Below are 230,686 nucleotides of genomic sequence, written 5' to 3' on the forward strand. Positions count from 1 at the left end.
GGGTATTTCCAAGTTCCTGCCGCATATTCGAACTGAGTAAACAGTTTTGCTTTTTCATGTGTTTCGTTGTAAAGTGCTTCCGCTTTCACTTGAAGATCTTTTGATAATTCCAGCAAACGTGGATTTTTCGCCAATCCGACAATATATTTGACCTCATTTTTATCACACCAGTTCAGCATTTTCTGCCGACAAAAGCCACTGTCTCCCCGGAAAATAATCTTAACCTTCGGCCATTTCTGCCGAAAGCGCTTTACCAGTAGCGAGAGAATCGCCCAAGCATGCTTGGCCGCATCAATTTTTGATGGACGCAAATAAGCCACAAGCAATTGATCCCCGCAGAAAACATACAACGGCAAAAAGCAATAGTGGTCATAATAGCCATGAAAAAAGCGATTTTCCTGCATCCCGTAAGTGAGGTCATCGGTAGCATCGAAATCAAGAATCAATTCTCGAGGCGGCGTGGAAAAACTTTCGATAAAGAATTCGACAAACAATCGGCTCAAATCTACGCAAGCACGACGATCGATTCCATTTTCGAATCGACATAAAGTGCTTGGAGTGGCGAGTTGACGATCACGACCGACAACAGTTTGAATCAGCGGATCAGTTCGCAATTCATGATGGTCATTGAGATCTTCATGGCCGGCAACCAAACCAAAAACTCGTTGACGAAGCATGCTCAGATAGGAATGCTCAACTTTTCCGGGCTGTCGAAGATCAAAAGAATCCAGCAGGTTACCGGCGCGCCGGGTCAAACCGAGTTTGCGGTCGAATTCTTTCACAAAAAGCAACCCGCCGTCACTGCTGATATCTCCACCGGCGAAATTGAATTCAATTTTTCTGCTTTTCGGACCTTGAAAGACCGGAATCGAAACATTACATTTTGTCATTGGCAGACCTCGGCGTTATATTGTCACGTAAAATATTACAATATAATATATTAGTCGAGAATCTGCCTCTTTGTTTTTGAAAATTTACGCAATATTCAGGCTAGATAATTAACTATGATTAAAAAATTTACTTTTTTTATTGTTACTGTTATTGAAATGAGTTTAATTGTCTGATATACTAGTATGTAGAGTGTTTTTATAAGAAAATAAATTTGAGGTGGTGTATGTAATATTAAGGTTCCTATATTCTAGTGCTCTTAGTGATGTTTTCGTTATGGAAATGTGTTCAAATTAGAAATCTTTAGAGGACGAAGTGTATTTGAAATGTCTTCAGGTATTCAAGAAGAATGTATAATTCATTATCATGGTTAGCATAGATGTTTTCCACGAACTTAAGAGATTATAGTAAATTAGAGAAATTATTAACCATCAATTGTGCTTTATAGTATTTTCAGCATTTTGGTGGTGAGTCAAAGGAATAGTTATGAGAAAAAAATTACTCTTATTATTGCAATGTGTTTAGTGATGGTAATAAATATTTTTGCTGAGCAAGTAACTTTCCGAGACGAAGGCTCAGCTAAATGTGGGGGAACTGCCATTGCCAACATTAATGTTAAATGTACTTTTTCGGATGATTTCGAAGTGAATTTAGGGGCAATGACAGCAGAAAATGGTTCCCTGAGTGAAAACCCGCCTCATGATGGTTCTGGTGATGGATCGGTAACTGTAGTATTCGTATATGTCGTTACCAGAGATACTTCTGATCCATATGGTTATACCACTCAAACGTATATTGGAAGTAAGAATAAAAAGGATTGTTCTGCGGCTTCCCATAATCAAGAATAGCCATGATGACGTTTGTTGATTAATACAAAGAATTGTCCATTGCCTTGAGTTATTGAAGACATTTATTAAAATATTATCAATGCTACCCCCTCTCCATTCAGGTGTTTTCTATGTTTATTTATGTATAATATGAAGGAACAAAAATGATACAAAGGTTTAAATGGATGTGGTTGTTTGTATCTATTATGGTATTGTTCTGTGTTTTTTTTCTTGGTTGTCAGAAACAAACTCCATATGGTGGGAGCGCAAAGCTGATTATCGGGAATGACGGGCTTTATTCAGAAAGCAGGTTGCGTTCCATTTCATCTTTAGGATCCAATACATATTATAATTTAGAAGAGGGAATTCGTATCAAAGTTACGTTTAAAGAAATTGATAAAACCACTGACGTTCTTCCAATAGCTGGTCCGGTTGTCAATGGAGAACAAATCATGATCCAGCAATGTGGCAAATATCGATTTGAATTTACCATCAATGGTGAAACATTGGTGGTTGATGATTTCCATTATGCCGGGGAATCGATGGTCAACGTAGCTCGTGGAATTGGCTGGTATGCGGTTATACTCCGCGATGAAATAGAGGAGTAAATATGATGAAATTCCTTTGCAAAGTCTGGTTGTCTAGTGTTTTGGTGATATCATCTGGGATTGCCTTGTTTGCAGCCGGGGAGGAACTTGAAGCGTCGGCGTTGCTACGCGAGGCGCTAGAGGCCAGTTCGAAAGCGAGCTTTACTGCGGAAACAATGGTTCGATACTATTCTGCGACAACCAGAAAATGTACTTTTTATCGTAACTATACCAATGATGGAATTCTATTGCGACTTGATATTGAAAAGGGATTGTTTAGGGACGAATATTATTTGAATAAACCATCTGGTCAATTCGGAGTTGCGAAAGGCTATGTCGGGCGCATGGCGGAAATTCCACTGTTATGGACTTTGGAACTGACACATTACGCAATTTCACCAGAAGAATTTGAGACCGCTACTTATATATTGGAAACAGACCATTATTACAATGGACGCAATTGTTACAAATTAACTATGCAATTTTCTAAACAGAGAAGTTTAATATCTCCGGAGGAGTTTCCAGCTCCGGAGCTTTATACACAATTTAGAAAAGCGATGAGGGATAAGGCGGTTAGTCGTCGGATTTTTATCATTGATCGGGACAAGTTGGTGATCTATTCACGAAAACACTACAATTCTGCCGGCAAGGAAATATTTGCGGTCGAATTAGGGAATGTGAAGTTTTCTCTCCCGAACTCAGAGTTTTTCGAATTACCGGCCTCGGAATCGTTCTTTGTTCCTTGGCCAGAAAATTTCTATAATAAATTGAACGAATTGCAAGAAAAGCAAGCGGGACACTGGTGGGAGAGCATCAAGCAGTTTTTAAGACGATTAAGTGTCGCTGATATTTTATTTCATTCAGTTTTCAGTTATATTTTAGCTATTCTCGGTATCGCATTGCTGATTGGTATTTTTATTTTTAAATTCTTTCGGAAACGCTGTCAGGGGAAAGAATAAAATAGTAAAAACGAAGCCATATCCACCGATCATCCGAGATGACCTACTGGGGGCTAGCCTCAATACTGCTTACTTAGTTAGAAGCATGCATTGTTGACACATTTGAATCGACAAAAAACACTTTTTTATATTCCATCCTTTGACTTTTCGCTTCACCGCTCGTTCGCGAGTAACACCGCGTGAGGATACGCATCGCGTAGCGGCGATTTCTTCAATAATTTCGCGTCGGATATTTTTAATCAGATTCCTACTGAGGGGGAAAACGCGCGGAGGTGATCTTTCTCCGCAAAATCCTGACAGTTCCGATAAACGATAACGAATCCGGATCAATGTGTTTTTTCAGTACCGCCTTGTACATCAATGTCCGTACTGTATAGTGTGCAAGGAAAAATCCATAAAGTTCCTGAATAACCAATTCCGGGGTTTTGCTTCGTAGATTTGTCCCCGGCAATTTCAAGTGATTTTTTAACTCGTCATACCCAATTTCAATTTCCCATCGTTCATGGTACAATTGTGCGAGTTCAATTGCCGGAGCTTCTTCCGGCACAAGTATATTTGTGATCAGGCGGTATTTCTCTTTCGCACCTTTGAGTGTATATTCAATAACCCGCACCTGACTTCCATTGATCTTTTTCCGATGCTCTAAACCGCTGTAAAATGTACTCAAAAATGAGCCGTCAGACAACATCTTTTCACATTCAAATTTCATATTATTTCGGATCCGAAACAGCAAAGCAGCTTCGGATGTCATAGCTTCCGCAAAAAATGGATAACAGCCGAAGCCACGGTCGGCAATCAACAGCATGCTTGAGTCCAAGTGAGGAATCAAACGCTTTGCTTGAGTATTCTCGCCTTCCCGGAAAGGTCCATGTGTTGCAGCTGTGATGGCGTATGTGCCGACTTCAATCATTACCGTCAAACGTAATTGAGGAAACGCCGTGGTTCCGCGCGAACAAGGCGGGAGACCAAAATAATCACTGTTCGCTTTTTCATCCGGGAGAGCGAAAGTTGTTCCGTCTATCGCCATCAAGCGCCATTTTTTGTAAAAAGCAAATCTTGACTCCGGCGAGGCCAGAGGGCGACAAACATCTTGAAATAAGACTTCCATTAACTTACTGCCCAAGCGTTTTCTTGCGCGTGAAATTCCTCCGCGGCCTTCAATGGCTCCGCAGGGAAGTTTTAACTTCAGCCACTGCATACCTTCCAGGAGGCATCGAAGAACTTCCTGCAAAGACACGCTCGAGTAGAGCGAAAGACAAATAACGTAATATGCCATCAATTCCAATGGCAATTTGCGATAGCGTTTTGTTGCAAGACCGCATTTTTGCAGCGCATTGGTGAGCGCATCGAAAGAAACAACTCCAAGCAGAGAGGCTAAGGTCAAAAAATCACTTTCACGAAAATTAGCCGACAAACAAGATTTTGTACGCGCCATACAGTCCTCCGGGGGATTTGATGGATAATATAACATTGTTCTTGCAAATGTCAAGTTTTAAGTAAGCAGTATTGAACCTAGGAGGAAAACTACAGCAACGCCGAAAGCGTCAACCAGAATACGAAATCGCGGCTTGGGAAACGGCAACAGAGATTTTGGCCGCAGTTACAGAATGCTTGTTCATTGTATGGAACCGTTCATTACATTTTCTATATGGCCGCCAACCTTGCGCCAGTAATCGCCAAGTCGCTCCGGAACAGCCGAATCAATCGGTTTGACTGCATATTCAATGAGTTCACGACGTCTCTGGGCGGAAGCATGAAGCTGTTCTGTTCCGGCCGCCACTCCAAAATATCCGAACGGGTCGAATGTCATCTTTATGCCGCGAATGAAAACTTCAAGTTTTTTCCCATTTTCATGTCGATCCTCATTGGTTATATACAGGACGATCCGAAATTTATCAACCGGTCAGCAATTCAGCCGAACAGCTTGGGAGTGGCGGGATCGAGCGGTTTAGATTTCTTGATTGGCGGAAAATCCTCGTAGCGGAAACGTCCATCAGGATCACAATGCGCAAGGTATTCGGCTTTCCCTTCCTCTGTGATTCTTTCATCTTCGGGCGGAATTTCTTCACCCGGCAGCAAACAATCATATCCGAAAACTACTCCCTGGTAACTCAGGACTGTCTGAATCATATCTTCTTCCGGAAATCCGCCCGTCATGAAACGCGCAACGACATCTTTTCCATGCCCATCCAGAAAAATTGCATCGCAAAACTGCTGGAATTCCTTGCTGTAACCAGATTTATTAGCCAAATTAGACAATTTCATTTTGTTTTCTCCAACTTTTGTACAATGACATAGATATTCGGAAAAGCAAGTTTCAATTTTTCATTATCAACAAACGCCCGTGCGCTTGAGATGTTTACGATCGCTTCCCCGTAGGCCAGCCCGGCCATATTCTGGATCCTATAGTAATTCTTCGTGCCGTATCTTGTTTTTAAGAACTTATCCCTAAATAACAGTAAGTTTTCTATAAATAATCACGCATGCCGCCAGTTGAAGCAATGCTTCATATGCGGCATATGTTTTTTCAAAACGCACCAGAAGTTTTCTGAAGCGGTTGAACCATGAATGGGCCACTTCCACAATCCAACGTCGAGCTTTATAACCTTCCCTGACTGCAATTTTCTCCTCTCCTCGCGGTCTGATGTGCGGAATATATCGGTACGCCTTCATAACTTCTCCAGAGCCGGTATAACCGGCATTCGCACAAAGATTCTGCTTTGTTCTTCCTCGCGGCTTTCTCATTTTTGCGCTCAATACGGCATTCACTTGCGTAACATCATTCCGATTTGCTCCGGTTACGACTATTGGCAACGGGATTCCACGCTCGTCTACGAGAACGTGACGTTTGGTCCCATTTTTTTCCCTTGTCTGTGGGATTGGGACCTACTGCTTCCCGGGCCAATGGGGCTTTGTTCATTGCTCCATCGATACTTTGCCAACGCCAGGAAATCCCTTCCAACTCATCGTATTCCGCCAAACCTTTCTTCCACAATTTTTGAAACAATCCGGCTTTCAACCAGCGCTGAAAATAACGATGTATGCTGCTTGAACTCCCGTATTCTCGGGGAAGCGCCTTCCATTGTATTCCCGTTCGCAAAACATACACGATACCCTCAAACACTCGACGCGTTTCCAACGGTTTTCGTCCAGCTCCGCGACGACGCTGATACTCTCGATTGCTATCACGCCTTGCACGAGGAATCAAAGGTTCGACCTTCGACCAAAAAGCATCAGAGACTTCCCACGAATTCATTGCCATATTCTCCTTCTAGTGGTTGATGATAATATAGCAATATTTTTCATGTTTTCAACTGTTATTTAGGGATATATTATAAGGCATCAGATGATTTTTTGTCAATTCAGTTTTTATGCGAAATTGGATTGGTGGACCTGTCGTCCTCGAAGTCCATGCGGGAGTTGTTTCTGTATTTACTGGAAGAAAAGGTGTGGAAAATTGAAGGTAACTTGCTTGCCTGCAAGATTACTCCTCTGGAGTAGATTGCAGTGATTCAAGATAGGCTTTGTGATAATACCGGAGTGATGCGGCGGATAAGCCGGGAAAATCATCAGTACGGATCAGTTCATCGGCGTTTTTCGGACGTGGATGGGCGGCGGCAAACTCATTACGGGCGGCGGTCTTGGTTGTTTTCAGACGAAGTCCGGCGGCAAGGTGTTTTGCAGATAGATATGATATTCCTGTCCCCAGCGGATTGCCCGTTCATAAGCTTTTTCGTGTCGGCGTTGATGAAATTTCCGGTATTTTTCTGATTCCTAAAAAATTTTTGACAAACGGACGTAAAACTCCTCTTTCGAAAGATTTTGCAATTCAAGAATTTGCCGGAGCAATTCAGAAGATAATTTCAATTTTTCTACATCAATTTGCATAAGAGTTTGGGAACGGGTTCACCCCGTTCTCGGAATATGAATGTTGTTACTTCTTAGGTGAAGTACGTTCGAAAATCTGCAATAACCCATGGCCGTCCAGGGAGTCATGAGGTTTGACGAGCCCGAGTTTTACCAGTTCCGGCAGAGCTTTTCCCGCCTGTCGCCTGGTGATACCGCATTACATGGCAATCTCATCGGTGGTCATATTGTACCGGCAACTAACTAACTTGCATATAAAACAGTCTTGGAATGGAATAATTTCTTGATTCGTTCCGGCTGTTCAGCTATCATTTCCATATGTTGCTTGGCATGTTCGGTTATTTTTCCTTTGGCGCGCCCCAAGGGCTTGTTGCTCAGATTTGATTTCAACTCGCGGTTGGGATATTCATCCGGGTTCAGGTCGGGACTGTAGCTCGGCAAGAAAAATAACTTGATGAAAGCCGCGTTTTCCTGCAGAAAGCCAGTCAACGTTTTGCTGTGGTGAACCCGCAGGTTATCCAGAATCAAATACACTTTCCGCTCATTTTGACGAATCAGACGTTCCATGAATTGGATCAGGAGTTGAGCCGTCATCGTTTCGCTGTAAAACATGAAATGAGTTTTCCCCTGGTTGGTAATCGCGCTGATCATATTAACTTTTTCGCGTACCGGATTGACTGCTTGCACCGGAGTGTTGCCTTTCGGCGCATAACTGCGGCCCTTGGCCTCGTCATTGCGAATTCCTGTTTCATCCCCCCAAAAGATATCCGCGTCTTCTGATTTTGCCAGCTTTTTGATTCGGGGATACTCCTCAATCAGCCATTTTTGAACGTGCGCCTCATTGCGCTGATAAGCTTTCTTAACTGGTTTTTGCGGCGTAAATCCCCAGCGTTTCAAGTACTCCCCCATGGTTCGGACTGGTATTTCGATTCCAAACGAAATCTTGATGTGCAACCGTACCGCCTGACGAGTCCAGAGCGCAAATGGCAATTTTAACTGATCCGGACAATGGTCGACCAAATCTTTCCGTATCTTACTCTCTTCATGCGGAAGCAGACGGCGTCCAAAGCCGACTGGACGACCGCATTTCTTTACTTTCAAAGCAGACAAGCCGCTTTTTTTCCACCTGCTTATCCACTTGCCCACCGTGTTGCGGTGCGCTCCGACGATTTTTCCGATTTCTGTACAATTATTACATTTGCCGCTTTGATACAATCTCACGGCCTGCTTGCGCCGCTCTTCAAGAGCGACCTTATCGAGTTTTCGGGCATCTTGAGTTTCCATGATGATAATATACACCATCAAGCAAATATTGCACGTATGTTAATTGCCGAATCTATAGATGTCGCCGATCGTTTGTGCGTCCAGCTCAAAATTGTTGGTTAGCAAGGTCAATGTCCGATGGTTTTCCACATCGCAGACGACCACTTTGCGGAGACGTTCCGGATATTTGTCTTGCGAACCACGCAGAAAAATGACTTCATCGCTCAAAACGGTTCCGGGATATTGCTTGACATCGTATTCCGGGATGTCGTAGGTCGTATTGGTCTTGAGGCGCGTGACAAAATCCACACCGGAGAGATTCCATTTATACAGCATGGAAAAATCAACGTATCCGCGATCACAAACCACCATGCTGTCACGCGGGAGTTCCATTCGTCTGGCGCTGTTTACCTCATGAACATCTCCATTGGTGAAATCAACGAACACGGGAAGATGACCATCGTGATCCAACAGCATATTGAGCTTGATTGCCCCTTTGGTTTGCCGATAGGTTGCCCATGGAAAAACTTTAACGCAAAGCTCAATCAGCGTTGCGTCGAGACTGTAAAGTTTCTTGGGAAACGAAAACTCATGCCGTGGCGCAATTGCATGGCAGTGTCCCAGAAGCATATGGAAAATATCGCCGAACATTTTCGGAGAGCGATGGGCATTGGCGTACGACAAGTTGGATTTGGTTGGAGCGGATTCCACTCCAAGATGATTCAATTTGCCTCCACAGGTTTTCAAACCTCCGCAAATCTCTCGCAGACTATTGGCCTGCGCCAACTGGCAGAAGATCATCGACACAAAATGTGCCCAACTGTCAAAGGACTGTTTTCGCTTGTCTCCATTGTGTTTCATGACTATTTCTTCAAATTCTCGCTTCGGTATCAAATCCAACACTTGACGAAAAAGACTGACTGATGTATTCTTCATTACGGAGCCTCCTTGTGGTTTAGGCAACCGTAATATACTATTACGGACAAGTTGGCTCCACTTTTTTCACCCTTTCAAAAGTTTGTTAGGACAGGCGTGATTTTAGGGTTAAAAAATTGTTATCGTTGGATGTTAATTACATTTTATTCTGGTCAAAAACCTAAAGAAGGAAGGAATTCTTGGAACAAAAACGATTTGACTGAAATGGATGCAGCAGTCGGCCTTACCAATTATGAACATGATCCTAAAACAGGAAAATCTACGAGAAAAAATCCTAGTAAGGGACGAGATTCATATGCATATCCGCCATTAACAAAATTCACAATATATAGAGGAAAAAAAGGTAAAGATTCCCGAACAGTACGCGATGGGGGATCTGGTTGGGCTTATTCTCGTAAAGGTGCGCCTAATGGTGTTGCCGTTGATGAATGGCTTGACTTATGGACTCCAAACAATGCAGAAGCTCTTAAAAAAGGAACTGAAGTTGATCTTGTATCGACTGAAGTCCAAGATGACTGTCCTTGTCCCGATGGCTGGTTTGACAACAAAAATATAACTATTCCTGAACATTTACAAAAAATCAAGGATGCTATTTGAATATGAAAATGCAATTATTTCAATTAGTAAAATTATCTTTTGCTTTATATACACTAATCATCATTTGTTTTATAATGGGATGTAAGTGCCAGAATAATGATGATAATGAAAATTTACTATTTAATGCATGGTATGAAGAAAAATTTTCACCTGATGACTCAATAACAATAACGTCTCCCAATGGACTTTTTATTGCAGAATACGTTTGGGAGAACCCAGATTTTTCTGATAAGCAAATGTTGTTACTTGCTAGCGCAAGCAATAAACAAAAAATTATTATTGGCCGTAGTACACGCGGCGTGAAATTTCATTGGGTCACGTCTCAAATTGGTGATATTTTACTTATTGAACACCTTGTCGATACGCATTTTACAGAGTCATTTGTCATATATCCACAAATATCTCAAAAAGATAAACTTTCTATACTCATACTCTATGCGACTCCCAAATTAAACTTATATTTTGGGAAAATCCCTCCAGAATATATATATTCGTCAATAGAACAAGTTAGCTTTGACGGCATTATGACAATCTCGCTAAGTTGGGCGTTTGCAAACAAAAATAATGAAAATGAGAATGTAACCTATAAAATTCCACTGTTTTATGGAATGTAACGCGAGTTGAAATTTGAGAAAACCGGAAGCGCTTGGTATTCGGTCATCATCGGCAGCATTTACGGAACCGCCGGCAAACATACCTTTACCTAGTAATTCGACATTCGACGTCCAGAAAGAAGCGCTTACCGGCTTATTCTACACGCCGACCTTGAGTTACACTTATATGGCTTCCAATTGTGTAGAAGTCAAGATATCATCTGAGAAATCTCAAAACAGATGCTATATTGAACTGCATCCGAAACAAGAAAGGTTAATCTAGTGTCCAGTCAAATTTGAAAAGATGGATATAGTCGATGCAACTTTACTCGTGCATCCGTTGTTGAAAACTGCCAATTGATGGTTTTTGTTTTCTGGTTTCGCTCTTTCTCCCATGTATTCACCATGCTTCTCATTTCTTCTATGGAGGCGATTCTCTTTTTCAGACATTGTGCCGATACTACATTGAGTTCAATTTCCGCCATATTGAGCCACGAACCATGTTTTGGCGTGTAAACAAGCTCGAATTTATCCATTAAAGCCTTGGCTTTTTCTGGTGGAAACGTTTCGTACCATGATGCCGGTTTATGTGTGTTGAGGTTATCTTCAATTAAAATAATCTTCTCTGCATTCGGATAGGCCAAAGCTATTTTCTCAGTAAATATCGCCCAATCCTTTGCTGTTTTTGTCTGTGTCACATCTGCCATTCTCCACCCGCGCAACGGTTCGCTTGCCAACAAGACATTACATGTTCCCATGCGGCGATACTCATAGTCCACTCGTTTAGACTGCCCTGGACGCATAGGCTGTATTTCTCGCACTTCCTCAAGCAACTGGCGAGGCATCTCATCATAACAAACGACTGGGAATTTTTCGTCATAAGGCCGCTTGTAAATATCAAGCACTCGTTCCATATCTGCAACAAATGCCGCATTTTTCTGCGGCGGAATTACCCATTGCTCTTTTTGCCAAGGCTTGAGTTCGTTTTTTTAAGAACCTGCCGCACTGTTTCATGCGATACAGATTCAACATATTCCAGCTCCACCATTTTATCAGCAAGCAAGCGCAAGCTCCACTGCGAGTGTCCCGCTGGCGGTTCTCCGCAACTCAAGGCTATCAAATGTGCTTCAAAATCACCGTCTGTATGCTTGGTACGTCCTCCGCCATGCGGCAGATTGAACACTCCTCCCATTCCGTTTTCAAAGAAACGCTTACGAACTCGATGAACACGCAATTTACCGACCTTCAAGAAACCTCCGACAATTTCATCGGATTGTTTCTTGCCCTCGGATTCATCACAATTCAGCAGTATCAAGGCATCCAATACCTGCCGGGCATTGCGCTTTCCGCTCGACACCATCTGATTCAGTTCCTGCTTTTCATCGTTCGTTAAACAAAACCGATATTTTGCATCTGCCATATCCAACCTCCATTGTTAAATCCATTGGAGATTAAGATAACACATAATTTTATCTTTTCAAATTTGACTGGACACTAGTCGATTATGCAAAACCATTCAAAAGCTTGAATATCAATAGAAAATCTTGTTTTTTATGGTATATTATTGCTAGAAACTCGTATAAAGGCGAAAGAAAATTTGCAAAATGGTGACAAAGAGTCTCCCCATGGGAAGCAACAGGGAGATTTGTTCAAGCCATTGTTGCGAGATATCGTTTCCCTGCGTCATGCGATGGTAAAACTTGCCAATGCAATTGATTTGCAAAGTTTTAAAGACGGGTTGGCGGCAAGCTTTTGTGTTAAAAACGGTCGTCCCTCCTGTCCGGTTCGCCTGATGGTCGCGTTACATTATCTCAAATACGCCAGCGGCATGAGCGACGAAGCGGTTCTTGATGAATGGCTTGAAAATCTTTACTGGCAGTATTTTACCAGAGGAATTTATTTCGAATATGAAGATCCGAAACTGCTTGAACTTGGCGAACGCCTTTTCAATCAGAAGAAAAGCGACAAAAGGAAGCTTTATTCCATTCATGAACCGCAAGTTGAATGTATCGGAAAAGGCAAAGCGCATAAGAAAATTGAATTCGGAACAAAAGTGGGTTTGGTAACTTCGGCAAAAACAAATTGGATCGTGGGAGCGAAAGCATATCCGGGAAATCCCTACGATGGACATACGCTGAAATCCGTATTGCAACAAGCGACAAAAATCCTTGGATTTGAACCTGTAATGGCAATATGTGATCTTGGCTGTCGCGGCCACAATTATGTTGGAGACTGTGATATTCAAGTTGTGAATCGATTTCGGAAACGAGTATCACGTACTCTCTGTCGCTGGTGGAATCGGTGGTCTGCCATTGAACCGGTAATCAGGCACTGTAAAAGTGAACACCGAATGGATCGCAATCAACTTCGAGGACGCATTGGAGACGAATTGAATGTAATTTTTGCGGCAGCTGAATTCAATCTTCGCAAGTTGCTCCGGGCGTACGCCCTGTTTTGGCATCCATTTTTTCTGTTTACATTTTTGCAATTGGTTCTCCAATTGCAAAAACGTTACTCAAATAGGTTTGGAAAAGAAAGAGCGCGAGAAGGAAAGAACCTTTCCTTAAAAGGTTTTTCCTTCTCGCATCTGGCTTTTGCATAATCGACTAAATTAAGGCATTATCAGCAATGGTAGTGGCCCCGTTAAGGAGAATATCATGAATAGACGACATTTATTAATTGTTACTGTTATAATAACATTTAAATTATTAACTATGCTATTGCCATTTGTAAATGGATCTTATTGGTTCGATGATGAATATTTATCGGGAATCGATTTAATATCAACAGCATTTGGTTTTTTAATAAGAGGTTTTATCGCTTGGAACATGCTTTTCTTTACGTTATTAATGATATTTTCTGTTTTGCTATCATTTTACAATTATTGCTATACAAAGAGGAGTGTCATAAAATTGATCTCTATTTTTGTTATTACAATTGTGAATCTTTGTCTTCTTATCTTTATAGGTAACGATGGTAGAATTGGTTTATATATTTGGAATGTTATTTTAGTCATCGAACTTGTAGAGAATGTTATTTTTATTGTTTTCAATAAAAAATGTCAACAAAAACCTGATATAATTTCATAGAAATTGCGTAAATTTTAAACGTAGTTGCTTGAAAAAATGGCGGAAATCTGATTGATTATTTGATCACAGAAAAACAATCAAAGAAAGGAAATCTGCCGTGGAAAAAAATAATACCAATTAATGAAAAAGTCTTGTCGAATGCCTTTAAGATCAATGAAAAAGAGATAAGAACTCATCTGGCAAATATGGTGAAAGAGTCGGAAGAAACGTTGAACGAGCTCTTGAATGCTGAAACTGACGCGATTTGCGGAGCCGGATGCTATCAACATAGCCCCAGGCAGCAGGACACCCGCGCCGGCAGCTATCCGCATAAGTTGACGACTGGCATCGGCCAGGTATAAAAGAATATTGAGGATTTTATGTTTAAATATGTTGTACATTTTTTCAAACATTACTTTGATTTTTCTGGTCGAGCGAGTAAAAAAGAAATGATTATTGGGGTTTCGATAGTTATTTTTATTCTTTTAATATCTCGTGAATTACTTATTAATGCATTAATTAGAAATTCTTCTGAAGTTAAATGGTATATTCTTCTAGTTTTCTTCATAATGTTAATCTTGTTTCCAGCTCATTTTGCTATTATGATACGGAGAATGCATGATATAGGAAGACCAGGAAGTGAAGCCTTTATCCCTTTTGTTGGATGTTTTAGAATTTTTGAACCATCTCAAAAAGGACCTAATCAATATGGTGACGAACCAATTTTATGGGATATGAAAAGGAACATGTCATTCAATTTGTCAGGAAATAAATTCATTTTAAAAAGCAAAAAAAATAACAACCACATTGTCTTAAATGGTTCTTTTTTTGTTTTAATTTTTTTGTCGTTACTTTTTGTTTTATCATTACTTTTATTGTTGTCAATATTTTGGTTTGATTTACCTCAAACATTTATAATGTTGGTATTAGAAATAATAACACTAGGGTTTGTTTTACATAACATAATTAAATGTTTTATCAAAAAGAAATCGTTATATCAACATCCAATTATATATTATGAAAGCAAATACAAGTATATTAAACTTTTAAAAAATAAATATTTTAAATTATATTGCTTTCAAGGAAATTGCATTGAAATTGCAGTAAGCTCAAAAAAAATATTTCATATTGCTCACAATAATTTTGATGACGTAAAAGGAGAATTTTTTACATTATCAACTATAATAAATAATAATAATGTCATTATTGCGACAGGAAATTATTGGGATATCATTAAATTAGCATCTATTATAAACTATATATGCACCTTATCGAGTAATGATGCCAGTATTAAATTGTTATATAATGATGATTTTTATCCCCCAAAGGACTTACGCTCTATGAAAGACTTGCCAAATGATACAAAATGTAATAGTTCCAGCGAAGTGCAGGGCCCATCTGTTCAAGCCGATGACGTGAATTATTTCCAATGCAATATGCGATGCTAAAGCAGGCTAATCGGGCGATTGGCGATGTTTCAACTGACAAAGTGGTGTTGCAGGGGTATGACTTATGAGTTTTCCGGTATATATGAAGTTATCATTATAGGCTATTGCGTAGAAGGAAAATGGTTTTATTTTAATTATAAAAAACGGTGAATAAAATGTCATTTATTTCTTTTTTTAAATTAACTTATTTTGATATGATCCAATTTTTAATAAGCATACTTATGTGGATATTTTTAATTATGTTATCCTTTATAAATAAATCAGTTTTGGGTTTACCATGCATGATATATGCAGTCGCTATTACTCTTACTGGTAATGTTAATATTTTAGATCGCTGCCAATTATATAGAAATAGGAAATTGAAAAAAATAGAATTTAAATACCCAATAAATATGAAGGAAGTGATATCGGTCTATAATCTTTTTATGATATGTAATGTTTTCGAAATAGGTTCTTGGACTATTATATATATTTTCCTGGTTATATTTAACGACAAAAATCCCAGCAATATCTTTGATAATATACATATAGTAAGTATTCCTGCGTTAGATTATACTAATGCATTTTTTTATCTTGCTCTGTTTGTATTAAATATCATTTCGTTATTTATATATAGAAAATGTTTATTCAAAAGGTAGTGTCCGGAATTTTATGCACATCGATTGATTATACGGAAGTTAGATTATATTCGCACTATTAAATCAATAGCCGCGTTTGTAGATAATTTTATCATATACCCAAGGCTTTTCGCTGTTTTATTTTGGCGGAACGATCGGAATATATCCAATCTCCATTACCAATGCACGTGTTTTATCACCTTCATAGGCGCGATCCGTAATCAGATAGAGGATAACGTCCTGAAAATTGCGTACATTTGCAAAGAGCTGACTTGAAAAAGTGGCGGAAATCCGATTGATTATTGGGTCACAGAAAAACAATCAAAGAAAGGAAATCCGCCATGAAAAATGTAGTATCAATTGATGAAAAAATCTTGACAAATACCTTTAAGATTGATGAAAAAAGATAAGAACTCATCTGGTAAGGTTCATACTGTTACGGATATTTACTTGCATATCTGATGTTTTGGTTTACCTTTTCTCTCATCCTAATCTTAACGCTAGAAGTGGTTTGGTTGCTTTCATTCTAGCTTTTTAGAGCCTATCCCTAAATAGAACCTAGTTTTCGAAATATTATAATGCTTGCTGCCAATTGAAGTAATGCCTCATAGGATGCATTCGTCTTTTCATATCGAACCAATAATTTACGAAATCGATTGAGCCAGGAGTGAGCGACTTCAACAATCCATCGTCTGGCTTTATAGCCTTTTTGAATTGCAACTTTCTCTTCCCCGCGAGGTCTGATGTGAGGCGTGTAGCGATATTTTTTCATGACTTCCTCTGATTTTACGCCGGAATAACCGGCGTCAGCGCAAAGGTTCTGCTTGGTACGCCCACGAGGTTTTCGGACTCGATTCTTCAAGACTTCCTCAACTTGCGTGACATCATGTCGATTCGCTCCGGTTACGACGATTGACAACAGGACTCCACGCTCGTCGACCAGAATGTGACGTTTGGTTCCATTTTTTTCCCCGATCAGTAGGATTCGGTCCTACTGTTTCTTGGGCTGTCGGAGCTTTTGTCATGGCTCCGTCGATACTTTGCCATTTCCATGCAATACCTTCCATATCATCATATTCGGCAAGACCTTTCTTCCAAAGTTTGCGAAAGAATCCTGCTTCTTCCCATTTGCGAAAATGGCGATGAACACTACTGGAGCTACCGTACTCCTTGGGCAATGCCTTCCATTGGATGCCGGTGCGGAGGACATACACAATAGCTTCAAAAATCTTGCGAGATTCCATCGGTTTGCGTCCGGCTCCACGTCGACGCTGATACTCTTTTTCCGGATCACGCCTGGATTTGGGAATCAGGGGGGCTACTTTGCTCCAAAACGCATCGGATACTTCCCAAGCTTTTAATGCCATATCCACCTCTCTGTTGCGGTTGAGTAAATATAGCATATTTTTATTGAATTTCAACTGCTATTTAGGGATAAGATCTTAGTATATTGTCCGATTTTCCAAATCAGCTTGGAACGGGAAGTATGGAACTTGCTTAATCCGATCACGGCAATTTTGTTCATTGTCTTCTGGTGGCTGACCTTGCTGGCAAGAAAAAATGATAAAAATACAGTGTAGTGAAAATTGTAGCATTGTAATATTGGAAATCGGTGGTAGTTTTTAGTTGTTCGCAGTGTGATTAAGCTCAAAAGTAAGATGTGGTGTGTGGTGCGGTGCTGACTCTTAATCAGGTGGTCGTGGGTTCGAGTCCCCGTGGGCGCACCATTTCGATCATTCAGTCGAACTCCACAGCGGAGGAGCGATTTCATAGGATTGCCCGGCGGAAAAGGCCGGGTTTTTTGTTTTTGCGGCATTGCCGCGGAGTTTTTTGCTTTCCACAGATTATGTCGCAGTATCGGGCGCCGGGCTGTAAGAAACTCTGATTGAGTGCCGGAATCAGTCGTCGGTTGATGTTGGCCGCAGCGCAGTTGAGTTATCCACTGACCGTAAAATGAGGTTTTTCAGATGAACATTCGAGAGTTTGCCAAATTATGCGGGGTCGCTCCGACGACGGTTTCGCGCGCCCTCAACCGTCCTTTGGAAAAAGCGGAAGTCAGCCGGCAGGTTTATGAACGGATTCATGCGAAAGCGCAGGAGATCGGATTTCATGTGAATTATCACGCGAAAGCGTTGTTCTCGGCAAAATCCAATACCATCGGCTGTATCGCCGGCGGACCGATGAATGTACTTTGCGGATTTTTTGTCGAAAGCATCATGCCGACGTTGACCTCGCATGGCAAATCGTTTTTCATGTACCCTTGCAGCGGCGACCTGAAGCTCGAAGCGAAGGCTTTCGAGCTGATGCTGTACAACAAGGTCGAAGCGATCATCCACATTCCGGCTTTGCAGGAAGATCCGTCCCGCGGTTCGGGGCACATTGACGCGGTATTGAAAAAGTACCCGCATCGTCCGCCGATCGTTTCGGTTTACGGAGGCGCTTTATTCGACAACTGCTATCAGATTCGCGTTCCCGAATACCAGACCGGCCGGCAGGCCGCTCTGCGGCAACTGGCGTGCGGCTGCCGGAAGTTCGGAATCGTCAAGGCGCAGTTGACCAATCTTTACAGCCAGGAGCTGATCCGGGGCTATCGGGAAACTTTGCTGGAATGCGGCGTTCCGCCGGAGGAAATCCGCGAGGTCATCCTGCAGAACCCGATCCAGCCGGGGGCGTATGAGCCGTTTCGCGGCGTGGATGGCATCTGGTGCTGTTACCACATCATGCTGGTGCTGACCTGCAGGCATCTGCAGGAGGTGTGTGATCTGAGCAAGCTCCAGGTCGATACCATTTTCGCCTATGAGCTGGAATGGTTCTACAAAGATTTGCTGCCCTGTACGGCGACGACCGAATCGCCCCGCAATTTCCTTTGCTGGTTCGGCGGCCTGGTCATTCACAAATTCCATCTTCACGATTTGGGACGCCGGGCGGCGGAAATAGCGTTGAAACTTTGCGACGCCCCCGATATGTCGCCGCAAACGGAATATATCGACTTGATTCCCGAAACGTTCGAATACGGCAATAAGCCGAAAAAAGAATAGGCCGGCCGTTCCTTTCCAGCACCGTTCTGTTTTCAAAATTCGGATTCCTCCGAACCGCTTGATGGCACCGGACTTGAAGAGCGGCGTCGAAGCCGCCCGAAAAGTTGTGTCTTGCTTTTTCGTGGAAAGAGATTATATTGAATGACAGAAGCTGCTGTATATCGCAGATGGCGATATTTTTTCAAATTGCAGGATGTGTTTATGGAGAATCGTTGCGTAAGCAACAGGATCGGAAAAAACAAAGATTTCTCCATAAAGAGCGGCCGACGGTACATGTACCGTAAATATTTTCAATTCACTTTCCGAAGCGGGTTTTGTTCCGCAATCATTCATTCTGGACCGCGGAACGTTGCTCTTTTCATTCGGTGCCGGCGGGCGGCGTTCATTTTTTTGATTGGCGTATGCGGCATCGCCGTGATGCCGTCGTTCGGGGCCGACGAGGCGAAGCATATTCTGGTCATCAACTCCTATTCCGCCGCCGACCTGTGGACCCGGGATTTGATGAGCGGGCTGGAGGAAGCCGTCGGCTCCGGTCCCCTGCCGGTGAATTTCGACATTTTCGAGCTTGGTTTGCTTGCCCGCCCGGACAATGTTCCGGAGCCGGAGGATATCGCGGCACTGGCGAAGCGGCTGGAAGAGCGGAAGTTCGATCTGGTGATCGCCGAAAATAACGGCGCGGCCGATCTTTTCTTGGCCGGCCGATTGAAACTGCCGTCCGGAATGCCGCTTCTGCTGGCGAATTACCACGGCAAACTCGGGACTGCACGTCAAAAAGCGTTGAACGCAACCGGGATTCTGGCGCCGTTTCTGCCTTATGAAAACATCCGTTTCGGCCTGACTCTGCGTCCCGATACCGCCAGCATTATTCTGGTGGCCGGGACCGCATTTGACAACCCCGGCTGGAAGCCGTTTTATGAATTGATTCCGCCGGAGCTGCACGACAGAATAACGGTTGTCAGCGGCGGGACGCACACGACGGCCGAATTGCTGCACATCTTGGCGCAGCAGCCGCCGGAGAGCCTGCTGTTGTTTCATTCCTGGAGCGTACCTCGCGGGCAGGGGGCGGTTGACGGCAGTAAGATTCTGCCGGAAATTCGCCAGGTGTTTCCCGGCCTGATCTTTGGACGTTTCAAGTCTTATATCGACCTCGGCAGCAGCGGCGGCTGCGTGGCCTCCGGTATTGATCACGGCCGGCAGACGGGGGCGCTGGCGCTTCGGATTCTGCTGGGCGAAAAGGCTTGCGAAATTCCCTTTGAAAAAAGCGGCGCCACGCTGATATTCAATGCGCCGGACCTGGAGAGGTTCCGGATTCCGCCCGCCCGCCTTCCGGCGGGAACGGAACTGGTCAATGTGCTGCCGAGTTTCTTCGAGCGGCATTATGCGGAACTGATCCTGGCGGCGGCGGTTCTGCTGGCGGTTCTGCTGCTTTTTATCGCCGGTTTGCTCTTCCGGCGGCTGGCGCAGAAAAAAGTGAGAATGATCATTGAACATTTGCCGTTCCGGATCGGCATCGTCGACCGTGCCGGTCATATTCTTTACGCCCATCTGCCCGGTGTTCCGCAGGAAATGGCCGGGGAGTCCAATGGACTGGCCGACCGGTTTCCGGAGCCGGCGGCGACGCTGTTTTCAGAAGCGATCCGGGAGGCCTTCGGCAGCGGCAGAAAGGTGGAGCGCGACTATGAGGTTCTCGGGGCTTGCCGCCATGCGGAGTTTATCCGCCTGCCGCACAACAATCCGTTCCATACCGGCGTGGTGATGTGGATTTCCTGTGACCAAACGGCAATCCGGGCGATGCACCAGAAAGCGGCGCAGATTGCCGAACGTTTCCGGCTGACCCTGGAAGCCATCGGCGACGGCGTAATTGTCACCGACCGGGAAGAATATGTAACTTTATGGAATCCGGTGGCGGCGGATTTGACCGGAATTGCCCGGGAAGAAGCTGTCGGTCGAAAACTCGGCGACGTGTTCCACCTTGTGAGCTATCTCGACGGAGGAAAAGTGGAATCCCCGCTGACGAAGGCGCTGCAGTGCAACACGATCGTGGAGATGGCCAATCATACCGATCTGATCGACAAGAACGGCAACCGTCGTCATATTGCGGACAGCGCCTCTCCGATTCACGACGAGCAGGGAAAGGTCGCCGGCGCGGTTCTTGTCTTTCGCGACGTGACCGACGAATATCGGAAACGCGACCGGATGCGCTTGCACAGCATCATCCTGAAAACGATCGGCGAAGCGGCCCGATTCGATTATTTCCATTGCGATGCCGCCGGGCAGGTGCTGGATAATTTCGTCGGAGAGGCTTATTGGCCGAGGTCCGGCGGACAGCCGTTGCTGCCGGCGGATTGGCTGCTGCCGGCCTTCTGCCAGGCTTTTGTCGACAAGTGGCGCCGGCTGCTTTCCGAAGACGCTTCGGAGATGGTCGTCCATTATGCGGCGGGCGACCCGAAACAGCCCCGCTATTTTGAGCTCCGGGCCGTAAAATCTTACAATCCGGACAGCCGCACCTGGGAGATTTTCGGTCTGATTCAGGATGTAACCGCGGCCCGGGAAGCGGAGTTCCGTTACCGCGACAATTTGAATCTGCTGCAGGGGATCATGGAAAATCTGCCGGGTTATATTTTTGTGAAAAATGCCGATGACGATTTCCGTTATCTGCTGGCGAACCGGAAGTTCGGTGAAATCGTCGGGTTGGACAGCAAGCTGCTGCCGGGCCGCACCGACCGGGAAATCTTTACCCGGGATCAAGCGGCGGTCCGGAAATTCCACGACGACGATACCGCACTGGCCGCTTCGGGGCAGCCGTTGAATATCCGGGAAATTTTTACGAACCGTTCCGGTGAACGTTCGGTGGTCCAGACCATCAAAAATGTGATTACCAGGTCGGACGGCAAAAAGCTGCTGATCGGCATGGGCATGGACATCTCGAAACAGTATGAGCTGGAACTCGCGCAGAAACGCACCATTGAAGAATTGAATAACTTCAGCAGCACGGAACGCATCATCAACCAGACGCTGACCCGGATTACGCTGGAGCCGAGCATGGAGCAGGCGATCAACGCCATGCTCCGCATTATGGGCGAAAACGCCGGAGCCGACCGGTGTTATATTTTCCGCTATCTGGACAGGGAGTGTACAAGATCCAGCAACGATTACGAATGGGTGCGCGACGGCATCGAGCCGCAGATCGACTGCTTGAAAGAGCAGGATATGACCTCTTATCAGGCCTGGACGACCGTACTGCAGCGGCGGCAGGAAATCATCATCGAAGACATGGACCGGCCGCCGATCAGCCTGGAGAATACCGCCCGCGATATTCTGAAGCCGCAGGGTATCCAGTCGCTGCTGGCCAGCGGCATCTGGATCGACAATCGGCTTTACGGCTTTGTCGGCCTCGATTTTGTGGCGAGGAAGCAGAAGTTTTCGGAGAACAACGTTCATATGGTCCGCAGCATCGCCAATCTGTTTCTGCTGGCGCGGGAGCGGTTCCAGCAGCTTGAACAGCTTGCCGACAGCGTATCGCTGCAGCGGCAGATCGTCGATAACATCACCATTCCGATCGTTATCATGGATCTCGATTACAATGTGGTGACCGCTAATCCGCGCGTCGCCGCCGATTGCGGCATTCCGGTGGGCCAACTGTCCGGTTTGAAGTGTTACAATGTGATGTGTCGCCGTTCGTCGCCGCCGCCGTGGTGTCCGGTCAGGCGGACTTTGGAGGACGGCTGCATGCACGTTCACGAAGCGGAGGTGAAAGACCGCCGGAAAATCATTACCGCGCAGCCGCTTTTTGACCGGCGGAATCAATTGATGTACGTCTTGAAGGTCGATATCGACGTTACCGAGCTCCAGCAGCAGAAACAGGAATTGCAGAAGGCCGTGGAGCAGGCGCGGGCGGCGGATCGCGCCAAAAGCTACTTCCTGGCGACGATGAGCCATGAGCTGCGGACGCCTCTGAATGCCGTCATCGGTTTTTCCGAGCTTCTGCGGCAGGGCGGCGTTCAGCCGCAGGAGCACGACGCCTATCTCGAATCCATCCATTTTGCCGGAACTGCGCTGTTGCACCTGATCAACGATGTGCTCGACCTCTCCAAACTCGAAGCCGAGCAGATGGAAATTCATGTGTCGAAGGTGAACGTGGCGGCGCTGATCGATGAGATCGCTTCGATCTTCCGCCTGAAAGCGAAGGAAAAGAACCTTCTCTTCTCGGTGGACCATGCCGGCCTGCGGTCACTGTATCATGTCGACAATCAGCGGCTGCGGCAGGTGCTGCTGAATCTGATCGGCAACGCATTCAAGTTCACTCATGCAGGCGGCATATCGATCGAAGCGGCCTTTACCGCGCAGACGGAGGAGGCCGGCACCCTGCGCATCGCCGTGACTGATACCGGCATCGGCATCGCGCCGGAAAACCTCCGGCGGATTTTCGATCCTTTCGTCCAGGGGGATTCGATGCGCGGCGGGCGCGCCTACGAAGGTTCCGGCCTCGGTCTCGCGATCTCGCGGTGGCTGGTCGAGAAGATGGGGGGCCGGCTTTCCGTCACCAGCCGGCCGGAATGCGGCAGCACGTTTGTCGTTCAATTGGCCGACGTCCGTTTCGAAGCGGGCCGGGAAACGGCACCGGAGGAGCCGGTGGAGATGCCGTCGGCGGCGGTGGGCAATTGCCGGGTGCTGCTGGTGGATGATGTCTCGATGAATTTGAAGGTGCTGGCCGCCATGCTGAAAAAAATCCAGGTCGACAGCGAGTCGGCGACTTCCGGCGAGGAGGCTCTGAGGCGATTGCGGCAGGACGGAAATTACGACATGGTTCTGACCGACCTCTGGATGCCGAAGATGAACGGCACGGAACTGGCGGAGCGCATCCGGGAAATCCCGGGATTCGCCGCCATTCCGATCCTGGCCGTCACCGCCGACGCTCAGGTTCTGACCGAATTTCCGGATATCTTCCAGGGCGTGCTGCTCAAACCGATTACGCTGGATCTGCTTCGCGATGCGTTGCGGCGGTATTGCCGTTTCGAATACACCGGAGAAAAGCAATCATGACAACCGATTTATCTTGGAATGGGTGGGTATTCCTCCTGAGCTTTTTCGTGCTGGCCGAAGCCGCGGCGCTGGTCCTGCTGGTCCTGCGCTGCCGGAAATGGAAACGCTTGGCGGCGGCAAATGCCGAAAACAGCACTTTCTACCGGGCCGTGCTGGACGACCTGCCGGGTTACGTGTTCATCAAAGATGCGGATGACAATTTTCGTTATCTGTATATGAACCGGAACTGCGAACAACTGCCGGTGCAGGAAGCGACCGGCAACCTGGACGATGATATCCTTTTCGCCGGCGAAGCGGCGGATATCCGCGCACTGGATGCCGAAGTGATCCGTTCCGGCAGGGAAAGCATCGATTTCCGGGTCATGCGGACGCGCGACGGCCGGAAAATTGAAATGAAAATCTGGAAGCGGCTGTTGATTCGAAACGGTTCCCGGCTGCTGATCGGCATCAGTTCCGATATCACCTGCGAGCGGGAGCTGAAACGGCAACTGGCGGAACAGTTTCGCGAATTGGATGCTTCGCTGCAGGACGAACAGAGTATCAACCGTTGTCTGTCTTTGCTGGCGACGACGGATGACTTCGATTCCTGCGCTCAGTTCATCCTGGAGGAACTCGGCAACCGTTCCGGGGCCGACCGCAGCGTTGCCTACCTGTTCGACCGGGAACGCCGGGAAGTCAAGCGGGCGCACGAATGGCGACGGGAAAATCTGCCGGTGTGGCCGTCGCGGGTTGAAGTGTTCGGCGGGGAAAAGTTCGACTATTTTCGGCGGGAACTCCAGGAGCGGCGGGAAATTGTGGTCGGCGGCGCAATGCCGCCGCCGGCGGGCCTGGAATTTCTGGCGGAACGGCTGCTCCGGCTTGGCGTGCATTCGATCATGATTGCCGGCATCTGGCTGAAAAATGAATTGACGGGCGTTATCTGTCTTTACCATATGGATGAGGCGCACCCATTTGTCGGGGCCGACCGCCACCGCCTCCGTAACGCCTGCAACTTGTATGCGCTGCTGATGGAGCGGGAACTGCGATTGCAGGAAATCCAGGAAAGCAGTTCGTTGAAAGAGCAGATTTTCGCCAATATCGCGATGCCGGTGGTGATGTTCGATCTGGACTACAATATCGTGATGGTCAATCCGACCGCCTGCGATGCGCTGAAACGCCCCGAAGCGGAAGTCGTCGGCCGGAAATGTTACGAAATGTTGTGCGATTGCGCCGCGCCGCCGCAGTGGTGTCCGCTGAAACGGGTTGCCGAGGAAAAACAGGCGGTCAGCATTGACTTTGCCGGACACGGCCGTCAATATCTCGTGACCGTGCAGCCGGTATTCGGCCGTGACGGCCGGATGATTTATGGCCTGGAAACCGCCGTCGATATTTTCGAGCAGTGGCGGCAGAAACAGGAGTTGACCATCAAGAACCTGCAACTGAACCGGGTTGCGGAGCTGGCGCGCATCACTTATTTCATCGGCGACGGCGAACTCGAGGTCAGGATCATCGGCGGCAACCGCGATATCGGTTTTTCCGGTTTCGAAGAGGCGCCGGTCAATTTGCTGCTGTGGACGATTCCCGAGGACCGGCCCGAATTGCAGCGGCAGCGCGATCTGATCGTTTCGGGACGACAGGACTACGCGGAACTGGTTTGCCGCTCCGATTCCAGCGGCATGCGCCGGACTTTCCGGCTGTTGGTGGCCAGGGATTGCGACAGCGGGTGCCATTTCGGTTTCATTCAGGATATCACTGCCGATATTGCGCTGGAGAATGAACACAAAGAATTGATCCGTTCCCTCGAGGGCTACGTGGAAAATGAGCGGGTTATGAATTCCTGTCTGTCGCAGATCATGCTGGAAGAGGATTTCGACCGGAATGTCGGCAGTATTCTGCGGATTATTGCCGCCCAACTGGGGGGCGACCGCGCCTGGCTGGGGACTTTCGACGAATTCGGGCGGAAGTTTGCGATAACCCACGAATGGTTCGACCAGGCGTTTTCGGCGCTGCTGGGACAGGTCGATTCCGGATTGACCGCCCAGTTTCTGCAGTGGTACGGCCGGTTCCAATGCGATGGGCTGCTGATGGTCTCCGACACGGAGGACCGGGAGTTCGGCGACAGGCTGCGGAGCATCGGCTGCCGGACGTTGATCGGCGCTCCGATCTGGTTGGGCAACGAGCTCTACGGCATTCTCTGCATCGGGTTCCGGCGGGAAGGGCGGGCGTTTTCGGCCCAGGAGAAAAACATTCTGCGGTCGACGGCCCAGATTCTGGCTCTGGCCCAGACCCGCCAGCGCCAGTGTGAGACGGTGAGGACCTTGCATCTGCAGAGCCAGCTCATCATCAATGCGATTCCGATTCCGGTCCTGTTGTTCTCTGCCGATGGACAGCTGCTCTGCTGCAACCCGGCGGCCGGCGACCTTTGCGGCCGAAGCGTCGAAACGATGCAGCGCATGCCCTGCTTCAAAAATTTGTGCTGTTGCGAGAAAGTGCCGGATTATTGCCCGGTGTGGAACGCGATTCGCTCCGGCAAGCCTTGTTCCAGCCGTCTTTCGCTGCATCAGCGGGAATGTCTGATAGCGGCGACGCCGGTTCGCGGCCGGAACGGTGAAATCACCCATGTGCTGGAGACGGTGATCGATCTGACCGAGATTCACGAGGGCAGGCGCAAGCTGGAGGAGGCGGTGCGGGCCGCCGACACGGCCAATACCGCCAAAAGTTCTTTTCTTGCCGCCATCAGCCATGAAATGCGCACGCCGCTGAGTTCGGTGATCGGATTTTCCGAACTGCTGCGGAACGATCAGTTGCCGCGGGCGGAACAACTCGAGTACATCGAGTCGATCCATCTGGCCGGCAATGTGCTGCTGGCGCAGATCAACGATGTGATCGACCTGTCGAAACTCGAAGCCGGACAGTTGGAGATCGTTCCGCAGTGGCTGGACCTGGCCGCGTTGCTGCGGGAAGTCGAAGCGGCGGTCCGCCGGGTGTTCCAGGCGAAAGAACTGGAATTCGTTCTGGATTTTCCACCCGATTTGCCGCAGATGCAATTGGACGGAAGGCGGTTGCGGCAGATTCTGCTGAAACTGCTCGGAAATGCGGTGAAGTCGATGAAACCGGGCAAAGTGACGCTGGAGGTCCGTTTTCGTCCCGGAAGCGACCGGCACGGCGACCTTTTCATCCGGTTGCAGGATACTTTCGCCGGAATTCCGGCGGAAGAGCTTGAAAAAATCTTCCAGCCCTACAACAGCCGGCTCGACGCGGCGCGCAACAGCAGTACGCTCTTTGCTTTTGAACTCGGACTGCCGATTTGCCGGAAACTGCTGAATCTCATGGGCGGTTCCATCCGTGCCGAAAGTGAGGCCGGCCGGGGCGGCCGGTTCATCGTTGAGCTGCCGGGCCTGCCGTACCGTTCCGCGGCTGCGGCAAGCCTCCCCGCCGTTCCGGCTGCCCAACCGGTGGACGACCGGCTGCCGGCGGCGGATTCGGAGCCGCAGCTGCGCATTCTGGTGGTCGACGATGTGCCGATGAATCTCAAAGTATTGTCGGCGATTTTGCGGAAACTCAAGGCCCGGCCGATCGTGGCCCAGTCCGGCAGCGAAGCGCTGGAACTGCTGAAAAAAATTCAGGCCGATCTGGTGCTGACCGATTTGTGGATGCCGGGGATGAACGGCGATGAGCTTGCTGCCGCGATCCACCGTCTCGACGGCATGGCGAATATGACGATTTACGCAGTGACTGCCGATATGGAAGCCCGGAGCCACTTCGACGGGAAGGATTTTCACGATATTCTGCTCAAGCCCATTACGCTCGACGGGCTGCAGAAATTGCTTGAGCGGGTTCGCCGGAGTGATGATCCTCCGCACGGCTCCTCGTCAGACCGGGTTGCGGTGGTTGCTGGATAAGGAAAGGTGTTTTTGATGTACGGTAAAAAACGGTTGTGGCTCCGGCTGTTGGCGAGCCTGGGGACGGGCTGCCTCGGCTTGACGGTGTACGCGGGGGCGGGAGATGATCAGGTTTTTCGAACGGCGTCTGCCGGCGTTCCGCTTTGGGTAACGAATGAAACAGGATGGGTTGTCGCGGCCGTCATGGCTGTGCTGGCCGTGTCGGCCGGAACGGGATGCCTGTTACTCTGTCTGAAGGGCAACCGGCGTCTGAAGATGATTTTGGAGGCAATGCCCATCCACGTCGGCATTACCGACCGTTCCGGCAAGATTTACTTTTTCAGGGCCCGGCTTCCCGACGGCGCCGGTCCGCTCCGTTCGCTGCAGGATCTGCCTGAAACGATCTTGAAGATTTTTGAAGAGCCGATCAGGCAGGTGTTGGAAGACGGTCGATCCCGACGGGTCGAATATGTTTATCAGGGCCGGTGGCGCCGGGCGGAATTCGTCCGGCTGCCGAAGAAAGGATATGGCGTTGCGACGGTTCTGGGCATCTCTTTCGATGTCGATGAGCTCCACACCCTGACCGAACAGTTCCGGCTGATGCTGAAATCCATCGGCGACGGCATCGTCGCCGTGGATGCGCAGGGGCATATCATGCTGGTAAATCAGGTTGCGGCGCGGCTGATCGGCCTTCCGCGCGAAGAATTGGTCGGCAAATCGTTCGACGAGTCGGTCCGCCTGATGGGGGCGGCGGACGGGAATGGCGCCGAAGCCCCGTCCCGCCGGCCGATCGGGCTTGCGCAGACGATCGAGTTTCGCGAGCCGGTTACCCTGGCCGCTCCGAACGGGGAATGTCATGTCGCCGTCACTGCCGCTCCGGTTCGGGATGAGGCGGGCAAGGGGGCCGGCGCGATACTGGTTTTCCGGGATATCACCGCCAATGTGGAAAAGGAGCGCAAGCTGAACGAGGCCAACCAGCTTTTGCAGGCGATCCAGGACAATCTGCCCTGCGCATTTTTCGTCAAGAATGTGGATGACGACTTCCGCTACCTGATGTGTAACCGGAGTTATGCGGCGTTCCTGGGCACCGACAGCGCCGGAATCATCGGCAGGACGGACGCCGAATTGTATGACGACCCTGCGAATGTCGAAGCCTGCCGCCGCAGCGATCTGATTGCGCTGGAGCGCGGCGAAGGGGACAACAACGAAACCGTGACCGGAAAGGATGGCGGCAAGTACATTTTCCGCTGTATCAAAAGTTCTCTGACCAGGTCCGACGGCACCCGGCTCCTGCTCGGCTTGTGCATCGACATCACGCAGCAGGAGCGGCTGGAAAAAGAACGCGAAAAATTGCTGGAAAACCTGAAAAGCTATGTGGAACAGGAAAAACTGCTGAACCGGATCTGGGCGCGGCTGATGACCAAACTGGACGACCAGGAGGTGTTCACCGAAATTTTGAGGACGATCGTCGGCTTCATGGGAGCATATACCGGTTATATTTACCGTTCCGATTTTTCGATCGGCAAGGATATCGCCTATGCGGCTTTCGAAGAGGACGCTTCGCTGGAAATTCCTTTGGAGGATTATCCGGAAATGCCGATTGTGCCGGAGGCCGTCTGGTTCCAGAAGACCATGAATCACGAAATCTGGGAAGTGACGGATACTGAAACCGAGGAAGCCAGGCGCATCCAGGGCGAATGGAACCGGCATATGCCGGCGCTCGGCGTCCGGGCGCTGTGTGGAATCGGCCTCTGGCTGAACGGCAAATACTGGGGATACATCGGTTTCGCTTTCCGCGCGCCGCATGAACCGCTGTCCGCCCAGCAGAAGTTTCTGCTGATTTCGATGGCCCATATCGCGGAGATTTTCCTCGAGCGCAAGCGGAGCCGGCAGGATCTTGACCGCAGCGAATATGAAAAACACCTGATTCTGGACACCATGAACATTCCGATCATGCTGTTCAATCCGGACATGCAACTGATCCGCTGCAACAATGCCGCCCTGGCAATCGCCGGAAAGTCGGAAGAGGAGGTTTACCGCCTCGGCTGCCAGGAGGTTTTCTGCGGCGAAAAGTGCCGTTCCCGGGATTGCCCGGTGCGGCGAACCCATGACGACCTCATGGTGCACACCCGCGAGTTGCACCTGAAGGATCGCGATTATCTTCTGCGCGCCAATCCGATCGTCATCGACGGCAAACTGGTTTACATTATGAAAACCATGCTCGATGTGACCGAATTCAACGCGATTCAGAAGAAACTGACGACCGCGCTGCAGGAGGCGCAGGCGGCCAGCAAGGCCAAGAGCTATTTCCTCGCCACCATGAGTCATGAAATCCGCACGCCGCTGAATGCCGTCATCGGCTTTTCGGAGTTGTTGAAAGGCGGCGACCTGTCGCCGGAAGAGCAGATGGAATACCTCGATTCGATCAATCTGGCCGGCAATTCGCTGCTCCGGCTGATCAATGACGTACTTGATCTTTCGAAACTGGAATCCGAACAGATGGTGCTGATGCTCCAGCCGACCGATCTTTCGGCGCTGTTCCGGGAAATTCAGGCGGTGTTCCAATATAAAGTCCAGGAGAAGAAACTGTTTTTCCGAATGGATTGTCCGAATGGCCTGCCGTTGCTCAAGGTGGACAATCTCCGGTTGCGCCAGATTTTACTCAACCTGATCGGCAACGCCGTGAAATTCTCCGAACAGGGAGGAATCACCCTTGCCGCCGACTTCCGCCCGGGCAGGGATGCGGCGCGGGGAACTCTTTTCATCCAGGTTCGCGATACCGGGATCGGCATCGCGGAGGAGGCCCGGCACCGGATCTTCAAACCCTTCGTGCAAAGCGATACGATCCGCGACACCCATGTTTATGGCGGCACCGGCCTGGGGCTGGCCATCTGCCACCGGCTGGCGGAGCGGATGAACGGTAAAATCATGCTTGAAAGCGAAGTCGGCAAAGGAAGCTGTTTTATCGTCCGGCTCGATGAGGTCGAACCGGTGACGGACAGCGGCGAACGGCCGGCGGCGGCGTGCGCGGAAGCGCCGACGGATTTGCAGAAGCTGCGCCTGCTTCTGGTCGATGATGTGCCCATGAACCTCAAAGTGCTTGCCGCTATGCTGCGTAAGCTTGATGTGGAAAGCGTCTGCGCCGGGTCCGGCGGGGAAGCATTGAATATCCTGCAGGACGACCGGAATTTCGAAGTCGTTCTGACCGATCTGTGGATGCCGGGGATGAACGGCGTGGAGCTGGCGAAAAAAATTCGTCAAAACCCGTTGACCGCCCGCCTTCCGGTGATTGCGGTCACCGCCGATGCCGAATCGCGGGACAATTTCGCCATCGAACATTTTGCCGGCCTCCTGCTGAAGCCGGTCACGCTGGAAAAACTCAATGAAATTCTCGATAAATTTCATAAAAAAGCAACGGAAGCCGTTCCGGGCGCCTGACGGAACTGCTGTTTTCGCTTTCGAATGGGAAACGGGCGGCAAACTTGCCGGTTGCGGGAGATGCCGGGATGAAACAGAGTCGGATGGCTCTGGTGGCCGCCCGGATTATTTCAAGCAGGTTCCCGCCAGCAGGATTCCGCCTGCGGCGGCGAGAATGCCGGTGACGTTCTGCAGGGAAACGTTCAAAGCGAATTTGATATACTGTTCGTTGAGCAGATAACGGGCGCTTTCGAGGGCGAAGGTGCTGAAGGTGGTAAATGCGCCGAAAAAGCCGATGAACAGGATGGGGAAATAAGCTTCGTAATGCTGAAATTTCGTCCGGCAGAGCACCAGGCAAAAGCCGGCCAGAAAGGCGCCGGCAACATTGACGGCAAGCGTTCCCCAGGGAAATCCGGGCAGTAAATGATTGATGGCGCGCGTACATCCGTACCGGATGACGGTTCCGGCAAAACCGGCCAGTCCGGCCAGCAGCAATATCTTCATACGGCCTCCCGAGAGGGGGCGGCAATGAAAAAGCCGACACCCTGTTTGTTTTATGGAAATCACCAGCCGCAACCGGCCGTTCGGCGTAACGCCGGAAGGAGAACTTCATTTCCCTGTGCGGGAATAATATACATGCCGGCCGGGGGGCGTTCAAGGATACGGTCGAATTTTCTACCGGCTCGGAAGGCGCATGGCTTGCCGTGATATTTCTTCCGGGCTTGTCAGGCGTTGTCGGCTGTGGCAAATAAATATTCATTATTTCGGCAAACCAGACCGGACGGATCGGCACGCCGGCAACTGGTCTGCAACTGCTGTAAATTCGGCATTCTCGACCTGAAATATACGAGCTGGGGAAATTTGGAAAGCCTGGGGATGGTAAACGGATCACTGAAAGCAAAGCGTTGCGGCGTGCCTGAGGCCGCCGGAGCGGACCAAGGAGGTTCCGGCGCGTTTCGCCGGCGTCAATGTCATCCCGGGGCTGCTTTATTGTGGTATTAGCAGGGGCGGAAGAGAAAAATCCGGCTTTTTTGCAGTTGCCTATTGACTTTTGCGTGGTTTTGTGGTATCATATCAATATGACAACATGGGGGTCGGACGATGGATCTGGTAGAATTGAACTATGAACGTGTCGCCAAAGAGCTGTTGCAGGAGGCCGCCAGCAGCCGGGCGGCGGCGTTCAGCCGTTTGCCTTCGGAACGGGATCTGGCCAGGAAATACAACTGCAGCCGGGTGACCATCCGCAAGGCGTTGGAGAGACTGAAGGCCGACGGCTGCGTTTCGACGGTCAAAGGGCAGGGGAATTTCTGGCTGGAACTGAAAAACGAGCCGAAAAAGGCCGATCGGGCCGAAAATCTCCATGTTGCCATCGTCGTGTTCAATTTCGGCATAGCCGACAGTTTTATGTGCTTTTTGAACGGCGTGCAGCACGCCGCCGAGGAAAATTGCCGCTGTCAATACAGCATTTATCACCTGGATGCCACGCTCGGCGATACGCCGGGGAAATATACGGCGCTGGAAAAAGCCGACGGTTATCTGGTCACCGGCGATTTCCGGCTGAGCGATTTGAGCTGGTTCATCAACACCCGCAAACCGATGGTGGTGCTCGGCCAGGCCAGCGACCAATCGATGCTGACCCTGCCCAATCGGCCTTTTTCGCTGGTCCGGCAGGATTCGTTGACCGGCTGGAGTCTGGCGGCGGCGCAACTGCTGGCGCGCGGCTGCCGCCGGCCGGCGGTGTTCGTCGCCAGCAACCACCAGGGGTATCGGGAACGGTTCCAGGGGGTGCAGCTGGCCTTGCGCAATGCCGGTTTGCCGGAGGAGAACGGCCGGCTGGTCGTCGCCGATACGATGGTCAGCACCAACGGCATTCCCGCCTTGCAACTGTTCGACGCGTTCGACCGGCTGTGGCAGGAAGCACCCGACTTCGACTGTCTGCTGACCACGGTGGAACCGTGGATGGTGGTGATGGCGGCACAGCGGCGCGGTATTGCCCGCGAACAACTTTTTCCGGTTATTTCGGAGTGCCTCTACCCGGATTTCGGCGCTCAGATCTTTGAAATCGATACCCTCTCCTACGATCAGTATGTGCTGGGCATGCAGTGCAGCAAATGTCTCGGCGACCTGTTCGACGGCCGCACCGGCTACACGGTGGTCAACGTCTGTCCGCTGTTCATCGACGGCCGGGCGCGTTCGGCGGCGGTCACCGATCCGCGCCACAATCACTAAAGAGAACGCTTGCCTGGGCGACGGCGGGTTGATAGGTTTGAATTTATAAAGTTCTAAGCAGTTATAAATAATAATTTGATAAAAGTTGGTGTGTCATGTGGAAAAAATGGTGTTCGATTTTCTGGATGCTGGGGTTCTGTCTCGGTGGAAACGGTATCGTGCTGGTCGAGAACGGAAAGTCCGGATATGTGATTTACAGCGCAGCCGATGCGACGGCGGTTGAAAAAAATGCCGCGGCGGAGCTGCAGGAATACGTTGAAAAGATCACCGGCTGCCGGCTGCCGGTCGTCGCGGCGGTGCCGGACGGGACGGCAAAGGTGGTTTTCGTCGGTGATTCGGCGGCGGCGCGGCGGGCCGTGCCGGAATATTGGCCGGAGGCGTGGCGCCAGGACGAGATTTTGATCGCGGTCGACCCGGCCGGACCGCTGGTGTTGGCCGGCGACGCGCAGCGCGGCGCGCTGTACGCGGTCGATACCTGGCTGGAGGATTGGTGCGGCGTGCGCTGGTGGACCTGGTACGAGACGGAGATTCCGTCGCTGCCGACGCTGGAGCTGGAGCCGCAGTGCCGCCGTTACGCTCCCGTCTTCAGCCTGATCCGTCAGGTATTCTATCCGGATGTCAACGAACATCCGCAATTTCTCGCTCACCTGAAGCTCGACGGCGCCCGTCACCACCCGCTGCCGCCGGAGTGGGGCGGCAGCAACAGCATTTTCTGCCATACCCAGTTGAGCGGCTGGCAGTTGGCGCCGGAGACCTACTTTGCCGATCACCCGGAGTGGTACGCCGAACGCGACGGCAAACGCGTTTCGGACGGCCAGCTCTGCCTGACCAATCCGGCAATGCGGCGGGAGATGATCCGGAAGGTGAAGGAGAATCTGCGGGCGCTCGACGGCGCGAAAGTCGTCGATTGCAGTCAGGCCGACAATCAGACTTTCTGCTGCTGCGCGACGTGCCGCGCTGCGGAGGAAGCGCTCGGCGGTCACAGCGGCCTGATGATCGACTTCATCAACGCAGTGGCGGCCGGCGTGGAGCAGGAGTTTCCCGCCGCGATCGTCTGCACGTTCGCTTACGAGTACACCCGCCGGCCGCCGGATAACCCGGCGGTCCGGCCGCGGCACAATGTGATGATCCGGCTCTGTCCGATCGAATGCAATCTGGCCCGGCCGTATGATTCCACCCCGGAACAGTGTGAAGTCAACAGCGAATTCGCTGCCGATTTGAAGCGCTGGAGCGAAATCGCGCCGCATCTGATGATCTGGGATTACTGGGCGAATTTCATCGATCCGTTGATTCCCAGTCCGCTGTGGGGAAACGTCGCCGGCAACTTGCGTTTCATGGCGGCAAATAAAGTGACGGCGGTACTCGCCGAACATTGGGCGCCGGCGTTCGGGGAGTTCACTGCCCTGCACCAGTGGGTCGGCGCCCATCTGTTGTGGAATCCCGACCTCGATGCGGCGGAATTGACCCGGGAGTTCGTCACCGGCTATTACGGCGGAGCCGCCGCGCCGTATATCCTCGACTATCTGGCGCTCCAGCAGCGGGAAATTGATTCGCATCCGAAATTTCATCTGTCGATCTTCACCGGCGGAACATCCGGCTGGCTGAGCCTGCCGGCGATCGAGCGGATGCGGAAATTGATGGCGGAAGCAGCGGAGGCGGTTGCCGCCGATCCGGTCCTTTCCCGGCGGGTGGCCAGGTTGAAAATTCCGGCCGACGTCGCCTATCTGACCCGGCCGGAATTCACCGTCTGGTCGGCGCTTCAGCGAATCGACCGGCGGACGCCGGAACAGCCGCCGGCGGAGCTGATCCGGGAGGTGGTGGACAATATCAAAGCCTGCATTGCCGAAACGAAGGCGCTGGGCCCTTGTGCCTGCAGCGGAACCGAGGATTGCGTCCTGGGCTATTCGCGCTCGGTCTGCCGGATGGGCATGGACGTCGAAGCATTTGCCGCCGCGTTGAAAGATTTATACCGGACCGAACCGCTGCCGCTGCCGTTGCCGCTGCCCGACGGATTGAAGGAGACGGAATGCGTGGTGGTGCCGGCGACGGATTTCTCCCGGAATGCCGATGCCGTCGCGGTCGAAGACCCGCCCGGCAGTCCGTTTCCGGTGTTGCGGATTGCCACCCGGAAGCTCAATTGGCTGACTTTCCGTTACGGCATCTTGCCGGAGACACCGGTCCGGCCCGGGTTGAGCTTTGACCTCTGGGCGTTGCTGCGCGTTGAAAAGGCGACGACCCGGCCGGTGCTCTGGTGCGGGATCTGGTATCCGCTGATCCGGCAGGAACTGGGGTTCCGGGTCGGTGTGGAGGGAACGCACTGGCAATGGGTGAAGCTGGGCAATATCCCGTTTCTGAACCGGGCCCAGCCGTTTCTGGCCGGCCTTGAAGTGCCGGAAGCGGAATATTTATACTGTGCGGCAATTGTTCTGGCGCCGCCGGCGGGACAGGAGAATTGACGATGACGGTTCTGGAAAATCAACAGGAGAGAATTGTTTTCGACTCCGGCACCGGCGCGGTGGCGGCGCTGGAACTGGCCGGATTTGCGTTGCTCAAGCCGCAAGAGGTGCTTTTCGAACTCGGCTTCCGCGACAACCGGAACGAGTTGAAGATTCTGTCCTCTTTGGATTTCGCTCTGACCGCCGAAGACTTGCCGTCCGGTGTCGAATTGACGTTTGCCGGACAGCGGAGTTATCCGGCGCTGCGGGTGACGATGACGGTTCGCCGGCTGGCGGGGGGCGGCTTCGGCTTCCATCCGGTTGTCGCCGGCATTCCGGACGGGTTGCGCCTGGAATGGATCGATCCGGTGTTTCTGCTGCTGAAAGATGCCGGGGGCCAGTTGTTCCAGCCGCGTCAGGAAGGCTGGCTGCCTCGCGACCCGATGAACGCCTGCTACGGCAAGCCGGACTATCCCTATTACAACCATTATCCCGGTTACATGCCGATGCAGTTCACCGCTTATTATTATCCGGAAGCGGGCGTTTATTTTGCCGCGCATGACTTTTCTCACGCGACCAAGGCGATCGAATGTGTGCCGACCGCCGGCGGCCCGCGGCTGGCGTTCCGGTTGTTCTGCGGCAGCGCCGGCGCCGCAGACTGGTATGACGGCGGGTTCGATTTCGTCGTTCGCCTGTTCCGGGGCGACTGGATGGACGCTTGTGAAATTTACCGCGACTGGGTCGAAGATGATCCGGCGCTGCCGCCGAAAGGACAGTTTCCGGCCTTTGTGGATGACTCGCCGGTCTGTGTCCTTTATCCAGTGCAGGGACACGGCGCCGATAAAGGCGAGATGGCGCCGAACGAATATTTTCCGTATTGCAACGCCTTGCCGGTCGTCCGGCGTTACGCGGAGGCGTTCGACAGCCGGATCATGGCATTGCTGATGCATTGGGAAGGAACCGCGCCGTGGGCGCCGCCTTACGTCTGGCCGCCGCTCGGTGGGGAGGCGCTGCTCGGCGAATATCGCGATGCGCTGCATCGCGAAGGGCATCTGCTGGGCGTTTACTGCTCCGGCACCGCCTGGACGCAGACCAGCAGCATCAACGCCTACAGCCGGGTCGAACAGTGCGAGCAGCAGGGGCTGGAACGTTACATGATTCGCGGACCGCACGGCGAATTGCGCGCCCATATCTGCAACGGCGAACACGAACAGCGCCTCGGCTATGACATGTGTGTCAGCGAACCGTGGGTGAAACGGACCTTGCGGGAAGAGGCCGTCAAACTGGCCCGGTTCGGCATCGACTATGCGCAGTTCTTCGACCAGAATCTCGGCGGCGCCTCCCATCTGTGCTGGGCGAAGCACCATGCGCATCCGGAAGTCCCCGGCGTCTGGCAGACGCGCAATATGGCGAAGCTGATGGGAGAGCTCAATGCGGCGATCCGGGCGGAACAGTGTTCGATGACGCTCGGCTGCGAATGCGCGGCGGCGGAGCCGTATTTGAAATATCTGCCGTTCAGCGACCTGCGTTTCTTCTGCTGGATGGGCAGGGACGGGCTTTCGGTGCCGGCCTACAGTTATGTTTTCCATGAGTACGTCAACAATTTCATGGGCAACCAGGGCGGCACGTTGCAGCAGTTGAACGCCGCGGAAAATCCGGACAATCTGCTCTACCGGCTCGCCTATGCTTTTACCGCCGGCGATCTGTTGAGCGTGGTACTGGGTTCCGGCGGCAATATCATCTGGTGTTGGGGTATCAGTTGGGATACCGCTTTGCCGGAGCAGCAGCCGGCGATCGATTTCATCCGCCATCTGACGGCTTTCCGCAGACGGCATGCCAAATTTCTGCAATACGGCCGCCGGCTGAAAACCCCGGCGGCGCTGGACGGGGAGCGCTGGAGCCTGAAGACGTTCAACGCGGTTTACGAGCTCGATGCGTTTCTGCATTCCGCCTGGCGCGCTCCCGACGGCGAAGAAGCGCTCGTCGTCGCTAATTTCCAGCGGCATTGCCAGACGATCCGGCTGACGCCGGCGGCGGCGGCGCTGGACGGCCGCTCCCGGCCGTGGGAGCTGGTTTTGGAGCCGTTGCAGGCCCGGCTGGTCCGCATCGTTCGGAAATAGCAAATTCAACTCTCGGAGAAACAGATTGTCAACCCAAACAGGAAAGGACAAAAAAATGTTGAAAAGAGTACGGTTTACATTGATTGAACTCTTGGTCGTGATTGCGATCATCGCCATTCTCGCCAGCATGTTGCTGCCGGCGCTGAGCAAGGCCAAGGCGATGGCGCAGCAGACCAGATGTCTGAACAATCTCAAACAGATCGGCTTGGCGGCGATGCTGTACGGCAATGATTTCGACGACCGGATCATCCCGGAATATCTCGGCTGGGGCGTTTCCGAGGTGTGGCCGGTGGAATTGACGATTGACGGTTATCTGTCGCAGGAGGTGCTGCTCTGCCCGATGTGGGGACTGGCGCGAACGGCGGTCGGGCTGCACGATCCCGACGCCGGGGCGTTGAGCGCCGGCGGCCGGGCGGCGACCGATTACGGCATCGCGATCATCAACGGCAGCGTCGGCAACGGTTTCGGGAACTGTTACAAATTCAGCGGTATCGACCGTCCGACCGAAGCCGGGTTGATGGTGGATAGCTGGAACACCACTTTTTTCTGGGAAGGCGCGCCGTGGCAGGCCGATCCGTTCGTCAATCAGGCCGGCAGCGGCACTACTCCGACATTGCATGGCGGTTGGACCGACTGGCGGCACCGCGGCGAATCGCTGAATTGCCTGCTGGTCGACGGGCATGTTGAAAACCGGCGGAGCAAGGAGCAGTTTTCACCCGATTCCGACAATTCGACCCAGTACTTCGGCAACTGGGGCAAATATTGAGCAACGCACTGCCGCGGACCGTCGCCGATCCGGTCCGCGGCGATTTTTTTGAGAATATGATCATGGAAACGCATTGTCCCGAGGAAAGTCTGATGCCGTTCTGGTTCTGGAATGGCGAAGTTACCGAAACGGAGCTCATCCGGCAGCTCGAACTCGCCGCCGCCTCCGGTGTCGACGGCCTGGTTATCCATGCCCGGCGCGGCAACCGGATTGCCTATTTGAGCGAACGATGGTTTGCGCTGTGGCGCTGTGCCTGCCTGGCGGCGCGCCGGCTGGGATTGACGCTGTGGATTTATGACGAAGAGGGCTTTCCCAGCGGCACCGTCAGCGGGCGGCTGCCGAAACTCGGCGAAGCGTTCCAGCAGAAATTCCTCTCGTTTCTGGAGATGACCGCCGGTGAGGCGCTGGCGGCCGGCAATGTCGTCCGTTTTTTCGACCGTGCCCGGCCGGACCGGCCGTTGAGCCGTGCGGAAATCCGGCCGGACATGACGTTGCTGGTCTTCCAGCGCGGTCTCAATCCGGCTTCGGTTGATTTTTTCCAGCCGTCACTGACCGAAAAGTTTCTCGAATTGACCCATGAACAGTACCGGCGCCATCTCGGCGAATTTTTCGGTACGACGATCACCGGCGTCTTCACCGACGACAGCCACCTGCTGGAGCCGGGCGGGCCGCGTTTGGCTTATAGCGATGATTTCGAGGCGGATTTTGCGGCCCGGCACGGTTACAGCCTGCTTGACAGCCTGGGCCGGCTGGTCGACAATCTGCCCGATTCCGGCCGGGTGCGCCGTGACTATTACCATTATTGCGCCGAACGTTTCGCCGCCGCGTTTCTGCGGCCGGTCCGGCGTTGGTGCGAGGCCAACTCACTGGCTTTTTACGGCCATTTATGCGGCGACGAAGGGCCGTTTCATGTCATTCTGCGCAAGAGCGCCGATCCGTCGCTTTACTATCGGGAATTTGCCGCGCCGGGCGTCGACGATTATCTGAGTTTTCATTTCGAAGGCCGTTATCTGCGCGACCCGGTCAATTCGCTGCAGGGCGGCGGCTGGTTTTGCCGGACGCCGGGTTTTTCCGCCGCCAATTTGATTCGGGCGGCAGTCAGCGTCTCCGCCCAGACCGGCAACGGCAACTGCATGGCTGAAGTCCTGGCCAGCCTCGGCTGGGGCGTGCCGCCGGAATTGCTGCGGGCGCATTTGAATTTTTTCCTGCTGCACGGCGCCAACCAGCTGGTGCCGCATTATTTCGGCTACTCGACATCCGGCGACACCAAACGCGACCATCCGGCCAGTTATTTTTTTCAGGAACCGTATTTTGCCGTCTCGAATGATCTGTTCCGGGATGTCCGGCGTTCGCGCCGGCTGCTCGGCTACGGCCGGCCGGCGGCCGGAGTGCTGGTCTGGCATCCGATCGATTCGGTTCAAACCGCGACCGACGGCGGTGTCATCGAAGAACCCGGTGCTTTCCAGCCGGTCCGGCCCGGCTGCCGGCGCGACTGCGCCTTTTACAGCGGCATGCTGGCGGAACTTGATTTGGCATTGAGCCGGCGGCAGGTGCCGTTTCACTTCGGTTTCGAGTCGATCGTCGCCGAGTGCGGTTCGGTGTGCGGCGATCTCCTCCAAATCGGTTCGGCCGCCTACCGGACGGTCATCTTGCCGTGGCTGGAGGCCTTGCGCCCGTCGACCGTCGAATTGCTGCGGCGCTTCCACGCCGGCGGCGGCCGGCTGTTGATTCTCGGTTCGCTGCCGGATGGCGTGGAATTGCCGGGCGAACGGTATGATTCGCTGGAGACGATGCTGCCGCAAATTCCGCCGGCATTTGACTTGCGGACGCCGGTTGACGCCGACGCGCGGGAAATCGCCGTCGGAATGCGCATTCACCGGGGGCGGATGTTCTGCAGCCTGGCCAATTTCAACGATCACGACTGCCAGGTTTCGATCGGCGGCGTGCCGCCGGATTGGCTGCTTTACGAACCGGTCGACGATGTTGTAGCGCCGCTTCCGGAATCGCTGAGGATCGGGCGTTTCCGGATGGTGCACCTGCTGCCGGCGGCGTTGGCGGAAACCCTGCTCGGTCCGGCCGGGCGGAACCGTTGCCGCCCGGAATTGGCGACCGGCCGTTTTCCGCTGCCGCGCGTCGGCTGGCGGATTGCGCGTACCCGGCCGAATGTCTGCCTGATCGACCGTTTCGGCGCGCCCGGCAGCGAGGTGGATTGCGTCGACAGTCAGGCGTTCAGCCGGTTGAGCGGGCCGACCGGCTTCCACCGGACGGTGGTTCTGCCTTGCCGGCTGCCGAAACTGACGTTCGGTTTCGAGCCGGAAGGGCTGGAACGGCTGCAGTTCAATTATCGCGATCTGCTGCATTTGCCGCGAACCGTCCACGACGCAACGCCTGATCTGGCGGAAGTCGATTTAACCGGCCTCCAGCAAACCGGCGTCAATCTGCTGCATCTGGTCAATCGCCGGCGGCGGCTGGAATATTGTTATTTGTTTGGCGATTTCCGGGTGGGTATCCGCGGCCGGGACGTGGAAGTGATGGCGGATGCGCCGCTTGATTTCGGCGATCTGGCCGCGCAGGGACTGCCGTTTTATTGGGGAAGCGTCCGCTATTGCCTGCAATTTGAATGGCCGGAAAAACCGCGGGGAAGCGAACAATTGGTATTGACCGGCGAATTGGCCGGGGTGGCGGTGACGCTGAACATGGTGGCGTTGCCGGCCGACAGCGGCGCTTCGGTCCGCATTCCGCTGCGGGCGGCATTGCGGCCGGGAACGAATCGGCTGACGATCGAGGTGTACAACACCGCGCAGAATTTTTTCGGTCCGCACCGGAAATTTGCCCAGTTGGAACAACGCACCGCCTGGTATCCGCAACCGTGCAGTGCGGATTTTGCCGGCAGCGACGCCTTTTCGTTGGCCGGGTTCGGTTTGTTCGACCTCCCGTACATCGAATATTGATGAAAAATTGGCCCGGCAAAATGGCGGTTTGCCATTTTGCCGGGTTGAACGGGGATGGTTTCAGGCCGGGGCGGCCTGCTTTTTTTGCCGGAGGGCCCGGTAGCGTCCCACCAGCTTTTTCACGCCGAAATAAGTCAGCGGCGTCATGATTGCCGTCAGCAGCAATCCGCCGAGGAAAAAGGCGATGACCAGTTCGCCGCCGATGCCCATCAGCGCCTGATAGCTCTGCTTTTCGAGCACTTCGGTGAAGGCCTGTTCGATCGAAGCCAAAGTGAGGCTGCCGCCCATCAGCCGGTTGCCCACCCAGCACTGCACCGGGTAGATGAGGAAGATCGTGAAGTGGTTCGTCAGCAGCGTGCCGAAGACGGCGCCGATCTTGCTGCCCTTGAGCAGAAAGGCGGTCGGGACCGACAGCAGCAATTGGAAGCCGAACGGAATCAGACAGCCGTAGAACATGCCGATGGCCCAGCCGCGGGCAATGTATTCGGCCGGCGCTTTTTCCTTGACCATCCGGACATAGAGGCGGACCAGGCTGCGCCGGAATCGTTGCATGAGAGTCATAAAATCACCTCCTGTCGGGTGGACGTTTTAGGTTCGGCGGCTGCCGGGACGGATTGTACGCGGATGGCCGGCACCCGTTCGATGATGTTGGTCAGGTGGCGGGAGACGGCGGTGAACTCGGTGAGGAGTTCGACGAAAATAATGCCGGTCACCGGTTGGCAGGTGCCTTTGTTCAGCCGGGCGATGTGATTGTCGGCGAATTTTTCCGCCAGGTGGAGAATCTCCGGCTCCCGGTCCTGAATCGGGCGCTCCCGGCGGTCGTCGATGGCCTGCAGGGCGGCGAACGCCTCCGCCGCCTGCCGGTTCAGCGCTTTGAAAATCTGCTTCAATTCCGCCGCGGCTTCCTTGCTTAAAGTGTTGCCGGATTCCTTGAGCCGCAAGGCCAGCCGGAACATGTTTCCCGCCCGGTCGGCGATCCGTTCGGCGTCGTTGGTGCAATGCATCAGCGGCGGAATGGCGGCGGACTGCGCCTCGGACAGTTCCCGCCGCATGATTTGCGAAAGGTACTCCATGATTTCCAACTGATAACGGTCGATGCGCCGCTCCTGCCGCTTGAGTGACGCGAATTGGCTTTTGTCGACCGCAAGCGGCAGGAAGTGTTCGAGGATGGTCCGCTGGACCATTTTCCAGGATTTCTTCAACATTTTCTGCAATGCGAGATCCGCCTGTTCAAGCGCCAGGGCCGGATTGTCCAGCAGGTGCGGCTCCAGCGACTGGTATTTGACTTTGCGGGTGCCGACCGGCAGCAGGTGCCGGCAGACGGCGGCCAGCGTGCCGACGAACGGCAGCAACAGGAGCGTGGTCAGCAGGTTGAACAGCGTATGGGCGTTGGCGATGTGGCGCGGCACGTTTTGCGGAAGGGCCGCGAAGGCGTCGCCGTTGGTCATCCAGTCGACCAGATAGAAGAAGACCGGGATGCCGCTGTCGCCCCAGCGGAACCAGAAGGTCGAGATGACGAGCAGGACGCCGAGGGTGTTGAACAGCGTATGGGCCAGCGCCGCCTGTTTGGCGACCCGGTTGGCCGGAATCGCCGCCAGTTGGGCGGTGATCGTCGTGCCGATATTCGAACCGAGCACCAGCGCCACCGCCGTATACAGATTGATCAGGCCGCTGGCGCCGAGGGCGATGATGACGCCGGTGGCGGCGGAACTGCTCTGAATGATCAGTGTGACCAATAAGCCGATGCCGATCGCTCCCAGCAGCGGGCCGAACGGGATGAACCCGTCGACCGGCGCACAGTCGAAGGTACGGAAAAATGCGATGAAAGACGGAAAGGTGCCGATTGATTTCAAATCGGCGCTCATCAGCGCCATGCCGAAAAAGAGCAGCCCGAAGCCGAGCACCGTGTCGCCCCAGCCGCGCAGCTTCTGCCAGGTGATGAACATCAGCAGCAGCCCGATGATGATCGCCGGCATCGCCAGGGCGCCGACGTCGAAGGCGACGATCTGGGCGGTGATCGTCGTGCCGATGTTGGCGCCGAAAATAATGCCGATCGACTGGGCCAGGCTGAGCAGTCCGGCGTTGACGAAACCGATCACCATCACCGTCGTCGCGCTCGAGGATTGAATGACCGCGGTGACCAGCGTGCCGGCCAGCACGGCGACGAAACGGTTGCCGGCGCAGAAATGCAGGATGCTGCGCATCCGTTCGCCGGCAATTTTGGTCAGGCCGTCGCTCATCAGTTTCATGCCGAAGACGAAAATCGCCAGGCCGCCCAGCACATTGATCAGCAGCGTGTAATAATTGATGGCAAGCACCCGGGCGGCGATGGAGCGCACCGGGTTGTCCAGTTCGCCGGTCGGCAGGTCGAAGCGGAGGGCTGCGGCGCCGGTGGTCGCCGGCAGGCGGAGTTCGGTGCTGGCTTCGCCGGTCTCGTCGGTCGTCAACGCCGTCACCTGCGGGTTTTCCGCCGTTCCGGTCGTCAGATAAACCGGCACGCCGGGCAGGGGGACGCCGGAAGCGTTGACCAGCTTGAGGCCGACCGGCTGCGGCAATAGGTTACCGGCCCGGCCTTCCTGTTCGACGCCGAGCAGTTGAACGCCGGTGACAAAGCGGACGGCGATGGCCTGCTCCGGGGCCGCTGCCGGAATGACCTTCAGATAATTGTCGCCGGTTTGGCGGCCGGCGGTGACGTCGAATCGGGCGAGCCCGCCGGCATCGGTCGTCGCTTCCGCTGCGGAAACCTGCAGATCGGAGCCGGCCGGGATTTCGATTTTCAGTTTCTGGCCGGCCAACGGAAGCGACCGGCCGTCATCGGCACGGATGTAGAGCGGTTGGGCGAACGGTTCTCCCGGCAGGGCGAACTGGTCGCCGCCGAGGAAAACCGTCAGATGCATCGATGCGGTTTTTGACTCCGAATTGCATCCGGCCGCGATCAGGCAGAGGATGAGAACGGGCCACGACCGGCGGATGAATTGCAGAAATCGGTTCATGCCGGGTTCTCCGGCGCCGCTTCGTAAAGCAGTTGTTCGACCTGGTCCAGCAGTTCGATGCTGCCCATCAGCATCAGGGTGTCGCCGCCGGCGAGGACGGTGTCACCCTGCGGCACCAGGAAACGGTCGTTGCGGCGGATCAGCAGGACCAGCGTGCCTTTGGGCAGGCCGATTTGGGCCAGTTCGATGTTTTCGGCCGGCGAACCCGGCGGAATGACGATTTCCCGGCTGACTTCGGAAAGGTTGCCGGTGTATTCGAATTGCAGCGGCAGCCGCGGCGTGCTTTTCAGCGGCGAATCCAGGTGCAGCAGCCGCGCCGCCGGCATCAGGCTCATCCCCTGGATGAAAACCGAAGTAAGCACGATGAAAAAGACGATGTGAAACATCAGATCGTCGTTGGCAATGCCGGCCATCAGCGGGAAGGTCGCCAGCATGATCGGTGCGCCGCCGCGCAGTCCGACCCAGGAGACCAGCGTCTTTTCCCGGATGGAATATTTGCTGCCGATCGTGCAGAGAAAGACCGCCAGCGGCCGGGCGATCAGCATCAGGAACACGGCGACGGCCAGTCCGATCCATTTGGCGCTCCACAATTTGGTTGGAAACGCCAGCAGGCCGAGCATCGTGAACAGCACCACCTGCATCAGCCAGGCGAGGCCGTCGTAAAAACGGCCGACGCCGTTGTGATAGATGAAATTTTTATTGCCCATCACCATGCCGGTGATGTAGACGGCCATGAAACCGTTGCCGTAGAGCAGTTCGGTCCCGGCAAAGGAAAACAATACCGTGGCCAGCGCGATGACATAGTAGAGGCCGTCGTATTCGAAATCGATTTTGTTGAACAGCCAGACCGCCAGCCGCCCGAAGAGATAGCCGAATCCGATGCCGAGCGACATTTTGAGCAGGAACATCGGCGCAATCACGGCGTAGCGCCAGAGTGGGGTCGGAATGCCGCTGGCCGCTTCGGCGGTGACGACGCCGAGCATGAAGATGGTTAAGAACGCGGCCATCGGGTCGTTGCTGCCCGATTCAAATTCGAGCAGCGGCTTGAGGTTGCCTTTCAAACTGACGCTGCGGGAGCGGAGGATGGAGAACACCGCCGCCGCGTCGGTCGAAGAGATGATCGAACCGAGCAGCAGGCACCAGGAGAGCGAGATGGCTTTGTCGGGAAACTGCCAGCGCAGAAAAAAGTAGGCGAAGATGCCGACGAAGAGGGCGGTGAGCAGTACGCCGAGGCTGGAGAGCAGGCCGCCGTAGCCCAGCACTTTTTTGACATTTTCCCATCGGGTGTCGAAGCCGCCGGAAAACAGGATGAACGCCATGGCGATGGAACCGACCACGTTGGCGAACGTGGCGTTGTCGAAGGCGATGCCGCCGATGCCTTCGGAACCGGCCAGCATGCCGATGCCGAGAAATACCAGCAGACAGGGCATGTTGATCCAGGACGACAGTTTACTGGCGCAGGCGCATAAGAAAATCAGGATACTCAGCACGGCCAGTGCATAATACATTTCCATTCAGAATTGTTCCTTTCGTAAGCCTGTCGACGGGCCTGCGGGGTTGCAGGAAAATCGCTTATCGGCAGGACGGCGGAGCCGCCGTCCGGAAGTCCGGCACGGAAAGTCGCCGGCGGTTCAGCATGAACCGGGACCCGCTCTGACCGGAATGCATTTATGCAGGGAAACGACATAACGCATCGCCTCCGAAGGAGGTCGGTGTCGGCCGCTTGCCGCAAGCGAAAAGGAAAAAAATGAGAAGATCAGTAAAGCGGAGAAAGTGAGATAAAACAGGAACGGATCGGACAGCTTGAACAAAGAACCGTGAAAATCGGATAGCCTCACCGCCGGCCGCAGCGACGGCAGGTAGGAGTGGAGCAGGCCGGGCCGGAGCGGTTCGCCGGTACCGGCAACCTCGAGTTGATTGCCGCCGGTGACGGCCTCCTCGACGGCCGGACCGGGAACAAGCGGCTCGCAATATCGGCAGATCCCCAGCATGGCGGCACCGCCGATGACGATGGCGGCCGCATACAGAATCAATGGAATAACTGAATTATGCCGCATGACAACTCCTCTTGAACGTTGTGCCGATATACCACGCCGCTGCCGCAAAGACCAATCCGGAACCTTGACTGGTACTGAAAAATCGGCAAGAAAACAACCAGGAATAAATGGCATCCCCACGGGGATTCGAACCCCGGTTGCCGGGATGAGAACCCGGTGTCCTAGGCCTCTAGACGATGGGGACCTGTTTTATACCGTTGCTCCTTTAAAATAGCCGAAAGGAAACAAAAGTCAATCGGTTCCGGCCGGAATTTCGTGAAAATTGACAATGTTCCGGATTTTGTGACGGGACGGGTGGTCTGACTCCGCCGCCGCGGTGCTTTTTTGATGTGCTTCCGGGGCGTACCCGGCCGCGGTCCGGCGGCGCGCGTTTGCAATTGGCCGCTTCGGAATGTAAATTACAGAATGATTATCGATCAGGGCCGCCAGAAAGGCCCGTCATGCTCCAATTACGAATCAGTCGAACAGGATAATGAATTGAAAATGAATGAAAACCCCGCCACCGTCCGCACCCGTTTCGCGCCCAGTCCTACCGGCTTCATGCACGTCGGCAATTTGCGTACCGCCCTTTACGCCTATCTGCTGGCCAGATCACAGGGCGGGCGTTTCGTCCTCCGGATTGAGGATACCGACCGGAACCGTTATATCGACGGTGCCGTGGAGGTCATTTTCGATACATTGCGCCAGGCCGGTCTGGAACATGACGAGGGGCCGGATGTCGGCGGCGAATATGGCCCTTATGTGCAGAGCGAACGCCAAAGCATCTACCGGCAGTATGCCGGGGAGCTGATTGCCAAAGGAGCGGCTTATTACTGTTTCTGCGAGAAAAATGAGCCGGAGGCCGCCGCCGGCCCGGAAGCGGTTTCCACCGGCTACGACGGCCGCTGCCGGAAGCTGTCCGCCGCCGAAGTCGAAGCCAATCTGGCGGCCGGCAAGCCCTGTGTCATCCGCCAGAAAATCGACCGGGAAGGCAGCACGACGTTCCACGACCTGGTTTTCGGCGAAATCACCATCGAAAACAAAGTGCTGGATGACCAGATCCTGCTGAAAAGCGACGGCATGCCGACGTACAATTTCGCCAATGTCGTCGACGATCATTTGATGCGCATCAGCCATGTCGTCCGCGGCGCGGAGTACCTGTCGTCCACGCCGAAATACAACTTGCTCTACCGGGCGTTCGGCTGGGAAATCCCGCAATATGTTCATCTGCCGCTGATCATGGGCAGAAATCCGGACGGGAGCATCGCCAAACTGTCCAAACGCCACGGTTCGGTCAGCTTTGAAAATCTGACGGCCGAAGGCTATCTGCCGGCGGCCATCGTCAACTACATTGCGCTGCTGGGCTGGTCGCCGAAAAATGACCGGGAACTCTTTTCGCTGGCGGAATTGCGGGAACTGTTCCAGGTCTCCGGTCTCAACAAGTCGCCGGCGGTGTTCGATTACGATAAATTGAAATGGATGAACGGCGAATACGTCAAAGCGCTGCCGTTCGAGGATTTCGTCCGGCTTGCCCGGCCGTATGCCCGGCTGGACGGCACCGTTCTCGCCGACCGCTGGCCGTCGATCGCCGGACTGCTGCATCAGCGGATCACCCTGTTCAGTGAAATTCCCGAAAAAATCCGTTTCCTGCTGGAAGTGCCGGAGTACGAGCTGGATTTGTACAACAATAAGAAGAGCAAATCCAATTGTGACGTCGCCCGGCGGTTGCTGCCGGAGCTGGTCGAACGGCTGGCGGCTTTGCCGGATTGGAATTACGAAGCGATTTCAGCGGCGATCGGCGAATATGCCGCCGCCAACGATTTGAAATTGAATCTGGTGATGTGGGCGCCGCGGATCGCGCTGGCCGGGCTGGCGGTGACGCCGGGAGGCGCGTTGGAAATCATGGAAATTCTCGGCCGTGAAGAGTCGCTGAAACGGCTGCGGTCCGGAATTGCCCGGCTGGAAAAAGCCTGATCGGGTTTGCGATTTTGGCGTCTTGCGCCGTGCACAAGTTTTTTTGCGTCAGCTATCCGTCCGCCGGGCCGCGTTAAGCCGCGGCCTGGCGGACAGTTTCTGAAAAATTTTCTTCTCAATTGTCCGAAGCGGCGGAATCAATGTTGAAAATAAGTTGTCTTAATCAACTTTGTGGTTTATTTTATAAACTTTATTTGGTTTTAAATGGACTTGGTTGTTGTGATACGGTTGACTGGCGGAGCTGTTGCAGTCTCGTTGGGTTGATCGGTAAAAAATTCCAATTTGCCATGGGAAAGGGGTTGTAAAAGTTTGATTGGGATATATATTTTACAAAAGGGATTATTATGATTTTATTTTGCGGGAAATCAAAGCTTTGGAGCGAGAAAGATGAATATTGCCACTCATACCCAGAACGGGATTGTCATTCTGGAAATCAATGGACGGTTGGACGCGGAACATGCGGAAATTCTGAAAAATGAATTTCGTAAACTGATTCCGGCCAATTCGAAGTTTATTCTGGATTTGTCCGGCATGGATTATCTGGACAGCACCGGGCTGGGCGCCATCGTTTTCTGCCTTAAAAGCTGCGGCGAGCACGGCGGCGTGCTGAAGTTGGCCAATCTGACCGACAAGCCCCGCATCATCTTTGAGATTACCCGGGCTTACAAAATTTTCGATATTTACGACAATCTGGATGCCGCTCTCGCCGCAATGTAATGCGGCGTGGGAAATGGCGGTGTCATGAAAATCAGCGTCGTAATTCGTTCCCACAATGATCAACGACATATTGCCGAAACCATGCGCCGGCTGCAAGCGCAGCAGGGTGTCGATTTTGAATTATACAATATTGACGATCATTCCACCGACGGCACCTTGGAGATCATCCGTTCGTTCAACGTTCCGGAGCGTATCGTCTGCTGGCCGGCGCCGTATGTGCCCGGCGCCGTTCTGAATGCCGCGGCGCGGCTGGTGCCGGGCGATGTCGTCGTCTTCAACAATGCCGACTGCCGGCCGCTGGACGACCGTTTCCTGGCCCGGCTGATGGCGCCGTTTCCGGCGACGGGCGAGTCGAAGCTCGCCGCCGTTTTTGCCAATCAGCGGCCGCGTCCCGACGCCCGGCCGCTGATCCGCAAAGATTACGAACGGGCTTTCGGCGATGGGAAAATCGCCGCTTCCTGGCGTCATTTTTTCTCACTGGCCGCGGCGGCGATGCCGCGGCAGTTGCTGCTCCATTACCCGTTCGACGAGACGTTGCAGTATTCCGAGGATATCGAATGGTCCTGGCGGTTGCGGCAGCGCGGTTTCGGGATCCGCTACGTGCCGGAGGCTCTGGTGGAGCATTCGCACAACTATACGTTGGCGGAATGCCGGAAACGTTTTTACAACGAGGGAGTGGCGGAATACCGCATTTTCGGTGAGCCGGCCCGTCTCTGGCGTTCCTGGCTGCTGCCCTGCGCTGGCGAGCTGCTTCGCGACTTCAGCTATCTGCTCCGGCATGGTCAATTGCATAAACTGCCTTATGAGTTCGGTTTCCGGCTGGTGCAGCGCCGGGCGGCTTATTGCGGCCGGCGCGACGCCGAACGCCGGGACAGGGGGTAGGAACGATGCGACCGGGCCGTATCCTCGTGCTTTCCGATATCGGCGGCTTTCACGGCGGCGTGGAGAACTTTATTTTTCGGGCGGCCAAGGCTTTGCGGCCGGCCGGTTTCGTCTTTGACGGCCTCTTTGGCCGGCCCGGACTGGAGCCGGAGCGTTTTGCCGGTGTTTTCGACCGGGTCGCCTATGGCGGCACTGCCGCCGGAGAACTGGCCGGCCGGGCCGATCTGCTGTGGGTGCACAAAACTTCCGATCACCGGCTCTGGCAATTTCTGCGGCGCCGGCTGCCGGATTTCGTCTACGTTCACGACCATGACTACTACTGCCTGCGGCGTCATAAATATTTTCCGTGGCGGAGCAATTGTCCGTTGCCGGCCAACCGGTTCCATTGTTACGCTTGCGCCCTGGCGGGCCGCCGGGCCGACGGCCGTTTCGGGCTGCCGGATTGGCGCGGTTTCCAGCAGCGCCTGCAGACTGCCGCCGCCGCCCGCCTGTTGCTGGCCGGTTCCGATTTTATGCTGGACAATTTGCGCCGCAACCATTTCCCGCCGCAAAAGCTCCATAAATTATCGCCGCTGGTCGATATCGGCGAGGGCGCGATGGATTGGAGCGGGCGCCGTCCGGATGGTATTCCGCTGATTTTGTATGTCGGCCAACTGTTGCGCGGCAAGGGGGTGGGGTTGCTGCTGGAGGCGGCCCGGTGGCTGCGGACGCCCTGCCGGTTGCGGCTGGTCGGCCGCGGCAACGCGCTGCCGCAGTTGCAGCAACTGGCCGCCGGAGTGCCGTCGCGCTGCCAGGTGGAATTTGTCGATTTTACCGCCGAATTGGCGCCGCACTATGCGGCCGCGACGGTGGCGGTATTTCCCTCCTGCTGGCCGGAACCGTTCGGCATGGCCGGCCCGGAAGCGATGGCGCACGGTTTACCGGTGGTCGCCTGCCGGGTCGGCGGCGTGCCGGAGTGGCTGCAGGACGGCCGCAACGGGCTGCTCGTGCCGCCGGGCCGGCCGCGGCTGTTGGCGGCCGCGCTCGACCGGCTGCTGGAAGATCCGGCGCTGGCCGGACAGTTGGGACGTCAGGCCGGCGAGGAGATGCGGCGATTTACGGCGGCCGGTTTTGCCGGGCGTTTTCTGGCGTTGCCCGAACCGCGAAGCCGGGAGGAGTGAAACGCATGGCGCGTCTTTTTTTCAGTGCCTGCGGTTTTGACGGCGGGCGTTCCGGCATTTCCGTTTATATGCAGCAGGTGTTGCTGCGTCTGGTTGAAAATCACCAGGTGACGGTGCTGGCGGATGCCGCCGATCTGCCGTTGCTGCCCCGGCACCCGCAACTGCATTACCGGCGGTTGCCGGCCGGCTGCCGGAGGCCGTTGTGGAATATGCTTTATCATCTGTTCTGGCTGCCGTGGCTGGTTTCGCCGCGGAAATACGATTGCCTGCTGCTGCCGGCCGCCAACCGCCGGGCTTGTTTTTTTCATCGCCTTTTCACCATTGCCGTCGTACACGACCTGTCGCAATACCATGTCGAGGCCAAATACGACTGCTTTCGGATGTTCTATATCAAATACCTGCTGCCTCATGCCGTTCGGCTGGCCGATGTCGTCGTTGCCATCAGCGGTTCCACCCGTGACGATCTGATCCGTTACTGGCGGGTAGCGCCGGCGGCCATCCGCGTCAATTACAACGGTTTTGACCGCCGGACGTTCCATGCCGGTATTTCGGCCCGAATGGTTGCCGATGCCAAGAGCGCCTGCGGCATCGATGGCGACTATCTGCTCTATATCTCCCGGATCGAACATCCCGGCAAAAATCACCTCCGGCTGATCCAGGCTTATGAAAAATTGCCGGCCGACTTGCGGGCGCGTTATTTGCTGGTGCTCGGCGGCGGCCGGTGGAACGGGGCCGACGCGGTTTTGGCGTATGCGGCGAACTCGCCGTGCCGCGATCGCATCCGGTTCATCGGCTTCGTGCCGAACGAAGCGTTGCCCGGCCTGTATCGCGGCGCGGCGTTGTATGTGTTTCCCTCGCTGTTCGAGGGGTTCGGTCTGTCGATTCCGGAAGCGATGGCCTGCGAAGTGCCGGTCGCCTGCTCCAACAATTCGTCGCTCGGTGAAATTGCCGGCGACGGCGCCCGGCAGTTCGATCCTTGCGATGTCGACGCGATTGCCGGGGCGATCCGGGAAGTCTTGTGCGATCAGAGCTTGCGTGAGCGTCTGCGCGACAATGCGGCGCGGCGTTTGGAGCTGTTCGACTGGGACCGGCATGTGCGGCTGCTGAATGAGCTGATCGAATTGCAGCGTTTGGCCGGGTCGGGAAAACCGGGCAACCGGTCGGCGGTAAAAACAAATAAGTTTATGGTAAGTAACCAAAAAAGTTATCGCTGGCGCCGATGCGTCGAAACGTTGCTGGCGGCATTTTTCTATCTGGTTCTGACCTTGCCGCTGGTGCTGCTGTTGAGCGTGCGCCGGCTGCTGACCGGCGAGGCTGTTTTCGAAACCCGCCATATTTTCGGCCGCAACGGAGTTCCGACCACCGTCCATTATCTGAGGTCCCGTTATCACTGGATTCATGCGGCCGGATTGTTCGGCAGCGTGCTGTGCGGCAAACTCAATTTATTCGGCGTTTCGATGCGCGATTGTCGGTCGGAAGAACGCACGCCGGGCGACGCGGTGCTGTTCGGCGAGGCGCCGGGCGTGTTCAATCTTTACTTCATCCGCCGCAGCAACCGCCTGACCCATGTCGACCGTCTGACGCTGGAGCAGGAGTATCTGCAGCACAAATCGTGGCGCAATGACTTCGGCTTGCTGGCCCGTTCTTTTCCGGCGTTGCTGTTTCGTTCCGGCGATGAACGGCTCGAAAACAGCAATCGCCTGCTCGGCATTCGCTATGATAATTTTTCCATGTCCGAGGCGCTGGAGGCGGTCACCCGGGCTATCGAACGGAAGCAGGCGGTCAAAATTGCCTTTGTCAATGCAGATTGTTTCAATCAGGCATGGAAAAATCAAAAGTACCATGCTATATTGTCAACCTATGAGTTTATTTTTCCAGATGGTATCGGTTTGGTGATCGCCGGAAAATTGATCCGGCGTCCGCTGAAGGCCAATATCAACGGGACGGATATGCTGCCGTTCCTCTGCCGATTGGCGGAGGAAAAAGGATTTTCTTTTTATTTTTTGGGAGCGGCCCCGGGAGTGGCAGAAAAGATGAGTGCAAATTTGCAGAAACAATATCCACGCTTGCGGATTGCCGGCTGGCGTGACGGCTTTTTCGCCGGTCCGGAGGCGGAAAAGGCGGCGGTGGCCGAAATAGCCCGTTGCCGGCCGGATTTGCTGCTGGTGGCGATGGGCGTGCCGCGCCAGGAAACGTTCATCGCCGCACATTGGCCGGAGTTGCATTGTCAGGTAGCGATGGGAGTGGGCGGTCTGTTCGACTTTTATTCCGGCAATATACCGCGGGCGCCGCTGTGGCTGCGGGAAATCGGTATGGAGTGGGCGTTCCGGCTCTATCAGGAGCCGTTCCGGCTGTTTAAACGGTATGTCATCGGCAACCCGTTGTTTTTGTGGCGGGTGGTCCGTTTCGGGGAAAAATATCATGACTGAATATCAACAACCCAATCATAAATTGCGAAAAGAACTGATCAATCTGTTGCTGGAGCGGGCCTCTTACGCCCAGGGCGACTATCCGCGCCGGAAAGTGAAATTATGGCACTTCACCGTCGGCAGCGCTTACCTGTTGAAACGGACCTTCGATCTGGTTCTGTGCATCGTCGGGTTGATCGTGCTGTCGCCGCTGCTGGCGGTCATCGCGTTGTGGATCAAACTGGATTCAGCCGGGCCGATCATTTACACCCAGACCCGGGTCGGCAAAAACGGCCGCCACTTTCATTTCTATAAATTCCGTTCGATGTATACCGACGCCGACCAGCGGCGGGCGGAACTGGCCGGCGCCAATGAATCGGCCGACGGGGTGCTTTTCAAGATGAAGAACGATCCGCGCATCACCCGTTCCGGCCGTTTCCTGCGGAAATTCAGCCTCGACGAACTGCCGCAGTTGTTCAACGTCATTCTTGGCGACATGAGTCTGGTCGGTCCGCGGCCGCCGCTGCCTTCGGAAGTGGCACTGTATACGCTTGAGGACCGCAAACGGCTGCATATCACGCCGGGGATCACCGGCTTATGGCAGGTGTCCGGCCGCAGTGATTTGCCGTTCAAACAGCAGGTGGAGTTGGACAAGGCCTACATTCAGAGTCAATCGTTCGGGCAGGATTTGCTGATTTTATTGAAAACCATTCCGGCGGTATTGACCGGCCGCGGCGCTTATTAGCCGGCAGCAGTGAAGAGGAGAGTTTATTGCGATGAAATGTCTGATCAATTGCCCGGCGGCCGCGGTTGCCTGGGTTGAACGTTTTTTTCCGGGCAGTCCGGCTTATCTGATCAAAATTGCCAATAAGCCGTATCTGGAATACCTGATTGACTTCTGCGTTTTCCTGGGGATCCGGGAAATCCGGATCATCACCGACGCGCCGGACCGCCGGATTCAGGAGTATTTCGGCGACGGTTTGCGCTGGAATGTCGCCATCCACTATGCGACGACCCAGAACGGCATGGATTTGTTGTCGATCAAACAGCAGAATCTCGGTATGGCCGGCACCGACTCGTTGCTGGTGCTGCACGGTTTTTTCTGGCTGAATTACGACAAACGGAATATTCAGCCGCTCGCCATTGCGCCGGACCGGGTGATGGCGGAGCAGTTGCCCGATGGGTTCGGCATGCGTCTGGTCGGCCGGCTGAACGATTCGGAGGCGTTCTGGCGGGCCGACCAGACGCCGGAGCCGTTGACCGGTTATGTCGAACCGCTGTCCTCCATCCAGGAATTCTACCGGCGCAACCTGGCGTTGGTCTACGGAGAGGCGGAACGTTACGTGATGCCGAGTTACAACAATACTCCGCAGATCTACATCGGCAGCAACGTCGCCATTCCGCGCAGCGCCGAACTGAGTGCGCCGTTGATGCTGGGCAGTTCCATTCAGCTCGGCGATGATGTCAAAATCGGACCGGGCGCGATCATCGGGGACAGCTCCTACATCGACAGCGACGCCCAGATCATCGACAGCATCGTCATGGGCAACTCCTATGTCGGTTACAATCTGGAGCTGAAAGGCAAAATCATCTATCGCAATCTGGTCATCGAGCCGGACAGTGAAAGTATTCTGGACATCGTCGATGAATTTCTGCTGACGCCGCTGGAGCCGAGCGAAAAACGGAAATTCTGCAGCCTGGTGCAGCGCGGAATCGCGTTGCTGTTGTTTCTGGTTCTGCTGCTGCCGTTCTGCCTGTTGCGTCCGTTTCTGAAGGTGCACAGCACGCCGACGGATTGTTTTTTCGACCGCAACCGGCGGAAAAAAATTCATCTGAGATTGTACGTCAAGCCGGCGCGGAGTTTTGCCGGGCGTTATTTCCGCAAGTTGAGTCTGGACCGCTTTCACCTGCTGCCGCTGGTCTGGCGGGGGGAATTGCGGTTGGTCGGCAATCGGATCTATGAGGCCAGTCCGGAGAATTTCCAGCGATTGCAGCAGTTTCCGGATTATGCGCCCGGCATTTTTTCCTTTTGCGAGATGCTGGACCACGAGCGGGACCCGATCCAGAGTGAAATCGACGAGCTTTATTATATTTATCATGCGTCGTTCCGGTTCAACTGGATGATTCTGCGGCGTACGCTGTTGCGGAATCTGTTGAAGAGGCAGTGAAAGACGAAGTGTTGTAACCTTGGAAATATGTACTAAATTGTAAACAAACAACATTGTATAGGGCCGGTTATGATTTTGAACAATGAAACAGCCGAAGTATCGCCGCCGCGTATTGAGTTCCGGATTGGCAATTTGACTTTTGACATGTTGAAACGCGACCCGCGCCTGTGGCTGCTGGCCCTGCGCCGCCGCTGGTGGCTGCTGTTGCTGCTGCCGGCCCTGACCACCACGCTGGCTTTGATTTATCTTTTGAGCCGGCCGCCGCAGTATGAAAGCCGCGCCGTGTTGCTGCGGCAGGCGCCGCGTGACTACAAGGACAACGGCCTGCCGGAAGGGTTCAGCCAGTTGCAGATGGTCGATATCATCAATCTGATCCGCCGTCACGGCAATATGACCAAAACGCTTTCGCGGTTGCAGTTGGACTGGTCGCTGCAGGCACTGTACCAGCACACCGAGGTCAGGCAGCCCGCCAAGCAGTCGAATATCATCTACCTGAGCGCCCAGGCCAGCTCGCCGGAGCTGGCGGCCAATATCGCCAATACGCTGACCAATGTCTTTCTCGACGACTACCGCGCCCTGCTGCGGAGCAACTTGATCGCGCTGCAGGAAGCCAACGCGGCGAACCGCCAGAAACTGCAGACGGCGCTGAGCGAGCAGCAGAATAGCTATCTGGCGCTGCTGCAGGAAAATAAGATGATCGCCTTCAGCGAAGTCTCGAACTCTTTGCAGCTCCAGATTCAGACGATCGAATCCACGCTGCTGCAGCAGGCTTCCCAGTATGAAACCTATGCCAGTCAATTGGCCATGCTGCAGCAGCGGCTGTCTGAGACGGAACCGCAGATCAAACGGACGGAAGAGGTCAGTACGGCGCAGCAGACCGAGCTGGAAGCGAAAAAGTTGGAGTTGGTCACCAAGCTCCAGACTTATACCGAGAAAAATCCGATCATCCAGAAATTGCGGGAGGAAATCCGGCTCAAAACGGAAGAGCTGGCCAAGAACGGCGATCAGACTTCGACGAAAATCATCTTCGGCGATAATCCGATCTATACGACACTGCTGGCGGAAGTCACCAAACTGGAAGCGGCGATTACCGGCAACCGGAAGAGCATGGAGTACTACCGGAAGGAGCTGGAGAAGTTGCAGAAACGCCGGGAAGAGTTGAGCAGGCTGCAGCCCCGGGTGATTGCGCTGGAAGACCAGATCGATGCGACCAAGCGTTCGCTGGACCGGCTGGACGAAGCGCAGCGGCTGCTGGATATGTTCCTGCAGCGTTCCTATTCGGATGTCAGCGTTACCGAGGACGCCATCGTTCCCGACCGTCCGGTCGGCCGGGGGCGGGTTTTTGCTGGCGATGTTCATTTTGCTGTTGATTGAGTTGTTCAATTTGACCATTCGCTCCAAGACGGATTTGAGTGAAGCGCTGCATTTGGAAGTGATCGGCGTCTTGCCGGAAAGGACGCCGAAGAACCGGGTTGACTTCTACAGTGCGCTGCAATCGATGGTCGCCAGTTGCGATGCGACGCTTGCCGGGGCCGAGCGCCCGGCGGTGGTGATGATCGGCACGTTGTCCCAGAAGGATTGGGATGAAGGATTGTTCAATGAAATTCTCGAAGTGCTGGCGATCAAGGACATCAATTTTCTCCGCATCCGTTCCGGCGAGGAGCCGTCCAGCACGGAATGCCGTTATTTGTTGAACGATTATCTGTACGGCCTGGCCGATACGCCGCCCCGCCCGGAAAAAACGCAGCATCTGTTCTTCAAACTGGACGATCTGGCGTTCATTGCGCCGCCGACGCCGGCCCGGCTGCTCGAGTTGCGCCGCGCTTTTCAGGATTACGACGTGATTCTGTGGGAGCTGTTCGAATATCAAAGCAATCCGCAGTTGTTCCAGCAGCTCAGCGCGGTGGCCGATCTGGTGGTGCTGCCGGCCACTTACGGCAAGACCGGCAAGATTGCCACCGCCGGCTGCCGCAATGCGCTGCAGAAGGCGGCGGAACACGCCGTCATCGGCGGTTTGCTCTACAACATTGAATCCAAATATTATCACTGGGTGAATTGAATGAAACTTTTGATCTTGACGTTGGGCCTGGCGTTGCTGGCGGCCGGTTGTGCGGACCCGGTATTCGGGCCGATGGCCATTCCGGCCGAATACGAAGTCGTCAGCGTCGCTCCGGAAGAACTGGCCGACCGGACCGAAGAACTCAAGCTGTTGCAGAATCTGGAAATGCCGCCTTACCGCATCTGTCCGCTGGACCGTTTCAATGTTTCCGTCTATGAACATCCGGAAGTGGATGTCAAGGATATCGTCGTCACGCCGGACGGCTTTCTGAGCCTGCCGCTGGTCGGGCCGGTCAAAGTCGGCGGCCTGACGCTGGACGAGGCCATCAAAGTGGTGCGGGACGCCTATGCGGTATTCATCCGCAATCCGAAGGCGGCGCTGATTCCGATCCATATCAACGGCTACGCCTTTACGATCACCGGCCGGGTGCAGACGCCGGGCCGGTTTCCGATAGCCGGCACGACCCGGCTGCTGGATGCGATCGCCATGGCGCGCGGACTGGACCAGGGCTTGTTCAACGGCGACACGGTGGAATCTGCCGATTTGGCCAATGCCTACATTTCCCGCGACGGCAGGTTGCTGCCGGTCGATTTCCGCAAGGCGCTGCTGGAGGGCGACGCGTTGCACAACATTCCGCTGCAGCACGGCGATTATATCTACATTCCTTCGATCATGAATACCACCGTCTGCGTGCTGGGTGAAGTGCGCAACCCGACTTATGTCGGATTCAAGGAGGGGATGACGCTGCTGAAAGCGCTGGCTTTCGCCCGCGGCCTGACCGACGAGCACAGCAGTTATGCGCAGATTATCCGCGGCGGCCTGCAGAATCCGACCTTGTACAACGTCAATGTCGACAAGATGCTTGCCGGCAAGACGATGGATTTTCCGCTGGAGCCCAACGACATCCTCTATTTCCCCAAAGGCGGTTTGTCGGAATACAACGTGCTGATCCGCAAGATCATGCCGACACTTCAATCGCTGAGTATGATGGCCGGACCGTTCGGCAATCCCTCTTCGGCATATCTGAACGATTGAGCGACGGATGCCTCCGATCATCAAAACTCTGCTCTTCGTCCTCATCCTGTGCGGGGTGATCCCGATCGGGGTTTTGTTGGCGCGCGCCAGGAGCTACTGGCGTGATTTTTTCTTTTTCGTCATGATTTTTTTCACCTGCTACGGTTATGCGGTGCACATCATGCCGTGGCCGGATTACACCGGCACTTCCCGCGGCTTCGCGTTGTCGATGGTGGATATTGCCGGCTGGGTTCTGCTGTTCAGCCTGTGGCCGAACAGCCGCGGCCGGTTCAACTGGTATCCGCCCGGCTGGAGTTTGTACTGGCTTTACGTCATCTTCAGCGCCATCTCGATCTTCAACGCCCAGCTCGTGTTGCCGGCCGGTTTCGAAGTCTGGAAAATGGTCAAAATGTACCTTATTTTCGTGGCGACCTACAATTATCTGGATTTGAAACGGAACTTCTGGCCGTTGGTGAACACCTTCGCGGTGGTGACATTTTTCATGTTGCTGGTGGGGCTTTATCAGAAGTATTTTACCAGTTATTATCAGATTCCGAGCACGATGCCGCACCAGAACAGCCTGGTGATGTACGCCACGATGTTCGGTACGGTCTTTCTGGGTACTTTGCTCAATGAGCGTTGTTCGAAGTTTCAGTATTTTGTCCTGCTCGCGGCGTTCGGCAGCGCATCGCTGCTGATTCTTTTCGCGCTGTCCCGGGGAGGATTGATCTGCTATATTTTCGGCGTCGCTTTAACTGCCGGCATTACGCTGCTGTTCAACGGTTTTACCCAGCAGCGGGTGCTGGTGCTCGGCAGCCTGGCGATTCTGGTGGCGATTCCGGCGATCATTTATGCGCCGCACCTCTACAACCGGTTTGTCAATGCGCCGGAAAGCTCCAAGCTGACCCGGATCAATCTGGCCAAGGCGGCCGTCCGGATGGCGAACAGCAACTTTTTCGGGATCGGCCTGAACAACTTCAGTGAGAAGTCGAGTCCGCGTTACGATTACAACAAAGAACAGAACAGCACGTTTTTCGTGGCCAGGGAGGACCAGGGGGCGATCGTCGAAACCACTTATCTGCTGGTGGCGGCCGAATGCGGCTGGGGGACGTTGCTCATTCTGCTGTGGTGGCTGTTCTATTATTTCCGGGTCAATTTCGGAAACCTGCTCGCTTACCGCCGTTTGCCGGGGTTCGGCATGACTGCCGGTTTGTTCGGCGGTCTGGCCGCCAATTATGTGCAGTCCGCGCTGGAATGGGTGTTGAAACAATATAACAATTACTACCAGTTGATGATAATGTTCGCCGTTGTGGCTCTGATGCTGACGGTGCGCAAGGTCAGCCGCGGCTGCCGGTAATCCGGTTGTGGCGGTAAAAAAATGGCCGGCTGAATGCCGGCCGTTTTTTTGGGCTTCCGCCGATCTGTCATTTGTTTTCGGCGGTTTCGGCCGGAGCGGCTGCGGCCGGTTCGGCCACGGTATTTTCCACGGTGACGTCCACCGGTTCCGCTACCGGCACGGCGGCGGGATTTTCCGCCGGCCCGGCCGATTCCGGCAGCAGCATGATCTGCAGGTTCGTCTCATCCAGGCTCCAGGCGCCGGAAGAGAACAGGCCGATCATCGGAAACAGGAAAATGGACCCCAGCGCGTCCAGAGTTCCGGTCCGGTTGAAATGATAGCCGATGACCCGGCTGTAAGGCACGTAGCCTTTGCGATAGACCGACAGCAGCAAATCGCGGTCGCGCGCCGCCTCGATGAAAATCGGCGAATAGTTGTAACGCATGCCGTTGGCAATCAGCGTCGCATCGGCCGGTTCCACGTTGATCGCCACGATCTGAGTCGAAGGCCGGAATGCCGAACACCCGCACAAGCCCAGCATCACCCCCGCCATTCCCGTCAATAGAATCCGTTTCATCTTCAATCCTCCGTCATTAAATGAAAGAAATCTCCAATCCATTCCGGCCGTTTGGCCGGAACATAATTGCTCAAAAAGCAGGCGGTCGACCCGGCATGTTCCGGTTCATACCCGTGCATGCCCGGCAGGGCCGCCCGTCCCATGTCCGACGGGGCGAACTGCCACCCCGGTTCCAGCAGATAGATTTCCTCGCCGTATTTCCGGTCGGGAAATGCGATCCCGAATGTCTGCTGTTCCTCCGCCGACAGCCAGCGTCCGTGGCCGAGCGCCGCCATCGTTTCCCGGATGGCCGGGCGGGCCGCCGGATCGGGAAACCAGAAGCGCGCCATCGTCGCGTCCAGAAAAGAGACGTATTCTTTTCCCCAACGCAACGGCAGACGCGCCAGCGCCGCGTTGCCGTCGACCGTGCCGGCCAGCGGCGTCATGCCGTGGTCGGAAATGACGGCGAATTCCACCGTCCGGTAATGTTGCCGGGCCGTTTCCAGCAGGGCGGCCACTTTGGCTTCATAGCGTTTCAGTTCCGCTTCGACGGCATCCGGTTCGGCGATATGCCGGTGGAGAAAACCGTCGAGGCTGCCGCAATAGAGAAAACCGTATTGCAGTTGTCCGGTTTTCAGCCGGGCGGTCATTTCGGCGAAATTGTCGTCGGACGAACACCGCCAATTGGAAATGCAGGCGTTCCGGCCGGCCCAGCAATCGGCCAGATTCTTTATCGGCGCCAGGCCGCCGGGAACGAACAGATCCCGCTTTTCACTGTAATCCAGCAGGGGCAGGCGTTCCCACGGGACGGCATACAATTCGAAATAGCCGGTATAACCATAATATTTTTTGATCAGCTTCGACAACCAGTGCCGTACCCGATGGCGGTCGAACAACGCTGCCGGCAGCAGACGCGCCGGCAGGAGGCGGAACAGCCGGAACGGCGAGGTTGCCGGTTGATAAAAGAAAAAGCTGAACTGACCGTGCTCCGCCGGCGGCCGGCCGGAGAGGATGGTCGGCACCGCCCCGGCTGAATAACCGAATTGAGTGCGCACCGGGCAGCGGACCGGCAGGAAACCGCCGCCGAAATTCCAATGTTCGGTCAGCGTCCAGCCCAGGGCGTCGATGAACACGAACAAGCGAACTTTTCCATCCTTCATCTCTTTGCTTCTACGCCTCTTCTGTTGCCGGTTTTATCGGATTGGCTGCCGACGGAATTCAACTCCACCCGTCATAATATAGTTGTGCGGCCGCTTTTTACAAACAGCGGAACAATGTCTGCTGCGCCGCCGCCCGGAAAAGAATAGCCGGTTGGCGTTCACTCGGTGAAAACGGCGGGCCGGATATACACCAGTTGGGCCGGATCGTTGTCGAACTGCTGATATGTGGCCCGCAGCAATGGCTGGCCGCTCAATTGTTCCAGATAGACGACCCGGGGACGTACCGGGGCGGGAAGCAGCGCTTCCAGCGGCGGCCGGTCATAGGCGAACGCCGCGAAGTAATTGCCGTCGTATGCCGCCAGACAGGAAGCCGCATCGCTCTGGTTCAAAACCCTTTCGATGCCGGTCGGCTGCCACTCCGCCTGGAATTCCACTTCGAAAAGCAGCAGTTCATGGTTGCGGCCGTCGAATAAAACGGCCGCCCGTTCACCCGGCTGCGGTGCCGTTGCCGCCTGGGCCGCCACCGCCACGGCGGTCGGCACGCAGCGCAGCCGCACCGTTTTCCGGCCGAAAGCCAGACCGGTGATCAATGCGGCGGCCAGCCGCATACCGGTAAAACTGCCGGGGCCGGCACCGATCGTCCAGCGGTCGATTGCGTCGACCGCGATCGATTCGGCTTCGAGCCGTTCCGACATCCACGGCAACAGGCCGGCCGCTTCGCGGCCGCGCATTGGAGATTGGGAATCGATCAGCATCCGGCCGTCGGCGTCGGCCACCGCCAATACTGCCGCCGGGCCGGACAAATCCATCGCCGCCTGATAAAACATCGTTTATTCGCTTTCTTTCATGATCTGGTCGATCAATTGCCGGTTGGTCAGCGCCTTCCGGACCAGCTTGGTCCGGCCGTTCAGGACCAGTACCTCCGCCGGCATCGGCCGCAGGTTGTAGACGCTTCCCATCGAATAGCAATACGCGCCGGCGTTGCGGATCGCCAACACATCCCCTTCGCGGATTTCCGGTATCGCGCGTTGTTCGGCGAACCGGTCGCCGGTCTCGCAGATATTGCCGCAGATATCGTAGGTCTGCGGCGTGCCGTCCGGATTGCTCAGATTGTCGATTCGGTGATAAGCGCCGTAAAGCACCGGCCGGATCAACTGCGGAAAGCCGGAGTTGCAGCCGGCGATACAGCGGGAACGATTTTTCTTCAAAGTATTCACTTCGGTCAGCAGACAGCCGGCTTCGGCCACGATATATTTGCCCGGCTCGAAGCACAGCGTCAGTTTCCGGCCGTAAGCATGGCAGAACGCTTCGAAAAGTTCAGCGATCGTCCGGCCCATGGCGACGTAATCGATGCGCGCTTCGTCCGGCCGGTAAGGCACCTTGAAGCCGCCGCCGAAATCCATGAACTCCAAATCCGGAAAACGTTGCGGCGTGACCAGCCCCATCAAATTCTTCATGCTCTGGAAAACCGATTCCGTCTGCTGCAGCCCGGAACCGGTGTGTTCGTGAAGGCCGGTCACTTTCAGCCGGTATTTCCGGGCGATTTCGGCGGCGGTGTCGACATCGTCCATCAGAATGCCGAATTTGGTCAGGTCGCCGGCGGTCATCGTCTTTTCACTGTCGCCGTCCCTGACATCCGGATTGAACCGCAGGCAGACCGGACTGCCGGGGTAGGCTTTGCCGAATTTTTCCAGCCGGGACAGCGAGCCGATGTTCATCAGCACGCCGAGATCATGCACCATCGCCACTTCGGCATCGGTCATGTTGTTGGCGGTATAGATGATGCGTTCTCTGCTGAAACCGGCCCGGAGTCCCAGCAATACCTCGGCCGGGCTGACCGTGTCCAGCGACGCGCCGGCCTGCTCCAGCAGCCGCAGCAGCGCCGGATTGTAATTCGCCTTCATCGCATAATGGATGCGCAGCTTCGAATAAGGGATGAAAGCGAAGAGATCCCGATAGCACTTCAACACCTGATCGCCATCGTAGACGTACAACGGCGTGCCGTATTCGGCCGCCAGCTTCAGCAGTAAATTCCGATCCAGACTCATGACTGCAGCAACTCTCCCCCCTGTAATATTAATTTGACGCCGGATAGCTGGAGATGACCGCGATCATCTCCAGCGGTTCGGTGCCGACGCATTTGATCGAATGGCCCGCTCCGTTGCCGGTGAGAATGGTATCGCCCGGCTGCAGCCGGACGGCGGCGCCGTTGTCGTCGGCTTCGGCGGTGCCTTTGACGATGACGAAAACTTCCTCCTCGCCCTCATGCCGGTGAAAACCGATGGAACAGCCCGGATTGAGCGTCAGGCGGGCGAACATCCGGTTCGGCGCCAGCATTTCGCTGCCCGCTTCCCAGAAATGTTCGATTTTCACTTCCCCGTTGCCGCCGCGCATTTCCCGGCGCCGGTCGACCCGGTATTCTCCCTCGCGTTTGATCATTGGTTTGCCTCCCTGGCGTTTGCCGACAACGGCCCGAAAATATTACCGTAACGGTTTTCATTCAAAGCTTCGATGTAAGCGCTGATTTTCGTGTAGGTGCTGCACGGGTCGATGGTCCGGTCCATGCAGTCGCCGTCCAGCACCAGCAGCGGTATTTCCGCTTTGTTCAGTTCTTCACGCAGGTGTTTGATGAAGGAGCTGTCGGACATCGAACAGCGGCCGAAGCCGTGGTTGTACAGGATGCAGCCGTTGAATTTCGCCTCGCGGGAGCGTTCAGTGATCACCTTGACCCGCTGGGTCGGGTCGAGGAAGCCGACCGTCAGCATTTTGCGGGCCAGCGAACGGTAGGGATCAGTCGGGTCCAGCGGCTCCCAGCCGATGAAGTTGACTTCTTCGAAGACGATCGGCGCATGGCATTCCATTTCGATGTAGTCCAGCAGCGAGCTGTCGTAGAACGGCGGCAGGTGCAGCCACAGGATGCGGTGCGTATCGTCGATGGCGATCGTGTCGCCGATTTCGTCGCGCCGTTCCTGTAATTCGCGGTACAGGGTCTTGTTGATCTCCACCAGATCCCGCTTGCCCCAGGACTGGGCGAAAATTGCCGCGTAATAAACCGCCTGGGTGCCGCGGATCAATGGCGGGCTGTTGAAACGCAGCTCATTGCACAGCTTGGAATAATAGCGCGCCTCGTTGGACAACTCGCATGCCTCGGCCAGCCGTTTGGAATCCATTTTGCGGCCGATGCGCTTTTCGATCATGCTGACGGCGGCTTCCAGTTCTTCGGCGACGTGTTCGACTGCATGGCTGCTGGTGCTCAACGGCGTATGCAGCGAAAAGAAATTCTCTTCGACATCATAGGTGCGCACCAGGTCGCGAAAGATGCGCTCGCCCTGCTGGCACGGCTGCGACGTGGAAACGCCGAAGACCGGCTTGGGCAGCTCAGTTCCCTCCAGCACCCGCAGGAACGAGCAGGTTTCGCCGGAAAATCCCTTGCAGGCGGCCCGGTCGAACGCTTTTTTGATCCGGCGCTGGCCGCGGGCGAACAATGCCGCATAGGTTTCCAGCGTCAGCATCCGGACGTCCAGGGCGTTGAGAATTTCCGCCGGAAAGAACAGATTGCGCCAGACCAGCGGCGCGTCGCTCGGCGACAGGAAGTCGGCCTTGGTGCTCTTGGCCCGCAGGGTCACTGATTTCAACTGTTTGGGCGATCCGAAGTAATCGATATTTTCCTTGAGCTTGCCTTTCAGCTCGGTGAATTGCCGGGCCAGGCAGGCGGAACCGAGGGCCCCCATGACGCTGTGAAATTCCGGGATGATGATGTTGTTGCCGGTAATTTCCTTCAGGAAATAGGCGACGGCCCGGTTGTAGGCGACGCCGCCCTGGAAGATGATGTCACCTTTGTAATTGAGAAAAAGTTCGCCGACGCCGGACATGATCGTCCGGGCCTGCGCCCGGCAGGCGCCGCCGATGATTTCGCTCAACGGATAACGGTTTTTGAATTTGTTGATCGACGTGGCGCTCAGCACCGCGCAAACCGAAGAGAATTCCAGGTCGCTGTCGTAGTTGGCGCGGTCGGCCATCTCTTCGACCGGGATGTTCAGCTTCCCGGCGACGCTGTCGAGAAACGCGCCGGTGCCGGCGGCGCAAATGCCGCTCATTTTGGAATTCCACATGTGCATTTTCGGATTGTAGATCATCGCCTTGCTGTCCTGGCCGCCGACGTCGAGAATGGCCCGGCAATCCGGATAATAATGGCGGGCGCCGGCCACATGCGCCGACACTTCGCTGACCCGGAAATCGTAGGGGATGAAACGTTTGGTGTCCTCGATGATCTGGCTGCCGGTGACCACAGTGCAACTGATTTTATCGAAACCGTCAACACCGGCTTCCGCCAGGAAGTCGTCGATGGTCTGCCGCAGCGCGCCGAAGTTGCAGGCGCCGCAACGGGAGCAGGCCCCCGAACAACGGATTTTGCCGGAGCCGACCGGCCGCGTCCGCTGATAGAGCGAGTGTTTGACCTTGCCGCGGCCGGTCAACAGGACCGCCTTCAACGTGGTAGAACCGATATCGATGCCCAAATACAATTTTTCCATAATCTGTGGTCCGCAAAATATTTTTATTCAATATAATCGAATCAATATACCACTTTTATCGATATTTTCCAGCGCGACAAGAAAACAGCGCTTTAAAAATGATAATTCTTCTTGAATATATCCGATCGCAGGATGCCGGGCGGAACCGCCGTCCCCGCGCAACATGCCGCGGGCGGTCCGGACCGCCCGCGGGGAGGAGAGGGCGGCGAGGAGGAAAAAGTTGGCCGCCGGCGCGTGGCATGTTAATTTTTATGACTGATTTGCGCCGGCGAAACGCCGGGCATGGATCATTTGACGAAATAAGTCTTCAGCGGCGGAAAGCCGTTGAATTCCACCGAGGAATAGCTGCTGGTATACGCGCCGGTGCTCAACCAGTAAATGCGGTCGCCGATCGCCAGGTCTTTCGGCAGCCGGTTGCGGAAATGTTCGTACATGACATCCTGGCTGTCGCAGGTCGGACCGGCGATGATGAAATCCTCGGTCAATTCGCCGGGGCGCTCGCAGTAGATCGGATATTTGATGCACTCGTCCCAGGTTTCGGTGAGCCCGTTGAATTTGCCGGCGTCGATGTATGCCCACCGGTCGACGCCCAGTTTCGTTTTGCGGGAAACCAGGATGACTTCGCTGACCAGCACGCCGGATTCGCCGACCATCGACCGGCCGGGTTCGAGAATGATTTCCGGAAAATCCTCGCCGAAATCCTCCTGCAGATAGCGGTTGATTTCATCGGCGTAAACGTTCATCGAATTGATCTTGGAGATGTAATTGGCCGGGAATCCGCCGCCCATGTTGATCATTTTCAGCTTGATGCCTTCTTCGGCCAGGTAGTCGAAAATATAACGGACTTTGGCGATGGCCGAATCCCAGGTGCCGATGTCGCGCTGTTGCGAACCGACGTGGAAGGAGATGCCGTAAGGCTCCAGCCCGAGTTCGCGGGCCAGCACGAGCAAATCAATGGCCATATCCGGATGGCAGCCGAATTTCCGCGACAACGGCCAGTCGGCGGTTTCGGCTCCCTCGGTCAGAATTCGCAGGAATACCCTGGAGCCCGGCGCCTCCTGGGCGAGCTGGCGGATATCGGCCTCGCTGTCGGAAGCGAACAGCCGGACGCCTTTTTCATAGAAATAACGGATGTCACGCGCCTTTTTGATCGTGTTGCCGTAGCTGAGCCGGGAGGGCTCGACGCCGAGCGACAACACCCGGTCCAGTTCATAAACCGACGCGATGTCGAAGTTGCTGCCCAGGTCCCGCAACAGTTCCAGCACCGGGATGCCGGGGTTGGCTTTGACGGCGTAATAGACTTTGGCGAACGGAAATTGGTGCATCAATTCGGCATATTGTCGGGCGACCACATTCAGGTTTACCACCAGAAACGGAGTTTCATGCCGATCGGCTTCTTCCCGGATCGCATTCCAATCGCATTTCGAATAATAATCCAGCGGGTGAACTCTCATTGTTGTGTACCTTTTGTTTTGAAGAGCATTTCCATTGCTCTTGAAAAAAAATTAACCATTGAAAAACCAATCACTCAAAGTCGGATTTGCCGCTGGTTTGAGAAAGCCGCCCCTTATGTTCGTCCGTTGCTCTTTTTTTTACTGAGTGATCCAATACACAAATCAACAATTTCAAACGATAAGTTGTGAAAATGCCGCAAATTCCGGATAATACAAATTATAAAATGAAAAAAACGTGAAAAAAACCGCATTTTCCTGAACTATTCATTTTTTTCCGGCCCGGTGGTTGAAAATCCCCCGAACGGGGTTCATTGTTATGGCGAAGGACAGCGGAGCGTGGCGGAAGCGATCCGTAATTTTATTTTTTTTCGAAGCTGGAAGCGGCTTGGTTTTGGAAACGCGGGAGGTATTGAAATATGGAAAAAATGGTGATTATCGGCAGCGGTCCGGCCGGGCTGACGGCCGGAATTTATGCGGCGCGGGCGGATTTGTCCCCGTTGCTGCTGGCCGGCACCTTGCCGGGCGGATTGTTGACCCAGACCAGTGAAGTGGAGAATTTTCCCGGCTTCCGGCAGGGCATCAACGGCTACGACCTGATGATTGAAATGCAGCAGCAGGCGGAGCGTTTCGGCACCCGGATCGAATATGAAGTGGTGGCCGGAGCGGCGCTGACCGACGGTTGCGTTCAGACCCTGACGCTGGAATCCGGCGAAAAGATCGAGACGAAAACCTTGATTATCGCCACCGGCGCTTCGCCGCGCTGGCTCGGCTTGCCCAATGAGGAACGGTTGAAAACGCACGGGGTGTCGGCCTGCGCCACCTGCGACGGCGCTTTTTTCAAGAATGTTCCGGTGGTGGTCATCGGCGGCGGCGATTCGGCGATGGAGGAAGCGAATTTCCTGACCCGTTTTGCCAGCGAAGTGATCGTCATCCACCGGCGCGATCAGTTGCGCGCTTCGAAAATCATGGCGGAACGTGCCCTGAACAACCCGAAAATCCGTTTCGTCTGGGACAGCAAAGTGGTCGATGTCCTCGGCGAAACGGAGGTGGACGGCGTGATCGTCGAAAACATCAAGACCGGCAAACAGAGCGAAATTGCCTGTAAAGGGTATTTCGCCGCGCTGGGACACGATCCGAACACCGGTTTGTTCCGCGGTCAGATCGATGTCGACAGCCATGGTTTCATCCTGTTGAAGGACGGCAAAAGCTGTACCAACCTGGCCGGGGTGTTTGCCGCCGGCGATTGTGCGGACAACGCCTATCGGCAGGCGATCACGGCGGCCGGCATGGGCTGCCGGGCGGCGATGGATGCCGAGCGTTATTTGGAAATGATGAAGCAGTAGTAAGCCGGCTCGGGTTTGATGGATGCACAAAATGCCGGGAGTGCCCGGCATTTTTTTTCCGCCCGGTTGCTTCAGCAGTATTCGACCGGGTAGGGGGGGATGGAGTCGAGGAAGATTTTGCCGTAGCGTTTGGAAACGATGCGCCGGTCGAGGATGACGATGATGCCGCGATCGGCCCGGCTGCGGATCAGCCGGCCGACGCCCTGGCGGAATTTCAACACCGCTTCCGGCAGGCTGTAATCCATGAAAGAGCTTTTGCCGGCGGCTTCCAGCCGTTCGCTGCGGGCGGCGATCAGCGGGTGCGACGGGACGGCGAACGGCAGTTTGGTGACGATGACGTTGCTCAACGCTTCGCCGGGCACATCGACGCCGGTCCAGAAGCTGTCGGTGCCGAAAATTACCGAATCGATGTCGCTTTTGAACTCTTTGAGCATCGCCGACCGCGACAATTGCTCGCCCTGGATCAGCAGTTGCAGTCCCTGGTCGAAGAAAAAGCTTTTCAACTGGTCGGCGCATTGCCGCAGCAATTGATAGCTGGTGAACAGCACGAACGCCTTGCCGTGGGTGCGTTCGATGAAACGCGGAATTTCCCGGAACAGCGCCTGCTGGTAAGCCGGTTGGGTCGGTTCCGGCATCTGGCGGGGGATGCACAGCCTGACCTGTTCGCTGCTGAACGGCGAGTCCAGTTGCAGTTCGGCGCCTTCACAGAACCCGACCCGGCTGCGGAAATAGTCGAAGCGGTTGCCGACCGTCAGCGTCGCGCTGCTCAGGATGACCGGAAAGGCCTGCCGGAACAACTGCTCTTCCAGCATCGCCGCCACATTCAACGGCGCCGCCAGCAAATTGATGCTGTCGCGCTGCCGCTCAATCCAATAGACGTGGTCCGGCAGCCCCATCTGAAGGAATTGGGTGATGCCGTCGATGAATTCGTCGCACCAGGCGACTTTGCTGGACAGCTCCGCCTTGTAATCCTTATCCTCCTGCAGCTCGATATAGTCGGCCAGTTGCTGGCGGAATTTGCCGAGCGCCGGCGTCAGATTGTCCGGAAACAGGTTGGGCTCCCGGAGCCGCAGGATGGTTTCGCCGGTTTCTTCCAGGCTCCGGGCGATGACGCCGAAGAAAAGGTTGATTTTCTCCCGGATCTCGGTGATTTCCCGGCGCAGTTCTAGCGCTTCCTCGCCGCCGCGCAGTAGCAATCCTTTGGCGTTGTCCGGATTGAACAGCCGGTTGAAAAAGCCGGTCAGACCGTTCTGGGAAATCGCCAGGCCGAGATGTTCGGCGGCATTGTTTTCCAGCGTGTGGGCTTCGTCGATGACCACCGCACTGTAGGCCGGCAGCAGCGAGGCGTCGGATTGCCGGCGGATTTTCAAATCGGTCAGGAACAGAGCGTGGTTGGCGACGATGATATCGGCCGCTTCCCATTCCAGCCGGGCGCGCCAGTAAAAGCAGCGGCGGTAATGGCCGCAGCGCTGGCCGCGGCAGTTGCCGCCTTCGCAGCAGACGTAACTCCAGGCCAGATTGTCCACCCGGTGCTGCAGCGAATCGCGGTTGCCGTCTTCGGTGGTCTCCGACCAGCGTTTCAAGCGGTCGATTTCCAGGGTCAGCGACGGCAGCGGCAGGAAGTGGTCGCGCTGGTCGCCGGTCAGCATGCTCAGGCGGCGCAGGCAGAGATAGTTGCCGCGTCCCTTGGCCAGCGCCGCCTTGAATTCCAGGCCAGACAGTTTCCGCAGCAGCGGCAGGTCTTTTTCGATCAACTGTTCCTGCAGATTGATGGTTTCGGTGCTGACGATGACCGGCTGCGGCGCCTGATGGGCGTAGAGCAGCGCCGGCACCAGGTAGGCGAAACTTTTACCGACGCCGGTCGGAGCCTCGACGCATAAGTTGTGGTTTTCGGCCAGTGCTTCGGCGGTTTTTTCGGCCATGATTCCCTGTTGGGCCCGGTATTCATAGGGCCGGCCGCCGAAAGCCGCCGCCTGTTTCAGCGGCCCGGTCGGGGCGAAGAACATCCGGGTGCCGCGCAGAATCAATGCACCGTCGATCGGCACCGGTTCCGGCGGTCTCAGCTCCTCCGGCAGATCCCCGGCCGGGATGTAGTAGTCTCCCAGATCAACCATGCGCCGTTCAACCTTCGGAACCTTTCTCCATGAAGGCGTTCAAGGCGGCGATCGCCTCTTCCTGGGTGACCGCCATCTCGTCGATCAGCTCGGCCAGCTCCTCCGCTTCGGACTCCTGCAAAGTGTTGCCCGGCGCATTGAGCAAATCCAGCAGGTTGCTCAGGTACAGCGCGCTCTCCGCCAGCCGGCGCATCTCACTCTCCGGCAAATGGTCGGTTTCCACTTCCAGCGCCTGCAGCGTGTCGAAAAAAGCGGTCCGCTCGTCGACGAGGTCGAGGATCTGGCTGCGGAGTTCCGCTTTCGCCTCATCTTCGTAGCGGTTATAGGTTTCACTGAGATTTTCCCAGCGCTCTTCCAACTGGTTCAGGAAGCTGACTTCCTGCGCCTCGTCGGCAAAGGCGAGTTTGCGGTCGCCGAAACAGCGGCTGAAAAAGCTGTCGAACGCCAGGTCGCGCCGGAAACATTGGTCGAGCATATAACTGTCGACTTCGGCGGCGGTCAGCGTCGTGCCGATGTCCCGCAGGATGTCGTTGAAATTCGAAACGTTGCCGCGGGAGATGCTCACTTCATCCGGGACCAGCAGTTCGTCGTCGCGGGCGAAATCCTTTTTGACCAGCACGGAATGGCCGGAATTTTCGACGTTGACGGCGATCGCTGAAGTGTTCTGGATATATTCGTCCAGCGAGGCCGAGGTGTTGCCGAACAATGCGGCGCCGCCCAGGAAATAGCCCCAGCGCAACTGGTCGGTAATTTCCAGATAATCATCGAAACGGTCGATGACCTGCTCCAGGGCCGTGTCGAACGCCTTGATCCATTGCTTGACCGCCTGATCCCGCCGTTCCAGGCTGCTCAGGTACTGGAAACGGAACACGCCGTCTTCCCAGTTTTCGACGGTCAGCAGCAAGGCGTCACCGCTGCTGAATTGATTCTGCCGGTAAAATTCGGTCAGGTCGAAGACATTCAGCTCCACCGTCTTGACCGGGGCGGCGTCATGGTTCAACAGCGCCGCGTTAGCCGGACTTTCGGCGATGAAAAAGTCGAACAGCTGCTCGGACCCGAGCAGCAGATGATAGTGGATGACTTCCGGCAGTCCGGCGTCAAAGCGCCGGGTTTCCAGCTCCCGGCCGGCGTTGCTGCTCAACAGCGTCACTTCCGACGGGAAGACGTCTTCGGCGCAGAAGGCGGCGAAACGGTGCCCCGGCACCAGAATGTTGTGTTCGATCTCATAGTCGTCCGGCGTGACGACGAAACATTGGCCGTTGAAGAAGCGTTCGCGCAGCGAATAACTGCCGTCGGCGAAATTGCGGAACAGGCGTTCATGGCCGTCCAGTTCGCGTTCGAGCCGTTCGAACAACTTTTCACGGTCTTCGTCGGTTTCCATCGCCGGCAGCAGGCCGGCGAGCTGGGCAACGGTGATTCGGCCGCCCGGCGCGGCGGCAAGCGCACCGTTCAGGACCTTTTCAATTTCTTTCGGAGTAATCATCGGCGCCATGGTCTTACCTCCACTAGTTGTCAAATTCGCCGCTGTAGGCGGCCATCTGCGTTGCCAAAAAATTCCGGATGCAGCGTTCGAGTTCCGGCTGTTCCCAGGTTTTGAGCGTCTCAAGCGGAATGGCGTCTTCCAGGCGGAACGGACCGCTCCGGAGGCGTCGCAAGCGGAACAGTGCGGCGCCGCAGCCGAGCCGGCGGCCGATGTCCGCGCATAAAGTCCGGATATAAGTGCCTTTCGAACACTGGACCGTGAAATCGCAGTAAGGCAGCTCGATTCGGGAAATTTCGATCGATGCGATGCGGATCGGTTTCGGTTCGCGGGAAACCTCCAGCCCCTGACGGGCCAGCTCGTAGAGCCGTTTGCCGTCTTTTTTGACGGCCGAAACCATCGGCGGCGTCTGCAGTTGATCGCCGATGAAACCGGCGATCGTCCGGCGGAGTTCCCCGGCGGTGACCGCTGAATAATCGTGTTCGGCGGTGATGTTGCCGTCCATGTCCTGCGAATCGGTTTCGGTGCCGAGCAGCAAGGTGGCCTGGTAGGTTTTGTCGTGGCCGCTGAGTTTCTGGCTCAGGCGGGTGAATTGATTCAGCACGACGACCAGCAGGCCGGTGGCGGCCGGGTCGAGCGTGCCGCAGTGGCCGACTTTCGGAATGTTGAACCGGCTGCGCAGGAAATTCACGACGTCGAAACTGGTCCATTCCGGCGGCTTGTCGATCAGCAACACCCCGTCGGTGAGAAACGGCGGGAAACGATGTTTGGTAAAACGGTGGCGCATCAAAACAATTCCTGAATGTGTGCTAGTAAAATTTGTTCGGCCGCCTCGAATGAGCCGGCTTCGATGGTGCAGCCGGCCGCCAGTTCGTGGCCGCCGCCGTTCAGGGCGCGGGCGACGGCGCCGACCGACAAGGCCCGGTCCTTGCTGCGCAGGGAAACTTTGTAGGACCCGTTGCGTTGGCTGAGCAGCGCGACAACCCGGGTGCCGGCGGTGGCGCGGACGGTGTCGATGACTCCTTCGGCATTTTTCAGGTCGATGCCGTGGCGCTCAAGCAGTTCCGGCGTGACGACGGCACAGGCGAACTGGCCGTTGCAGTGCAAATGCAGATGGTGCCGGATCAAATCCGCCTCCAACTGTTGCTGGTTCAACGGAATGTTGAAAAATAAATCGTTGACCACCTGCGAATAGTCGGCACCGAGTTCCAGCAGGCTGGCGGCGTGCCGCAGCGTATCCGGTTTGGTGTTTTCAAACCGGAAGCCGCCGGTGTCGCCGATCAGTCCGAGCATCAGCAGGGTGGCGGCCGCCGGCGTCAAGCGCCATTCCGGCAGTTCCCGGCTGATCCGGTAGATGATTTCCGCGCTGGCGGCCGCGGCGGCGTCCAGCAGAGTCGGCGCGAAAAGACGGTTGTCCGGATGGTGGTCGATGACCAGCAGCGGCCGGGCCGGGGCGCGCAGGTCCCAGCCGTCGGGAACCGCCGCCCGTTCCGGGTTCGGCGTGTCCAGCAGGACCCAGCCGTCGGCTTCGGCCAGATCTTCCGCCCCGGCCAGAGCTGCCCCGGCATAATAACGCCGGTACTGGCATCCCGGCGTCTCCTGAAAATAAACCGCGGCCCGGCGGCCGTTGTCGTTCAAAAAAGCGGCCAGCGCCAGGCTGGCGCCGACCGCGTCCGCGTCCGGCCGTTCGTGGGCGAAAATCAGCAGGCGGCGGTGCCGTTTCAGAAAATCGGCGGCGGCCGGGTAATCAATCTGTGCTTTCGCCATTCTTTTCTTCCTGCTCGTTCAGCAGTTCCAGTATGCGGTCGCCGGCGGCCAGCCGGTCGTCGAGCCGGAATTCCAGAACCGGCGTGTTCTTGAACGACAGGTTCGCCCCGATGTGGCGTTGGAATTCCTTCCGGTTGTCGGCCAGCTCCTGCTGGATATCGCGCCGGACGGCGGCGTCGCCGCCGAAGATGCTGACATAAACGACCGCGTGGCGCAAGTCCACCGAACATTTGACTTCGGTGACCGATACCAGAACAGCGCGGCCATTGGTCCTCAAATTCCGTTCAATCAGCCCGGCCAGTTCCCGCTTGAGCAGCGCGTTGACCCGGGTAAGACGGTCGACTGTTCCCATGGTTCACCTCGCGAAGTTACAGAGTTGCTTTTTTCAATTCGATTTCATAGGCTTCGATCAGGTCGTTTTCCAGGAAATCGGCGAAATTGTCCAGCCGGATGCCGCATTCCAGACCGTTCTTCACTTCCTTGACATCGTCCTGGAAACGGCGCAGCGACAGGATTTCACCGTTGTAGATCAATTGACGCTGACGGAACACCCGCGCTTTGGCGCCGACTTTGATGAAGCCGCTGTCGACGATACAGCCGCAGACTTTCGGACCTTTGCTCAATTCGAAGATCTGCAGGATCTTGGCGGTCCCGAGGATTTTTTCGCGTTTTTCCGGTTCGAGTTTGCCGGTCAGCGCGTCGGTGATGTCGTTCAGCAGTTCGTAAATGATGCTGTACAGCCGGATTTCGACGTTCTGTTTTTTGGCCAGATCGTTGACGCCGGGATTGACCCGGACGTGGAATCCGACGATGATCGCGTTGGAGGCCGCCGCCAGCATCACGTCGTTTTCGGTGATGGCGCCGACGCTGTTCATAATCACTTCGACTTTGATCTTGTCGGACGGCAGTTTGTTCAGGGAATCCTCGATCGCTTCGCCGGAGCCTTTGACGTCGGATTTGATGATCAACTGCAGGCTGTTGACGTTCTGGCTGTTCAAGCGGCTGAACAGGTCGTCGACATTGGCGATGGTATCCTGCGCCAGGCTGTTTTTGCGCCTGCTTTCCGTCCGGGCTTCCGCTTCCTGCCTGGCCTGTTTCTCGTTGCGGCAGACGACCAGCCTGGCGCCGGCTTCCGGTACGCCGGAAAGCCCGACCACCCGGACCGGCATGCTCGGACCGGCGGATTTCACCCGTTCGCCCTTGTCGTTGAAGAGCGCTTTGATTTTACCCATGAATTCACCGCACAGCGCGATATCGCCGACCTTCAGCGTCCCGTCCTGGACCAGAACACTGGCGGTGGAGCCGAGGCCCTGTTCGACCTGCGATTCGATGACGATCGCCTTGGCGGAGCGTTTCGGCGCCGCTTTCAGTTCGAGAATTTCCGCTTCCAGCAGGATGCGGTCCAGCAGGTTGTCGATCCCTTCGCCGGTCTTGGCGGAAACCCGTACCGTGCCGACTTCGCCGCCCCAGTCTTCGCTCATCAGGTTGTTCTGCTGCATTTGCAGCAGCACGCGGTCCGGATTGGCGTCCGGCAGATCGATTTTATTGATGGCGACGATAATCGGCACGCCGGCGGCTTTGGCGTGATTCAGCGCTTCGACCGTCTGCGGCTTGAAGCCGTCGTCGGCGGCGACGACCAGCACGACGATATCGGTGACGTTGGCGCCGCGCGAACGCATGTGGGTGAACGCCTCATGGCCGGGAGTGTCGATGAAGGTGATCGGGCGATTGTGGTAAACGATCGTCGACGCGCCGATGTGCTGGGTGATGCGGCCGGACTCCCCGGCGACGACGTTGGTGTGGCGCACTTTGTCCTGCAGCGAAGTTTTGCCGTGGTCGACGTGGCCCATAAATGTGACGATCGGCGGCCGCTCGCGCAAATTCTTCGGATTGGTTTCCGGCTCCGGATCAAGTTCGTAACCGTTGTCCTCCGGCGCGGAACCGGTGCCGCCATTGCCCGGCTGGGCTTTGGTTTTGGCGTCGACAACCAGTTCGACCCGGTAATTCCTGCAGAGTTTTTTCGCGATATTTTCCGGCAGCGCTTGGTTGATGCTGGCCAGTTCGCCGAGTTTCATCAGGTCGCTGATGATCTCGTTGGGCTTCCGGTTGAGCGCTTCCGCCAGATTTTTGACGATAATCGGGCTGTTGAGGTGAATTTTCGCCCCGCCGGCTTCTTCGTCTTTCTTTTTGGCGTCCTTGTCCTTGTTGCCGTAAAGACCTTCGAAATACTCTTCGACCAGATCGACCAGATCATTCGGAATATAACCGCTGGCATTTTCCAGCTCGATTCCCTGGGTGGCCAGTTCGTCGAGAATGGTTTTGGGCGACACCCCGTAACGTTCGGCAATGTTTTTTATTTTGATTTTCTTCATGCTTTGTCATTTCTCCTTAATCAGTTTTCGTCGGGGCGGGCCTTGGCGGCTCATTGGTCCAAACGGTCAAAGGCCGCTTCGATTTCGGCGGCATCGATGTCCGGAATTTCAAGTATCTGCGCCCGGCCTGCCGTTTTCACGCCTTCGACGGAAACATAGCCGTTGCAGACGAGCGTATAGGCCGTTTCCTCGCGGATGTCGAGCTCCTTGGCCAGCGCTTTGCTCGCCCGCCGGATTTTATCTTCCAGCGATTCGGTCGGTTTTTCGCCGGCGGTCTGAATGCTGATGTTCCAGCCCAGCAATTTTGAAGACAGGCGGACATTCTGCGCTTTCTTGCCGAACGCCAGCTTCGATTGTTCCGCCGTGACGTAAACGATCAGTTCGCGTTTGTCCGGGAAGGCTTCGACCGACTGCACCTTGGCCGGCTGCAGCGCATTGGCGGCGAATTTGCGGATGTCCTCGTCATACGGGATGATGTCGATGCGTTCGCCGTTGAGTTCGGAGGTGATGTTGCGCACCCGGATGCCGCGCAGGCCGACGCAGGCGCCGACCGGATCGACATGGGAATCGGTGCTGACTACCGCGATTTTCGTCCGGCTGCCGGCTTCCCGGGCGATCGCTTTGATCTGGACGACGCCGTCGTGAATTTCGGTGACCTCCCGTTCGAACAAACGCAGCACGAAATCCGGATGGGTCCGGGAGACGATCAGGCTCGGGCCGGCGCTCAGGATGTCGACCTTCAGCAGCAGCGCGTTGATCCGATCGCCGGGCATGTACTGTTCGCCGGCGATTTTTTCCCGGGAGCTCAGGATGCCTTCGGCCTTCTGGAAGTCGATGATGATGTTGCCGTTTTCGAAGCGGCGGACGATGCCGTTGATGATCTGGCCGACCCGGTCGGCGAATTCGTCGCGGACGATCTCCTTTTCGGCCTTGCGCAACTGCTGCATGATCGCCTGTTTGGCGGTCTGGGCGGCGATGCGGCCGAAATTGCGCGGCGTCACTTCCCATTCGACGATGTCGCCGACTTTGACGTCGGGCAGCTTCTCGCGGGCGCGTTCGATGACCAACTGGTCGTTGGTCGGATTGCTTTCGACCACTTCCAGCGTCGCCCAGGCGTGGATGGCGCCGGTGTTCGGGTCGACTTCGACCCGCAGTTTGCTGGCCGGATGGATGCTTTTGCGCGAAGCGGACAACAGCGCGCCTTCGACCGCTTTGACCAGAAGTTCACGGTTGAGGCCGCGTTCCTGTTCGATATATTCTAAAATAGTCAATAATTCGTTGCTCACTTTTCAACCCTTTCTCTGCTGCCGAAGCGGACAATTGTTGAGTAACTAAATTGTTCCGGCGAAACCGGAACAGCCGGACAACACAAAACAAAAAAAGCGGGTAAAACTCACCCACTTCCCTTGCTGAGTCTACAATTTTTCGTCGTCTTTACCAGAACTCAGGAGATAATATAATCAGGAAAGTGGAAGTATCAAGAGCATCAATCACTTTTTCCGGTGATTATTCCGTGATCCGGCCGGCAAAAACGGCGATATTTCGATTTTTTTGCCGGTAAAAAGTGATTTATGGCTTGAATATTACGAAAGTTGTGGCATTTTTACTGGCTTGTTAGAGATTGTCGGTCATGGTCCGAGCCGGTGTGGATTTTTTCGGACGAAAGACCGTGGCCAATGAATGTGAAGAATACACTTTTTTTAGAAGTAAAAACTCAAAAGCAAGGATGAATTGAAATGCCTCATTTGAAATCCGCCATCAAGCGGTTGCGGACCAGCAAGCTGGCCAATCAGCGCAACAAAGCCCGTACCAGCGCGTTGAAAACCTTTGAGAAGAAATTCCGCGCCGCCGTCAGTTCCGGCGATGCTGCCCAGGCGGCCGAACTGCTCAAAATGTGCTGCAGCAAACTCGACAAAGCGGCCAAAGTCGGTGTAATCCATCGCAATAAAGTGGCCAACAAGAAATCTCAGCTCGACAAACTGATGAATTCCCTGCAGGCAAATTAAAGCTGAGCTCTGCATCCATTAATTTTCAGTAACAAGGATTCAAAATGGGTAACCTTAAGAAGAAGCGTCGGAGAAAAATCGCCAAGCACAAGCGTAAAAAGCAGCTCAAGTCTTTGCGGCATAAGAACAAGTAAGTCCTGCCGGATTGCCGGGGCTTGGTTGTGGGATAAAAAGAGTCCGTTCAACGCTCTTCCGCTTGAATTTTCAATGGGAGAGCGTTATTTTTTTGTTCAGGCAAGGTGCCCGGCAGTCGGCCGGCGGCGCGGTCTGCGGTGGTGGTCTGTTTGGAATTAACAGCATAGGGAAAGACGGAATCATGCGACGATGGTGGAAATTCATCCTGGCCGGCAGTTTGCCGTGGATGGCCGGCGCCGGCGAGGTCGGTATCGACTGGTTGAACGCGGACGGCAGTGCGCCGCCGGCTGAAACGGCGGTTGCCGAAGCGGCCCCGAAAGCGCAGGCGTTAGCCGGGTTTGCGATGGCGCTGCTCGGTGAGGAGGGCGGCGATGAAAATTCCTGGCTGCTGCAGGCGCTGGCCAACGATGCCGATGCCCGGTTGCCGTTGAAACTTCTGCTGCAGCAGTTGCAGCAGAGTTATCCGATAGATGAAGCGGTGATCCGCCGGCTGTGCGAGATTGCCGAGGCCAATCCGCAGGCATTGATGCTGAACATGGTTGCCCTGGAATTAGGCAACGATCTGGAGCGGGAGCCATTGTCTTCCGAGCGGCAGTTGGCGATGGGATTGGCGGTCTGGAAGAGGTTGCCGCCGGACCGGAACTGGACGGATGCCGAATTGGCGGAGCAGTACGTCAAACTGATCGGCGGACTGGTGCTGCTCTATGCCAACCAAGGGCAATTCGAAGCCGGGGAAAAATTATTGACCGACGAACTGGAGCTGGTCGGCGGCAGCGGTTACCGGCATGAGCGGTTGCTGGAAAATGCGGCGATCTTCTACCGGCTGGGGGCGGAGCATGCCTCGGACGACCGGGGGTGGCTGGGCTGGCGGGACAGCCCGCGGCAGCGTTATCGGGAGCGGCTGGCGGCGACGTTGGAACAGTTGCTGGCGGAAGCCGATGAGCTGAAGGAGAACTCCGCCCTGCAGCGGCTGACGGTTTTTCGGAATCTCGGCTGCGACACGGAGTTCGAAACGCTGGTGGCCCGGTTGATCAAACGACCGGATATCGTCAGAAAGGCGGATCTGTATACGTTGCTGGCGGAGCAGCGGCAGCGGGCCGGCCGATTCCAGGAAGCCTGTGAATTGTGGAAAAAACTGTGCCGGCTCTTCCCGCTGGAGCGGGAATACCGGCTGAATCTGGGATATGCCGCCTTCCTCGGCGGCGATTATGAACTGGCGGCGGAACAATTCGAATGGATTTTGCTCCTGCTGCCGAAAAACGACGGCATCCGGCAGATGCTGATTCACTGCTGTCTGACCTTGGGCCAATACGACAAAGCCGCGCGGCTGAATAGAAAAATACAGGATGAATTCAACCGTAAATGCACTTCAATCGAAATTGCCTTGTGGCGAAAATCGCTGTCGAAGGCGCGGGAGCTGTTGACCGAACTGGAGGACGAGGCGGTGGCGGCGCCGGTCAACGAGGTTTTCTTTCAACGTCTGGAGCGGGTGTACAATTTATGGATGGCGCTGGCCGAGCTGCAGCATGATACCGGGTTGGCCATCAGGATTTGCTCTGAGATGGAGACGATGGGGCTGCTGGATGTGCCGCGGAATGCCAATAACATCGGTTATACGCTGGCGATTTTGGACATTGAACTGGACAAGGCGGAAAAATTAATCCGGTTGGCGCTGGCGGAGGACCGGGAGTTCGATGTATTGGACAGCATGGCGATGCTCTGCTTCCGGCGCGGCAGATACCGGGAAGCGGTCGATTATATCGAAGAGGCGCTGGCATTGCAGACGGAGCGGAAGGACGGCGTCATCTATGAGCATGCCGGCGACATTTACCTGGCGGTCGGCAAGCCGGACCTGGCGGCGGAATGTTATCGTCTGGCCCTGCAGTATGTGTCCTATGGTCTGGATACCGACGGCGTCAAAGCCAAGCTGCAGGCGCTGGAAGCCGGAAATTGATCTTGCCTTGATTTTCAAAAAAAATCAACCGCTCCGGATCGTGCCCGGACCTGCCGGAATCGGCTCTGCACGCTTCAATTGCGGCAAAACAGGCCGCTGGTCCACTCTTTTTCGGTGAAGCGGTCCAGCTCCCGGCCGCCGGCGTCGGTGAAAACCGCCGCCAGGGCGTCGAATTCGCTGTTGAGGATACCGGCCAGCGCCAGATAGCCGCCGGGCCTCACCCAGCCGACGATGCGGCGGGCATTGGCTTTCAAAATGTGGCCGAGGATGTTGACCAGCGCCAGATCGTAACCGCCTTCCGGCGCCTCGTAACCGACGGCATCTCCTTGGAACAGGCGGATCTGCCCGGTCAACTGATTGATCGCAATGTTTTCCGCGGCCACTTTGACCGCGTCCGGGTCGTAGTCGAAGGCGTCGATCGGCCGGTAGCCGAGTTTTCCGGCGGCGATCGCCAGGATGCCGGAACCGCAGCCGGCGTCGAGGACCGAACGGACTTCGGGCCGCCCGGCCAGCCGGGCGAGGGTTTTCAGGCAATAGGCGGTCGTGGCGTGCTGGCCGGTGCCGAAACTCATCCCCGGATCGATGTCGACGACCGCCTGGCCGGGTTTCGGTTCATAGGCCAGCCAGCTCGGCCGGATGACCAGGTTGTCGGCGATGTGGATGAGGTGGAAATATTTTTTCCAGACTTCCGACCAGTCCTCTTTGGGCAGTTCGAAATATTCCGGCGCCGAGAGGCGGATGCCGTATTCCGCCCACAGCGGCAGCAGTTGCTGCAATTGCGCCATCGCCGCCAGCGCGGCCGCCTTGTCCAGCGTATAAACGGTGTGCCAGACGGATTTTTCCTCGCGGTTTTCCCAGGTGCCGACATAGGCGTCCAGGGCGGACAGAAATTCGACCGTCTGATTGTAATCGTCGGACAGATCACGCATTTTACAGCAATAAAGCAACTCGCTCATTTTCCAGAAAATTCCTTGATTGGTTCGTTTTTCCTTAACCTGGCTTACTATACCGTCCGATTGCGGATTTTGCCAATCCGGCCGGGCGGGGAAAAGATTTTTGTTTTCGCGGGGGGCGTGCTTTAAAAAGCGATTTCCGGGAGTATAGTAATAACGAATGATTTTGAATGAAACCAACCTCTAACAGAATTGGGAAAGCGATGTCGCAAACTGTTGAGACAATTGTCGTACTGGACTTCGGTTCGCAATACAGCCAGCTCATTGCCCGGCGCATTCGCGAATGCAGCGTCTACAGCAAGATTCTGCCGTTCCACGCGTCGGCGGAACGGATTCTGGCGGAAAATCCGAAGGGCATTATTTTAAGCGGCGGACCGGCCAGCGTTTATCAGGAAAACGCGCCGAAGTGCGATCCGAAAATTTTTGAACTCGGCATTCCGGTGCTCGGTATCTGTTACGGACTGCAACTGCTGATCATGACCCTCGGCGGCCGGGTGGCGCCCGGCAAGGCGCGCGAATACGGCAAAGCGATGCTGAAGATCGCCGATTCCGGATCGCTGTTCAACGGCCTGTCCGGCGAAATCCAGGTGTGGATGTCGCACGGCGACAAAGTGACCGCGCCGCCGCCGGGCAAATTCAAGGTGCTGGCGACGACCGACAACTGCGAATATTGCGCGGTTACCGTCGAGGATCGCAATATTTTCGGCATTCAGTTCCACCCGGAGGTGGTTCACACGCCGCAGGGCAAACGGATTATCTGCAATTTCTGCCATGATATCTGCGGCTGTGCCGGCAATTGGACGATGGCGGGTTTTATCGAGCAATCGGTCAGTGAAATCCGGGAGACGGTCGGCCGGAACCGGGTGATTCTGGGGTTGTCCGGCGGCGTCGATTCCTCGGTGGCGGCGGCGTTGATCAACAAAGCGATCGGCGGGCAGTTGACCTGTATTTTCGTCAACAACGGCCTGTTGCGCAAAAACGAAGCGCAGCGGGTTCAGGATTTGTTCGGCCGCAATTTTCGGATGAAGCTGGTTTACGTCGACGCGACCGAACGGTTCATGACCAAACTCAAGGACGTCGCCGAGCCGGAACGCAAACGTAAAATCATCGGTCATGAATTCGTTCAGGTGTTCGACGAAGCGTCGTCGGCGATCGAGGATGCCGTTTTCCTGGCGCAGGGCACCACTTATCCGGACGTCATCGAGAGTGTGCCGATCGACGGCAATCCGGCGGCGATGATCAAAAGCCATCACAATGTCGGCGGTTTGCCGAAAGAGATGAAATTCAAATTGCTGGAGCCGTTGAGCCGCCTGTTCAAGGATGAAGTGCGGGAGGTCGGCCGGCAGCTCGGTCTGCCGGAGGATGTCGTCATGCGGCAGCCGTTCCCGGGGCCCGGTCTGGCGGTGCGCCATCTCGGGGCGGTTTCGACCGAAACGCTGGATATTCTGCGCGATGCCGACGAGATCGTCGTCGATGAAATCAAAAAGGCCGGTTTGTATTTCAAAATCTGGCAGACCTTCGCGGTATTCCTGCCGTTGCGTACCGTCGGGGTGATGGGCGACGAACGGACCTACGATTATGTGATTGCATTGCGGGCGGTCGAAAGCTGCGACGGCATGACCGCCGACTGGGTGAAATTGCCGTACGAATTGCTGGAAACGATTTCCAACCGGATCATCAACGAAGTGCGCGGCGTCAACCGGGTGGTCTACGACATCACCTCGAAGCCGCCGGGCACGATCGAATGGGAATAAGATGGCGATGCGGATCATCGGCGGGGTTGGACGGAGCCTGGTGCTGGAAGTGCCGGCTGGGTTGGCGGTGCGGCCGACGGCCGGTCGGGCCCGCGAAGCGCTGTTCAACAGCCTCGGTGATCTGACCGGCTTGACGGTGTTCGATCTGTGCGCCGGCAGCGGCGCGCTCGGGCTGGAAGCGGCCAGCCGGGGGGCGGCGCTGGTGGTGATGGTCGAGAAGGAACGGCGGCATTGTGCCGCGATCGAGCGCAATGTTGCCGCGTTGCGGAAAAGTGGCGTCGAAACGGAATGCCGGGTCGTCTGCGGCGATGTCGCGGCGGCGGCTTTTCAGTTTCAGTCTTCCGGTGCCGATTTGATTTTCAGCGACCCGCCTTACGACCGATCAATTGAATTATTTGAGACTTTGTTGGGCAACCGGCGTTTCGTCCAGTGGGCTGCCGGGGCGAAACTGGTCTGGGAAATTCCTGATGTGCCGGGGGCGGTCGGACCGTTCCTCGGCCGGCCGGCCGTGACGGCAACCGTTCGTAAATTCGGCGGCACCGACTTTCTGGTCGGCCGCTTCCAGGTCTCATGACGATAGCGCTGGAGAATTGGCGCTGGCATGGCGCCATCGGTCCGGCCGAGGCGGCCGGGTTCGTGCTGTCCGAAGCCAATTGCATCAAGCGCAATCCGGTGCGGCGGGTTTACCTGACCGGCGATTGCTACGTCAAGATCGAATTTCCGGCCGGTCGCCTGCGCCGGCTGGGCGCCGGCTGGCGGCCGAAGGCGGCGGCGGAATACGGCGCGGCGCGTCGGCTGGTCGCTGCCGGTATGCCGGTGGTTGAATATCTCGGCTGGGGACAGCGCGGCGGTCTTAATGCGGTCGTTTCCCGCCGCTGGCCGGACGGCGAAGATGTTCACTCCTATTTTTACCGCGAACTGGTCTACGGTGCCGAAAAAGCGCCGGAATTTTATGCGGCGCTGCTGGATTTTCTGGGCCGTTACCGGCACTGCGGCGTCAATCATCCCGATTTTCATCTCGGCAATGTCCTGTATCGGCCGGATGACCGGCAATTCACTCTGGTCGATGTTTACCGGGTTGGCCTGGGCGGCCGGGAAGGGGTGCGGCGGCGTCAACTGGGACATTTCCTGTTGGAATTGCGGGCGGCACAGCCGTTGGAACAACTGCTGGACTGGGGGGCGCAACTGGGACTGTCGGCTTCGCTGCTGCGGCAGGAGCTGGCGGACGCCCGGGTGGCGCTGCGGCGCGAACTGCCGCGCCGTCTGCGGCAATTGCTGGAGGGGTATCCGAAGTTTTCCGCGTGGAGTTCGGACGGAGAACGCCGGGTGCTGCTGATCAAGGACATGCTGCGCCGGCTGCCGGTTCCGGCGCAATTGGCCGGACCGGAAAAAACTGCGCCGGAGAGGATTGAAAAGTTGCTGGCGGACGAATTGTTCGGCCGGTTGGATGGCCGGAGCGAAACGGGCATGATCGCCGCTTGGGAGCCGCCGGATCTGGTTTACCGCCGGCAGCGCCCTCTGTAAGTTTTTTTTATAGAACAATGGATACCGTCGGCTGCTCTTCTCCGACCGGCACCGCCCCGGAACCAATCGTTTTGAATTCGGCTCTATTCTTGTAGAAACTCGAAATCGTAGCCTTTCAAATCCAGTTCGTCGACCAGGGCGCGGATGTTCTTCTGCAAGGCCGGATTGACCGGGACGCCTTCTTTCAAGCGCCGTTGATAATTCAGGTACTCCTTTTCTCCGGCGGTGTAGATGTGCGGCTGGCCGGGCGCCCGGCGCGAGGCGCGCAATTCGCGCAGAATATCGCCGGCGGTCTTTTTGAAACTGTCCAGGCCGGTGAAGCATTCGATGTTGATTGCCAGGAAGAAGTGTCCCAGGTGATAAGGCCGTTTGCTGCCGTCGGCGTTGAACCCGAGCAACCCCTTGAGGAAACTGCCCTGCTGCAGCGCCGCCGACAGGATTTCGACCACCGTCGCGTAACCGTAACCCTTGTAGCCGCCGTGTTCCTCGCCGATGCCGCCGAGCGGCGTCAACGCCGCTTTGCCCTTGACCAGGTCGATCAGGATCTGTTCGGTATCGGTGCGGGTTCGGCCGTCCTCGCCGATCACCCAGCCGGGCGGCAGTTCCCTGCCGGCGCGGGCGTACACTTCGATCTTGCCGCGCTGCGAAATGCTGGTGGCGCAGTCGAGCAGGAACGGAAACGGTTCATCGGTCGGCATGCCGAAGGTCAACGGGTTGGTGCCGAGCATGTTTTCGACGCCGAAAGTCGGGGCGATCGACGGCCGGGCGTTGGTGCCGGTCATGCCGATCATGCCGTGTTCGGCCGCCATCAATGCGTAATAGCCGGCGATGCCGTAATGGGTCGAATTGCGCACCGCCGTCATCCCCATGCCGTACTGTTTTGCTTTGTCGATCGCCAACTGCATCGCCTGTCTGGCGATGACCTGGCCCATGCCGTCGTGGCCGTCGATGACCGCGGTGGTCGGGCTTTCGCGGACGATTTCAAACCGGGTGACCGGCTGCTGTATGCCGGCTTTGATCCGGTCGTAATAGATCGGTTTGAGGCGGCCGATGCCGTGCGAATCGATGCCCAGCTTGTCCGCCGTGATCAATACGTCGGCGCAGATCGCCGCATCGGCGGCCGGGACGCCGCTCTTTTCGAAAACTTCACGCATGAAACGCTCCAGCGTCTCAAAGTCGATCCGGTAAATTTTTTCGGCGTCCATCGGCTTCCTCCTTATGACAGGGTTGATTGATTGTTCCGTTCCCGGCGCAATTTGACCGCCACGCTGCGGGTATGGGCAAGCGCTCCTGGTTTGTCGACGGTCACTTCGACCGCCATGACCGGCGCATGGCTTAGACAGAGTTCGGCCGTTGCCGCGGCGAAACGCTCGATCAGCCGAAAACGGCTGTCGGCCCCGAGTTGCAGAATCTGCCGTTCCAGCATCTGATAATTGACTGTCCGGGCCAGGTCATCGCCGGTGCCGGCTTCGTTCAGGTCGAGTTCCAGTTCGAGGTTGAGCAGCAGCTCCCGCTGCTGCCGGCGTTCGGCCGGCAGCGTGCCGATCGTCGTCACCACCCGCAGGTCGCGTAAAATGATTTTATCCATCGGTCAACCGCCTTTCCTTAACTGTGCATCACCAGCTCGGAACGCCGGTAGAGCAGCAGCGGGTCCAGCGAATGCTTGGCCTGACGCAAACCGGGATCGCCCAGGTCCTGTTCGCGGTTGATCAGCGCGGCCCGGCCGTTCAGCGTCGCCGCCATCTGCTGGGTGACGACCTGTCCGGCTCCCTTGTGGTGGTGATCGGCTTTTTCGAAATGGACGTCGAAGACGCCGTCGCCCAGCGGGCTGTAAAGCGAGAAGCCGACCGGGGCATCGCCGGCAAACAGCAGAATGCCTTCCAGTTGCAATTCCGGGCGGTCGAAAAATAGCCAGGTCCTTTCCAGTGCCAGATTTTCTTCCTCGATAAAACGCGATTGCTCCTGTTCGCCGTTCAATTGCCCGGCGAGACATCGCACCAGTTCAAGATTGGCCGTGGTGATCGGTTCGATACGGTGAACGGGGTATTCTTCATGGAATTGTTTGATCAGGTTGCGTTTTTTCCGCAGCCGGCTGCCGGTCAATTCGGTCAGGTGCCGGACCGAGTAGAGATAATCGGCGTAATCTTCCGAACCAGTCACTTTGAACAGCACGGCGACTTCGGGAAACTGCAGCAGATAGTCGTCCGGCACATCGTAGTAACCGTGCAGGGTATGGCCGGTTTCCTGGAGGATGCCGGCGATTTCGAGTAATTTTTCCGGCGGCAGGAAAGGGCCGAACGGAAACTGCAGGACCTGCTCCAGTTTGCTGTAGACGAACAGCCGTCCCTCGTATTCAAAGAAACAACTGTCGTAGACTTCTCCCCACAGGAAGAGGTTGGTGAAACTGCATTCGCAACTGACGCGCGGCTGTCGTCGCAAAGCTGCGCGGAACAACGCGGCGTCGGCCAGTTCGATGGGCCGCAAACCGGCCACGGCTTTTGAAATATTTTCGTTCATTTTTTTCGATTCGCTTCCAATCTGTATTTACTCCTCAAAAACTGTTTTTAATATAACACCGGAAGCGGCCAATAACAAAGCGGCCGTCCGACGTTTTCACGCCGGACGGCCAAAATATGTGAACTGCGGCGGTCCTCATGCCGCCGGCAGAGGCGTCACGCTTCGGTTTCGCCGCCCAGTTTCCTGCTTTTCATCCGCCGCCGCTCCAGATCGGTCAGATAGAATTTCCGCAGCCGGATGTTCAGCGGCGTCACTTCGACCAGTTCATCGTCCTCAATGTATTCCAGCGCCTGTTCCAGGCTCATTTTGCGGGCCGGGGCGATCTTCAGGTTGCGGTCGGAACCGGAGGCGCGCATATTGGTCAACTGTTTGGCTTTCTGGACGTTGACGTTCAGGTCGCCTTCTTTGCAGTGTTCACCGACAATCATTCCTTCGTAGGTTTCGGTCGTCGGGGTGATGAAGAAAAATCCGCGCTGCTGCAACGCGTCGATGGCGAAGGCTTCCGCCCGGCCCGAACCCATGCTGACCAGCGTGCCGACCGAGCGTTGCGGAATTTCGCCGCGGAACGGCGCGTATTTCAGAAAACGGTGTGAAACGATCGCTTCGCCGGCGCTGGCGGTCAATGCCTTGCTCCGGAAACCGATCAGGCCGCGGGTCGGGATGTTGAATTCCAGCAGTTGGCGGTTGCCGCGCGCTTCCATATGGAGCATTTCGCCTTTGCGCAGTCCGACCAGCTCGATGATCTTGCCGGCGAATTCATCCGGCACGTCGACGGTCAGCACTTCGAGCGGTTCGGACCGCACGCCGTCGATCACTTTGCAGATCACCTGCGGCTTGGCCACCGAAAGCTCATAGCCTTCCCGGCGCATCGTCTCGATCAGAATCGCCAGATGCAGCACGCCGCGGCCGCTGACTTTGAACGCCTCGCCGTTGACGTCCTCGACCCGCAGCGCCACGTCTTTTTCCATTTCGCGGAACAGCCGTTCGCGCAGATGGCGGCTGCTGACATATTTGCCTTCCTTGCCGTACAGCGGCGAATCGTTGACCCGGAACAGCATTGAAATGGTCGGCTCGTCGATGGCGATCGGCGGCATCTGCTCCGGATATTCCGCATCGGCGATCGTATCGCTGATATCGATGCCTTCGATGCCGACGATGGCGCAGAGATCGCCGCATTCGACGATGTCGGTTTCCCGGCGGCCGACGCCTTCGAAGGTGAACAACTGCTTGATGTGGGCCGGACTGCGGCTGCCGTCGCGCTTGATCAGGGTCAAGGCCTTGCGGGTGTCCAGCCGGCCGCGGTAAACCCGGCCGATGCCGATGCGGCCGACGAATTCGGAGTAATCCAGCGTCGCCACCTGCAACTGGACCGGGCCTTCGAGTTTTTTCGGCGCCGGAATGTGTTCCAGGATGGCATCCATCAGCGGGAAGATCGAGGTGCGCGGATCGTCGAGATTGCGTACCGCCCAGCCGTCGCGGCCGCTGGCGTACAGTACCGGAAATTCCAACTGTTCGTCGGAGGCATCCAGTTCGCAGAAGAGGTCGAATACCTTGTCGTGCACGACGTTCGGCCGGGCGTCCGGTTTGTCGATCTTGTTGATGACGACGATCGGATGCAGGTTGAGCTGCAGCGCCTTGTCGAGCACGAAGCGGGTCTGCGGCATCGGTCCTTCGGCCGAATCGACCAGCAGCAGCACGCCGTCGGCCAGTTTGAGCACCCGTTCGACCTGGCCGCCGAAGTCGCTGTGGCCGGGGGTGTCGAGGATATTGATCTTGACGTTCTTGTATTCGATGCTGACATTTTTGGCCAGGATGGTGATGCCGCGTTCGCGTTCGAGATCATTGTTGTCGAGGAAACATTCGGCCACTTCCTGATTGTCGCGGAAAATTTTGGCCTGCTTGAGGATTTCGTCCACCAGAGTGGTTTTGCCGTGGTCGACGTGGGCGATAATCGCTATGTTCCTAATTTCATGCATGGTGAATCTCAGTTTCGCTAAAGAATGGGTTGTTTTCCGAACCCGGCCGACTGTCCGACTGAGGTCCGCATTTTTTTTATTCCGTTTAATATACCCGATTTGTCCGGAAAAGCAATGTTTGAACGCGGTTTTTATGGGAATTTTGACCAGGATTGAGAATTTTGTCCACTTTGCAGCCGTGGCCGGTGCGGCCGGCGGCCAGCTCAAAAATACTATTTTTAGCACATAAATCATATTGTCAAAGCGGTTTATCCAGATTATATTGTCGGGACGATCGAATTTTTCAATCCTAATAACCAAATGGCAGGGATCTACCAGATGACGAAAATTACTTTCATGGGAGCGGGCAGCACGGTTTTCGCCAAGAATGTGCTTGGCGACACGATGTGTTACGAAGCGCTGCGGCATGCGCACATCGCGTTGTACGATATCGACGGCCAGCGGCTGAAAGAGTCCGAAAAAATGCTTCAGACTTTGAATGCCAATATCAACGACAACCGTTCGACGATCACCGCTCACCTCGGGGTGGAGAACCGCAAGGAGGCGCTGCGCGGCGCCGACTTCGTCGTCAATGCCATCCAGGTTGGCGGTTATGAACCTTCGACGGTCATCGATTTCGAGATTCCGAAGAAATACAATTTGCGCCAGACCATTGCCGACACGCTCGGCATCGGCGGTATTTTCCGTGGCCTGCGCACCATCCCGGTGATGCTGGATTTCGCCCGCGACATGGAAGCGGTCTGTCCGGACGCCTGGTTTTTGAATTACACCAACCCGATGTCGATTCTGACCGGCGCGATGCTGCGCGGTTCCGCCATCCGTACCGTCGGCCTGTGTCATTCGGTGCAGTGCGTTTCCGCCAGTTTGCTGGAAACGCTCGGTTTGCTGACCGATGAACGCCGGGCGGGCTTGAGCGACTGGGTGGCCGGCATCAACCACATGGGCTGGCTGCTGGATATCCGGGAGCACGGCAGGGATCTTTATCCGGAGATCAAAGCGCTGGCCGCGGAGAAGCTGGATGTCTGGCGCCGGGCCGACGGGAAGGCGGACAAGAGCACCAACATGGTCCGGCTGGAAATCATGCGGCGCTTCGGTTATTATGTCACCGAATCGAGCGAACACAGCGCCGAATACATGCCGTACTGGATCAAGCGCAATTATCCGGAGTTGATCGATGAATACAACATTCCGCTGGACGAGTATCCGCGCCGCTGCATCAGACAGATCGAGGACTGGAAGAGCCGGTACCGGGAGATTTGTGAAAATCCGCATTTGAGCCATGAAAAATCGCTGGAATACGGTTCCGGGATCATGAACGCCGTCACCACCAATACGCCGTATAAAATCGGCGGCAACGTGTTGAATCGCGGCCTGATCACCAATCTGCCGGACAACGCGGTGGTCGAGGTGCCGTGCCTGGTCGACGGCAACGGCGTCCAGGGCTGTTTCGTCGGCGCTCTGCCGCCGCAGTGCGCCGCGCTGAACATGACCCATATCAATGTTCACCTGCTGACGATCGAAGCGGCGCTGACGTTGAAGAAGGAGCATATCTACCAGGCCGCATTGCTGGATCCGCATACCTCCAGCGAGCTGTCGATCGATGAAATCGTCACGATGTGCGATGAGTTGATCGAGGCGCACGGCAATCTGCTGCCGAAATATCATTGATAAGAAAACCATCGCTCCGGCGGGACCGGAGCGAAACGGTTCACCGGGAAACGCCGGAATTCCGGCATTTGTCCTGACGGCAAAGCCCCAAGCGTTGGAGTAACGCAGGGGGCTTTGCTGTTTTCCGGCCGTTTCGGTGTGCTGCCGTATGGCGGTTCGGGGCGAGCCGTCTTTGAGTTTTTTCAAATAAAAAGACGAAAAATGCCGCGGAGGGGTTGACTTTTGCGGAAAAATTTACTATAATACACTTATAATACATTTAATACAGCATGGAAACAATTGTAAATGGAGCTTTATTGCAAGATTCAGAAGGATTTGAAAGCCGGCCGCTGGGGGCTGAAAGGGCAATTGCCGTCGTTCCGGTCGCTGGCCCGACATTACAATTGTTCGCTGACGGTGGTGCAGCAGGCGCTCCGGACGCTGGATGAAGAGGGATTGATCCGTTCCTGCCGCGGCAAAGGGACTTTCTGGGCCGATGCGCAGTTGAAACCGAATTTCCGGCAGAACAGGATCATCGGCATCACCTATCTGAACGGCTGCTTCAAGCAGGAATTGGAGGAGATCAAGAACGACTGGCTGGATGACGGCTGGTTTCTGGCCGGCTACAACGCCGACAAGCATCTGCAGGATCCGGCGATGGAACGGCGTTTCGTTCTGCAGGCGCGCCGGGAACACTTTACCGGCGTGGTGCTGTTGGCGACGCCGCTGCCGCCGACCAACCGTCATCTCTTCGCATCGATGCGGCTGGAAGGCATGAAAATCGCCCACCTGATGCCCTACCAGGACGATATGACCCAGGAAGCCTGTTTTTGCGTCGATTATCAGGCCGCCGGCCGGCTGGCGGTCGCGGAAGCGGCCCGCGCCGGCTACCGGCGCATCGTCTACTGGCGGGAAGGGGACAGTCCGGACCGTCGCCTCAATCAGCAGGGGATTCGGGAGATGGCGGCGGCGCTCGGCGTGGAGCTGTTGCCCGATCTGGACCAGGCGCGGACCTGGAACCAGGCGGAAGTGGACGCCTTTCTGGCCGGAAACCGCACTGTCGAACCGCCCTTTCTGGCCGAACTTCTGGCCTTGCCGGCCGACAGTTGCATCTGTAGCCAGCCGCCGGTGCTGCTCAACCAGGCCAGCCGGTTGCTGCGGCGCTATGGAAGGCCGGACCGGCGCATCGGACTGGTGGCGCTGGATGATTTCAATGGCCGGGATTTATCGGTCAGCACCATCGTTTTCGATCATAAGGCCCAGTTGCAGGCGGCCTTCGAATATATTGCCGATTCCCGGCAGGGCGCGATCGATACGGTGCAGAAAGTATTTCCGCCTCGATTCATGGCCCGTGAGACGTTGTAAACGGAACGGAATTGTCTGAATTCCGTTATTTTGTTCGCTAGATGAATTGTTTTCAAACTGGAAAGGAAAAGAAAAATGTCGACGCTGCGAAAATCATCATTCACACTTATTGAATTGCTGATTGTTATTGCTATTATAGCTATTTTAGCTTCGATGCTGCTGCCGGCTTTGAGCCGGGCCAAGGCGGCGGCCATGAAGACGCGATGCATCAGCAATTTCAAACAAATCGGCCTGGCGAATCACCTGTATGCCGATGAGAATGACGATTGTCTTGTGCCGACGGTGAATGCCGACGGGCTTTACTGGTTTGCGCTCGTGGCGGAATATTGTTCGGCGCCGGATGGCTTGTGGAGCAGGGATGAGCGGCTGGAAAAAACGGTTCTGGTCTGTCCGAGTTTCACTGCAAAAGAGTCGTGCTATCTCGGGCATAGCTATCTGCCCAACAGTCACGGTCATGTGAATCAGCTCTGGTCACCGGCCAGCAGGCTGCAGAAAGCCAGTGCGGTAAAAAGCCCGTCCGGTAAAATTTCATTTGCCGAAGGTGACGGCGCGAATCCGTGCTTTGATATTGGCTATTCGTCCGACAACGGCGCGGTAGCTTATTTCGAATATCGGCACCCCCGCTCGATGGTCATGTTGTATTTCGATGGTCATGTCGCTCCGACTGTCGGATTGCTGCCGGATATGCGCTGGGACGACAACGATCCGGTCTGGCCGGTATTCTGAGGTATTACATGTACAATCTTGCTTGGATTATAGTGTTGGCGGGTTGGATGGCGGTTGCCGCTGGCGAAACGGTTCCGGAGTACTATCGAATTCTGGCGGACGATTGTGAATTGGCCAATACGGGCGTGCTGCCGGGCCGGCCGGAACCGACCTTGTGGCAGCCCGTCCCGGAAGAATCGGCCAACGGCTTTGCCGCCGCCCTGGTGGATACCGAGGAAACGCCGTCGCCGCATTGGATCTGGCGGGAGACCAATCCGCGCCGGGAATTCCATTTCATCAGCCTGCTGGAAGAGTACCGGGCTCAACCGCTGGCGGTGAGGTGTTTGCGGCCGCTGGAGGCGCTGACGGTGGAAGGTTCGGACCTGGTCAATGCTGCCGGCGATCGAATCGGTCGGGAAAATTGGGATGTTCGCGTCGTCAAAAATCTTTATTTTCAATTGGAAAACGGTCCGCGGCAGGACAGCAATCTGCTGATGAAGGGTGGAGCGCGGGATTGGCCGGCGGATATCACCGTTTACTACTGGTTGACCATTTATACGCCGGCCGGAACCGCGCCGGGACTCTACTCCGGTACGGTAACGTTGCGTACGGCCGCCGGTGGTGAACAAATTTTGCCGGTGAAACTGCGGGTGCTGGAAAAAAACTACCGGCCGCCGGCCGGTGAATGGGGGATGTGGATTCCCGGCCATTTTTACCGGCCGAGCAAGGGATATTGCCGGAATTACGCGCCGGAGTGGTGGACTCCGGAACGGATCGTCGATTATTTCCGGTTCTGGAAAACCCGGGGTTTTACCAGTCCGACCTATTCCGGCTGGTATCCGCAGATCGCGCTGGTCGATGGTGAAATTCAAATCGATTTCGCTGAGATGGATCAATTGATTGCTGCACCTGCTCAGGCCGGTTTGACCGGTCAGGCCGTCATCGGCGATACCCTGCTGTTCGAATATTGGGCGCATGCGGCGGCGCTGCAGATTCAGAGTAGTCATCAAGGCGAAATTCCCCGCCGCGGAACATTGGGAATCCGTAGCGACGAAGCGTTGAGCTGTCTGAGTTCCGGCCAGCCGTACGGGCCGTTGGAAGCCGAATTGTTCACTGCGATTATGAAAAAAGTGATGGCGCACGGCCGGGAAGCCGGTTGGCCCCGGATGATCTTTTATCCGGAAGAGGAGATCGGCAATCAGCCGTTCAAAGTGGCCGGCTACGACTTTTTCATGCCGCTGTTGCGGAATGCGGTCGGCCCGGAGCATTGTATTACCATCGATAACAATATCGGCCATATGAACGACCGTCTGGACCGGGGCAAGCGCGATCACAGTCGTTACCGCGCTTACAACGCCTGGGATCAGCCGGCCATTGACGACGCGAAACAAGAATCGGCGGCGATCTGGACCTTCAACCGTGGTTTCCTGCGCTCCGCCTGGGGCCATTACCTGCAGCGCATCGGCGCGACCGGCTGCCATCAGTGGGCCGACAACTGGGACGGCGGAAGCTATGGCGTCTGGTTCAACAGCATTGCTGCCGGCGACGGCAAGGTGCTGACCTCGGTCAACTATGAACGTGCTGCGCTGGGGTTGCGTGATCTGGCGCTGTTGCGCGAACTGGCGGACCTGGGCGGCGGGTATGCCGCCGAACTGGCGCAGATCAATGCGGTCGTTCAACTGGATTTGTTGCAAGACCGGGCGCAAAAGTATTACCATGACCTCAAGGATAGCGATTTGGAAGCCCGGCGCTGGCAAACCCTGCTGGCATTGAGCCGTGCCGGCCGGTTGAAAATACCGCTGCTGCCGGCAGCGGCCCCGGCTCCAGCGCTGGTTTCCGCCGAATTGCTGACAAATCCCGTCAAATTCGACGCCGTGGAAGGGCCCTGGCTGGAAAGCTGCGAATCGACCGGAATGCGGTTGGACGGGCTGGCGACGGAAGCCGCCTACCGGAAACCGGAAGCGGTCGCTGCCGTGTTTCACTGGACGAAGGAGCAGGAGGCGCGTTATCGTTCGCAGGCGGCATCGGAGGAGGAGTATGCCCGCTACCGGCCGTCGCCGTACCGGGTGGCGGTAACCCATGACTGCCGGGGGATCTATTTTTATTTCGAAGCGGAGGACCCGGCGTTTTCGACACTGTCCCGGAACCGCCGGCATGACGATGTAGCGATGTGGGAAGACGACTGCTTCGATATTTTTCTGCAGCCGCCGGACGGTTCCGGCGTCTGGCAGGTGATTTTCAACACTGCCGGCCAGGTACTGCTGCTGCAGGACGAGTCGCAACCGGTTCCCGGCAGCGGCATCGAAGTGGCGACCGTGCCGAATGATGACGGCATCGGCTATCGGCAGGAAGTTTTCATCCCCTATGCTGCACTGCAACTGGACGGCATGCCGGCGGTCGGAACGGGCTGGAAATTAAATCTGGGACGTGAATTGCACCGGAGCGGTCAATATACCACCTGGAGCCAGGTGGTCCGCAATTTCGGTATCGGCGGGGGGCGGTTGACGTTTGTCGATCCGTCGCCTGAAATCAAACGGTTGAGCTGGGGAAACGGCCGGTATGGCCGGAACCGGTTGAGCGGGGAAGTGAAGGAGGCGGACGCGGCGGTTGTTCTGCGGAGCCCGTCCGGCGCGATTTACCGGACCGAGAGCGGTGCCGGCGGTGAATTCGAGTTGATCTTTCCGGTGTCGGCCGCTGATGCGGGGACGTGGCAATTGACGATTTCCGGAGCGGATGGCACGGTGTGGCGACAGCAGCCGTGGGAGGTGACGCCGCCGGAGGCGAGGGTGAAAGTGCTGGCGGTGTCGCCGGTGGCGATCTCCGGTGACCGGATTTATTGCGACGCGGAGTTTGCGTTGGGCAATGCCGAGGAAAATTTTGTCGTCCGGGCCCGGCTGCTGGATGGGAACGGCCGGGAATTTCCGGTGACGCCGTTGCGACTGACTCGGCCGGAAAAGCAGCGGCTCTACATCGCAACCACCGGTTTGCCGGCCGGGAAATACCAACTGGAGCTTTTCCTGGATGATTCGTCGTCGTCAGCGGTGTCAGAAGAAAGTTGCCGGATTCTGCCGGCAGCATGGTGAACGGAGGAGGACGTGGCATGAAGTACGGATGGTTAGGCATCGGTTTGTTGATGCTGGTGATGTCGGGGCGGGCGGAGCTGCCGGATTATTTCCGGATCTTGGCTGATGATTATCCGCTGCCGGGCGAGGCGTGCCGGCCGGGAACCGCGCCCGGCGGCTGGCAGCCGGCCGAATCGGACTGGACGGCCGGTTTCGGCTGCGGTCTGGCCGATGTGGAATTGTCGCCCCGGATGGATTGGGTATGGCCGGAAACGGCGCCGCGCCGGACGTTCCGGCTGATCGGGCAGCGCGGTGAAATCCGGGCGCAGTCATTTGTGGTCCGGACGTTGCGGGAGGTGAGCCGGCTGGAAATCGAAGCGACCGATTTGATTGGCCCGGACGGGGCGAAGATCGCCGCGGAAAATGTCGATGTCCGACGGGTCAAGTACCGGATTTATCAGAAAGACCGCGGCGAGGTGCAGGAAGGAAACCTGCTGCAGAAGGCGCTGCCGGGCGATTTCCCCGGCGGCTTGAGCCTTTGGCACTGGCTGTCGGTCTGGGTGCCGCCGAATGCTGCACCGGGGGTTTATCAGGGTAGTCTGCGGTTGCGCGGGGCGACGGGTACGGTACAGACGATGCCGGTCGTCCTGCGGGTGCTGGCAAAAGATTTTCCCGGTTACCCGGCCGGTTATTGGGGCGTATGGTTGCCCGGCCATTTCCACGGCAAGAGCGAAGGCGCCTGCCGGAATTATGCGCCGGAATGGTGGACGCCGGAGCGGATCGAAACTTTTTTCCGGTTTTTCCGGTCACGCGGCTTCAATTGTCCAGTCTATTCCGGCGTCTACAGCGAACTGTGGATGAGCGATGGCGAAATCCGGGCCGATTTCAGTGAAGTCAATCGCTTCGTGGCGGCGCAGCGCCGGGCCGGTGCGGATGCCGGACTGTTGCTGGATTCCATCGCTGTCGAACAGTGGGCGCACGCGACCAACCGTTGGATTGTCGAACGATACGACGGCGTGAAACCGGCCGGTTTCCTGGGAATCAGCATGAAGGACGGCCGGCACTGCACCCAGACCGGGGTGGCGTATAATGAACTGGATTCGGCATATTTTGCCGATGCGGTCCGGCTGCTGAAACGGAATGCGGAAACGAACAATTGGCCGCACTATTTCATCTATCCTGAAGAAGAAATCGACAACCGGCCGGAAAAAACCGCCGGCTATGAACACTTCATGCCGGTTTTGCGACGGATTGTCGGAGATGACCACTGCCTGGTGGTGGATAACAGCGTGGGGTATCCCTGGAGCAACCTTGACCGGGGACGGCGCGACCAGCTGCCGCACCGTTCTTACAATTTATGGGTGGAAACGGCTTTGCGCCAGGCGCGGGAAGACCGTGCTTCGGTCTGGACGTTCAACCGGGGCTGGGGGCGAACCGCCTGGGGGCTGTATCTGCAACGGATCGGCGCCGTCGGTGCCAACCAGTGGGCGGATGCCTGGGACGGCGGGAGTTACGGCGAGTGGTACAACGCTATTCCGACCGGAGATGGAACGGTGCTGACCTCGCTGAATTATGAACGGGCGGCGCTGGGCCTGCGGGATTTGGCGGTGCTGCGGGAATTGGCCGGCCTAGTCGGGGAACTGCGGGAAGCCGGCCGGGCCGGGGATGCCGATTTTTACCAAGCCAGGTTGGACGGTTTGAGTGCCTTTTTCCCGCTGGAAATGTTCTGTTGGGGGCTGGGGGAATACCAGGGTTCGGTCAAGGATGCCGAACTGGAAGCCAAGCGTTACCAGGCGCTGCAGGATATCGATGCGGCCGGACGTTTGCTGGGGCGGCCCGATTTTCTGGAAGCAACGGCGACGGCCGGCAAGCCGGCGCTGGCGGCCGCCGAAATTCCCGGAAGCCGCCGGACGGGGGCGGGTACGGCTGATCGATGGTTATTTCCGGACGGTCGGCCGACGACGGAATTTTCGTGGACCGGCAAATCGGAAACTTATCAGCGTTCCGTGGCGGTTTCCGAGCAGCAGTTTTATGAACTGTATCAGCCGCCGCCGGTGACGGTGGCCGCAGCCTGCCGGGACGACGGCCTGGAGTTGAGCTTTCGCGACCCGCGCCGGAAAATCACCGGGACTGAGGCTGTTTTGCCGGTCGAACAGGAAGACGGTTACCGGATTGTCCTGCAGCCACAGGGAAGTGAGGATACTTACCGGTTTGTGCTGGATGCCGCCGGCCGGACTGCAGTTCGGAAAAATGGGGCGCTCATTCCGGTGGAATTGCCGGCACCGCTGACGGCCGGAGCGGACGGGGTGACGCAGCGCGTCGTGCTGCCGTGGCGGCTTTTTGGCCGCGAAGCGGTGCCGGAGCAGGAGCGTTGGAGGTTCAACGCGGCGCGTTTCTATGCGGCCGGATCGTTGTACGCGACCTGGACCCCGACCCGAGACGGCGTGGAATGCAATGACGGCTATCTGGTGTTCGACCTCTCCGGCGTTCCGGCGGAATCGGTGGAGATCGGCAACGTTTATCCGGGACGCAACCGGTTGAGCGGCGTTTTGCCGGCGCCCGGTCTGCCGGTGATTTTGACGGCCCCGGATGGCGAACGATGGGAGACGCGGAGCGGTGAAGGCGGTGACTTCCTGCTGGAATACCGGATGACGAATACGTCGGCGGGTAATTGGCAATTGCGATTGGATACCCGCACGATACAATTTGCCGCGGCGGCGCGGCAAACTTATCTGACCGCTTTGATTCCCGGCGAAGCGGTGATTTCCGGAGAGCGGACGCCGATTGACGTCGAATTTTTCATCGGCAACGCCGAACGAGACTTTGAGCTTGGCGGCGCGGTGGTCGCCGATGACGGACGCCGTCTGGAATTGTCGCCGATGGCGGTGCCGGACCCGGCGCACCGGCGCCTCTATCTGGATACCGCCGGCATTCCGGCCGGGCGATGGACGGTGTTGTTGAATTTGAACGGGGTGGAACATCGGGCCGCGGGCTGCCTGAATGTTCTGGCGCCGGCTTGGTAATCTTTAGCCTGCACGGACGGTTTCGCCCGAATCCAACAGAAAAGGAGACGAAAGCCAATGATAACCCGATCGAGAATCATCGCGCCGGAGTGGCGGGTACTCGGCGGTTGGGCCGCCGTCTGCAACGGCGACTGGCGGTTGTGCGGCGCCGTATTGCGGCCGGATCAGCCTTGGGAACGGAACCGGCTCTTAAATTGTTTTCCCGGCACACCGATGCAGACTGAAACCGGCATCCGGCTCTACTATTCCCTGAGTACCCTTGCCGACGACGGTTACCGCCTTGCCGTCGCCGAGTTCGACGCCGACTGGAGAGTGCGAAAACACCCCTTGAGCGGCCGTCCGGCTGACGCCGCCTGTTTGGACGGGCTGCCGGCGGATTGTCTGGCGATCCAGCCCAACGTCCTGCGGCTGGACGAAGAACATTGGCGGATGTATTTCTGGATGCACCGGCGGGGCGCGGAACCGTTATGCCGGTTCATGACGGCGGAAAGCGGCGACGGTCTGCACTGGCGCCTGGCGCCGGAAGCCGTTCCGGTCCTCTATCAGTTCAACGACAGTGCGGTAAGCGCCGGCCGGGTGCCACCGGCATTGCGCTGCAATGATGCCACAACGGTGCTGCGCCGGCCGGACGGCGGTTGGGAACTCTACTCCGCTTCGCTCGTCGAAGTCGGCCGGCTGTCGCCCCGTTATATTCCGGCTGACCTTGCTGCCGGCAAAGTACGGATTATTCAGCGTTGGACCGGAGAGGACGGCCTCCGCTGGAACGCTCCGGAGGTGGTGATGACGCCGGATGAAAACGATGCCGCCGACCTGCAGTTCTATTACCTGCTACCCAGCGAGCTGCCGCGCGGCAGTTTTGCGTTGCTCGGCCGTTACGAAGCCGGCCGGCAGCGGCTGCGGATGGAAATGGCGTACAGTTTCGACCGGCGGCACTGGCAGCGCGGTCCCCGGGAGAACATTTTTCCGCTGCCGCCGGGCATCGGTTCGGTGGTGCCGGCCCAACGGCTGTTGCCGCTCGGCGGCAAACTGGTGCTTTTCTACAACAACAGCAACTTCGATCACAACTTCCGTACCGCCGACGGCAGCGCGCCGGCGGTGACGGTCGACCGGGCGGAAATCGACGTCGGGCGTGTGATCGGCCGCCATTTGCGCGGAGCGGCCGTATTGTCGCCGCCGCTGCGGCTGGTCGGCGATTCGGTTCGACTGTGGCTGGCGGAAGACGCGGCGCTGACCGTCGAATGGCGCGATGCGTTCGGCGACGGGATTGGAGTGCCGCCGGAAGCGTTACCGTCCGGCGGTTGCCGGATCATTCCGGTTCCGCGGCGGCTGGCCGGAGCGGTCGGTCGGCTTCGACTGACCGGCAATGGCCGATTTTTCGATCTGGAATATTGAAAAAAAGCCGTGGGAGGCGGAAATCCACCGTGCCGCGCCGACTGTTTTTCGGAATAATATCCGGTTTGGATACTTGAAGTCAACCGGATCGGCCGCTACAGTTATTCAGGTCCACAAATGTCAAGGAGGATATTATGAACCGTTTTTCTGTCAGGTTGTTGGCCGGTGCCGCGCTGGCCGGTTTCGGAGTGTTGGCCCAGGCGGCCGATATCGAATTGCCGGAACCGGAGAAAAGCGGCGGCATGCCGTTGATGGAAGCGCTCCAGTTGCGGCAGTCGACGCGCGCTTACAGTGCGGAACCGCTCTCCGAACAATTGCTGAGCAATCTGCTGTGGGCGGCCGACGGCGTATCCCGGCCGGACGGCAAGCGTACCGCGCCGAGCGCGATGAATCAGCAGACGATCGATCTTTATGTATTGCTGGCCGGCGGCACTTACCGTTATGATGCGGCGCGCAACCGGCTGATCGAAGTGACCGACGGCGATTTGCGTTCCAAAGCGGTGATGCAGGACTTTGCCCAGAAAGCGCCGCTGGTGTTGGTTTATGTCACCGATACGACGAAACGGCAGGGCGAGCAGGGGTTGTTTTACGGCGCGGTAGATTGCGGCTTCATCGGCCAGAATGTCTATCTGTTCTGTGCCGCCAACCGGCTCGGAACCGTTTTTCTCGGCAGTGTCAACGTCAAGGCGATGGAGACGGCGCTGAAGTTGCCGGAAAATCACAAAGTGATTTTCGCCCAGGCGGTCGGCCACCCGGCGGAAGAACAGCAGTAATCGCCGGCTGATTTTATCGCTTGGAACAGGAATCGGGCCAGCTCAGCGCAAGGTCGCGTGAAGCAGCCGAAAATGGTCGATCAGCCGCCGGGCGATGCTGCCGGGCGCCGGGATGGTCGGCAACGCATCGGCGGAGAACCAGCCCAGTTCGGTCAGCTCCGAGCCGTCCGGCCGGGCGTCGCCGCCGGCGTAACGGGCGGTGAAGCCGAGCATCAGGGCATTCGGGAACGGCCAGGTCTGGCTGCCGAAATATGCGATATGATCGACGGTGATGCCGGTCTCCTCGGCGAGTTCCCGGCGTACCGCCTGCTCCAGATTTTCGCCGGCTTCGACGAAGCCGGCGATCAGTCCGTAAAGGCCCGTTTTGAATTTCCGGTTGTGCGCCAGCAGAAGTTGGTCGCCGCGGGTTACCGCGACGATGATCGCCGGCGCCAGTTGCGGATAAAAGCGGCTGCCGCATTGCGGGCAAACCAGCGCGACATCTTCGGCGCAACCGACGGTCGGAGCGCCGCAACCGCCGCAGAAGCGGTGCTGTTTACGCCAGTAGAGCAGATGCTTGGCCCGGCTGGCGGCGAACTGGGCGTCATCGGGAAATTGCGCCAGCACCTGCCTGATTTCACAAACCTGCAATTGCGGCGGCAGCGCCGGCCATGCCGGTAATTCCAGCGCCAGACAGGACCGGCAATCAAATTGGCCGACGTTCAGCAGCGGGGTGGCGCCGGGCAGTTCGAGTTCCGCCGCAGTCGGGAAACCCCAGGCCCCATCGGTTGCCGTCAACAGAATTTCCCGGTCCCGGAAGACGATGACGGCGGCTTCCGGCCGGCATTGCTGCAGGGTGGTCGGATGCGGCGCCGGGGCTGGAATAAAGCCGGCGGCGCTCATCGGTCCTCCAGTTGAAAAAAGGCCCCGGCGTTGGCGGTGGTCTGCGCGGCGACGGCTTCCGGCGAACAGTGTCGTTCGGCGGCTACCCGTTTGGCGACTTCGACGACGTAAGCCGGGTGGTTGGTTTGGCCGCGGTACGGCACGGGCGCCAGGTAGGGGGCGTCGGTTTCCAGCAGCAGGCGGTCGGCCGGAATCAATTGCAGCACCTCCCGGATATTGGCGGCCCGGGGAAAGGTGACCATGCCGGTGACGCCCAGATAAGCGCCCAGCGCCAGGAAACGTTCCGCCCAGCCGGGCGTCCCGGCGAAGCAGTGGATGACACAGCTGCCGCCGGCGGCTGTGAAATCCCGGACCAGTTGGTAACATTCCCGGTAGGCGGCGTCGCTGTCGTCCTTGTCCCGGCAATGGATGATTGCCGGCAGGTGCCAGTCCAGCGCCAGCGCCAGAAATTTTTCGAAAACCTGGAATTGAAAGCGCCGGTCCGACTGATCGTAGAAGAAATCCAAACCGAGTTCGCCGATCGCTTTCAAACGCGGATGGCCGTTGAAGCCGTCGAATTCGGCAATCGAACCGGCGTACCGGTCGGCGGCGTGGGGATGCACGCCGGCGGCGAACCAGGCGAAATCGATCGCCTCGGCGAAACGCTGCGCCCGGCAGCTCTCTTCGAAATCGCCGCCGACCGCCATCAGTTTGAACCGGTAGCCGGCCGGCAGAAGCGAACAGAACGCTTCCGGCGATTCTTCGCCGTACCAATGAAAATGCGAGTCGAATAATTCCATAAATTTTAGCAATCCACTTGAAAAACGGACCGGTCGGCATTCCGTGAGTTATTGTCGTCTGAAAGAAGCGGCGACATCGTCGATGATCGTCGCGAGCGAACGCTCCGGCTGCCAGTTCAGCAGTTTCTGGATCGCCATGGTATCCGGTTTGCGGCGCGGCATGTCGTCGAATCCTTTGCCGTAGGCCAGATCGTAGGGAACCATTTCAATGCTGGAGCGGCTGTTCAGCTGGGCGATGACCTGCTGCGCCAGTTCCAGGATGGTGATGCTGTGCTGGCTGCCGATGTTGTAGATCTGGCCGCAGGAGGCCGGGCAGTCGATCAGTTGCCGCAGAGCCCGGATGGTATCCTGAACGTGGCAGAAGCAGCGCGATTGGGTGCCGGTGCCGAAGACCCGGAGCGGTTCGTTCCGCAGCGCCGCATGGACGAAGCGCGGCAGCACCATGCCGTATTGGCCGGTCTGGCGCGGGCCGACGGTATTGAAAAGACGGACGACGGTGCCGGGCAGTTGATGACTTTGATGCAGCGCCATCAGGTAAAATTCGTCGAGCAGTTTGCTGCAGGCGTAGCCCCAGCGGGAATGGGTCGGCGCGCCGATCAGCAGATTGTCCGCCTCGTGAAACAGCGGTTTGGAGGATTTGCCGTAAACTTCGCTGGTGGACGCTATGATGATCCGTTTGCCGTGCTCCGCCGCCGGCAGCAGGACATTCTCGGTGCCGTGCACGTTGGTGACGATGGTGCGGGCCGGCTGGTTGACGACCAGTTCGACTCCGACCGCGGCCGCTAGGTGGAAGATGACGTCGCTGGCGGCGATCAGCGGCCCGAGGCCGTCCATGGTGACGATATCGTCCTCGATGAACCGTAAATTCCGGTGGCCGGCGACCGCTTGCAGGTTGTCCCGCGAACCGGTCGACAAATTGTCGACGACGATGACTTCATGGCCATCGGCGAGCAGTTGCTCGGTCAAATGGCCGCCGATGAAGCCGGCACCGCCGGTGATGAGAAAACGCATAGAAAATTCCCCGAAAAAAGTTTATTCCACCGCGATCCGCCGGCGGATGAAATGCGGCCGCAGCAATTGATACAGCGCAATTGCCGGACCGGACAGGATGTACAGATTGACCAATGCCACCACGCCGTGAATTCGGAAAGCGAACAGGATGGCCAGCGCCAGCACGAACAACGCCAGCCGTTTCTTGTTGCGGCGGATGGAGAAGAACCACTTGCCCATGTGCGGATACGGGATGTTGCTGACCATCAGCAGGCCGAGCAGCGCGGCGTACACCGGCATGATGAAACCGGGATGGATGTGGGCCAGTTCGGTCGGCGGACGCTGGAAAAACAGCACGACGCTGCACAGCGCGGCGGCGCCGCCCGGTGAAGGCAGGCCGGAAAATTTTTCGGAACTTTTCTTTTCGAGGATGGCGTGGACGTTGTAGGTGGCCAGCCGCAGGGCGGCGCAGCCGAGGTAGATGCCGCAGAAAATATAAGTCATCAAATTCTGCCAGTAAGTCATTTCGGCGCGCAGGCAGTGGGTCATGATGGCGGCGATGGTGGCCGGGGCGACGCCGAAAGTGACCATGTCGGACAGCGAATCCATCTGCACGCCATGCATGCTCGCCGCATTGAAGAGCCGGGCGGCAAAGCCGTCCAGCGCGTCGAAAACCATCGCGAAAATGATGATCCAGGCGCTGACCGCGAACACGTCGATTTCATCCCGGGGATTTTCATAGACCTGCAGCGTATAAACGATGGCGACGAAGCCGCACAGGGAATTGCACAGCGTCAGCGCATTCGGCACCGCTTTCAGCCAGCGGTTATGCTGAATGAACTCCTTGAATTTTTTTTTCACGCGAGTCTCCCTCAGTTCCGGTCGGGAAGTGGTTGGTTGAGTCTGGCCATCACCGTTTCGCCGGCGTAAACCCGGTCGCCGACTTTGACCGTCACGGCGAAGTCGTCGTCGGCGGGGAGGTACAGTTCGGTGCGGGAACCGAATTTGATCATGCCGTAAATGGCGCCTTTGCGGTATTTGTTGCCCGGTTCGGCCGGGCAGACGATGCGCCGGGCGATGGCGCCGGATATCTGCCGGATCGCCAGCGGAAATTTCCGTTCTCCGGCCCGGGCCCAGCCGGCCAGGGTCATCGCTTCGTTTTCCCTGGCGCAATTCGGGTCGCGGGCGTCCAGGTAACGCCCTTCGCGGTAATGCTTGCTGACGACGCTCCAGTCGGCCGCGGCGCGGTTGACGTGCACATTGAATACCGACAGGAAAATGCCGATCCGCAACGCTCTGCCTTCAAACGGCTCCTGTTTGAAATCCTCGACCACCTCGATATCCTTGACGACGCCGTCGGCCGGGCTGACGATCAGGGCCGGGTCGGCCGGAATGGTCCGGGACGGGCTGCGGAAAAAGGCGGCCAGCGCCACATACAGAATCACGACGATTGCCGCCAGGATCGAACCGGTCCACGGCATCCAGCGCCAGGCGATATAGAGAAAAGCGGCCAGCAGAATCAGGGCGATCAAACCGCCGCCGCCCCATTCGCGTATGCCGTATCTGGTCAGGGTCATCATTTTTCGGAACTCCTCGTATCTGAATTCATTGCCGATGTCACAATTTCGGGTAACTCCCTATAATATACTCGTTCAATCGTTTTTCTCAACCGTGACTTCGCAAGAATCGCTCCGATTGTCTTTCAACGAATTACGGGCTTTTTTGCCGGCGAGGCGCTGTTGTTTGCGTATTTTGTGGCGCCGGATCAGGACAAGCGTGACGAAATAAGCCAGCACGCCGCCGATCAGGCCGAACAACAGCCCGCCGAAGAAAAAGGAAAGCGCCACATCGCCGCCCAGTTCCAGCAGCGCTTTGAAGGCGCTCAAAGTGCCGTTCTGGTGGTCGACGATGCCGGAAAAACGCTGCTTGAGTTCCGAATACCCCATGCCCCGGCCGAGCAGCCAGCCGCCGATATAGCATTGCAGCGGATAGATGAGAAAAATCGTAAAGTGGTTGGTGACGAAGGTGAACGCCACCGCCGGAATTTTGGCCGCCCTGCAGAGGATCGCCAGCGGCAGGACGACGACTACCTGCAGGCCGAACGGAACGAAGAAGCCGACAAATACCCCCAACCCGACGCCGCGGGCGGTATATTCCGCCGGCTTGTCCTGCTTCATCACTTTCAGATAGAACTGCAGCCACCACTTTTTCGTGAACAACCGTTTGAAATTGTGCCACTTCTGCAGCCAGCCGCCGCCGGGCTGCCCTTTGCCGATCTTCATCCGTCTCCCGTAGAGTTTGCCGGAACATCCGCATCCGGCATCATTTCGCCAAAAAATATCGGAAAACAATAGCATGGCAGGGATGATTTTTCCAATCATCGGCGCAAAAAAGTTTCACATCGCAGGCGAAATCGTGAAAATTATTTCTCTCCTCCGCTGGCATCGGTTCAGAAATGGGATATTTTATTTCACCGGCAGATGCCGGACGCTTCAGCCCGATCCGAAACAAGAAAGAGAGCCGTCAAGATGACATGGATTGCGTTTCTTCTGGTATTTTTTTCCGTTTTTCTGCACGCCGGCTGGAATTTTCTGAGCAAAAGCACGCGCCCGTCCGGCGCCTTTTTTTTACTCTCATCCTCGACGGCCGCGTTGTTGCTGCTGCCGATTTTCCTGGCTTCGGACTGGAGAGGGCTGGGGGTGCTGCCGTTCCGGTTCTGGCTGCTGCTGACCGGCAGCGGCTGTTTTGAAATTCTCTATTGCCTGGGGTTGGCCTACGCTTACCGGCGCTGTGATATTTCGCTGGCCTACCCGCTGGCCCGCGCGTTGCCGGTGCTGCTGGTGGCGGCGGTGACGGCGGTGTTCGGTATTGGCCGCTTTCCCGGCGTGGTCGCGCTGGCCGGCATGGCGGTGATCACCGCCGGCTGCCTTCTGCTGCCGTTGGACGGCCGTTTCCAATGGACCAATTATTGCAACCGCGCCGTGCTGTTCATCCTGCTGGCGGCGGCCGGAACGACCGGGTATACGATTGTCGACAGCGTGTCGATGGCATTGTTGCGGGAGAGTGCCGTTCAGTCGGCGCTGCGCAGTTCGCTGCAGTATATCTTCATGATCGAGTCGCTCATCGCCGTCGGGCTGGCGGTTTATGTCCAGTTGGTGCCGGTTGAACGCCGGGAGTTTCGCCGGCTGTTCCTCAAGTCGCCGTATCCGCTGATTTCCGGCGCCTGCAGCGCGTCGGCCTACCTGTTGATACTGATTGCGATGGGCCATGTTTCCAATGTCAGTTTCATCCAGGCGTTCCGGCAGATGAGTCTGCCGCTCGGCGTGCTGGCCGGCATCCTGCTTTTGAAGGAACGCTGCAGCCGGGAAAAATTATTCGGCGTCGCGTTGATCGTCATCGGATTGATGATGACCGCTTTCGGCCGGTGAGCCGAAGGCGCGGTTTCGCGGCTGTTTCGCTTGCCGCAAGGATTCTTCGCCGCAGATCAATTTGATGATTGCCAGCCGGGCGGTGACGGCACAGCCTAAGCCGGATGAGAATTCCGTTCGCAGTTCCGCCGGCGTCAGCGTCGTTCCCTGTAGAAAAATCGACAATTGAGTAGGAAAGTCGCGCTGAAAGCGTTCAGCCGTCCGGCAGCTCGGGCCGATCAGCAACAGCCGGAATCCGGTAAAAACCAGCAGCAGGCCGAACGCCAGCCGCCAGAAGGTCCAATGTCCGGCCGGGCAGGGCCGGAAACGCCAGTCGCGATCGGGCAGCAGAAGCGTCAGCCATAGCCCGAAGCTCAGCAGCAGACCGGCAAAATAACTGGAAAACAACAGATGATAAAGGGAAAAATTGTAATGTTGAAACGGGACCAGGTTCAACCGGATTTCCTCCATCGACTCTGCCGCCAGTGCCGTTTGCAGTTTGTTCAGATAGATATTCTGCAATTCCCTGGATTCCGGAGTCGTTCCGCAGGTACAGCAGAGGAATATGAAAAAAATGACCGCCAGGACCGCTCCGGCCAGCCATAACACCAGGAGCGAAGAATAATAATTGTATTTGGGGCGAAGCCGACGATAGACGACGCGCAGTTCGAGTGCTGCGACGATGGCGAGAACGAAATGGATGAGGAAGAACTGCAGGAAGGCCGACATGTTCAACGCCTCCTTTCAGAGGTTGGAGGTATTTGAGATTTCACTTTCAGCCGTTTGAATCGTTCACGATATTCCAACCGTTGGAAGAATCGGGACATTGCGCAGCCGGAAGGGGGCGAAATCCGTTTCTGCAACTCCTCCGGCGCCGGAATCATTGTCCGGCGGAAAGACGCGGACCGTTCCGGAATTCCCTGCTGACAATATGCCGCCAGCCGGCAACTGTCTCCGACGATGAAAAGCCGAAAGGCGAACAGCATGACGATCTCCTTGAATTGCTGGAAAACTTTACCGCCCGAAGCAGGAATAAGCAAATGGAATTGTCCGTAAAACCATGTCGAATTTGCCGGGAGCGACCGGGGATGAGCCGGCGTAGCTCCGCGGACCGGATCGGACTTGAAAAAACTGTCGTCACTTGCGGCGAACCAACTGTTCCGGCTCAATTGTCCAGTTCGAAATCCAGTACCAGCGGACGATGGTCGGACAATTCGGTATCCGGAATGGAGAAGTTCAGAATTTTGATCTGCGGCGAAACCAGGATGAAGTCCAGTTCTTTGCGGGGCCCCCAGGACGGATAGGTCGGCAGGTGTGCGGCATTGGCGCTGCGCAGATCGGCCGCGTCGCAGAACGCCTGAATTTCCGTCGAGCCGCGGAAGGTGTTGAAGTCGCCGGCGATGATCACCGGCAAGCCGGGCGGCACCAGCTCGGTCAGATGCCGGAGCTGTTTGCAGCGGGTCCGGTAATACAGCGACAGGTGCAGCAGCATGAAGTTGACGCCGCCGGACTCCCCGGTCAGCACCAGTTTTTTAACGCCGTGCGGCAGGAAGTGCTGAAACGGCTCGTGGATTTCGCCGGTGCTGAGCAGCGCGTTGGCTTGATATTGCAGATAGGGCAGGCGGCGCAGCAGCGAGTGGGGACCGTATTTGGCGGCGGCGAAGTGCTGGTACCGCAGATGCTCCGCCACCATTTCAACCTGGTTTACGCCGTCGGTGCGGGAGCTGCCCAGGTCGGTTTCGATCAAGCCGACGACATCGGGCGATTGCTGACGGATGAAACGGACGATCCGGGCCAGCCACAGCCGGGAGGTTTTCAGATAGCGGTGGGTGGTCAGCAGCCGGCCGCGTTCGCTGCCGGGACTGCCGGTCCCGTAAGCGATGTTATAAGTCAGGAAACGCATTGTCATTCCTCAAAACTTGATTTCAGCTCGATCGCCGGGATAGAAACGGGATTGGAAACTGAGGTGCATCCGGTCCTGACGGTCGGTAAAAGATTTCGAAGTGATACAATAAGGCCGGGCGGCGCAAAATCAATCCGGCTTGTCGTGGAAAAAAAAGATTTATGTATTATATTAGCTGGGCCGCGAAAAGTAGAAACAATGAATTTCGAGTAAAACATGAGTCGGCTGTGGAATTTGAACAGCGCCAGTGGGTATTCGGTGCCGTTTTCGGCGGCGCTCTTTTGCCTGGCCGGCGGCTGGTTCGGCTTGATTCCGGCCGGTGAGACGGTGACGCTGGTGCCGGTCAACGATGTGAATTATCCGGTTTATACCGCGACGATCCAACTGTTGATCTGGGGGAATGTGCTGATTTTTCTCGGGTTCGGGCCGTTGCTGATCTTTTCGGTCCGGGATATTCGTTTTCTATTGCTGGGCATGCCGCTGGTCTGCCTGGCGGCCGATATTCTGCTGATTTACCGGGTGCCGTATCCGGACGGCCGCTTTCAGCCCGATACCATCAAATACGCCATCGCCGAAATGATTCTGGCTCTGGTGCTGATGGTGGTGTCGACGCTGACCTGCGTCGTTTTCGCTTCGCTGCTGTATTATTTCCGCCGGGTGGGCCGCCGCCAGGCCGGCAATGCCCCGAAAGAGCCGCCGGACGCGCCTTGAGGTCAAAAATCCGGCCGGGCGGAGGCCGGCGCCGCCGTTTCGCCGGCATTGCCGGTCTGGAAAACGCCTTGGTCGATCAGCCGTTGATGAATATACTCAACCAGCTCGGCGAAGGTGGCGTGACGGAACAGGCCGTCCAGGTCCTTTTCCGGAAAAGTGAGCGAAAAGCTTTTCTCCAGGGCTTCCAGGAATTCTTCGCCATCAATGGTTTCATACTCCTGGTAGGTCAGTAACGGCACCGGATCGTTGGGATAGCACATCATCGTTGCGGGCCGTTCCCGGTATTCCACCGCCAGTTCCCGGATTTGCAACGCGATGGCGGCGCGCTTCCGGTCCGGCCAGTAGGAGACGAACAATTGACGGGACAGCGGCGGCCGCTGGGCGATGGCGGCTTGAAGAATCTTCTCATCCGGAGCCTGGAAGCCCGGCTGTCGAAATGCCTGCCAGGCTGCGGCCAAGTCCGGCAGCAGAGGCGGCGGGCATAATCTGACCGGCTGGATGACCAGATCGTTGTCCAGTTGGAATGGGGCGGATTTCCGCTCCCTTCGGCATGGATGGTGCTGCAGGGCTTGAGCCAGCCGGTTGACGATTTCATAAACTTTTCTGTCTTGGACGGAGGGCGGGAACGAAAAATGCCGCTCGATCTGCCGGTGAAACCGCAGCGGATCGGGACAGAGCAGCAGCCATTCGTCCTGCGGATAAAAGAAAAAATCCGCCTTGAAGAGCATCGCCAATTCCAAAGCGACCGCGGCGGCCGGAGGATGGCGGTAGAATTGAATGAACCGGTTGCGGCATTGCGGTTCGTCGAGCCGCAGCGGCGGGCGCGGATGGGCCGCCAGGAAAGCTTCCCGTTTTCCGGCGATCGCTTCGCTCGGGTCGGGCCAGGCTGAAAATGGGGAGCAGCGGCATTCCGTTGCCAGCTTGAAACGCCGGGACAGCCGGCGCAGCGGTTCGAGTGCCGGAAAGGCCAGCAGCATGATGAGCAGCGCGCCGGAAACCCCATGACGGTCGAGCAGGACGGCCGCAAACAGTGAAAAAAGGAAAAAGAAATTGAAGTATCTGGCGGAAGGGGGGCTGCCGATTGCCCAGCGGAGCCGGCGTTCGGTCTGCGCGGCCAATTCCGGGCAGAGGCGGAAGAACGGTCCTGCCGCCGTCGACGGCGGCGAATCAAACAGTAGGGGATTGGGAAAATAATGGAAACGGAATTGCCGCCGGCGGGCATTCCGCCGGAGCTGAATCAGCCGGAGCGGCAGTACTCCGGCCAGGTAGCTGCCGGTCCACCAGTTGCCGGTTCCGTAACAGACGACAATTGAAGCGATGAGGCAGATTGTAACTGGCAAACCGTTCATGCGTGTTGTCCTGAAATAAGTTGAAAACACAATAGAGGCCCATTCGAACCTTGTCAAGTGCGCCCTGCCGATATTTTTCTTTGAAAAAAGGCGAAAAAAACGAAAAGGGGATTGACATTTTTTTAGAAATGTGATATACTTAGATTGTGAAAGATAGTTATGAAACATAATAAAGCGGAGCAGCCGATGGAATCGTTGAAGGAACAGGACGTATTGAAGCCGCGTTACCAGCAGGTGAGCGATGATTTGTTGCGGCAGATCCGCGAAGGGAAATATCCGCTGGGCAGCCGGATCCCGAAAGAGCAGGAGCTGATCGTCGCGTATGAAAGCAGCATCACGACCATCCGGAAGGCGGTCCAGCAACTGTGCGATGCCGGTATCTTGAGCAAACGGCGGGCGTTGGGTACCTTCGTGGTCGGCCTGCCCGGCCAGGGCGACCGGTCGCGGCAGTTGTCGAAGCATTCGCCGGCGTTGCGGCTCGGGGTGCTGATGCCCGATCTGACGGCGGTGGCGCCGGAAGTGGATGCGCGGCACTGGCAGTTGAATGCGCGGCGTTTGAACGGAATTTACCAGGCGGTAGGGGAGCGTGGCTGTTCGGTGCGGGTGTTCGATCTGTCGGAGGCGGCGCCGTGGGAAGAACTGGACGGGGTGATCATCGTGCGCTGGTGGGAACTGGAGGATGACGACCGCTTCGACGCGCTGACCCGTCAACTGGATGAACGCTTGATTGCCTGGGTGGCGTTGTCGGAGTACCGGTTGCATTTGAGCTGCCGCTGGTGGGTGGCGGAAAATCTGGAAATGGAATTTTTTGAAGCGTACCGTTATCTGGCCCGGAACGGCGTAAAGAGGCTGCTGATCGTCGGCCCCGGCTACTTTGAAGCGAATCCGCGGCTGTCGGCGGCGCGTTACGCGGCGCAACTGTTTTCGTTCGACTTCGAGTGGTTGAGCAATGACGCTTCCGACCGGGAAAGCGCTTACCGGGCGCTGCAGGCCTACGCGGCCGACGGCGTTGAACCGTTGCGGAGCTTCGATACGATTTTCTGTACGACCGATCTGCAGGCGCTGGGGGTGATGGATTACCTGCTGGAACGGGGCGTCCGGATTCCGGAGGAATTGAATCTGATGGGCTGCGACAACATCCGGGAAGCGGCGGAAGCGGCGGTGCCGTTGACGACGATCGAGTTTTCCGGCGCCGAAGTCGGCCGGTTGGCGGTGGAGCAGTTGTTGAAAGCCTGGCAGCATCCGCAGGCGACCGGCGAAACGATTTTCAGCCGCGGCAAAATCGTCCAGCGGCAGAGCGTGCAGCGGCGGCTTTAAGCCCGTTGCTTGATTCAGGCGATCGGTCAAAAAATGGCCGGGCCGGGCAGCCGGGGCGAAGCGATTCCGTCCCGGCCGGCAGAAAATGATCGGAGACCTCGCTCGAAGAGCGGAACAATAATAGAAGAACTTATCATCTGAAACCAGAAAGGAAAACAAGATGAGCAAGAAATTTACGCTGATAGAATTGTTGGTTGTAATCGCTATTATAGCAATACTTGCTTCGATGCTGCTGCCGGCGCTGGGAAAAGCGAAAGCGGCGGCGCAGTCGGCGAGTTGTGTGAGCAACCTGCGGCAATGGGGGCTGGCCGGACAGATGTACGCCAACGACTACGACGATTATTGTCCGCCGGTGTGGCGCGGGACGCCGGTGGTGGCGTGGTGGTCGGCGCTGGAAGCGTATGTCGCCGGCCCGAACGAGGTGGACTGGTGGCTGCGTCCGCAGCCGGCGCTGGTGGAGTGTCCGGCGGCGACCTATGCGAACAAGAGCAATCCGGTGCGGGCGTACAGCTTGCACGGCGGGATGGGCGGCGTCTGGGATACGGCGATGGAAAAGGTGACGTCGTGCGTGTTTCCGAGCGACCTGATCATGATCGGCGATGCGACGCAGGCGTACGACGGCGTCGGACATGCCGACGCGCCGCTGACTTGCGACGCCTGGTGGACGGTGAGCGCGACGGCGAACCGCGACATCGCCGACGACCTGATAGGGTTGGATTTCGCATCGCACCAGGTTGATGCGACGAACAGCGGGACGCATGCCGGCTGGCTGCGCTATCGCCACAACAACAGTGCCAACGCGGTCTGTTTCGACGGCCATGTCGCTAGTTTCAAGCTGGCCAATGGCGGCGGCATCGCCTATAAGAATCTCGTTCACCTCTGGAATCATTGAGGCACCGGCCGGGGGAAGTAGCGGCCGCGGCTGCCGGAGGAGTGTTTCCCGACAACGATTTGATGGATTCCGCCATCCGGGAGGAGGGCGGGAGACTGCAAATTTGATTCCGGCAGCCGCGGCTGATTTATATTATTCTGCGTTCCAACGGATTGGAAGCCGTTTCAAACTTCCGCCGCGGCTGGCGGCCATTCCGGTTGTCGGCGGATTTGTCCACAAATTCGACGTTTTTTTATACTTGTGAGGACGGTTCCGAGCGATTATTGTTAAAAAAGCGCGCGATGACCTGGGGAATTCGGGCGACAATTTTTGAATTCAGGACAGGAGAAGAATGGTGACCGACTGGAAAAAAATCACGGGATTGCTGGGTTTGCTGCTGGTGGGGGTGCTGGCCGGCGCTGATGACGTGCCGGAATTGCGGCCGTGTCTGCATTTGACGGCGGAAAATTTGCCGCTTGGCGAATTGACGGTCTGGAAGGCGGAAAATGGTAATGCGCGGTTCAGCGCGCCGGCCGGCAGAGGGCCGGCAGTGGCCGCATCGGCGATCGGCCGGAAAAAAGGAGTTGTTTTCGCTGGCGGCAACTGGCTGGAGGGAATGGCTGTGCTGCCGGAGAATACCCGCAACTATACGCTGGCTGCCGTCTGGCAGCGGCATGCGCGCAGCGGCAGCGAGGTGATTGTGGAGCAGGCGGCGCCGGGCAGCGGCCGTCGGGCGGCGTTGCTGACCGTCGGGCGGCGTTATGGCTATAACGGCGAGAACAATGACGCCCACGGTCTGGCCGAATACCAGGCCGGGGAGCCGGTAGTCAGCGTGCTGCGGGTAACCGGTGACGGACGCGTTGCGCTTTGGCACAACGGGATGCCGTTTTACGGCGGAATCAGTGCCGAGCTGATGAATTTGGGGGCGGAACAGTTCCGGATCGGCATGCGCGGTTCCGGAGCGGAGGGGCTGCATGGCGCCATCGGCGAAATTCTGATTTTCGACCGGGCGCTCGACGACCGGGAGGCGGAAGCGCTTTCGGAGCGGTTGATTCGACGCTGGGCGATCTTCGATCAGCCGGACCTGGCGGTGGCGAATGGCGATTTCGAGGACGGCGGGCTTGAACCCTGGCGGCCGGAGGGGGAGGCGTTCCGGGTGGTGCGCGGCGATGCGCTGGGGACGCCGGCTGGACAGCATGGCCGTTACTGGGTGTCGAGTTTCGGGGAAAAAGACGGCGACGCGGCGACCGGCCGGTTGCTCTCGCCGCCGTTCCGGGTGGAAAAAGGTTATCTGAATTTTTTGATTGCCGGCGGCCGGTTGCCGGAGACTTTGAAATTGGCGGTGGAAGTTGACGGCGAAACGGTTGCCGCGGCGACCGGCGACGATTCGGAGTTGCTGCGGCCGGCCGCCTTCGATCTGCGGCCCTGGTTGGGAAAAGAGGCGCGGATTGTGCTGGAAGATCGCGAAACCGGTTCCTGGGGGCATTTGAATGCGGATTGCTTCCGGTTGACCGACGAGCCGCTGGTGATGGTTGATTTCCGCCATGAATTGCCGATCGACCGGCGTTATTTGCTGCTGCCGGTTTCGCCGGCGGCCGAGTTCGCCCGTTTGCAGTTGCAGGTTGACGGCGAAAGGGTGGCGGAATTCGAAGCGCAGTTGACCGATGGCCGGGAGCCGTGCCGGTACGCCGTTTACGACTTGGCGAACTGGCGCGGCAAACGGTTGGTCATCACCGGCGACGGTTTGACGCCGCGTCAGGCCGGGGCGGTAGAGGCGCTTCGAATTGCCGACGCGGTGCCGGATGAGGAAAATGATTATGCTTTGCCTTACCGCAATCAGTTTCATTTCTCGGTCCGGCGCGGTTGGAACAACGATCCGAATGGCCTGGTGTACAACCGGGGGCGCTGGAACCTTTATTACCAGTACAATCCGGTCTTCCACGGCTTCAACGGCCAGAACTGGGGGTATGCCCATTCCGATGATCTGGTGCACTGGCGGGAGGAGGGAATTGTCCTGCCGGTGCGTTCGCTCAGGGATCAGGCCTATTCCGGCGGCGGCTTTCTGGATTTCAACAACACGCTCGGCCTGAATCGGGACGACCGGGTGGCTCAGGTGGCCGCGTTCACATCGACCGGGCGCGGCGAATCACTCGCCTACAGCCTGGACGGCGGCCGTTCGTTCACCGAAATCGACGGTAATCCGGTGTTGCGGCAGCCGGGCCGCGATCCGCGGATTTTCTTTCACCGTCCAACCGGCAAATGGGTGATGATCGTCTACAACGAGACCGACGGCGTACAGCCGGAGGCGCGGCCGGACCAGCAGAACCGCCGCAACAGCAATTTTTCGATCTTTTCCAGCCCGGATCTGCGTAACTGGACGCTGGAGAGCCGCTTCACTTCGCCGATGCGGATCGCCACTTACGAATGTCCGGATTTGTATGAACTGCCGATCGAAGGAAAAGACGGCGAGACGCGCTGGGTGGTGTCCGGGGTGTTCAACTACTACCACATCGGCCGGTTCGACGGCCGGGTGTTTACACCGGAAGTCGGGCCGCTGCAGGTGGAATTCGGCAATGTCGCCGCCTCGCAGAGCTTCAGCGACAATCCGGACGGCCGCCGCATCCAGATCGGCTGGAACCAGTATCAATACGGCGACCCGCTGGTCCGTTTTTCGCAGGGGTTCACGCTGCCGCATGAAATGACGCTGCGGGAGACGCCGGAGGGATTGCGCTTGTTCAGCAATCCGGTTCGGGAACTGAAGGCGCTTCGCTGCGGGGAACCGGTCCGGCTCGATCGGCCGACGCTGGCTGCTGCCGACCGGGCGTTGCGGGATGTCGGCGGGGAGCTGCTGGAAATTGCGCTGCGCTGGCGGCTGGCCGCCGGCGCCGAATTATTGTTGACGGTCAACGGCATGGAATATCCGCTGACCGGAACCGGGTCGTTGCGGCTCTATGACGACCGGGCTGTCGCCGAAATTTTTTATGACGATGGCGCGAAGGTGGTGGTGCGCAATAAACCGGACGCCTTGATTGGCGATACCCGCTGCAGTCTGACTGCCGAAGGGGAGGTCGAACTGTTGGGATTGGACATTTACCGGCTCAAATCGATCTGGCCGCCTCGGCCGTAAAACCGGGGCCGGCGGCGGCAGTGCGTTTGGGCGAAGTTTTGCTAAAAATCCCGATGTTTTTTGCTTTTTTATTTGCATCGCGTTAAAAAAGCTCTATTTTTGACGCGACGCCATGGGATTGTCTCATAATCCGGCTTGGCTGGCGATTTTCCGGCCAAGCCGTTATCATTTTAGCTAAAACTGACGGAATTTTGGAGAAATGCTTTATCTGCTCGAGAATGTCGACCTCTTCGGTTTTTCACTGCGGTTGTTCGGTTATGTCACCTTCCGGGCCGGCGGCGCGGCGCTGACGGCGATGCTGTTCGTCATGTTGTTCGGTCCCTTTACCGTGCGGCTGCTGAAGCGTTACCGGGCGCTGGCGATGGACCGCTACAAGGATGTGCTGCCGGAGGGATTCATCGACAAACGGAAAAATGCGACGCCGAGTATGGGCGGGCTGCTGATGCTGGCCGGCGTCGCGCTGGCGACGGTGTTGTGGACCGAATTGTTCAATCCGACCGTGCTGGCTTTGCTGTTCTGTACCGTGCTGATGGGGCTCATCGGTTTCGCCGACGACTATGTCAAAGTGACGCGCAATCCGAAGGGAATTTCGGCCCGGGCCAAGTTCCTGGCGCAATGCCTGGTGGCGGCCGGAACCATATTGTTCCTCTACTGGCAGCCGTTCCAGCCGGAACTGGCGGAACAGATGAATAAGCTGTTCGTCCCGTTCGTCAAGGAACCGGTGCTGCAGAGTCAATGGGTGCTGCTGCTGGAAATGGTCGTCATCGTCGGCGCGTCCAACGCGGTCAATCTGACCGACGGCAAGGACGGCTTGGCGACCGGCAGCGTCATCTTCTGCGCTTTGACTTATGCGGTGATCGCCTACGTCTGCGGCCACCGGGTCTTTGCGGAATATTTGAACGTGCCGGGCATTCCGGGCGCCAGCGAAGGCGTGGTGTTCGCCGCGGCGGTCATCGGCGCCTGCATCGGTTTTTTGTGGCACAACTGCTACCCGGCCTCGATGTTCATGGGCGATACCGGCAGCCTGGCGCTCGGCGGCGCCATCGGTTTGCTGGCGGTGCTGGTGCGGCAGGAGTTGCTGCTGGTGCTGACCGGCGGCGTCTTTGTCATGGAGGCGCTGTCGGTGGTCATTCAGGTCGCTTCGTTCAAGCTGACCGGCAAACGGGTGTTTCTCTGTGCGCCGATCCATCACCATTTCGAGCGCCGGGGCTGGACCGAGACGCAGATTGTCGTGCGGTTCTGGATTCTGGCCGGCATTTTCGCGCTGCTGTCGCTGGCGTCATTGAAACTGCGCTAGCCTGAATGTTGCATGAAACTTTCGAATCGTCGAGAAATGTTCAGAAGATTCGGAAGTTTTTATTTTCAGAGTCGGATATTGTCGTTTTTTTGCAAATTGAGCATATTCCCCCTTTCCCCCGTTGTTGTTCGGCGAGCCGGTGACAGCTCTCCAAGGTTTTATTCCCAAGCGATGATTTTCGCAGCGATCAAGCGGAGGAGTTCCTGATTTGGACAAGCACTTGAAAGAGCAACATAAATTTTTCTGGTATTCCGCCGAATAATGGCACCGATTTTCACCAGGTATAAGCGAATGCTGCCGCAGGTAGCCTCGGCAAATTGAGTTCCTGTCAACAACAATGCCCGAAACCGTTCCATGAGAATATAAGCCAAACTTGAAAGCAGAAGCCGGAATTGATTTGCCGCAAAGTCATGGCAGCTCGTCCGATCAGCGAAAAGATCCAGCTGCTGTTCCTTGATCCTGTTTTCCATCTCACCTCGGGCGCAATAGACTTTTTCATAAAGATATTGTCCATCATCATCAAGATTGGTGACGATAAAACGATTATTCGGTCCGGGGGAGTTGAATTCCGCTTTGGCAATCACCCGGCGCGGGTATTTCCAAGTTCCTGCCGCATATTCGAACTGAGTAAACAGTTTTGCTTTTTCATGTGTTTCGTTGTAAAGTGCTTCCGCTTTCACTTGAAGATCTTTTGATAATTCCAGCAAACGTGGATTTTTCGCCAATCCGACAATATATTTGACCTCATTTTTATCACACCAGTTCAGCATTTTCTGCCGACAAAAGCCACTGTCTCCCCGGAAAATAATCTTAACCTTCGGCCATTTCTGCCGAAAGCGCTTTACCAGTAGCGAGAGAATCGCCCAAGCATGCTTGGCCGCATCAATTTTTGATGGACGCAAATAAGCCACAAGCAATTGATCCCCGCAGAAAACATACAACGGCAAAAAGCAATAGTGGTCATAATAGCCATGAAAAAAGCGATTTTCCTGCATCCCGTAAGTGAGGTCATCGGTAGCATCGAAATCAAGAATCAATTCTCGAGGCGGCGTGGAAAAACTTTCGATAAAGAATTCGACAAACAATCGGCTCAAATCTACGCAAGCACGACGATCGATTCCATTTTCGAATCGACATAAAGTGCTTGGAGTGGCGAGTTGACGATCACGACCGACAACAGTTTGAATCAGCGGATCAGTTCGCAATTCATGATGGTCATTGAGATCTTCATGGCCGGCAACCAAACCAAAAACTCGTTGACGAAGCATGCTCAGATAGGAATGCTCAACTTTTCCGGGCTGTCGAAGATCAAAAGAATCCAGCAGGTTACCGGCGCGCCGGGTCAAACCGAGTTTGCGGTCGAATTCTTTCACAAAAAGCAACCCGCCGTCACTGCTGATATCTCCACCGGCGAAATTGAATTCAATTTTTCTGCTTTTCGGACCTTGAAAGACCGGAATCGAAACATTACATTTTGTCATTGGCAGACCTCGGCGTTATATTGTGATGTAAGATATTACAATATAATACGTTAGTCGAGAATCTGCCTCTTTGTTTTTGAAAATTTACGCAATATTCAGGCTAGGAATGGGTGATGGAATCGGAATGTTGAATTATAGAAGAAAATATTACGAGAAAAAACTGAAAATTTTGGCAATAGATAATTCTCCCGATGGTAGTATTATTGATAGTCGAGCTTTTGGGGATATATGGACAGGAATTGATCCGGAACATGTTCTTCGTTTTGCAACTTCTGCTGAATTGATAGAAAAATTGAAAAATAAAATTAAGAATTATGATTCTGAAGGCGAATGTGGACAATGTATCAAAAAACTTACTATTGTTGCGCATGGTTGGGAAGCTACGGGATATATTGCTGAAGTTGCCGTGACGCACAGTATACTTACAGCGCCACCAATGCTTCGTCAAAGAGATGTAATTAAAGTTCTTGATGATATAAAAGGATTATTATGCCGAGATGCTACAATAAATTTTGCGATGTGTTATACTGGTGATGGTGAAGAAGGAGATAAATTGGGGCAGGCACTTGCTAATTATTTTGATAGTGCTATTGTATTGCAACAAGGACAAAGAAGTTCTATTTTGGTATATTCTATTTGGAATATATTCTATAAATATCCTTTTAAAATAAAATTTTTTACTCCAATAGGAAAGAATGAAAATAAATGAAATATAAAAAAACAATACTAGTAATCTTCTTTTTTTTGATCTTTTTAATAATTCTAACTACTCTATGTCGGAATAAACCACCAGAATATATTTCTGGTTTTGTAAATTTCTATTTCAATGGAAAAAATTATGATCTGAGTCTCTATAATGAGAAAGCTTATTTGATATCAGAAGGATTTGTAGGAGCTACCGAAGCTAGTGAGCTAGGGCTAAATGGAAAAGCAATTTTTGGTCACATTCAGCTGGAAGATGATGACCGCAAACTGACTTGTTATATGGCTAACGATGAAATCTTTATTGTAATACGTCGGGGAGAGGCGGGGGGTATTTATAAATTAACCTCAACTTCTTTGATGGCAGAAATAATAAAAAACGTATTTTATAAAGTTGTTCCTGATTCTTTAGAGACAGATGGAATTAGTCAAAAAGATTTATAATTAGTAAGTAACGCTCATAAATTATAACTTTGATATAATTACTGGCTGGGAGTTACCGATGATTGAGTCTGCAGAAGAATTTGTTCGTTTAAGAGAAAGCGAAATTGAAGAAGAATATGAACGGGCTGCAACTGATGAGTTGCCTTTAAATGTTTGCTTGGATATAATTGCTCGTTTTCCACATAAGAAACAATGGGTTGTTATCAACAAAACAGTGCCAATTGAAATTTTAGAATTATTAGCCGATGATGAAGATGTTCGTTTTGAGGTTGCGACAAAACGTAAATTAACGAGGGATTTATTCCTAAAACTATCCAAAGATCCTGATGCAACGGTGCGGGAAAGGATTGCTTGTAATGCAAAAACTCCAATTGACATTTTAAGAGGAATGTATCCGGATGAATGGGATTATATTAATGAAACTTTAGAGGAGCGCATAAAAGCTTATGAAGAAAAGAAAAATAATTTAATTGGAAGATAGTAACTTGCATCGCACAAGGAAAATCGAGCGTAAATCTGTTGTGTTTTTGTTCTGCTATTAAATGCTGATAGAACCTTGTGCGAATATGAGAATATCTATGACTATCTGAACTTTCGGAGCAAGCAGAAGGTGATCCTGAAATCGGGCGCGACCGGCCAGACGCGGTCGGAGGTTGCTTACGTCTACGACGGCTGGAATGTGGTGGGAGTCTACGACACCACGACGGCGGCGCCGACTTCCTTGAAAGGGTATCTGTGGGGCGAAGACCTCTCCGGCAGTTTACAGGGCGCCGGCGGGGTCGGCGGACTGCTGTCGGAGAAGCGCGGCGGGCAGACTTATCTGCCGGTCTATGACGGCAATGGCAATATCATGAGTTACCTGAACGCGCCGACCAAGGCTTCGGTGGCGGAGTACATCTACGACGCCTTCGGCCGTACCATATCTTCGAGCGGCGCGGAGGCCGACAACTTCACCTACCGGTTCAGCACGAAGTCGATGGACGGTAACGGCCTCTACTACTACGGTTACCGTTATTACGATCCGCAGCATGGAAGATGGATCAGCCGCGATCCGATCGAGGAAAATGGCGGCGTGAACTTGTATGGAATGGTAGAAAATTGTACCATTAATAAATTTGATATTAATGGCTTAGCTTGGAAAATTGAACGTGATAAAAAATCGTGGGCTAACGCAACTAGAGAATTTCTTGAAGATGATTTTAAAATATTATCTGAATTGGTTAAATTAGAGCATTCTGAGCTAAAGAAATGGTTAAAAAATGAAGATGGTTCTGAGGTATCTGATAAAGACTTAGAAACAAAATGTAATTTTAAAGTTCCCAATACGATGATCGTTTATACGACTAAATCTCAATGGGGAGATGGTTGGCTTGCTTTTGTAACACAATTAAAATTAATGGCTGTAAAATCGGGAAATAATTATAGAAAAAAGAATTATTTAGTTATTGAACATAAATGGGCTAGCTCTGAATCATTGTTTATTTCGCTATGGGAAACTGATGGAATTGTCGCTTTTGCATTTGCTGGGCATGGTTCTACGGCAGGTTTTAATTCTGAACCGACTAGTATTCATGAAGTTAATACAAGTTCTTGGGATGTGAATCCTCCATATAAGCTTCAAGCGATAGGAGCCTATACTTGCTTCAGTTCAACGCGACATTTTGCGGGTATAAATGCAGATGGTACTCCTATTGATCGAAGCTGGAAGGATTTGATTTCTTCTTTAGGAACTTTTTTAGGTTTTAGTGGCGCTGTTAATTATTTTACTGCGTCATATTATCTAGAGGCAATAAATATAGGGTATGATAATATTCCGTAAAAATTGGAGGTTAAGTAAATAATATGATTAGCATGAGTAAAATCAAAGTGTTTTTTAAAATAATTGATCTAGTATTATTAATTGTTACACTCAATTGTATTGCAGAATATTACTATAAAAAAATAGTTATAAATGAAGTCGAGAAAATAATCTACAATGTCTATAAAGAGAAAGCAAGTCATGAATCACAGGAAATAATTTTTACTCCGGAAATTTTACAAATATTGGAAAGTGTAAATAATATATCCGGTAAATATCATGGTGCAAGTCTATTAATATACGAAATCACTGTACTGATGATTATCTATCTAATATCAATTTATTCACGAAGGAAATTACTATGTCGTGTTTCTACAAATAGGTACAATAACTACAAGGATATCTAATACAAAGTTTCAGACTTTAAGATATTTGATGCTGAGTGATGCGTCATATAGCTACACCTTGAACATCAAGGACCAGCGGATCAAGACGACGCTGGCGGACGGCAGTTACTGGGATTACGCGTATGACAACTATGGACAGGTGATCAACGCGGTGCGTAAAAACGCTTCCGGAGGGATCGCCGGGCAGTCGTTCGATTACAGCTTCGACCAGGTCGGCAACCGTCAGTCCGCCTTCCAGGGAACGACCGGCAGTGATTCCCAGTGGAGCTATACGGTGAATGCGGTGAATCAGTATTCGCTGATCACCGAGCCGAATGGCACCACTTACGCACAGGTGCATGATGCGGACGGCAACCTGACCGGCAGTTATACGACGCAATATACATACGATGCCGAGAACCGTCTGAAAACGGCGGATGTCGGGACTTATCGTTATGAATATACTTACGACTATTTAAGCCGGCGGATCAGGCAGAAGGTGATTCTGAAATCGGGCGCGACCGGCCAGACGCAGTCAGAGGTCGCTTACGTCTACGACGGCTGGAATGTAGTAGGCGTCTACGACACCACGACGGCGACGCCGACTTTCCAGAAGGGGTATTTGTGGGGCGAAGACCTCTCCGGCAGTCTGCAAGGCGCCGGCGGGGTCGGCGGGCTGCTGGCGGAAAAGCGCGGCGGACAGACCTATCTGCCGGTCTATGACGGCAACGGCAATATCATGAGCTNCCAGAAGGGGTATTTGTGGGGCGAAGACCTCTCCGGCAGTCTGCAAGGCGCCGGCGGGGTCGGCGGGCTGCTGGCGGAAAAGCGCGGCGGACAGACCTATCTGCCGGTCTATGACGGCAACGGCAATATCATGAGCTGCCTGAACGCGTCGACCAAGGCTTCGGTGGCGGAGTACGTCTACGACGCCTTCGGCCGCATGGTGTCATCGAGCGGCGCGGAGGCCGACAACTTCACCTACCGGTTCAGCACGAAGCCGATGGATGGCAGTGGCTTGTACTACTACGGTTACCGTTACTACGATCCGCAGCACGGCCGATGGATCAGCCGCGACCCGATTGAGGAAAATGGCGGCGTGAATCTATATGGATTTATCGGAAATAATGGCATTATATTTATTGATGTTCTTGGTTTGACTAAAGCCCCAACAATAAATCCTGATGGGACTGTAACTCCTGGGGATTCTGATTGGTATAATATGCATTCCAATCCAACGGTTGCAGCTCGTAAANTCGGAAATAATGGCATTATATTTATTGATGTTCTTGGTTTGACTAAAGCCCCAACAATAAATCCTGATGGGACTGTAACTCCTGGGGATTCTGATTGGTATAATATGCATTCCAATCCAACGGTTGCAGCTCGTAAAAGAAGTAGATATATTAATCCTCGTTCGAAAAGAGAAAACCTAGAATATTGTGGCTATGTCTGTAAAAAGTGTGTTAATGGTGAAAATAAATATTTCACTACCCAAGTAGTTGGTACGATAGCAGGTTGTAGGCCAAGTGATGCTCCATGTCCAACCGATTCTACTATTGTTGCGTATTGGCATACACATGGAGGAGTAGATCCCAATTATAATAATGAGGATTGGTCAAATGCTGACTTGGATTTTGCTGATCGTTACGGAATTGATGGCTACCTTGCTACTCCAGGAAATAAGTTTCATCAATATATTCCGGATAGAAGTCATCCTAGCGGCAGAGGGACAATTATTGACAGAGGAAATTTGTAAATGAATATCTTAACCTGAATATTGCGTAAATTTTCAAAAACAAAGAGGCAGATTCTCGACTAACGTATTATATTGTAATATCTTACATCACAATATAACGCCGAGGTCTGCCAATGACAAAATGTAATGTTTCGATTCCGGTCTTTCAAGGTCCGAAAAGCAGAAAAATTGAATTCAATTTCGCCGGTGGAGATATCAGCAGTGACGGCGGGTTGCTTTTTGTGAAAGAATTCGACCGCAAACTCGGTTTGACCCGGCGCGCCGGTAACCTGCTGGATTCTTTTGATATTCGACAGCCCGGAAAAGTTGAACATTCCTATCTGAGCATGCTTCGTCAACGAGTTTTTGGTTTGGTTGCCGGCCATGAAGATCTCAATGACCATCATGAATTGCGAACTGATCCGCTGATTCAAACTGTTGTCGGTCGTGATCGTCAACTCGCCACTCCAAGCACTTTATGTCGATTCGAAAATGGAATCGATCGTCGTGCTTGCGTAGATTTGAGCCGATTGTTTGTCGAATTCTTTATCGAAAGTTTTTCCACGCCGCCTCGAGAATTGATTCTTGATTTCGATGCTACCGATGACCTCACTTACGGGATGCAGGAAAATCGCTTTTTTCATGGCTATTATGACCACTATTGCTTTTTGCCGTTGTATGTTTTCTGCGGGGATCAATTGCTTGTGGCTTATTTGCGTCCATCAAAAATTGATGCGGCCAAGCATGCCTGGGCGATTCTCTCGCTACTGGTAAAGCGCTTTCGGCAGAAATGGCCGAAGGTTAAGATTATTTTCCGGGGAGACAGTGGCTTTTGCCGGCAGAAAATGCTGAATTGGTGTGATAAAAATGAGGTCAAATATATTGTCGGATTGGCGAAAAATCCACGTTTGCTGGAATTATCAAAAGATCTTCAAGTGAAAGCGGAAGCACTTTACAACGAAACACATGAAAAAGCAAAACTGTTTACTCAGTTCGAATATGCGGCAGGAACTTGGAAATACCCGCGGCAGGAGATTGCCAAAGCGGAATTCAACTCCCCCGGACCGAATAATCGTTTTATCGTCACCAATCTTGATGATGATGATGGACAATATCTTTATGAAAAAGTCTATTGCGCCCGAGGTGAGATGGAAAACAGGATCAAGGAACAGCAGCTGGATCTTTTCGCTGATCGGACGAGCTGCCATGACTTTGCGGCAAATCAATTCCGGCTTCTGCTTTCAAGTTTGGCTTATATTCTCATGGAACGGTTTCGGGCATTGTTGTTGACAGGAACTCAATTTGCCGAGGCTACCTGCGGCAGCATTCGCTTATACCTGGTGAAAATCGGTGCCATTATTCGGCGGAATACCAGAAAAATTTATGTTGCTCTTTCAAGTGCTTGTCCAAATCAGGAACTCCTCCGCTTGATCGCTGCGAAAATCATCGCTTGGGAATAAAACCTTGGAGAGCTGTCACCGGCTCGCCGAACAACAACGGGGGAAAGGGGGAATATGCTCAATTTGCAAAAAAACGACAATATCCGACTCTGAAAATAAAAACTTCCGAATCTTCTGAACATTTCTCGACGATTCGAAAGTTTCATGCAACATTCAGGCTANCGCCGAACAACAACGGGGGAAAGGGGGAATATGCTCAATTTGCAAAAAAACGACAATATCCGACTCTGAAAATAAAAACTTCCGAATCTTCTGAACATTTCTCGACGATTCGAAAGTTTCATGCAACATTCAGGCTAACATAATCCAATAGGCGATCAGCCATAGCTCAAAGCGCTTGGGGGGTTCGAGATGGATTTTGGTTGTAAACCGCAGGCCGATACAGAGTATATGATGAGGATTTACGGCAGAAATCGGCTCGAAAGCACAAGCGGTGAATCGATGAATGTGAGCGAACCAGTATTACACTGGAAACAGCACGATGCAAAACCAAATATCAAAAAACAGGGTATCGGATTCATCAGTCAAGCCGATTTTCGGGCGATTTGAAGGCAACTTCCATGAATAAAAGTTACTTTTTCAATGAGTCGGCCGCTGATTCCTCCTCAGGATAATCTGCAGTTTTTCCAACGTGATCGGCTTCAAAAGAACATCCTGAAATTCTTCCGCCCCGTCCCCGGATATCTGCGAATCCGCCGTGACCACGACAATCGGAATTCCGGCAGTGGCCGGATTCGCGTGGATTTTTCGGGCCAGCTCCGTGCCGTTCATTCCCGGCATCCAGAGGTCGGTCAGGATCAGGGTGAAATCCCGATCCTCCGCCAGCAGTCGCAGCGCTTCCGGTCCGGAGTTCGCCATAATGCATCCGATCTGCAATTTACGCAGCATCGCTTCAAGCACTTTCAAATTCATCATCACATCGTCCACCAGCAATACACGGGGATTACGGAGCGTTTCAGGCGGCATGATGCGCTTTTCTTCCGGAGATATGTGTTCAGCAACTGCAATTTCGACATTTTTGAGCACAAGGGTAAAACAGCTCCCGCGACCGACCTGGCTTTCCAATGTGATTTCCCCGTTCATGCGTTCCGCAAGTCGCCGGGAAATCGCCAGCCCGAGGCCGGTTCCGCCATGAATATGGGTGTCGCGTATCACATCGCTCTGCTCAAACGGGTTGAAAATCTTTTTCTGCACCGCAGCGGGAATACCGGCGCCGGTATCCAGAACGCTGACGGTCAGCATTCCGGCGGAACAATCGGCGGCCGGGCTGAATTCAGTATTGACGGCGATGCCGCCTCTCTCCGTGAATTTCACCGCGTTGCCGACCAGGTTCAACAGGATCTGGCGCAGCCGGAGGCTATCCAGCTTGAATAATGGCAGGTTTCCCGGGCAGTCCAGCCGGAAAAAAATGTTCTTCTGCTGCGCTTTGTATTGAAAAATCGCCTGCACTTCCCGCAACAGTTTCATCAGGTCGGTCGGTTGCGGCGTCAACACCGTCTGCTCCGCTTCCAGCCGGGAAAGGTCGAGTACGTCGTTGATCAGCTGCAATAACGAATTTCCGGCCAGACTGATTGAATTGAGGTACTCAAGCTGTTCCTCCGCCGAAAGCCCGCCATCCTTCAACAATTCCGAAAATCCGATCACCGCGTTCAGCGGCGTCCGGATTTCATGGCTTATGCTGGCGATGAAGTAGCTTTTCGCCCGATTGGCGGCTTGTTCAGCCTGAAAGCCTTTCTCCAGCTGCCGCTTGCTTTCATTGATTTCAGTGACATCGACGGCACTTTCGATAATATTGCGGATTTCGCCGTTTTCATCCAGGACGGGTTCCGCTTTGATCACATATTCCCGGCCATTGAGACAGATTTCAATCTGATTGTCTTTGCCGTTCTTCAGCGCCTGCCGTACCGGACACCAGGCCGGTTCCCGGGCTTGGCGGCAGAAAGTGCCATGACACGGTTCCGCCAGGATTTCCGCTTCGCTCTTATGAACCATATTGCAAACCGCCGGATTCACCCTGGTAAGCTTGACCGTCCGATCGAAAAACATGATCGGCATACTGATATTGCGGAAGATCGCTTCCCGGTCGCTGATTGCTTCCTTCAGTTCCCGGTGCCTGGCATCCCGCTGCAGGCCCAACGAAATAATCTGCGCCACGGAACGGATCATGTTTTCATCGAATTCGGAAATATTCCGCCGATGCCGGATGAAACCCAATCCGACAATCCCATGCAATCTCTGGTTGACCGCAACCGGAGCGCACAACAGGGTCCGGCAGCCGGGTTCCCGCAGCACTTCCGCATAGCGGGAATTTCTGATGTCCGGAATCTCCAGAAGTTCATTGTTCTGAAATCGCCGGCGCCAAATGCTGAATTGTTCTTTGAAACGGGGATCGCGGACTTCAAGCAGGGAGGATACTCCGGCATTGAGCCACTCATGCGTGATTTCATAGCTTCCGTCCGGTTCGTAGCGGCCATAATAGGCCCGGTCGCTGTCCAGCTGCTTGGCCAGGGTTTTCAGGATATGATTGATGTTCAGGTCGAAGTTTTCATCCTGTACCAGCTGTGTCAGACAGGCGTTGATGATCTTTTCATTTTCCACATAAGCTTTTTGCTTCAAAATCAAGTCGTTTTTCTCCGCCGTCGCCTTCACTGCTTCCGTAACGTCCTGTAAAATACCGAGATAGATATCATCCCGGCGGCTGTAAGCGGTGGCGTACAATTGATAAGTCCGGATTTCTCCGGATACGGCGGTCGCGCGGCAAACGAATTCCAGCACCTCCTTGCGGCCTTCCACCAACGCTTTTTTCTCTTCCAGAAAAGCCGGCCGGTCTTCGGCCAGGAGCCATTCCACAAATTCGCCGTTGTCCTTCAATGTCCCCGCATTCCTGAGGTTGCCGCCCAGCAAGCTGACTTTTCCGGCCGCATTGCCTTTGAAATAGATGATTTCGGCAATTTCCCCGGCACGCTTCAGAAACACATTGGTAACCTCCTGCTCTTGCTTCTGCTTGAAGAGGTCCGTGATATCCAACGCATTCTCCAGAGCGCCGGTCAATTGCCGATCCCGATTGAAAATCGGTTGGAGCGTGACCTGATAATGGTGATCGCCATGGCCGTGAAAATTGATCCGGTGAGACTGGTGGTCTTCCAACATCAGTCGCATCGGGCACCATTCCGGCGGAGCGTCATGACCGCAGAGCGCATGATAACATTTCCGTCCCAGCAATTCTCCCGGCTGTCTGCCGATGGTGTGGCAGGAAGCCGGATTGACGACCGTAATGTTATAATCGAGGTCGAACATCACGATCGGAATCGCGACGCTGTCGAAGATCTGTTTCTGAAGAAAGGCGCCGTCGGAAATTTCCCGCATCTGCCGGCGGCGTTCGCGGGCCAGCAAAAACAGGTTGACCGCGTTATCCAGCAGCTTCCGGTCGCTTTCGGAAAAGCTGTGAAACGACCGGACGAAATCCATCCCCATGAATCCCCATAATTTCCCCTGTTCCCAAATTCCGCACAGGCGGACCGACCGCACCTCCTGGGTCAGAATAAAATCGGCGATGTTCCGCAGTTCGGTCGCCGGCTGGCGGGTGTCGGCAATTTCCATGGAGCGCTTTTCCTGAAAAATATTTTGCAGCAGTGGAAACTCATTCATATCCACATGCCGCAGCCGATCGATCTGCGGGGAGATCCCCGGAGCTGTCCATTCATAAATATTTTCAACGAACCGGCCGTCGCGATATTGAAAAATGTAAGCGCGATCGGCGCCGATATGGGAGCCGGTCGCCCCAAGCATCCTCCTGACCGCCTCGCCGGAATCTTCGGCGATGATGATTTGCTGCAGGCATTGATTGATGATTTGTTCGTTGCCTACGTGATTGTCCAGCCTGGCGATCAGCGATTCCTGCTCTTCCCGCATCCGGCGGCTTATGCGCCGGAAACGGATATGGATAATGACCAGCGCCGCGACCAACGCAGTCAGCAGGAAAAGGGCGGCGGCGGCGGCGGCGACCGCTTCACGGTGGGATTCCCACAACGGAATATCGCGATTGACGGTCAGGGTTCCCGCCGGCAATCGCGACGCCGGCAGATTGAATTTTTTCATAACGGCCATATCCGCGACGAATTCACCGTTGTCGTGGACAAAGGGGATGGCCGCGGCATGGTTGTTTTTCAGAATCCGCCGGATGAGCTGAGCCATTTCCCGCCCGCCGGTAGCGCCGCGCGACATGCAGCCCCCCAGGGCCCCCTGGCCGAGCAGAACATCGGTGATGACCAGATAAGGCCGGCCGGTTTTTTCGAGTTCCCTGCCGACGTTGAGCAAAGAAGAATACCCGTCCCGGGCATAATTGCGCCAGGGACAGAACACGACGAAGGATTTTTCCGGCATCGAACGCACCGCTTCGAGCATCTGCGAGGTGGAGTATTGCGCGCCGTTGATCAAAGTGAGCCTGCAGCGCTTGAAATCGGCGGCTTCCGCCTGCAGCCGTTGATGAATCTGCATCCCGGAAGGAAAATCATCGGTTACCACGGCGATTTCCTCGGTATCCGGCATCAGCGCCAGGCCCATTTCAATGGTTTTCAGCACCTGGAAATCGACCGCGACCCCGGTGATATTGGGGTGAAGCCGGGTAAATCCGGGAATCAGCTCCTGATAACCGCAGAACACAATCGGCTGGTCGGGCGGAACGGAATCGAGATTTTTGATCAGAAGATTGATCGCGTCGTCGAGGATTGCCACCACCAGGTCATATTTACGTTCCCGGATGGCCCGGCGATAGGGCTCGAATTTGCCGATGAAATCCGAACTCCGGTTGCGGACGGCATTCAATTCCAGATAATCGACGATCGGCGTTTCCGGCATTTGGTCCAGTTCCCGGATGATGGCGTTATTGACCTCCGACGTCCATTTATGAGAAAGGTGGAATGAAGAAATCAGCAGGATTTTCGGCACGGCCTGCGGTTCCGCGGGAACTTGCCCGGCGCGGACGCCGGATACCGGCGCCAGCAGACAGAACCATATCAGAACTGTTCCGGCGAATGTCGCCAGTCGGTCTGTTTTCCGTCCGGTCATATCGCCGGCCCGCATTCGGAAGCTTCGCGAGTCCGCGGCGTCATCGCCGGAAGGAAGAACGGCAATGAAAAGTTTGAAATGAAAAAGCGTAATTGCCGTATCATGGTAATTCTCCTGAAAGAATGGTAAGGGGGGCCAAAAGAGAACAGTGTCCGGCGAATCGCATCGGCCGGAGCACAGTTGGAATTATTTGCGAAAAGCGGCGGAGTTGTTGAAAAAAATCGACGGGAACTGTTAGTGAACATGGTAACAGGGAGTCTTGGAGGCGGATTGGGGAAAAATTTTTCCTGTTGCATGCGCTGCAACGATCCCGCATTGTTTCCTTCTCCTGGTCAAATGCGTCTGTCCGGACGGGATAACTTCGTTATCGACAACAGACCATCCTATATAATAATACATCCATGAGTTTTGTCAAGCGTCGGAGAACACAAATAATTTCTTTTATTTTTTCCTCATTCCTGCGATTTGCTGATGGTTTGTGCCGAAATACCAAAGAAAAGGAGTTGATTTCAGGAAACCTGTGGAATATAATATAAAGGAGATGGTATGATAAATAACTGACGTTCGCGGAATCAGCTTTCTGCGTGTAATTTATGGCGATTAACTTACACGTTTGGAAGCGGACAGGTTGCAGACTGAATGTTTCAATGAGGCGCATCAGAAACGATGACGACCCCGGAAAGGAGATTAGTCAGATCTGTAAACCAGAGCGCCACCGTAGAGAGCGACTGATTAATCGACTACTCTGTATGGGAGGATGGTGAGGCCGTGACAGCAGTTCCGCTTCGATTCGTGAAAAACGAATGGAGGCAGAGAATGATGACAAGTTTTGTTGGAGTGGATTTGCACCGGAACAATTTTACTTATTGCATCCGGGTAAATGGGGAAGAACGGAAAATCGGCAAGTGTGAGATTACCGAACTGAAGGGCTTTGCCGCAATGCTCGGTCCGAACACGGCGATGGCGGTGGAGGCGACCGGAAATACGTTCATGTTTTGCAGCTCGCTGAAAGCTCATGTCGGGCGACTGGTGGTGGTGAATCCATCACAGTTCAAAGTCATCAGCATGTCCACCAAAAAGACGGACAAACATGACGCAAAAGTGTTGGCGGAGTTCCTGGAAAAGGATATGCTTCCGGAGGTAAGAGTGAAAGACGATTTGCAGGCGAAAATTTCAAGTCTGACGCAGACCAGGGAAAAACTGGTTCAGTTGCGTACCGTATTGAAAAACAAAGTCAACAATCTGTTAGCAGCTAACTTCATCGTGCTGAAACGGGAAGAACTGTCCACGGAGAAAGGGCTTTTGAAAGCATTGAGTTATCACTTCGACCCGATCACCGACACGGAAATGCTGGTGGTTGTCGAACAGATTCGCAGTCTGAACAAAAGCATTGAAAAACTGGATAAGGCGATTGAGGATCACGGCAGCAAGATGGACGGCTTCGACAACCTGAAATCCATCAAGGGAATCGGCTCGAAAGGTGCGGCGATCCTGTTGGCAACCATCGGCAATATCGCTGATTTCCGATCGGCAAAGCAGTTGGCCGCTTATATCGGAATCGTCCCCAGAGTGAGCAATTCAAATGACACGGTTTGCCACGGAAGAATCACGAAGAGCGGCAGCAAGATCGCCAGAACCGCTTTGGTGCAATGCGCTTTGATCGCCAAACGCTACAGCCCGTATCTCAATGCCTTTCATGAATCGGTAAAAAGTCGGCGGGGAGGTGCGAAAGCCAATATCGCCTTGGCTCGCAAATTCCTCGATATCGTGTATAGAACATTAAAAAACAATTGGATGTTTGAGAATTTTACTCAATTCAAGCTCGTAAAAAATTGAGTTTTTCTCGACATCGAAGTGGAAATTTATCATGGGAGGCGGTAAGATATGACAAAGAGCTGTATAAGTTGAGGCATTGGGGAGAAAATGCATTTTTGACATGAAAGCGTTGGCGCGGAATTGCAACCCGATATGCCAAGAACACTGCTGCATTTCTCGCAGCGGTACAAATCAGGTGCATCGCTGCTTGGACTCTAAACTATTGACGACACTGTCGGCAGGAAGAGGGGGCGGCGCCAAAGATCTTTTTATAATGGCGATAAAAAGTCGATGTGCCGTCATAACCGACCGCCTCCGCCGCTTCGGCAATCGAACGATTTTCCTGCCGGATCAGATAGTTTCCGAGCCGGATGCGGTAGGTGATCAAATATTCCACCGGCGATTTGCCGAAAACTTCCTGGAATAACTTGTAAAACAGACTGACGCTCATGCCGCAGGCGGCCGCCAGCCCGGAGACGGTCAATTTTTCACCGCAGCGATGTGAAATGAGGCTCAACGCCGGCGAGAGCCGCCGGATTTTTTCCGCCCGCCCCCGCCAGCGGCGGCCGCCGCGCCGGGCGTCGGCGACCAGAAGTTCCAGCGCGGCTTTCAGCATGGTCCGGGCTGTATGGTCCGGCTGGTTGTCATGCGCCGCCAGCCAATCGCCGAGCAGCAGCAACTGGCGGCTCAGAAACGGATCTTTCTTCCGGTTGCAATACTCCGGCCCGGCCAGGGAGTGATCGGCCGGAAACAGAAGCCCGTCCCCATCGGCCGCCGCCGGAAAAAACGGCTTGAAATGAAAGAAATACCAGTCGGCATAAGCGCAATTGGTGATTTTCGCCCGGTGAAATTCCGCGTCGGTCACGGCAATGACATCACCGGCGGTGAAGTCCATGACCTTGTCTTCGACGATGAAAATTCCCGTGCCGGAAAGGCAAACGCCCAGCTCCATCGAGTCATGGATATGCAGGTCCTCGATCTGTAATTGGCACATCCGGAACCGGAGGGCGCGCAGGAAAAAACAATCCGCCCGGTTGCCGGTCGACTCGAAATGACAAGGCAAGTCTTTGTAACGATTGTGCACGATAATATCCCGATTCCGCATCCCGCCATTATTTGCTATCAATTGCTTCGGCATCGAAATTATAGCATGATCGATCAAAAAAAGCAAGGAAATTCAGGTCCGGGTCGATCAAAAAAATTATCGGGCACCCTACAACCAGACAGGAGGTACTCATGACGTTGGACAAAGCATCCCGGCAGTCGGAAATTCGCCGGCTGGTCGAACTTGAAAATCGCGGCGATGTCCATTTCTTTCTCGGCGATCCGCAATCCGATACCGGCGACAAGACCACTGTCGAACGGGGCAACGTCTTTTCGCCCGGCCTTTGGAGTGCCGGAATTTCGACTGTCCGGATCCTGGAGGACAAACTTATTTCGGTGGAGGAACTGCCGTCGGAGGAGATCGCCTGGAGTTTCATGGCGACGGAAAATGCGCTGCCGATTTCAAAAAGTTCGTTTCGGATAGCCGGAATGCAGTTTTGGACGGAACTGTTTTTCCTGGGTGGCCCCGGCTCGGGGGGAAGTGATTTCCTGCGGGTCCGTTGCCTGGCGCCGAGTTCCGGCTGGGGAATCTTGGTCCGGAGCTGCGGACCGGCCGGCCGGCGGATCGACCGGATGACGGCGGTGGAAAATGGCGTGTGTTTCGGCGAAGGTACGGCGGTTCAATTGCTGAACGGAAATTGCGAGGTTCTGATTTTCACGCCGGAAGAAACCGGCGGCGGTTTTGCTGCCCTGCTGGTGCCGGCGGCCCCCGATCACCGGTATGACTTCCGGATCGCTCACGCCGGTCCGCCGGCGTTCTTGACGGAGCGGAACCGGCGGATTCGAACGATGTCGCTGGACGGGGCCCGGGAGGTGTTGCACCAGGACTGCCGGGGGCGGCAACTGCCGAAAATCGCTTGTCCGGATCGGCGTTTGAATATCGCCTGGCAATGTCTGGCATATCACCTGCTTGCCGCCATGGAGTGCGGGTCACCCCGGATCGGCGTGGCGAATTATCCTTTTGTCTGGCTGCGCGACGGGGTGGCCATGTTGGAAGCGTTGGACTATCTGGGCTTGAGCGAATTGGCGGCCCGCGGCGTCCGGGAGGTGGCCGCGCTGGACTTTTGCGGCGGTTTCGGCGCCGAATCCGATGCGCCCGGCGAGGGAATTCACGCCATTGTTTTTCATACTTTCTTCCAGCGTAACCGGGACTTGCTGGAGGAATGTTTTCCGGCAATCGAACGAAAAGTCGGTTGCCTGTTGGAAATGCTGACCGCCCGGGATATCCGGTTTCTGGCTGCGCCGGGGAAGAATCTGGCGCATTTGCGGTCGCCCGGTGCCAATCTCCTTTGTTTTCCGGCCCGGCATGGCTGGATTCACGGACGAATGGATGGTCACTCGCCGGATTTCTATATCAACGCCTGGGCGTGGCGCGGCCTTGACGCGGCGGTGGCGGCGGCCGGTTGGCTGGGGCGGCCCAAAGAGGCGGAAGCCTGGTCCGGAATACGGGAAAAACTGGCCGGGGCCATTCGGAAAAATTGGCCGGCAGAAGCGTCGAATGAGCGGGATTTGATCATCTTTCCTCACCCGACCGGCCTCTTTGGTTCCGACGGTTGCCGGCCGGCGGCCCAGGCGCGTTTCCTGAGACAATTCCGGCACAAGTACCTGACCGGCCGAAACGAACGGATTCCGGAGAAACTCTGGCCGTATTTCGAAGTTGCCGCCGCGCACAACGCGTTGCTGCTCGGTGCCGGAGAAGAGGCCTGGATTCTGTTGAACGGCCTGCTGGAAGAGATGGGCGAATGCGGTATTTATACCGAAGGACCGCCGAATGGCAATGAAATGCTGCCGTTCGGCAATTACCCGGCGGAAATGGCCGGCTGGCTTTCGCCGGAACGCGCCGTCGCCGGTAATATGCCGCACAACTGGACCAATGCGGAGATGATCGCCTTGCTCCGGGCGTTGCTGATTGCGGAAACGCCGGATGGCCTGCTCTGGGGCAGGGGGCTTCCGGCGGCCTGGGCGCGAAAGGATGCCGTCGTCCGGCTGGAAGCGATGCCGACCGCGTTCGGCCGGGTTTCCGGTTCATTGCGGTTCACCGGCCGGGAGTGGCGGCTGGAAGATTACCAGGGGCCGCCGCTCTGCCATCGCGTTGCCGGTTGCCCGGCCGGCGGTTGAAAACTTCGCGTTCAGGCATCATATTCCGTACGGTCGATGAGCTCCTGCTGTTCGGCTGGGGAAAGGGCGACGAAAAATTCGGAAAAGCCGGTTTTGCGGACCAGCAGGGTACGGTATTGCTCCGGATGCCGGCGCGCCGCTTCAAGGGTTTGCCGGTCGGCGAACGTAAAACCGATATGCAGGCCGCCGATGGCGAAAAAGCTGCGGATCAGGGCGGCCAGTTGGTCTGCGGCCGGACGGCTGCCGAATTTCAGGTTCAGGCCGCCGCAAATACAGCGGTCGAGCGGCAGGGCCGCCACGCTGGCCAGCAGGGCGGTCGGGCTGTTCCGGTCGGCGCCGTGTTCGGGGGATTGGTTTTCGCTGACGCTTTCGCCGCTTCGCCGCCCGTCCGGTGTCGCGCCGATTTCAGCCCCGAATTCGGCATGGAGCGTCAGGGAGTAAAACGACGGCATCATCAGGAAGCCCTCACGCCGGCCGGCCTCTTCGGCGGCATCGATCAGGGCATTGGCTGCCGCGGCGGCGAGTGAATCGACTTCCCGGTCGGCGTTGCCGTATCTGGGGAAACGGTTGACGATTTCCTGGCGCAGCGCCTGGTGATCGGCGTAATCGTCGGCGAGGATGGCGACCAGCCCGGAGAGAGTGTAACGCTTTTCATCGTCGACCAGCCGTTTGACGGCGATGAGACTGTCGGCCATATTGGCGATGCCGGAGAACATCCGGTGCATCCAGCGGTAGTTTTCGGCGCCCATCCGGTAAATGTCGCGGCAACTCTGTCGGCAACTGGCGAAAAAAAGCGATTCAAAATGAAAACAAAACCGTTCGCTATAAAGGGAAAGCCGGTTGTTTTGGATATCCGATCGGATTTTTTCTACGGCAATCCGGCGCAGCGCGGCAAGAACCGCTTCGACGGCCGGGCCTTCTTGCGGCGCGGCGGCAAGCAATGCTTCGCGGAACCAGGCGAAACTGTTGTCGAAGACATCGATGCGGCGCATGATATTGTACAGCCGGCCCGGCAGATCGACCCGGTTGCAGGCCGTGAAGGCGTAATTCCAGGCATCTGCCGGGAGGATGCCGGAATTCAGCAATTTGTTGACGATCAAACGGTCGTTGAAAAAATTGCTCTGAGCATCAAGATTACAGGCGGCTCTTTCGACCAGTTGCCAGGCGGTTTCCGGCATGGCGTCGCCGAGGCGGAAGTTCAAGGTCGGCTGCGGCAGTTTGACCAGTTCGGCGGCCGCGACGAACAGTTCGGATAATTCATTGAAGACCCATTCGCCGGCCGGATTGCGCCCGCCGAGGGTCAGGTATTGTTTGCTGGCGTGGCATGGAATCGGTTTGATTGCGAAGTTGTCGGTGGCGGTGCCGGTGATTTCGTTGAATTTGACGAGAAAGAAAGCAATCAGTTCCAACGCCTTGTCCCGATCCGGTTCCGCCTGGAAAAATGGCAGCAGGTATTGGTCGATCCGTCCCGGCGCAAAGTCGCGCGCGCCGCAAACCGTGCTGGTGAGAAATTGCATGAACCAGATGGATTGCAGGGCCGAAAAAAGATCGTAGGCGCCTTCGTACGGGACGCGTCGCAATGCTTCTGCCGCTTCCGTTTTGCCGACTTTTTCCGCCGCGTCGGCATAACGGAAGCTGTAACGGCGGATCGCGTCGATGCAACCGAGCGCCTGGCGTTCGAAGTAGGCGGCTTCCGGCGAGGCGATCCGGGCGGCATGGACGGAAATTTCCGCCGCGATGCCGGAAAGTCCATGAGTCAGCACTGCCGGCATCGGCAGGGTGATATGCCCTTCGCTGCTGAGGCCGCCCGGAAGGCGGGTGAACGGTTCCGGGCCGGGCCAGCGTGCTTCCGCCATCCGGCCGAGGAAGCGGTCATCCGGATCGATTGGCGTGGAGAGGTGGTCGAGCAGCAATTCAAATTCAAAGCGATAACGTTCCTCCTCCGGCAACGCCTGCGTTTGTGCTGCATGATTGTGCAGCAGCAGTTCCCGCTCGATAAAACATGCGCTGTTATCCGAAACCAAAATCTTTTCCCGCAGGCGTTCCAGAGCTTGGTGGTCCATTTTTACAGTCGCTTTCCGATTGTTTGAAAGAGTTTTTGTTTTAAAAATAAAATATTGTTCTTTATTTAAAGAATAACGGAGGCGGCTGATTTTTCAAGCGGAGTTTTGAAAAAATCGAAAACTCCGCTTTTTCCACCGGAGACATCCGGACTGCGACGGTTTTGTTGCGGCCGCTGCGACGGTATCGTATTGGATCGAGCGGAAAGTGAATGGGAGTGAAAAAAGGTTGAAACTGTCGGGACGGGAAATTTACCCGATTGTCCCCGGATGCGGGGATTGCCGGTACGGCTCCGGTCCGGTCGGGATGGGAATGGGCAGGCCTGCCGACCGCAGTCGAGGGGGGATGGCCGGCAGGCGCTGGAGTTGAGCTTGGAACATGGTTTCATCCGGTCGGAGTTGGCATGCGTCGCCGCCAATACGCGGCGGCCGAACCGGGCGGCCGGAATAACCGGATGAGCGCCGTGGCCGTTCGCGGCGCTTCCGAGAATCAGTGCTGTTCCGGTTTACGGCATGGGCGGTAGGGATGTTGTTCCGCCAGCAGTGCAAAGACGGGTCTCAGCAGGCTCGGACGGCAGATGAAATAACAGTGCTGGGTGCTTTGCAGCCGGTAGTCGATCAAACCGGCCTCTTTCAAGACCTGCAGATGCCGGGAAAGATTCGGCTGGGAAATGCCCAGTTTGACACAGGGCAGCGTGGCGCAGCAGGGGCCGTTGTGCAGAAACCGGAGAATGGCGATCCGGGTCGGATTAGCCAGAGCCCGGAACACTTGCAACTGCCGGTCCGGATCGTTCAAATCGATGGGCGGATTTTTTTCTTCAACCATAAGATGCCTTTGCATGATTAGTGAATTGCGCCGAAAAGGTCGTTCAGACTCTCGGCCATGGTCGGGTGAGTGTAGATCTGGTCGCGCAGCACGGCATAGGGCAATCCGGCATCCATCGCCAGTTTGATCAGATTGATCAGCTCATGGGATTCGGCGCAGAACAGCATCGCGCCGAGAATACGGTCCGTCCTGGTGTCGATTACCGTTTTCAGCAGCCCGTCGGTTTCCCGCAATACCTGCGCTTTCGGAATCGCCGCCGCCGGAATGCTGCCGATTTTGATCTCGTAACCCTGCTGGCGGGCTTCGCGTTCGTTGAGCCCGACCCGGGAGAATGGCGGCGAGAGGAACACACTGTAGGGAATGTTGCGCCCGCTGGCGGTTCGGGAGGCTTCCAGGCCGAAGAGTTGCGCCCGGACGATCCGGTGGTCGTCGAAGGAGACATAGGTGAACTGCGGTCCACCGGTGACGTCGCCGATTGCCCAGACGCCGGGGATATTGGTGCGCAGGTATTCGTCGACGGCGATGGCGCCGCGCGGAGTCACGGCCAATCCGGCTGCTTCCGGCTGCAAGGCGGCGGTGTTGGGCCGGCGGCCGGCGGCAACTAGAACGGCATCGCCGCTCCATTGACGGTTCCGGCCGCCGGCATCCCGGCCGGTGAGAACGGCGTTTCCGGCTTCCGACGCGAGGGCGGTCGGTTCACAACCGGTCTGGATGGTGACGCCGGCGGCGGTCAGTACTTCAGCGATCGCCCCGGCCACCTCTTCATCCTCTTTGGGCAGGAAGCGCGGACCGTGTTGCACCAGGGTGACCCGGCTGCCGAAATTGGCGTAGATGGAAGCGAACTCCACGCCGATATAACCGCCGCCGACGATGATCAAATGCTCCGGCAGGCGTTCCAGCTCCAATAATGTTTCGCTGGTATAAACCGGCGGATTGGGCTGCATGCCGTCGATGGCAGGCAGCACCGCCTGCGAACCGGTATCGATGACGATCCGCCGGCCGGAAATGGTTTCCCGGAGGCTGGCGCCGGTCACTTGAACTTCGCGGGCGGCAGTAAAACTGCCGACGCCGTTGAAAATTTCAACATTTTTGAAATCGTGAAGTTTTTCATACATTTTACGGCGCAACATCGTTACCAGGCGGCGCTTTTCGGCAATCGCTCCGGCATAAAACCGGGCGCGCTCGCCGAAGGAGCCGAATGCCATCGTTTTGGCCTGCGCCGCGCTGGTCACCAGGGATTTGCTCGGAATGCAGCCGACGTTGATGCAGGTGCCGCCATACATCCGGCTGGATTGTTCAACCATTGCGACGGTTTCGCCACGCGCCGCCGCTTCCGCCGCCAGTGTTTTACCGCCTTTGCCCCAACCGATGACGATCAAATCGAATGTTCTCATGATCGGCGGCCTTCTTATTTCAACAGCGATTCGAGATGCTTGAGGTAATTGGTCGCGCCACCCGCTTGATAACCGGTGCGGGCAATTTCGCGACCGTCGGGCGAGAGCAGCACCACGGTTGGAAAGCCTTCAACCTGATATTGTTCCGCCAGCTTGCTGTTCTGCTTTTCCAATGCGGCGCTCTGCGGAATGTTCTGCGGAAAATCGGCACTGAACAGAACGGCGTTCTGTTTGGCCCAGTCGATAAATTCCGGTTGACTGAACACTTCTTTGTCCAGTTTGATACACCAGCCGCACCAGTCGGACCCGTGAAACAGCAGCAGCAATGGTTTATTTTCCTGTTTGGCCCGGACCTGAGCTGCTGGAAAATCGGTAAGCCAGAATGCCTCGGCATCAATTGTTTGCGGCGGAACGTCCGTCGCTGTCGCATTGGGTGCTGCTGGTTTGCAGAGAGCGAACGGGCATTTGCCGGTCATCGCCGACCAGGAGAGAATGCCGAGAACGATCACTGCGCCGACCGCCCAGCCGATGGTCCGGCCAGTTTTCTGCCAATTGAATTTTGCTTCCATCGTCGACCTCCATAAAATAATAGGTTTGGGGTATCAAATATTCATGGTTTGTTATATTCTATTTTTATTATATATCAATAATTGAATATAGCAAGGCGTTTTTGGAAAAAACTGGAAAATAGTTCAATATCGAGGGAGTTTTCGAAACGATCAATAATTTCAGAATGACAAGATCAGGGGAAAAAATTGGCAAAGACTCGACAGGACGATAAGGAAAGTGAATGGCCAGAAGGTCCGGTTGCCGATGGCCAAGAAGGGTTGCCCCCGGGTGATATCGAATCCCAACCGCCGTTTGCGGTCCTGGTCGAATTATTGGCCGGACGCGGCGAAGACCGGCAGCAGGTCCGGCAGCGGCTCCTGGAACATACTGCCCGGGAGTTGCGTTGGGATTACAGCGAGCTGCTGGCGGCCTTCGGGGTGCCGTTTGAAACGGTTGAGCCGTTGATCCGGCGGCGTTATCAGGCGGAGTACACCGTCTATCCGGACATGATTGCCGCGATTGGAGCGTTGCGGTGATCGTTATGAAGGCGGCGCCAGCAGTATTTACAGCGGTTGGACCAATGCGCCGATCGGTTTGGCTTTATTGAGCCTGTTATGGCCGGAAAATGGAGACAAATAATGCGCTGACTGATGAACTCCACTGATGGAATCATTGCAACGGATTTCCTGTCGTTTTATATTTGACTATTAATGCGCAATTTGCCTTGTAAAAGGAGGCAAGTGATGATATTTATACGAAAGAGTTGAATCACGTTTATACAACCAGCGGCTCAAAGGGAAGTTACAACGGATTGAATCCCGGTACGGTCAATTTTTGTACCTGTAGTTACGACCGATACAGCCGCTTGAATAAAGCGACTGCCGGGGCCGGCGTATTCAATTATATTTTCCCTGCCGATAGTGGTCCGACCGTTATTGTTCCTGTTCTTCCAGCTCTGGACGTGTGGTATTATGGGGGGCCAACCTTTCTAAAGACTGTTTCCTTTATGTCGTGTGCGCTAATATGGTGGCAAATATGTGGGATAACTTGGGACTGTTAAATTGCAGCAAATAACGGGAAGATACCCTCGATAACGATCAGATGATGGATAATTACCGTGATAGAATCAAGAAAGCTTTGAATGACAGCGGATGCATAGGAACTTCATTGTTAGGTGCGTATCAAGGATTTTCGTCTGGAGATACAATTGAAGGTTTATCCCCAACAGGGGAGGCTATTGTTGGTATGGCAGGTATATTTTTCCCGCCATTGGGACTTGCAGTTAGTCTTGAAGCTACGGGCAGAGCTGCCATTAATACTGGCTATGGTGTATATATTGCACATCACTGCTGTCCGGTAAAAAATTCAGCATAGAAACTCGTTGAAAAGTTCGAGTTGTTCGGGAGCATTCCAATCCGGCGGCTTCGTAATGGTTTTGCGGTTCAGAGCGAGGACTTCGAGCAGGGAAAGATTCTGCATAAGCGTCTCGCGGATTCGGTTCGTTAATTCCGAGAGGCTGAGCTTGAATCCATGCAGGAATTTGATGTATGCGACCAAAAGATAATGGATAAGCGCGACATAGATTTGCGTCATGACGGCGTTTTCACTGGTTCCAAGAAAGCTCTTGATTTTGAGATTTTGCTTGATCCATTTGAAGAAGATTTCGATCTGCCAACGCTGTTTATAAATTCCGGCAATGCTCGCTGCCGCCAGTTTGAAGTTGTTGGTAATGAAGCGGTATGTTTTTCCGGTCGATTCATCCAGGAACTCAATCAGCCTCAGTTCTCCGGGATATTTTCTTGCTGATTGATATCCGGTAAACCACACGGCTTCATCCCGCAAAACCCCACGTTTTTCATTTGCCTCCCGATGCTGTCCGAGAAACTCAATTTTTGCATTGTCTTTCAGTCTCGTGACAAAATAAGCCTCGCTGTCCGCAATGTGTTGAAACCAGTTCAGATCATAGTATCCTTTGTCAAAGGTGTAGATGCTGTCCGGAACGATGATAATGTTCTCTCGTGCCGCTCGAATATCTGCTATTTTCCCGTTGCTCAGCATCACAAAGCAGGGCAGATTTCCGGATAGATCAAGCTCGGTATGAAGTTTGATAGCACCCTTGTTTTTACGATAATGCGCCCAATCGTAAAGATTTAGGCACAGATCAATCGTCGTGCTGTCAATCGCGTACAGCGGATTGTGGAATCGGAACTTGTGCGAGGGCGCACATTTCAAAGCCCGGTCAAGAATTTCCTCAAACAACGCCTTGAATATCTCCGGATCACGTCGATTCATCGCTTCGGACAAGGTCGATTTTGGAACAACCTCCATGCCGAGGTGATACAGCCGATCATGGTTTGCAAGAAGACCGTTTTCAATTTCTCGCAAGGAGTCTTTGCCCGTAATTTGCGCGTAAAGGCACGTCAAAAACTGCCGCCATGCGGTAAAATGTTTGCAATAGCGGTCGCCGGATAAGTTTTCTACGGATTTCTCAAAACGATGTCTCGGTATGAAATTGAAAAGCTGCTGAAAGATGCTACTGTAATGCATTGTCGGGACTTTCTTGTTCAATATTATGGGTTTGAGCTCTTCTAATATAGAACAAGTCCCGATTTTAACAATCAAGTCCGGAAACTTTTACCGGACAGTAGTGATTGCACATATAAAAGATGAAACAAATAGAAAAATGTTGGAAGGATATGGAAAATTACTTGATAGACGTGCGCAAAAAGGACAAGATTTGCGAGATTTATACATAAAATGTTGCAAGAAATAATAAGGGAAGCGTCTGTTATGCGTAAAATGGTAATATATATAATACTGGATTACATCATTCTCATTTTCCTAATCATTGCAGTGAATATATTACTGTCTTTAATCACTCATGGGGAATTAGAGTTTAGATTAAGTGTAATTATCATTTCTGTTTTTATCATACCACATTGGCTTACAATCAGTTGTTTTAATAAAAATATACTCTTTGGTCGATGTTTAGGATTTAATCCGTTTTCAGTAAATTTAATCAAAAATAATATGGTTAAAAAGAAAGAATATCATATACTATCATTTTGTTCTACTTGGAAAATCCATATAACATTATTAACTATTTTAGGAATTATAAATACTATAGCTTTTGCTATATCAATGTGGCAATATAATCTGAACCTGTTACTTGTAATAGGGGGAGTTATCATAATTTCTGGATATTTTTACAGTATGATTGCAATTTACTATACAAATGGATATAAGATTCATAATGATTTAAGAAAAAAATTTTGTAAAATAAACTATATAATTCAAGGGAAGGAAATTTTAAAACAATATGATTCAAAAAACATTCAGGAAATTGGCAAATATTATTTGTCTCTGAAACTTGATTATAAAAACGGTTATCGCTGGTTTTTCTTAACGTGGTTTTCCGCCAAAACACCAATTCCAGCAGACTTACAACAATATATAGATTCACGGGATAAAGCATTGATAAATTTATTTCGACCTGATCCCAATGCGGAAGATCCTTTGGAAAAAGCTCTTTTTCCGTTGTGGGCATATATTTACTGGACGCTTATCGGTAATGACGATGCCGCAAGAGAAAAATATTATCAGGAAGCCGCAAAAATCGGATTTGATGATACGCAATGGCAACTATTTTATCCGAAGCAGCTATCTGCAGCAGCATAAACAAATGGACGGATAAATGGAATGTGTTTTATGGCTTGTCAATTGAGACAATGTTACTCGAAATGGTTTGGAAAAGAAAGAGCGCAAGAAGGAAAGAACATTTCCTCAAAGAATTTTTCCTTCTCGCATCAAACTTTTGCATCGCCGACTATATACATTCCAATTTTTAGGATAATTGTTCATAATATTGCAAAGCTAAAGTTGCCACAATAAGCTGGTTGCTATGTGTAAAATTTTAATCAGTCATGACTAGACGAATACGCTCTATAGTGTTATTCATGTTATCGTACTTATCTCCTTCTTTCCAAAATGTTTCAATCTCTTCAGTATTCATTACTTCATCCGTGTTTTTGAGTATCACTTGAAGCCAATCGACAGAGTCATGTTTATCTGAACTGTTTGGGCCGAAAGCATCAAAATAATACAAATAATTTAAAAAAAATACTTCATCCCTGTTACAATCACATTGGTCGTATATACATGCAAATGCAAAATAATTTTTTTATTTATTTCAAAGTCGTTATAATTTTGAATTAAAATAACTTCATTAAAAATTTTTTTTAATTCTGATATACAAGTTTCCTAAACGTTATAAATTCCCAGGGTGATAATTTGAAACTCACATATCTATGAATATTTTTTAATTTCTACTGTATTTTTTTTGAGTTATTGGGAAAAAATTGACTTTGTCGCTTATCGTTTTTTTTAACTGAATTTGAATGTTCAATTTTGAAAGATGTTTTAAGCTACCTTAGCTATTATACCTGATTTTGTTAAAAGACTGGATATGTTTCGATATCTTACTATACCCATATGGAACTCAATCAAAGGCAAGCGGAAAATTGTTTTCTTTGAACAACGTGGGGCGTTGTCGAGTCGGGCGATGGCCGACTCAGCGCCGCTGATTGATTGCAGACACCCCCATATCATTGAGCATTATCGTCAGGGATTCCAGCGTAATCGGCTTATACAGAATATAATCGAACGCCGCCCGCTCATCCGTGGATACCTGGGTATCCGCCGTAATTGCTAAAATCGGCACATCGGTGATCCGCAGGTCCTGTCGAATGTATTTCGCCATTTCCAGCCCGTTCATTCCCGGCATCCACATATCGGTGAGAATCATGTCATAACATTTTCCCTGCCGCAGAAGTTCAATTGCCGCTTCCGGAGATTCCACCGATGTACATTGAATCCCCAGGCGCGTCAGCATGACTTCCAGTACTTTCAGATTAATCGGCACATCGTCAACCAGCAGCATGTGCCGTTCGCCGGTCACGGTTCCGCTTTGCGCTGCCGTTGCCGTCTTCCGGGCGGCATCATCCTTCCGGTCATCCCGACTGGTATCGTATTTGACTCTGATTTCCAGGATAAAAGTACTGCCTTTGCCCGGTTCGCTCTCCAGCCGTATGGAACCGCCCATTTTATCGGCCAGGCGCCGGGAGATGGTCAGCCCGAGTCCCGAACCCTCGTACATCCGTTTGCCGCGGATGATCGAATCGTGGACAAACGGCTCGAATATCCGCTCCTGGTTTTCGGACGAGATGCCGACTCCCGTATCGGATACGCTGATCCGCAACAGCCCCTGCCGGTCATCTTCCGCCGCAAACGCTCCCCTGACTGTCACGCCGCCTTCCGTGGTGAATTTTATCGCGTTGCCGATCAAGTTCAGCAAAATCTGGCGCAGGCACAGACTATCCACATAGAGCGGATAGCACAACGCCGCAGCGTCAACCTCCAGGCGGATTCCTTTTTGCCGTGCCTTGAGGGTAAAAACCGTCGCCACCTGTTGCAGCAGGTCGGCAACATCACTTTTCACCGGGTCTATCAGCACTTTGTCCGCTTCCAGGTTCGACAGGTCCAGAACATCGTTGATCAGATTCAAAAGCGACGTGCCGGCAAAGTTGATCGCATTCAGATACTCCTGCTGGGTTGCGGCATCGACATTGCCGTTCTGCAGAATTTCACTGAAGCCGATTACGGCATTCAACGGCGTCCGCAATTCATGGCTCACCGTCGCCAGAAAATAACTTTTGGCCAAGTTGGCCGCCTGCGCCTGTTCCATTGCCGCTTCCAGCGCTTCTTTCTGCCGGGTGACTTCGGTAATGTCGATATCGACGCTCAGGACGGACTTCATCTTGCCGTGACGGTCGAAAATCGGCTGCGAGGTTGAAATCAGCCGCTTGCCGCCGAAGCTGAATTCCTTGCGGCTGGGTTGACCGGTATGCAACGTTTCCTGAACCGCGCAGAATTCCGGCGGCGCCCCGAACTTGCATACCGTTTCATAACAGAAAGTTCCCAGCAGTTTTGGCAACGGCAAATCCACATTGATCTTCTTGGTCGGATTCGCGGCCCTGACCCGGAAATCCGTATCGACCAGCAGGATCGGTAACGGCAGGTTGTCCATGATCTGACGGGATTGCGAAGCGGTTTCGAGCAACTGTTCATGCTGGTGGGTCTGTTTGAATGCCAGCGCAAACATGATCGCGGCGTTTCGGAGTATTTTAACCACGCTGTCGCTGCAGTTGTCGTCAAAAGAACAGTAGTCAATTCCGACAAATCCGTACAGACGGTCATTGGCCCAGATGCCGGAAAGCAGCCTGCACTGAATGTCCGGTTGGCGGCCGTCTGCCAAATCACCGGCTTTCAAAATTACCGGCCGCTGCTCGAGCAGAGCATCCAGACATCCGGAAAAATCTTCCGGCATGAGCGGCGGCAGCTTCGCCGGCGCCAGCCATTCGAATATTTTCAGCGGCGGGCTTATATAGTCATCACCATACCGGAATACAAAGCCCCGGGCCGCACCCAGGCTTTCACTGACGATCCGTAACATCTCATCGCCGATCCGCTCATAATCGTCATTGCGGTTGATGAGCTCGAGCAACAAGCTGAGTGTACATTCTCCTTGGGGGTCATCCCGTAACATGGTACACAGCGGTACGGACGTTTTTAATTTCAAAGAAAATTCCTCTATGGCATTGTCGGATTCAATTCAGACTACATCGTTACTATACACCGATTCAAGAAAAAGTAAATTCCGTATTCAATCCATCTTTAAATTGTATGGCATTTCGCCGACGCAACTTCCTCTATTCCATCAGACAACCGCAAGAGTCGTCTTGTTCAACTTGTTATCGAAAGTTGAGCCGGTATCTTTCTTCCGTATTTTCTCGCGCCGTCCGCTTTCCCGCTTTCCGCTCCTGCCTGTCGCTGCGCCCCCTGGCAATTGCCGGAAACGCAACCTGTAAAGGTCGCGTTCCAGGCTGATTCGATGCGGTGGGAGACGGCAATGCTTTTTCTGGATTGTGGCGTTTTTTACGAAAATTGGCTTGTAAAGAATGAAAGGAAATTTTACTTTACGAAAAAGCCATCGAAATGAATTGTCCTGGGAAATGTGCTTTATCGCAGGAATTCAATCGAATTCATGAACCAATGGGAGGAGAGGGGTGAGAAAACGACTCCAGGAAGTGACGGACAGCGGACTGATTGACGAGATCATCGAACAATGTGACTGCTGCCGGATCGCTTTGATCGATGGCGACAGGCCGTATATTGTCCCGTTGAATTTCGGCTATGTGCGGAAAGGCCGGCAACGACTGTTCTATTTTCACGGAGCGGCACAGGGGCGGAAAATCGATTTGATTCGACGCAATCGGTATGCCGGTTTCGAATTGGATTGCCGCCATCAGCTTCACGTTCGCGACGAGGCGTGTCAATTTTCGTTCGGTTATCGAAGCGTTGTCGGTACCGGAATCATATCGCTTGTCGAGGACGACGCGGAGAAAACGGCGGCGTTGCGCGCCATTATGGCGCATTATTCCGAACGAACGGATTGGAGATTCGCGGCCGGGGCGCTGGCGGCCGTCGCGATTATCAAGCTCGAGGTTGAAACGTTATCCGGCAAACAGCATGATTGAGCTGAACTTTGACGGTGCGCCGCCAGGCTGGGAACTATAACGAAACGTTGATTTTCCATTGTCGCGGCGGCTCCGACCGGCAATTGAAACTGCCGGCCACAACCGGACAACCCCGTTTGGCCGTACCGACATTTTTCAGCGTCATTGATGCAAAGCGACAAAAATGCAAATGGGAAACGGGTGCATTGGACCTTGAAGCGGCTTTGTCTCGAAATCAAAACACCGTTGGATATCGAAATCTGGCATAGTGCTTGGGCGGAAACTCTTGCGGAAATGAAACTTGCCGTCAAGCGGCCTCGGCCGACGCATTATAACCATGCCCTGAAGAAAGCGGAATACTCTCCCCAAAAGCGCCCGAAATAATCGCTGTAATTGAACGACTGCCCGGCAATCCCTCCGGAAGCATTCTTGCGCACCGCGTTGATCACCTGTCCATAATTGTCATACGCATAATCCCAGTAACTGCCGTCCGCCAGCGTCGTCTTGATCCGCTGATTTTGCTTTACATTCAGAATAGAATTATTCCTTTATTACTTTCCTTCATCATTTTTCTGATACATTTTTATATATTTCTCACGCTCTTGTTTCCAATCCTCAATTTCATCCTTGCGGAGTTCATAATCCTTCTTTTGATTATCATATATTTCTTTTAATTCTAATGCAAATTCCGAATTTGGTTCAACTTTATAGATTGCCAAAATATGCTTACTGAATAACTGTAAGAAAAATTGACCGTCTTTTTCAAAGCAAAGAAACTTTCTCCAACTATCTGTATAAAGAAATCTCATATAAAAATAATTTTCATTCTTAAAATCAATTGGAGCTGTAATCAATCTGGCTTTTCCTGTCTCTCCATGAGAAAAATACAGTGTCTCACTTTTATTCCAATCAGAATTTATATATTCAAATCCAGATACTTCTTTAACAGGAATACGCATAATGGCCATGCGAATATATCCAGCTAAGATAACCAGAAGAACTATTGTTACTCCTGCTATAATGATAATTTTTTCTCGTTTATAAATCATTATTCATAAATTCCTTTAGTCTATCCGATTGACGGTACTAAATATAGCTCTAAAATATCGTGATATTTTAAAGGATTATTTCCGACAAAGCCGTACAAATTCATGCCGCCATTTTCCTCAATTGGCTCACGGCTGATCCGCCGGCCGTGCTGGGGGGCGTAATAACGGTAACCGTAGTAGTGCACTTCCTGCTGCCAAATATCCATCACTTCGCCCTCTACGCGAGCCTCTGAAATATCAAAATTTCTATGAAAAATTCGATAAACAGTTTCCCCTGGAAACCAAGTAAAAAGTAAATCCCATAACATTTGAATTGTCGACATGCCGCCGAAGTTGTTGTAGCTGAACTCCTGCGTGTAAGTCTCCGCACCCGACCCCTTCTTCAACTCGCCGGTCGGATGGAACTCATAGTTGACGATCCGGTTCCCGGGCAGCAGATAATTATACAGCCGGTTCAGATTGTCGTAAGCCATGCTGACCGACTGCCCGTTTACCGTCCGCATCAGCACGTTGCCGTTCGCGTCATAGCTGTTGTTGGCCAGCGTATTCACCACCGTCGCGCCGCGCTTTTCAGTCATTGTGCTCAACCGGTCGAACTGATCGTAAGTGTAAGTCGTCACGTTGCCGGCGGTGCCGTCACTGTTGAACAATTCTTCCTTCGTAACCAACCCGTTCTCCTGCGTCGTCACTTTCTTTACTCTAACCGCATTGATTTCGGTTAATCGTACCACCTCATCTTCCGGATATTCGAATTCGTTGCTTTATTCGACATACCGATGGTCACGTCATCGTTTTGACATCTTTCTTATTTCTTTGCCTGATAATGCGCCCAAGGCTTTCATTCTCTTCTTGAGTTTAAAATGTTCCCTGAAATCATCATATTGATTCAATAGATCAAGCGGCGTATAACCGTAGTTATTTACCGCATTTATTTCAGCGCCTGCTTCGATCAAAGAAAAAATTGCTTCACTGCGGTCCCTCGCTGCAGTGTGTAATGGCCTATCACCAGCTCCGCATGCTATATTGACATTCGCACCATTTGCTATCAGTAACTCTGTAACGCTTTGCGATCGACTGGCTGAAAATATCGGAGTATAGCCATCGTAGTTAGGAATATTGATGAAAACTCCAAGATCAATAAACTCTTGAATCAAAGACACGTCCAAATTATATTTGGCACATGTAAAAACGACGTTATGAAAAACAGAACAACAATTATGTATATACCCATTCACCAGATAACGATGTTCCCGTAAATAAGCAATGGCCGCATCAAAATTTCCGTAATTAATAAAATGAAACAACTGTTCTGCCGGCAACCGTTTGCAGCCCAACTTATCCAAACGCTCATACCAATTCTTTATTTCTTCATTTGAACCCAAAGAGAGTATGCCATAACTTCCACCCAGTCCTCCAAATAAACTTTCATTCCTGCTGGTAATAATATTCAATGCACTGAATGGCAACAATAATTCTGCATAGGAAAACTTCTGCAAGCGCAAACTTATATACAGTAGATTCTCTCCATTCGAATTTGTCATTCCGGCAATTTCAGGGTGTGCTTTCAATAATGAATCCAGCTGATCCTCCTTCTGATTTCTAAAGTAAGAAATAATAAAACAAGCCTCTTCCCAGGGAGTCAGACGGCAACCGACTTCAACCATCTTTTGACATAAATCTTCATCTAGAAAAACAGGAAAAGACAATAAGGGAGGGTAATTATTTTTATTGTTTTTCAAGCTGAAATCATAGTTCATCGCTTTTAAAAAATCGATAAATTCAACCGGACAATGGTTCGCAACACTTGCACGTAACACTGTGGAGCCATATTCGTCATCCGCAAATTGATTCAGGCAATAAGGATATTGACGAATCAACTGCTTCGCCTTTTCAAATTTTCCTTGTTGAATGTATTCAAAAAGAACATCTTTCATTTTTTCAGCCATACAATACTCCTTTCATGGACTCCTGAGGGACTAAGCGCTCCTGCCGTTTGTTTGTCTGATGGCAATAAGTCTATCATTTGGAGATATCCACCACTAAGATCGACCCCTTCTATATTATCTCCTATATTGATATCATTTAAGTAATTCACGCCATGTGTAAGCTTTTTTGAATGAGAATTGAACATAAGCAGGTTTGGGTTTAAATTTGGATAACAACAGACAAATCAAAAGGGCTCCCAAACATGCTCCCGGAAGACTATATCACAGAAGTATACTGTTTGGTAGACGACATGCTGAAAAAAAGCGAAAAAACCTTGAGACGCCGTGGCCGCATCCGAAATTATCAGATGCGGAAGTAATCGCCAGGGAGATCGTCGGCGAATCAATAGGTATAGACGAAGCCAAAGCGATTCGCCGTTATTTTCGAAATCATTGGAACCCGAATCACCTTTTTGTGGTAGGCGGCGAATCTCTGGAAATTGAAACAACAGATTCGGGAAGATTTGCGTAAGTGCCTTCTTCCGTCCAGTAGTCAAATCTGTATCGCAGATGGTTTTCCCATGCCGGGTTGCAACTTCCGTCGAGTGAATTGCTGCCGTCTCCTTAAAGGGAGCGCTGCCTATGGATATGGGCCGCCCAAGCGATGTTTTATTACGGCTTGAAAGGATCCCTGCTGATAGACCAACATGGAATCATCCTGGATTGCAAAGTAGCTATTGACGACACAACCTGGAATATCTCCGCCCCCAAACCGGCGATGAAGCGTGGCGCTGGAGCGGCAGGAATCCTGGGAAATAACCGATGATTTTGGAAACGAGGTTGAATCGAAATTGTAAAAGAAAAGATATGCTGTATAATAGCATGATAAGAGAGGATCTGATTGAAGGGAGGGGAGTCCCGAGCTGATGGCCTGCCAGCAATTATTTGCCCAACCGGAAATAAGGGGAACCCGATTGGGCAATTTGAGCAGATTTTCTGTAAAAAATTTGTACCTCGCATAAAATTCAATCAATCGTGAAGGAGAAAACATGGATCAATTTTTACGGGTGGCCTATGAGGAGGCGCTTCTGGGATTGCATGAGGGAGGAATTCCCATCGGAGGCGTTTTGGTTCATTGTGGTGTGGTTGTCGCGCGCGGCCACAACCGGCGGGTGCAATCGGGAGATCCAACCTTGCATGGCGAAATCGACACATTGTCTAAGGCGGGGCGACATCCGGCCGCGTTTTACCGGAAATGCACGCTTTATACGACGCTTTCACCATGCATTATGTGTTCGGGAGCGATTGCGTTGTATAAAATTCCGAAAGTGGTAATCGGTGAAGATGTGAATTTTCCCGGAGAAACAGATTTTTTGCGTTCGCGTGGTGTGGACGTGACCATTGTCAACCAGCCGGAATTGATCGCGATGATGAGAGAATATATTGCTGAAAATCCGGCAGTCTGGAACGAAGATATCGCGGAGTAAGAAGAATATCATGCAGCAGACAGCAAATAGGACTTGAGGGAAAATACCTTGAGGCGACGTAAGGCAGGGCTTGCAGTGCGACACCTTGTTATGGGTAGAACTCAATATTATATTTGGCGTAAAATATTGTAATGCAATTTGTTATTGTTTTATTCTCCTCTTGATGGCATGAGATTTGTGCAACATTCAGGCAGAACCGGGAGATTTCATATCCCGGCCGCTTCGACAAAGTTGCCGCCTAGATTGTCCGGGACTGAATGTCGATACTTGGACGCTGGACTGTGAACGAAACTGCCGGCGCGGCGAGACAGATTTATGATTGCAGCGAAAGTTTACGGCTGGTGTCGTCGAGCTGTTCGATGGTCAGGCGGCGGGTTTCCGGCGGCAGGATGTCGGCGATCCGTTCCGACCACTCCACCAGTGCGTACGCGCCGGGATCGTTGAGATATTCGTCCACGCCGAACGCCAGCGCCGAACGGGAGTTTTCGATCCGGTAGAGGTCAAGATGAAACAGATAGCCGCCCTCCGGCAATGGATATTCCTGGATGATCGTGTAAGTCGGGCTGGAAACCGGTTCGGTAATGCCGAGGCCTCGGGCGAAACCGCGCGAAAAGACCGTCTTGCCGGCGCCGAGATTGCCGTGCAGCGCCAGTACGGTGCCGCGCGGCAGCCGGCGGGCCAGTTGGGAAGCGAACGCTTCGGTTTCCTGCTCTGAACGGCTGATGAGTTCCGTCACGTCATTGAAAGTGGACATAGCCTGAATTTCCTTTGTTTGATAGGTGGTTGCCGAAACGGTCGACAACGGTTCCCGGCCTTTGGCCGGCAATCCGGCCGATGACGCTCAAACGAGTAGCGAACGGCCAGCGGTTTTGCAAGGTTTCCAACTGTTCCGGCGGCAGTGTGAAGAGCAGTTCGTAATCTTCACCGTCGCCCAGCGCCATGCCGGTGTCGGCGCCGGAGCGCAGCGGCAGCGCTTCGGTATCCAGTACGATACCGGTTTTCGATTGTTCGGCCAGCCGCTGCGCATCCAGCAGCAGGCCGTCGCTGATGTCCATCATGCAGCGGGTGAAGTCTCCGGCCAGGAAAGCGCCTTCGGCCAGCCGCGGCTGGAAATCGAGATGGTGCTCGCTGGCCAGCGAATTGCCGAGTTCGCCGGTTACCAGCAGTAATTCGCCATCGCGGGCGGCCGTCCGGCGACAGAGCTTGGTCCGTTCAACTTGACCGAGGATGGTCAGCGTGCCGACTTCGCCTTCGATGCCCGGCGGCAGCGCGGCCAGGTCGCCGCCGCAGATTGCCACGTTATACCGGCGGGCGCATGCTTCCAGGCCGGCATAGAAGCGCTTGAGCCAGTCGTCGGAAACGCCGCCGAGCGCCAGCGTCAGCAACGCCCAGGCCGGCCGGCCGCCCATCGCGGCGATGTCGCTTAAGTTGCGCTTCAGCAGCTTGGCGCCGATGCGCTCCGGCTCGGTGCGCTGTCGGTAATAATGGACGTCGCCGATCAGTTGGTCGACCGCCGCCAGCAGCAGTTCCGTGCCGCCGGAGTCGATGGCGGCGCAATCGTCGCCCGGCGGCACGACGACGTCCGGCCGTTGCCGCAGCGTCGGCAGAATTTCGCGGAGCAGTTGCAGTTCGTCCGCCATCAGCGCTCCTGCCAGGCCGCCTGCACGACCGCCGAATAGGCGAGGGGACCGCCGAACAGGTCCAGTGCGGAACCGACGGTGAAATGAATTTTGCCGTGACCGGCCTGCCGGATCTGTTCGATGTCCTCCAGGGTGCGGATGCCGCCGGCATAAACGCAGTCGATCGGCGAGTATTCCGCCATCTGCCGCAGCAGCACCGTGTCGATGCCGGCCTGTTTGCCTTCGACGTCGACGGCGTGGATCAAAAATTCCGTGCAGTAATCGGCCAGGAAACGCAGCAATTCCCGGTCGATTTTGCAGCGGGTGAATTTCTGCCAGCGGTCGGTGACGATATAGTAGCCGTCCTCCCGTTTCCGGCAGCTCAAATCGAGCACCAGCCTTTCCCGGCCGGCAATCCGGAAGATTTCCTGCAGGTTGTCGCGTTTCAGTTCGCCGTCGGCAAAGATGTAACTGGTCAAAATTACCTGGGACGCCCCGCGGTCCAGCCATTCGGCCGCGTTGCCGGCGCGGATGCCGCCGCCGACCTGCAAATGACCCGGCCAGGCGTCCAGCGCACGGCGGGCCGCCTCTTCGTTGCCGGCCCCGAGCATGATGATGTGACCGCCATCCAATTGGTCGCGCCGGTACAATTCGGCGTAAAAGGCGCTGTCGTGTCCGGACTCGAAGTTGGTAGTCAGGCTGCTGTCGTCATCGGTCAGGGTGGAACCGACGATTTGTTTGACTTTGCCGCCGTGTAAATCGATACATGGTCTGAATTGCATGTGGTTATCCCGCTGTTAAAAAAAACTTCGTAAAATATACCCCGTTTCCCGGCAAAAAGAAAATGAATCTCCGGAAAAAATCACTGCCGGCAACAATGAGGAACGAAGAAAATCCCCAAAACGGGCGTATCCTCCCAACATCGCTGCACGATCCCATCCGAAGCGCCCTCTGAAACCGGAATGGTAAAATTCCCCGTTAGGACAACACCTTGGTCATCCAGGTGATTTCCAGCGCGACGTCTTCCGGCGGTTGGACGGCATCAACCGTGAAGCCGAAGTGCCGATAAAATTCCAGCCCCGTCCGGCTGCTTGGCACCTGCAATTGCCGGAGTTTTCGCTGTCTGGCCGTATCGACCAGGAAATGCAGCAGTTGTCTGCCCAGCCCTTTGCCGTGCAGCTCCGGCCGGACGAAGAAATTGGAAAGGCAGATTCTGGGGTGGCCCTGGCGGCCGAAATCCACCAGCGAACCGGTGCTGCCGAGGTGGCCGGCGATGTTGCCGGCCACATACATCTCCCGCCAGGAGAATTCCTGCCGCAATCGGTCGGCGCTGGAATGTTGTTTGCAGAACTCCCGTACCGGCAACGAGTGTTCCGGCATCGCCCGGTCGAAATTGTCCGCGATGATTGCGGCGATTTCTTCGATGTCCTCCAGGGTGGCGCGGCGAATTTTATACATAGTGACCTCCAATTGTTTCCCCGAAAAGTTGCCTTCCTTCGGCCCCGGGCCTCGGAACTTTGGGCATTCGCCCCAAGCAGAGGGTACTTTTCGGAGGCCCCGGCTCTGCGGCATTCCGTTCGGCTTCGCCGTACTCATGCCTTCAAGTGGGCGTTGACGTTCAGACCTCTGAAAATGAAAAAGCGTAAAAGAAGAATTGCCATCTCCTTTTACGCTTTGAATTTTTCAAGGCGGCGGAGAAATTGGCAATTCCTCCGCCATCGTTTCCGATTACATCAGATTGCCGAGGTTCTTGAAGAATTCCATGCGGCGTTTGGCATCGGCTTCCGCCTCCGCGTATACCTCATCGGCTTCGGTCGGGGCGACCTTCTGCAGCGATGCATAACGGCGTTCGCTCTTGATGAAGTCCATGAAGCTCTGAGTTGCCTCCTTGGTTTCCCAGGTGAACGGTTTTTCCGCATTGTTCGGGTTGAACCGGTAGAGCGGCCAGTAGCCGGCGTCCACGGCGCGTTTCTCTTCGACCTGGCTCATCCGCATGTCGCCCTTGATCCCGTGGGCGATGCACGGCGCGTAGGCCAGAATGATCGACGGACCCTGGTGCGCTTCCGCTTCCTGGATCGCCTTCAGCGTCTGCTGGCGGTTGGCGCCCATCGCGATGGAGGCGACGTAGACGTTGCCGTAGCTCATGCACATGAATCCGAGATTTTTCTTGGTCAGCCGTTTGCCGGCGGCGGCGAACAACGCCACCGCGCCGATCGGCGTGGATTTCGAAGCCTGGCCGCCGGTGTTGGAATACACTTCGGTGTCCAGCACCAGGATGTTGACGTTGCGGTCCTGGGCGACGACGTGATCGAGGCCGCCGAAACCGATGTCATAGGCCCAGCCGTCGCCGCCGAGAATCCAGACGGATTTGTCGACGAAGTAATCTTTGAGCTCGAACATCTTGGACAGGACGTCCCTGAGTTCGCCTTCGCTCTTTTCGATCGCCTTCGGCAGGATTTCACCGATCTTGTTCTGGAGGGCGATGGCATCGGCATCGGTCTTGTCGAAATTGGCGGCGGCCGTTTCCAGCATACCTTTGAATTCGTCGCAGCAGACGCCGAGTTCAAGCGCCCGCTTGACCAGCGACATCAACTGTTTGCGGTTGGTGTCGACGGCGATGCGCATACCGAAGCCGTATTCGGCGTTGTCTTCAAAGAGCGAATTCGCCCAGGCCGGACCGCGGCCGGACTTGTCTTTGCAGTACGGCAGCGACGGGAACGAACCGCCGTAGATCGACGAACAGCCGGTGGCGTTCGCGACGATCATCCGGTTGCCGAACAACTGGGAAACCAGCTTGACGTACGGCGTTTCACCGCAACCGGCGCAGGCGCCGCTGAATTCGAAATACGGCATCAGGAACTGCGACCCCTTGACCGTATCGATCGAAGCGCCTTCGGTCAGATTGTCCGGCAGTTGCTCGAAGAATTCGGCATTTTCGTCCTGGCCGGCCTTGCGGGCATCCGGCAGATGAACGAAGCTCAACGCCTTTTCCTTGGCCGGGCAGGTTTCGATACAGACGCCGCAGCCGGTGCAGTCTTCGCAATAAACTTGAATGCGATACTGCAAATTGGAGCTGTTCTTGGTCTTGGACGGCACCGTTTCGAAGGTCGCCGGCTTGCCGGCCAGGTCTTCCGGCCGGATCTGCTTGGCGCGGATCACGGCGTGCGGACAGGCCATGACGCACTGGTTGCACTGGATGCACTTCGAAGAATCCCACTGCGGGACCATCGGCGCGATACCGCGTTTTTCCAGCTTGCTGGTCGCCGTCGGCATCGAACCGTCGTAGGACATCGCCGAAACCGGAATGGCGTCGCCCTGCTGGTGGATAATCGGCTTCATCAGCGTGTTGGCGAAAACGCCGGCGGCTTCGCTGATCAGGACCGGAGCCTTGTAGGATTCGGTAATCGCTTCCACCGTCGCCGGCACCGGCACTTTTTCCAGGTTGGCCAGCGCGTTGTCGACGCACTTGATATTCTTGGCAACGACTTCGTCGCCTTTTTTCTTGAAGGTCTTTTCGATCGCTTTCTTGATATAGCCGATCGCTTCATCCTGCGGGATGATGTTGGCCAGCGCGAAGAAACAGACCTGCATGACCGTGTTGATCCGGGCGCCGAGGCCGGCCGCCATCGAAATCTTCAACGCATCGATCGTATAGACTTTGATCTGCTTCCTGATGATGGTTTCCTGCATGTCGCGGGTGAAGCTGGCGAACACTTTATCGGCCGGCAGTTCGCTGTTCAGCAGGAAGGTGCCGCCTTCCTTGATGCCGGAGAGCATGTCGTAACGGCCGATGTAAGCGGCGTTGTGGCAGGCGACGAAGTTCGGGCTGGTCACCGCGTATTCCGACTTGATCGGGCTGTTGCCGAAACGCAGGTTGGAAATGGTGATGCCGCCGGATTTCTTGGAGTCGTACTGGAAGTAGGCCTGGACGTACTTGTTGGTATTGTCGCCGATGATTTTGATCGAGTTCTTGTTGGAACCGACCGTACCGTCGGCGCCCAGTCCCCAGAACATGCAACTGGTGGCGTCCGTCGGTTCGGAGATGATCTCTTCGGTGATCGGCAGCGAGAGATGGGTGACGTCGTCGTTGATGCCGACGGTGAAATTGTGGGTGCATTTGCCGGCCAGGTGCTGGTAGACGGCGTTGACCATCGACGGCGTGAACTCCTTGCTCGCCAGACCGTAGCGGCCGCCGATCACCTTGATATCGGAACCGGCCAGCGCGCTCTGGACGTCGAGGAACAACGGTTCGGCCAGCGAGCCCGGCTCTTTCAGGCGATCCAGCACGGCGATGCGTTTGACGCTCTTCGGCAGCGCCTTGAGGAAGTAGTCGACCGAAAACGGCCGGTACAAACGGACTTTCAACAGGCCGTATTTACCGCCCCTGGCGTTGAGGTAATCGATGGTCTCTTCGATGGTTTCGCAGCCGGAACCCATCGCGATGATGATATTCTCGGCATCGGCAGCGCCGACGTAATCGAAGAGGTGCAGTTGCCGGCCGGTCACTTTGGCCAGCTCATCCATATAGTGCTGGACGGTCGCCGGCAGGTCGGCGTACTGCCGGTTGGTCGTTTCGCGGCCCTGGAAGTAGACGTCCGGATTCTGCGCCGCCATTTTGGCGTACGGCGCTTCCGGACGCAAAGCGCGGTTGCGGAACCGCTCGACGTCCTTCATGTCGAGCAGCGATTTCATATCGGCGTAATCGAGCAGTTCGATTTTCTGGATTTCATGCGAGGTACGGAAACCGTCGAAGAAGCTCAGGAAAGGAATTTCGCTATGCAGAGCGGACAAATGCGCGACGATCGCCAGGTCATGGGTTTCCTGGATCGAGGCGGCCGACGTCATCGCGAAACCGGTGCTCCGGCAGCTCATCACGTCGGAATGGTCGCCGAAGATCGACAGCGACTGGGCGGCCAGCGCCCGGGCGGAAACATGGAAGACGGTCGGCAGCATTTCGCCGGCGATCTTGTACATGTTCGGAATCATCAGCAGCAAACCCTGGGAGGCGGTGAAGGTGGTGGTCAGCGCACCGGCGCTCAACGAACCGTGGACGGCTCCGGCGGCACCCGCTTCGGACTGCATTTCGACAACCTCAACTTTTTCGCCGAACATGTTCTTCTGGCCCATGCTGGCCCATTGGTCGGCATACTCGCCCATCGTCGAGGACGGGGTGATCGGATAGATCGCCGCGACTTCGCTGAACGCGTAAGCGACGTATGCAGCCGCGTAATTCCCGTCGATGGTCTGCATTTTTTTGCCCATTTTCTCATTACCTCCAGAGCTTATTGGCATCTAATAAATCGACTATGTCCGACGAAACGAAAAATGCCCCGCCGGCCACAAAACAAAAATCGGTCTTAAAAAATACACCCGGACGACCTTTTTTTCAAACGATCCTTTGAAAAATGTCATCCGGGAAGGAACGGTCGAACGGAACGGTAGTTATTTGACCGCCGTGCCGGAAATTTGTACTTCGCGATAGCTGAAGAGCAGCGTGTACCAGACCCAGTTCGAATCCATCCGCGAGCTCAGATTGATCACCTTGCTGGCGCCCTGCGCCCGGGCGACCTTGTTCATCTGCAGCAGCGCTTTGTCCAGCGTCACCGTGTCGGTGAAAATCGCGCAACTGTTGCTGCGTCCGACACTGCCGGTCAGGATCGGAATGCCGAAGAAATAATACCCGTAGATTGTCGAATTCAAATGGGAAATCGCCTGGGTGGGAGTGGCCGCCACGCCGAGCGCGTTGAAACTCGAAGCGCTCTCCACGGAACTGCAGCCGGTGGCAATGCCCAACAGCGAAACTGCCGCCAGCAGCGGCAACGTCCATCTTTTTATCATCTCATTTTCTCCGTTGTGATTGTTGGTGCGGTAAACAATAGTCCGTCTTGCACCGGCTTGCAAGTTTTTTCGTTCACTTTTTTGGGCGCGCCAACGCCCGGAAGCCGATGTCGCGCCGGCAGAAACAATCATCCCATTCAATCAAATCTACCGCCTCGTAAACTTTGTCGATCGCTTCGGTGATCGTCGCGCCGAGCGCGGTGACGCCGAGCACCCGGCCGCCGGCGGTGATGATTTCGCCGCATTTCTCGGCGGTGCCGGCATGGAAAACGATCGCGCCGGTGGCGCCGGCCGCCTCGAGTCCGAAGATCGGAAAACCCTTTTCATAATGTTCCGGATAGCCGCCGGAGGCGAGCACGACACAGACCGCCGGCTGATCGTTCCAGCGGAGTTCCGCCTCGTCCAGCCGGCCGTCGACCGTCTTTTGCATGACGTCGAGCAAATCGCCTTCGAAGCGGCGCAATACCGCCTGGACTTCGGGGTCGCCGAAGCGGACGTTGAATTCCAGCACCTTCGGGCCGTCATCGGTGATCATAATCCCGACGAAAATGATGCCTTTGTAATCAAGTTTATCCGCCTGGATGCCTTTCAAAAACGGCGTCAGAATTTCGGACTGGATCCGTTCCATCATCGCGGCGTCGACGACCGGCGCCGGCGAATAAGCGCCCATACCGCCGGTATTGGGGCCCTCGTCGTTGTCGAATGCCCGTTTGTGGTCCTGGGCGCTGGCCAGCGGGACGATCGTCTTGCCGTCGGTCAGCGCCAGGATGGAGGCCTCTTCTCCGAACAGGCATTCTTCGATCAATATTTTTTTGCCGGAGGAGCCGAAGGCACCATTGAAACAGTCGCTGACGAAATCGATGGCGGAATCCGGATCATAGGCGACCAGCACCCCTTTGCCGGCGGCCAGGCCGTCCGCTTTGACGACGACGCCGCGGGCACCGCGGTCGAACTGCTTGGCGATATACTCGACCGCGCCGATCTGGTGGGTGAAGGTCGCCGACTGGGCGGTCGGAATATGATGTTTGACCATGAACGCCTTGGCGAAATCTTTGCTGCCTTCGAGCCGGGCCGCCGCCTGGGTCGGTCCGAAAATTTTCAATCCGCGGGAACGGAAGAGGTCGACGATGCCGGCGCACAGCGGCGCTTCCGGCCCGACGACGGTGAAGTCGATCTGATGCGAGACGGCAAAGTCGGCCAGCGCTTCGAGTTTGTCGACCGGAAGGTCGACGCATTCTGCATGTTGCTTGATTCCGGCGTTGCCCGGCGCGCAGTAGACTTTATCGACCCGGGCGCTTTGCGCCAATTTCCAGCACAGGACGTGTTCGCGACCGCCGCTGCCAATCACCAATACATTCATGAATTTCTATCTCCAGATTTTTTCCGATCAATACCGCTTGCTTGCCGCAGCCGATTTTGAGTTCCAAAAGATTGATTTGGTAATTTAGCCTGTTATAGTAAAAGAACCAAGTCGAAAATGCAGGATAAGTAGGAAAATTTCAGCCAATGAATATTACCCGCCGGGATCGGGACCGGTTTTTGAGTGATTCGGACGAAGAATTGGCGGCGGCGTGCACGCTGGATTTTTTCAAAAGCACCGGCCGGGGCGGCCAGAAACGCAACAAAACTTCCAGCGCCGTCCGGTTGACCCACCGGCCGACCGGGTTGAGTGTTACCGACTGTTCCGAGCGCAGCCAGCATCGCAACCGGGCGGCGGCATTGGCCAAGCTGCGGCTGTTGATCGCCCGCGAAGTGCGCTGCCATCCCGCCGAGGCGCCGGAACCGGTTGCCTGCGGCCTGTCGAATCCGCGCTACCCGTTGTGGTGCGCCCGGCTGCTGGATTGCCTGGCGGAGCGGCAGTGGGATTTGGAATGCACCGCCGGGCTGCTCGGCTGCTCCAGAAGCCAGTTGACGAAACTGTTGGCCCGGGATGGCGCGCTGCTGGAAAAGGTCAACGCCGAGCGATTGGCCGCCGGCCTCGGTTTCCTGCACGGCTGATGCCTTGTCCCCGCCCGCGGCTTTTCAGGTAAAAAAACTAAATTTTGCTCAGCGCGCCGTCGAAATCGGCGATGATATCGTCGATGTTTTCCAGACCGACCGAAACCCGGATCAGATCCGGCGACACGCCGGCCGCCCGTTGCGCCGCTTCGTCCATCTGGCGGTGCGTCATGCTGGCCGGATGCAGCACGCAGGTCCGGACATCCGCCACATGGACGACAATCGCCGCCAGGTGAAGGTTGTTCATGACGATTTCTCCCTCTTTTTTACCGCCTTTGACGCCGAAGCAGAGGACGCCGGAGCCGCCGCGCAGATATTTCTGGGCGAGATCGTAATATTGCCCGCCGGGCAGCATCGGATAATTGACCCAGCTCACTTTCGGATGGGACTGGAGGAATTCCGCCAGCTTCAATGCGTTCGAACAATGCCGGTCCATGCGGACGTGCAGCGTTTCGCTGCCGAGATTGGTCAAATAGGCGTTGAACGGCGTCATCGCCACGCCGAGGTCGCGAATCCACTGCACCCGCAGTTTCGTCGAATAGGGCGTTTCCGGAAAATCGCGCATGTAGACGACGCCGTGATAGGTGGCGTCCGGTTCGTTGAAGTTCGGAAATTTGTCGGCATCCCAGTAGAAATCGCCTTTTTCAACGACGATGCCGCCGACGCAGCAGGCATGGCCGTCGAGGTATTTGGTCGTCGAATGGGTGACGATATCGGCGCCGAAATCGAACGGATTGCACAAGTAAGGGGTCGGGAAGGTGTTGTCGACGATCAGCGGCAACTCATGGGAATGGGCGATCTGGGCGAATTTTTCGATGTCCAAAACTTCCAGCGCCGGATTGGCCAGCGTTTCGGTGAAAATGCAGCGGGTGTTCGGCCGGATTGCCGCGGCGATTTCCGCCGCCGGAGCCGAAGGGGAGACGAAGGTCACTTCGATTCCCATCTGCTGCAGTTTGCTGGAGAACATCGTGAACGTCCCGCCGTACAGGGTCGCCGAACTGACGAAGTGGCCGCCGGTCGGACAGATGTTCAGGATCGCCAGCGCATTGGCCGCCTGGCCGGAGGAGGTGGCCACCGCGGCGACGCCGCCTTCGAGCGAAGCGATCTTCTTTTCGAACGCTTCGACGGTCGGGTTGCTGATCCGCGAATACATATGGCCCGGCGCTTTGAGGTCGAACAAATCGGCGACGCTCTGGGCGGTGTCGTATTTGAAGGTGGTACTCTGCCACAACGGCAGCACGCGCGGTTCACCGTTGTCCGGGGCATAGCCTTCCTGGATGGTCCGGGTTTCAAATTTCCAATTTTTCTGATTCATGATAATTTTCCTCGCAATAATGTTGATCAAGGCATTTACTCTAAAGCATCGAGTGGAGTTTGTCAACGGTAACTGGCGAAAGTATTGAACAAAGCCGCGTCGAAACGGCCGTGCAGTACCGGCTTGTCCGCCGCCGCGGCGAAGGCCTGCAGTTTGGCGGCCAGCGCACTGACCGTCAGACGATCGGTGGCGGCGATGGTGACGGCGGGAGAATCGGGCGGCGTCAGCAGGAGGTCCCGGATCGCCCGCACCAGGTCGTCGACGTAGATCAGTTCGAGCAGGCTGTCGCCGGTCACCGTGCATGGCTGCCGCCGGGCGCATTGCCGGCAGAAGGTCGACACCACCGAATTATAGAAAGGGCGGCTGCCCGGGCCGAAGGTGTTGGCCATCAGCAAGGTCGTGCAGCGCCCGCCGGTTTCGGCCGCCCAGGCTTCCAGCCGGGCCCGGCTGGCGCGTTTGGAAGCGTGATAGGGTTGTTCCTTCGCCTCGTGAGTGGTCGAACCCAGGTAGATGGCGCCGCGGAAACCGGTCGCCCGGGCGGCCGCCAGCAGCCGCTCGGTCAATTGCAGGTTGGTTTGGAACAGTCGTTCGCCGTCCGGATGACGGCTGACCGCCGCCAGGTGGACGATGCTGTCGCACCGCCGGACGAAACCGGCCAGCGCCTCCGGCGATGCGAAGTAGTCGCGATGGAAATCGACGCATTTGATATGCTCGGTGATGCGGAGCAAACGGTACAGCGTGCCGCCGATGAAGCCGGATTGTCCGGTGATGCCGACCCGGATCATCTGGCCTCCGGTCCGGTGATGACGCCGACGCCGACCGGTTCGGCAAAATATCGTTTGAGGCAGGCATTTACTTCGGTCAGGCTCAAGCGGTCGTACAGACGGTCGAGTTCATCCGGCAGCAGCAACTCCTGCCGGTAAAATGCGGCCAGCAGCAGATTCAGCAGCAGCAGATCGCTGCGTTCCTGCATTTCCGCGTTGTCCTGTTTAAGCGCGGCCTTGGCGGCGGCCAGCTCTGCGGCGCCCAGTCCCTGCCGGCCAAGCCGGCGGCGCTCTTCCTTCAGCAATTCCAGTGCCGCGGGCGCCTGGTCCGGGGCGGTGCCGGCGTAAAAATTGATGACGCCGGGGAAAAAGCCGCGGATGGCGTTGGCGCCGGTCGCGTAGGCCAGCGCATTGTCCTCCCGCACCGTCTTGAACAGATTGGCGGACAGTCCGTTCAGCACATGCTGCAGCAAATCGAAGACGAAACGGTCCGGCGACAGGTTGTCGCAGGCGGGAACCGCATAGATGACCGCCGCCTGTTCGCGCGGCAGCGGCAGGAACACCTGTTGTTCCTGCTGCGGAAATCGCGGCGGCGGCGGCCATTCCGGCTCGGTTGCGGCCCACGGAATCGCCGCGTCGAGTTCTTCGAAGAAACGGGTGACGACAGCGTGGTCGAAGGCTCCGGCGGCGCCGAAAACGGTCCGCCCCGGCAGCCGGAGCGTCCGGTAAAATTTGCCGATGTCGGTCGGTTTGAGGCGTTGCAGGCTTGCTTCGGAGCCGAGATGCGGCAGGCCGCAGGGATGGTCGCCATACAACAGCGCCAGCGCTTTTTCCTGGGCCACATGCAGCGGTTGCAGCCGGCGGCTTTTCAATTGTTCGAGCAGATTGGCCCGTTCCCGCTCGAAGACGGTCGCCGGGAAGGTACTTTCCAGCAGGATGCTTTTGACGAGTTCCAGCACTGCCGGCAAACGTTCTTCCGGACAGTTGAAACGGAACATCAGTGAATTGTTGCCGGGAGAGATGCGGTATTCCACCGCGTTGTCGTCGAGTCGTTCCGCCAGTTCCGCCTCGGGAAACTGTCGGGTGCCGCCCAGCAGCAGGGCGCTCAGCAACCGTGAAATGCCGGCGTTGCGGCGGTTTTCCCAGATCTGGCCGCCGGGCATGAGGACGGCCAGGTCGACCAGCCGGTGCCGGCTGTCCGGCTGCAGGATCAATTCAGAACCGTGCTGCAGGCGACGGCGTTCCGGCCGGCCGTGCCGGACGCCGGACGCGGAGCGGACTCGCCTGGCGCGGAGCTGTTCCGGAGGGACCAGCAGATTCCAGGTCAATTGTTCCGGCGCGAAGTAACGCCGGGCGGCGGTCTGGATATTTTCCGGCGTCAGGGCTTTCAGTTGGTCGAGATATTGTTCCGGATCGACGATCTGGCCGTACCCGGCCAGCGAATTAAGCAGATTCAGCGCGAGGGCGTTGTTGCTCTTCAAATCGCGGCGCAGCGCTGCGGTCTGCTGGATGATTTCCCGGTTCAATTCCGCGACGCTGACGCCGTGTTGCCGAATCGTTTCGAGTTCGCCGCCGATCGCCTGTTCCAGCGCCGCCAGTTTGCCCGGTTCGGCGGCGGCGAAAATTCCCAGCAGGCCGGTGACCCGCGAGGCGAAACAGAACGTCTGGATCTGGATAGCCAGTTGCTGCTCCTGGCGCAGCTTGCGCAGCAGCCGGGAGCTGTCGTTCTGGCCGAGGATGCCGTTCAAAATATCGATGGCCGGAATGTCTGGATGCCAGAGCGGCGGAATTTTAGCGCCGACGGCGAGCCGGGCCTGCGGGTCCGGGAAGGGGTGGACTTCCCGCCGGCTGCGGCATTGCGGCGGTTCCTCCGGCAGCGGCTGGTCGGCCAGGGAACGGCGGGGCCAGGCCTCGAAACGTTTGGCGGCCTGTTGAAGTGTCCTGGCGATGCTGACCGGCCCGACGATCACCAGGTCGCTCCGGCCGGGCGTATAGCGGCGCCGGTAATAACCGCACATGATATCGCGGTCGACCTGGTCGATCAGCTCCCGGTAGCCGATGATCGGATGGCGGAGCGGATGGACCAGGAAACTGTTGGCGCAGAGTTGCTGCAGCAGCACCGTATTCGGCTGATCGAGACTCATCTCGCGTTCCCGCTGGATGACCTTTTTTTCGGCCTGGAAGCGCGCTTCCGGAAACAGCGGGCGCATCAGCATGGCGGCGAGAATGTCGAGCCCGGCGGCCAGCGATTCGGACGGCAGTTCGAGTTGGTAGACCGTCCGCTGGTAGTCGGTGAATGCGTTGGCGTAACCGCCGAGCGCGTTGACAGTGTCGGCGACGGCGTTGTTCGGAAAACCCTCGCAGCCTTCGAACATCATGTGCTCAAGGAAATGGGAAAGGCCGTAGCCGAGAAATTCGCCTTCGTGAATGCTGCCGGTGCCGACCTGCGCATAAAGCGCCAGCCGGGAAGAATCCGGCCGCGGCATGATGTGGATTCCCATGCCGTTGTCGAGGTGGAACGATTCGACGTGAAAAGTGGGCTTACTCAATGATCGGTATCCTGTCGGTTGAATGGTTGTTGGAGTCGGTCGCGGCGGAGACGGCGGCGGTCAGGTCGAAGTCGATGTTGAAATCCTCCGGGGAATCCTGCTCGTCGGCGCAGAGGATCTGTTCCCTGATCAGTGCGAAGACGATCGCGCCGATATCGCTGGCATATTTCAGGCGCCATTCCGCCAGCACGGCGGCGGCCATCGGCCCGAATTCGGCGACCGCCAGTTCGCACAGGTGCAGAAGGATTTCCCGGGCCGTGATGTGACGGCAGTGACCGGCGGCCTTGACGGCGCGGACGACGGAAGCCTGAACGAATTCATAAGCTTCGCGCGGATAACGTCCGTTCCGGGCGAGCAGCCGGGCCAGTTTCAGATCGTATTCCTTGTTGGGTGCAGCCATCGATGCCTCCGGGGTGTTTGGAACCGATTTTGGCCGTTGCGGCAAAATCATTTTTTATCTTCATTTATTGTAACCGTTTTTTGGCGAAAATAAAGCGGCGGTTTCACTTTTTTGCCGGCCGGCGGCGGGAAATTTACAAACAATAGGAAAGATAGCGGAAGGTCAGGTCCCAGAGCACGATGGCTCCGGAAATCAGCAGCGCCGAATAAACGATCAACTGACGGCAGCGGGCCGCCCAGTTGCGGCTGGTCAGCGGCGGGAAGGCCAGGATCGGATAGAGCGGCGCCGCCCAGGCGATGACGAACAGCATCCCCTGCAGCAGCAGCAGAAAAGAGGTCAGCGCCAGTTCCTTGAGGGTGAATTGCAACTGCAGCAGCAGCAGGCAGCTCAGCCGCCCGATCAGGAACAGCGCGATCAAGCCGCCGATTTTACGGACGTAGCCGGAACGGCGCAGCGCGTAGAGCAGATGAAGCCAACTGATGCCGTAAAAGACCGCCAGCGGCAGGATCAGCAGGGCTTCGCGCGGTTTGCCGACCGAATGGTAAAAGAACGACATGCTTAGAATGCCGGCCGAACCGCCGGCGCACAAACCGATGAAATCGGCCAGCAGATATTGCCGGAAAACGGAACGGCTGGTCGGTCGGCGGTTCAGCAGCAGCACCAGCAGGAAACCGGCGGCCAGACAGAAACTCAGCAGGGCGCTGTTGAAGACATCGGCCAGCATGACGGTGCGCGGCAGGCGCGCAGTGCAGACCAGGGTCGGCAGCATGCCGGCGGCGGTGCAACACAAAACGCTGCCGGCCAGCGTATTCCAGCGATACGGCAGACGGACGGCATTCTCCGTCGGATGTTCGGCTTTCACCGTCATAAACATTCACAGCTTCGAATTGATTGCAACTCCATATTCAAACAGTAGCACACCCGGTTGCCGAAAACAAATGGCGATCGGCCGCTTTTTCGAATTTCTTGAATGATTGCTTGAAATAAGAACAACTTAGATTTATAGTATAAGCTATAGTAATCTCATGGAACAATCATTCAGGAGTTTTGTTAAATGTTCAGTGCTTCCGACCTCCGCAAAGGCTTGAAAATTCAGATCGACGGCCAGCCGTGGATCATCACCGAATTCGAATTCTGCAAACCGGGCAAAGGGACCGCATTGTATCGTTGCCGGATGAAGAATATGATCACCAACATCGGCATGGAAAAAACCTACCGGCCGACCGACAAGATCGAAAAACCGGATTTGAGCGAGCGGGAAATGCACTATTCCTATCCCGATGGCGACAGCTTCGTTTTCAGCGACGCCGACACCTACGAGGAATTTCATGTCAGCAAGGAGACGCTCGGCGACAAGGCCTATTTCCTGCTGGACAACTGCGTCTGCAACTTCGTGATGTTCAACGGCGAACCGATTGAAATCACTTTGCCGACCTTCATCGAGAAGGAGATCGTCGAAACCGAGCCGGGCGCCCGCGGCGATACGGCGACCAACGTGATGAAGCCGGCCAAGATCGACAACGGCTATGAACTGCAGGTGCCGCTGTTCATCAACATCGGCGATGTCGTCAAGATCGATACCCGTACCGGTGAATACGCGGAGCGCGTCAGCAAGGCCTGAGCGTGGAGACGTTACCGGAATCGATTCGGCGGAGGCGGGAAGTGCGTCCGCATTTGGAGTTGCGCGCCGCATTGCGGCGCGCAATTCGTTCCTGGCTGGACGCGCGCGGTTTTCTGGAAGTGGAAACTCCGGTGTTGATTCCGGCGCCGGCGCCGGAGGAGTTCATCGAGACGCTGCGGGCCGGCGGCGGCTTTCTGCGGCCGAGTCCGGAGCTGGAGATGAAGTTGCTGCTCGGTGCCGGCCTGGCGAAGATTTACCAGTTCGGTTCCTGTTTCCGGGCCGGCGAACACGGCCGGAAGCATCGCGAAGAGTTCACGATGCTGGAATATTATGAAGCCGGCGCTGACTACCGGCAACTGGCGGAGCTGACGGCCGGCTTTATCCGGTCGGCGGCCCGGGAGCTGTTCGGCGGGGGGCGCCTGGAATATTGCGGAACGACGGTCGATTTGGAAGCCGGTTATGAATGGCTGACGGTCGACGAGGCGTTCCGGCGTTATGCCGGCTGTTCGGCGCAGGAAGCGTTGGAACGGGACTGCTTCGACGAACGGATGGTTTGCGCCGTCGAACCGCAGCTGGGGCGCGGCCGCCTGACCTTTTTAACCGATTATCCGGTCGAACGGGCGGCGCTGGCGCGGGTCAAAGCGGACAATCCGGCGGCGGCCGAACGCTGGGAATTGTACATCGCCGGCATCGAATTGGCCAATGCCTACAGCGAGCTGATCGACGGGGCGGAACAGCGCCGCCGTTTTCAAGCCGCATTGGATTTCCGGGCCGCCGGCGGCATGCAGCCGTATCCGGCGGCGGAAGAATTTCTGGCGATGATGGATGCCGGGCTGCTGCCGCCGTGCGCCGGCAGCGCCCTGGGATTCGACCGGCTGGCGATGATTTTCGCCGCGGTCGACGATATCGGCCAGGTGCGGGCGGAATAGCGGATTCTGGCCTGCAAGCGGTCCGTTCCTTGCGGTCCCACACGTTTGTTGCTGACTTCTTTTGCTGAATTAATAATCCATTGGACTAATAAAAAATTCCTGATTATAGCTTCGATGGGTTGCTTTTTCTTCTTTTTTTTGCTATAATTAAAAATAAAGTGATCATTTGGAATAAGAATCACCGAAAAACTATCTGGTTTATCGAAAAAAATATTCCAGTGGATTAATTTGGGGAAGACGATATCATGCTGTCGTTTTCCAGCGGTTCAAAGGAAAAGGAAGAACATGTTGCTGTTTGAACGAATTGCCGAGCAGATTGCCGAAGACTGTTATGGCCTGACGGTCGTTCCGAGCGAGCGCGAGCTGGCGGCACGCTATGATTGCAACCGGCTGACGGTCCGCAAGGCGCTTCGCAAGCTCTGCCGGCACGCGGTGCTCGAAGCGCTGCCGCGGGGCGGTTATCAGTTTCCGGTGAAGCGGGAAGTGCCGGTTCCGGAATGTCCCCGGCCGACAACGGTGCTGCTGCTGTCGTTTGCCGACCGTTTCAACGACCCGGCTCACACCTATATGATCGGCGGCGCGGTCCATCAGGCCCGGCTGGCCGGCGTCGAACTGATGGTTCGGGAACTGGACCCGCTGCATTATGAGGAACAGGTTTGTTCGCTGCTGGACAGCCTGTCGTTCGAGGCTTGCATTGTCGCCGGCATTTCACCGTTCCGGCTGACTGAAATCCTGGCTGCCGCCGGCCGGCCGCTGGTCAATCTGGGGCTGTTCTACGAGCAGCGGACGATGGAAATTTGTCCGGATACGTTGCAGTTGCTGTTGTCGCTGTCCCATATTTATCAGCAGGTTGGGCATCATCTGGCGATTCTGGGCCATCGCCGGATCATGTTGGCCTCGACGGTGAAGGACAAAGCGATCATCGAAATTCACCAGGCCTTGGAAGCGGCATTTCACCGGCTGGAGATCGAGGATTTTCAAATCGATCTCTACAATCCGGAAGTCGCCTGGGACGGCAAGACGCCGGAAGTGTTCCGGCAGGCGGCGGCGGAAACCGTGGACCATCTTGACAGTCATACCGCACTGGTCATTGCGCAGGGACATATTTATGCGTTGGAAATCATCCGGCAGTTGCAGCAGCGCGGCATCCGTTTCCCGGAGGATATCAATCTGGTGATCCAGGGGTGCGAAACGGACTGGTTCATCGATGTTTACAACATCAGTTGCGTCTATGCCGAATATCGCGAACAGGGGATCGCCTGTGTCAAGGAAGTGATGCGGCAGATTCACAATGGCCGCAAGGAATCCGGCATCCGTTATACGCCGGCCCAATACATCATTCGGAATTCCACTCATGAGTTGATCTGATAAATTCAATAACCAAAGAAAAGGAGCATGTTGAAATGAAAGTCAGAAGATTTACATTAATTGAACTGCTGGTTGTGATTGCCATCATCGCCATCCTTGCCAGTATGTTGCTGCCGGCATTGAGCAAGGCAAAAGCTTCGGCACAGGCGATCCGTTGCGTGAGTAATCAGAAACAGAAGGGACTGGGAATTGTATTGTATGCCGACGACAACGATGACTACGGTCCGATGGGCAGGGATGCCGGCGGCAATTTCTGGTACATGGTTTTGGCTCCTTATGCCGGAACTCAGAATTATAAATGGGACTCGCCGGATTTTACGATCTGGAAACAGTGGTCCACGTCAATTTTCAGTTGCCCGGTCTTTGCCGGAGATGCGATGGATGCGCCGTACAGTTATGCAATTAATTACAATATCTGTGGTTATATGAACGGCGCGACAGTGGGCAATCCCGGCGTCAAACTGACCAGGGTTTTACGGCCGAGCGAGCGGGGACATATCCTGGAAGGCATGGGTGCTTGGCAAATACATGGCAATGGCGCTCCGAAAACCATCGATCCGGACTGGTATCGTCACAACCGGAAAATGAATACGTTGTTCGTTGATGGCCATGTCGATACCGTCTGCGAGCTTCTGCAATGGCCGAGTGAAGTACTCTATCCGATTGTCAGCGATGAATGGTAAGAATCGGTCTGTATTCATGCGATTGTTACTTGCTTTGCTGTTCATTCTCTCCGGCCGGTTGGCCGTCGCCGGAGAGGAAGAAGATCGGTTGCTGTATGATTTCGGCAGGACCGATAAGACTACCGAATTGACCTGGCGTGGCGTGGAAGGTGGATTGGAGACGGTGCCGGACGGCAGCGGCAGGAAGGCACTGCGGCTCCATTATCCGGTCGAGGAGGCTAATCAATGGCCGGCGCTTGTCGTGCCGGGAGGAGGGTTGTCAGAAAATAACTTCATGCTGTACGAGCGGTTGACGCTGGAAGTTTTCAATCCGGCCGAAAAAAATGAATTGTTGTTGTTTCATGCTGTCGGAGTGGACGGAGGAAAATATTTTTTTTCATTGACTCCGCCGCCCGGCTGGAGTATTCAGAACATTCCAATCGATGAAATTCTGTTGAACGAACCGGTCAAGGAGATCCAACTGTTGCAGGACCGGGCGATGGAACCGCATGAAGTTTATGTCGGCAAGTTATTGCTGCACGGGCCGCTCCATAGCGAGCGTATTCCGGCGGAGGAAACTTTGGAGAAGGTGTTCTGGCAATTGCTGGCCGCGCCGGAGCCGGTCGTGCCGGCCATTGTCGAACGGCGGCGGCTTTTGACGGAAAATTACCGGCAGAAGTTACAGCAACTTAGGCTGGTGAAAACGCCGTCGGAACAATTTCTAGCCGCGAAAGCGGTCGAAGCGTTGATCCCGGAAGCCGAGCGTCTGGCCGCTTTTCTGGTGGATGTGGCGGCGCTGGAGAGTAATAAGGGGCCGGTGTCAATTGGTTTCGTCGACGGACTTACCCGGGTTTATCCGGAGTGCGGTTTGTACCGGCCGCTGGCTGAGGGAAGCTGGGCATTGGCTTGTAATGAAGCGGAAGCGATTCAGCTTTGCCTGCTGCCGGCAGTGGAGTTGAATGGGGTTGTCGTTTCGTTGACGCCTCTGGTTCACGAAGCCGACCCGATGGCAATCCTGCCGGCTTCCATCGCGCCGGTCGGTTTTGTCAACACCATTCAACCGGCTTATCCGGTCGATTATCTCGGCTGGACACCCGATGTAGTACTGACAGGATTGGAATTCTGCCAATTGCCGCCGTACCGCTGGCAGCCGTTTTGGCTGGAAGCTGCGGCCGCTCCGGACCAGCGTCCCGGCATTTATCGTGGTGCGGTTACCGTTCGGGCCGACGAATTGCCGGAACCGTTGCGGATTCTGATAGCGGTAGAAGTTTGGAATTTTCGTCTGCCGTCGAAAAATTCTCTGCCGCTGGCGATGACCGGCATTTATGAGGAAGGAATAAATGCTCCGCTGTTTGTGCCGGGAATTGGGGATGAAGATGTGCAGTTGTTCAAAAAATTCATTCGCAACGAATGTACGCAAAGTGAACTGACCGCCGCTGCCGCCGAAATGGTCGCTGCTGTCGAACGTTATGAAACGTTCATCGCTTCCCACCGTATTCCGGTAGATAATATTTACCGTCGCCGTCCGCCGCGGCCGGAAAAACTTGCCGAATGGCTGAACGGCTCCAATACGGTGTTGAATCTATTCTGCTACGAGGATCCGGCCCAGCTCGGCTGGTTCGACGCGGTGATGCCGACAGTGGAACGGCATGGCTGGCAACGGCGGGTTTATACGTATGGGTTTGATGAAATTCATCATTCGCAGTTTCCGGCGGCGTTTGCCGCTTATCGGGCATTGAAAGCAAAATACCCGTGGCTGCAGACGATGACGACAGCGTATGACGATTCGTTCGGAGTGGAAAGCGGCTTGGATGATTTGGTCGATATCTGGGTGCCGCTGACGACGGTCTACGAACAAAAGCAGGCTGAAATCGTTGCGGCGCGGAAACGCGGCAAGCAAATCTGGACTTACGTGGCGATGACGCCGGCGCCGCCGAGTATGAATCTGCTGCTGGAAACACCGGCAGTCGGAACCCGGATGCTGCCCGGCTTCTGGGCTTATCAGTCTGGAATCGATGGTTTCCTTTATTATCTGTTGACCAATTATCATGCAAGTGTCCGTTCGGTCAATGCCGCCGGCGTCGCTGTCGAAGGCGGTGAGCAACCTTGGCCGGAACCGTTGCGGGGAGGGCCGTATACTAATTTGAACGGCAGGAGTTACCGCAATTATAATGGTGACGGCATGTTGGTCTATCCCGGCGAACGGGGGCCGCTGGCATCACTGCGGCTGAAGTTCTTTCGGGACGGCCTGGAAGATTACGAGTATCTGGCGTTGCTGGAACAAATGCTGTCCAGCGATTCCAATCTGCCGACGGCTTGGCGGCAAGCGGCTGAAAAACTGTTGTCGAGAGATGATGAGTTCCTCAAATCGACGACGGAATACAATCGCGACCCGGCTGCGCTGTTCCGGCGGCGGGCGGCGATTGCCGCATTGCTGGAGCAAGCCGCCGCTTTCAGGTGAACAGCAGCCGGTCGTTGGAGGCGGTCAACCGGACGGTGCCGCCTTTTTTCAATTTGCCGAACAGAATCAACTCGGCGAGCGGCAACTGCAGTTCCCGCTTGATCAGCCGTTCGAGCGGCCGGGCGCCGAGTTTCGGGTCGAAGCCGTGCCGGGCCAGATAGGCGACCGCCGCATCGTCGGCTTCCAGCACGACATTTTTCGGCATCAGGTCGCCCTGCAGTTGACGCAGGAATTTCCGGACGATTTTCTGCATGATTTCCGGCGCGAGCGGATGAAAATATAAAATCCGGTCGAGCCGGTTGCGGAATTCCGGCGTGAAGAATTTTTCCACCGCCTTTTGCGGCGAATGCGCCGCCCGGGTGAGCACGGTTTCGCCGAAGCCGATCGGTTCGGCGTCCAGTTCCCGGGCGCCGACATTGCTGGTCAGCATGATGATCGTCTGCCGGAAATCCGCTTTTCGGCCGTTGTTGTCGGTCAGCGTGCCGTAGTCGAAGATTTGCAGCAGGATGTTGAAAACGTCGCTGTGCGCCTTTTCGATTTCATCGAGCAGGATCACGCCATGCGGCTGCCGGATCACGCCCTCGGTCAGCAGTCCGGCCTGTTCGAAGCCGACGTAACCGGGCGGTGCGCCGATCAGTTTGGAAACCGTGTGCTTTTCGGAGTATTCGCTCATGTCGAAACGCAGGAACGCGATGCCGAGCTGGCCGGCCAGTTGCCGGGCCAGTTCGGTTTTGCCGCAGCCGGTCGGACCGCAGCAGAGAAAGGCGCCGATCGGTTTGAGTTTGTTGCCGATGCCGGCCCGGGCGATTTTGATCGAAGCGGTGACCGCTTCGATCGCCTCATCCTGGCCGAACACCTGGAGCTTCAAATTCCGTTCCAGGTGGCGCAAATTGGTCTGCACGGTGGCGGTCAGCCGCTGCGGCGGCAAATTGGCCATGCGGGCGACCACCGCTTCGATTTCCGCCACCCCCAGCGTCTTGCGCCGCTGTTTGGCGCCGGAAAGCGTATTGGCCGCGCCGGCTTCGTCGATGACGTCGATCGCTTTGTCGGGCAGGAAGCGGTCGTTCAGGTGGCGGGCGGAAAGTTCGGCCGCCGTCTGCAGTGCGCCCGGGGTGTATTTGACCTGGTGAAATTTCTCATAGAACGGCTTGAGGCCGTGCAGGATTTCCACCGTTTCGTCGATCGACGGTTCGGCGATGTCGATCTTCTGGAGCCGGCGGCTGAATGCCTTGTCCTTGAGAATGTGATTCTTGTAATCGTCGTAGGTGCAGGTGCCGATACAGCGCAGCGTCCCGGCCGCCAGCGCCGGCTTCAGCAGGTTGGAGGCGTCCAGTGCGCCGTTGCCGACCGAACCGGCGCCGACGATGTTGTGCAATTCGTCGATGTAGAGGATGCCGCGCTCCAGCGACTGAATCTCCTCGATGACTTTTTTCAGCCGTTCTTCGAAATCGCCGCGGAATTTTGTCCCGGCGATCAAAGCACCGAGGTCGAGCGCGAAAATTTCACTGCCCTGCAGCGTTTCCGGCACTTCACCGGCGACGATCGACCGGCACAGCCCTTCGATGATCGCGCTTTTGCCGACGCCGGCTTCACCGACCAGGATCGGGTTGTTCTTCTTGCGCCGGCAGAGAATCTGCATCGTGCGCTGCAGCTCTTCGGTGCGGCCGATGATCGGGTCGATACGGCCCTGCCGGGCCTGTTCGGTCAAATCGACCGCATATTTTTCCAGCGCGCCGGCGGCCGTCCGCCGCGGCGCTTCCCCGTCGCCGTTCTCTTCATTCGCCGCGGCGTCCGCTTCTTCCGGTTCGTCGGGTTCCCCGTCATCCTCCCACTCTTCCGCGGCGGAATAGTCGCTGTCCCCTTCCTGAAACAACGGATTGCCGGCGATGCACTTAATCAGCCCGAACCGGGTGATGCCGAGTTTTTTGAGGAAGAACACCGCGTGGGTCGATTCCTCTTCGAACAGCGCGACCAGCGTGTCGATGACGCCGAAGGTGTGGCGCTGGACATTGACCGCATGGCGCATGGCGTTCTGCAGCACCCGGTTGACCGCCAGCGAACGCAACGGCGTGGTTTTGCGTCCGAAACTTTCGACCTGGTTGCGGAGGAAATCCAGCAGTTGCCGTCTCAGCGTTTCAATGTCGATATCCAGCGGTTCGAACAACGCGGCGATGCGGGCATTGCGGCTCAGTGCGTACAGCAGATGTTCGGTCAGAACCAATTCATGGTGCAGCGACTGGGCCAGCTCTTCGGCTTGCTGCATGGCCAGGATGAGTTCTTCACTGGGACGGGGCAATTCATTCATAAAACCGGTTACTCCTTTTCCATTTCGCAGCGCAGCGGATACTGGTGTTCTTCGGCCAGCATTCGGACCTGGGCGACTTTGGTTTCCGCCACTTCGAACGAATAGACGCCGCAGATGCCGCGCCCCTGGCGGTGGACCGCCATCATGATCTGTTCGGCCGCCGCCAGCTTGTGGTTGAATACCACCATCAGGACCATGACGACGAAATCCATTGTCGTAAAGTCATCGTTGTAGAGCACCACCCGGTAACGCGGCGGTTCGGCCAGATCGGTGTCGCTGCGCTGTTGCAGCAGTTGTTCGGTCTGCGGCATGATGGCTTACTCGTCCTGCTGTTCCGTCGGCGGCGCCGGTGGCTGCGTTTTCAACAACTGCTGCAGCAAACTGCGTTCCTGGGTCCGCCGCCACTGCAGTTGGGCGCCGAGGGCGATCAACAGCCAGGAACCGGCGAACAGCAAGCCGAGATAAAAGACCTGGGTGATGCCGTTGCGCCGGTAATCGATGCCGATCATCGTCAGGATGGCCAGGCAGAAAAACAAGGCCAGGAAACGCAGTGACCAGGCGATCACCCGCACCCGGGAGTTCGGCAGCCTGGCGGCGAGGATTTCCCGCTTCAGCGCCGCGGTTTCTTTTTCGTTCAACAACATGATCGCTCTCTTTCTTCAATTCAGGGGTTTGTCAATGAAATTCGGCGCGCAGACTCGAAAAAGTGCCGTTCTCAATGGCGAATCTGATGCGCCGCATCAGGTTGATAAAATAATGCACATTGTGCAAAGTCACCAGCCGGATGCCGAGAATTTCCCCGACATTCATCAAATGCCGGATGTAAGCGCGGGTGAAATTGCGGCAGGCGTAGCAATCGCACTGTTCGTCGATCGGCGCGAAGTCCCTGGCGTAGCGTCCGGCTTTGATCGGCAGAGTGCTGCCGTCGCGGAGAAAGGCGCTGCCGTGGCGTCCCAGCCGGGTCGGCATCACGCAGTCGAACATGTCGACGCCGCGGGCGACCGCTTCGACGATCTGCTTCGGCGTCCCGACGCCCATCAGGTAGTGCGGCTTGTCCTCCGGCAGTTCCGGCACGGTCCAGTCCAGGCATTCGAACATCGTCTCTTCGGTCTCGCCGACGCTGAGCCCGCCGATGGCATAGCCGTCGAAATCCATCTTGGCCAGTTCGGCGGCGGCGTGCCGGCGCAAATCGCGGAACATCGACCCCTGGACGATGCCGAAGAGCATTTGGCCCGGCTTGAGTTCCTGCTCCCGGCTGATCCGCTCCCAGCGCAGGGTCTGCGTCAGCGACTTTTCCGCCTGTTCGTAGGTGGCCGGGTAGGGGGTGCATTCGTCGAAGGCCATGACGATGTCGGATCCCAGCGTCCGCTGGATCGCCATCGATTCGCGCGGTCCGAGGAAAAAGCGGGTGCCGTCGATATGTGAAGCGAAGCGGACGCCGTCCGGTTCGATTTTGCGCAGCTTGGCCAGACTGAAAACTTGAAAGCCGCCGGAATCGGTCAGGATCGGCCGCCGCCAGTTGGCGAAATCATGCAGCCCGCCGGCCAGCTCCATGATTTCCATGCCCGGTTTTAAAAACAGATGGTAGGTATTGCCGAGGATGATTTCGGCGCCCAGCTCTTCCAGTTCGGCCGGCGACAGCGCCTTGACGCTGCCCCGGGTGCCGACCGGCATGAAGATCGGCGTATTGACGATACCGTGGGCGGTTTGCAGCCGTCCCCGGCGGGCGCGGGTTTCCGGATCGCGTGCGGTGATGACGAAACTCATGAAAAACTTTCCGCGTTAAAGGGTGACGAACATGCCGTGATACAGCGTTTTCACTGCCTCGCTCCTGCCGAGTTCCGCGGCGATTCTGGCGGCGAAGGCGAAGGTCGCGCCCGGTCCTCTGCCGGTGATGATGCGGCCGTCGACTTCGGTGGGTTTGCCGGTCGGCTTGCCGCCGGAAAAGTATTCCTCGAAACCGGGGTAGGCGGTGAATGTCCGGCCGGCCAGCAGGCCGGCGCGGGCCAGGACGATCGGCGCGGCGCAGATGGCGGCGCAGAGCCGGCCGGCGCCGTAAGCGGCTTTCAGCGATTTCAGCACCGGGTCGCTCTCATAGAGATGCCTGGCGCCCGGCATGCCGCCGGGCAAAACGATGGCGTCGAAATCGGCGGCATGACACTCCGCCAGCAGCGCGTCGGCGGCGACGGTCAATTGATGGGCGCCGGTGACCTGCCGGCGGTCCAGTCCGGCGGCGGTGACGTCGAAATCGAGACGGCGCAGTACGTCGATGGTGATGACGGCTTCACTTTCTTCGAAACCGTCGGCCAGAATGATTAAAATTTGGGGCATCGTTCGGGTTTTCCTATTTTAAATTTATTTTTATCCGGTCATCTTCTTGGTGATTTGCACCAGTTGCTTCTATATTATTGCACCAAAATGGAGTTTTTGCCAGAATGTTAGAGCGCAACTTGGAGTATTTTGTCACATATTTGACGATGGAGCGCGGTTTGAGCCGCAACAGCGTGACGGCCTATCGGACCGATTTGAGCGATTTCATCGATTTTCTGCAACGCCGCCGTCTCGATTCCGCCGCGGCAATCGACCGGGAGGCGATCCTCGATTACCTCGGCTCGCTGCAGGAAGCCGCCGTGGCGGCGACGACGCTGGCCCGGCGGTTGATCTCGATCAAGCTGTTCTGCCGGTTCCTGGCCCAGGAGAAAATCGTCGCGAACGATGTGACCGCGGTGATGGATTCGCCGAAGCTCTGGCAACTGCTGCCGGATTATCTGTCGGAGCGGGAGGTGGAGCAATTCCTGCGGAGTTTCGCCGACACCGGCGGCGATCCGCTGCTGGAGCGCAACCAGATGATCATGGAATTGCTTTATTCCTGCGGATTGCGGGTGTCGGAGGCGGTCAATTTGAAAATCAGCGCCGTCGATTTCGACGAAGCGACGCTGCGGGTCGTCGGCAAGGGCAGCAAGACACGGCTGATTCCGGTCGGCGAAAGGGCGCTGCAGATGCTGCGGCGGTATCTGCGCGAAGTTCGTCCGCAGTTGACGCAGAGCAACCGCGAACCGTTGCTGTTCCTGTCCAGGAACGGCCGGAAACTGAACCGGGAGTGGATCTGGAAAATGGTGAAGGACGCCGCCGTCCGCGCCGGCATCGTCAAAAATATCCATCCGCACACGTTGCGGCATTCCTTCGCCAGCCACTTGCTGGCCAACGGCGCCGATTTGCGGGTCATCCAGGAGATGCTCGGCCACAGCGACATCAGCACGACGGAAGTTTATACCCATGTCGAGAGCAGCCGGTTGCTGGAGATTCATCACAAATTCCATCCGCGCGCCTGAGGGCTTCCGGACTCCGGCGGCGGCGTTTTCCATGGGATGGCTTGTTCCCGGCCAAACTGGTCGAGAAGTGTTTTTATGCTATTCACGATAATTTCTCCGGTTGTTTAACCAGTCTGTTATGAAACTGTGTTAACCGTGTGTATATATCTGTATAAGTTTTTAATTTTTAATTAGTTAAACGACAAAAAATTCGTTTTATTTTTGGCTTTTTCCTTATACAGATATTGACATTGGGACAGAATTTTGCTATACTATCCAATGTAACAGATATAGCACATAGGATCAGAAAACACAATGTACCGCCGTCCGACCAAATCACAATCGATTGCCGATGCCGTCACCACTGCAATTGTCAACGGGGAATTGAAAGCCGGAGAACGCCTGCAGCCGGTCCGTCAACTGGCGGCGCAATTCGAAACCAGTCCGCCGGTGGTGCAGAGCGCGCTGGACATTCTGGAGCGCAACGATCTGATCATCCGCAAGCCGCGCAGCGGGATCGTGGTGAAGCCGTGCCGCCATGACGGCGGGGTGAACAACGGCAAGGTGCTGGTCTGCCTGCCGGCCAGTTGCCGGATCATGCAGAACATGTGCCGGCTGCTGGAAACCAAATTGCGGGGGAAATCAGGTTGGTCCGAGCTGGAACTGCATCGCTCGATCGGCAAGATCCTGCCGCCGATCGGCCAGTTGTACCAGGACATCTTCGAACTGATGCATGAACGGCTGAACCAGAACGGTTTGCTGCCGGTGCTGGCCAGCCACGACCTGATCATGAAGCCGATGCCGAATCCGGCGCTGATGAACCATTTGAATGCGGCGCTGGAGGACGATTTGCAGGCGGCGATCGTGTTCGGCAAGGACTATATCGACAATCCGTTTCTGCAGAATTTCCCGTCACTGCGTTCGATTTTCCTGTTTGAGCTGGATTACCCGGAAATTCCCGGCAACGCGGTGCTGCTGGACTTCGAGCAGGCTTTCTATATGATGACGGCGCACCTGGCGAAACTCGGCCGGAAGCGGATCATGTTTTCGGTTTCCGAGCCGCACCGGTCGCCGGCTCAGCCGGGCTGGAACAACCAGCACCATTTCCTGATGATCTACGGCGGCTACGAACGGGCGCTGCGGGAGTACAATCTGGCCAATTACAATGTGAAATTCACCGGCATCTACGGCAGCTATATCACCAAAAAAGTGCTGGCCGACATCATGAGCGCGCCGAACCCGCCGGACGCGATCATGTGCCATATGGATTTCTGCGCCCTGAATTTCATCAAGGCGGCGCAGGAGCTGGGCATCCGGGTGCCGGAGGACCTGGCGATCACCGGGTTTTTCAACACCGCCTGGTCGGATTATTCGCCGGTAAAGATCACGACGGTCGGTTTCGACACCGAGGAGCTGGTCAACGCGGCGGTGGCGCTGGCCCGCGACCTGCCGGCGGAGCGGCGGGTGATTTACCTGAAACCGCAGTTATATATCAAGGATTCCTGCGGCGCGAGCCTGGAATTGTTGTAGTGAAAACGGAAAAATGAGTAGTCTGGAAGAGGGTTGTTTTCCCCGGATGATCGGAAATTTGCTGCCTGGCGCGCACGGCGGCGGAGGAACGGTGTTCCTGGCGGAAAATGACCGGAAGCCATTCGATAACAAGGATAACCGGAAATACGAGAAAGGATTCGAACGATGAAAAAAGGCACTTTCACACTGATTGAATTGCTGGTAGTAATTGCTATTATAGCTATTCTTGCCAGTATGCTGCTGCCGGCGCTGGCCAAGGCCAAACAGGCGGCGTTGAGTTCCAATTGCCGCAGCAACCTGAAACAGTTGGGGTTGGGGTTCGTCATGTATTCCAACGATTCCGATGATTTTCAAATGCCGGTATATCCGGCGATTGATCCGGATCCGGCGGTGGCGTATTGCTGGGCGGCCGGTCTGATGGAGTTATACGGACTGGGCGAAAAGGTGATGACCTGTCCGTCCGGACCGATCACCAAGCTGATTTACCAGGCCAATATCGACGCCGGCGGCATGTGGGGCTCGGACAAAAACGCGTTGGGGATCGATTGGGGATATGTGACGGTCGAGGATGCCACCAGCGGCAAGACGGCGACGCCGCGGGTTTGCGGTTATACGGTGTCGGCGACGGTCAACGGTTATACGCCGTGGAAGAACAATACCAATCTGCGTTACGGGCCGTCGGAGATGTACCAGTGCTCGGACGGTACGACGATGGACTTCGATTACAACTGCCTGGACCGTATTCACAACACCAGAATCCGCCATTCCGGCAAAGTGAACTGGGCGTTCATCGACGGCCACGTCGAAGCGGTCAAAATGGGCTCCAGAGAGCTGAGCGACAAGGATTATACCCGGCTCTACGACCTGCGGCCCTGAGGCGGTAGTGCCCTGCGGCGGCGGCTTTTCCGCCGCCGGTTAAGTGGAACGATGGAAAAGTCAACGAATCGAAAGGAAACGACGATGATGACAGTGCGGCGCATGACGGCAATTCTGCTGGCGGCAATCGGGCTGTGGAGTGTGAATGCCGCGAGGGCGGAAGAGGTGCACCTGGATTTCGATACCGGCATGGTTTCGCGCTTCGAGCCGCGCAATTTGAACGGTTCTTCCTATGGCCGGGTGGAACTGCAGACCAACCGCTTCTGCGAAGGGATCAACGGCGGCCGGGCGCTGGATCTGTCGAGCCGGGCGGCAGTCCGGATTCCGCTGCTGCTGGAAAATGCGGTGAATTACGACGAAAGTTTCAGCGTGGCGCTCTATGTCAAAACCTTGCCGGAGGCGGCGCAGGGAACGGCGATCGCCGGCAACTGCCGTTATGAGGAGGCGGCCGGAACTCCCGGCTGGCTGATTTATGCGCAGGAAAACGGCGCCTGGGCGGTTCGATTTTCCGACGGCCGGAAAACCTATTTTTACCGGCCGACCGCCCGGCAGGCGATCAACGACGGCCGGTTTCATCAGTTGGCTTTCAGCGTCGATTATGCCAACGAATGTGTGCGGTTTTACCGGGACGGCGTTTGCCGGGCGATTTACCGCACCCCCGACCTGGGCAGCCTGGCGGCCGGCCGGACGGTGATCGGCGGTTCGGCCGATCAGGAATATTTCGGCCAGGAATACGCCTTCAACGGGATGCTCGATGAAGTGCGGTTGTGTCAGCAGCCGTTGACCGACGCGGCGATGCGCATCGAATTCGAAACCTGTTTCCCGGACCGGGCGGCGGCGGAACCGCGCAACCGGACCGGCCGGCTGCGGCTCTTGGAGTGGAACATCTGGAGCGCCGGCAAAAATTTCGGCCGCAAGGTCGGCCTTGAGCGGACCATTGAAATTCTCCGGGCCGCCGACCCGGACATCGTCGGTTTGGTCGAGACCTACGGGCACGGCGCCGAACTGGCCGACGCATTGGATTGCCAATTGTATCTGATCGGCGATAATTTGTCGATTCTGAGCCGTTATCCGATCGAGCAGGTGATCCGGATTTACGATCCGGTGTTGTCCGGCGGTGCGATCATCCGGCTGGACGACAAGCGCAAAATTGCCGTTTTCGATCTCTGGCTGCACTATCTGCCGGATTATCTGGGCAGTATCACCGGGGGCGAGAAAAAGACGGCGGCGGAGCTGATCCGGGACGAGGAGCCGACCCGCCATGCCGAGATCAAGCAGATCCTGGCCGAGCTGGAACCGTTCCTCGCCGGCGCCGACACGGTACCGGTGATCATGATGGGGGATTTCAACGGCGGTTCGCATCTGGATTGGACGACGGACAATACCGCGCCGCATCAGGGATACGCGGTGGAATGGCCGGTCAGCAAAACGATGCAGCAGCATGAACTGGTCGATTCCTATCGGCTGCTGAATCCGAACATTCACACTTCGCCGGGCGCGACCTGGTCGCCGTGGATGATTCCCGGCCGCTATGACGTCGATCGCCAGACTTTGCCGGACCGGGTCGATTACATCTATTTCAAGGGCGCGTTGCTGCGGCCGCTGCATTCGCAGGTCATCGACTATCACCCGGTGATGTTTCCGTCGGACCACGCCGCATTGCTGACCGATTTCGCCTGGGTGGAAACGGCGGAGCCGGAAGGAGGCGCGCAGTGAAACGGCGGCGGTTCTGGATTCTGGTCGCCGGCGTTCTGCTGCTGGCCGGCTGCGCTTCCGGCCGGCCGGAAACCGGACAGCCGTTTCTGACGGCCGGTTATTATTACGGGGCGCCGGATACCCTGAAGGAACTGCCGCCCTCGGCGGTCGATTACGGTTCCTACCGGCTGATTTATCACGCCTTCCTGCTGGCGGACCGGGAGGGCCGGCTGCTGGAACAGCCGGACTGGGGAATGCCGTCGGCGGAGCTGGTGCGTCTGGCGCATCGGCACGGCTGCCGGATCATCGTTTCGCTCGGCGGTGGCGGGTACGACGTGTTCCCGGCAATTGCCGCCACTGACGAAGGGCGGCGGCAATTCGTTCAACGGGTGGTGGAGTTTGTCCGGATTCACGGTTACGACGGCGTCGACCTCGACTGGGAACCGCCGCCGGTTGACCCGGCGACCGGCGAACACTGGTCCGCGCTGATTCGGCAGTTCCGCCGGGCGCTGGACGACCTGGGGCGGACGCAGTCGCGCCGTTATTATTTGACGACTGCGCTGCCGCCGGGCGAATGGGCGGTCCGCCGGCTCGATTACCGGACGATGCGGGAATGCCTCGATTATCTCAACTTGATGTGTTATGATTACAACTGCGATCTGGCCGGTTATCAGGCGCCGCTGCTGCCGGACCCGGCCGACCCGACCGGTTCCGATTTGCGGAACGGACTGCGATTTATCACCGAAACGGTCGGCATGCCGAAGGAAAAACTGTTGATCGGCATACCGTTCTACGGCCACCGTTTTTCCGACAGTGAAAAATACCGGAAATACCGTCCGGAAAATCACCGCATCGCGGGATTCAATCAGTTGTCGGCGGAGTGGAGCGACGGTTGGCGGCTTGAACGGGAACCGACATCCGGCGCGGCCTGGCATTACAGTCCGGACCGCCGGATTTTCACCGTCTGCGACGATGCCGAAACGGTGAAACACAAGACGGCCTGGGCGAAAGCGCAGGGCTATGGCGGCGTTTTCTGCTGGGCGATGGCCCATACGGCGATGCCGGACGGCAGCCAGCCGCTGGCCGAAGCGATGCGCCGGGCGGCAGAGGAATAGAAAGTATGGTTCGATAGCCGCGAAGCACGGCAGAACTGATTGGATTGTGATCCCGGCCGGCGGTGGCCTTTTTCGTCACCCGGAAACCGTCGCCGGGATTTTTGTTTTTTGGAAAGGCGGCGGGCGGCTGCCGGCGGTTGCGGGATTGCGATTTGCAAAGATGGCGTTATGTTATGGGAAAGAAGGTTTGCCGAGTGAAAAATTGATCAGAAGTGGGGGGAGGCGCTTGCCAAATGTTTCTCGATGAAAATTATCTGTTGGAAAATGAGCCGGCCAAAAAACTTTACACCCAGATCGCCAGATTGCCGATCCTCGATCCGCACAACCATGTCGATGTGCGCGCCATCGCCGGGGACCGCCCTTTCGCCGATTTGTGGGAACTGCTGGGGGCTACCGACCATTATGTCTGGGAAGTGATGCGCAAACGCGGCATTCCGGAGGAGTTGATCACCGGCAAAGCGGCGCCGGCGGATAAATTTTCGGCGTTGGCGCGAATTTTTCCGGAATTGGCCGGCAATCCGGTTTACGAATGGATTCACCTGGATTTGCGTTTTCTCGGCATTTCCGATCTGTTGAATGCCGACAATGCCGCCAGGATCTGGCGGGACGGCAGCCGCCTGCTGCAGCAGAAAACCCCGCTGGAACTGCTGCGCGCCAGCAACGTCGAAGTGATGTGTTCGACCGACGATCCGGCTGATACGCTGGAATTTCACGAAGCGGTCAATCACCGGGCCGGCTGGACGCTGGTCCGGCCGACCTGGCGGCCGGACAAAGCGATGAAGCTGCATTCGCCGGGCTGGCGTGCTTACCTGGAGCAGCTGGCGGCCCGTTTCGGTCGGCCGATCGGGTCGCTGCGGCAGTTGCTGGATGCTTTGAAACTGTCGCACGACTATTTTGCCGCCCGGGGGTGCCGGGCCAGCGACCACGGGCTGGAAGTGATGGCCGGCGCGCAGTGCGATTGGCGGATTGCCGAGCGGGCCTTTGCAAAAGCGGAAACGGCGACGCCGGAAGAAGCGGCGCATTTCGCCGGCGTTCTGTTGATGGCCTTCGGCGAATGGAATGTGGCGGCGGATTGGGTGACGCAACTGCATCTCGGGCCGGTCCGCGATGTCCGCGCCGGATTGTTCGAGCGGTTGGGACCGGACGCCGGCGGCGATATTTCCAGCCTGCATCAGGATCAGTTGCCGGGGTTGCTGGCTTTCCTGAACCGTTACGATGACCGCTTGAAGGTGGTGCTGTATTGCCTCGATCCGATGCAGCAGCCGACGTTGGCGGCGGTATCGCGGGCGTTCGGCGGCAAGGTGCGCCTGGGGGCTGCCTGGTGGCTGAACGATACGCCGATCGGCATGAAGCGCCAGCTGGAATACATCGGCAGTGTCGATCTGCTGATGAATTTCGGCGGCATGGTCTCCGATTCCCGCAAGATATCGAGTTATCAATCCCGTTTCGAAATGTTCCGTCGGGTCCTGTCCAGTCAAATCGGCGCGTTGATTCAACATGGCCAGATCCCGGAAAAAGTCGGTTCGGCGCTGGCCGGCAAAATGGCTTATGAAGAGGTCAAGGTTTTCTGGAAACTGGGCTGACACGGGCCGGTAAACGGGAAAGGCGGTTGCCGGGCGGCAGCAAAAAGAACGACGGCCCGGCAGAGTCGATCCCGTTGATGGTGATGTCGAATCAAACCCGGTGCGCGTCAAGCCGGCGGCATCGCCGCCGCCCGGCGCCGCAATTTTTCATTCAGCGTCTGCAGGTTGCACATTCTGGAACATCTGGTTTTGCCCAACCGGATTATGACGGCGGTCGACAGGAAATTCAGAAGTTTCTTGGTGGCGGTGCCCGCCTTCATCCGGGTCGAGCCGGCGACCAGTTCGGCGCCGGAGCGCAGCGCGAGCACCGCATCGCAGGCCAGGCGCGGGCTCGGCGACTCCTGAATCATGACGGTGTAACAGCCGCAGGAGCGGGCGTACGCCAGCCCGGAGCGGACGTAAAAGGCACTGCCGCTGGCGGAAATGCCGATGACGACATCCTGCGGCGTCAGCTTGAGCAGCAGCAGTTCCGGGATGCTCGAGGCGTCTTCCTCGCCGTCGCTTTCGATCGTCAGCGCCGCATCGTCGTTGCCGCCGGCGATCAGCGCCGCCACCCGGGATTCGGGGACGCCGTAAGTGCACGGCAATTCCACCGCGTCCAGCGCCGCCAGCCGGCCGCTGGTGCCGGCGCCGAGGTAGATCAGCCGGCCGCCGTCGCGCCACCTGGCCGTCACCTGCCGCACGGCCTGCGCCATCGCCGGCAGCGTCGAACGCAATTCGGCGTCCGCCCCGGTTTCGGCCTCGAACAGCAGGGTGCACAATTCCTCTTCAGCCAGATCGCCGAGTTCGAGGTTGGCGAACAACGGCTGTTCGGTGGCCATTTCGCCGGCCGGCGGCAGCGCGGCGTCCGGCAGTTGCGCGGCGCCGGCGGCGAGCAGTCCGGCGCCGAGCAGTTGCAGCGAATTGCCTTGCGGGGCGACTTTGAGCCGGACCGGCTGACGCAGTTCCGGCGCCGGCGGGTCTAGCCGGCTTTGCAGCGCCGCGGCCAGATTGAAGTCAACTTCGGCGGCGGCGGCGGTCAACCCGCCGGCCAGGATGACCGTATCCAACTGGTACAGAATGGCGGCGGTGGTGACGATGCCGGCCAGCGTATCCAGATAGTCATCCAGGGCCGGCGGCCGAAGCCGGAACAGTTCCGCCGGATTGCCGTCGGACGCCAGGGCGGCCAACCGGGTGGCGCTGGCCAGTTGGTCGAAACTGCCGGCCGGCGTCCGGATGCTGCCGAGCAGCGTCAATTCGCGTCCCGGCCGGCAGCGGTGTCCTTTTTTGAGCACGGCGCAGCCCAGGCCGGTACCGATGGCCAGCAGCGCGTTATTGCCGTCCGGTTCGGTCAGGTTGCAATGAACCGCACCGATCAGCGCCGCATCGGCGTCGTTGATGAGGACGACCGGCAATCGGAATTCCCACTCCAGCGTTTCGCGCCACTGCGGATCACGCAAAGCGGCGAGGTGGTCGGCGGTGCGGGCAAGGCGTTTGCCGGCATAATCGACGATGCCGGCGGTGGAAATGCCGATGGCCGCCACTTCCCGGTTCCGGCAGTCCAATTGCGCGAACGCCGTCCGGATGGCCGACAGCATGTTGTCCGGGCCGGCGGCGCCGGCCAGTTGACTCGGCAGGCGCAGAATGTGTGGCGTGGCCGCTTCGGCCAGTTGCTCCTGGGAATAGAGGACCGCTTTCAAGTAACTTCCGCCCAGATCGAGCGCCAGAAAATGTTTCAATTTCAAACTCCTGTGGATTTTAGATCGTTCCGGCTGCCGTTCCCGCTATCAGATCCGCTTGCCGGCGGAATAAAGCTGCCGGAATCTGGCCGGCGACAGACCGTATTGTTTTTTGAACAGATGATAAAAACGGCTGAGGCTTTGAAAACGGAGCCGTTCGGCGATGACGACGATGTCGTCACGGGTATCGGTCAGCCAGCGGGCCGCCTGGGCGATGCGCAGCTCATTGATGAAATCGGTCGGCGTTTTTTCCAGATAGCGGCGGAAACTCTTGCAGAGGTGTTCCGGCGTCCGGCAGGCCAGCCGCTGCATCCGGCCCAGTCCGGCGATGAAATTTTCCGGCTTGCGCATTTTGGCGCAGAGTTCCTCGAGCCAGTCCGGCACCTGCGCCTCGGAAAGGCGGTTGGCCTCGTCGAGGAAATAGTGCGTCATCAGCTCGGCCAGCAGGATTTTCAGTTTGACCTTGCGCAACTGCGGCAGCGCGTAATGGGAATTGATGCGCAGCAGATTGCCGTACAGCTCGGCGGTGGCCGCCGCGTCCAGCCGAAACGTCGGCGGCAGCACCGGCGCGGTCAACTGCTGCAGAAAAGCGTCATTTTCCAGATAGCGGCTCAGGGTCAGAAAGAGTTCCAGCCGGAAATCCAGCAGTACGAATTCGCATTTCTCCGCCTGGCCGGCCGGTTCGAAATAGTGCAGGTCGTTCGGCCGGATGAAGAGCAGGTGGCCGGTTTGCAGGAATTGGCGTTCGGCGTTGACCCGGTGGACCAGCGCGCCGTCGGTCACCAGCAGAATTTCGGCGAAATCATGGGTGTGCGGCGAAGTGCCGCTATGCGGCAGTACGTGGAAATTCAGATCGCCGCCGGTCCGGATGGATTCCGGTTTCCGGCTGTCGCTCCAGGTGATTTCGTGGCAGGATATCCGCGCTTCCAGCGTCGGGTCGAGCCAGTCCGCACTCTCCTGGAGGACGGCGGAGATCATACATGGGCCCCCTGCAGCGGGCTGTTCGGACAGCGGTTTTGCAGTTTGCAGTAATGGCAAGGGCAGAAATCGGCATCGGCTGCCTGAAAATAGACGCCGGCCCGGCTTTTGTTCGGCAGCATGTAGAGATTGTCGGTCAATTCGATGGCGAGAAATTGCCGCATCGGCTCCGGCATCGCCCGGAAGAGATCCCGCAGGCCGCTCAACGGCCAGATGCCTTCGTCGGTCGGTTCGATCGCCTTCAGATTGTCCACGGCCGGCAGCCGGTGGCGCAGCTCTTCGGAAACCTGGCGCAGCGCCTCGAATTTCAGGACGTCGAGCCAGTAATCGCGCAGCACGTCATCGCCGTCGCGGTGCAGTTTGTCCAACCGGTTGCCGCAACTGGCGGCAAATAGATACAGCGTATCGCCGGCGCACTGCCTGGCCAGCAGCGGTGAAACGAATACGGCGCCGGGCACGCTCAGACTTTGATGGCGGCGTTCGAGAATCGGCAGCGGCAGAAATGCCGCCCGCGGATCGGCGGCGGCGCCGGCCTGCTCCAGCAGTTTGGCAAATTCTTCATATTCCGGCAGATCGGCGGTCAGCTTCAATTGCTCCGACAGCGTCGGCAGGTCGTAGCGGACGGTAAACCCGTCCAAATAGTGTATGGCGTTCATCGAAATCTTTCTCCGGTTGATTTTCGCATTAATATAGGGAACTGCCGCCGAATTTTCTTGCTCTATATTATCATTTGCTTGCCGATGGTTGTCTTTGTCGTCATAAAGATAAAATAGAGCAAAAAAAAGCAAAAAACAAGGAAGATGGTTCGAGTTTTTCGACTTATAATGAGAGGCGACAATCGAAACGTGGTGTAAAGTAAATCAATCCGGTTCATGTAATCACGAAGGAGAGGTAACGATATGGGGCAATTGACCGGGGTGGAACGCATTTCCGGGATTCTGAGCGGCAAACCGGTGGATCGCATCGGTTTTTGCGAACATTTCTGGAATGATACGCTGCGGCAATGGCGGCGGGACGGCAAACTCGGCCCTTCCGAGGAGTTGCCCGGCCATTTCGGCTACGACCTCGAGGAGGCCTGGGTGTTCGACTTGCGGCTGCGCCGTGGCTTTCAGGATGTCGTCATCGCCGAGGACGAGGAGACGGTGACGCTGGAGGACGGCAATTTCGCCTGGCTTCGCCGTCATAAGAATCACGATACGACGCCGGAACATATCAAATTCGCCGTCGCCTGCCGCGAAGACTGGGAGACGCTGGCCAAGCCGCGCTTACAGGCGGCGCCGGAGCGCATCAATCTGGCCGCTTACCGTGATTTGAAAGCGGCGGCGGCGGCGGCGAACCGCTTTTTCTGCTGGTCCGGCGTCAATGTGTTCGAATCGATCCATCCGATCTGCGGCCATGAAAACCTGTTGATGGGAATGGGGCTGGATCCGGAGTGGATCGCCGACATGGCCGATACTTATGCCGAGCTCTGGATTCAACTGATGGAAATCCTGCTGGCCGAAGGCGGCAAACCGGACGGCGTCTGGTTCTACGAGGACATGGGATTCAAGGAGCGGCCGTTCATGTCGCCGGCGATGTACCGGGAACTGATTTTTCCGGCCCACCGGCGGACGATCGATTTTGCCCACGCCAACGGCTTGCCGGTGATCATGCACTCCTGCGGTTTTGTCGAACCGCTGCTGCCGGGCATGATCGAGGCGGGCATCGATTGCCTGCAGGCGATCGAAGTGAAGGCCGGGATGGATGTCCTGCGCATTCATCGCGAATTCGGCGACCGCATCGCGCTGTGCGGCGGCCTGGACACCCGCAACCTGGTGGCCAACGACTGGCCGGCGATCGACCGGGAGCTGGAGGAAAAAATTCCGGTGCTGAAAGGCGGAAAGGGTTATATCCTGCACTCCGATCATTCGATTCCGGAGACCTGCAGTTATGATACTTACCGGCATTTCGCCGAAAAAGGGCTGGCGCTGGGGCGGTATGGGAAGTAAAGTGTAAGAGGAATGTTCCGGAATAAGAATCAAACGGTAAATTGATAGTTGGGAGAATCAAAAAAATGACTGATTTTGAGGCGTTGAAAAATGCGGTGATGAGCGGTAAGCGCAACGAGGTGACCGCCCTGGTCCAAAGCGCGATTGATGCCGGCGAGGATTTGAACAACGTGCTGGACCTCGGCATGATTCCGGCGATGCGGGAGATCGGCGACAAATTTTCCCGCAACGAAGCCTATGTGCCGGAGCTGCTGATCGCCGCCCGGGCGATGCAGGCCGGGTTGGCGCTGATTGAGCCGTTGTTGGCCAACACCGGCCGCAAACCGCTCGGCAAAGTCGCCATCGGCACGGTCAAAGGCGATTTGCACGACATCGGCAAGAACCTGGTGGCGATCATGCTGAAGGGCGCCGGCTATGAGGTGATCGATCTGGGGGTCAATTGCGATACCGCCAAATACGAGAGCGCGGTGGCCCAGGGCGCTCAGGTGATCGGCTGCAGTTCGCTGCTGACGACGACGATGCCGTATATGAAAGAGGTGGTCGAGCATTTCAAGGGAAAGAAGGTCAAAGTGATCATCGGCGGCGCGCCGGTGACCCAGCAGTATGCCGATGAGATCGGCGCCGACGGTTACAGTTCCGATGCCAACGGCGCGGTGAAGCTGGTCGACCGGCTGCTGGCCTGTTGAACTCCGGTCGGAGTAACGCTCTGAGATGAATCTGACGGTTGCAAGCCCGGCCGGACCGCGGTTGATTGCCGCTGCGGCGGGGGAAGAGTTGGCGGCGGTTCTGCGGCGGGCGGGACTGGGGTTGGATACCCGTTGCGGCGGGTTGGGAACCTGCGGCCGCTGCCGGGTCCGGCTGGTTGCCGGTTGTTGCTCGGTCGACGGCCGGGAAGTTGCCGCACCGGCCTGGGTCAACGCCTGTCGCGCCAGGCTGCTCGGCGGCGATGCTGGAATTGTCGTGCCGGCGGAAAGTTTCCTGCCGGCGACCGGTCAGATTGCATTTGATCTTGCCATTTTGCCGCAAAGAACCGAAACGGTATTGGCGATCGATCTGGGGACGACGACGGTGGCGGCGGCGCTGATCGCCGATGGACAGTTGTTGGCATCCGGCGGCGCTTTCAATTTGCAGAACCGGTATGGCGACAATATCGCCAGCCGGATTAGCGGTGCCGCCGCCGCGCTGCCGCAGTTGCGGCAGGCGGCGATCGACACGGTGCGCGGCATTCTCGGATCGTTTCCAAAGGAGGCGCTGGCACGGGTGTCCCGGGTGGCGCTGGCCGGCAATACGGTGATGAGCTGTTTGTGGCACGGCATTGATCCGGCGCCGATCGGGGTGCTGCCGTTCACGCCGCCGCTGCGGGTTTTTCCGGAAACGACGGCGGAAATGCTCGGACTGACGGTGCCGCTGCTGACCGTCCCGGCGATCTCCGGATATGTCGGCGGCGATTTGGCCGGCGGCGTCGGCATCGTCGGGCTCCGGCCGGGGGAATTGCTGGTCGATATCGGTACCAATTGTGAAATTGTCCTGGCCGGCGCGGAACGGATGTGGTGCGCGGCGGCGGCGGCCGGCCCGGCCTTTGAAGGCGCCGGGGTGCGTTGCGGCAGCCGGGCGGTGCCGGGTGCGATCGAACATCTGTGGTTGGAAGGAGGCAAGCCGGTCTTTTCGACGGTCGGCGGTTTGCCGCCGGCGGGTATTTGCGGTTCGGCTTTCATTGACTTTCTGGCGGCGGGAAGGGCGGGCGGACTGCTGACGGAATTCGGCCGGCTGACGGAATTCGAATCGGACGGCAATTGTCGCTTTTACCGGCTGGCCGGGGAGGTGGTGATTACCGAAGCGGATATCGAACAGTTGTTGAAAGCCAAAGCGGCGGTGTACGCTGGTATCGGTTCGCTGCTGAAGCATGCCGGCCTGGAGCTTGCGGCGGTGAAACGGATTTATCTGGCCGGCGGATTTGCCCGCTATCTGAATCTGGACGCGGCGGTGGCGGTCGGCATGCTGCCGGCTTTGCCGCAGGGAGAATATCGCGTCGTCGGCAATACGGCGTTGACGGCGGCCGCCAGGCTGGCGGCGGAGCCGGAATGGCTGGAAGAGTTGGAGCGGCTGATCGATTTGCCGCAGGAGGTGCCGCTGAACAGCATTGCCTCCTTTGAATCTGATTATATTGATGCTCTATTATTGATGTGACGTCAGCGGTGAATCCGGTGAAAGGCCGGAGCTGTCGCGCAACCGTGTGAAGCGGCTCAATGCCGTCTCAAGCCGGGACCCGGGACGTCAGTGGAAAGGCGGGCGAAAGAACGGTCGACCGCCGGAAGTGCGCGCAACACAAAGGTTTATCATGAAGCGTTTTTCTTTTACCCTCATTGAATTGCTGGTGGTGATCGGCATCATCGCTGTCCTGTCCGGCATGCTGCTGCCGGCGCTGTCCCGGGCCAAAGCCCGGGCGCAGGCGATCCGTTGCGTCAGCAATTTGAAGCAGATCGGTCTGGCGCTGGCGCTTTATGCCGGCGACAGCGACGACTATTTCGTCCTGTGCGCCAACGGCGACAATTCGCAACTCTGGTGCGGCCGCAGCGACAACGGCGTCTATCGGCCGGAAGGCGGCCTGATGGGATATCTCGGCGAAAGCGACGGCCTCCGGCGCTGTCCGGTTCTGGGCGCTTTGGCCGCCGGCTACAATACCGGCAGCGGCGGTTACGGCTACAATGTGCAATATCTCGGCCCGATGAATTATTCGATATACCCGTTTGCCTCCGCCCAGGCGAAAGTTTCCCGGGTGCGCAAGCCGGCCGAGACGGTGGCTTTCGCCGATTCCGCCGATTTCACCGCCTCCGGCGCTCAGGTCGAAACCTATCAGATCAACGGGCCGCAGGCGCCGTACGTGTCGCCGAACATCCACTTCCGCCATCGAAACAAGACCAACGTCAATTGGGTGGACGGGCATGTCTCGGCGGAAGCGATCGTCTTTTCCAAACCGCATTATACCGGTTTTTCCGCCACGGAGTGCCTGAACGTCTACCGGATCGGCTGGTGGGGCAGCGATACCAACGAACTGTTCGACCTGGACTGACGATCGCTCCGGCCTTTCATCGGCGGTATCAGCAAGGTGCCCGGAAGGGCACCATCGGCAGTCCGGCGCCGTTATAACAATTCGCCTCCCGGGCGTTTTCGCTCCAGGCATAGCGCACCCGGCAGGGCCGGTTGCCGTCCGGAAACGACAGCAATACCCGGTTGCCGGCGATCCGGGCGGCGGCTTGCCGGAATGTTCCGTCGGCTCCGGCCAATTCAAATCCGGCCGGTTCGCCGCGGGCGAAAAGGCCGGCGGCATGACTGAAAAGCAGTTCCACGGCATTCTCCGTCAAGTGAACTTCGGCCAGGGTCGGGCCTTCCCCTTCCACCGGGCAACCGTAGGTATCGGCCAGTGCCCGCAGCGCCAGCCGTTCCCCGATAGTCCGCTTATCCAGCGGGTGAATGTCGGTTTCATCGCCGGTATCCACCGCGCTGGCATAACCGGTGCCGGTGGCCTCCGCGGCCTGAATCTGCGCTTCCCGGATCAAAGGCCAGGCCGGATTGCCGGTGCGGCGGAAGGAGGCCAGCAATACCTGGTAAAAGGCCAGATGAGGGTTGCCCCAGGCCCGCCGCCAATCCCCGATCAGGTCGGTCATCAAACGCGCATATAATTCCGGGTGTTCCTCGTTGGATTCGCCCTGATACCAGATCACGCCCCGCATCGCGCAGGGCAGCAGCGGATGGATCATGCTGTCGTAAAGGATGGAGTAGCTGTTCGGACAGCCGGTTCCCACAAGGTTCCGCCGGGGGCCGCCCAGATTGAGTTCGGTCCGGTAGCGCCACGCGCCGGCCAGCGGAATCGCCGGTTCCGGCGACTCGGCGCAATAGAGTTTCATCTCCGAAGCTGGACCGACCAGACCGCCGCCGAACAGGAAGGAATAAGCGCGTACCGCGATGACCGCCCGGCCCGGCCTGACCAGCTCCGGCGCGACCGGATAATGACGCGGCACGTTCCAATGGCCGGTTTCCAAGCCGGTCCCGGTGGCGCCTACTTCAACTCCGTTGAAATAAGTGACATCGTGCTTGTCCACCGCGCCGGGAGCCAGAATCAGGCGGCGGCCCGCCCAGGCGGCCGGAATTTCCACCTCGCGGCGGAACCATACCACGCCGGAAAAGTCCATATCCTTCTGGGTTTGCCAGCAATCCGGCACTTTCATCTCCGGCCAGTCCCGGTCATCGCAATCCGTTGCCGCCCAGCCGGCGGCCACGCCCCGGTTCGGCGGGTATGTCGGAACCTGGCTCGAAACCAGCCGGGCCATCCGGTCCTCCGGGGAAAGCGTCGCGAATTCCGGTGAGTCGACTCCGGCTTTTTCGACGATTTCCCGATAAGCGGGACTTGAAACGAACAATTCATATTCGGTCACTTTGGCAGCGGTGTCGGGATTGGCCAGCAGGGTTTCCCGGCTGATCCAGGCTTCGGCAATGGTTCCGCCCCAGTTGGATGCCACGATTCCCACCGGGATTTTCAGTTCGCGGGAAAGCCGTGACGCGAAATACGCTCCCGCCGCACTCCAGCGCAACAGCGTTTCCCGATTTTCCGGACGCGTCCACCGGGCCCGCACCCGGGTTGTCCGGCTGAGTTCGGCTACCCGCGGCAGCGTGATCATACGTACCGGCGCGCCGAATTCAATGGCTTCCGCTTCCGGGATCGGCGTCTGGAAACCGCCCAGCGGCATCTCCATATTCGATTGACCGCCGGCCAGCCAGACTTCACCGATGTAAAGGTCCTGCAATTCGATGCGTTCCCGGCCCTGCTTCACTTCCAGCTTCCACGGGCCGCCGGCCGGTTGCGGCGCCAGACGGATCAGAAACTTGCCGTCGTCGCCGGTCCGGCCGAATCCGACCGCCCGGCCTTCTCCGAGGTTTGCTTCAACTGTCGTGCCGGGCGCCGCCCAGCCCCAGATTGCGATCGGCATTTCCCGCTGCAACACCGCGTGATCGGAAAACAGTCCGGATAATTCCAACATATAATACCGCCTCCCATGATAAATTTCCACTTCGATGTCGAGAAAAACTCAATTTTTTACGAGCTTGAATTGAGTAAAATTCTCAAACATCCAATTGTTTTTTAATGTTCTATACACGATATCGAGGAATTTGCGAGCCAAGGCGATATTGGCTTTCGCACCTCCCCGCCGACTTTTTACCGATTCATGAAAGGCATTGAGATACGGGCTGTAGCGTTTGGCGATCAAAGCGCATTGCACCAAAGCGGTTCTGGCGATCTTGCTGCCGCTCTTCGTGATTCTTCCGTGGCAAACCGTGTCATTTGAATTGCTCACTCTGGGGACGATTCCGATATAAGCGGCCAACTGCTTTGCCGATCGGAAATCAGCGATATTGCCGATGGTTGCCAACAGGATCGCCGCACCTTTCGAGCCGATTCCCTTGATGGATTTCAGGTTGTCGAAGCCGTCCATCTTGCTGCCGTGATCCTCAATCGCCTTATCCAGTTTTTCAATGCTTTTGTTCAGACTGCGAATCTGTTCGACAACCACCAGCATTTCCGTGTCGGTGATCGGGTCGAAGTGATAACTCAATGCTTTCAAAAGCCCTTTCTCCGTGGACAGTTCTTCCCGTTTCAGCACGATGAAGTTAGCTGCTAACAGATTGTTGACTTTGTTTTTCAATACGGTACGCAACTGAACCAGTTTTTCCCTGGTCTGCGTCAGACTTGAAATTTTCGCCTGCAAATCGTCTTTCACTCTTACCTCCGGAAGCATATCCTTTTCCAGGAACTCCGCCAACACTTTTGCGTCATGTTTGTCCGTCTTTTTGGTGGACATGCTGATGACTTTGAACTGTGATGGATTCACCACCACCAGTCGCCCGACATGAGCTTTCAGCGAGCTGCAAAACATGAACGTATTTCCGGTCGCCTCCACCGCCATCGCCGTGTTCGGACCGAGCATTGCGGCAAAGCCCTTCAGTTCGGTAATCTCACACTTGCCGATTTTCCGTTCTTCCCCATTTACCCGGATGCAATAAGTAAAATTGTTCCGGTGCAAATCCACTCCAACAAAACTTGTCATCATTCTCTGCCTCCATTCGTTTTTCACGAATCGAAGCGGAACTGCTGTCACGGCCTCACCATCCTCCCATACAGAGTAGTCGATTAATCAGTCGCTCTCTACGGTGGCGCTCTGGTTTACAGATCTGACTAATCTCCTTTCCGGGGTCGTCATCGTTTCTGATGCGCCTCATTGAAACATTCAGTCTGCAACCTGTCCGCTTCCAAACGTGTAAGTTAATCGCCATAAATTACACGCAGAAAGCTGATTCCGCGAACGTCAGTTATTTATCATACCATCTCCTTTCTTTTTGCCTTTCCGGAATGACTTCTCCGGAATACATTGGCCGGCAATTTCCCGCGGCTGTCTGCGGTGAAATTGCCGGAAGTAATTTTTCGGCAATTATTTTAATTTCTGTCGCCAGATTTTGCAAACCGATTGTCTGAAAATATATTTTTCTTCACACCTGTCCTAACAATTTTCAAAATGGCGTAATTTTCTGATTACGCCCCCTCATTTTCATCTATTTCACACCAATTCTCAAAAGTAGCCCCCCTTTGTTGTAAATCTGCTGTCCTAAAAAGCGAACTCTGGTTGAAATGATTCCGGCTCCGGTGGTTTGGTAAATGGTTGATCCAGCCATTGGCGCAAGTCGCGGTAAACAAATAGATTCCATTTCAGGAAAGTGACCAGGGTTGAAAAATGCCATTGCGCTTTCGACAAAAACTTCAGGTACTTGGTCAGCAAAATAGCGATAAGCGCTGTCCAAACTTGAATCCGAACCGCATTTTCGCTGGTGCCGATAAACGTTTTGATCTTGAAGTTCTGCTTGAGCATCTTGAAAAAGCTTTCGATTTGCCAGCGAGCCTTATAGATGTCGCCGATCGTTTGTGCGTCCAGCTCAAAATTGTTGGTTAGCAAGGTCAATGTCCGATGGTTTTCCACATCGCAGACGACCACTTTGCGGAGACGTTCCGGATATTTGTCTTGCGAACCACGCAGAAAAATGACTTCATCGCTCAAAACGGTTCCGGGATATTGCTTGACATCGTATTCCGGGATGTCGTAGGTCGTATTGGTCTTGAGGCGCGTGACAAAATCCACACCGGAGAGATTCCATTTATACAGCATGGAAAAATCAACGTATCCGCGATCACAAACCACCATGCTGTCACGCGGGAGTTCCATTCGTCTGGCGCTGTTTACCTCATGAACATCTCCATTGGTGAAATCAACGAACACGGGAAGATGACCATCGTGATCCAACAGCATATTGAGCTTGATTGCCCCTTTGGTTTGCCGATAGGTTGCCCATGGAAAAACTTTAACGCAAAGCTCAATCAGCGTTGCGTCGAGACTGTAAAGTTTCTTGGGAAACGAAAACTCATGCCGTGGCGCAATTGCATGGCAGTGTCCCAGAAGCATATGGAAAATATCGCCGAACATTTTCGGAGAGCGATGGGCATTGGCGTACGACAAGTTGGATTTGGTTGGAGCGGATTCCACTCCAAGATGATTCAATTTGCCTCCACAGGTTTTCAAACCTCCGCAAATCTCTCGCAGACTATTGGCCTGCGCCAACTGGCAGAAGATCATCGACACAAAATGTGCCCAACTGTCAAAGGACTGTTTTCGCTTGTCTCCATTGTGTTTCATGACTATTTCTTCAAATTCTCGCTTCGGTATCAAATCCAACACTTGACGAAAAAGACTGACTGATGTATTCTTCATTACGGAGCCTCCTTGTGGTTTAGGCAACCGTAATATACTATTACGGACAAGTTGGCTCCACTTTTTTCACCCTTTCAAAAGTTTGTTAGGACAGGCGTGCTCGTCACCAATCTTGACGATGACGGACAATATCTTTATGAAAAAGTCTATTGCGCCCGCGGAGAGATGGAAAACCGGATCAAGGAGCAACAACTTGACCTTTTTGCCGATCGGACGAGTTGTCATGATTTTATGACAAACCAGTTCCGGCTTCTGCTTTCAAGTCCGGCCTATATTCTCATGGAGCATTTTCGGGCATTGTTGCTGACTGAAACTGAATTTGCCGAGACTGCCTGCGGCAGTATTCGGTTATACCTGGTGAAAATCGGCGCCATTGTTCGACGGAATACCAGAAAAATTTATGTTGCTCTTTCAAGTACTTATCCAAATCAGGAACTCCTGCACTTGATTGCTGTGAAAATCATCGTTAGGGAATAACCGCTTGGAGAACTGTCCCCGGCTTGCCGAACAACAACGGGGGTAAGGAGGAATCGGCTCAAATTACGGAAAAAACGGTAACATGCGACTCGGAAATAAAAACTTTCGAATCGCTACAACATTTCTCGACGATTCGAACATTTCATGCAATATTCAGGATTAATGATATTCATTGATTTTTCCTTTGGAAGTTTTCCTCTTGAATACAGGCATTATACAATGCCCTCCTTTGTTAAGTGGGTTGCCGGCAGGCCTTGCCGGCACATTCCTGGTTTCCTTCGTATTTGGCAATTTATCTTGCAAATACGTAGAAACCAGACCACCCAGACCATATTGGTTCCGCGGTAATGTCAAAATAACATTTTTTTCACGAGTATAGTCAAAAAATGCTATTTGTTGAGAAATGATAAATCACTTAATTTTACAAAGTTAGACGGGAAAATTATGACTAAAAATTGGCCTGAAAAATGTAGGGAAAATGTAGGGATTGAATTCCAGAATGCAGGAAAAATCGGGTTTTTGCAGGTTGTTTCAACGAAAATTTTCAAAAGAAAAAACCAATGGCAACTTATTCATTGCCAATGACTTATTGAGTTAAAATCTGGTGGGCGTAGTAGAACTCGAATCTACGACCTCTACGATGTCAACGTAGCGCTCTAACCAACTGAGCTATACGCCCCTCTGTTTCATTGTGCTAATACTATAGTGCAAATTCAACGCTTGTCAAATTGACTTTGAACGTTTTTTCCGCTTTTCACTGGAAAAACTTTGCTTCAATTAATAAAAGATAGTGTGTCAAAAGTTAAACGGCATCTGACGTAAAGTTGGAAAATTTTTTATTATAGGGTCATTCAGGTGACTGTTGAATATAGATTCGGCAATTAACTAACTTACGTACAATATTTGCTTGAAGGAGTCACGCCTGTCCTAACAAACTTTTGAAAGGGTGAAAAAAGTGGAGCCAACTTGTCCGTAATAGTATATTACGGTTGCCTAAACCACAAGGAGGCTCCGTAATGAAGAATACATCAGTCAGTCTTTTTCGTCAAGTGTTGGATTTGATACCGAAGCGAGAATTTGAAGAAATAGTCATGAAACACAATGGAGACAAGCGAAAACAGTCCTTTGACAGTTGGGCACATTTTGTGTCGATGATCTTCTGCCAGTTGGCGCAGGCCAATAGTCTGCGAGAGATTTGCGGAGGTTTGAAAACCTGTGGAGGCAAATTGAATCATCTTGGAGTGGAATCCGCTCCAACCAAATCCAACTTGTCGTACGCCAATGCCCATCGCTCTCCGAAAATGTTCGGCGATATTTTCCATATGCTTCTGGGACACTGCCATGCAATTGCGCCACGGCATGAGTTTTCGTTTCCCAAGAAACTTTACAGTCTCGACGCAACGCTGATTGAGCTTTGCGTTAAAGTTTTTCCATGGGCAACCTATCGGCAAACCAAAGGGGCAATCAAGCTCAATATGCTGTTGGATCACGATGGTCATCTTCCCGTGTTCGTTGATTTCACCAATGGAGATGTTCATGAGGTAAACAGCGCCAGACGAATGGAACTCCCGCGTGACAGCATGGTGGTTTGTGATCGCGGATACGTTGATTTTTCCATGCTGTATAAATGGAATCTCTCCGGTGTGGATTTTGTCACGCGCCTCAAGACCAATACGACCTACGACATCCCGGAATACGATGTCAAGCAATATCCCGGAACCGTTTTGAGCGATGAAGTCATTTTTCTGCGTGGTTCGCAAGACAAATATCCGGAACGTCTCCGCAAAGTGGTCGTCTGCGATGTGGAAAACCATCGGACATTGACCTTGCTAACCAACAATTTTGAGCTGGACGCACAAACGATCGGCGACATCTATAAGGCTCGCTGGCAAATCGAAAGCTTTTTCAAGATGCTCAAGCAGAACTTCAAGATCAAAACGTTTATCGGCACCAGCGAAAATGCGGTTCGGATTCAAGTTTGGACAGCGCTTATCGCTATTTTGCTGACCAAGTACCTGAAGTTTTTGTCGAAAGCGCAATGGCATTTTTCAACCCTGGTCACTTTCCTGAAATGGAATCTATTTGTTTACCGCGACTTGCGCCAATGGCTGGATCAACCATTTACCAAACCACCGGAGCCGGAATCATTTCAACCAGAGTTCGCTTTTTAGGACAGCAGATTTACAACAAAGGGGGGCTACTTTTGAGAATTGGTGTGAAATAGATGAAAATGAGGGGGCGTAATCAGAAAATTACGCCATTTTGAAAATTGTTAGGACAGGTGTGACCAGTTCAGCATTTTCTGCCGGCAAAAGCCACTGTCTCCCCGGAAAATAATCTTAACCTTCGGCCATTTCTGCCGAAAGCGCTTTACCAGTAGCGAGAGAATCGCCCAGGCATGCTTGGCCGCATCAATTTTTGATGGACGCAAATAAGCCACAAGTAATTGATCCCCGCAGAAAACATACAACGGCAAAAAGCAATAGTGGTCATAATAGCCATGAAAAAAGCGATTTTCCTGCATCCCGTAAGTGAGGTCATCGGTAGCATCGAAATCAAGAATCAATTCTCGAGGCGGCGTGGAGAAACTTTCGATAAAGAATTCGACAAACAATCGGCTCAAATCTACGCAAGCACGACGATCGATTCCATTTTCGAATCGACATAAAGTGCTTGGAGTGGCGAGTTGACGATCACGACCGACAACAGTTTGAATCAGCGGATCAGTTCGCAATTCATGATGGTCATTGAGATCTTCATGGCCGGCAACCAAACCAAAAACTCGTTGACGAAGCATGCTCAGATAGGAATGCTCAACTTTTCCGGGCTGTCGAATATCAAAAGAATCCAGCAGGTTACCGGCGCGCCGGGTAAAACCGAGTTTGCGGTCGAATTCTTTCACAAAAAGCAACCCGCCGTCACTGCTGATATCTCCACCGGCGAAATTGAATTCAATTTTTCTGCTTTTCGGACCTTGAAAGACCGGAATCGAAACATTACATTTTGTCATTGGCAGACCTCGGCGTTATATTGTGATGTAAGATATTACAATATAATACGTTAGTCGAGAATCTGCCTCTTTGTTTTTGAAAATTTACGCAATATTCAGGTTAGTTGCCGATGCGTCAAAAGAGGTTGGAAAAGTAATCTTTCTGGTCGGGCGCGAGATTCCGTTTATTTATTCATGGTCCTGTTTGGACAAGGACGACAAGATATTAATGGGGATATTTTTTGATACGGTCGACTTTACGGCTTCTATTTCTCCTGATTTGTTTGTGGTAAAAAAAAGTGCACCACAAAAGGGCACCGTTATTTTGGAAAAAGCACTTGAGACAACCCAGAAGACCTCATTTATTGCGGTTTCCAGAAATAAGTTTTGGGGGGAAGATGTAATTTGCGTATATTCACAGAAATACTCTTCTGCAGAGGACTTTGCATATAAAAAATTTGATATTTACCAATATGATCCGCAGGCTTCGCAAGGTATCGGTAAATTTTTACAGTCCGAATTTGTCAACCGAGACGGTATCTATGGCTTCAATGAAATCACGGTGGTAAAAGAAGATTATAAGATTATTAATTGGCCTCCGCGTGGTAGTATTGATCCTTTGGTGCCAATCGATGTCAAGGAGATATCTTTTCGCGGCAAGGCTTGTTGGGAGCTGACTGAGCGTTATCCCTTGGATTATCCTCCTGAAAAATATCGTACTGCGCAATGGCCTTACACCAGAGTTTTTATCGTCGGAAAGGAGAATTTTTTTATCTATGATTGGAAGTATTATAACGCATCAAAACTTGAAATCACTCATTATGACTTTTCGGATGTAAAATTTACTTCTTCGTTTTCAAAAGAATGGTTTGAAGTTCCGCCAGGTTTTAAGGTGAAAATTGCCTCTTCCGCCAGTGAAGCCCGAGAAATTTATATCAGTGATGTAGAAGCCGCAAGACCATCGTGGATAAACCGATTTTCTGCGCGGATCGGCTCTGTATTGGGAAACGTCTTCTCGTGGAATTGGATATTTCAATATGGTGCTTATCTTGCTATTTCGATTGGGATTTTGTGTATTGCGGGCATTGTGGTAATCAAGCGGAAGAAACGGTAAAAGTTCGGAGAATTTATGAATGTCAGGGCGGATAATTCGTTATTCATTGCTGTCGTGTCTGCTGAATTATGAATTCCGTTGCCAGCCGTTTACCAAGAGGGTGAAAGTAAGTCGGTTTGGGTAGAGGGTCATTCTTAAGCCGTTTAAAACTTAAGAGAACCTCTACCTCTTTTTCAGATCTCCAAATACAAAATTTCAAAAAAATTCATTTATCTTGAATGAATTCACGGTAAACGGCGATCGGCGCTAAAGCGCCCCAACCGCAGAAATCGCTGCCGGCCGCCTGTTTGGGCTGATCGCACTGTTCCGGCGAGATGTTTTCCCAGATCGTATCGGTTTTCAGGTAAAGATTCAAACAGGCGTTATAATAACGCCGGGCATATTGCCGAGCCAGGGCTTCTTCACCGACTGCCTGCAGTCCGCGCAATGCCATGTAAGTCGTACAGGGCCAGGAAGAACCGAGCCAGTAGCCGTTTTCCGGATCGTATTCCGGCTCATCGGCGGCGAGGCAGGGGAAGGGGACCGGCCGGTTGAATTTGGCCGGGTCGTTGATGACGGCGAGGACGCCGGGCAGCCGTTCCGGCGGCACCACTTCGGCGATCAAGGTCCACAACGCGCCGATGTGGTAACGCGGGATGACTTCCCCGTCGTAGTAATCGAAGTAGAAGCTGCGTTCCGGATCGTAACATTTGTCGTTGATCGCCTCCGCCAGCGCGGCATGTTCCTGCCGGAACGCTGCGGCGTCGGCCGTTTCGCCGATCGCTTCGGCGATTTTGCTCAGATTGAGGGCGTTCAGCGCCATCTGGCTGCTGGTGTCGATCCAGCCCATCTGCTTGTTCCAATTGTAAAGAGGAATATCTTCCAGGCTTTTGGCCCAGTCCTGGAATCCTTCGCAGGCGTATTCCTGTTTGAAACGGATGCCGGCGTCGAGGTCGTACGGTTTGCCGATCGGCAGCCGCGGCAGGTTGTCCATGCCGCCGCCCAACGCGTCGCTGAAATAGAGACCGTCCGGCCGCCGGTAGGTTTTCCGGCAGAATTCATGATTTTTCTTCAAAGCCGGATAAACTTTTTTCAACCGTCCGGCATCGGTGACGCCGCTTTGGAACAACTCCCATTCCGCCCAGGCCAGGATTGGCGGATTCCATGACATCGGATGTTCGGACCCCCAGCACGGCGTGCCGTCGGCCTGAAATTCCCGGCAGATGAAACCGTCGTCCCGCTGCAGCCTGTAGAAATTGTCCAGCGAAGTGGTCACCGGCAATTCGTCGGCGTCGTATTTGGCCCACAGGACACAGAATGCGGTGTCCCAGACGAACAGGCCGCCGAAACCGCCGCCGGTCGCCAAACGGGGCAGAATTTTCGCGGCGGTTTCCGGATGGCTGCGCCGGAATTCTTCACCTTCGGCAATTTTCTTCCTGGCGATGGCGAGTGCGCCGTCGTAGAATTGTTTTTCCAATTCCTCGGAAAAAACACCGTTAACGGCAATTTCAGTTGCTTCCGGGGCGGTCAACGGGTCTGGTTGGGAGGCGTTTGCCCAGCAGCCGAAAGAAGCGGCTGCCAGTGTGGTTAAACCGGTCAAAAATCTCATCTTTGGTTCCCTCCTGGTTGAATATGGTTGTTTTTTCGGACCTGGAACGTTCAGTCGATTTTCCGGCCGGCCAGGTGCACCCCGTTGGAGGTGTGGCCGTTCATCGTCCGGTGGGTGGTCAATTCCGGCGCCGAACAGCGGAAGCGGCTGGTCAGTGCCAGCAGGTAGTCCAGCCGGTGGTGGCGCAGCCTGGCGCCGTCCGGCAGCGTGAAAACGCCGTACGGTTCGCCGCCGGCGGCATAACGGGCCCGGTTGCGCTCATCGTCGTTCAGCAGGAAATCGCTCAGGTAAAGCATGCCGCCCGGCTTCAAAACCCGGTCGATTTCCGCCATTAATTGCGCCTGGGTGGCGTCTTCCGGGATGGCGGTCAGTACCGCCAGCAGCAGTACAACGTCGAATGACGCATCCGGAAAGGGGATGTTGCCGCCGGTGTTTTGCCGGAGCTCCGCCTGCGGCAGGGCCCGGCCGGCCAGTTTCAGCATTTCGCCGGAACAATCGCAGCCGGCCAGCCGGTGAAAGCCGAGCGCCGCCAGCTCCAGCAGCGTCCGGCCGTAGCCGCAGCCGAAATCCAGGATTGCGGCATCCGATTGAAAATGCGATTGAAAGAAGGCCGGATCGAAAGCGATCGTGAATTGTTTACTGCCGGCGACGGAATCCCAATAAGCGGTTTGGTCGGTCATGGTCACTGCTCCAGTCCGGCCAGCCAGGCATCGGGCGACGCGTCGGAAGGCATTTTGTAACCGGCCCGCGGCGACAGCGAAATGCTGCCGGCTTTCGGTCCGTCCGGTGAACAACTGCGTTTGAACTGCTGGCGAAAGAAACGCTGCAGAAACAGTTTCAGACTGCGACGGATTTGGCCGGCCGGGTAAATGCCGTCGAACGCCTGGCGCGCCAGCGCTTCGAGTTTGGCCGGCTCGGCATTGAAATTGATGAAATGGTACAGGAAGAAGTCATGCAGCTCATACGGCCCGATCAGCTCTTCGGTTTTCTGCTGCAGGTTGCCGTCGCCGTCGGTCGGCAGCAGCTCCGGACTGACCGGCGTGTCGATGATATCCCGCAGGATGGCGGCGACGGCTTCTCCTCCGCTGCCGCCCAGGTGAGTCAGCAGCGCCGGAATCAGCGTCTTCGGGATCGAAGCGTTGACGGCGTACATCGACATGTGATCGCCGTTGTAGGTTGACCAGCCCAGCGCAATTTCCGACAGATCGCCGGTGCCGAGCAGCAGACCGTTTTGCTGGTTGGCCACATCCATCAGAATCTGGGTGCGTTCCCGCGCCTGGGCGTTTTCATAGGTGGTATCGGTCAAGGCCGGATCATGGCCGATGTCCCGGAAATGCTGCAGGCAGGCGTCCCTGATCGAAATTTCCCGCAGTTCGACGCCGAGTTGGCGGCAGAGCGCGGTGGCGTTGTGGTAGGTCCGGCTGCTGGTGCCGAAACCGGGCAGGGTCAACGCCAGCAGCCGGTCGTTCGGCAGTTCGAGCAGTTGGAGCGTTTGGCAGCCGATCAGCAGCGCCAGCGTGGAATCGAGGCCGCCGGAAACGCCCAGAATCAGACGTTCGGCGCGGGTATGGAGGAAGCGCTTGGCCAGCCCGGCGCACTGGATTGCGACGATATCCTGCAGTTGCTCCGTTTGGGCGGGACCGGGCGGCGGGACGAACGGCTGCCGGACGAGGGATGCGTAGTGCCAGTCCGGCGCTTCCGGCACGCTGCCGAGCATGATCCGGCGGCAGCCGGTCCCGGCCGGTTGATCGTTGAACGACGTGTCGCTCAACCGGATGTTGTTCAAACGGTCGACATCGATGTCCGCGTAGATGAGCGATCCGGACCGCTGGAAGCGGTCGTTCTCGGCCAGCAGTTCGCCGTTGGCGGCGATCAGGGCGTGGCCGGCGTGGACGGTGTCGGTGCTCGATTCGTCGATGCCGGCGGAGGCGAAGAGGTAACCGGCGCTGCAGCGCCGGCTCTGCTGGACGACGCGCTCCCGCCGTCCGGCGGCTTTGCCGGGCGCTTCGGTACAGGCGGCGAGGTTGAAGAGCAGTTTGGCCCCGTTGAGCGCCTGGCGGCAGCTCGGCGGTACGACGCACCAGAGGTCCTCGCAGAGTTCGACGCCGAACTGAAAGTTGCCGCCGCCGTCGAATAACAAATCGGTGCCGGCCGGGATGTCGTAATCGAAGGCGTCGAGCCGGACGGTTCGGCCGTCCAGCGAGGCGCCGGCCGAAAAATAACGTTTTTCGGCAAATTCGCGGTAATTGGGCAGTTGCGTTTTCGGCACCAGCGCCTGCACCCGGCCGTTCTGCAGCACGGCCGCGACATTGTAGAGTCTGCTGCCGATCAGCACCGGCAGGCCGACGATGGCGATGACGGGGTGTTCCACGGTGGCGCGGGCAAGGCTGGCCAGCTCCTGCGCCGCGGCTTTCTGCAGCGCGGTCTGAAAAAACAGATCGCCGCAACTGTAACCGGTGACGGACAACTCCGGAAAGACGACGGTGCCCGCTCCGGCCGCGGCTGCCTCGGCAAGCTGGCCGATGATTTGGCGGGCATTGAATGCCGGATCGGCGACCCGCAGGTTGGGGACCGCGGCGGCGAGACGATAATAGCCGAACATGATGGTGCTTCGCTCCTGAAATAAAAAAAGTTTTCGTGCCGTTAAAATAACCGGCAAAAGCGCTTTTTTCAATGGGTTGTCATCTGGTAATTCCCCGGAAGTGTTATAAATTATCAGGATAACACCGGAAGAAGCGGAAGGATTGGTCGGATTGTTGCGAAAGATTTATCTGGCGGAGCCGCGCGGGTTTTGCGCCGGCGTCCGGCGGGCGTTGGAATGCGTCGATTCGGTATTGGCGCGAAATTCCTCCCGGCCGCTGTATGTCCTGCATGAAATCGTTCACAATGATATCATCGTCGGGGAGTTGAAGCGGCGCGGCGTCGAATTTGTCGAATCGCCGGAATTGTTGCCGGACGGTTCGACGCTGATTTACAGCGCCCACGGCGTCAGCCTGGCTATAGAACAGGCCGCCGCCCGGCGCCATTTGCAGGTGATTGATGCGAGCTGCCCGTTGGTCAAATCGATTCACCGCAAGGCCCGCCGCTGGCAGGCGGCCGGCGTTCAGGTCATCCTGATCGGCCATGCCGGTCATCCGGAAGTGATCGGCACGCTGGGACAGGCGCCCGGCATCTGGCTGGCGAACTCGGCTGCGGCGGTTGCGAAGCTGCCGGCGGCGCCGGACAAACCGGTGCGTTACCTGACCCAGAGCACGCTGAGTGCGGAAGAGGTTGCGCCGGTGCTGGCGGCGTTGCGGCGGCGTTATCCGGCGCTTGCCGGCGGCGGCGACATTTGCTATGCCACCCGCAACCGGCAGCGGGCGGTTCGGCAGCTTTGCGAGATGGTCGAGGCGGTGGTGGTCATCGGATCTGCCCACAGTTCCAATTCGACCCGGTTGAAGCAACTGGTGGAAATCTGCGGCCGGCACGGATATCTGGTCAACTGTGCGGCGGAGCTGCCGTTGGCGGAGCTGGCCGATTTTGAGACGGTGGGTATCAGCGCCGGAGCGTCGGCGCCGGAATATCTGGTCGCCGAGACGGTCGAACTGTTGCGGCGGGAATTTCAGGTGGAAGTGGCCACTGTGGTTACGGCAGCGGAGCGGGTGGAGTTTCCGCTGCCGGATTTTTAAGGAATTGGAGTGAAAAAGAAAAACGCATGAAAGAAGAGAGTTTACCGGAAGGCCTGTTATGGCAGATTTTTTCGTTGATCGCCTTGATTCCGCATCCGTCCGGCGAAGAGGCCGAATTGCGGGCGCGTTTGCAGGATTTTGCTGAAATTCACGATTTGAAGGTTGAAACCGACGCGGTCGGCAATCTGCGGCTGGAGCGGGCGCCGTCTCCGGGATTGGAGCAGGCGCCGTCGATCGTTCTGCAGGGCCATCTGGACATGGTGCCGCAGCGCCGCAGCGGTTCCGATTTCCGTTTTTCCGAAGATTCGATCAACCTGGTCCGCAGCGGCGACTGGGTGCATACCGGTGATGAAACCACGCTGGGCGCGGACAACGGCATCGGCGTGGCGGCCGCGCTGGCGGTGCTGCTGGACCGGACGAAGCAAGTCGGGCCGTTGTCGGCGGTTTTCACCGTCGAGGAGGAAACCGGGCTGCGCGGCGCACTTCAGTTGCCGCCGCAGTGGCTGCAGGCCGATTATCTGCTGAATCTGGACAGCGAGGACGAGGGCGAACTGTATATCGGCTGTGCCGGCGGAGCCCGCTTGAACAGCATTTTTCAACTGCATCCGACCGTGCCGTCGGCCGGGCAGGGCATGAAAATCACGCTGAGCGGGCTGCCGGGCGGCCACTCCGGCTGCGACATCGACCGCAACCGGGGCAATGCCAACCAGTTGCTTGCGCAATTTCTGCATCTTTTCCCGGCTTTGCAGTTGGCGTCGTTCGACGGCGGTTCGCTGGACAATGCCATTCCGCGCGAATGCGAAGCGACGGCGGTGGTCTCCGACGAGCTGAAAGCGGCGCTGCTGTCGGCGGCTTCGGCTTTCGTCGGTTCGGTCAGGGAGGAACTGGGCGAAAACGGTCGGAATCTGTCGCTGCAACTGGTGGAGATCCCGCGGCCGGAGTGGGTATGGAGTCCGGAGGAGCAGCAGACGATTCTGATTCATCTGACGCACTGTCCGAATGGGGTGCAACGCTATGACGACGCGTTCAAGGTCGTGGCGCTGTCCAGCAATCTGGCTTCGGTCAAGACCGAACCGACTGCCCGGCAGTTGATCGTCCGCAGTTCGCAGCGCGGCTTCGATGAAGAGGAACGGAGCGCCTTGACCCGCAAAATTGCCGGTTACATGACGGAGGCCGGAGCGGAAGCGACGGTCGACAACAGTTATCCGGGCTGGAAGCCGCAAGGCGATTCCGCGCTGCTGCGGACGGCCAACGCGGTTTATGAAGAGTTGTTCGGCGTCAAGCCGGCCAATACGGTCATCCATGCCGGCTTGGAGTGCGGTATTCTGCACGCCAAGAATCCGGACTTGGCGATGATCTCCTTCGGCCCGGAAATTCAAAATCCGCATTCGCCGTCGGAACGGGTCAGTATCGCCAGCGTCGAACGTTTTGAACAGTTCCTTGATGCGTTGATCGGTCGTTTGGTGAAGAAAGGCAAGGTTTCAGCATGTTGAACGGGAGCCGGCTTCGGAAGCGCAAGCTGCTGGCGGCGGCGATTTTGTCGGTGACGGCCGGTTGCGCGGTAAACCCGCCTCCGGAAGGTGGCCGGCTGTATGTGACCGGTTGCGGCGATGACATCGGCATGCAACAGGGGGTCCGGCAGTTGGAGTGGGATGCCGCCGGCAATTTGCGGCCGGGCTGGTTTGTCAAGTGCGCGGAAGTCAATTATCTGGTTCATTCTGCGGATGGCCAATTGGCCTATGCGACCGCCAACGACGGCGATCTGGTGACCTTCCGGTGTGAGCCGGCCGGCTGGCGGGTGCTTGAGCGGCAGCCGACCGGCGGGAAAGTCAGTTGCCATCTGGCATTGTCGCCGGAAGGCCGTTATCTCTATACGGCCAATTACGGCGACGGTTCCGTCAGTGAGTTTGAGTTGCGGCAGGGCCGTCCGGCATTTCGCCGGCTGTTCCGGACGGAGGACATCCATCCGGCGGCCCGCGATGGCGCCCATGCCCATTTCGTCGGCTTTACGCCGGACGGCAAGTTTCTGGCGGTGGTGGATTTGGGAATTGATGCGGTGCTGCTTTATCCCTACACGCCGGAACGCGGCATCGGGCCGGAGGCGTCGGCGGTAAAGTTTGCGCCGGGCGCCGGGCCGCGCCACCTGGTGTGGAGCGCGGACGGCAAATATGCTTATGTGGCCAATGAATTGAACAGTACGGTGAGCGTCTTGCGTTATGAGTGCGGCCGTTTTGAACTGTTGAATTCGGTTGCCACCGTGCCGGCTGATTTTCAGGGAGATAATTATCCGGCGGCCATCCGCCTCAGCCCGGACGGACGCTGGCTGCTGGTGTCCAACCGCGGCATGGATACGCTGGCGGTCCTGGCGCTGGATGGAATCGGCGGCATGAAAGAATTGCGGTGTTGCCCGATTGCAGTGGCCGATTGGCCGTCGAAGGTGAAAAATGCCTGGCCGCGGGATTTCGATTTCACGCCGGACGGAGAAAAAATCATCGTCGCCAACGAGAGGACCGGCCAGATCGGCTGTTTCGCTTTCAATCCGGCGACGGGAGAAGTGAAGGTGTTGTCCGCTATTTCCCTGCCGGGGGCGATGAGCGTGCTTTTTTAAGATTCCGATGCAATTCCGGGAGGTTGACAGATTGATGGCGGTGAACGATCCCGGACCATTTGCCCGGAGATCGCTTGTCGATATCGAAAGCAGTGTCAACTCGGAGGAGAAGAGAGGGTACGGCAGTTTGATGGCTGTTCCGGTGCGGATTTTGCTGGGATCGGCGGTTGCCGGACGCGGGAAGACGGAATTTGCCGCCCGCATCCGGCGCAGAGCCGCTTATTTTTTCGGCGGCGGTTCCAGTTTTACCTGGGTGCAGTTCAGGTAGTTCCGGCCGTCGACGGTGGTCATGGCGCCGGAAAAGTATAACGTGCCCGGCTGTTTGTCCAGCGCCGTCGCCGCCGGTTGACTGTCTTTCGGCAGGTAAGCGTAAACGGCCGGCGATTCTTCCGGCGCGTTGACTGCCGTCAGGATCAAACAGAGATGCTCTTCCGGGGAAACTCCGGCCAGTTGGAACGGTTCGCCGGCCTGCCGGGCGACTGCCGCCGGGAAGGTGACCAGTTTGTTTTCGAAGGATTGTTCGCCGACGGCGACGGCCCGGTTGAAGCTGATCTGGGCGTAACGGTCCGGCATGAACGGCGTCAGCAGCGCCAGAGCGCCCCAGGCGACCAGCATTGCCAGCAGCGCCGCCGCCGCGCCGACCTTGAACCATTGGAAAAAGCCCATATGGACATGCGAGCGTTTCTCCAGCATGCCCAGGGCGACGATATTCGCCGTACTGCCGATCATCGTGATATTGCCGCCGAAACAGGCGCCGAACAGCAATGCCCACCACAACGGCAAATCTTTGATGCTGGCGGACAATTGCTCGATGACCGGGCAGAAGGCCGCCACGAAAATCACATTGTCGATGAATGCCGACCCGATGGCGCTGACGATCAGGATGAACGGCACGAGGACCTGGTGGCTGGTGCCGCAGACGCTGGAGAAATAATCGGCCATCACCAGGTCGACGTGAGTGTGGGCCAGGGTACCGGCGATGGCGAAGAGCAGCATGAAGAAAATCAGCGTCCACCAATCGACTTCGTGTTCGACGTAATGCCGCGCCCGGTCACGCCGCCAGATCATCACCACGCCGGAACAGATCAACGGCGCAATCAGCAGAATGCTATTTTTCTTGAGGTCGAACCAGTTTTCCAGTTGGTGATGCGAAGCGATTATCGCAATTGTCGCCACCAGCAGGATCAGGCCCTGCTTGTAAGGCACGTCGACGACCGGCACCAGGCTCAGGTTGCGGGCCAGCCGTTCCTTGAGATTGATATCGAACTGCCGGAGATCCCGGCGGTAATAGAACAGCGTGAAGGCGACGGTGACCGCCAGTGCCGCCAGCATGATCGGGAAGGCCCACTGGATGAAATCGCCGAAGGTCAAACCGGCTTTGGTGCCGATGAAAATTCCGACCGGATTGCCCATCATCGTGCCGGCGCTGCCGACGTTGGTGCACAGCACGCAGATCAGGATATACGGCACCGGATTGAGCTTGAGCCGGTCGCAGACCTGGAAGACCAGCGTCGAGATGAAAATGATCGAGGTCACTTCATCGACGGCGCAGGCCAGCAGCGCCGAAGAGACGGCGGTCATCGTGATGAATTTGGTCCCGGTGATGTTCGGCATCGAAACCAGCAACTGGACAATCCAGGTGAAAAAGCCCAGATCGCGCAAGGCGCCGACGACGATCATCATGCCGACCAGGAACAGGATGACTTCCAGCGACGACGATTCGACGAAGGTCGGGATATCCATCGAATTGGTGAAAATCAGCACCGAGAGGCCGATGAAGGCGATGGCCAGCCGGAAGCCCCAGAAGAACAGCGTGCCGAGAATGATCGCCAGAAAGACGGAGCAGGCGATCGCCTGGTGCGCTTCCAGCACGGTATTGGCGGCGACAATTCCGAGCAGTGAACTGCCGAGCACCATGATGGCGAACCGGAACAGCATGGCGGGGGTGCTCATGGCCGACGAAACATCTTCTTCCATAATCGTTACTCCGAATGGTTTTCCCGGGTTATTCCCAGAACAGTTTGCGGTTGAAATCGTCGAGGTTGACCACGCCGGCATATTTGCCGGCGCTGGAAACGATGATCTGGCCGATTTTTTTCATCAGAAAGAGTTTGGCCAGTTGAATGGCCGGCAGCTCCTCGTCGACGACGACGGGATCTTCGCGCATGAAATCGGCCAGTTTGGTTTCCTGGTCCGCCTTGAGCATTTCGGCAAAGGGCTGGAATTGATAGATCGGCGTGAGGTCGTCCATCCAGAGAATGTGCTCCGGCAAACTGAATTTCAGGATATCCGCCTGGGAGATGACGCCGCGCAGGTCGCCTTCGTCGTCCAGGATCGGAATTTCCTCGGCCCGGCCGCGGGCGAAGGTTTCGATCGCCCGGTGCAGTGTGTCGCTTTCGAGCAGCGTCGGCGCGTCGCTCTGCATCAGATCTCTGGCCCGCAGATATTTGGGAATTTCGACATCATTGCCGTTGAAATATTCCATGATTCTGCCGGCGTTCGGCAGGGCGGCCAACTGGTCGATGGCGCCGGGATCGCGGAAGTCCCGGGCCAGGGCGGCGAGCAGTTGCAGGTGCAGGCCCGGATCGTTGCGCGGCGTCAAAATCAGGACGACTACTTTGACCGGCGGCATGTCCGGCACTTGAAAATCGATGCCGTTCCGGCTGGTAGCCAGCGCGATCAGCAGTTGGTCGGCCTGTGCCAGCCGGGCGTGCGGCACCGCCAGGCCGGAGGCGATGACGGTCGGCAGGATCGCCTCCCGTTCCCGGACTGCCTCGATGATCTCCTCCCGGCGCAGACCGGCGGTGGTGAATGCGAGCCGGTCGGCCAGTTCGGCGATGACATCATTGCTGGAGGCGGCCGAGGTTTGGCAGACGATATTGCCCTCGGCCAGGAAACGGTGGAATTGCGGACTGGTACGTTCGTTCATCGGTTCCCCTTTGTATTTGAATTGGCCCGCCCGGTCTGATGGCCGGCAGGAACGCTGTTGGGAAGTAATCTAGGACCGTTCGGTTTATTTTTCAAGTCCGGAAGCATTTTCCGGTGGACCTCTGCCGGAAAAGACCCAAAGGGACGCTTTTCAGGCGAGGGTTTGATTCTCCGGGAAGCGATGAACGATTGCATCAGTCACCTTGACCCGCGTGACCTGAGGTTCGTCAGGAATGCTTGGCGGGAGTCATGGACCGTCCGAACTATTTTTCAAATCGTTCAGGGCACTGCTTCGCTGATTTTTGCCGTTACAGTCATTCAGATATGATTCTTGGTGATGGAAAACAGTCCGGCCCGGTACCGCACCGGTCCGGACATCGGGTCAATTGATTGTTGTCGGCGTATTGTTTGGTCGCTTTTCTGTCACGATTGCCGCGAGGGAAAGCAACTGCTTTTTGTCGATTGCCCAGTGGAAGAGATAGTCGTAACTGTCCTTGACATACAACTTGAAATGCGGCAGTTTCGTACCGAGTTGTTGTTCCAGCCGGGTGCGGTCATTGGCGATTTCCTTGCTGATTTGACGGTGTTCGAGAGGATCGGCGACATGGGCGGAGAACTCTAATTTATTCCGCAGACAAACATTGATATTGTAGAGGGCGTCGAACCCCGGCATCGTATTGGTCATGATCAGGAAAAACACGGCATCCGGCGGCACGTCATCCAATTGCCCGGCCAATTCCTTACGGGCAGTGAAGCCGACCGCCAATTCGTCCCGATAGGCTTTCAGTAAAGATTTCTCCACTAATGCGAAAGAGCCGGAGTCACTCAGCGGCCAGAGTATGAAAACATTGCTGGCTGTGGTTCCATCGGGATTTTGCGGCGTGATTTCCAGGGTCGTCAAACCGTTGATGGAAATTTCCCTGGCCTGCGGATTACAGTCCGCTATTTTTTGCCGCAGCGTTGCCCACGGCATGCCACACCGAATTACAAATCCGCCGTAAAAATTGGGGGTATCCAGAGCTTTCACAAAAGCTAATATTTCCTGAAAGCCGGCCTCTTCCCATACCTTCGGGTAGAGTAATAGGGAAAATATTTTTTGCACTCTGCCGATCATTCCGTTGTTTTGGCCGATGTGGGATAGCTCCGGATAGAATTCACTGGCCAGCAGTTTTTCGACATCGAGGTAACAGGCCAACCTGGCAAAACTCGGCACTTGGTTTCGAACTTCGGTGTGAGTCGCAATGGTCGTGATTCCCGGTGCCAGCCAAACGGTTGTCATCACGGCCAGAATGGCCAGCAGTATGACGCCGTAACTCCAACAGCGGTTTCGTTTTTTATTCATCAGTATGTCCTGTATTCGTTTTTTTTAATTCTCGGCCGTGGAAACTCAGGCCCGACAACGCGGGAGTATTGCCGGACGGGGTGTGAAATGCCAACAGCATCCGGGCATAATCTGCCGCCTGGTCCCGGCCGGCGGCAGCCGTTGCCAGGACTCGTCGGTCGACTTCCAGTTCCGTCGCCGCCGTTAACCGGTATTCCGCCCAGCGGACGAACGGATTGAACCACCACATGGCACTGGACAGCCCGGCGAGCAGTTTCCACCAGTGGTCGCGGCGTTTCAAATGTATCAATTCGTGCAGAAACAGCAGTTCCAATTCATGCGCGCTGAATTGTTGCGCTGCTTGCCGGGGGAGAATGATATGAAATCCGTCCCATCCGAAACTGGCCGGTACCGGCAGACGCGTTCCGCCGTCCAACAGCCGGACGGCAGCCGGCTCCATATCGCACTTGACGCAGGCGAGTTCGAACTGTCGCCGGACAAATGCATCATTCAACTCCGGCAACTGCCGGAGCCGGCGTCGCCAGAAGCGATATTGTCCCACCTGACGGCCAATCAGCAGGATCGCGACTATCAGATAAACCGTCGGCAGCCAGTCGATCAAGCCGGCTGTCGCGGGAAATTTCATCCGGATGGATGGCGTGGCGGCGGAAACCGGCCGAACGAAATCGCCGGCCTGCCATTCCAGCCAGTTTCGGCACTCGGACCGTTTGAGCAATTTCGGCGTCGATGCCGGAGCGTGGCCGGTCGGAGAAGAGGCCGGCCGCAGGGCAAGCCAGTTGCCGGGCATCAGCATCAGCAGCATGACCAGTGCGAAAAAGTCACGCCGCTGCCAATGGAAACGCTGCCGCCTTGCCCAGTAATCCACCAACTGAACGATGCCGAACAGTACTGCGCTGCGCAGCAGGGTGCTGCAGCCGTAATCCCAGAATTCATTCATGCTTGCCGGCATCCTCGATCAATTCCTGCAGCAACTTTAAATCATTGGCCGACAACTTGTTTTTTTCAACGAAAAATGACAGCATACGTTGCGGCGCCCCGCCAAAAAATTTGTCCAGAAAGTCGACACTCTGTCGTTCGGTATATGTCTCATAATCCACCAGCGGCCGATATTGGAAACACCGGCCTTCGCCGCTTTGCAGCACCGCACCTTTTTTCACCAGCCGGACCAGCAGCGATTTGATGGTCGGAGCCGCCCAGTCGGTGGTTTGCTGCAACGTTTTTACCAATTCCGCCGACGTGCGCGGCGATTGTTGCCACAGCACTTTCATCACTTCCAGCTCCGCATCTGAAATTTGCAGGTCCGACATTCAAAATTCTCCGGGTCAACTTGAGGGTTTGTATAACAATTACATTTGTAATCGTTGTTTGCAAATCCTACTTTCAATTTTTTTTGAAATTTTTTCCCGACGGAATTTTTTACGCGGGAAATGAACAAAAAAATTAGGGGTTGCAACCGCCCGCAGCGGCTGCAGCCCCCGAGGTAATGGGAACTTGGGAGAATCTATTCGTGCCTGATGAAAAATCAGGACGCGCTTTCCTGTTTCAATTGTTCCACCCAGGCGGCGATCCGGGCGTCGGTTTTATCCGGCTCATTGTCGTTGTCGAGCGCCAGGCCGCAAAATTCACCGTTCTCCTCGGCTGTGGAGGCGGAGTGGCCGTAGCCCTGGGCGGAAGTTTTGCCGATGACTTTGGCGCCGCGTTCGATCGCTTTGGCGTACAGCGTCCCCATGCCGTCGACGAAACTGTCGGCAAAACCGGATTGATCGCCGAAGCCGAACAACGCCACCAGTTGCCCGTTCAAATCGAGCCGGTCCAGCAGCGAGATGCCGACGCTCCAGTCGTCCTGCAAATCCCCCAGTCCCCAGGTCGAGGTGCCGAGAATCAACAATTTGGCGTCGAAGTCGTTAGCGTCGGCGTCGGCGACGTTATGCGTCTGGCCGTTGAGAAGTCGGGCGATTTGGTTGGCGGCCGCTTCGGTATTGCCGGTACTGCTGCCGTAAATAATGCTCACATCGGACATTTTTTCAGATTCCTGGCATTGAGTTAAGATTTAAATTGGTGATTTTTTCCAGGCATTTTTCCAGATCCTGATATTTTTCCAGAATCTTTCCGGCCAGAAATTCGACGAAACGGTACTGTTTCATCAGCCGGAGCGATTTTTCCGGCGATCCGAAAACCTGCCAGCCGCTGCGGTGTACCGGCTGTTTCGTCGTCCGGTGGATGAAACCGGCGACATCCTTCAGCGGGTAGCCGATGAAAATACCGACTTCATGCGGAAATTCATCTCCGGCGAACCGCTGCTGCAGGCAATGGAGATGTTCCGCCAGATCCGCCGTGGCCGGATAACCGTGCTTGCGGTTCAGGTACAATCGGACCGCCTTATCCTGCAACGTTTGGCGGAGCAGGTCCGAATCGTAAAACAGCACCATTGCCTGTTCGGCATCCGTTCTCAAAATTTTGAAACTCAATTGCAGCTCCCGCAGAATTTCACATTGATACAAGCAGATCGTTTCCCGGTTCGATGGATCGGCGAGCCGATAGCAACTGTTCACCCGCAGCAATTCCGCCGGTTTGATCCGGCGCCGGACTGCGGCGGTCTTGATCAGCAGGAAACGCAGCAATTCTTTGCGATGCGCCTCGCAGGAAGGAGAATCGATTTGTTTCATATTAGTCTCATCTAATTTATAGATTAAAATTTTTTCTCCCCCGGCTCGATTGCCGCTGGAGACCTCTTCGTTGGAAAGACAACCGGAAAAGGCTTTCTGTTGCTTATCATAGCAGTGATTTGCCGTTTGTCAATTAGTTTTATCTAATTATTGATGCGTTTTTCTTTTTTCTCTGACATCATTGGGTGATTGGAACGTCAGGGACAAAGAAATTGCTCAAAGGCGCAGAATTGACCGATCTCTAATATTGTCCTCATCATGCCGAAACAATGATCGGCTATACTATATATTGAAAATCAAAAACGGGAGGGCGAATGATCAGTTTGATCGTCTTTTTGATCGTTGGAATTGCGGCGGGAACGCTGCTGGTCTTGCGGCGGCGGCAACCGACGCCGGCATTGAAGGCGACGGCCGTTGTGCTGACCTTGATCGTGGTGGCCGGGGCGTCGGCGTTGGCGCTGCAGTGGAGCGGCTACTTGACGCCGGACGGCATGAGCGAGTCGGACCGCCGTATCCTGGCAATCGGCCACGGTCTGACCGTCGGACGCCGGATCGGAGCGGCCGGTCACGGCGGCGGCAAAATATTCATCGTCTGTGCGGCCGACGAAACGGAGTCGGAAACGATTGCCGGGCTTCGGACCGGTTTGGCGATGGAGCTGGACAATGAAATTGAATTGTTGCCGGTGGCGTTGAAAAAGACGGTCAGATTGGACGAGGATGCCGATATGGCATTGCGCAATCTGCTGCGGGCCGGTGATTTCGATTCGGCATTGGCCGGCGCGATGCAGGCGGAGGCGCTCGTTTTTGCCGTCGACCTGCCGCCGGATGCCGCGCGGTTGAAACTTTGGAAGAAGCGGGAGCGGCCGGGGATTTATCTGGTGGATGCGGCCGATGCGGCCATCTACCGGTCGGCGTTGATTCAGGGCCTGATTCAGGGCCTGACAGCCGTCGATGCCCGGGCGGACCTGAAAGAGGTCCGGCTCTCCGGCGATCCGGAAAAAGCCTTTGCCAGCCGTTGCGTTTACTGGGATGCCGAAACCGTTCAATAACCGGAAAAACCGGCGAATAGAAACCACAAAAAGAAGGAAGAACAAACATGAAGAGTCACGAGAAATTCACACTGATTGAGCTGCTGGTTGTGATTGCCATCATCGCCATCCTGGCCAGCATGCTGCTGCCGGCACTCGGCCGGGCCAAGGGGTCGGCGCAGTCGATCAAATGCCTGAACAACATGAAACAGCAGGGAACGATGGTGGTGATGTACACGACCGATTCCGGTTACTATCCGACTTCGTACTTCTACAAAAACGGTGCGTCCAGCGGCAACGGTTACGTCCATTGGAGCGGCCTGGTTTCCGGCCGCTGGGACGGCGATCAGAATACCGGCTGGTTCGACGACGAATCGTTCAGTTGTCCGTCGATGAGCGTTTCCGGCGGCGCGGGCGAGGGAGGCGGCTGGTATCCGAGTAAAAAAGAGCAGGATTGCCAGGCCAGGAAAACCGCTTATTGCGGCAATGCCATTTTCATGCCGCGGCGCAAATTTGCCGACAATGCGGCCAATGGCAATATGCAACTGGTCAGGGATACCGTGGTCGAAGCGCCCTCTTCGGAGATCCTGATCGCGGAGTACACCGACGACGCCCAGCGGATTCAGGGCACTTCCGCTTCCGGCGGCGATGCGATCAAATCGCACCGGCCGACCAATGCGATCCTGGACGGTTCCGGCGCCTGGGCCGGCGGTGAAGTCGGCGATTGCGGTTCGCCGCGCAAGATCTCTTATGCGACCGCCAAGGCGAAGATCGATGCGCGCGACAGCAATTTCCACATCGCCTATGTCGCGGTCGACCGGCACAACGGCAAAGCAAATTACACTTTTGCCGACGGCCACGCTGCGGCGCACTCCTTGCAGGAGACGCTGGACCCGAACAATTTCCTCTGGGGGCGGCGGCTCTATTCGCAGTCCGGCATGCCGACGATCGACTGATGCCGTTTCACTTTTGAGCGCCGATTGAAAAAATTCAAAACCACCGGCGGAACCGGTGGTTTTGAATTGTGCCGGTTTCAGGAGGATTCGGTGCTATGGTGTCGCCGTCGGCTCGGCCGGATAGGCATATTCCAGTTCGACGCCGAAGGGTTGGGTGACGATGAAATTGATCTGGTCCGAGGTGATGACCTGTTGCAATTGATAGAGCAACTGCAAAGAGACGATCTGCAGGCTGCCGCGACGGCGCCTGACAAGCCGTACTTCGGAAAGGGAAGGCGTAATCCGGCAGACGATCCGGGAAATTCGCACTTCGTCGGCCGGAACACTGCCGTCGGCCGGTTCCAGAATCAGATCGAAGGGATTGCTGTCGAGCTGATACGCGGTAACGATGGAGAGTCCCTGATAGAAGGAACCGCTGGCGGCCGGAATGACGGACGGCATGATTTCATAGCTCACTTGACGATTTCCCGCCGGAACTTCCGTTTTGATCCGATAAGATTTTCCGTCCCTTTCCTGCAGATAATTCATTATCGACTGCGCCAGATCGCACTGGTAAAGTCTCCGGGCGGCGAAAGGACCGATCGGTTTGTTCAGGGTTGGCAGGAAACGGTCGTCGCGCGAGAACACTTCGATTGGAAGCGGTTCCTGGCTGTTTTGTTTGAATTGCGGCACCGACGGCAGGGTGGCGAGCAATTCCAGCTCGATGCCGTCCGGATTCGGTTCGGGGAGCGGTTGCGGTTGGAATCTTTTGACCGCAGCGTTGGAGGCCAGAAAGAAATCATCGATCGGCTGAATTTTGCTGGCACAGCCGGAAAGGCAGAACAACAGCGGCAGTCCGAGAAAAATGGCGAAACGGCGGAGCGGTTTCATAAAAATTCTCCCATTGGCTTACATTTGCACTCTTTTACCCTGGTTTTATAACAATAGCAGAAAAGATTGGTCAGTACAAATGCAATCCGGTTTTCCTGCAAAAATTTCTCCTGTCGTTCAAATGCCGCCGGCGGCCGGTCCGGTTCAGGATTTTTTCGGGATATTTCTGCCGCTCCGCTTAGGCGAAATGTAAAATATTGTCGCTTTTGTGATCGGGCAGCCGGTTGAAACCCGATGAAAACTTTCGTCCGGAGACGAGAAGCGTCTTGCATTTGGCCGGGACGATGCTAAACTGTGCAGTTGGAATTGGAAAGGGGCGCAGGGATGATTGGGCGGAAGTTTCGGCAAAGTGAAAAATGTGGACGAATGAAGTTTCGCTGCCGGGCCGGCCTTGCCGGAAAAGGGCTGCCCGCATTGCTCGGAAACTGCCGGCGGGAGATCGGACGAATCTGGAAGGTATGGCGGCGTTCGCCGCGCCGCCGGTGGTGGCGGTGGAGTTTGCTGGCGGCGGCGGTCGCCGTTCTGCTGGTGTTCGGCTGCTGCCAGTGGGTGAATTCCTACCGCCGCTGGATTTATGACGATATCGCGGCGGTGCCGGCCTACCGCTATGGGTTGCTGCTGGGTACCGGGATCGGCAATCTCTATTACCGGCACCGGATCGCGGCGGCGGCGGAACTCTATCGGGCCGGCAAGGTCAGGCACATCCTGGTTTCCGGGGACAATTCGCGCCGGGAATACGATGAAACCACCGCGATGCGCGACGATCTGGTCCGGGCCGGCGTGGCGGCCGAAGATATCCATCTGGATTTCGCCGGTTTCCGGACGCTGGATTCGGTGCTGCGGGCGAAGCGCGTATTCGGATTGAAGCGGTTTTTGATCATTTCGCAGGAGTTCCATTGCGAGCGGGCGTTGTATATTGCCCGGCGGCATGGAATTGATGCCGAAGGATTTGCCGCGGCGGATGCCGGAAGCGGCACCAGCCGCCGGCTGATGTGGCTGCGGGAAATTCCGGCCCGGCTGCTGGCGGTGCTGGACGTGGAAATCTGCCGGACCGCTCCCCGGTTTGCCGGGCCGCCCGAACCGTTGCCGGAGGACGGCGGCGCGGAGTGAGGCGCCGGACAACTTTGCCGTGAATTTCCAACTTCGAAAGGTTGAATAACCGGGGTTGGCCGGTTATTTTATCAGTCAAACCGGAAAATGCGAAATTCAATTTCCAAGTATGGAGTACAAAATGTATCAGCAACTCTATGACAAACTCGCGCCGTATGGGCAGACGCAGTTGTTGCGCTTTTTCAACCAGCTCAACGCGATGGAGCAGGCGCACCTGGCGGCCCAGATTCAGGCGCTCGATCTGCCCGAGCTGGATCGGCTGATCAGGGAATACGTGCTGCAACGCAAACCGATCACGATTCCGGAGGATTTGAAACCGGCGGAATTTTTTCCGCTGCATCCCGTGGATGCCGATCAGGCGGCGTGGTACGAGCGGGCGCGCGCCAGAGGGGAAGCGCTGCTGAAGGAGGGCAAAGTCTCCGCGTTGACGGTGGCCGGCGGGCAGGGGACGCGGCTCGGGTTCGACGGTCCGAAAGGGACCTATCCGATCGCGCCGTTGTCGCACAAGACGCTGTTTCAGTATTTCGCCGAATCGCTGTTGCGGGCCGGCGAGAAATACGGTCATCCGCTGACCTGGTATATCATGACCAGCGTCATCAACAATCAGGCGACGCAGGAATTTTTCGAGAAGCACGATTATTTCGGCATGGAGCCGAAACGGGTGGTCTTTTTCATCCAGGGGACGATGCCGGCGGTCGGCTACGACGGCAAATTGCTGCTCGGCGCCAAGGACAGTCTGTCGCTGTCGCCGGACGGGCACGGCGGGACGCTGCTGGCGTTGCGCAAGAGCGGCTGTCTGGATCGGATGAAAGCGGAACGGGTCGAATACCTCTCCTATTTTCAGGTCGACAATCCGCTGGTGTCGGTGGTCAATCCGCTGCTGCTCGGCTTGCATGCGCTGGAAGATTCCGAGATGAGCGCGATCATGCTGTCCAAGACCGGACCGTTTGAAAAACTCGGCAACTTCTGCACCAGTCATGGCCGGCTCTGGATCATCGAATACAGCGATTTGCCGGAAGCGCTGGCGACCAGCCGCAATGCCGACGGCTCGCTGTGTTTCGTGGCCGGCAGTCCGGCCATCCATGTGCTCAACCGCTCCTTCATCGAGCGGCTGACCGCCGACGGGCAGCTTTCGCTGCCGTGGCACCGGGCGGACAAAAAAGTGCCGTTCGTCAATGAGGCCGGGCTGCTGGTCAAGCCGGAGGAACCGAATGCGGTGAAGCTGGAATCGTTCATCTTCGACGCATTGCCGCTGGCTGAACGAACGATGATCCTGGAGGCCGACCGCCGGGAGGAATTTGCGCCGACCAAGAATCAGACCGGCGTCGATTCAGTGGAGAGCTGCCGCCAGATGCTGATCGCCCGCGACGCGCGCCGGCTGATGGCTGCCGGAGTGAAGCTGCCGCTGACGCCGGAAGGCGACCCGGCGGTGCAGGTGGAAATTTCGCCGCGGGCGGTGCTGGACGACGAGGATGCGGCCGCTTACTGCCGGTCGCGGAAATTGACGGAGATCAAACAGGATACTTATCTGGAGTAAGCCGGGTGCGGCGGCGCGGAGCCCGGACGGCCGAAGTTGCAATGAGCTGCCGGCGGTGTTGGAGCCGGCTGCCGGAATGGGTTGAGTTGTGTTTAGAATAATTGAATTGGCGATCGATGACATCGTCTGGGATCCGGCCGGCTGCTCCGCCGTGGTGACGGAGGCGTGCGCCGGGCGCAACCGGCGCTGCTGGACGGTGACCGGGGCGGTGACGGAGGATGCCGCGCTGCTGGTGTTGTTGGCGGAATTGCCGGCCGGCCAGGAGCCGGCGGAGTACCGTTTCGCGCCGTTGTCGGAGCGTAACGGCGATATTCTGGTGGCCGAACTCAAACGGCGTTATTACGCCGGGTTCGACACCGTTGGCGCGTTCGGTTACGGCGATGAGCTCTGGGCGCTGTTCCGGAGGGCGCGGTGATGGCGCTCGACAGAAGCGATCCGGAGCCGCTGCGGCTGCGCAATCTGGAGTTGGACGAAGGCTCTTCCGAACTGCAGGGCATCGGCGCCGAAGAGCGTTCGATCAATTACGCTTACGGCTTGATCATCATCGTTGCGGCGATTGTGCTGTTCGGCCTGACGATGCTGTATTCGACTTCGTACGGCACTGCCGGGACCAAATATTTTTACAAGCAATTGTTTTGGGCCGGCGTCGGTCTGGGCGCCGGAACCTTCTGCTTTCTGGCCGGTTACCAGAAATTGTCCAGATATGCCGTGCCGATCATCCTCGGCATCTGCGTGCTGCTCTGCATTGCCGATTTTCTGATGCCGGATGTCAAGGGGGCGCACCGCTGGATTTTTTTGAGGCTGGGGCCGTTCGAAGCCAGTTTGCAGCCGTCGGAGCTGGCCAAACCGGCGTTGGTGTTGTACCTGTCCAAGTATCTGGCCGAGAATCTGCGCTCCGTCAACGATCTTTTTCAGCGCCGCGGGCCGTTGCCGGCGCTGATGTTGTGCGGGTTGATGATGGTGCTGGTGCTGCAGGGAAAGGATTTGGGGACGACGCTGCTGCTGCTTATGACGGCGGCGGTCATGTTGTTCGCCGCCGGTTTGAAGCTGCGTTATTTTCTGTTGCCGGCGTCGTTGCTGCCGGCCGGTTATTTTTACATCAAACATTTCGACCCGATGCGCTGGGCCCGGATCACCTCCTTTACCCAGCCGGAGCTCTATCTGCAGGATGACGGCTATCAACTGTGGAATTCCCTGCTGGCTCTGGGGTCCGGCAAATGGTTCGGCATCGGCTTCATGGAGAGCCGGCTGAAAGCCCGCTACCTGCCGGAAGCGCATACCGACTTCATTTTGTCGATCGTCGGCGAGGAGTTGGGCTGGGTGTCGCTGGTGGCGGTGATGGCCGCCTATCTGGTTTTCGCCTATTTTGCCCTGTCCATCAGTCTGCAGGCGCGGACGCGGCAGGGCATGCTGCTGGGGTTCGGCATTACCGCGGTGATCGTGCTGCAGGCGATCATCAATATCGGGGTGGTGTCCGGCGCCTTTCCGACCAAGGGGATGCCGGCGCCGATGATCAGTTACGGCGGCAGTAATCTGTTGATGAGTTTGATTTGCGTCGGGCTGCTGCTGAGCGTGGCGGCGGAAAATGCTTCGCCGGGCTTTCATGACGAGCTTCATGCGGCCCTTGGGAAAATGTTTCATTGGCGTCGCCGGAAAGCGGAGGAGGAGTTGTAGCGATGATGGAGAATCTTCACCGACTGGTGATCAGTTGCGGCGGAACCGGAGGGCATTTTTATCCGGGTTTGAGTTTGGCCAGGACGTTTCAGCGCGACGGCGGCGACGTGCGGCTGTTGCTGGGTGGCAAACACGTGGAGTCGCAGGCGAAAATCGCCGAATCGCTCGGGATCGGAGTGGAGAAACTCGGCCCGATGCCGTCGCCGGGCCACCTGGCCAACGCGGTGCCGTTCGCGCGTGGCTGCTGGCACGGGTGCGCAGCGGCGATGGCTTTGCTGCGGATGTTTCGTCCGGAGGCGGTGCTGGGGATGGGCAGCTTTGCTTCGCTGCCGCTGACCTGGGCAGCATATCGCTGCCGGGTGCCGCTTTTTCTGCACGACGGCAACGCCAGAATCGGCAAAGCCAACCGGTGGTTCAGTCGCTTGGCGGTGCGGTTGGATACCGCCTTTCCGGCGGTCAACGCCGCTGCGGCGCATTGCCCGGTCGGCTGTGTCGGCATGCCGCTGCGGCCGGAATTGCGTTTGCCGGCGCCCGGCAAGGCGGCGGCGGTTGCCGAATTGAACCGGCTTTACCACAGTGAATTGCGGGCGGAACGGCCAACGGTATTGGTGTTCGGCGGCAGCCAGGGCGCTTTGGCGATCAACCGGGCGCTGCCGCAGGGCTTGGCGTTGCAGCCGAACCGCGATTTTCAGGTCATCCATCTCGCTGGAGAGGCGATGGCCGGCGAAGTGCGTGCCGCCTATGAACAGGCCGGCATTGCCGCGCTGGTGCTGGCCGGCTGCGACCGGATGGAGTTGTGCTATGCTGCCGCCGGTCTGGTGGTGGCCCGTGCCGGCGGCAGTACGGTGGCGGAATTGATTTGGTTCGGCAAATTTGCGATCCTGGTGCCTTACCCTTACGCGGCCGAACTGCACCAGGACGACAACGCCGCCTATCTGCGGTCGCTCGGCGCGGCGGAAATCTGGCGCAATGCCGAATGTACGCCGGAACGGGTGCGGGATTTTTTCACCGCTTTTCTGGCCGCGCCGGATTCCTGGCAGCGGCGGGGCGCCGAGGCGAAAAAGGCGGCGCTTCCGGATGCCGCCGAGCAGGAACTGGCGTTGATCGACAGCTGGTTGGGCCGGAAGCGGGCGTAGGAGTTCGGTCATGCGGTCGGAGAAGAAGCCGGGTGAAAGTCTGGTGCGGAGCCATTTGGAGAACCACAGTATTTTTTTTCCGGAGCGCACTGTGCCGCTGCACGCGATGCTGGTCAATTGCGGCCATCAGTTGATCCGGGAACATTCTTACTGCTGGGATGGGATGAAACGCGGCAGCCGGGAGTTGGCGATCTGGCAGTATACGCTGCGCGGGCGCGGCGCGTTGCGGCAGCCGGACCGGGTGGTGCCGTTGACGCCGGGCCGGGCGATGCTGGTGCTGGTGCCGGACGACCATTGTTATTATCTGCCGGAGGATTCCGACTGCTGGGAAGTGCTGTTCGTCACGCTGTACGGCCGGGAAGCGATCCGGCTGGTGCGGGAGGCGATTTCCCGCCAGGGCGCGGTTCTGGAGCACGACGGGAGCGAGTCGGAAACGGTCCTGCTGGCCTGGCAGATCTTCAATCTCTGCGAACAGGGCAGCCTGAATGACAAATTCCGCTCCAGCAAGCTGGCCTATGAGTTTGCGCTGACATTGCTGGGCGAATTGGAACAAAGCGATACTTACCGGGAGAGCCGGCCGGCTTTTCTGGCGCAGGTGACGCAGTACTGTCTGGAACATCTGGAAGAGGCGGTCACGGTGGATGAACTGGCGGCACTGGCCGGTTACAGCCGGTATCATTTTTCGCGGCAGTTCCGGCGTTATCAGGGAATGTCGCCGCAGCAGTATGTGACGGAGCTGCGGTTGAAGCTGGCGTTGCGGATGCTGCAGACCGAACCGTTGAGCATCAAGGAAATCGCGGCGCGCTGCGGCTTCGAGGATGTCAGTTATTTCTGCAAGGTGTTCAAGAAACACCAGTTGGTCAGTCCCGACCGTTTTCGCAACCGGCGTTGAAAATCGGACGGCGAAAGAGACTGGAGTTTTCAATTTCAAAATAAAAAAATACTGTGATCAAGGGAACTTGAAGTCATATTTACCGGTCTCTTCATATGGATTAAAGCAATAAAAATGAATGCCCTTTTAAGCCGTTGCAGTGTAGAGGTGACATTGGACGGTGAATTCTGAGGGTTTTGGGGGGAGCCGGAAAAAAAGATGCCATTTTTTGTGAAATTTATTTTGACTTTCCGAAATAATTCCCATATAATAAATATGGTGCCGCTTTTTTAGGCGTTCCCATTAACAAAATCGAGGGTTGACAATGAAAGCAGTGTTAAGAGGACCATCAGGATAATCTGGTGGCGGACGGAACGGCCTGAAAAGTGTTTTTTTCCAGGTCGCAGTTATTTTATGGATGATGTGAATAATCCACAGAACCGAAGCAATTTCGGAAACTTTTCTACAACAAAACGAGGATAATATGAAAAGAAATTTCACATTGATTGAACTGTTGGTTGTGATCGCGATCATCGCCATTCTCGCCAGTATGCTGTTGCCGGCGTTGGGCAAGGCGAAGGCGGCGGCGCAGGCGATCAAATGTACCAGCAATCTGAAACAGGTTGGTTTGGGTACGACGATGTATGCGGACGACAACGGTGATACGATGGTTCCCGCTTATATGAATAATGCGGTAATCAACAATAACGTACAGACGCTGGTTTATTATCCGGGATTGCTTTTGGACTATCTTGCCCGGGATTTGTGGGTGGATCCGAGTGCAAGCGGTTGGGATAAGAGCACGAATATCTTCTCTAATCCGGAATCCGGCAACGATATGCAGGATAATTCCAAATGGACAATCAATTATAGTATCAGTCAGTCCGGCAAGGCTTCTGACATGACGACCTTTCGTTTTGACAAAGGAATTAAAATTACTTCAATCACCAATCCGTCCGGTACAATCGGTTTTTCATGTGATGAAAACTTTTTTGGAGGTCCGTATGGTGGCACTTATACCAATTTGGATGATCAAGTGCCGATCGATAAAAGTAATTTGAATGGCCGTGGTACGGATAACACTACTACTCGTGTTTCGTATGCTCATAACAATCAGTGTAATCATTTGTGGGCCGACGGACACGTTGACCGTCAGAAAGAGACGACGTATCGCGATTGGTCGACGACCGACTGATTGCTTGGCAGAATTTTCTGCGGTTATTACCGTCCCGGTTAAAAGCCGGGACGGTTTTTTTTTTGTCTGGAGGGGCATTGCGCGCATGAATGGCGAATGCGCCGGGCGTGTATTATTTCCGGCCAGGATTGCTGCCGGCACCGGCGAGCAGTTCGGCCGCGTGGCGTTCGGCGGCCGGACCGCCGCCGAGCATCCGGCTCAATTCCCGGATTCTTCCGGCCTGGTCCAGCAGCTTGATGTGGGAGAAGGTGCGGTCCTGCTGCAGTTCTTTGCTGACCGCGTAGTGACGGTCGCCGCAGGCGGCCACCTGGGCTAGGTGGGAGATCGACAGTATCTGCCGTTTGGCGGCCAGCGCCGCCAGCGAGCGGCCGACCTGATTGGCCGTTTCGCCGCCGATGTTGACATCGATTTCATCGAAGATGACCACCGGTACGGCGTCGGCGTCGGCCAGCACGGTTTTCAGTGCCAGCATCACCCGCGACAATTCGCCGCTGCTGGCGATCTGGCGCAGCGGGTGGGGCATTTCGCCCGGATTGGCGGAAAAGATGAAATCGATCTGGTCGCCGCCGTTTTCGCCCGGTTCGACCGCCTGAAATGCAATCGCCAGATGACTGCGTTGAAAACCGAGCGTCGCCAACTGGGTCCGGACCGCCGCGCAGAGCGTATCGGCCGCCTGGCGGCGTTTGGCGGACAAATCGGCGGCCAGGGCGGCCAGGCGGTCGCGGAGCTGCTGCTCCTGTGCCGCGAATTGCGCGCGCAATTTGGCGCTGTCCTGGTAAAGACTCAACCGGTGTCTGGCGTCCTCGAGGATGACGAATACCTGTTCCAGCGTCGGACCGTAATGCCGTTTCAGAGTTTGCAGTTCCGACAACCGCTGCTCCAGCTCCTGAAAGGTTTCCTCATCCAGTTCCACTTTGCCGGCATAATGCTCCAGCAGGCCGGCCAGTTCCCGTGTTCCTTCGATCAACAGGTCGCAGCGGGTCAGCAGCTCCCGGCTGCCTTGCGGATCGAGACGCTCCAGTTCCAGCAGGTGACGGTAAACCGCCGACAACTGCTCGGTGACCG

At 55.7% G+C, this 230,686-nt stretch carries 190 protein-coding genes, 2 tRNA genes, 2 pseudogenes and 1 riboswitch (2 of these 195 cut by a window edge); of the genes and pseudogenes, 101 read left to right on the plus strand and 93 right to left on the minus strand.

Annotation, left to right across the window (positions count from 1 at the left end):
• Positions 1-890, minus strand: partial view of an IS1380 family transposase gene (locus tag HWX74_RS13530; protein WP_176011736.1) — the 5' portion only. 433 nt of this gene lie to the left of the window's left edge; the window shows 890 of its 1,323 coding nt (coding positions 1-890); its start codon is at positions 888-890; its stop codon lies off the left edge, out of view.
• A gap of 465 nt (positions 891-1,355) precedes the next feature.
• Here HWX74_RS13530 and HWX74_RS13535 point away from each other — a divergent pair, with 465 nt between their 5' ends.
• From HWX74_RS13535 to HWX74_RS13545, 3 genes are all read left to right on the plus strand, one after another.
• Positions 1,356-1,736, plus strand: a complete 381-nt coding sequence (locus tag HWX74_RS13535) for a hypothetical protein (protein ID WP_217704959.1) — start codon at positions 1,356-1,358, stop codon at positions 1,734-1,736.
• Between the two features lie 164 nt (positions 1,737-1,900).
• Complete coding sequence (locus tag HWX74_RS13540; RefSeq protein WP_176014037.1) at positions 1,901-2,323, plus strand: hypothetical protein; 423 nt, start codon at positions 1,901-1,903, stop codon at positions 2,321-2,323.
• 2 nt (positions 2,324-2,325) lie between these two features.
• Positions 2,326-3,261 carry a hypothetical protein gene (locus HWX74_RS13545; RefSeq protein ID WP_176014038.1) on the plus strand — a complete coding sequence of 312 codons (936 nt, stop codon included), beginning with the start codon at positions 2,326-2,328 and terminating at the stop codon, positions 3,259-3,261.
• A 247-nt stretch (positions 3,262-3,508) separates the two neighbouring features.
• Here HWX74_RS13545 and HWX74_RS13550 read toward each other — a convergent pair whose 3' ends face one another.
• The 5 genes from HWX74_RS13550 to HWX74_RS13565 form a co-directional block, all read right to left on the minus strand.
• Positions 3,509-4,696, minus strand: coding sequence for an IS4 family transposase (locus HWX74_RS13550; protein ID WP_176014039.1), 1,188 nt, complete (start codon positions 4,694-4,696; stop codon positions 3,509-3,511).
• 180 nt (positions 4,697-4,876) lie between these two features.
• Positions 4,877-5,071, minus strand: coding sequence for a hypothetical protein (locus HWX74_RS13555; RefSeq protein ID WP_176014040.1), 195 nt, complete (start codon positions 5,069-5,071; stop codon positions 4,877-4,879).
• A 101-nt stretch (positions 5,072-5,172) separates the two neighbouring features.
• Positions 5,173-5,526: a hypothetical protein gene (locus tag HWX74_RS13560; RefSeq protein ID WP_176014041.1), complete on the minus strand. Its 354-nt coding sequence runs from the start codon at positions 5,524-5,526 to the stop codon at positions 5,173-5,175.
• Positions 5,523-5,654 carry a hypothetical protein gene (locus HWX74_RS20530; RefSeq protein ID WP_303048110.1) on the minus strand — a complete coding sequence of 44 codons (132 nt, stop codon included), beginning with the start codon at positions 5,652-5,654 and terminating at the stop codon, positions 5,523-5,525. The genes HWX74_RS13560 and HWX74_RS20530 overlap by 4 nt, the downstream gene beginning before the upstream one ends.
• Before the next feature lie 55 nt (positions 5,655-5,709).
• A protein-coding gene (locus HWX74_RS13565; protein WP_176014042.1) for an IS5 family transposase occupies positions 5,710-6,523 on the minus strand; the annotation gives its coding sequence in 2 pieces (ribosomal slippage) (positions 5,710-6,123 and positions 6,125-6,523; 813 coding nt in all).
• A gap of 379 nt (positions 6,524-6,902) precedes the next feature.
• Between HWX74_RS13565 and HWX74_RS13570 the strand changes: the two genes are divergently transcribed.
• Positions 6,903-7,151 carry a hypothetical protein gene (locus HWX74_RS13570; RefSeq protein WP_176014043.1) on the plus strand — a complete coding sequence of 83 codons (249 nt, stop codon included), beginning with the start codon at positions 6,903-6,905 and terminating at the stop codon, positions 7,149-7,151.
• 220 nt (positions 7,152-7,371) lie between these two features.
• Here the strand turns inward: HWX74_RS13570 and HWX74_RS13575 are convergent, their stop codons facing one another.
• Positions 7,372-8,412 carry an IS630 family transposase gene (locus HWX74_RS13575; protein WP_176014044.1) on the minus strand — a complete coding sequence of 347 codons (1,041 nt, stop codon included), beginning with the start codon at positions 8,410-8,412 and terminating at the stop codon, positions 7,372-7,374.
• Positions 8,413-8,451: 39 nt separating this feature from the next.
• Positions 8,452-9,327, minus strand: a complete 876-nt coding sequence (locus tag HWX74_RS13580; protein ID WP_303048111.1) for an IS4 family transposase — start codon at positions 9,325-9,327, stop codon at positions 8,452-8,454.
• Between the two features lie 96 nt (positions 9,328-9,423).
• On the opposite strand from HWX74_RS13580, the gene HWX74_RS13585 reads away from it, so the two are divergent.
• Both HWX74_RS13585 and HWX74_RS13590 read left to right on the plus strand, forming a co-directional pair.
• Positions 9,424-9,924, plus strand: coding sequence for a hypothetical protein (locus HWX74_RS13585; RefSeq protein WP_176014046.1), 501 nt, complete (start codon positions 9,424-9,426; stop codon positions 9,922-9,924).
• Positions 9,925-9,926: 2 nt separating this feature from the next.
• Positions 9,927-10,538: a hypothetical protein gene (locus tag HWX74_RS13590; protein WP_176014047.1), complete on the plus strand. Its 612-nt coding sequence runs from the start codon at positions 9,927-9,929 to the stop codon at positions 10,536-10,538.
• Between the two features lie 269 nt (positions 10,539-10,807).
• Here the strand turns inward: HWX74_RS13590 and HWX74_RS13595 are convergent.
• Positions 10,808-11,937 (minus strand): IS630 family transposase gene (locus HWX74_RS13595; RefSeq protein WP_176012156.1). Its coding sequence is split into 2 segments (ribosomal slippage): positions 10,808-11,499 and positions 11,499-11,937, totalling 1,131 coding nucleotides; the frame shifts between segments, so codons are not numbered across the junction.
• A gap of 177 nt (positions 11,938-12,114) precedes the next feature.
• Here HWX74_RS13595 and HWX74_RS13600 point away from each other — a divergent pair.
• From HWX74_RS13600 to HWX74_RS13615, 4 genes are read left to right on the plus strand one after another with little or no spacing between them, the layout of a single operon-like run.
• Positions 12,115-13,119 carry a transposase gene (locus tag HWX74_RS13600; RefSeq protein ID WP_176014048.1) on the plus strand — a complete coding sequence of 335 codons (1,005 nt, stop codon included), beginning with the start codon at positions 12,115-12,117 and terminating at the stop codon, positions 13,117-13,119.
• A gap of 55 nt (positions 13,120-13,174) precedes the next feature.
• Positions 13,175-13,606, plus strand: coding sequence for a hypothetical protein (locus HWX74_RS13605; protein ID WP_176014049.1), 432 nt, complete (start codon positions 13,175-13,177; stop codon positions 13,604-13,606).
• A gap of 59 nt (positions 13,607-13,665) precedes the next feature.
• Entirely contained in the window at positions 13,666-13,947 is a 282-nt protein-coding gene (locus HWX74_RS13610; protein WP_176014050.1) for a transposase, read from the plus strand.
• Between the two features lie 18 nt (positions 13,948-13,965).
• Positions 13,966-15,033 (plus strand): DUF805 domain-containing protein, encoded by a 1,068-nt coding sequence (locus HWX74_RS13615; RefSeq protein WP_176014051.1) that lies wholly within the window; start codon positions 13,966-13,968, stop codon positions 15,031-15,033.
• Between the two features lie 1,164 nt (positions 15,034-16,197).
• Here HWX74_RS13615 and HWX74_RS13620 read toward each other — a convergent pair.
• A protein-coding gene (locus HWX74_RS13620; protein ID WP_368506809.1) for an IS5 family transposase occupies positions 16,198-17,017 on the minus strand; the annotation gives its coding sequence in 2 pieces (ribosomal slippage) (positions 16,198-16,617 and positions 16,619-17,017; 819 coding nt in all).
• Between the two features lie 72 nt (positions 17,018-17,089).
• Here HWX74_RS13620 and HWX74_RS20705 point away from each other — a divergent pair.
• The 5 genes from HWX74_RS20705 (at position 17,090) to HWX74_RS13640 (ending at position 31,029) form a co-directional block, all read left to right on the plus strand.
• Positions 17,090-17,230 carry a hypothetical protein gene (locus tag HWX74_RS20705; RefSeq protein WP_368506828.1) on the plus strand — a complete coding sequence of 47 codons (141 nt, stop codon included), beginning with the start codon at positions 17,090-17,092 and terminating at the stop codon, positions 17,228-17,230.
• A gap of 387 nt (positions 17,231-17,617) precedes the next feature.
• Entirely contained in the window at positions 17,618-18,688 is a 1,071-nt protein-coding gene (locus HWX74_RS13625) for a LacI family DNA-binding transcriptional regulator (RefSeq protein WP_176014053.1), read from the plus strand.
• A 390-nt stretch (positions 18,689-19,078) separates the two neighbouring features.
• Positions 19,079-23,731, plus strand: a complete 4,653-nt coding sequence (locus HWX74_RS13630; protein ID WP_176014054.1) for a PAS domain-containing protein — start codon at positions 19,079-19,081, stop codon at positions 23,729-23,731.
• Positions 23,728-27,612, plus strand: coding sequence for a PAS domain-containing protein (locus tag HWX74_RS13635; RefSeq protein ID WP_176014055.1), 3,885 nt, complete (start codon positions 23,728-23,730; stop codon positions 27,610-27,612). Before HWX74_RS13630 ends, HWX74_RS13635 begins: the two co-directional genes overlap by 4 nt.
• 15 nt (positions 27,613-27,627) lie before the next feature.
• Positions 27,628-31,029 (plus strand): PAS domain-containing protein, encoded by a 3,402-nt coding sequence (locus HWX74_RS13640; protein WP_254872354.1) that lies wholly within the window; start codon positions 27,628-27,630, stop codon positions 31,027-31,029.
• A 105-nt stretch (positions 31,030-31,134) separates the two neighbouring features.
• Here HWX74_RS13640 and HWX74_RS13645 read toward each other — a convergent pair whose 3' ends face one another.
• Positions 31,135-31,512 carry a CrcB family protein gene (locus tag HWX74_RS13645; protein WP_176014057.1) on the minus strand — a complete coding sequence of 126 codons (378 nt, stop codon included), beginning with the start codon at positions 31,510-31,512 and terminating at the stop codon, positions 31,135-31,137.
• A gap of 597 nt (positions 31,513-32,109) precedes the next feature.
• On the opposite strand from HWX74_RS13645, the gene HWX74_RS13650 reads away from it, so the two are divergent.
• From HWX74_RS13650 to HWX74_RS13670, 5 genes are all read left to right on the plus strand, one after another.
• Positions 32,110-33,237, plus strand: a complete 1,128-nt coding sequence (locus tag HWX74_RS13650; protein ID WP_176014058.1) for a GntR family transcriptional regulator — start codon at positions 32,110-32,112, stop codon at positions 33,235-33,237.
• Positions 33,238-33,332: 95 nt separating this feature from the next.
• Positions 33,333-35,693, plus strand: coding sequence for a DUF4838 domain-containing protein (locus HWX74_RS13655; protein WP_176014059.1), 2,361 nt, complete (start codon positions 33,333-33,335; stop codon positions 35,691-35,693).
• A gap of 2 nt (positions 35,694-35,695) precedes the next feature.
• A complete protein-coding gene (locus HWX74_RS13660) occupies positions 35,696-37,792 on the plus strand; it encodes a DUF6259 domain-containing protein (RefSeq protein ID WP_176014060.1) in 2,097 nt (698 codons plus the stop codon).
• 55 nt (positions 37,793-37,847) lie between these two features.
• Positions 37,848-38,558, plus strand: a complete 711-nt coding sequence (locus HWX74_RS13665) for a type II secretion system protein (RefSeq protein WP_176014061.1) — start codon at positions 37,848-37,850, stop codon at positions 38,556-38,558.
• Positions 38,555-41,509 (plus strand): hypothetical protein, encoded by a 2,955-nt coding sequence (locus HWX74_RS13670; protein WP_176014062.1) that lies wholly within the window; start codon positions 38,555-38,557, stop codon positions 41,507-41,509. Before HWX74_RS13665 ends, HWX74_RS13670 begins: the two co-directional genes overlap by 4 nt.
• 60 nt (positions 41,510-41,569) lie before the next feature.
• On the opposite strand, the gene HWX74_RS13675 is transcribed toward HWX74_RS13670, so the two are convergent.
• From HWX74_RS13675 to HWX74_RS13695, 5 genes are all read right to left on the minus strand, one after another.
• A complete protein-coding gene (locus tag HWX74_RS13675) occupies positions 41,570-42,070 on the minus strand; it encodes a DUF2062 domain-containing protein (RefSeq protein ID WP_176014063.1) in 501 nt (166 codons plus the stop codon).
• Positions 42,067-44,502, minus strand: a complete 2,436-nt coding sequence (locus HWX74_RS13680) for a Na/Pi symporter (RefSeq protein ID WP_176014064.1) — start codon at positions 44,500-44,502, stop codon at positions 42,067-42,069. Before HWX74_RS13680 ends, HWX74_RS13675 begins: the two co-directional genes overlap by 4 nt.
• Positions 44,499-46,016, minus strand: a complete 1,518-nt coding sequence (locus tag HWX74_RS13685; protein WP_176014065.1) for a potassium/proton antiporter — start codon at positions 46,014-46,016, stop codon at positions 44,499-44,501. The genes HWX74_RS13680 and HWX74_RS13685 overlap by 4 nt, the downstream gene beginning before the upstream one ends.
• A gap of 117 nt (positions 46,017-46,133) precedes the next feature.
• On the minus strand, positions 46,134-46,559 hold the full coding sequence (locus HWX74_RS13690; RefSeq protein ID WP_176014066.1) for a hypothetical protein: 426 nt from the start codon (positions 46,557-46,559) through the stop codon (positions 46,134-46,136).
• Between the two features lie 108 nt (positions 46,560-46,667).
• Positions 46,668-46,743 (minus strand) — tRNA-Glu (locus tag HWX74_RS13695).
• 299 nt (positions 46,744-47,042) lie between these two features.
• On the opposite strand from HWX74_RS13695, the gene gltX reads away from it, so the two are divergent.
• From gltX to HWX74_RS13750, 11 genes are all read left to right on the plus strand, one after another.
• A complete protein-coding gene (gltX, locus tag HWX74_RS13700; protein WP_176014067.1) occupies positions 47,043-48,512 on the plus strand; it encodes a glutamate--tRNA ligase in 1,470 nt (489 codons plus the stop codon).
• Positions 48,513-48,899: 387 nt separating this feature from the next.
• Positions 48,900-49,229: an STAS domain-containing protein gene (locus tag HWX74_RS13705; protein ID WP_176014068.1), complete on the plus strand. Its 330-nt coding sequence runs from the start codon at positions 48,900-48,902 to the stop codon at positions 49,227-49,229.
• A gap of 24 nt (positions 49,230-49,253) precedes the next feature.
• A complete protein-coding gene (locus HWX74_RS13710; RefSeq protein WP_176014069.1) occupies positions 49,254-50,111 on the plus strand; it encodes a glycosyltransferase family 2 protein in 858 nt (285 codons plus the stop codon).
• Between the two features lie 5 nt (positions 50,112-50,116).
• The gene (locus tag HWX74_RS13715; protein WP_176014070.1) at positions 50,117-51,271 is read left to right on the plus strand and encodes a glycosyltransferase family 4 protein; all 1,155 of its coding nucleotides are present in this window, start codon (positions 50,117-50,119) and stop codon (positions 51,269-51,271) included.
• Between the two features lie 5 nt (positions 51,272-51,276).
• Positions 51,277-53,700: a WecB/TagA/CpsF family glycosyltransferase gene (locus HWX74_RS13720; protein ID WP_176014071.1), complete on the plus strand. Its 2,424-nt coding sequence runs from the start codon at positions 51,277-51,279 to the stop codon at positions 53,698-53,700.
• Entirely contained in the window at positions 53,693-54,424 is a 732-nt protein-coding gene (locus HWX74_RS13725; RefSeq protein ID WP_176014072.1) for a sugar transferase, read from the plus strand. Before HWX74_RS13720 ends, HWX74_RS13725 begins: the two co-directional genes overlap by 8 nt.
• Before the next feature lie 31 nt (positions 54,425-54,455).
• On the plus strand, positions 54,456-55,847 hold the full coding sequence (locus HWX74_RS13730) for an NDP-sugar synthase (protein ID WP_176014073.1): 1,392 nt from the start codon (positions 54,456-54,458) through the stop codon (positions 55,845-55,847).
• 75 nt (positions 55,848-55,922) lie between these two features.
• Entirely contained in the window at positions 55,923-57,221 is a 1,299-nt protein-coding gene (locus HWX74_RS13735) for a Wzz/FepE/Etk N-terminal domain-containing protein (RefSeq protein ID WP_176014074.1), read from the plus strand.
• Positions 57,199-57,906 (plus strand): hypothetical protein, encoded by a 708-nt coding sequence (locus tag HWX74_RS13740; protein WP_176014075.1) that lies wholly within the window; start codon positions 57,199-57,201, stop codon positions 57,904-57,906. Before HWX74_RS13735 ends, HWX74_RS13740 begins: the two co-directional genes overlap by 23 nt.
• The gene (locus tag HWX74_RS13745; RefSeq protein ID WP_176014076.1) at positions 57,907-58,941 is read left to right on the plus strand and encodes an SLBB domain-containing protein; all 1,035 of its coding nucleotides are present in this window, start codon (positions 57,907-57,909) and stop codon (positions 58,939-58,941) included.
• Positions 58,942-58,948: 7 nt separating this feature from the next.
• Positions 58,949-60,277, plus strand: a complete 1,329-nt coding sequence (locus HWX74_RS13750) for an O-antigen ligase (protein WP_176014077.1) — start codon at positions 58,949-58,951, stop codon at positions 60,275-60,277.
• A gap of 67 nt (positions 60,278-60,344) precedes the next feature.
• Here the strand turns inward: HWX74_RS13750 and HWX74_RS13755 are convergent, their stop codons facing one another.
• From HWX74_RS13755 to HWX74_RS13785, 7 genes are all read right to left on the minus strand, one after another.
• Positions 60,345-60,833: a hypothetical protein gene (locus tag HWX74_RS13755; protein ID WP_176014078.1), complete on the minus strand. Its 489-nt coding sequence runs from the start codon at positions 60,831-60,833 to the stop codon at positions 60,345-60,347.
• Between the two features lie 2 nt (positions 60,834-60,835).
• Positions 60,836-61,972: an alkaline phosphatase family protein gene (locus HWX74_RS13760; protein WP_176014079.1), complete on the minus strand. Its 1,137-nt coding sequence runs from the start codon at positions 61,970-61,972 to the stop codon at positions 60,836-60,838.
• Between the two features lie 158 nt (positions 61,973-62,130).
• Entirely contained in the window at positions 62,131-62,799 is a 669-nt protein-coding gene (gene tsaB / locus HWX74_RS13765; RefSeq protein WP_176014080.1) for a tRNA (adenosine(37)-N6)-threonylcarbamoyltransferase complex dimerization subunit type 1 TsaB, read from the minus strand.
• A 3-nt stretch (positions 62,800-62,802) separates the two neighbouring features.
• Positions 62,803-64,020, minus strand: a complete 1,218-nt coding sequence (lysA, locus tag HWX74_RS13770; protein WP_176014081.1) for a diaminopimelate decarboxylase — start codon at positions 64,018-64,020, stop codon at positions 62,803-62,805.
• A 28-nt stretch (positions 64,021-64,048) separates the two neighbouring features.
• Positions 64,049-64,411 carry a cupin domain-containing protein gene (locus HWX74_RS13775; RefSeq protein WP_176014082.1) on the minus strand — a complete coding sequence of 121 codons (363 nt, stop codon included), beginning with the start codon at positions 64,409-64,411 and terminating at the stop codon, positions 64,049-64,051.
• Positions 64,408-66,504 carry a 2-hydroxyacyl-CoA dehydratase gene (locus tag HWX74_RS13780; RefSeq protein WP_176014083.1) on the minus strand — a complete coding sequence of 699 codons (2,097 nt, stop codon included), beginning with the start codon at positions 66,502-66,504 and terminating at the stop codon, positions 64,408-64,410. Before HWX74_RS13780 ends, HWX74_RS13775 begins: the two co-directional genes overlap by 4 nt.
• A gap of 287 nt (positions 66,505-66,791) precedes the next feature.
• Positions 66,792-67,958 (minus strand): type III PLP-dependent enzyme, encoded by a 1,167-nt coding sequence (locus HWX74_RS13785; protein WP_176014084.1) that lies wholly within the window; start codon positions 67,956-67,958, stop codon positions 66,792-66,794.
• 416 nt (positions 67,959-68,374) lie between these two features.
• Here HWX74_RS13785 and trxB point away from each other — a divergent pair, with 416 nt between their 5' ends.
• Positions 68,375-69,301, plus strand: coding sequence for a thioredoxin-disulfide reductase (gene trxB, locus HWX74_RS13790; protein ID WP_176014085.1), 927 nt, complete (start codon positions 68,375-68,377; stop codon positions 69,299-69,301).
• Positions 69,302-69,372: 71 nt separating this feature from the next.
• On the opposite strand, the gene HWX74_RS13795 is transcribed toward trxB, so the two are convergent.
• Genes HWX74_RS13795 through nusA form a run of 7 tightly spaced genes read right to left on the minus strand, consistent with a single transcriptional unit; the run spans position 69,373 to position 78,320 of the window.
• Positions 69,373-71,415, minus strand: a complete 2,043-nt coding sequence (locus tag HWX74_RS13795; RefSeq protein ID WP_176014086.1) for an ATP-dependent DNA helicase — start codon at positions 71,413-71,415, stop codon at positions 69,373-69,375.
• 7 nt (positions 71,416-71,422) lie between these two features.
• Positions 71,423-72,907: a hypothetical protein gene (locus tag HWX74_RS13800; protein WP_176014087.1), complete on the minus strand. Its 1,485-nt coding sequence runs from the start codon at positions 72,905-72,907 to the stop codon at positions 71,423-71,425.
• Positions 72,908-72,920: 13 nt separating this feature from the next.
• The gene (gene truB / locus HWX74_RS13805; RefSeq protein WP_176014088.1) at positions 72,921-73,682 is read right to left on the minus strand and encodes a tRNA pseudouridine(55) synthase TruB; all 762 of its coding nucleotides are present in this window, start codon (positions 73,680-73,682) and stop codon (positions 72,921-72,923) included.
• Positions 73,682-74,662: a bifunctional oligoribonuclease/PAP phosphatase NrnA gene (locus HWX74_RS13810; protein ID WP_176014089.1), complete on the minus strand. Its 981-nt coding sequence runs from the start codon at positions 74,660-74,662 to the stop codon at positions 73,682-73,684. The genes truB and HWX74_RS13810 overlap by 1 nt, the downstream gene beginning before the upstream one ends.
• The gene (gene rbfA, locus HWX74_RS13815) at positions 74,643-75,014 is read right to left on the minus strand and encodes a 30S ribosome-binding factor RbfA (protein ID WP_176014090.1); all 372 of its coding nucleotides are present in this window, start codon (positions 75,012-75,014) and stop codon (positions 74,643-74,645) included. The genes HWX74_RS13810 and rbfA overlap by 20 nt, the downstream gene beginning before the upstream one ends.
• A 16-nt stretch (positions 75,015-75,030) precedes the next feature.
• Complete coding sequence (infB, locus tag HWX74_RS13820; RefSeq protein WP_176014091.1) at positions 75,031-77,034, minus strand: translation initiation factor IF-2; 2,004 nt, start codon at positions 77,032-77,034, stop codon at positions 75,031-75,033.
• 50 nt (positions 77,035-77,084) lie between these two features.
• Positions 77,085-78,320 (minus strand): transcription termination factor NusA, encoded by a 1,236-nt coding sequence (gene nusA, locus HWX74_RS13825; protein WP_176014092.1) that lies wholly within the window; start codon positions 78,318-78,320, stop codon positions 77,085-77,087.
• Positions 78,321-78,770: 450 nt separating this feature from the next.
• Here nusA and rpsT point away from each other — a divergent pair, with 450 nt between their 5' ends.
• The 3 genes from rpsT to HWX74_RS13835 all read left to right on the plus strand — a co-directional run bounded on the left by rpsT (position 78,771) and on the right by HWX74_RS13835 (position 81,129).
• Positions 78,771-79,040, plus strand: coding sequence for a 30S ribosomal protein S20 (gene rpsT / locus HWX74_RS13830; protein WP_176014093.1), 270 nt, complete (start codon positions 78,771-78,773; stop codon positions 79,038-79,040).
• 44 nt (positions 79,041-79,084) lie between these two features.
• Positions 79,085-79,174: an AURKAIP1/COX24 domain-containing protein gene (locus HWX74_RS20710; protein WP_368506810.1), complete on the plus strand. Its 90-nt coding sequence runs from the start codon at positions 79,085-79,087 to the stop codon at positions 79,172-79,174.
• Between the two features lie 182 nt (positions 79,175-79,356).
• A complete protein-coding gene (locus HWX74_RS13835) occupies positions 79,357-81,129 on the plus strand; it encodes a tetratricopeptide repeat protein (protein ID WP_176014094.1) in 1,773 nt (590 codons plus the stop codon).
• Between the two features lie 74 nt (positions 81,130-81,203).
• On the opposite strand, the gene HWX74_RS13840 is transcribed toward HWX74_RS13835, so the two are convergent.
• Positions 81,204-82,085, minus strand: a complete 882-nt coding sequence (locus tag HWX74_RS13840) for a 50S ribosomal protein L11 methyltransferase (protein WP_176014095.1) — start codon at positions 82,083-82,085, stop codon at positions 81,204-81,206.
• Between the two features lie 200 nt (positions 82,086-82,285).
• Here HWX74_RS13840 and guaA point away from each other — a divergent pair, with 200 nt between their 5' ends.
• From guaA to HWX74_RS13855, 3 genes are read left to right on the plus strand one after another with little or no spacing between them, the layout of a single operon-like run.
• Complete coding sequence (guaA, locus tag HWX74_RS13845) at positions 82,286-83,836, plus strand: glutamine-hydrolyzing GMP synthase (protein WP_176014096.1); 1,551 nt, start codon at positions 82,286-82,288, stop codon at positions 83,834-83,836.
• Between the two features lies 1 nt (position 83,837).
• On the plus strand, positions 83,838-84,410 hold the full coding sequence (locus HWX74_RS13850; protein WP_217704962.1) for an RsmD family RNA methyltransferase: 573 nt from the start codon (positions 83,838-83,840) through the stop codon (positions 84,408-84,410).
• Entirely contained in the window at positions 84,407-85,360 is a 954-nt protein-coding gene (locus tag HWX74_RS13855; protein WP_176014097.1) for a hypothetical protein, read from the plus strand. Before HWX74_RS13850 ends, HWX74_RS13855 begins: the two co-directional genes overlap by 4 nt.
• An 83-nt stretch (positions 85,361-85,443) precedes the next feature.
• Here the strand turns inward: HWX74_RS13855 and HWX74_RS13860 are convergent, their stop codons facing one another.
• The 4 genes from HWX74_RS13860 to typA form a co-directional block, all read right to left on the minus strand.
• Positions 85,444-86,565 (minus strand): Ldh family oxidoreductase, encoded by a 1,122-nt coding sequence (locus HWX74_RS13860; RefSeq protein WP_176014098.1) that lies wholly within the window; start codon positions 86,563-86,565, stop codon positions 85,444-85,446.
• 11 nt (positions 86,566-86,576) lie between these two features.
• A complete protein-coding gene (gene folB, locus HWX74_RS13865; protein WP_176014099.1) occupies positions 86,577-86,948 on the minus strand; it encodes a dihydroneopterin aldolase in 372 nt (123 codons plus the stop codon).
• Between the two features lie 17 nt (positions 86,949-86,965).
• The gene (locus HWX74_RS13870; RefSeq protein ID WP_176014100.1) at positions 86,966-87,877 is read right to left on the minus strand and encodes a DUF2156 domain-containing protein; all 912 of its coding nucleotides are present in this window, start codon (positions 87,875-87,877) and stop codon (positions 86,966-86,968) included.
• 155 nt (positions 87,878-88,032) lie between these two features.
• Positions 88,033-89,853 carry a translational GTPase TypA gene (gene typA, locus HWX74_RS13875; RefSeq protein ID WP_176014101.1) on the minus strand — a complete coding sequence of 607 codons (1,821 nt, stop codon included), beginning with the start codon at positions 89,851-89,853 and terminating at the stop codon, positions 88,033-88,035.
• A 318-nt stretch (positions 89,854-90,171) separates the two neighbouring features.
• Between typA and HWX74_RS13880 the strand changes: the two genes are divergently transcribed.
• The 7 genes from HWX74_RS13880 (at position 90,172) to HWX74_RS13910 (ending at position 101,820) form a co-directional block, all read left to right on the plus strand.
• Entirely contained in the window at positions 90,172-91,521 is a 1,350-nt protein-coding gene (locus tag HWX74_RS13880) for an alpha-glucosidase/alpha-galactosidase (protein WP_176014102.1), read from the plus strand.
• 285 nt (positions 91,522-91,806) lie between these two features.
• The gene (locus HWX74_RS13885) at positions 91,807-92,865 is read left to right on the plus strand and encodes a GntR family transcriptional regulator (protein ID WP_176014103.1); all 1,059 of its coding nucleotides are present in this window, start codon (positions 91,807-91,809) and stop codon (positions 92,863-92,865) included.
• Between the two features lie 75 nt (positions 92,866-92,940).
• Positions 92,941-93,591, plus strand: coding sequence for a type II secretion system protein (locus HWX74_RS20535; protein WP_176014104.1), 651 nt, complete (start codon positions 92,941-92,943; stop codon positions 93,589-93,591).
• Between the two features lie 47 nt (positions 93,592-93,638).
• The gene (locus HWX74_RS13895) at positions 93,639-96,653 is read left to right on the plus strand and encodes a hypothetical protein (protein ID WP_176014105.1); all 3,015 of its coding nucleotides are present in this window, start codon (positions 93,639-93,641) and stop codon (positions 96,651-96,653) included.
• A 17-nt stretch (positions 96,654-96,670) separates the two neighbouring features.
• Positions 96,671-99,655: a hypothetical protein gene (locus tag HWX74_RS13900; protein ID WP_176014106.1), complete on the plus strand. Its 2,985-nt coding sequence runs from the start codon at positions 96,671-96,673 to the stop codon at positions 99,653-99,655.
• A 57-nt stretch (positions 99,656-99,712) separates the two neighbouring features.
• Positions 99,713-101,047 (plus strand): hypothetical protein, encoded by a 1,335-nt coding sequence (locus HWX74_RS13905; protein WP_176014107.1) that lies wholly within the window; start codon positions 99,713-99,715, stop codon positions 101,045-101,047.
• Positions 101,048-101,181: 134 nt separating this feature from the next.
• A complete protein-coding gene (locus HWX74_RS13910; protein ID WP_176014108.1) occupies positions 101,182-101,820 on the plus strand; it encodes a SagB/ThcOx family dehydrogenase in 639 nt (212 codons plus the stop codon).
• 42 nt (positions 101,821-101,862) lie between these two features.
• On the opposite strand, the gene nudC is transcribed toward HWX74_RS13910, so the two are convergent.
• The 6 genes from nudC to HWX74_RS13940 all read right to left on the minus strand — a co-directional run bounded on the left by nudC (position 101,863) and on the right by HWX74_RS13940 (position 106,753).
• A complete protein-coding gene (gene nudC / locus HWX74_RS13915) occupies positions 101,863-102,702 on the minus strand; it encodes an NAD(+) diphosphatase (protein ID WP_176014109.1) in 840 nt (279 codons plus the stop codon).
• The gene (locus HWX74_RS13920) at positions 102,699-103,481 is read right to left on the minus strand and encodes a TatD family hydrolase (RefSeq protein ID WP_176014110.1); all 783 of its coding nucleotides are present in this window, start codon (positions 103,479-103,481) and stop codon (positions 102,699-102,701) included. Before HWX74_RS13920 ends, nudC begins: the two co-directional genes overlap by 4 nt.
• Positions 103,482-103,529: 48 nt before the next feature.
• Complete coding sequence (locus HWX74_RS13925; protein WP_176014111.1) at positions 103,530-104,492, minus strand: NAD-dependent epimerase/dehydratase family protein; 963 nt, start codon at positions 104,490-104,492, stop codon at positions 103,530-103,532.
• Positions 104,493-104,513: 21 nt separating this feature from the next.
• The gene (locus HWX74_RS13930; protein WP_176014112.1) at positions 104,514-105,332 is read right to left on the minus strand and encodes a phosphatidylcholine/phosphatidylserine synthase; all 819 of its coding nucleotides are present in this window, start codon (positions 105,330-105,332) and stop codon (positions 104,514-104,516) included.
• An 11-nt stretch (positions 105,333-105,343) separates the two neighbouring features.
• Positions 105,344-106,051, minus strand: coding sequence for a phosphatidylserine decarboxylase (locus tag HWX74_RS13935; protein ID WP_176014113.1), 708 nt, complete (start codon positions 106,049-106,051; stop codon positions 105,344-105,346).
• A gap of 72 nt (positions 106,052-106,123) precedes the next feature.
• The gene (locus tag HWX74_RS13940) at positions 106,124-106,753 is read right to left on the minus strand and encodes a DUF2062 domain-containing protein (RefSeq protein WP_176014114.1); all 630 of its coding nucleotides are present in this window, start codon (positions 106,751-106,753) and stop codon (positions 106,124-106,126) included.
• Positions 106,754-106,826: 73 nt separating this feature from the next.
• Between HWX74_RS13940 and HWX74_RS13945 the strand changes: the two genes are divergently transcribed.
• Together HWX74_RS13945 and HWX74_RS13950 are read left to right on the plus strand one after the other, a co-directional pair.
• Positions 106,827-107,003, plus strand: coding sequence for a hypothetical protein (locus HWX74_RS13945; RefSeq protein WP_176014115.1), 177 nt, complete (start codon positions 106,827-106,829; stop codon positions 107,001-107,003).
• The gene (locus HWX74_RS13950) at positions 107,000-107,899 is read left to right on the plus strand and encodes a DMT family transporter (protein ID WP_176014116.1); all 900 of its coding nucleotides are present in this window, start codon (positions 107,000-107,002) and stop codon (positions 107,897-107,899) included. The genes HWX74_RS13945 and HWX74_RS13950 overlap by 4 nt, the downstream gene beginning before the upstream one ends.
• Here HWX74_RS13950 and HWX74_RS13955 read toward each other — a convergent pair.
• Both HWX74_RS13955 and HWX74_RS13960 read right to left on the minus strand, forming a co-directional pair.
• Positions 107,843-108,607 (minus strand): hypothetical protein, encoded by a 765-nt coding sequence (locus HWX74_RS13955; RefSeq protein ID WP_176014117.1) that lies wholly within the window; start codon positions 108,605-108,607, stop codon positions 107,843-107,845. The two genes, HWX74_RS13950 and HWX74_RS13955, sit on opposite strands and share 57 nt — an antisense overlap.
• A 436-nt stretch (positions 108,608-109,043) precedes the next feature.
• Entirely contained in the window at positions 109,044-109,781 is a 738-nt protein-coding gene (locus tag HWX74_RS13960; RefSeq protein WP_176014118.1) for an endonuclease/exonuclease/phosphatase family protein, read from the minus strand.
• A 216-nt stretch (positions 109,782-109,997) separates the two neighbouring features.
• On the opposite strand from HWX74_RS13960, the gene HWX74_RS13965 reads away from it, so the two are divergent.
• Complete coding sequence (locus HWX74_RS13965; RefSeq protein WP_176014119.1) at positions 109,998-110,492, plus strand: hypothetical protein; 495 nt, start codon at positions 109,998-110,000, stop codon at positions 110,490-110,492.
• Positions 110,493-110,494: 2 nt separating this feature from the next.
• On the opposite strand, the gene HWX74_RS13970 is transcribed toward HWX74_RS13965, so the two are convergent.
• On the minus strand, positions 110,495-111,841 hold the full coding sequence (locus HWX74_RS13970) for a hypothetical protein (protein WP_176014120.1): 1,347 nt from the start codon (positions 111,839-111,841) through the stop codon (positions 110,495-110,497).
• Positions 111,842-112,000: 159 nt separating this feature from the next.
• On the opposite strand from HWX74_RS13970, the gene HWX74_RS13975 reads away from it, so the two are divergent.
• From HWX74_RS13975 to mraY, 4 genes are all read left to right on the plus strand, one after another.
• On the plus strand, positions 112,001-113,158 hold the full coding sequence (locus HWX74_RS13975; RefSeq protein ID WP_176014121.1) for a GntR family transcriptional regulator: 1,158 nt from the start codon (positions 112,001-112,003) through the stop codon (positions 113,156-113,158).
• Positions 113,159-113,318: 160 nt separating this feature from the next.
• Positions 113,319-114,050, plus strand: a complete 732-nt coding sequence (locus tag HWX74_RS13980) for a type II secretion system protein (protein ID WP_176014122.1) — start codon at positions 113,319-113,321, stop codon at positions 114,048-114,050.
• 331 nt (positions 114,051-114,381) lie between these two features.
• Positions 114,382-117,156 carry a glycoside hydrolase family 32 protein gene (locus HWX74_RS13985; protein WP_176014123.1) on the plus strand — a complete coding sequence of 925 codons (2,775 nt, stop codon included), beginning with the start codon at positions 114,382-114,384 and terminating at the stop codon, positions 117,154-117,156.
• Between the two features lie 199 nt (positions 117,157-117,355).
• Positions 117,356-118,453 (plus strand): phospho-N-acetylmuramoyl-pentapeptide-transferase, encoded by a 1,098-nt coding sequence (gene mraY, locus HWX74_RS13990; protein ID WP_176014124.1) that lies wholly within the window; start codon positions 117,356-117,358, stop codon positions 118,451-118,453.
• 158 nt (positions 118,454-118,611) lie between these two features.
• On the opposite strand, the gene HWX74_RS13995 is transcribed toward mraY, so the two are convergent.
• Positions 118,612-119,934 (minus strand): IS1380 family transposase, encoded by a 1,323-nt coding sequence (locus HWX74_RS13995; protein WP_176011736.1) that lies wholly within the window; start codon positions 119,932-119,934, stop codon positions 118,612-118,614.
• Positions 119,935-120,058: 124 nt separating this feature from the next.
• Between HWX74_RS13995 and HWX74_RS14000 the strand changes: the two genes are divergently transcribed.
• From HWX74_RS14000 to HWX74_RS14030, 7 genes are all read left to right on the plus strand, one after another.
• A complete protein-coding gene (locus HWX74_RS14000; protein WP_176014125.1) occupies positions 120,059-120,643 on the plus strand; it encodes a hypothetical protein in 585 nt (194 codons plus the stop codon).
• Positions 120,640-121,080, plus strand: coding sequence for a hypothetical protein (locus tag HWX74_RS14005; protein WP_176014126.1), 441 nt, complete (start codon positions 120,640-120,642; stop codon positions 121,078-121,080). The genes HWX74_RS14000 and HWX74_RS14005 overlap by 4 nt, the downstream gene beginning before the upstream one ends.
• Positions 121,081-121,138: 58 nt before the next feature.
• Positions 121,139-121,561 (plus strand): hypothetical protein, encoded by a 423-nt coding sequence (locus HWX74_RS14010; protein ID WP_176014127.1) that lies wholly within the window; start codon positions 121,139-121,141, stop codon positions 121,559-121,561.
• Between the two features lie 129 nt (positions 121,562-121,690).
• A complete protein-coding gene (locus HWX74_RS14015; RefSeq protein WP_217704963.1) occupies positions 121,691-122,899 on the plus strand; it encodes an RHS repeat-associated core domain-containing protein in 1,209 nt (402 codons plus the stop codon).
• A gap of 414 nt (positions 122,900-123,313) precedes the next feature.
• Entirely contained in the window at positions 123,314-125,023 is a 1,710-nt protein-coding gene (locus tag HWX74_RS20540) for an RHS repeat-associated core domain-containing protein (RefSeq protein ID WP_176014128.1), read from the plus strand.
• A 113-nt stretch (positions 125,024-125,136) separates the two neighbouring features.
• On the plus strand, positions 125,137-126,462 hold the full coding sequence (locus HWX74_RS14025) for an IS1380 family transposase (RefSeq protein ID WP_176014129.1): 1,326 nt from the start codon (positions 125,137-125,139) through the stop codon (positions 126,460-126,462).
• Positions 126,463-126,813: 351 nt separating this feature from the next.
• Positions 126,814-127,011 carry a hypothetical protein gene (locus HWX74_RS14030; protein ID WP_176014130.1) on the plus strand — a complete coding sequence of 66 codons (198 nt, stop codon included), beginning with the start codon at positions 126,814-126,816 and terminating at the stop codon, positions 127,009-127,011.
• A gap of 30 nt (positions 127,012-127,041) precedes the next feature.
• Here HWX74_RS14030 and HWX74_RS14035 read toward each other — a convergent pair whose 3' ends face one another.
• Entirely contained in the window at positions 127,042-131,544 is a 4,503-nt protein-coding gene (locus tag HWX74_RS14035; protein ID WP_176014131.1) for an ABC transporter substrate binding protein, read from the minus strand.
• An 804-nt stretch (positions 131,545-132,348) separates the two neighbouring features.
• On the opposite strand from HWX74_RS14035, the gene HWX74_RS14040 reads away from it, so the two are divergent.
• Positions 132,349-133,365 (plus strand): IS110 family transposase, encoded by a 1,017-nt coding sequence (locus HWX74_RS14040; RefSeq protein WP_176014518.1) that lies wholly within the window; start codon positions 132,349-132,351, stop codon positions 133,363-133,365.
• Positions 133,366-133,412: 47 nt separating this feature from the next.
• A pseudogene (locus HWX74_RS14045) lies at positions 133,413-133,571 on the plus strand (IS5/IS1182 family transposase); the annotation flags it as partial.
• On the opposite strand, the gene HWX74_RS14050 reads toward HWX74_RS14045, so the two are convergent.
• Positions 133,565-134,428 carry an AraC family transcriptional regulator gene (locus HWX74_RS14050; RefSeq protein WP_176014132.1) on the minus strand — a complete coding sequence of 288 codons (864 nt, stop codon included), beginning with the start codon at positions 134,426-134,428 and terminating at the stop codon, positions 133,565-133,567. The pseudogene HWX74_RS14045 and the gene HWX74_RS14050 overlap by 7 nt on opposite strands.
• 152 nt (positions 134,429-134,580) lie before the next feature.
• On the opposite strand from HWX74_RS14050, the gene HWX74_RS14055 reads away from it, so the two are divergent.
• Positions 134,581-136,566, plus strand: coding sequence for a hypothetical protein (locus HWX74_RS14055; RefSeq protein ID WP_176014133.1), 1,986 nt, complete (start codon positions 134,581-134,583; stop codon positions 136,564-136,566).
• 11 nt (positions 136,567-136,577) lie between these two features.
• Here HWX74_RS14055 and HWX74_RS14060 read toward each other — a convergent pair whose 3' ends face one another.
• Positions 136,578-138,629: a pyruvate formate lyase family protein gene (locus HWX74_RS14060; RefSeq protein ID WP_176014134.1), complete on the minus strand. Its 2,052-nt coding sequence runs from the start codon at positions 138,627-138,629 to the stop codon at positions 136,578-136,580.
• 276 nt (positions 138,630-138,905) lie between these two features.
• Here HWX74_RS14060 and HWX74_RS14065 point away from each other — a divergent pair, with 276 nt between their 5' ends.
• Positions 138,906-139,085 (plus strand): hypothetical protein, encoded by a 180-nt coding sequence (locus tag HWX74_RS14065; protein WP_176014135.1) that lies wholly within the window; start codon positions 138,906-138,908, stop codon positions 139,083-139,085.
• Between the two features lie 31 nt (positions 139,086-139,116).
• On the opposite strand, the gene HWX74_RS14070 is transcribed toward HWX74_RS14065, so the two are convergent.
• Genes HWX74_RS14070 through HWX74_RS14080 form a run of 3 tightly spaced genes read right to left on the minus strand, consistent with a single transcriptional unit; the run spans position 139,117 to position 141,415 of the window.
• A complete protein-coding gene (locus tag HWX74_RS14070) occupies positions 139,117-139,452 on the minus strand; it encodes a helix-turn-helix transcriptional regulator (RefSeq protein ID WP_176014136.1) in 336 nt (111 codons plus the stop codon).
• 17 nt (positions 139,453-139,469) lie between these two features.
• Positions 139,470-140,846, minus strand: a complete 1,377-nt coding sequence (locus tag HWX74_RS14075) for an FAD-dependent oxidoreductase (protein ID WP_176014137.1) — start codon at positions 140,844-140,846, stop codon at positions 139,470-139,472.
• A 14-nt stretch (positions 140,847-140,860) separates the two neighbouring features.
• Positions 140,861-141,415, minus strand: a complete 555-nt coding sequence (locus tag HWX74_RS14080) for a thioredoxin family protein (RefSeq protein WP_176014138.1) — start codon at positions 141,413-141,415, stop codon at positions 140,861-140,863.
• Between the two features lie 186 nt (positions 141,416-141,601).
• Between HWX74_RS14080 and HWX74_RS14085 the strand changes: the two genes are divergently transcribed.
• Complete coding sequence (locus HWX74_RS14085) at positions 141,602-141,931, plus strand: hypothetical protein (protein WP_176014139.1); 330 nt, start codon at positions 141,602-141,604, stop codon at positions 141,929-141,931.
• Between the two features lie 565 nt (positions 141,932-142,496).
• Positions 142,497-142,769: a hypothetical protein gene (locus tag HWX74_RS14090; RefSeq protein WP_176014140.1), complete on the plus strand. Its 273-nt coding sequence runs from the start codon at positions 142,497-142,499 to the stop codon at positions 142,767-142,769.
• On the opposite strand, the gene HWX74_RS14095 is transcribed toward HWX74_RS14090, so the two are convergent.
• Entirely contained in the window at positions 142,761-143,942 is a 1,182-nt protein-coding gene (locus HWX74_RS14095) for an IS4 family transposase (protein ID WP_176013549.1), read from the minus strand. The genes HWX74_RS14090 and HWX74_RS14095 overlap by 9 nt on opposite strands.
• Before the next feature lie 243 nt (positions 143,943-144,185).
• On the opposite strand from HWX74_RS14095, the gene HWX74_RS14100 reads away from it, so the two are divergent.
• On the plus strand, positions 144,186-145,073 hold the full coding sequence (locus HWX74_RS14100; protein ID WP_176014141.1) for a hypothetical protein: 888 nt from the start codon (positions 144,186-144,188) through the stop codon (positions 145,071-145,073).
• Between the two features lie 892 nt (positions 145,074-145,965).
• On the opposite strand, the gene HWX74_RS14105 is transcribed toward HWX74_RS14100, so the two are convergent.
• Complete coding sequence (locus HWX74_RS14105) at positions 145,966-147,960, minus strand: ATP-binding protein (protein WP_176014142.1); 1,995 nt, start codon at positions 147,958-147,960, stop codon at positions 145,966-145,968.
• Between the two features lie 559 nt (positions 147,961-148,519).
• On the opposite strand from HWX74_RS14105, the gene HWX74_RS14110 reads away from it, so the two are divergent.
• Positions 148,520-148,990: a pyridoxamine 5'-phosphate oxidase family protein gene (locus HWX74_RS14110; protein ID WP_176014143.1), complete on the plus strand. Its 471-nt coding sequence runs from the start codon at positions 148,520-148,522 to the stop codon at positions 148,988-148,990.
• Positions 148,991-149,520: 530 nt separating this feature from the next.
• On the opposite strand, the gene HWX74_RS14115 is transcribed toward HWX74_RS14110, so the two are convergent.
• Genes HWX74_RS14115 through HWX74_RS14125 form a run of 3 tightly spaced genes read right to left on the minus strand, consistent with a single transcriptional unit; the run spans position 149,521 to position 151,964 of the window.
• Positions 149,521-150,018 (minus strand): hypothetical protein, encoded by a 498-nt coding sequence (locus HWX74_RS14115; protein ID WP_176014144.1) that lies wholly within the window; start codon positions 150,016-150,018, stop codon positions 149,521-149,523.
• 20 nt (positions 150,019-150,038) lie between these two features.
• Positions 150,039-150,749 carry an RHS repeat-associated core domain-containing protein gene (locus HWX74_RS14120; RefSeq protein ID WP_176014145.1) on the minus strand — a complete coding sequence of 237 codons (711 nt, stop codon included), beginning with the start codon at positions 150,747-150,749 and terminating at the stop codon, positions 150,039-150,041.
• A gap of 54 nt (positions 150,750-150,803) precedes the next feature.
• Positions 150,804-151,964, minus strand: a complete 1,161-nt coding sequence (locus HWX74_RS14125) for an ankyrin repeat domain-containing protein (protein ID WP_176014146.1) — start codon at positions 151,962-151,964, stop codon at positions 150,804-150,806.
• 1,028 nt (positions 151,965-152,992) lie between these two features.
• Between HWX74_RS14125 and HWX74_RS14130 the strand changes: the two genes are divergently transcribed.
• Positions 152,993-153,430, plus strand: a complete 438-nt coding sequence (locus HWX74_RS14130) for a nucleoside deaminase (protein ID WP_176014147.1) — start codon at positions 152,993-152,995, stop codon at positions 153,428-153,430.
• Positions 153,431-153,743: 313 nt separating this feature from the next.
• On the opposite strand, the gene tsaE is transcribed toward HWX74_RS14130, so the two are convergent.
• The 7 genes from tsaE to purD all read right to left on the minus strand — a co-directional run bounded on the left by tsaE (position 153,744) and on the right by purD (position 162,247).
• Complete coding sequence (tsaE, locus tag HWX74_RS14135; protein WP_176014148.1) at positions 153,744-154,184, minus strand: tRNA (adenosine(37)-N6)-threonylcarbamoyltransferase complex ATPase subunit type 1 TsaE; 441 nt, start codon at positions 154,182-154,184, stop codon at positions 153,744-153,746.
• Positions 154,168-155,070 (minus strand): thiamine-phosphate kinase, encoded by a 903-nt coding sequence (thiL, locus tag HWX74_RS14140; protein WP_176014149.1) that lies wholly within the window; start codon positions 155,068-155,070, stop codon positions 154,168-154,170. The genes tsaE and thiL overlap by 17 nt, the downstream gene beginning before the upstream one ends.
• Positions 155,070-155,831 (minus strand): phosphoribosylformimino-5-aminoimidazole carboxamide ribotide isomerase, encoded by a 762-nt coding sequence (gene hisA, locus HWX74_RS14145; protein WP_176014150.1) that lies wholly within the window; start codon positions 155,829-155,831, stop codon positions 155,070-155,072. Before hisA ends, thiL begins: the two co-directional genes overlap by 1 nt.
• Positions 155,832-156,027: 196 nt before the next feature.
• Positions 156,028-156,507 (minus strand): GNAT family N-acetyltransferase, encoded by a 480-nt coding sequence (locus tag HWX74_RS14150; RefSeq protein WP_176014151.1) that lies wholly within the window; start codon positions 156,505-156,507, stop codon positions 156,028-156,030.
• A gap of 270 nt (positions 156,508-156,777) precedes the next feature.
• Entirely contained in the window at positions 156,778-160,311 is a 3,534-nt protein-coding gene (gene nifJ, locus HWX74_RS14155; protein WP_176014152.1) for a pyruvate:ferredoxin (flavodoxin) oxidoreductase, read from the minus strand.
• Between the two features lie 180 nt (positions 160,312-160,491).
• Positions 160,492-160,887: a hypothetical protein gene (locus HWX74_RS14160; RefSeq protein WP_176014153.1), complete on the minus strand. Its 396-nt coding sequence runs from the start codon at positions 160,885-160,887 to the stop codon at positions 160,492-160,494.
• A gap of 73 nt (positions 160,888-160,960) precedes the next feature.
• Positions 160,961-162,247 carry a phosphoribosylamine--glycine ligase gene (gene purD / locus HWX74_RS14165; protein WP_176014154.1) on the minus strand — a complete coding sequence of 429 codons (1,287 nt, stop codon included), beginning with the start codon at positions 162,245-162,247 and terminating at the stop codon, positions 160,961-160,963.
• Between the two features lie 218 nt (positions 162,248-162,465).
• On the opposite strand from purD, the pseudogene HWX74_RS20715 reads away from it, so the two are divergent.
• Positions 162,466-162,636 (plus strand): annotated as a pseudogene (locus tag HWX74_RS20715) (peptide chain release factor-like protein); the annotation flags it as partial.
• A gap of 286 nt (positions 162,637-162,922) precedes the next feature.
• Here the strand turns inward: HWX74_RS20715 and HWX74_RS14175 are convergent.
• From HWX74_RS14175 to HWX74_RS14195, 5 genes are all read right to left on the minus strand, one after another.
• The gene (locus HWX74_RS14175; protein ID WP_176014156.1) at positions 162,923-164,200 is read right to left on the minus strand and encodes an O-acetylhomoserine aminocarboxypropyltransferase/cysteine synthase family protein; all 1,278 of its coding nucleotides are present in this window, start codon (positions 164,198-164,200) and stop codon (positions 162,923-162,925) included.
• Positions 164,201-164,262: 62 nt separating this feature from the next.
• Positions 164,263-164,985 (minus strand): NAD-dependent epimerase/dehydratase family protein, encoded by a 723-nt coding sequence (locus HWX74_RS14180; RefSeq protein ID WP_176014157.1) that lies wholly within the window; start codon positions 164,983-164,985, stop codon positions 164,263-164,265.
• Complete coding sequence (locus HWX74_RS14185; RefSeq protein WP_176014158.1) at positions 164,982-167,513, minus strand: pitrilysin family protein; 2,532 nt, start codon at positions 167,511-167,513, stop codon at positions 164,982-164,984. Before HWX74_RS14185 ends, HWX74_RS14180 begins: the two co-directional genes overlap by 4 nt.
• Entirely contained in the window at positions 167,506-167,913 is a 408-nt protein-coding gene (locus HWX74_RS14190; protein WP_176014159.1) for a Minf_1886 family protein, read from the minus strand. The genes HWX74_RS14185 and HWX74_RS14190 overlap by 8 nt, the downstream gene beginning before the upstream one ends.
• A gap of 133 nt (positions 167,914-168,046) precedes the next feature.
• On the minus strand, positions 168,047-168,781 hold the full coding sequence (locus HWX74_RS14195) for a hypothetical protein (RefSeq protein WP_176014160.1): 735 nt from the start codon (positions 168,779-168,781) through the stop codon (positions 168,047-168,049).
• A gap of 186 nt (positions 168,782-168,967) precedes the next feature.
• Here HWX74_RS14195 and efp point away from each other — a divergent pair, with 186 nt between their 5' ends.
• The 5 genes from efp to HWX74_RS14220 all read left to right on the plus strand — a co-directional run bounded on the left by efp (position 168,968) and on the right by HWX74_RS14220 (position 174,954).
• Positions 168,968-169,534 (plus strand): elongation factor P, encoded by a 567-nt coding sequence (gene efp, locus HWX74_RS14200; RefSeq protein WP_176014161.1) that lies wholly within the window; start codon positions 168,968-168,970, stop codon positions 169,532-169,534.
• Between the two features lie 41 nt (positions 169,535-169,575).
• The gene (locus tag HWX74_RS14205; protein ID WP_176014162.1) at positions 169,576-170,463 is read left to right on the plus strand and encodes an amino acid--tRNA ligase-related protein; all 888 of its coding nucleotides are present in this window, start codon (positions 169,576-169,578) and stop codon (positions 170,461-170,463) included.
• A gap of 285 nt (positions 170,464-170,748) precedes the next feature.
• Complete coding sequence (locus tag HWX74_RS14210; protein ID WP_176014163.1) at positions 170,749-171,831, plus strand: substrate-binding domain-containing protein; 1,083 nt, start codon at positions 170,749-170,751, stop codon at positions 171,829-171,831.
• A 35-nt stretch (positions 171,832-171,866) separates the two neighbouring features.
• Positions 171,867-172,514 carry a prepilin-type N-terminal cleavage/methylation domain-containing protein gene (locus HWX74_RS14215; protein ID WP_176014164.1) on the plus strand — a complete coding sequence of 216 codons (648 nt, stop codon included), beginning with the start codon at positions 171,867-171,869 and terminating at the stop codon, positions 172,512-172,514.
• Positions 172,515-172,530: 16 nt separating this feature from the next.
• The gene (locus HWX74_RS14220; RefSeq protein WP_176014165.1) at positions 172,531-174,954 is read left to right on the plus strand and encodes a DUF4091 domain-containing protein; all 2,424 of its coding nucleotides are present in this window, start codon (positions 172,531-172,533) and stop codon (positions 174,952-174,954) included.
• On the opposite strand, the gene HWX74_RS14225 is transcribed toward HWX74_RS14220, so the two are convergent.
• Genes HWX74_RS14225 through HWX74_RS14245 form a run of 5 tightly spaced genes read right to left on the minus strand, consistent with a single transcriptional unit; the run spans position 174,947 to position 179,590 of the window.
• Positions 174,947-177,259 carry an AAA family ATPase gene (locus tag HWX74_RS14225; protein WP_176014166.1) on the minus strand — a complete coding sequence of 771 codons (2,313 nt, stop codon included), beginning with the start codon at positions 177,257-177,259 and terminating at the stop codon, positions 174,947-174,949. The two genes, HWX74_RS14220 and HWX74_RS14225, sit on opposite strands and share 8 nt — an antisense overlap.
• Positions 177,260-177,267: 8 nt before the next feature.
• On the minus strand, positions 177,268-177,570 hold the full coding sequence (gene clpS / locus HWX74_RS14230; protein ID WP_176014167.1) for an ATP-dependent Clp protease adapter ClpS: 303 nt from the start codon (positions 177,568-177,570) through the stop codon (positions 177,268-177,270).
• Between the two features lie 6 nt (positions 177,571-177,576).
• Positions 177,577-177,903 carry a hypothetical protein gene (locus HWX74_RS14235; protein WP_176014168.1) on the minus strand — a complete coding sequence of 109 codons (327 nt, stop codon included), beginning with the start codon at positions 177,901-177,903 and terminating at the stop codon, positions 177,577-177,579.
• A gap of 31 nt (positions 177,904-177,934) precedes the next feature.
• Positions 177,935-179,026: a tRNA guanosine(34) transglycosylase Tgt gene (gene tgt / locus HWX74_RS14240; RefSeq protein ID WP_176014169.1), complete on the minus strand. Its 1,092-nt coding sequence runs from the start codon at positions 179,024-179,026 to the stop codon at positions 177,935-177,937.
• Between the two features lie 15 nt (positions 179,027-179,041).
• Positions 179,042-179,590, minus strand: a complete 549-nt coding sequence (locus HWX74_RS14245; RefSeq protein WP_176014170.1) for a DJ-1 family glyoxalase III — start codon at positions 179,588-179,590, stop codon at positions 179,042-179,044.
• A gap of 104 nt (positions 179,591-179,694) precedes the next feature.
• On the opposite strand from HWX74_RS14245, the gene xerD reads away from it, so the two are divergent.
• The 7 genes from xerD (at position 179,695) to uxaC (ending at position 187,369) form a co-directional block, all read left to right on the plus strand.
• On the plus strand, positions 179,695-180,591 hold the full coding sequence (gene xerD / locus HWX74_RS14250) for a site-specific tyrosine recombinase XerD (protein WP_176014171.1): 897 nt from the start codon (positions 179,695-179,697) through the stop codon (positions 180,589-180,591).
• 294 nt (positions 180,592-180,885) lie between these two features.
• Positions 180,886-182,100 (plus strand): GntR family transcriptional regulator, encoded by a 1,215-nt coding sequence (locus tag HWX74_RS14255; protein ID WP_176014172.1) that lies wholly within the window; start codon positions 180,886-180,888, stop codon positions 182,098-182,100.
• A 13-nt stretch (positions 182,101-182,113) separates the two neighbouring features.
• Complete coding sequence (locus HWX74_RS14260; protein ID WP_176014173.1) at positions 182,114-182,269, plus strand: hypothetical protein; 156 nt, start codon at positions 182,114-182,116, stop codon at positions 182,267-182,269.
• The gene (locus HWX74_RS14265; RefSeq protein WP_176014174.1) at positions 182,266-182,976 is read left to right on the plus strand and encodes a prepilin-type N-terminal cleavage/methylation domain-containing protein; all 711 of its coding nucleotides are present in this window, start codon (positions 182,266-182,268) and stop codon (positions 182,974-182,976) included. Before HWX74_RS14260 ends, HWX74_RS14265 begins: the two co-directional genes overlap by 4 nt.
• 84 nt (positions 182,977-183,060) lie before the next feature.
• Positions 183,061-184,692, plus strand: a complete 1,632-nt coding sequence (locus HWX74_RS14270) for an endonuclease/exonuclease/phosphatase family protein (RefSeq protein WP_176014175.1) — start codon at positions 183,061-183,063, stop codon at positions 184,690-184,692.
• On the plus strand, positions 184,689-185,786 hold the full coding sequence (locus tag HWX74_RS14275) for a glycoside hydrolase family 18 protein (protein WP_176014176.1): 1,098 nt from the start codon (positions 184,689-184,691) through the stop codon (positions 185,784-185,786). The genes HWX74_RS14270 and HWX74_RS14275 overlap by 4 nt, the downstream gene beginning before the upstream one ends.
• Before the next feature lie 233 nt (positions 185,787-186,019).
• The gene (gene uxaC / locus HWX74_RS14280) at positions 186,020-187,369 is read left to right on the plus strand and encodes a glucuronate isomerase (RefSeq protein ID WP_176014177.1); all 1,350 of its coding nucleotides are present in this window, start codon (positions 186,020-186,022) and stop codon (positions 187,367-187,369) included.
• A gap of 107 nt (positions 187,370-187,476) precedes the next feature.
• Here the strand turns inward: uxaC and HWX74_RS14285 are convergent, their stop codons facing one another.
• The 3 genes from HWX74_RS14285 to HWX74_RS14295 are packed head-to-tail and all read right to left on the minus strand — an operon-like array spanning position 187,477 to position 190,721.
• A complete protein-coding gene (locus HWX74_RS14285) occupies positions 187,477-189,087 on the minus strand; it encodes an N-acetylmuramic acid 6-phosphate etherase (RefSeq protein ID WP_176014178.1) in 1,611 nt (536 codons plus the stop codon).
• A gap of 48 nt (positions 189,088-189,135) precedes the next feature.
• Positions 189,136-190,065 (minus strand): AraC family transcriptional regulator, encoded by a 930-nt coding sequence (locus tag HWX74_RS14290; RefSeq protein ID WP_176014179.1) that lies wholly within the window; start codon positions 190,063-190,065, stop codon positions 189,136-189,138.
• A complete protein-coding gene (locus HWX74_RS14295) occupies positions 190,062-190,721 on the minus strand; it encodes a hypothetical protein (RefSeq protein WP_176014180.1) in 660 nt (219 codons plus the stop codon). Before HWX74_RS14295 ends, HWX74_RS14290 begins: the two co-directional genes overlap by 4 nt.
• A 243-nt stretch (positions 190,722-190,964) precedes the next feature.
• Between HWX74_RS14295 and HWX74_RS14300 the strand changes: the two genes are divergently transcribed.
• The 4 genes from HWX74_RS14300 to HWX74_RS14315 all read left to right on the plus strand — a co-directional run bounded on the left by HWX74_RS14300 (position 190,965) and on the right by HWX74_RS14315 (position 195,123).
• Entirely contained in the window at positions 190,965-192,053 is a 1,089-nt protein-coding gene (locus HWX74_RS14300; protein WP_176014181.1) for a uroporphyrinogen decarboxylase family protein, read from the plus strand.
• A 65-nt stretch (positions 192,054-192,118) separates the two neighbouring features.
• Positions 192,119-192,739, plus strand: coding sequence for a B12-binding domain-containing protein (locus HWX74_RS14305; protein ID WP_176014182.1), 621 nt, complete (start codon positions 192,119-192,121; stop codon positions 192,737-192,739).
• Between the two features lie 25 nt (positions 192,740-192,764).
• Complete coding sequence (locus HWX74_RS14310; protein WP_176014183.1) at positions 192,765-194,240, plus strand: ASKHA domain-containing protein; 1,476 nt, start codon at positions 192,765-192,767, stop codon at positions 194,238-194,240.
• A riboswitch (cobalamin riboswitch) is annotated at positions 194,202-194,347 on the plus strand. It overlaps the preceding gene by 39 nt.
• 44 nt (positions 194,348-194,391) lie before the next feature.
• On the plus strand, positions 194,392-195,123 hold the full coding sequence (locus HWX74_RS14315) for a type II secretion system protein (RefSeq protein ID WP_176014184.1): 732 nt from the start codon (positions 194,392-194,394) through the stop codon (positions 195,121-195,123).
• Between the two features lie 28 nt (positions 195,124-195,151).
• Here HWX74_RS14315 and HWX74_RS14320 read toward each other — a convergent pair whose 3' ends face one another.
• The 3 genes from HWX74_RS14320 to HWX74_RS14330 all read right to left on the minus strand — a co-directional run bounded on the left by HWX74_RS14320 (position 195,152) and on the right by HWX74_RS14330 (position 199,864).
• Positions 195,152-197,089, minus strand: a complete 1,938-nt coding sequence (locus HWX74_RS14320) for a sialate O-acetylesterase (protein WP_176014185.1) — start codon at positions 197,087-197,089, stop codon at positions 195,152-195,154.
• A 48-nt stretch (positions 197,090-197,137) separates the two neighbouring features.
• On the minus strand, positions 197,138-198,154 hold the full coding sequence (locus tag HWX74_RS14325) for an IS110 family transposase (RefSeq protein ID WP_176014518.1): 1,017 nt from the start codon (positions 198,152-198,154) through the stop codon (positions 197,138-197,140).
• 555 nt (positions 198,155-198,709) lie between these two features.
• On the minus strand, positions 198,710-199,864 hold the full coding sequence (locus HWX74_RS14330; protein WP_176014186.1) for an IS4 family transposase: 1,155 nt from the start codon (positions 199,862-199,864) through the stop codon (positions 198,710-198,712).
• Between the two features lie 51 nt (positions 199,865-199,915).
• On the opposite strand from HWX74_RS14330, the gene HWX74_RS14335 reads away from it, so the two are divergent.
• Both HWX74_RS14335 and HWX74_RS14340 read left to right on the plus strand, forming a co-directional pair.
• Complete coding sequence (locus HWX74_RS14335) at positions 199,916-200,341, plus strand: transposase (RefSeq protein ID WP_303048113.1); 426 nt, start codon at positions 199,916-199,918, stop codon at positions 200,339-200,341.
• A 444-nt stretch (positions 200,342-200,785) separates the two neighbouring features.
• Positions 200,786-200,926 carry a hypothetical protein gene (locus tag HWX74_RS14340; protein WP_176014188.1) on the plus strand — a complete coding sequence of 47 codons (141 nt, stop codon included), beginning with the start codon at positions 200,786-200,788 and terminating at the stop codon, positions 200,924-200,926.
• Positions 200,927-200,943: 17 nt separating this feature from the next.
• On the opposite strand, the gene HWX74_RS14345 is transcribed toward HWX74_RS14340, so the two are convergent.
• Positions 200,944-201,020, minus strand: a tRNA-Val gene (locus HWX74_RS14345).
• Positions 201,021-201,357: 337 nt separating this feature from the next.
• Here HWX74_RS14345 and HWX74_RS14350 point away from each other — a divergent pair.
• Positions 201,358-202,512: an IS4 family transposase gene (locus tag HWX74_RS14350; protein ID WP_176014186.1), complete on the plus strand. Its 1,155-nt coding sequence runs from the start codon at positions 201,358-201,360 to the stop codon at positions 202,510-202,512.
• Between the two features lie 101 nt (positions 202,513-202,613).
• Here the strand turns inward: HWX74_RS14350 and HWX74_RS14355 are convergent, their stop codons facing one another.
• Positions 202,614-203,351 (minus strand): IS1380 family transposase, encoded by a 738-nt coding sequence (locus HWX74_RS14355; protein WP_176014189.1) that lies wholly within the window; start codon positions 203,349-203,351, stop codon positions 202,614-202,616.
• 70 nt (positions 203,352-203,421) lie between these two features.
• Between HWX74_RS14355 and HWX74_RS14360 the strand changes: the two genes are divergently transcribed.
• Positions 203,422-204,444, plus strand: coding sequence for a hypothetical protein (locus HWX74_RS14360; protein WP_176014190.1), 1,023 nt, complete (start codon positions 203,422-203,424; stop codon positions 204,442-204,444).
• A 205-nt stretch (positions 204,445-204,649) separates the two neighbouring features.
• On the opposite strand, the gene HWX74_RS14365 is transcribed toward HWX74_RS14360, so the two are convergent.
• The 3 genes from HWX74_RS14365 to HWX74_RS14375 are packed head-to-tail and all read right to left on the minus strand — an operon-like array spanning position 204,650 to position 208,634.
• Positions 204,650-206,032 carry a trehalase family glycosidase gene (locus HWX74_RS14365; protein WP_176014191.1) on the minus strand — a complete coding sequence of 461 codons (1,383 nt, stop codon included), beginning with the start codon at positions 206,030-206,032 and terminating at the stop codon, positions 204,650-204,652.
• Between the two features lie 50 nt (positions 206,033-206,082).
• Positions 206,083-206,712, minus strand: coding sequence for a class I SAM-dependent methyltransferase (locus HWX74_RS14370; RefSeq protein WP_176014192.1), 630 nt, complete (start codon positions 206,710-206,712; stop codon positions 206,083-206,085).
• Between the two features lie 2 nt (positions 206,713-206,714).
• Positions 206,715-208,634 carry an NAD(+) synthase gene (locus HWX74_RS14375; RefSeq protein WP_217704965.1) on the minus strand — a complete coding sequence of 640 codons (1,920 nt, stop codon included), beginning with the start codon at positions 208,632-208,634 and terminating at the stop codon, positions 206,715-206,717.
• A gap of 151 nt (positions 208,635-208,785) precedes the next feature.
• On the opposite strand from HWX74_RS14375, the gene ispH reads away from it, so the two are divergent.
• Genes ispH through HWX74_RS14390 form a run of 3 tightly spaced genes read left to right on the plus strand, consistent with a single transcriptional unit; the run spans position 208,786 to position 212,308 of the window.
• The gene (gene ispH, locus HWX74_RS14380; protein WP_176014193.1) at positions 208,786-209,700 is read left to right on the plus strand and encodes a 4-hydroxy-3-methylbut-2-enyl diphosphate reductase; all 915 of its coding nucleotides are present in this window, start codon (positions 208,786-208,788) and stop codon (positions 209,698-209,700) included.
• Between the two features lie 26 nt (positions 209,701-209,726).
• On the plus strand, positions 209,727-211,193 hold the full coding sequence (gene pepD / locus HWX74_RS14385; RefSeq protein ID WP_176014194.1) for a beta-Ala-His dipeptidase: 1,467 nt from the start codon (positions 209,727-209,729) through the stop codon (positions 211,191-211,193).
• Positions 211,187-212,308 carry a lactonase family protein gene (locus HWX74_RS14390; protein ID WP_176014195.1) on the plus strand — a complete coding sequence of 374 codons (1,122 nt, stop codon included), beginning with the start codon at positions 211,187-211,189 and terminating at the stop codon, positions 212,306-212,308. Before pepD ends, HWX74_RS14390 begins: the two co-directional genes overlap by 7 nt.
• Before the next feature lie 219 nt (positions 212,309-212,527).
• Here HWX74_RS14390 and HWX74_RS14395 read toward each other — a convergent pair whose 3' ends face one another.
• The 7 genes from HWX74_RS14395 to HWX74_RS14425 all read right to left on the minus strand — a co-directional run bounded on the left by HWX74_RS14395 (position 212,528) and on the right by HWX74_RS14425 (position 219,244).
• Entirely contained in the window at positions 212,528-214,285 is a 1,758-nt protein-coding gene (locus HWX74_RS14395; RefSeq protein WP_176014196.1) for an SLC13 family permease, read from the minus strand.
• Between the two features lie 28 nt (positions 214,286-214,313).
• A complete protein-coding gene (locus HWX74_RS14400) occupies positions 214,314-215,237 on the minus strand; it encodes a PTS sugar transporter subunit IIA (RefSeq protein WP_176014197.1) in 924 nt (307 codons plus the stop codon).
• A 381-nt stretch (positions 215,238-215,618) separates the two neighbouring features.
• Positions 215,619-216,578: a hypothetical protein gene (locus tag HWX74_RS14405; protein ID WP_176014198.1), complete on the minus strand. Its 960-nt coding sequence runs from the start codon at positions 216,576-216,578 to the stop codon at positions 215,619-215,621.
• On the minus strand, positions 216,571-217,515 hold the full coding sequence (locus HWX74_RS14410) for a M56 family metallopeptidase (RefSeq protein ID WP_176014199.1): 945 nt from the start codon (positions 217,513-217,515) through the stop codon (positions 216,571-216,573). The genes HWX74_RS14405 and HWX74_RS14410 overlap by 8 nt, the downstream gene beginning before the upstream one ends.
• The gene (locus HWX74_RS14415; RefSeq protein WP_176014200.1) at positions 217,508-217,885 is read right to left on the minus strand and encodes a BlaI/MecI/CopY family transcriptional regulator; all 378 of its coding nucleotides are present in this window, start codon (positions 217,883-217,885) and stop codon (positions 217,508-217,510) included. Before HWX74_RS14415 ends, HWX74_RS14410 begins: the two co-directional genes overlap by 8 nt.
• 215 nt (positions 217,886-218,100) lie before the next feature.
• Positions 218,101-218,598: a flavodoxin gene (locus HWX74_RS14420; RefSeq protein ID WP_176014201.1), complete on the minus strand. Its 498-nt coding sequence runs from the start codon at positions 218,596-218,598 to the stop codon at positions 218,101-218,103.
• 4 nt (positions 218,599-218,602) lie between these two features.
• The gene (locus HWX74_RS14425) at positions 218,603-219,244 is read right to left on the minus strand and encodes a DUF3793 family protein (protein ID WP_176014202.1); all 642 of its coding nucleotides are present in this window, start codon (positions 219,242-219,244) and stop codon (positions 218,603-218,605) included.
• A 314-nt stretch (positions 219,245-219,558) separates the two neighbouring features.
• Between HWX74_RS14425 and HWX74_RS14430 the strand changes: the two genes are divergently transcribed.
• Both HWX74_RS14430 and HWX74_RS14435 read left to right on the plus strand, forming a co-directional pair.
• Positions 219,559-220,293, plus strand: coding sequence for a hypothetical protein (locus tag HWX74_RS14430; protein WP_176014203.1), 735 nt, complete (start codon positions 219,559-219,561; stop codon positions 220,291-220,293).
• A gap of 47 nt (positions 220,294-220,340) precedes the next feature.
• The gene (locus tag HWX74_RS14435) at positions 220,341-221,228 is read left to right on the plus strand and encodes a prepilin-type N-terminal cleavage/methylation domain-containing protein (RefSeq protein WP_176014204.1); all 888 of its coding nucleotides are present in this window, start codon (positions 220,341-220,343) and stop codon (positions 221,226-221,228) included.
• 93 nt (positions 221,229-221,321) lie between these two features.
• Here HWX74_RS14435 and HWX74_RS14440 read toward each other — a convergent pair whose 3' ends face one another.
• The gene (locus HWX74_RS14440; protein WP_176014205.1) at positions 221,322-222,098 is read right to left on the minus strand and encodes a hypothetical protein; all 777 of its coding nucleotides are present in this window, start codon (positions 222,096-222,098) and stop codon (positions 221,322-221,324) included.
• Positions 222,099-222,464: 366 nt separating this feature from the next.
• On the opposite strand from HWX74_RS14440, the gene HWX74_RS14445 reads away from it, so the two are divergent.
• The 7 genes from HWX74_RS14445 to HWX74_RS14475 all read left to right on the plus strand — a co-directional run bounded on the left by HWX74_RS14445 (position 222,465) and on the right by HWX74_RS14475 (position 229,621).
• Positions 222,465-223,208, plus strand: a complete 744-nt coding sequence (locus HWX74_RS14445) for a vancomycin high temperature exclusion protein (protein WP_176014206.1) — start codon at positions 222,465-222,467, stop codon at positions 223,206-223,208.
• Between the two features lie 121 nt (positions 223,209-223,329).
• A complete protein-coding gene (locus tag HWX74_RS14450; RefSeq protein WP_176014207.1) occupies positions 223,330-224,745 on the plus strand; it encodes a UDPGP type 1 family protein in 1,416 nt (471 codons plus the stop codon).
• An 88-nt stretch (positions 224,746-224,833) separates the two neighbouring features.
• Entirely contained in the window at positions 224,834-225,160 is a 327-nt protein-coding gene (locus tag HWX74_RS14455) for a hypothetical protein (protein ID WP_176014208.1), read from the plus strand.
• A complete protein-coding gene (locus tag HWX74_RS14460; RefSeq protein WP_176014209.1) occupies positions 225,160-226,419 on the plus strand; it encodes an FtsW/RodA/SpoVE family cell cycle protein in 1,260 nt (419 codons plus the stop codon). Before HWX74_RS14455 ends, HWX74_RS14460 begins: the two co-directional genes overlap by 1 nt.
• A gap of 2 nt (positions 226,420-226,421) precedes the next feature.
• A complete protein-coding gene (locus tag HWX74_RS14465; RefSeq protein WP_176014210.1) occupies positions 226,422-227,555 on the plus strand; it encodes a glycosyltransferase in 1,134 nt (377 codons plus the stop codon).
• A 10-nt stretch (positions 227,556-227,565) separates the two neighbouring features.
• Complete coding sequence (locus tag HWX74_RS14470; RefSeq protein WP_176014211.1) at positions 227,566-228,447, plus strand: AraC family transcriptional regulator; 882 nt, start codon at positions 227,566-227,568, stop codon at positions 228,445-228,447.
• A gap of 463 nt (positions 228,448-228,910) precedes the next feature.
• Positions 228,911-229,621 (plus strand): type II secretion system protein, encoded by a 711-nt coding sequence (locus HWX74_RS14475; RefSeq protein WP_176014212.1) that lies wholly within the window; start codon positions 228,911-228,913, stop codon positions 229,619-229,621.
• Between the two features lie 112 nt (positions 229,622-229,733).
• On the opposite strand, the gene recN is transcribed toward HWX74_RS14475, so the two are convergent.
• Positions 229,734-230,686, minus strand: the 3' portion of a protein-coding gene (gene recN, locus HWX74_RS14480) for a DNA repair protein RecN (protein WP_176014213.1). It continues 727 nt past the right edge of the window; 953 of the gene's 1,680 nt are visible here — the last part of the coding sequence; its start codon lies off the right edge, out of view — the gene reads right to left on this strand; it ends in the stop codon at positions 229,734-229,736.

Source organism: Victivallis sp. Marseille-Q1083 (assembly GCF_903645315.1).
In the GTDB taxonomy this organism is placed as follows: domain Bacteria; phylum Verrucomicrobiota; class Lentisphaeria; order Victivallales; family Victivallaceae; genus UMGS1518.

What these genes read in the sequence shown, in the direction of transcription:
- HWX74_RS13840 (WP_176014095.1), bottom strand. Translation starts at nt 82,085, where the DNA reads ATGAGCGAGTTGCTTTATTGCTGTAAAATGCGTGATCTGTCCGACGAT.
- HWX74_RS13575 (WP_176014044.1), bottom strand. Translation starts at nt 8,412, where the DNA reads ATGGAAACTCAAGATGCCCGAAAACTCGATAAGGTCGCTCTTGAAGAG.
- HWX74_RS14475 (WP_176014212.1), top strand. Translation starts at nt 228,911, where the DNA reads ATGAAAAGAAATTTCACATTGATTGAACTGTTGGTTGTGATCGCGATC.
- HWX74_RS13545 (WP_176014038.1), top strand. Translation starts at nt 2,326, where the DNA reads ATGATGAAATTCCTTTGCAAAGTCTGGTTGTCTAGTGTTTTGGTGATA.
- HWX74_RS14180 (WP_176014157.1), bottom strand. Translation starts at nt 164,985, where the DNA reads ATGATCCGGGTCGGCATCACCGGACAATCCGGCTTCATCGGCGGCACG.
- HWX74_RS14310 (WP_176014183.1), top strand. Translation starts at nt 192,765, where the DNA reads ATGAATCTGACGGTTGCAAGCCCGGCCGGACCGCGGTTGATTGCCGCT.
- HWX74_RS13730 (WP_176014073.1), top strand. Translation starts at nt 54,456, where the DNA reads ATGAAATGTCTGATCAATTGCCCGGCGGCCGCGGTTGCCTGGGTTGAA.
- HWX74_RS14000 (WP_176014125.1), top strand. Translation starts at nt 120,059, where the DNA reads ATGTTGAATTATAGAAGAAAATATTACGAGAAAAAACTGAAAATTTTG.
- HWX74_RS14115 (WP_176014144.1), bottom strand. Translation starts at nt 150,018, where the DNA reads ATGATTTATAAACGAGAAAAAATTATCATTATAGCAGGAGTAACAATA.
- HWX74_RS14070 (WP_176014136.1), bottom strand. Translation starts at nt 139,452, where the DNA reads ATGGTTGAAGAAAAAAATCCGCCCATCGATTTGAACGATCCGGACCGG.
- HWX74_RS14235 (WP_176014168.1), bottom strand. Translation starts at nt 177,903, where the DNA reads ATGTTGTTGAACGAAAAAGAAACCGCGGCGCTGAAGCGGGAAATCCTC.
- HWX74_RS13745 (WP_176014076.1), top strand. Translation starts at nt 57,907, where the DNA reads ATGAAACTTTTGATCTTGACGTTGGGCCTGGCGTTGCTGGCGGCCGGT.
- nudC (WP_176014109.1), bottom strand. Translation starts at nt 102,702, where the DNA reads ATGAGCGCCGCCGGCTTTATTCCAGCCCCGGCGCCGCATCCGACCACC.
- xerD (WP_176014171.1), top strand. Translation starts at nt 179,695, where the DNA reads ATGTTAGAGCGCAACTTGGAGTATTTTGTCACATATTTGACGATGGAG.
- HWX74_RS13855 (WP_176014097.1), top strand. Translation starts at nt 84,407, where the DNA reads ATGACGATAGCGCTGGAGAATTGGCGCTGGCATGGCGCCATCGGTCCG.
- HWX74_RS14160 (WP_176014153.1), bottom strand. Translation starts at nt 160,887, where the DNA reads ATGATAAAAAGATGGACGTTGCCGCTGCTGGCGGCAGTTTCGCTGTTG.
- HWX74_RS13550 (WP_176014039.1), bottom strand. Translation starts at nt 4,696, where the DNA reads ATGGCGCGTACAAAATCTTGTTTGTCGGCTAATTTTCGTGAAAGTGAT.
- clpS (WP_176014167.1), bottom strand. Translation starts at nt 177,570, where the DNA reads ATGCCGCAGACCGAACAACTGCTGCAACAGCGCAGCGACACCGATCTG.
- HWX74_RS14315 (WP_176014184.1), top strand. Translation starts at nt 194,392, where the DNA reads ATGAAGCGTTTTTCTTTTACCCTCATTGAATTGCTGGTGGTGATCGGC.
- infB (WP_176014091.1), bottom strand. Translation starts at nt 77,034, where the DNA reads ATGAAGAAAATCAAAATAAAAAACATTGCCGAACGTTACGGGGTGTCG.
- HWX74_RS13945 (WP_176014115.1), top strand. Translation starts at nt 106,827, where the DNA reads ATGGCAGGGATGATTTTTCCAATCATCGGCGCAAAAAAGTTTCACATC.
- HWX74_RS14460 (WP_176014209.1), top strand. Translation starts at nt 225,160, where the DNA reads ATGGCGCTCGACAGAAGCGATCCGGAGCCGCTGCGGCTGCGCAATCTG.
- HWX74_RS14260 (WP_176014173.1), top strand. Translation starts at nt 182,114, where the DNA reads ATGAGTAGTCTGGAAGAGGGTTGTTTTCCCCGGATGATCGGAAATTTG.
- tsaE (WP_176014148.1), bottom strand. Translation starts at nt 154,184, where the DNA reads ATGTCCACTTTCAATGACGTGACGGAACTCATCAGCCGTTCAGAGCAG.
- HWX74_RS13955 (WP_176014117.1), bottom strand. Translation starts at nt 108,607, where the DNA reads ATGTCGGCCTTCCTGCAGTTCTTCCTCATCCATTTCGTTCTCGCCATC.
- HWX74_RS13800 (WP_176014087.1), bottom strand. Translation starts at nt 72,907, where the DNA reads ATGGCGCCGATGATTACTCCGAAAGAAATTGAAAAGGTCCTGAACGGT.
- HWX74_RS14270 (WP_176014175.1), top strand. Translation starts at nt 183,061, where the DNA reads ATGATGACAGTGCGGCGCATGACGGCAATTCTGCTGGCGGCAATCGGG.
- HWX74_RS14320 (WP_176014185.1), bottom strand. Translation starts at nt 197,089, where the DNA reads ATGTTGGAATTATCCGGACTGTTTTCCGATCACGCGGTGTTGCAGCGG.
- tgt (WP_176014169.1), bottom strand. Translation starts at nt 179,026, where the DNA reads ATGAGTTTCGTCATCACCGCACGCGATCCGGAAACCCGCGCCCGCCGG.
- HWX74_RS13795 (WP_176014086.1), bottom strand. Translation starts at nt 71,415, where the DNA reads ATGGTTGATCTGGGAGACTACTACATCCCGGCCGGGGATCTGCCGGAG.
- gltX (WP_176014067.1), top strand. Translation starts at nt 47,043, where the DNA reads ATGAATGAAAACCCCGCCACCGTCCGCACCCGTTTCGCGCCCAGTCCT.
- HWX74_RS13960 (WP_176014118.1), bottom strand. Translation starts at nt 109,781, where the DNA reads ATGCGTTTCCTGACTTATAACATCGCTTACGGGACCGGCAGTCCCGGC.
- HWX74_RS14190 (WP_176014159.1), bottom strand. Translation starts at nt 167,913, where the DNA reads ATGGCTGCACCCAACAAGGAATACGATCTGAAACTGGCCCGGCTGCTC.
- HWX74_RS13900 (WP_176014106.1), top strand. Translation starts at nt 96,671, where the DNA reads ATGAAGTACGGATGGTTAGGCATCGGTTTGTTGATGCTGGTGATGTCG.
- HWX74_RS13905 (WP_176014107.1), top strand. Translation starts at nt 99,713, where the DNA reads ATGATAACCCGATCGAGAATCATCGCGCCGGAGTGGCGGGTACTCGGC.
- HWX74_RS13950 (WP_176014116.1), top strand. Translation starts at nt 107,000, where the DNA reads ATGACATGGATTGCGTTTCTTCTGGTATTTTTTTCCGTTTTTCTGCAC.
- HWX74_RS14390 (WP_176014195.1), top strand. Translation starts at nt 211,187, where the DNA reads ATGTTGAACGGGAGCCGGCTTCGGAAGCGCAAGCTGCTGGCGGCGGCG.
- HWX74_RS14175 (WP_176014156.1), bottom strand. Translation starts at nt 164,200, where the DNA reads ATGAATCAGAAAAATTGGAAATTTGAAACCCGGACCATCCAGGAAGGC.
- HWX74_RS13590 (WP_176014047.1), top strand. Translation starts at nt 9,927, where the DNA reads ATGAAAATGCAATTATTTCAATTAGTAAAATTATCTTTTGCTTTATAT.
- HWX74_RS14195 (WP_176014160.1), bottom strand. Translation starts at nt 168,781, where the DNA reads ATGACGGTGAAAGCCGAACATCCGACGGAGAATGCCGTCCGTCTGCCG.
- HWX74_RS14470 (WP_176014211.1), top strand. Translation starts at nt 227,566, where the DNA reads ATGCGGTCGGAGAAGAAGCCGGGTGAAAGTCTGGTGCGGAGCCATTTG.
- HWX74_RS13970 (WP_176014120.1), bottom strand. Translation starts at nt 111,841, where the DNA reads ATGAACGGTTTGCCAGTTACAATCTGCCTCATCGCTTCAATTGTCGTC.
- HWX74_RS14370 (WP_176014192.1), bottom strand. Translation starts at nt 206,712, where the DNA reads ATGACCGACCAAACCGCTTATTGGGATTCCGTCGCCGGCAGTAAACAA.
- HWX74_RS14365 (WP_176014191.1), bottom strand. Translation starts at nt 206,032, where the DNA reads ATGAGATTTTTGACCGGTTTAACCACACTGGCAGCCGCTTCTTTCGGC.
- HWX74_RS13685 (WP_176014065.1), bottom strand. Translation starts at nt 46,016, where the DNA reads ATGGAAATGTATTATGCACTGGCCGTGCTGAGTATCCTGATTTTCTTA.
- HWX74_RS13640 (WP_254872354.1), top strand. Translation starts at nt 27,628, where the DNA reads ATGTACGGTAAAAAACGGTTGTGGCTCCGGCTGTTGGCGAGCCTGGGG.
- HWX74_RS13605 (WP_176014049.1), top strand. Translation starts at nt 13,175, where the DNA reads ATGAATAGACGACATTTATTAATTGTTACTGTTATAATAACATTTAAA.
- HWX74_RS13995 (WP_176011736.1), bottom strand. Translation starts at nt 119,934, where the DNA reads ATGACAAAATGTAATGTTTCGATTCCGGTCTTTCAAGGTCCGAAAAGC.
- HWX74_RS14220 (WP_176014165.1), top strand. Translation starts at nt 172,531, where the DNA reads ATGCGATTGTTACTTGCTTTGCTGTTCATTCTCTCCGGCCGGTTGGCC.
- typA (WP_176014101.1), bottom strand. Translation starts at nt 89,853, where the DNA reads ATGCATGAAATTAGGAACATAGCGATTATCGCCCACGTCGACCACGGC.
- HWX74_RS14355 (WP_176014189.1), bottom strand. Translation starts at nt 203,351, where the DNA reads ATGACAAAATGTAATGTTTCGATTCCGGTCTTTCAAGGTCCGAAAAGC.
- hisA (WP_176014150.1), bottom strand. Translation starts at nt 155,831, where the DNA reads ATGCAATTCAGACCATGTATCGATTTACACGGCGGCAAAGTCAAACAA.
- rpsT (WP_176014093.1), top strand. Translation starts at nt 78,771, where the DNA reads ATGCCTCATTTGAAATCCGCCATCAAGCGGTTGCGGACCAGCAAGCTG.
- HWX74_RS14040 (WP_176014518.1), top strand. Translation starts at nt 132,349, where the DNA reads ATGACAAGTTTTGTTGGAGTGGATTTGCACCGGAACAATTTTACTTAT.
- HWX74_RS13675 (WP_176014063.1), bottom strand. Translation starts at nt 42,070, where the DNA reads ATGACTCTCATGCAACGATTCCGGCGCAGCCTGGTCCGCCTCTATGTC.
- HWX74_RS13885 (WP_176014103.1), top strand. Translation starts at nt 91,807, where the DNA reads ATGGAGCTTTATTGCAAGATTCAGAAGGATTTGAAAGCCGGCCGCTGG.
- HWX74_RS14210 (WP_176014163.1), top strand. Translation starts at nt 170,749, where the DNA reads ATGTTGCTGTTTGAACGAATTGCCGAGCAGATTGCCGAAGACTGTTAT.
- HWX74_RS13760 (WP_176014079.1), bottom strand. Translation starts at nt 61,972, where the DNA reads ATGAAGGATGGAAAAGTTCGCTTGTTCGTGTTCATCGACGCCCTGGGC.
- HWX74_RS14395 (WP_176014196.1), bottom strand. Translation starts at nt 214,285, where the DNA reads ATGGAAGAAGATGTTTCGTCGGCCATGAGCACCCCCGCCATGCTGTTC.
- mraY (WP_176014124.1), top strand. Translation starts at nt 117,356, where the DNA reads ATGCTTTATCTGCTCGAGAATGTCGACCTCTTCGGTTTTTCACTGCGG.
- HWX74_RS14130 (WP_176014147.1), top strand. Translation starts at nt 152,993, where the DNA reads ATGGATCAATTTTTACGGGTGGCCTATGAGGAGGCGCTTCTGGGATTG.
- HWX74_RS14410 (WP_176014199.1), bottom strand. Translation starts at nt 217,515, where the DNA reads ATGAATGAATTCTGGGATTACGGCTGCAGCACCCTGCTGCGCAGCGCA.
- HWX74_RS14405 (WP_176014198.1), bottom strand. Translation starts at nt 216,578, where the DNA reads ATGAATAAAAAACGAAACCGCTGTTGGAGTTACGGCGTCATACTGCTG.
- HWX74_RS14465 (WP_176014210.1), top strand. Translation starts at nt 226,422, where the DNA reads ATGATGGAGAATCTTCACCGACTGGTGATCAGTTGCGGCGGAACCGGA.
- HWX74_RS13650 (WP_176014058.1), top strand. Translation starts at nt 32,110, where the DNA reads ATGGATCTGGTAGAATTGAACTATGAACGTGTCGCCAAAGAGCTGTTG.
- HWX74_RS14305 (WP_176014182.1), top strand. Translation starts at nt 192,119, where the DNA reads ATGACTGATTTTGAGGCGTTGAAAAATGCGGTGATGAGCGGTAAGCGC.
- HWX74_RS14090 (WP_176014140.1), top strand. Translation starts at nt 142,497, where the DNA reads ATGATGGATAATTACCGTGATAGAATCAAGAAAGCTTTGAATGACAGC.
- HWX74_RS13720 (WP_176014071.1), top strand. Translation starts at nt 51,277, where the DNA reads ATGGCGCGTCTTTTTTTCAGTGCCTGCGGTTTTGACGGCGGGCGTTCC.
- HWX74_RS14005 (WP_176014126.1), top strand. Translation starts at nt 120,640, where the DNA reads ATGAAATATAAAAAAACAATACTAGTAATCTTCTTTTTTTTGATCTTT.
- HWX74_RS13750 (WP_176014077.1), top strand. Translation starts at nt 58,949, where the DNA reads ATGCCTCCGATCATCAAAACTCTGCTCTTCGTCCTCATCCTGTGCGGG.
- HWX74_RS14340 (WP_176014188.1), top strand. Translation starts at nt 200,786, where the DNA reads ATGACTAAAAATTGGCCTGAAAAATGTAGGGAAAATGTAGGGATTGAA.
- HWX74_RS14095 (WP_176013549.1), bottom strand. Translation starts at nt 143,942, where the DNA reads ATGCATTACAGTAGCATCTTTCAGCAGCTTTTCAATTTCATACCGAGA.
- HWX74_RS13560 (WP_176014041.1), bottom strand. Translation starts at nt 5,526, where the DNA reads ATGAAATTGTCTAATTTGGCTAATAAATCTGGTTACAGCAAGGAATTC.
- HWX74_RS13555 (WP_176014040.1), bottom strand. Translation starts at nt 5,071, where the DNA reads ATGACATTCGACCCGTTCGGATATTTTGGAGTGGCGGCCGGAACAGAA.
- HWX74_RS13835 (WP_176014094.1), top strand. Translation starts at nt 79,357, where the DNA reads ATGCGACGATGGTGGAAATTCATCCTGGCCGGCAGTTTGCCGTGGATG.
- HWX74_RS14225 (WP_176014166.1), bottom strand. Translation starts at nt 177,259, where the DNA reads ATGAATGAATTGCCCCGTCCCAGTGAAGAACTCATCCTGGCCATGCAG.
- HWX74_RS13860 (WP_176014098.1), bottom strand. Translation starts at nt 86,565, where the DNA reads ATGGACGCCGAAAAAATTTACCGGATCGACTTTGAGACGCTGGAGCGT.
- HWX74_RS14425 (WP_176014202.1), bottom strand. Translation starts at nt 219,244, where the DNA reads ATGAAACAAATCGATTCTCCTTCCTGCGAGGCGCATCGCAAAGAATTG.
- HWX74_RS14375 (WP_217704965.1), bottom strand. Translation starts at nt 208,634, where the DNA reads ATGTTCGGCTATTATCGTCTCGCCGCCGCGGTCCCCAACCTGCGGGTC.
- HWX74_RS13645 (WP_176014057.1), bottom strand. Translation starts at nt 31,512, where the DNA reads ATGAAGATATTGCTGCTGGCCGGACTGGCCGGTTTTGCCGGAACCGTC.
- HWX74_RS20710 (WP_368506810.1), top strand. Translation starts at nt 79,085, where the DNA reads ATGGGTAACCTTAAGAAGAAGCGTCGGAGAAAAATCGCCAAGCACAAG.
- thiL (WP_176014149.1), bottom strand. Translation starts at nt 155,070, where the DNA reads ATGGCGGACGAACTGCAACTGCTCCGCGAAATTCTGCCGACGCTGCGG.
- HWX74_RS14415 (WP_176014200.1), bottom strand. Translation starts at nt 217,885, where the DNA reads ATGTCGGACCTGCAAATTTCAGATGCGGAGCTGGAAGTGATGAAAGTG.
- HWX74_RS13780 (WP_176014083.1), bottom strand. Translation starts at nt 66,504, where the DNA reads ATGGAAAAATTGTATTTGGGCATCGATATCGGTTCTACCACGTTGAAG.
- truB (WP_176014088.1), bottom strand. Translation starts at nt 73,682, where the DNA reads ATGCGCCACCGTTTTACCAAACATCGTTTCCCGCCGTTTCTCACCGAC.
- HWX74_RS13975 (WP_176014121.1), top strand. Translation starts at nt 112,001, where the DNA reads ATGAAACATAATAAAGCGGAGCAGCCGATGGAATCGTTGAAGGAACAG.
- HWX74_RS13680 (WP_176014064.1), bottom strand. Translation starts at nt 44,502, where the DNA reads ATGAACCGATTTCTGCAATTCATCCGCCGGTCGTGGCCCGTTCTCATC.
- HWX74_RS14075 (WP_176014137.1), bottom strand. Translation starts at nt 140,846, where the DNA reads ATGAGAACATTCGATTTGATCGTCATCGGTTGGGGCAAAGGCGGTAAA.
- HWX74_RS14055 (WP_176014133.1), top strand. Translation starts at nt 134,581, where the DNA reads ATGACGTTGGACAAAGCATCCCGGCAGTCGGAAATTCGCCGGCTGGTC.
- HWX74_RS13665 (WP_176014061.1), top strand. Translation starts at nt 37,848, where the DNA reads ATGTTGAAAAGAGTACGGTTTACATTGATTGAACTCTTGGTCGTGATT.
- HWX74_RS13775 (WP_176014082.1), bottom strand. Translation starts at nt 64,411, where the DNA reads ATGATCAAACGCGAGGGAGAATACCGGGTCGACCGGCGCCGGGAAATG.
- rbfA (WP_176014090.1), bottom strand. Translation starts at nt 75,014, where the DNA reads ATGGGAACAGTCGACCGTCTTACCCGGGTCAACGCGCTGCTCAAGCGG.
- HWX74_RS13635 (WP_176014055.1), top strand. Translation starts at nt 23,728, where the DNA reads ATGACAACCGATTTATCTTGGAATGGGTGGGTATTCCTCCTGAGCTTT.
- HWX74_RS14245 (WP_176014170.1), bottom strand. Translation starts at nt 179,590, where the DNA reads ATGCCCCAAATTTTAATCATTCTGGCCGACGGTTTCGAAGAAAGTGAA.
- HWX74_RS13705 (WP_176014068.1), top strand. Translation starts at nt 48,900, where the DNA reads ATGAATATTGCCACTCATACCCAGAACGGGATTGTCATTCTGGAAATC.
- HWX74_RS14290 (WP_176014179.1), bottom strand. Translation starts at nt 190,065, where the DNA reads ATGATCTCCGCCGTCCTCCAGGAGAGTGCGGACTGGCTCGACCCGACG.
- HWX74_RS13910 (WP_176014108.1), top strand. Translation starts at nt 101,182, where the DNA reads ATGAACCGTTTTTCTGTCAGGTTGTTGGCCGGTGCCGCGCTGGCCGGT.
- HWX74_RS13850 (WP_217704962.1), top strand. Translation starts at nt 83,838, where the DNA reads ATGGCGATGCGGATCATCGGCGGGGTTGGACGGAGCCTGGTGCTGGAA.
- pepD (WP_176014194.1), top strand. Translation starts at nt 209,727, where the DNA reads ATGAAAGAAGAGAGTTTACCGGAAGGCCTGTTATGGCAGATTTTTTCG.
- HWX74_RS13810 (WP_176014089.1), bottom strand. Translation starts at nt 74,662, where the DNA reads ATGGCGAAAGCACAGATTGATTACCCGGCCGCCGCCGATTTTCTGAAA.
- HWX74_RS13660 (WP_176014060.1), top strand. Translation starts at nt 35,696, where the DNA reads ATGACGGTTCTGGAAAATCAACAGGAGAGAATTGTTTTCGACTCCGGC.
- HWX74_RS13965 (WP_176014119.1), top strand. Translation starts at nt 109,998, where the DNA reads ATGAGTCGGCTGTGGAATTTGAACAGCGCCAGTGGGTATTCGGTGCCG.
- HWX74_RS14060 (WP_176014134.1), bottom strand. Translation starts at nt 138,629, where the DNA reads ATGGACCACCAAGCTCTGGAACGCCTGCGGGAAAAGATTTTGGTTTCG.
- uxaC (WP_176014177.1), top strand. Translation starts at nt 186,020, where the DNA reads ATGTTTCTCGATGAAAATTATCTGTTGGAAAATGAGCCGGCCAAAAAA.
- HWX74_RS20530 (WP_303048110.1), bottom strand. Translation starts at nt 5,654, where the DNA reads ATGGCCGGGCTGGCCTACGGGGAAGCGATCGTAAACATCTCAAGCGCA.
- HWX74_RS14150 (WP_176014151.1), bottom strand. Translation starts at nt 156,507, where the DNA reads ATGTATAAAATTCGCCGCGCCACCCTGGAGGACATCGAAGAAATCGCC.
- nifJ (WP_176014152.1), bottom strand. Translation starts at nt 160,311, where the DNA reads ATGGGCAAAAAAATGCAGACCATCGACGGGAATTACGCGGCTGCATAC.
- HWX74_RS13710 (WP_176014069.1), top strand. Translation starts at nt 49,254, where the DNA reads ATGAAAATCAGCGTCGTAATTCGTTCCCACAATGATCAACGACATATT.
- HWX74_RS14255 (WP_176014172.1), top strand. Translation starts at nt 180,886, where the DNA reads ATGTACCGCCGTCCGACCAAATCACAATCGATTGCCGATGCCGTCACC.
- HWX74_RS14435 (WP_176014204.1), top strand. Translation starts at nt 220,341, where the DNA reads ATGAAGAGTCACGAGAAATTCACACTGATTGAGCTGCTGGTTGTGATT.
- HWX74_RS13740 (WP_176014075.1), top strand. Translation starts at nt 57,199, where the DNA reads ATGTTCATTTTGCTGTTGATTGAGTTGTTCAATTTGACCATTCGCTCC.
- HWX74_RS13785 (WP_176014084.1), bottom strand. Translation starts at nt 67,958, where the DNA reads ATGAGAGTTCACCCGCTGGATTATTATTCGAAATGCGATTGGAATGCG.
- HWX74_RS13985 (WP_176014123.1), top strand. Translation starts at nt 114,382, where the DNA reads ATGGTGACCGACTGGAAAAAAATCACGGGATTGCTGGGTTTGCTGCTG.
- HWX74_RS14330 (WP_176014186.1), bottom strand. Translation starts at nt 199,864, where the DNA reads ATGAAGAATACATCAGTCAGTCTTTTTCGTCAAGTGTTGGATTTGATA.
- HWX74_RS13935 (WP_176014113.1), bottom strand. Translation starts at nt 106,051, where the DNA reads ATGATGACCCTGACCAGATACGGCATACGCGAATGGGGCGGCGGCGGT.
- HWX74_RS14325 (WP_176014518.1), bottom strand. Translation starts at nt 198,154, where the DNA reads ATGACAAGTTTTGTTGGAGTGGATTTGCACCGGAACAATTTTACTTAT.
- HWX74_RS14080 (WP_176014138.1), bottom strand. Translation starts at nt 141,415, where the DNA reads ATGGAAGCAAAATTCAATTGGCAGAAAACTGGCCGGACCATCGGCTGG.
- HWX74_RS14265 (WP_176014174.1), top strand. Translation starts at nt 182,266, where the DNA reads ATGAAAAAAGGCACTTTCACACTGATTGAATTGCTGGTAGTAATTGCT.
- HWX74_RS13755 (WP_176014078.1), bottom strand. Translation starts at nt 60,833, where the DNA reads ATGAAACGGATTCTATTGACGGGAATGGCGGGGGTGATGCTGGGCTTG.
- HWX74_RS13925 (WP_176014111.1), bottom strand. Translation starts at nt 104,492, where the DNA reads ATGCGTTTTCTCATCACCGGCGGTGCCGGCTTCATCGGCGGCCATTTG.
- HWX74_RS13615 (WP_176014051.1), top strand. Translation starts at nt 13,966, where the DNA reads ATGTTTAAATATGTTGTACATTTTTTCAAACATTACTTTGATTTTTCT.
- HWX74_RS13880 (WP_176014102.1), top strand. Translation starts at nt 90,172, where the DNA reads ATGACGAAAATTACTTTCATGGGAGCGGGCAGCACGGTTTTCGCCAAG.
- folB (WP_176014099.1), bottom strand. Translation starts at nt 86,948, where the DNA reads ATGGATAAAATCATTTTACGCGACCTGCGGGTGGTGACGACGATCGGC.
- HWX74_RS14125 (WP_176014146.1), bottom strand. Translation starts at nt 151,964, where the DNA reads ATGGCTGAAAAAATGAAAGATGTTCTTTTTGAATACATTCAACAAGGA.
- HWX74_RS14010 (WP_176014127.1), top strand. Translation starts at nt 121,139, where the DNA reads ATGATTGAGTCTGCAGAAGAATTTGTTCGTTTAAGAGAAAGCGAAATT.
- HWX74_RS14450 (WP_176014207.1), top strand. Translation starts at nt 223,330, where the DNA reads ATGTATCAGCAACTCTATGACAAACTCGCGCCGTATGGGCAGACGCAG.
- HWX74_RS14300 (WP_176014181.1), top strand. Translation starts at nt 190,965, where the DNA reads ATGGGGCAATTGACCGGGGTGGAACGCATTTCCGGGATTCTGAGCGGC.
- HWX74_RS13920 (WP_176014110.1), bottom strand. Translation starts at nt 103,481, where the DNA reads ATGGAATTATTCGACTCGCATTTTCATTGGTACGGCGAAGAATCGCCG.
- HWX74_RS14350 (WP_176014186.1), top strand. Translation starts at nt 201,358, where the DNA reads ATGAAGAATACATCAGTCAGTCTTTTTCGTCAAGTGTTGGATTTGATA.
- HWX74_RS13895 (WP_176014105.1), top strand. Translation starts at nt 93,639, where the DNA reads ATGGCGGTTGCCGCTGGCGAAACGGTTCCGGAGTACTATCGAATTCTG.
- HWX74_RS13870 (WP_176014100.1), bottom strand. Translation starts at nt 87,877, where the DNA reads ATGAACGAAAATATTTCAAAAGCCGTGGCCGGTTTGCGGCCCATCGAA.
- HWX74_RS14445 (WP_176014206.1), top strand. Translation starts at nt 222,465, where the DNA reads ATGAAGTTTCGCTGCCGGGCCGGCCTTGCCGGAAAAGGGCTGCCCGCA.
- guaA (WP_176014096.1), top strand. Translation starts at nt 82,286, where the DNA reads ATGTCGCAAACTGTTGAGACAATTGTCGTACTGGACTTCGGTTCGCAA.
- HWX74_RS14215 (WP_176014164.1), top strand. Translation starts at nt 171,867, where the DNA reads ATGAAAGTCAGAAGATTTACATTAATTGAACTGCTGGTTGTGATTGCC.
- trxB (WP_176014085.1), top strand. Translation starts at nt 68,375, where the DNA reads ATGGAAAAAATGGTGATTATCGGCAGCGGTCCGGCCGGGCTGACGGCC.
- HWX74_RS13725 (WP_176014072.1), top strand. Translation starts at nt 53,693, where the DNA reads ATGACTGAATATCAACAACCCAATCATAAATTGCGAAAAGAACTGATC.
- HWX74_RS14025 (WP_176014129.1), top strand. Translation starts at nt 125,137, where the DNA reads ATGACAAAATGTAATGTTTCGATTCCGGTCTTTCAAGGTCCGAAAAGC.
- HWX74_RS14400 (WP_176014197.1), bottom strand. Translation starts at nt 215,237, where the DNA reads ATGAACGAACGTACCAGTCCGCAATTCCACCGTTTCCTGGCCGAGGGC.
- HWX74_RS20535 (WP_176014104.1), top strand. Translation starts at nt 92,941, where the DNA reads ATGTCGACGCTGCGAAAATCATCATTCACACTTATTGAATTGCTGATT.
- HWX74_RS13715 (WP_176014070.1), top strand. Translation starts at nt 50,117, where the DNA reads ATGCGACCGGGCCGTATCCTCGTGCTTTCCGATATCGGCGGCTTTCAC.
- lysA (WP_176014081.1), bottom strand. Translation starts at nt 64,020, where the DNA reads ATGAGTCTGGATCGGAATTTACTGCTGAAGCTGGCGGCCGAATACGGC.
- HWX74_RS14030 (WP_176014130.1), top strand. Translation starts at nt 126,814, where the DNA reads ATGGATTTTGGTTGTAAACCGCAGGCCGATACAGAGTATATGATGAGG.
- HWX74_RS14440 (WP_176014205.1), bottom strand. Translation starts at nt 222,098, where the DNA reads ATGAAACCGCTCCGCCGTTTCGCCATTTTTCTCGGACTGCCGCTGTTG.
- HWX74_RS13625 (WP_176014053.1), top strand. Translation starts at nt 17,618, where the DNA reads ATGAACATTCGAGAGTTTGCCAAATTATGCGGGGTCGCTCCGACGACG.
- HWX74_RS13655 (WP_176014059.1), top strand. Translation starts at nt 33,333, where the DNA reads ATGTGGAAAAAATGGTGTTCGATTTTCTGGATGCTGGGGTTCTGTCTC.
- efp (WP_176014161.1), top strand. Translation starts at nt 168,968, where the DNA reads ATGTTCAGTGCTTCCGACCTCCGCAAAGGCTTGAAAATTCAGATCGAC.
- HWX74_RS14430 (WP_176014203.1), top strand. Translation starts at nt 219,559, where the DNA reads ATGATCAGTTTGATCGTCTTTTTGATCGTTGGAATTGCGGCGGGAACG.
- HWX74_RS14420 (WP_176014201.1), bottom strand. Translation starts at nt 218,598, where the DNA reads ATGTCCGATGTGAGCATTATTTACGGCAGCAGTACCGGCAATACCGAA.
- HWX74_RS13690 (WP_176014066.1), bottom strand. Translation starts at nt 46,559, where the DNA reads ATGCGGCATAATTCAGTTATTCCATTGATTCTGTATGCGGCCGCCATC.
- HWX74_RS14100 (WP_176014141.1), top strand. Translation starts at nt 144,186, where the DNA reads ATGCGTAAAATGGTAATATATATAATACTGGATTACATCATTCTCATT.
- HWX74_RS14295 (WP_176014180.1), bottom strand. Translation starts at nt 190,721, where the DNA reads ATGAACGCCATACACTATTTGGACGGGTTTACCGTCCGCTACGACCTG.
- HWX74_RS13540 (WP_176014037.1), top strand. Translation starts at nt 1,901, where the DNA reads ATGTGGTTGTTTGTATCTATTATGGTATTGTTCTGTGTTTTTTTTCTT.
- HWX74_RS13580 (WP_303048111.1), bottom strand. Translation starts at nt 9,327, where the DNA reads ATGAAGAATACATCAGTCAGTCTTTTTCGTCAAGTGTTGGATTTGATA.
- tsaB (WP_176014080.1), bottom strand. Translation starts at nt 62,799, where the DNA reads ATGTTTTATCAGGCGGCGATGGATTTGTCCGGCCCGGCGGCAGTATTG.
- HWX74_RS13980 (WP_176014122.1), top strand. Translation starts at nt 113,319, where the DNA reads ATGAGCAAGAAATTTACGCTGATAGAATTGTTGGTTGTAATCGCTATT.
- purD (WP_176014154.1), bottom strand. Translation starts at nt 162,247, where the DNA reads ATGAATGTATTGGTGATTGGCAGCGGCGGTCGCGAACACGTCCTGTGC.
- HWX74_RS13940 (WP_176014114.1), bottom strand. Translation starts at nt 106,753, where the DNA reads ATGAAGATCGGCAAAGGGCAGCCCGGCGGCGGCTGGCTGCAGAAGTGG.
- HWX74_RS14035 (WP_176014131.1), bottom strand. Translation starts at nt 131,544, where the DNA reads ATGCGGGCCGGCGATATGACCGGACGGAAAACAGACCGACTGGCGACA.